The sequence below is a fragment of the Pseudomonas alcaligenes genome, assembly GCF_041729615.1.
In the GTDB taxonomy this organism is placed as follows: Bacteria; Pseudomonadota; Gammaproteobacteria; order Pseudomonadales; family Pseudomonadaceae; genus Aquipseudomonas; species Aquipseudomonas alcaligenes_B.
This window is the reverse complement of record NZ_CP154874.1, coordinates 3,021,101-3,202,500: the sequence shown is the minus strand read 5'-3', so window position 1 is coordinate 3,202,500 and position 181,400 is coordinate 3,021,101. Positions and strand designations below refer to the sequence as shown.

Below are 181,400 nucleotides of genomic sequence, written 5' to 3'. Positions count from 1 at the left end.
CATCCGGCGCCAGACTCTCCCAGGTGGTTCGCGGCTGCTCGGCGATCAGGCTGATGCGCACGATCGACTTGATACTCTTGAAGCCATACTTCCAGGGCACCACCAGACGCAGCGGCGCGCCGTTCTGGTTGGGCAGCACGCGCCCATAGAGACCGACCGCCATGATGGTCAACGGATGCATGGCCTCATCCAGGCGTAGCCCCTCGACATAGGGCCAGTCGATCAGCGAAAAGCCCGAGCGCACCCCAGCCATCTGTTCCGGTGCGACCTTGGTCTCGAAGCGGACGTACCTGGCATTGCCAGTCGGCTCGGCACGCTTGAGCAACTCGGCCAGGGGAAAACCGAGCCAGGGAATGACCATGGACCAGGCCTCGACGCAGCGCAGACGGTAGATACGCTCCTCCAGACGATGGGGCTGCACCAATTGCTCCAGCGACACCGGACCGGGCTTGGCCACCTCGCCGTCGATCATCACCGACCAGGGCTCGACTTCCAGCATGCCGGCATAGCGGGCCGGGTCGCCCTTGTTGGTGCCAAACTCGTAGAAGTTGTTGTAGCGGGTAACATCGGTGTAGGGCGTCAGCGCCTCCTCGCCTGCCGTCACGGCCTGCCAGCGCACATCCGGCAGCTTCTCGGTGAACCAGGCGGGCATAGGACCGCTTTCCACATCCACATAGCGCCCGGTTTGCGCATGCGTGGGCAAGACGCCCATGGCAAGAGCGCCACCGGCGGCAGCCATGAAACGGCGACGGGAAAGGTAGATGGCTTCGGGGGTGATTTCGCATTCGCGCGCGGCGGACGCGGGAGGGGACTTGATGAGCATGGAAGGCTCCACGGCCTGGACGACTGATGCGCCAATAGACCGCGGAGCCGCGAGGAAATTACATCACTCGGCCACTTTGCGGCGACGCAGTTGCAACAAATATTGCACGGGGCCGGAGGCCGCGTAGGCGAGGAAGATCAGCAACAGGATGCGCGGCGGGTCGCTGAACACCACGGCGAACACCAGCACCACGATGAGGATGGCGACGAAGGGCACGCGCCCCTTGAGGTCCAGGTCCTTGAAGCTGTGGTACTTGATGTTGCTGACCATCAGGCAGCCGGCGGCAGCCACCAGCAGGGCGACCACGAAGGCCATGTTCGAGCCCTTGATGCCGAAGTCACTGAAGGCCCACACGGTTCCCGCGACCACCGCAGCAGCCGCCGGGCTGGCCAGACCGATGAAGTAGCGCTTGTCGGCCTTGCCGACCATGGTATTGAAGCGCGCCAGACGCAACGCTGCACCCGCCACATAGATGAAGGCGACCATCCAGCCGACCTTGCCCAGGCTGCCCAGCGCCCACTCGAAGGCGACCAGCGCCGGGGCGACGCCAAAGGCGACCATGTCCGACAGCGAGTCGTACTCGGCGCCGAAGGCGCTCTGCGTATTGGTCAGGCGTGCGACGCGGCCATCGAGGCCATCGAGCACCATGGCAACGAAGATGGCGATGGCAGCGTGGTCGAACTGGCCGCTCATGCCATTGATGATGGCGTAGAAGCCGGAGAACAGCGCCGCCGTGGTGAACAGGTTGGGCAGCAGGTAGATGCCACGGTGGCGGACCTTGCGGCCCTCGGCGTCCTGGCCTTCCTCCACGTGCTCATCGATGGGCAACAGGCTCTCCGGCTCGGGGGCCTTGCCGGAATCCTCGGGACGTTCGTTCATGAACAACACCTTGCAGCGATTGGATGGGACTTCGACCGACGTCGCCGACACAGGTTCGTCGGCGCCACGGTTAGACGAGTGGGCTTTATACCAGAAGCCCGACCGGGCATAAAAAAACGCGGCCTAAGCCGCGTTCTTTGTGAACATCGACCGGCCTTAGTTCTTGGCCTTGTCGACGATCTTGTTGGCAGCGATCCACGGCATCATGGCGCGCAGCTTCTCACCGACCACTTCGATGCCATGGGCGGCATTGTTGCGGCGGTAGGCGGTCATGGACGGGTAGTTGGCCGCACCTTCGGTGATGAACATCTTGGCGTACTCGCCGTTCTGGATGCGCTTCAGGGCGTTGCGCATGGCGGCGCGGGACTCGGCGTTGATCACCTCCGGGCCGGTCACGTACTCGCCGTACTCGGCGTTGTTGGAGATCGAGTAGTTCATGTTGGCGATGCCGCCTTCGAACATCAGGTCGACGATCAGCTTCAGCTCGTGCAGGCACTCGAAGTAGGCCATTTCCGGAGCGTAGCCGGCTTCGACCAGGGTATCGAAACCGGCCTTGACCAGCTCCACGCAACCGCCGCAGAGAACGGCCTGCTCGCCGAACAGGTCGGTCTCGGTCTCGTCCTTGAAGGTGGTCTCGATGATGCCGGTACGACCGCCGCCGACGCCGCAGGCGTAGGACAGCGCGACGTTCTTGGCGTTGCCGGAAGCGTCCTGGTAGACAGCGATCAGGTCAGGGATGCCGCCGCCACGGACGAACTCGGAGCGCACGGTGTGGCCCGGGGCCTTCGGCGCGATCATGATCACGTCGAGATCAGCACGCGGCACGACCTGGTTGTAGTGGATGGAGAAGCCGTGGGAGAAGGCCAGGGTGGCGCCCTTCTTGATGTTCGGCTCGATCTCTTCCTTGTACAGGCGACCCTGGAACTCGTCCGGGGTCAGGATCATGACCAGGTCGGCATTGGCGACGGCGGTGGCCACGTCGGTGACCTTCAGGCCGTGGGCCTCGGCCTTGGCGACGGTAGCGGAGCCCTTGCGCAGACCGATGGTGACGTCGACGCCGGAGTCCTTCAGGTTGCACGCCTGGGCGTGGCCCTGGGAGCCGTAGCCGATCACGGCGACTTTCTTGCCCTGGATGATGGAGAGGTCGCAGTCTTTGTCGTAATAAACTTTCATGGTCTTGGCTCTTCTGAAACGTGTGGGGTGAGGTGCATAGCACCGCTACGGAGGCACCTTAAGCGATCCTCTCCATTGCGTAAAATGATATATTTGCAATACAACGTGCCGATATATGAAACGACCATGGACAGCCACGCCCTCAGGCTTTTTCTTTCTTTGGCAGACAACCTGCACTTCGGCAAAACCAGCCGCGAACAGCATGTCAGCCCCTCGGCCCTCAGCCGCAGCATCAAGCAACTCGAAGACGAACTCGGCGCCCCGCTGTTCATGCGCGACAACCGTTCGGTGCGCCTGACCCGTGAAGGCCAGCAGTTTCGTCAATACGCTCAGGAGGTCATGAACGGCTGGCAGGCCATCCGCCAGGCCTTCAAGCAGGACCAGCTGGTCCTGCACGGCGAACTCTCCCTATATTGCTCGGTCACCGCCAGCTACAGCTTCCTGTACGACATCCTCAGCAGCTTCCGGCAGAACTACCCGCGCATCGAGATGAAGCTGCACACCGGCGATCCGGCCAAGGCCGTCGAGCGCGTGCAGCAGGAGCTGGAGGACCTCGCCATCGGCGCGCGCCCGGACAGCCTGCCGGCCGACGTCGCGTTCCAGCCCATCGCCCGCTCCGAGCTGCGCTTCATCGGCCCACAATCGCCGCAACTGCTGAGCGAAGAGCAGCTCAGGCAGCCCAGCGCCGAAAGCTGGAAGGACGTGCCGCTGATCCTCTCGGAAGAAGGTCTGGCCCGCACGCGCACCGACCGCTGGCTGAAAAGCCACAACATCAAGCCGCGCATCTATGCCCAGGTCAGCGGCAACGAGGCCATCGTCAGCATGGTGAGCCTGGGGTTCGGCATCGGCGTGGTGCCGCAGATCGTGTTGGACAACAGCCCGCTGACCGCGCGCATCCGCCTCTACGATATCCAGCCGCCGCTGACCGCCTATGACATCGGCCTGTTCGCCCTGCACAGGCGCCTCAAGGACCCGCTGATCGCCGCCTTCTGGAATCGCCAGCCATAAAAAAGCCCCGCACCAGGCGGGGCTTTTTCTGCAGCACGGCGATCAGATGCTCAGCACCTTGTCACCCCGCGCGATGCCGGTCACACCACTGCGCACCGTCTCCAGGATCGACGCGGTGCCGATGGCCTGGATGAAGCTGTCCAGCTTGTCGCTGGTACCGGCCAGCTGGATGGTGTAGACGCTGCTGGTCACGTCGACGATCTGCCCGCGGAAGATGTCGGTGGTGCGCTTGACCTCGGCGCGCTGGGCGCCGGTGGCCTTGACCTTCACCAGCATCAGCTCGCGCTCGATATGGGCGCTCTCCGACAGGTTAACCAGCTTGACCACTTCGATCAGCTTGTTGAGGTTCTTGGTGATCTGCTCGATCACGTCGTCGTGACCGACGGTGGTCAGCGTCAGACGCGACAGGGTCGGGTCCTCGGTCGGCGCCACGGTCAGGCTTTCGATGTTGTAGTTGCGCTGAGAGAACAGGCCGACCACGCGCGACAGGGCGCCAGGCTCGTTTTCCAGCAACAGGGAGATGATATGGCGCATGGTCAGGTCCGCTCCGTCTTGCTCAGCCACATGTCACGCATGGCACCTTCGCGAATCTGCATCGGGTACACGTGCTCGCTGGTATCCACGGCGATGTCGAGGAACACCAGACGGTTCTTCATGGCGAAGGCCTCTTCCATCTTCGGCTTGAGATCCTTCAGGTCGGTGATGCGCATGCCCACGTGACCATAGGACTCGGCCAGCTTGACGAAGTCCGGCAGCGATTCCATGTAGGAGTGCGAGTAACGGCTGTTGTACTGCATGTCCTGCCACTGGCGGACCATGCCGAGGGCACCGTTGTTCAGGTTGATGATCTTCACCGGCAGGTCGTACTGCAGGCAGGTCGACAGCTCCTGGATGTTCATCTGGATGCTGCCCTCACCGGTGACGCAGGCCACGTCATCGTCCGGGAAGTTCAGCTTGACGCCCATCGCCGCCGGCAGACCGAAGCCCATGGTGCCGAGGCCACCGGAGTTGATCCAGCGGTTGGGCTTGTTGAAGCGGTAGTACTGCGCCGCGAACATCTGGTGCTGGCCGACGTCGGAGCTGACGAAGGCGTCGCCCTTAGTCACTTCCCACAGGGTTTCGATCACGGTCTGCGGCTTGATGATGCTGCCGTCGCCCTCGTTGTAGGGGAACAGACGACCCTCGCCGCGCCACTCGTCGATCTGCTTCCACCAGCTGGCGACGGTGTCCTTGTTCGGGGTCTCGCCCATTTCCTTGAGAATAGCGACCATCTCGGTCAGCACGCTGTCGACCGGACCGACGATCGGGATATCGGCCTTGACGGTCTTGGAGATCGAGGCCGGGTCGATGTCGATGTGGATGACCTTGGCATTCGGGCAGAACTTGGCCGCCGTCTCGCCGTTGATCACGCGGTCATCGAAGCGCGCGCCGACGGCCAGGATCACGTCGGAGTGGTGCATGGCCAGGTTGGCGGTGTAGCTGCCGTGCATGCCGAGCATGCCGACGAACTGGCGATCGCTGCCCGGGAAGGCGCCGAGGCCCATCAGGGTATTGGTCACCGGCAGGTTGAGCAGCTTGGCCAGCTCTGTGAGCTGCGCCGAGGCGTTGCCCATGATCACGCCGCCACCGGAATAAAGGATCGGACGCTTGGCGGCGAGAATCATCTCCACGGCCTTGCGGATCTGCCCGGAGTGACCACGAGTCGCCGGATTGTAGGAGCGCAGCTTGGCCTTCTTCGGGTAGCTGTACTCGTACTTCTCGGCCGGGTTGGTCATGTCCTTGGGAATATCCACGACCACCGGGCCTGGACGACCGGACTGGGCGATGTAGAACGCCTTTTTCATCACTTCAGGGATTTCCGAAGGATGCTTGATGATGAAGCTGTGCTTCACGATGGGGCGCGAGATACCGACCATGTCGGTTTCCTGGAAGGCATCGGTACCCACCATGCGGCTCGGCACCTGGCCGGACAGCACCACCATCGGAATGGAGTCCATGTAGGCGGTGGCAATGCCGGTAATGGCATTGGTCGCCCCCGGGCCGGACGTCACCAGCACCACACCGGCCTTGCCGGTGGCGCGAGCGTAGCCGTCGGCCATGTGAGTGGCAGCCTGCTCGTGACGAACCAGGATATGCGTCACTTCCGGTTCTTTGAACAGGGCATCGTAGATGTGCAGGAGGGCACCGCCCGGGTACCCATAGATGTACTTAACGCCTTCGTCGCGCAGCGAGCGGACGACCATTTCAGCGCCGGATAAAAGCTCCACGTTGTTCACCTCTAGAACGCCAGATCACCACCCGACAACGAGTGGTCCTTTGAGTAGGTCTTACCGGTCAGCGGACAGGCGCGACTGTGGTCGCGGATAGTGCAGGGGTCTGCCTGACGAGTAGCGGAACGGCCCAATCTTGCGGAGCCTTTCCTTCCCAGCGCGAGGTAACGCGTTGCGGGTGTAACGGGGGTCGGCACGGGTAGCGCCTTTTTCCACTGAGCTGAGGGACGCTTGCGGCGGACCCCACTACAGCAGGAAGTGCCCGATTGTTCGGATTACTGAACGCCAAGTCAAGCCATCCGCCCCAGTTTCTGGCTTGTGACGCGGAGCAGGATGAAGATTCAGCAGTTTTGGTTATAGTAACCGGCAGGTTTTGCCGCCGATAAAAGGAAATGACATGCGTCGCATGATTCTCGCGTGCAGTGTACTGCTCGCCCTGAGCACCGGAGCTACGGCCGGGCAGATTTACAAGTGGGTGGATGCCCAGGGCAATGTCCACTTCGGCTCACAGCCGCCAGAGGGCCAGCAGGCCGCCGAGGTCAACCCGAACATCACCCAGCCCAAGCTCAACAGCGAGAAGAAGCCGCAGGCCGCAGCACCGGCTGAGGATAGCGAGCAGGAAAGCATCGACGCCAAGGTCAAGGAAGATGTGGCCAAGCAGGAGGCGGAGCGCAAGAAATACTGCGAGAGCGTGCGCACCAACCTGTCCCAGCTGCAGAACAACCCGCGCGTGCGCATCGAGGAAAAAGGCGAAGTGCGCCGCCTGACCGAGGAAGAGCGCCAGGCCCGCATCGCCGAAACCGAGAAGGCGATCGCCGAGAACTGCAAATAAGATCCCGGCGCTCGGGGCGCTCTTAGTGAGCGCCCCCGATCAGCCGGTCGAACTCGCCCAGCGCCGCCAGCAGCGCCCTCGCCTCACCTTCCCGCCCGCGAAAACTCTCCTCCGCCATCGGCAGAATGCCGGAAGCCGCAGGCAACGGAGCGCTCGACTCCAGAATGCTGCGCATCCTCGGCAGGAACACCCACTGCAACCAGGCCTCGAAGGCCAGGGTATCGACGCAGAAGGGTTGCTGGCTGGCCAGCGCCTCAGCCGACGGGGCTTCGGCCTGCCACCAGCCCAGCATGCGCAACTCGCGCTCGATCAACAGCAACTGATCGGCCAGCTCCGGCACCCGCTTATCCATCAGAGACTGACCCGCGCCCGCTCACGAGCCTGCGCCGCACCGGCCGGGTCGCCCTGGCGCTCGCGGGCCTGGGCGATCAGGCCCCACAGTCCGGCCTGCAGGGCCGGCCGGCCACTGGCATAGGTCAGGCCACGACGGGCGAGCTGCTCCGCCTGCGCGGCGTCACCCTGGGCCAGGCGCACCTCGGCCAGTCGGTAGAGCACCTGCGGCTCGCGCGGGGCGATGCGCTGAGCGCGCTCCAGGCTGGAAGCGGCGCCATTCAGATCGCCACCCCCCTGCTGTTGCTGGGCGGTGGTGAGCAGCGCCAGCACCGGGCCGTCCAGCTGCTCGTCGGCGGCCAGAGCGCCACCGGAGGGAATGCCACTGGGCATGCTGGGGGCTACGGGCGGCTGATAGCCTCCGGTGGCCGGCAGGGGCGCGCTGCTCAGCGGCGCCGCCTCATAGGTAGCCGGAGTGGCACTGCTGCCATCCGGATAGGTCTGCAAGGGCGCGGAAGACACACCGCCCGGCACCATCACCACTACGCCGGAATCCTGCGGCAGGCTCTGCGCCTGCGCCGGAGTCGGCTGCACCGCCGAGGCAGCGTAGGCGCCCTGCTCATCCTCGATCAGGCGACCGCTGGCATCCACCACGGGAATCGAACCCCTGGGCACACTGGCACAGCCCGACAACACGGTCATCGCCACTGCAACGCACATCCACCACTTAGCCATTTACTTCCTCACTCGAGCGGATTCAATTGAGCCAACCGCGCACCCAGTCCATCACGTTGTCCGCCGGCGCGTCGAGCATGCCGCAGGGTTGCCCCGGCGCCGGCTCACTGCCACGGATGTAGGGCATCTGCACCGCATTCGGGCAGCCCGCTGCCGAACCCTGACCGCTGTAGGCATCCACCCAGGCCGGTGTGACATTGTCCGGCATCGGCATGTCCAGCGGCAGCGGATCGGCCTTCTTCATGAAACCTGTCCACAACTGCAGGGCACCGGTGGCGCCGGTCAGCGGCGTCTTGCCGTTGTCGTCACGCCCCATCCACACCACGGCCAGCAGATCCTGGCTGAAGCCGGCGAACCAGCTGTCGCGCGAGTCGTTGCTGGTACCGGTCTTACCAGCCAGGGTCAGGCTGGCCGGCAGCTGGCTGTAGACCGAGCGCCCGGTGCCTTCGCGCATCACCCGCTGCATGGCGTTCTGCACCAGGTAGATGGCCCCCGGATCGAAACGCTGCTGAATCTGGAAGGGGTAACGCTTGAGCGGCTCGCCATCGGCGGCCAGAACGCTGCGAATACCGCGCAGCGGCGTATTGAAGCCGCCGTTGGCCAGGGTCTGATACATGGTCGCCACTTCCAGCGGGCTCAGCGCGCCCGCGCCCAGCAGCATCGACGGATAGGCTGGCCACTCGCGCTCGACACCGAGGCGCTCAAGGGTTTTGAGCACATTGGGCACGCCCAGTTCCAGGCCGAGCTTGGCGGTCGACAGGTTGTAGGAGTTGGCCAGCCCCTGATACAGGTAGATGGTGCCGTGGGCCTTGCGGTCATAGTTCTGCGGGCGCCAGACCTGGCCGTCCTGGCCCTTGATGGAGAACGGCGTGTCCTCCAGCCAGCTGGTCAGGGTGTACTGGCTGGGCCGCTCCAGGGCGGTGAGGTAGACGGCCGGCTTGATCAGCGAGCCGATCGGCCGGTTGGCGTCCAGCGCCCGGTTGAAGCCGGCGAAGCGCGGCTGGCGACTGCCGAGCAGGGCCTGAACTTCACCGGTTTCCGGATTGGTCACGACCATGGCCGCCTCGACTTCGTCCAGCCCCTGCCGCCCGGACAGGCGCTTGAAGGTCTCGGACAGCGCCGACTCGGCCTTGAGCTGCAGGATCGGGTCGAAGCTGGTGAAGATGCGCAGGCCTTCTTCGGTCAGGTCCTCCTCGCGGTAATCCTCGCGCAGCTGGCGCTTGACCAGATCGAGGAAGGCCGGGAAGGAGCTGTCGGCCAGGCTGCCGCGCTTGGTCACGCCCAGCGGCTTGCGCTTGGCCGCCTCGGCCACCTCGACGCTCACCACCCCCTGCTGCGCCAGCAGGTCGAGCACCAGGTTGCGCCGCTCCAGCGCGCGCTCGGGGTTACGCCGCGGATTGTAGTAGGTCGGCCCCTTGACCATGCCGACCAGCAGCGCCACCTGCTCCAGCTTGAGCTCGCCCAGCGGCTGGCCGAAGAAGTACTGGCTGGCCAGGCCGAAGCCGTGCACGGCACGCTGGCCGTCCTGACCGAGGAACACCTCGTTGAGATAGGCCTCGAGGATTTCCTGCTTGGCGTAGTGCAGCTCCAGCAGCACCGCCATCATGGCCTCGGTAAGCTTGCGACTGAGGCTGCGCTCGCTGGTCAGGTAGAAATTCTTCACCAGCTGCTGGGTCAGGGTGCTGCCGCCCTGGCGCAGCTGGCCGGCGCTGGCGTTGATCCACACGGCGCGGGCGATGCCCTTGGGCGACACGCCGAAGTGGTTGAAGAACTCGCGGTCCTCGACCGCCACCAGGGTCTCGACCAGATAGGGCGGCACCTGATCCAGCTTGATCAGGATGCGGTCCTCGTGGTGCGCCGGGTACAGGCCGCCGATCAGCAACGGCTCCAGGCGCGCCACGGCGAGGTTGGCGCCGCTGCCCTGGGTCAGGCCGGCCACGTAGTCGCCGGAGAACTTCACCCGCACCCGCTGCGCCGGCTCGTTGCCTTCGTAGAACTGGAAGCCGCGGGTGTGCAGGTCGACCAGGTTGCCGTTCACCGCCGCCGCGCCCGGGCCGTTGGCCGCGCCTTCGCGGCGATAGCCGAGGGCATCCAGCTCGGTGAGGAAGTCCTGCTTGCTCAGCTTCTGGCCGACGAACAGCTCCAGCGGCCGCGCATAGACCTTGGCCGGCACCGTCCAGCGCTTGCCGGAGAATTTCTCCTGCACCACGGCATCCAGGTACACAGCGAACGCGGCCAGCAGCACCAGGCCGACCAGCGACAGCTTGAACAGCCAGCCCAGCCAGGAACGGCCAGTGGCGCGGCGCTTGGCGCCTTTGCGGGGGGTACGGGAACGAGTCATGGCGCGGCATTATACGCACTTTGCGTGCCCCCAACAGGCGCGCCCCGGCGGTTTGCAGAGTGCCTCACAGCGGCCATAATGCGGCCTCTCATCGATACCGAAGCGCAAGGAAAGACCGTGAGCCAAGCCCTGATTGCCGCCCTGCAGAACCCGGCCCTCTACCCCCACCCGGTGGAAGGATTCCAGGTGATCGAGACGCACATCTCCTGGGTGCTGCTCACCGGCCCCTTCGCCTACAAGATCAAGAAGCCGGTCAACTTCGGCTTCCTCGACTTCACCGCCCTGGAACAGCGCCGGCACTTCTGCGGCGAGGAGCTGCGCCTCAACCAGCGCCTGACCGAGGGCCTGTACCTCGAGGTGCTGCCGATCACCGGCAGCGAGGATGCGCCGCGGCTGGGTGGCGACGGCGCCGCCATCGAATACGTGCTGAAGATGCGCCAGTTCCCACAGAGCCAGCTGCTCAGTGCCGTGCAGGCACGCGGCGAGCTGACCCCGGCGCACATCGACGCCCTGGCCCGGCAGATCGCCGACTTCCACGCGCGCACCCCGGCCGTGCCGAGCGCGCACCCGCTGTGCTCGGCGCAGGCCATCGTCGCGCCGATGCGGCAGAACTTCGAGCAGATCCGCCCGTTCCTCAGCGACGCCGCCGACCTGCGCCAGCTCGAGGCCCTGGAGGCCTGGACCGAGGCCAACATCACCCGCCTGGAGCCGCTGCTGGCCCAGCGTGCGGCGGGTGGTTCGATCCGCGAGTGCCACGGCGACCTGCACCTGGGCAACGCCACCCTGCTGGACGGCCAGGTGGTGCTGTTCGACTGCATCGAGTTCAACGAGCCGTTCCGCCTGATCGACATCGCCTCGGATGCCGCCTTCCTCGCCATGGACCTGGAAGACCGTGGTCTCAAGGCGCTGTCGCGGCGCTTCGTCAGCGCCTGGCTGGAATACAGCGGCGACTATGCGGCACTGGAACTGCTCAACTTCTACAAGGCCTATCGCGCGCTGGTCCGCGCCAAGGTCGCGCTGTTCAGCCTGGCGCACCAGAGCGACGCCGTGCAGAAGGCCGCCACCCTGCGCCAGTACCGCAACTACGCCAACCTGGCGGAAAGCTACAGCGCCATCCCGACGCCCTTCCTGGCCATCACCAGCGGCGTCTCCGCCGTCGGCAAGAGCCAGGTGGCCCTGCGCCTGGTCGAGGCCCTGGGCGCCATCCGCCTGCGCTCGGACGTCGAGCGCAAGCGCCTGTTCGGCGAGCAGCCGGACGCGGCCAGGGGCAGCCTGAACGGCGGCATCTACAGTGCCGAGGCCAGCGCCGCCACCTACCAGCGCCTGCACCAGCTGGCGGAAAGCGCCCTGCACGCCGGCTTCCCGGTGGTGCTGGACGCCGCCTACCTCAAGCATGAGCAGCGTGCCGCCGCCTGGCAGGTCGCCGAGCACAACGGCGCGCCCTTCCTGATCCTCGACTGCCAGGCCCCGCAGGAAGTGATCGCCGCCTGGCTGCAGCAGCGCCAGGCCGAGGGCAGCGACCCGTCCGACGCCACCCTGGAAGTGATCCAGGCCCAGCAGGCCAGCCGCGACCCGCTGAGCGCCGACGAGCAGGCCCACAGCCGCCGCGTCGACACCCACCAGGCGGCCAGCCTGGACGGCCTGATCGAGAGCATCCGCCAGCGTCTGCCAGGCCTCTGAGCGCGGCCCGGCGGGGCTGCTCTATACTGCCGGCAGGCCCTGAACGGAGGCATGCCATGAGCCAACCCCGCCAGCTGGACAATCCGCTGTACCGCCTGCTGCGTGACGAGAAAGTCGCCGAGTTCAACCGGCACAAACCCAAGGACGGCCTGATCGACCTGCGCGGCGGCGACTTCCGCGGCCTCGACCTGCGCCTGCTGGACGCCAGCCACATCGACTTCGCCGACGCCTACTTCCGCGGTGCCGACCTGCGCGGCCTGGACCTGCGCGAGGCCAACCTCGAAGGCGCCAGCATCGCCCACGCGCAGATCTCCGGCGCCTACTTCCCCGCGGCGCTGGCCCCCGAGGAAATCCTCCTGTCCATGCAGTTCGGCACCCGCATGCGCTATCGCCCCAGCTGACCCGCGAGCATCCATGAGCGAAATCACCCGCCTGTTCGGCAACCGCGCCGATGCCTACGCCAGCTTTCGCCCGCAATACCCCGAGGCCCTGTTCGACTGGCTGGCCGCCAATAGCCCGGGGCGCGAACGGGCGCTGGACATCGCCTGCGGCAACGGCCAGGCCAGCCGCCCGCTGCTCGGGCGCTTCCAGCAGGTACTGGCCTGCGACGGCAGCCCGGAGCAGTTGCGCGCGGCCCCCGACCTCGCCGGAATCGGCTGTTTCGCCGCCGATGCCGGCGCCCAGCCGCTGAGCGCTGCCAGCCTCGACCTGATCGTGGTGGCCCAGGCCCTGCACTGGTTCGCCACTCCCGAGTTTTTCGCCGAGACGCGTCGCCTGCTGCGCCCCGGCGGGCTGTTCTGCGCCTGGTGCTACAGCCTGTTGCGCATCGACGACGCGCTGGACGCGCTGCTCGACGACTTCTACTGGAACACCCTGGGTGGCTACTGGCCCGCCGGCCGCGCCAGTGTCGATGCCGGCTACCGGGACATCCAGCCGCCCTTCGCGCGCATCGCGGTGCCGGCCTTCGCCATCGACCTGGAGTGGAACCTGGCACAGCTGGAAGGCTATCTGGGCACCTGGTCGGCGGTGCAGAAGCTGCAGCAGGCCAGCGGCCGCGACCCGCTGCTGGAACTGCAGCCCAGGCTGCGACAGGCCTGGGGCGACGGGCAGCAGAAGCGTTTTGTGCGCTGGCCGCTACACTTTCTCGCAGGCTTTCCGAATCCACCTCATCCGTGACTGCGCAGCACTGCCAGGAGGCGCAATGAACGATGAACTGCAACACCTGAAGAACCTGGGCAAGACTTCGGCGCAGTGGCTGCATGCAGTGGGCATCCACAGCGCCAACGACCTGCGCCGGCTGGGCGCCGTCGACGCCTACCGGGCCGTGCGTGCACGCGGCTTTCGCGCCTCCAAGGTGCTGCTCTACGCGATCGAGGGCGCCCTGCTGGACGTGCACTGGAACGAATTGCCGCCAAGCCTCAAGGCGAGGCTGAACGGCCAGCTGAACGAGAGCAACAAGAGCTAGCTCACAACCTCCGAGCGGCGGCATTTACCTGTATCGAGCCGCCCCCTATTGTTGCCGCTACCCGCGTGCCTTATCGTCAGCCCAGCCAGTTCAAGGAATTACCGTCATGTATCTACTCGGGGAGCAACCGGCCTACGCCGACCAGCTGATCCAACGCCTGCAGAGCATTCCCGCACAATTGCTCGACGGGCTGCAGCCCAGCGGTGCCCCCCTGCGTCTGGAACAGGTCGACGACCTGGCCAAGATACTGCCCGGCAACCAGCTGTACATCATCGAGAACGGCCTGCTGCACGCCCAGGTCGACGAGCGCCCGCTGTTCTATCTGCAGGAAGGCGACCTGGTCGGCCTGCGCCAGGGCATCGACCTGCCGAGCTGCCGCTACAGCAGCGAAGAGCAACTGACCCTGGTGCCCTATGCCCGCAGCGATGTGTTCAAGCACATCTATGGTAGCGAGCAGCGCCAGGAGCTGTTCATCCAGTACCTGATCGGCCACACCGCCCTGCTCTCCGATGCCCTGGCCCGCCTCAAGCAGCCGGAAATCCGCCCGGCCACCGGCTTCCAGCACTTCGCCGCCGGCGAGGAGCTGATCCACCAGGGTGACGACGCCGACCATGTGTTCGTGATCATCGAGGGTCACGCCGAAGCCTGGGTCGACGGCCAGAAGGTCGGCGACGTACAGAAGGACGAGATCTTCGGCGCCATGGCCGTGTTCACCCGCGAGAAGCGCAGCGCCACGGTGATCGCCAGCGAGCCGTGCACCGTGATGGTGATCCCCAAGGACCAGTTCCTCAGCCTGATGCAGAGCAACCCGCGCATCGCCCACAGCCTGATCGAAAGCATGGCCCGGCGCATCGACCTGATGAACAAGGAAGTGACCCAGCTGCGCGCCCAGCTGCAGCCGGCCTGACGGCGATAGCCTGTGACCAGACCCCGGCCCAGGCCGGGGTTTTGTTTTCCGGCGTTCTGCCAACCAGTCGAAAATAATTCTCATCCAGGTATTGACGCAAAAATGAGAATTGTTATTATTACCGCAACTGGTCGCGAGATCAGCCGATAAGCTCAAGGGGCCACAGCAGTCGGACTCTTCAGATTATCTCCTCATCAGGCTAATCACGGTTATTGACCCGGCACTTTGCCGGGTCTTTTTTTGCCCGCGATTTCTCAAGTTCGCCCTGGCATGCCAGCATGATCATGGGTGGGTTGCCGGAGCACGGGCGTGGACAAGTCCAGCACAGGACAGCTGCAGGCACTGCACGATCAGGGCTTCGCCCTGCTGCCCGGCGTCGTGGATGCCGGTCGGGTCGCCGCGCTGCGCGCGGCCATCGACGAGCTGCGGCCACAGCACTGGGACTACAGCGGCCTGGTCGACCACTACAAGTGCGTATTCAACCGCGATCCCCTGTGGCTGCCCTATCTCGACCTACCGGGGGTGATCGAGCTGGCAGAGGCGGCGCTCGGCGCCGACTGCCATGTGATAGGGCAGACGGCCTGGCGCTGCCACCCCGGCTTCATCGGTGCCGGCCTGCACCTCGACTACCTGTTGATGGAGCTGCCGCAAACCCTGCTGGAAGATCCCGCCTTCCGCCTGCCGATGCAGATCTGCACGGCGCAGCTGTACCTCAGCGACATCGACGAGGAGCTCTGCCCGACCCTGGTGATCCCCGGCAGCCACCGCGCCGGACGCCCGCCACGCGCAGGTGAGCGCTGCTGGCGCGGGCGCCCGGCACAACCCGTACTGTGCCGGGCCGGCGATGTGCTGTTCCTGCGCAGCGAGCTGTGGCACGCCGGCAGCCGCAACCGCACAGCGGACCGCAGTCGCTACCTGCTGCAGATCCACTATGGCCGGCGCATGGTGGCGCAGAAGTTTTCGCCCTACCTGACCTGGCGCTTCGATCCGGCGGTGCTGGCCGCCTGTACGCCGCGCCAGCGGCGGCTACTGGGCGAGCATGCCGAGGCCGAATACGACTGAGGCTCGCGGCGCGCCCCTTACCAGCCCACGCCCAGACCGATCAGATAGCGCCGTTCGTTGGTATCGCCGTACTGGCTGGCCACCTTGTCCCACTCGGTCTTCAGGCTCAGGGCCGCCCAGCTGTTGAGCTTGTAGCGCAGGCCGGCCTCGGCATCGATGATGTAGTCGACCTCATCGACGAAGGGCGCACCCAGCTCGCCCTGGGTGTAGAGCTCCAGGGTCTTGCCGCTCAGGTAGCGGCGGTAGTCCCACTCCATGGCCGCCGAGTTGAAGTGCTCGCTGCTGCCGTCGGCGAACACGAAGTCGTTGCGGTTTAGCAGCCCGGCCATGGAGAAGGCGCCGAGCTGGTCGTCCCAGAACTGGTAGCCGGGGCCGGTACCAAAGGTGCGCTGGGTCTCCAGCTCCTCGATGCGGTCGTGGCTGTACTTGAGCTGGCCCTGCCAGAAGAACTTCTCGCCGAGGAAGCGATCGAGGTCGTAGCTCAGCTCCACCCGGTCGGTCTTGCGCTGGTCGTCCTTGGTCTCATGGTCGTACTCGGCGGCGATGCCGTGCCGCCAGGCGCCATGCCGGGCCTTGGTGTCGAGGTCGATGTCATAGTCCTTGATGTCGTTCTCGGCACGCTTGTAGTCGGCGGAGAAATCCAGGCTGCCGCTCCAGGTCAGGTCCTGCACCAGTGGCTTGGGCGGCAGCATCTGGCTGATCGCGGCCAGATCGACCACTTTCGGCGCGGAGCCATTGACCAGCTCGACCTGCCCCGGCCCGGCCGGTTTCAGCGACTTGGCGCGCTCACCGACGAAGTCGCCGTGCTTGACCAGCAGCTCCCGGTCGCTCTCCAGGGTAGCGATCTTGTCTACATCCAGGGTGATGTTGCCGGCGTACTCGGTCTTCAGCAGCAGCTTGCCGCCGTCGAACAGCTGGATGGTGCCGCTGAGCTTGTCACCGTTCTTCAGCCAGACAGTATCGGCCAGCGCAGGAGCGGACAGGGTGGCGAGGACAAGGGCAAGCAGGGTACGAGAGGGCATCATGGGCACGGACAGGGCTTGGCTGGAAAAAGGCGCGCATTATCCGCATGCGCACCGTCTGAGCAAGCACAGACCGCGCAAAGCCACTTCAAGTTCAGCCTGGACCACTACCAGCCGACCCCGAAACCGATCAGGTAGTGGCGATCGGAGAAGGTGTTGCCCAGGCCGCGCAGCTGGTTCAGCTCGTACAACAGGGACAGCCGCGCCCAGTCGTTGAGGCGATAGCGCAGGCCCGCCTCGCCGTCGAACACGTAGTCGATCTCGCTGACCCGGGGCACCTGCACCTCCGCGGTGGTGTAAAACTCCAGACGGGTGCCCCAGAGCAGGCGCTTGTAGTCCCACTCCAGCGACCAGCTATCGAAACTGCGATCACCCAGAACGCTATACAGCTCGATGCGGTTGAACTGCGTGATCAGGTCGAGGCGGCCCAGCTCGTTGTCCCAGAAGCGATAGCCCGGCCCGCTGCCGTAGATGCGCTGGCGGTTGATCTGTTCGAACTGGTCCTCGCTCTGCTCGTAGCCGACGCGCCAGAACCAGTGCTGGGTGAGGAAGCGGTCGAGGTCATACTCCAGCTCCCAGTTGTCCTCGGTCTTCTCGCCGTTCTCCTTCTCGTGTTCCAGCTCGCCGCGCAGCACGTGGCGCCAGCGCCCATGCTCGACGCGGGTGTTGCCCTTGAGCTTCCACTCGTCGGTGCGATCCTGGTTGCGCTCCATGTCCAGCTTGGCATCCAGGTTGCCTTCCCAGATGCGATCCTCGAGCAGCGGGCGCGGCGGAACCAGGCGCTCGATGCTGGCCAGCGCCACCGTCTCGCTGCGGCCATCGACTATCCGTACCAGGCCCGGGCCGGCCGCCTGCAACTCGCGGGCGCTCTCACTGTCCAGACCATTACGACGCAGCATCAGGGGTTTGTCGGTGGCCAGGGTATCGATATCCTTCCAGTCGATCAGCACCCGCCCGGCATATTTGGTCTTCAGCGCCAGCTTGCCGCCATCGAGCAGCAGGATCTCGCCACTCAGGCGGTCGCCGTTATTCAGCCACACGGTGTCGGCCCGCGCCGGCAGGGCCAGGCTCAGCAGCAACAGGGACAGCAGGACGCGCAACGACATGGCCAGAACACCGCGCAAAGACGATGCAGCAGAACATGCACCAGCCCTGGAGCCCACGGCAAGCGCCGAAGGGCGGCGGGCAGCACTGTACCTGGTGCTGGCGGCCATCCCCGCGGGCAAGGTGATCAGCTATGGCGAGCTGGCCGCCCTGGCCGGCCTCGGGCGCGCCGCGCGCTGGGTGGGGCGCACCCTCAGCCAGCTGCCGGACGACACCCGCCTGCCCTGGCACCGCGTGCTCGGCGCCGGCGGCCGCCTCAGCCTGGCGGCCGGCACCCCCTCCGGCGACGAGCAGCGTGCACGCCTGCGCGCCGAAGGCCTGAGCATCCGCAACGAGCGGGTCGACATGCGCCGCCACGGCTGGCGCCCGATGGAGGCAAAGGGTTAGAGTGCGCCCTTTGCCCGAACTCCCGACCAGCCCCATGCCCCGTAGAACCTGGCGCGCCGCCCTCGCCACCTATGCCCACCCGGCCGCCCTGGCCCTGTTGCTGCTGGGCTTCGCCGCCGGCCTGCCGTACATGCTGGTGTTTTCCACCCTTTCGGTGTGGCTGCGCGAGGCCGGCGTGGCGCACCAGACCATCGGTTACGCCAGCCTGATCGGCCTGGCCTACGCGTTCAAATGGGTGTGGGCACCGATGCTCGACCAGTGGCGCCTGCCGCTGCTTGGCCGCCTCGGCCGGCGCCGCTCCTGGCTGGTGCTGTCGCAGGGACTGGTGGCCCTGGGCCTGATCGGCATGGCCCTGTGCGACCCGCAGCAGCATCTGTCCTGGCTGATCGGCGTGGCGGTGGTGGTGGCCTTCGCCTCGGCCACCCAGGACATCGCGGTGGACGCCTACCGCCTGGAGATCGTCGACGACACCCGCCAGGCCGCCCTGGCCGCCAGCTACATGGCCGGCTACCGGGTCGCCGCCCTGCTGGCCACCGCCGGCGCCCTGTACTTCGCCGGCTGGTTCGGCGACCCCGGCGCCGGCTACCAGCACGGGGCCTGGGCCAGCACCTACCTGCTGTTCGCCCTGCTGATGCTGCCGGGCCTGGTCACCACCCTGTGGATGCGCGAGCCGCCGGTGCCGCTGCAGACGCAGATGGCGGCGGCGCGCTACGGCCTGTACCGCCAGCTGGCCTCAGTGTTGGTGCTGATCGTGCTGCTGGTGTCGGTGCCGGCCATGTTCACCCAGTTCTTCCGCAGCGACATCGTCCTGCTGTTCAGCGGCGACATCGGCCTGGGCGAGCTGCTGCGCGAGGACCGCGCCACCCTGCGTTTCCTGCTCTACACCATCCTCACCGCCGTGTGCCTGTCGCGCATGGGCCGCCGCGGCCTGGCGCCGGTGCTGACGCCGGTCAACGACTTCATCCTGCGCTACCGCTGGCAGGCGCTGCTGCTGCTCGGGCTGATCGCCACCTATCGCATGTCCGACACGGTGATGGGGGTGATGGCCAATGTCTTCTACATCGACATGGGCTTCGCCAAGAGCCAGATCGCCAGCGTCAGCAAGCTGTTCGGCCTGGTCATGACCCTGCTCGGCGCCGCCCTCGGCGGCCTGCTGATCGTGCGCTTCGGCATCCTGCCGATCCTGCTGCTGGGCGGCGCCGCCTCGGCCGGCACCAACCTGCTGTTCGCCACCCTCTCCGGCCTCGGCGCGGTGGCCGAGCCGGCGCGCTACGCCGAACAGACGGTCAGCCAGCTACTGCAGGTGCTGGACCCGCACATGCTGATGCTGGTGCTCACCATCACCCTCGACAACCTCAGCTCCGGCCTGGCCACCGCCGCCTTCGTCGCCTACCTGTCGAGCCTGACCAACCTGAAGTTCTCCGCCACCCAGTACGCCCTGCTCAGCTCCATCATGCTGCTGCTGCCGCGCCTGGTCGGCGGCTATTCGGGAGTCATGGTGGAGAAGGCCGGCTATGCCCAGTTCTTCCTCGCCACCGCCCTGCTCGGCATCCCCACCCTGCTGCTGATCCTCCTGCAGTGGGGACGCGAACACCGCGAACGCAGCAACGGCGTGCCGCCGGAGGGCGCAGCGCAGAAATGAACGAGGCCGGCACCAGCCGGCCTCTGCGTTTCACTGCTGGATCAGGTGCACCACCCGCTGCGGAAAGGGGATGCCGATGCCCACGCGCTCCAGGCGCTCCTTGGCCTGCTCGATGAACTCGAAGCTGACCGGCCAGTAATCCGCCGTGGCCACCCAGACACGCAGGGACAGCGCCACCGCGTTGTCGCCCAGGCCGGTCACCACCACCTGCGGGGCCGCCGGCTCCTGGCGCACGCGCGGGTCGCGGGCGATCTCCAGCAACACCTCGCGAGCCTGGCGGATGTCACTGGCGTAATCGATGCCGAGGTTGATATCCACCCGCCGCACGGCCTCGCGCGAGTAGTTGACGATGTTGCCGTTGGACAGGCTGCCGTTGGGCACCACCACCACCTTGTTGTCGGCGGTCTTCAGCGTGGTGTGGAAGATCTGGATGCTGTCGACGCTGCCGGACACGCCCTGCGCCTCGATCCAGTCGCCGATGCGGAACGGCCGGAACAGCAGGATCAGCACGCCGCCGGCGAAGTTGCCCAGGCTGCCCTGCAGGGCCAGGCCGATAGCCAGGCCGGCGGCACCGATGGCGGCGACGAAGGAGGCCGTGGAGACACCGACCATGGACGCTACGCTGACCAGCAGCAGCACCTTGAGCAGGATATTGCTCAGGCTGCCGATGAAACTGGTCAGCGCCCGATCCACCTTGCGCCCGCCCATCAGGCGCTGCAGACGCAGGCTCAGGCGGTTGATCAGCCACCAGCCCAGGGCCAGGGTCAGCAGGGCCAGGGCCAGCTTGCCGCCATACTCCAGCAGCACGGGCCACCAGCTCTCGGACAATCGGGTCAGCTGCTCGAATTCGATCTGCATGGTTTCCCTCCTCTTTTCGGACTGCAGAAACGACACCGCCATGGCGAACCATGGCGGCGAAGGGTGTGAGCATGGGACGGCGCAGCAGCGCCCGGGTTCCCTCAGTCGCGGAAGTTGTTGTACTGCAGCGGCATGCCCAGGTCCTGGCCGCGCAGCAGGGCGATGGCCTCCTGCAGGTCGTCGCGCTTCTTGCCGGTGATGCGCACCTGCTCGCCCTGAATGGCGGCCTGCACCTTGAGCTTGGCATCCTTGATCAGGGCGACGATCTTCTTCGCCAGCTCCTTGTCGATGCCCTCGCGGAAGGTCACTTCCTGCTTCATCACCTTGCCGGAGGCGTAGGCGTCCTTGGTCTCCATGCACTGGCAGTCGATCTTGCGTTTGATCAGGCTGCTGCGCACTATGTCGAGCATCTGCTCGAGCATGAATTCGGCCTCGGCGGTCAGGGTGAGGGTCTTGTCCTTGCTTTCGATGCTGCACTTGCCGCGCAGATCGAAACGGCGGTCGAGTTCCTTGATGGCGTTGTCGACCGCGTTGGTCAGTTCGTGCTTGTCCAGTTCCGACACCACGTCGAACGAAGGCATGGCTTTGCTCCTGATGGACGGCGCGATCGCCCTCACGGACCGAGCGCGCCTGACTTGACGATAAAAATGGCGCGCCCATTATAACCAGACTGATACACGCCGTTCGGCCCTGCTGCGGCGCCCCCATCTCTTCCAGCGAGCACCCTCAATGCCCAACCCCCATCTCAGCATCCTGGTGGTGGACGATGCCAAGTTCTCCAGTGCCATGATCGGCCGCGCCCTGAGCCAGGCCGGTTACCAGGATGTGCGCTTCGCCAGCAGCGCCGCCGAAGCCCTGCGCCTGCTGGAAAAACGCCCCGCCAGCGTGCTGCTGGCCGACTGGCTGATGCCGGAGATGGACGGCCTGGAGCTGACCGGACGGGTGCGCCAGCTGGACGAGACGGCCGAGCACTACACCTACGTGATCCTGCTCACCGGCAAGGAGGGCGAGAACGTGCTGGTGGAGGCCTTCGACCGCGGCGTCGACGACTTCATCAGCAAGGCTGCGATGAACGAGCAACTGGTGCCGCGCGTGTACGCCGCCGACCGCCTGTGCAATACCCTGCAGCGCCTGCTCAACGAAAACCGCATGCTCACGCAGAACATCGCCAGCCTGGAGCAGCGCAACCTGGTCGACCCGCTGACCGGCCTGGGCAACCCGCGCTACCTGCAGCAGAAGCTGCAGGACAGCCTGCGCCAGGTGGAGTCGCGCGGCGGCGCCGTGTGCTACCTGCTGATCGGCCTGCAGGAGGGCGAGGCGCTGCGCCGCCAGTATGGCAACGGCTTCTGGAACGAGGTGCTGCACGGCGTGGCGCGGCGCCTGCAGCAGCTGGTGAGGCCGCTGGACGTGTTGACCCGGGTCGACGACACCCACTTCGGCATGATCGCCCTGCTCGATGACCTGCAGGAGTGCTCGCCGAGCAGCTTCAAGCGCCTGCACGAAGGCCTCAACCTCAAGGCCTTCAAGACCAGCGAAGGCTTCATCAGCCTCAAGGCCGGCATCGCCTTGGTCGGCCTGGACGCCAAGGCCCTGCCGATCGATCCCCAGCAACTGCTCGCCGAAGCCAGCCGCCTGCTGCCAGACTCCTACGCCAGCGGCCGGGTCGGCGCGGTGCGCCTGCCGTTGCAGAAGTGAACGGCTGGCACATCCTCGGCGCCGGCAGTCTGGGCAGCCTGTGGGCCACCCGCCTGGCTCGCGCCGGCCTGCCGGTACGCCTGATCCTGCGCGACCAGGCCGCACTGACCCGCTACCGCGCCGCCGGTGGCCTGACCCTGATCGAAGACGGCCAGGCCAGTCTGCACCCCATCACAGCGGAAACCCCGCACAGCGATATGCCCATCCGCCGCCTGCTGCTGGCCTGCAAGGCCTATGACGCCGAGGAAGCCGCCGCCAGCCTGGCACCGCGCCTGGCTCCCGGCGCCGAACTGATCCTCCTGCAGAACGGCCTGGGCAGCCAGGAAGCAGTGGCCGCGCGCCTACCACGGGTACGCTGCATCTTCGCCTCCAGCACCGAGGGCGCCTTTCGCGAGGACGCCTTCCGTGTGGTGTTCGCCGGCCGCGGCCACACCTGGCTGGGCGTACCGGGCCAGCCGCAGGCCCCAGCCTGGCTGGATGAGCTGCACGGCGCCGGCATTCCCCACCAGTGGACGGCACAGATTCTCGAAAAGCTCTGGCGCAAGCTGGCGCTGAACTGCGCGATCAATCCCCTGACCGTGCTGCACGACTGCCGCAACGGCGGCCTGCGCGACTGGCCCGGGGAAGTCTCCGGACTCTGCGCCGAGCTGGCCGAGCTGCTGCGCGCCGCCGGCCAGCATGCAGCCGCCGCGGGCCTGCACGACGAGGTGCTGCGGGTGATCGACGGCACCGCCGCCAACTACTCCTCCATGTATCAGGACGTGGCCCACGGCCGCCGCACCGAGATCGCCTACCTGCTCGGCCATGCCTGCCAGGAGGCCGAGCACCTGCACCTGCCCGTGCCGCAGCTGCAGGCGCTGCTGCTGCGCCTGCGCGCGCACCTGCACGCCCGCGGATTGCCCCTGTCCTGATCGGGCGCTACCCTGCCCCCTCCGCCCTGCATTGGAAGCCGCGCCCTTGACCCGCCTGCGCCAGCGCCTCGACAACCTGCCGGTCGGCCGCAAGCTGCTCGCCGCCCTGCTGGTGCTGCTGGCCACGGTGATGCTGGTGGCCAACCTGACCTTCATAAGCGCGGCCTACTGGATCTCCCAGGAAAGCGTCGCCCCGCAGGCCCTGCACACCCTCGGCCGGCTGATCGCCAGCCCCGAGCTGAGTGGCCCGGCGCTGTCCTCGCCGGAGTCCGCGCGCACCCTGCTGGCACGCCTCGACCAGTACGCGCCGTTGCGCGCCGCCGCCCTCTATGACGGCCAGGGCAACCGCCTGGCCGAACTGCAGCTGGGCCAGCCCCTGCAGCTGCCATCTCGTAGCGACGAGCTGGAGCACTGGCGCCAGGGCGAGTTCCGCGCCACCCAGGTGATCGACCTGCCGCAGCCGGACAAGGCCCCAGGACGCCTGCTGCTGGTGGCCTCCAGCGAGTTGCCCGGCGCCTTCTACACCGGCACCGTGACCGCCAGCGCGATCATCCTGGTGTTCAGCGTGCTGCTCTGGACCCTGATCGCCCGCCAGGTGCGCCGCCTGATCACCCGGCCGATCCGCAAGCTGGAGGAGCTGTCGCGCCAGGTCACCCGCGAGGAGAACTACTCGCTGCGCGCCGCCCGCGGCAACCAGGACGAGATCGGCAGCCTGGCCGACGCCTTCAACACCATGCTCAGCCGCATGGAGGCTCGCGAACAGCAGCTCAAGCGCGCCCGCGACGACGCCGAGAGCGCCTTCGCCCAGGCGCAGAGCCTGGCCGAGGAGACCCGCCACTCCAACCGCAAGCTGGAGCTGGAAGTGCAGGTGCGCAGCAAGATCGAGAAGAAGCTCACCGGCTTCCAGAACTACCTGAACAACATCATCGACTCCATGCCCTCGGCGCTGATCGCCCTCGACGACCAGCTCTACGTCACCCAGTGGAACCAGGAGGCCAGCGCCCTCTCCGGCACGCCGCTGGACGAGGCGCTGAACCAGCCGGTGTTCCTCGCCTTCCCCTCGCTCAAGCCCTTCCTGCCGCAGCTCAAGCGCACCGCCGAGCGGCACAAGGTGGAGAAGATCGAGCGGGTCACCTGGCAGCGCGACGAGGAACCGCACCACTACGACCTGACCTTCTACCCGCTGATGGGGGCCGGCGGCCGCGGCGTGGTGATCCGCATCGACGACATCACCCAGCGTCTGTCACTGGAGGAGATGATGGTGCAGTCGGAGAAGATGCTCTCGGTCGGCGGCCTGGCCGCCGGCATGGCACACGAGATCAACAACCCGCTGGGCGCCATCCTGCACAACGTGCAGAACATCCGCCGGCGCCTGTCGCCGGAGCTGGTGAAGAACCAGGAGCAGGCCGTGGAAGTCGGCATCGCCCTGGACGATGTCACCGCCTACCTGCAGGCCCGCGAGATCCCCCAGCTGCTCGACGGCATACAGCAGGCCGGCTCGCGCGCCGCCAAGATCGTCAGCCACATGCTCGCCTTCAGCCGCCGCAGCAACCGCCAGCTGCTGCCCTGCGACCTGCCGGCGCTGATCGACCAGGCCGTGGAGATCGCCGGCAACGACTTCGACCTGACCGAGAGCTTCGACTTCAAGGCGATCGCCATCGAGCGCGACTTCGACCCGCAGCTGGGGCCGGTGCCGGCCACCGCCAACGAGCTGGAGCAGGTGATCCTCAACCTGCTGAAGAACGCCGCCCAGGCCATCCACCAGCGCGACGACGAGGACGAGCCCGGGCGCATCGTCCTGCGCACCCGACTCAGCCCGCCCTGGGCGGAAATCCAGGTGGAGGACAACGGCATCGGCATGCCCGAGGCCGTGCGCAAGCGCATCTTCGAGCCCTTCTTCACCACCAAGGAAGTCGGCCAGGGCACCGGCCTGGGCCTGTCCGTGTCGTACTTCATCGTCACCAACAACCACAAGGGCCAGATGGAAGTGCATTCCACCCAGGGTCAGGGCACCTGCTTCACCCTGCGCCTGCCGCTGGCCCCCGCAAACGAAGGCATGAGTCACTGAGATGGGTTACCGACTGAGCAAGATCTACACGAAGACCGGCGACAAGGGCGAGACCGGCCTGGCCGACGGCCGCCGGGTGGGCAAGGACCACCCGCGGGTGGAGGCCATGGGCGAGCTGGACAACCTCAACAGCCAGCTCGGCCTGCTGCTGGCGGACCTCGCCGAGCAGCAGAGCCAATGGCCGGGACTGAGGGAAATCGGCGAGGTCCTGGCGCCCTGCCAGCACCGCCTGTTCGACCTCGGTGGCGAGCTGGCCATGCCCGACTACCAGGCCCTGCAGGAAAACGAGGTGCAACGCCTGGAAGAGGCCATCGACCGCTGGAACGAGGAGCTCGGCCCACTGGAGAACTTCATCCTCCCCGGCGGTTCGCGCCTGATCGCCCAGGCCCATGTCTGCCGCAGCCTGGCGCGCACCGCCGAGCGCCGCTGCCAGCACCTCAACGCGGTGGAGCCGCTGCGCCCGGTGGGCATGGCCTACGTCAATCGCCTGTCCGACCTGCTGTTCGTCGCTGCCCGGCTGATCGCCCGCCGCCAGGGCATCGGCGAGGTACTCTGGCAGGCGGCGCGCCAGGACGACTGAGGCCTAGAGCGGCCAGAACGCGCGGATGCCGGCCACGCCCTGGGCGCCGGCGCGCCAGGCGCGCTCGCGGTCCTGCGGGCCGACACCGCCGAGCAGGTAGGCCGGGAGGTTGCTGCTGCGCAGCAGCTCGGCCGCCTTGTCCCAGCCCAGCGGCGTGGCGTCCGGATGGGTCTGGGTCGCCTGCAGCGGCGACAGGGTGACGAAATCCACGCCCATGCGCGCGGCCAGGGCCAGCTCCTCGGCATCGTGGCAGGAGGCGGCCAGCCAGCGCTGGCCGGGGAAAGGCCGGCCATTGGCCGCGTACTGGCGCAGCTGCGCGGCGGTCAGGTGCCAGCCGGCGGCGGGGAAGTCGCCCAGCCACTCCAGCGGCCCCTTGAGCATCAGCTGAGCCTTGCCGGCGCACAGGCCCTGGATGTCCACCGCCAGGTCGCGGTACTGCGGGTCGAACATGTTCGGCGCACGCAGCTGGATCAGACGGATACCGGCGGCCAGGGCCGCGCGCACGCCTCGCAGCAGCTCGGCGGGCTCCAGGCCCTCCGGGGTGATCAGGTAGCTGTCGGGCAGACGCGCCGCCGCCACTATCGGCTGGTTGGCCGCGGGAAACTCGTAGTCGAGCAGCTCGCGGCAATCGACCCAGGCCAGCGGCTGGCCTTCGGCACCGTGCGGCTCGCCAGTGAAGGATGAAACCTCCCAGACATCCAGCAGCACCTGCTTGTCCGGGTAGTCGTGGTGCACCTGGATCAGCGGTCGGGCCGCCTCCACGCGGATCCCCAGTTCCTCCGCCAGCTCACGGGCCAGGGCGCTCTCGACCGCCTCGCCCGCCTCCACCTTGCCGCCGGGGAATTCCCAGAGGCCGCCCTGGTGCTTGTCCTGCGGGCGCTTGGCGATCAGCACCCGGCCGTTCGCGCCGCGGATCACCGCGGCGGCCACATGAATGCGTTTCACCCCGCAACCTCCTGCAGCGCCGCCTGGTACCAGCGCTGGAAGGCCGGCCAGCGGTAGATGGTCTCGACATAGGCGGCGGCCTCTGTCGGCAGGCTCACCCGGTAGCTGCGCAGGCGCGCCGCCACCGGTGCGTAGAAGGCGTCGGCGATACTGGCGTGGCCGAACAGGAAGGGGCCGTCCTGGCCGAAGCGCTGGCGGCAGTCGGCCCACAGGCGGCACACGCGATCGATGTCGGCCTGGACCTCGGCAGGCACCTCGGTCAGGGCCTGGTCGCGCGCCAGGTCCATGGACATGTGGCTGCGCAGGGCGACGAAGCCGCTGTGCATCTCGGCGCAGACGCTGCGCGCCACCGCGCGGGCATACTGGCCACGCGGCCACAGGTGCGCCTCGGGGCAGTACTCGGCGAGGTATTCGGCGATCGCCAGGGAATCCCAGATCGGGCCTTCCTCGGTGTACAGCACCGGCACCTTTCCGGTCGGCGAATGGGCCAGCAGGCGGGCGCGGCTGTCCGGCCGGTACAGGCGCTCGAGGATTTCCTCGTAGGGTTCGCCGGTCAGCTCCAGGACCAGGGCCGCACGCAGCGACCAGGAGGAGTAGTTCTTGTCACCGATCACCAGCTTGAGAGGCATGTCGTTCTCCTGTGGGGCTTGTGTACGGAGCGTACGCGCGCCGGGCGCATGCGGACAATTCCACCTGCGCATGGGCCCATGAATCTGCGGAATGCCGGCGAGATATAGGCCGGGGATACCCCGGCCCGGCCGCTCAGGTACGGTACTCGGCGTTGATCTTGACGTATTCGTGGGACAGGTCGGTGGTCCAGATGGTTTCGCTGCAGGAGCCACGGCCCAGCTCGATGCGGATGCCGATCTCCTCGCGGGCCATCACGGCCGCGCCCTGGGCCTCGGTGTAGCTGGCGTCACGGCCGCCCTGGCTGGCGATGCGCACCTCGCCCTGGCGTGTGTCGCCGAGGAACACGTCGATCTTGCTCACGTCCAGGTTGGGCACGCCGGCATAGCCGACGGCGGCGAGGATGCGCCCCCAGTTGGGATCGGAGGCGAACAGCGCGGTCTTGATTAGCGGCGAGTGGGCCACGGCGTAGGCCACGTCCAGGCACTCCTGGTGGTTGCCGCCGCCGTTGACCTGGACGGTGACGAACTTGGTGGCGCCCTCGCCGTCGCGGACGATGGCCTGCGCCACTTCCATGAACACCTCCAGCACCGCCTGCTTGAGCTTGGCGAACAGTTCGCCGGAGGCCTCGCTGATCTCCGGCAGGGCGGCCCGGCCGGTGGCGATCAGCATGCAGCAGTCGTTGGTCGAGGTATCGCCGTCGATGGTGATGCGGTTGAACGACTTGTTCGCCGCGTCGCGCACCAGGTCCTGCAGCACGGCGCGCGCCACCTTGGCGTCGGTGGCGATGTAGCCGAGCATGGTGGCCATGTTCGGGCGGATCATCCCGGCGCCCTTGCTGATGCCGGTGACGGTGACGGTCACGCCGTCGTGCTGGAACTGGCGGCTAGCGCCCTTGGGCAGGGTGTCGGTGGTCATGATGCCGGTGGCGGCCTCGGCCCAGTGGTCTTCGTCGAGATCGTCCAGGGCGGCCTGCAGAGCGCCCTCGATCTTGGCCACCGGCAGCGGCTCGCCGATCACCCCGGTGGAGAACGGCAGCACCGCGCTCTCGTCCACGCCGGTCAGCGCGGCCAGCGCAGCGCAGGTGCGACGGGCATTGGCCAGGCCATCCGGGCCGGTACCGGCGTTGGCGTTGCCGGTGTTGGTCAGCAGAAAGCGTACGTCGCCGGCCATGCGCTCGCGGGTGACCAGCACCGGCGCGGCACAGAAGGCGTTGGTGGTGGTCACTCCGGCCACCCGCGAGCCCTCGGCGCAGCGCATCACCACCACGTCCTTGCGCCCCGGGCGCTTGATGCCGGCGGAGGCGATACCGAGTTCGAAACCGGGAACGGGGTGCAGCTTGGGCAGGGGACCGAGACCGACGGCCATAGGAAACGCTCCTTCGTGGGCAGTGAAGCGGGAGGTGGAAAAACGCCGCGAGCGGCAGAGCCGGTCGCGGCGTTGTCTATATAGCAGGCGCGGCGCCGGTCAGCTCAGCTGGCCGTGGCAGTGCTTGTACTTCTTGCCGGAACCGCAGGGGCACGGCTCGTTGCGGCCGATCTTCGGCTCGCTGCGCACCGGGGCGGCCACCGCCAGGTCGCCTTCGGCCTCGGCGGCTTCGGCCATCGGCATGGCCGAGGCTTCGGCATGCTGGAACTGCATGCGCTCGGCCAGGGCCTCGGCCTCGCGACGCAGGCGCGCCTCTTCCTCGACCGGGTCCTCGCGGCGCACCTGGACATGCGACAGCACGCGGATGGTGTCGCGCTTGATCGAGTCGAGCAGCTCCTGGAACAGGGTGAAGGACTCGCGCTTGTATTCCTGCTTGGGGTTCTTCTGCGCATAGCCGCGCAGGTGGATGCCGTGGCGCAGGTGGTCCATGGTGGCCAGGTGGTCCTTCCACAGGTCATCCAGCACGCGCAGCAGCATCTGCTTCTCGAAGGTGCGCAGGGCCTCGGCGCCGGCCAGATCTTCCTTCTCGTGGTAGGCGGCGAGCAGCTCGGCGAGGATTCTCTCGCGCAGGGTCTCTTCGTACAGCTTGTCGTCTTCGTCCAGCCACTGCTGGATCGGCAGCTTGAGGCCGAAGTCGCTGTACAGCGCGGCTTCCAGGCCGGCGATGTCCCACTGCTCGGGCAGCGACTGCGGCGGGAGGTGCGCGTCGATGGCGGCGTTGAGCACTTCCTGGCGGAACTCGGCGATGGTTTCGCCGATGTTGTCCGCGGCCAGCAGGCTGTTGCGCATGTGGTAGATCACCTTGCGCTGCTCGTTGGCCACGTCGTCGTACTCGAGCAGCTGCTTGCGCATGTCGAAGTTGCGCCCCTCGACCTTGCGCTGGGCCTTCTCGATGGCGTTGGTCACCATGCGGTGCTCGATGGCCTCGCCGGACTGCATGCCGAGGGCCTTCATGAAGTTCTTCACCCGGTCGGAGGCGAAGATGCGCATCAGGTTGTCTTCCAGCGACAGGTAGAAGCGACTGGAGCCCGGGTCGCCCTGGCGACCGGCGCGGCCACGCAGCTGGTTGTCGATGCGGCGCGATTCGTGGCGCTCGGAGGCGATCACGTGCAGGCCGCCGGCCTCGATCACCTGCTGGTGGCGCTTCTGCCAGTCAGCCTTGATCTGCGCGATCTGTTCTTCGCTCGGCGCTTCCAGGGCGGCCACCTCGGCCTCCCAGTTGCCGCCCAGGAGGATGTCGGTACCACGACCGGCCATGTTGGTGGCCAGGGTCACGGCGCCCGGGCGGCCGGCCTGGGCGATGATCTCGGCTTCCTTCTCGTGGTACTTGGCGTTGAGCACCTTGTGCTCGATGCCGGCCTGCTCGAGCAGCTTGGAAACGTACTCGGAGGTTTCGATCGAGGCGGTGCCGACCAGCACCGGGCGGCCCTGGGCCTGGCATTCCTTGATGTCGGTGATGATCGCCTGGTACTTCTCGTCCTGAGTCAGGTAGACCAGGTCGTTGTAGTCCTTGCGCGCCACCGCGCGGTGGGTGGGGATCACCACCACGTCGAGGCCGTAGATCTGGCGGAACTCGAAGGCCTCGGTGTCGGCGGTACCGGTCATGCCGGAGAGCTTCTTGTACAGGCGGAAGTAGTTCTGGAAGGTGGTCGAGGCCAGGGTCTGGCTCTCGGCCTGGATGTTCACCCCCTCCTTGGCCTCGATGGCCTGGTGCAGGCCCTCGGACAGGCGACGACCGGGCATGGTGCGGCCGGTGTGCTCGTCGATCAGGATCACCTGGCCGTTCTGCACGATGTACTCGACGTTGCGATGGAACAGCTTGTGCGCACGCAGGCCGGCGTAGACATGGGTCAGCAGGCTGAGGTTGTGCGCGGAGTAGAGGCTCTCGCCCTCGCCGAGCAGGCCGGCGGCGGTGAGCATCTCCTCGACGTACTGGTGGCCGGCCTCGTTGAGTTCGACCTGGCGGCTCTTCTCGTCGACCTTGTAGTGGCCTTCCTGGGTGACCACGCCTTCCTCTTCCTCGATGTGCTGCTTGAGGCGCGGGATCAGCTTGTTGATCTCGATGTACAGCTTGGAGCTGTCCTCGGCCTGGCCGGAGATGATCAGCGGGGTACGCGCTTCGTCGATGAGGATGGAGTCCACCTCGTCGACCACGGCGAAGTTCAGCTCGCGCTGGAACTTGTCTTCCAGGCTGAAGGCCATGTTGTCGCGCAGGTAGTCGAAGCCGAATTCGTTGTTGGTGCCGTAGGTGATGTCGGCGGCGTAGGCGGCGCGCTTCTCCTCCGGCGGCTGGAAGGGGGTGACCACGCCGACCGACAGGCCGAGGAATTCATACAGCGGGCGCATCCAGTTGGCGTCGCGGCGAGCCAGGTAGTCGTTCACCGTGACCACGTGCACGCCCTTGCCGGCCAGGGCGTTGAGGTACACCGCCAGGGTGCCCACCAGGGTCTTGCCCTCGCCGGTACGCATCTCGGCGATCTTGCCTTCGTGCAGGGTCATGCCGCCGATCAGCTGCACGTCGAAGTGGCGCATGCCCATCACCCGCTTGCCGGCCTCGCGGGCCACGGCGAAGGCTTCCGGGAGGATCTGGTCGAGGGTCTCGCCCTTGGCCAGGCGCGCCTTGAACTCTTCGGTCTTGGCCTTGAGCTGCTCGTCGGACAGGCCTAGCAGCTGTTCTTCCAGGGCATTGATCGCGGCCACTGTCTTGAGCATGCGTTTGACTTCACGCTCGTTCTTGCTTCCAAAGAGTTTCTTCAACAGTGGCGCAAACATATCGGCAGATTCTTCCACTCTGGGGGATGGAGGGCGGCGCAGAAGGCGACCCGGCAGCCGGCTCGGCTGCGTGCAAAGGGGGCATTCTACTCGGAAACGTTGGCGAGAAAAGGGCGAACTCCCACGAGCCCGCCGGATATGCCAAGCAGGCCCGCCTCGCTATATGGGGGCGAGCGCCGACAGCTGCAAGGCCCTTTGCTAACATGCGTGCATCGCCTTCCGGTAGACCGCCATGAGCTTTCGCCCCATCCCCGCCAAGACGCCCAACGCCCTGCTGCGCGAGCACAAGCCGCTGCAGGCGCTGTTCAGCGCCGCCCAGCGCCTGGGCAGGCTGCAGGCGCTGGTGGAGGAGCAACTGGAGCCGGCGGCGCGCGAGCACTGCCAGGTGGCCAGCTGGCATGACGGCTGCCTGCTGCTGCTGACCAGCAACGGCCACTGGGCTACCCGCCTGCACTACCAGCAACGCCGCCTGCAGCGCCTGCTACAGGCCCTGCCGGAATTCGCCGGACTGCAGAAGATCCAGGTCAAGGTGCGCCCGCCGAACCAGCAGGTCGCCACCACCAAGCGCCAGGTCGAGTTGTCGCCGGCCGCCGCCGACAGCCTCAACAGCGCCGCCGAGGGCATCGACGACCCCAAGCTGCGCGCCGCCCTGGAGCGCCTGGCGCGCAATGCCAAGCGCGACTGAGCCGTCGACTCGCAGAGGCTGCAGCCGGAAAAAAACAGGCCACCCGAGGGTGGCCTGAATACAACAGAAGGGAGGGGTATTGCTTACACGGCCGCGACCGGGCGCATGTAGGAGATCGGCGCGGTGCTGGCGTCGTCGAAGATCACCACTTCCCAAGCATCCTTCTGCTCGATCAGGGTGCGCAGCAGACGATTGTTCAGCGCGTGGCCCGACTTGAAGCCACGGAACTCGCCGATCAGGCTGTTGCCCAGCAGGTAGAGGTCGCCAATGGCGTCGAGGATCTTGTGCTTGACGAATTCGTCCTCGTAACGCAGGCCGTCTTCGTTGAGCACGCGGAACTCGTCCACCACGATAGCGTTTTCCACGCTGCCGCCGAGTGCCAGGTTCTGCGAACGCAGGAACTCGATGTCGCGCATGAACCCGAAGGTACGCGCGCGGCTCACTTCCTTGACGAAGGAAGTGCTGGAGAAGTCGACGCTGGCGGTCTGGGTGCGACCACGGAACACCGGGTGATCGAAATCGATCTCGAAGCTCACCTTGAAACCGTCGAAGGGCAGGAAGGTGGCGCGCTTGTCGCCCTCCTCCACCGTCACTTCGCGCAGCACGCGGATGAACTTCTTCGGTGCTTCCTGTTCTTCCAGGCCAGCCGACTGAATCAGGAATACAAAGGGACCGGCACTGCCATCCATGATCGGGACTTCTGACGCCGACAGCTCGACGTAGGCGTTGTCGATGCCCAGGCCTGCCATGGCCGAAAGCAGGTGCTCGACGGTGTCCACCTTGACCTCACCATTGACCAGCGTGGTCGACATGGTGGTCTCACCGACATTCTCGGCGCGGGCGGGGATTTCCACGACCGGATCCAGATCGGTGCGACGGAACACGATACCGGTGTCCACCGGGGCCGGCTTGAGGGTCAGGTAAACCTTCTCCCCCGAGTGCAGGCCGACGCCGGTAGCTCGGATGATGTTCTTCAGGGTGCGTTGTCTGATCATATTGGCTGCTTGTGCGCGTGTTGCGAACTGTTTTCAACAATGGGCGGCGATGATAGCAGAACCGCCCTTTGCTGAACACCAATCACCGATATACTCCTGATAGACAGCATCAATCAGCCTGGCGACGCAGGAAAGCCGGGATGTCCAGATAATCCAGGTCGTCCTGCGTGTTCAGCTTGGCCGCGGCGGCACTGCCGGCGAGGCTCTGGCGCTGAACGGTCGGGCGCTCGTAGTCCTTGTAGTTGACGGCCGGTTGCTCGGCAGCGCGCGGCGCGGCACTGATCGAGGCAGCCGGAGTGGCCACGGCAGCCGCCGCGATGGTGTTGTCGACCACCTTGACCGGCTTCTCGATGCGCGCGCCCAGGCCGGTGGCGACCACGGTCACGTGCAGCTCGTCGCGCATGTCCGGATCGATCACCGCGCCGACCTTGACGGTGGCGTGCTCGGAAGCGAAGGCCTCGATGATCTCGCCCACCGCGGCGTACTCGCCGAGGGACAGATCCAGACCGGCGGTGATGTTGACCAGGATGCCGCGGGCGCCCTGCAGGTTGACGTCTTCCAGCAGCGGGTTGCGGATGGCCGCCTCGGTGGCCTCGCGGGCACGGTTCGGGCCGCTGGCGCAGCCGGTACCCATCATGGCCATGCCCATCTCGCCCATCACTGTTTTCACGTCGGCGAAGTCGACGTTCATCAGGCCCGGACGCTGCATGATGTCGGAGATGCCGCGCACGGCGCCGGACAGCACGTCGTCGGCCTTGGCGAAGGCAGACAGCAGGCTGGCGTCCTTGCCGAGGATGGTCAGCAGCTTCTCGTTGGGGATGGTGATCAGCGAGTCGACGCATTCGGACAGGGCCCGGATGCCCTCGTCGGCGACCTGCATGCGCTTGCGGCCTTCGAACGGGAACGGACGGGTCACCACCGCGACGGTGAGGATGCCCATCTCCTTGGCCACTTCAGCGATGATCGGCGCCGCACCGGTACCGGTGCCGCCACCCATGCCGGTGGTGATGAAGACCATGTCGGCGCCGTTCAGCACCTCGGCGATGCGCTCGCGGTCCTCCATGGCGGCCTGACGGCCGATTTCCGGGTTGGTACCGGCACCCAGGCCCTTGGTCACGCCCGGGCCGAGCTGCAGCACGGTACGCGCGCCGACGTTCTTCAACGCCTGCGCGTCGGTGTTGGCGCAGATGAACTCCACGCCTTCGATGTTGTTCTTGATCATGTGGTTGACGGCGTTACCGCCACCGCCACCCACGCCGATCACCTTGATCACTGCACTTTGCGGCACGTTATCTACGAGCTCGAACATTTCCCCTCTCCTTCCTTTTTAGTTATCGCCTACAGCTACCGCGGTTTCACATCAGAAATTGCCCTGGACCCAGCGTTTAAGCCGCTCCAGCACCGGTGTTTTGGGCTCATCGCCATACTGAATTCCAGGCGCGTGGTAGCCGTCGGACTGTTTCTGCAGCCCGTACATCAGCAGGCCCACGCCTGTGGAATAGATTGGATTACGCACGACGTCGGTCAGTCCCTTGACGCTGTGGGGTACGCCCAAACGCACCGGCATGTGAAAGATCTCTTCGGCCAGCTCGACGGCGCCTTCCATCTTGGCGGTGCCGCCGGTGAGGACGATCCCGGCCGGGATCATGTCCTCGTAGCCGCTGCGCCGCAGCTCGGCCTGGATGAGGGTGAAGAGCTCGTCGTAACGGGGCTCGACTACCTCGGCCAGAGCTTGACGGGACAGCTCCCGCGGTGGCCGGTCTCCCACGCTGGGGACCTTGATGGTTTCCCCTGCACCGGCCAGTTTGGCTAGGGCGCAAGCATACCGAATCTTGATTTCCTCGGCATACTGGGTCGGGGTGCGTAATGCCATTGCAATATCGTTGGTGACCTGGTCGCCGGCGATCGGGATCACCGCCGTGTGGCGGATCGCACCGTCGGCGAAGATGGCGATGTCGGTGGTACCGCCACCGATGTCGACCAGGCACACGCCCAGCTCCTTCTCGTCCTCGGTCAGCACCGAGTAGGCGGAAGCCAGCTGTTCGAGAATGATGTCGTCCACTTCCAGGCCGCAGCGGCGCACGCACTTCTCGACGTTCTGCGCGGCGTTGGTGGCGCAGGTGACCACATGCACCTTGGCCTCCAGACGCACGCCGGACATGCCCAGCGGCTCGCGTACGCCCTCCTGGTTATCGATCACGTAGTCCTGCGGCAGGGTATGCAGCACCCGCTGGTCGGCCGGGATGGCCACCGCCTGGGCGGCGTCGAGCACGCGCTCCAGGTCGGCCGGGCTCACCTCGCGGTCGCGGATGGCGACGATGCCGTGGCTGTTCAGGCTGCGGATGTGATTGCCGGCGATGCCGACGAAGGCCGAGTGAATGCGGCAGCCAGCCATCAGCTGCGCCTCTTCGATGGCGCGCTGGATCGACTGCACGGTGGACTCGATGTTGACCACCACGCCCTTCTTCAGGCCGCGCGACGGACTGGTGCCGATGCCGACTATGTCCAGCTCGCCATCGGCCGTCACCTCGCCCACCAGCGCCACCACCTTGGAGGTGCCGATATCCAGGCCGACGATCATCTTGCCGCTCTGCACGCTTGCCATGGTTCTACCTTCTCCTCAATTCTGCACGGCGGCGGCTTCTGCCGCCGTTGGCGCCACCGGCGCGCGCCAGGCCACGGCCAGGCCGTTGGCGTAGCGCAGGTCGATGCGCGCGATATTCGCGATCTGCTGCTTGAGCACCTTGTCGTGGATGCTGGCGAACCGGCGCATCTTGTCGACCAGGTGATCCCGACCCAGGAGGATCTCCACGCCCTGGGCGGTACTGATGAACCAGCTGCCATGCTCGCGCAGCTCCAGGCTGCTGATGGTGAAGCCCAGCGGCCGCAGCAGCTGGCTGAGCACCTGGTACTGCTGCATCACCTGCTGCTGGGCGCGCTGCGGCCCGGACAGCAGCGGCAGGTGTTCGTAGTTGGCCGCCTCGCGCGGGGCGAAGGCCTGGCCCTGGTTGTTGAGCAGCGCACCATCGCCCCAGCGGGCCACCGGCAGCTGCTCCTCGAGGGTGATCGACACCTGGTCCGGCCACACCCGGCGCACTTCGGCATGGGCGATCCAGGGCATCTGCTCCAGTTCGGCACGCATGCCGGCCAGGTCGACGGTGAAGAAGCTGGCCGAGACGAACGGCGCGATGCGCTCCTGCACCGCCTGCTGGCTGATGTAGCTCAGCTCGCCCTGCACGCTGACCCGGGCGATCGGCCGGTCGGCGTAGGGCAGCAGGCGCTGGGCGCCCTCGTAGGTACCCAGGCCCAGGGCCACTAGCAGCAGCGGCCAGCCCAGGCGCTTGCAGGCGCCCAGCAGGCCGCCGAAGTCCGGCTTGGGCAGGCGCGCGGCCAGCGGCTCCTTGGCCACCATCCGGCTGGCGCCACGCGCAGCGATGGGCTGACGCCGGCTGGCGCCCCCTATCGGCTGCGAGTGGTGACGGACGGTGGCGACCATGACTTACCCCCTCGCCTCGACGCTGTCGGCCAGGATCGCCAGCACCAGCTGCTGGAAATCCAGGCCGGCGGCACGCGCGGCCATCGGCACCAGGCTGTGATCGGTCATGCCCGGCACGGTGTTCACTTCCAGCAGCCAGAACTGGCCGCTGGCGTCCTGCATCACGTCGGCGCGCGCCCAGCCCTGAGTGCCCACGGCCTCGCAGGCGCGTGCGGTGAGTTCCTTCAGCTCCGCCTCTTTCTCGGCCGACAGGCCGCAGGGAATGCGGTACTGGGTGTCATTGGCCAGGTACTTGGCGTCGTAGTCGTAGAAAGTGTGCGGGGTGCCCAGGCCGATCGGCGGCAGCACCTGGCCGCGCAGCATGGCCACGGTGAATTCCGGGCCGGCGATCCACTGCTCCACCAGCACCTGCGAGTCGTACTGGCTGGCGTCCTGCCACGCCTTGATCAGCGCGTCGACATCGGCGACCTTGGCCATGCCGATGCTGGAGCCTTCGTGGGCCGGTTTGACGATCAGCGGGAAGCCCAGCTCACTGGCGGCCGCGCGGCAATCGGCCTCGGAGGCCAGCACCGCATGGTTCGGCGTCGGCAGGCCCAGGCTCAGCCACACGCGCTTGGTGCGCAACTTGTCCATGGCCAGGGCCGAAGCGAGGATGCCGCTGCCGGTATAGGGGATGCCGGCGCATTCCAGCAGGCCCTGCATGGAGCCGTCCTCGCCGCCGCGGCCGTGCAGCACGATAAAGGCGCGGTCGATCTTCTCGGCGCTCAGGCGCTGCAGGAAGTCGTCACCGACGTCGATGCCGAAGGCATCCACGCCAGCGCTCTGCAGCGCTTCCAGCACGGCGGCGCCGGATTTCAGCGACACCGCCCGCTCGGCGCTCTTGCCGCCGAACAGCACGGCGACGCGGCCGAAGGCCTTGGGATCGAGGGTGGAATGCAGGCTCATTTCGACTCACCTTGAACAGCGAACAGCGGGTGCTTGATCAGTTGCGGGGCCACGCCGCCGATATCGCCGGCGCCCTGGCACAGCAGGATGTCGCCCGCGCGCAGCAGCGGCTTGATGATCGGCGCCAGGTCGGCGCCGCGCTCGACATAGATCGGGTCGAGCTGGCCGCGCTGGCGGATGCTGTGGCACAGGTGACGGCTGTCGGCACCGGGAATCGGCTCCTCGCCGGCCGGGTAGACCTCCATCAGCAGCAGCACGTTGACCTCGCCCAGCACCTGGACGAAATCGTCGTACAGGTCACGGGTACGGCTGTAGCGGTGCGGCTGGTACAGGATCACCAGGCGACGCTCCGGCCAGCCGCCACGCACGGCCTTGATCACCGCGGCGACTTCGCGCGGGTGGTGGCCGTAGTCGTCGACCAGCATCACGCTGCCGCCGTCGACCGGCAGCTCGCCATACACCTGGAAGCGCCGGCCGACGCCCTGGAAGCCCGACAGGCCCTGGATGATGGCGGCATCCTCGATGCCCTCGTCGGTGGCGATGGCAATGGTCGCCAGCGCGTTCAATACGTTGTGATTGCCCGGCATGTTCACCGACACATCCAGCGGCTCGCGGCCGGGACGCAGGGCGGTGAAGAAGGTACGCATGCCTTCCTGACGCACGTTGATGGCGCGCACGTCGGCGTCCTCGGCGAAGCCGTAGGTCACGGTCGGGCGGGCCACCTGCGGCAGCAGCTCGCGCACCACCGGGTCGTCCACGCAGAGCACGGCCAGACCGTAGAACGGCAGGTTGTGGAGGAACTCGACGAAGGTCTTCTTCAGTACATTGAAATCGCCACCGTAGGTGCTCATGTGGTCGGCGTCGATATTGGTGACCACCGAGACCATCGGCTGCAGGTGCAGGAAGCTGGCGTCGCTCTCGTCCGCCTCGGCGATCAGGTAGCGGCTGCTGCCGAGCTGTGCATTGGTGCCGGCGGCGTTCAGGCGGCCGCCGATGACGAAGGTCGGGTCCAGGCCGCCGGCGGCGAATACCGAGGCCAGCAGGCTGGTGGTGGTGGTCTTGCCGTGGGTGCCGGCCACGGCCACGCCGTGGCGGTAGCGCATCAGCTCGGCGAGCATCTCGGCCCGCGGCACCACCGGAATGCGCCGTTCCAGGGCGGTGGCCACTTCCGGGTTGGCAGTGTTGATGGCGCTGGATACCACCAGCACATCGGCCTGCTCGGCGTTCTCCGCGCGGTGGCCGATGTACACGGTGGCGCCGAAGCTTTCCAGGCGCTCGGTCACGGCCGAGGCTTTGAGGTCGGAGCCGGACACTTCGTAGCCCAGGTTCAGCAGCACCTCGGCGATGCCGCACATGCCGGCGCCGCCGATGCCGACGAAGTGGATGCGGCGGATGCGGCGCATGCGGCGGATTTCCGAACGGGCAGCGGCGGGAGACTTAGCCACGGGCCACCTCCAGGCAGATATCGACCACCGTACGGGTGGCGTCCGGTTTGGCCAGGCTACGCGCGGTGCGGCCCATGGCCTCGAGTTTTTCAGGGTGCATCAGAACCTCGGTCAACTGCGCGGCAAGCGTGTCCGCGTCAGTGGCATGTTGCGGCAGAAGGATGGCGGCGCCCTCCTTCGCCAGATAATCGGCATTGCGGGTCTGGTGATCGTCGATCGCGTGCGGCAGCGGCACCAGGAACGACGGCAGGCCGGCGGCGGCCAGCTCGCTGACGGTCAGCGCGCCGGCGCGGCAGATCACCAGATCGGCCCAGGCGTAGGCGCGGGCCATGTCCTTGATGAAGGGCGCGACCTCGGCTTCGACCGCGGCTTCGCGATAACGCTCCGCGGTGACCTGGTCGTGCTGCTTGCCGGCCTGGTGGAACACCTGCGGGCGCAGCTCGGCCGGCAGTTTGGCCAGCGCGGCGGGCAACAGCTTGTTCAACGGCTCGGCGCCCAGGCTGCCGCCCAGCACCAGCAGGCGCGGCTTGCGGCCGGCCAGGGCGTCGCGCGGGGTCTCGAGGAACAGTTCCTCGCGCACCGGATTGCCGGTGGTGCGCAGCTTGTCGGCCTTGCCGAAGGTGTTCGGGAAGGCCTCGCAGACGCGCTGGGCGAAGGGCGCCAGGCTGCGGTTGGCGGTGCCGGCCACGGCGTTCTGCTCATGAATCACCAGCGGCGCGCCATTCAGCCGCGCGGCCAGGCCGCCCGGACCGGTGACATAGCCGCCCATGCCGAGCACGCAGACCGGCTGCAGCTCGCGCATCACCTTGCGCGCCTGCAGCAGGGCGCGCACCAGCTGGAACGGTGCCTTGAGCAGCGACAGCTTGCCCTTGCCGCGCAGGCCGCTGACCTGGATCAGGTGAAGCGGCAACCCGGCCGCCGGCACCAGCTCGTTCTCGATGCCGCGCGGGGTGCCCAGCCAGTGCACGGCGTAGCCGCGCGCCTTGAACTCGCGGGCGCAGGCCAGGGCCGGGAACACGTGGCCACCGGTGCCACCAGCCATGATCAGGACGTTACCGCGCATGCTTGACCTCCTCGGCGTCGAAGAAGTCCGACTCGCTGAATTCGATTTCCTCGGTGCCCAGCGCAGTGCGGCGCTCCCACTCGATGCGCAGGAGCATGGCCAGGCTGACGCAGCAGACGATCAGCGAGCTGCCACCGTAGCTGAGGAACGGCAGGGTCAGGCCCTTGGTCGGCAGCAGGCCGACGTTCACGCCGATGTTGATCAGCACCTGGCCGATCCACTGGATGGCGATGCCGTAGGCCACGTAGGCGGCGAACAACTGCTTGGCCTTCTCCGCCCACAGGCCGATGTACAGGGCGCGCACGGCGACGAAGACGAACAGCGCGACGGTGATCAGCGCGCCGATCATGCCCAGTTCCTCGGCCAGCACGGCGAAGACGAAGTCGGTGTGCGCCTCGGGCAGGTAGAACTGTTTCTGGATGCTGTTGCCCAGGCCGACGCCGAACCACTCACCGCGGCCGAAGGCGATCAGCGCCTGGCTCAGCTGGTAGCCGGCACCGTACTGGTCGGCCCAGGGGTCGACGAAGTTGGTCAGGCGCTCCAGGCGGTAGGCCTGGCTGGTCATCACCAGCGCGCCGAGCACCAGCACGCAGGCCGCCAGCGGAATGAAGCGCAGCAGGTTGATGCCGCCGAGGAACAGCATGGCGATGCAGGAGCCGACCAGCACCACGGTGGCGCCGAAGTCCGGCTCGGCCAGCAGCAGAACGGCCATCGGGCCGAGCACCAGCATCGGCTTGAGGAAGCCGGAGAGCTTCTCGCGCACCTCTTCCTGGCGGCGCACCAGGTAGCCGGCGAGGAACACCACGGTGAACAGCTTGGCCAGCTCGGACGGCTGCAGGTTGAACAGGCCGAAGCCGATCCAGCGCTTGGCGCCGTTGACCTCGCGGCCGATACCGGGAATCAGCACTAGCACCAGCAGGGCGAAGGCGATCAGCAGCAGGCTGGCGCCGTAGCGCTGCCAGAAGGCCATGGGAATCAGCAGGGTGACCAGCGCGGCGGAGATGCCCAGCCCCAGGTAAATCAGGTGGCGGATCATGTGGTACAGCGGGTTGCCCGACAGCGCCGCGGCGACTTCCGAGCTGGCCGAGGTGATCATCACCAGGCCCAGGCCGAGCAGGGCCAGGCAACCGGCCAGCAGCGGGAAGTCGATGTCGACGCCACGACGGGTGCGCAGCGGCGACGGGGCGGCGAACAGGCGGGCCAGCAGGCTCATTGCAGGGCCTCCGCTGCCTGGGCGAACAGGCGCCCGCGTTCTTCGAAGTTCTTGAACATGTCCAGGCTGGCGCAGGCCGGCGACAGCAGCACGGCATCGCCGCTCTGGGCCAGCTCGGCACAGCGCTGCACGGCCTCGTCCAGGGTCTTCACCCGCAGCAGCGGCGCGGCGTCACTCAGGGCGGCGGCGAGCAGCTCGGCATCGCGACCGAGCAGCACCACGGCGCGGCAGAAGCGGGCCACCGGGGCCTTGAGGGCGGAGAAGTCGGCGCCCTTGCCGTCGCCACCGGCGATCAGCACCAGCTTGCCGGCGATATCGGCACCCAGGCCCTCGATGGCGGCCAGGGCGGCACCAACGTTGGTGGCCTTGGAATCGTCGTAGTAGCCCACGCCGCGCAGCTCGCGCACCCACTGGCAGCGATGCGGCAGGCCGGCGAAGCGGCGCAGGGTGTCGAGCATAGCGGCGAACGGCAGGCCGACGGCATGCCCCAGGGCCAGGGCCGCCAGGGCGTTGGACTGGTTGTGCGCGCCGCGGATCTTCAGCTCGGCGGTGGGCATCAGGGTCTCGAATTGGAAGGCCAGCTGCTTCTCGCCGCCCTCCTCGACCAGACCGAATGCCTTGAAGTCCGGCTTGCCCAGACCGAAGGTCCAGCACGGCACCTGGTCGGCGATCAGCGGGCGCGACAGGGCGTCGTCGCGATTGACCACCACCTGGCGGGCTCCGCGGAAGATGCGGTGCTTGGCCAGGTGGTACTGGGCCATGCCGCCGTAGCGGTCCATATGGTCTTCGGACAGGTTCAGGCAGGTGGCCACTTCGGCATTGAGGCGCTCGGTGGTCTCCAGCTGGAAGCTGGACAGCTCCAGCACGTACAGCTCGACCTCGTCGCTGAGCAGGTCCAGCGCCGGGGTACCGATATTGCCGCCGACGGCGACCTTCCTGCCGGCCGCCGCCGCCATCTCGCCGACCAGGGTGGTAACGGTGCTCTTGGCGTTGGAACCGGTAATGGCGACGATCGGCGCCTTGGCATGGCGGGTAAACAGGTCGATATCGCCGGACATCTTCACCCCGCGGGCTGCAGCCTCGCGCAGCGCCGGGGTGGCCAGGGCCAGGCCGGGGCTCACGTAGAGCTCCGAGGCGCGGCAGAGGAAGTCGACATCCAGCTCTCCGCAGCGTACTTCCACTTCGGGATAGTCGCGCTGCAGGGTCGCCAGCTCCGGCGGGTTCGCACGGGTGTCGGCCACGGCGAAGCGCACGCCCTGCTGCGCGAGGAAGCGCACCAGGGACATGCCGCTCTTGCCGAGGCCGACAACGATGCGGAACTGGTCGGAAGCGATCAGCGACACTCTCTGTTACCTCAGCTTCAGGGTGGCCAGGCCGACCAGCACCAGGATCACGGTGATGATCCAGAAGCGCACGATCACGCGCGGCTCCGGCCAGCCTTTGAGTTCGAAGTGGTGGTGGATCGGCGCCATGCGGAACACGCGCTTGCCGGTCAGCTTGAAGCTGGCGACCTGAATCATCACCGACAGGGTTTCCATGACGAACACGCCGCCCATGATGAACAGCACGATTTCCTGGCGGACGATCACGGCGATGGTGCCCAGCGCGGCGCCCAGCGCCAGCGCACCGACGTCGCCCATGAAGACCTGGGCCGGGTAGGTGTTGAACCAGAGGAAGCCGAGGCCGGCGCCGACCAGCGCGGCGCAGAACACGATCAGCTCACCGGCGCCCGGCACGTAGGGAATCAGCAGGTACTCGGCGAATTTGATGTTGCCCGACAGGTAGCAGAAGATCGCCAGCGCGCCGGCCACCATCACGGTTGGCAGGATGGCCAGGCCGTCGAGGCCGTCGGTCAGGTTCACCGCGTTGCTGGTGCCGACGATGACGAAGTAGGTCAGCACCACGAAACCGACGCCCAGCGGAATCGCCACGTCCTTCAGCACCGGCACGATCAGGGTGGTTTCCACCGGGCTCTGCGCGGTCATGTAGAGGAAGACGGCGGCGGCCAGGCCGAACACCGACTGCCAGAAATACTTCCAGCGGCTCGGCAGGCCGCGCGAATTCTTCTCGATCACCTTGCGGTAGTCGTCGACCCAGCCGATGGCGCCGAACAGCAGGGTCACGGCCAGCACGGTCCACACGTAGCGGTTGCTCAGGTCGGCCCAGAGCAGGGTGCTGACGGCGATGGCGGTGAGAATCAGCGCGCCACCCATGGTCGGCGTGCCCTTCTTCGACAGGTGCGACTGCGGGCCGTCGTTGCGCACGGCCTGGCCGATCTGACGGATCTGCAGGGTACGGATCATCCACGGACCGAGCCACAGCGACAGGGCCAGGGCGGTAAGCACGCCGAGGATGCCGCGCAGGGTCAGATACTGGAAGACCCCGAAGCCGGTGTGGAACTTTTGCAGGTACTCCGCCAGCAGCAGCAGCATGATTAGTGAGCCTCCCCCGATGCCCGATCCAGCAACGCGTCGACGACCTTGTCCATCGCCGCGCTGCGCGAGCCTTTAATTAGAATGGTGGTGTCGCCCGATTCGGCGCGAAGCGCGTCGATCAGGCTGGCTTGGTCGGCGAAATGACGGCCATTGGCACCGAAAGCCGCGACGGCATGCGCCATCAGCGGACCCACGGCATAGAGCGCATCGACCTTGCCTGCGGCATGGGCGCCGACGTCGCGATGGCCCTGCTCGGCCCATTCGCCCAACTCGCCCATGTCTCCCAGCACCAGGACGGTGCGGCCGGAGAAGGCGGCGAGTATATCCACTGCCGCGCACATGGACAGCGGGTTGGCGTTGTAGCTGTCGTCGATCACCCGCACACCGTTCGTCGCCAGCGCCGCTACGGCGCGGCCCTTGACCGGCTGCAGGCTTTCCAGCCCAGCCTTGATCCCGACCAGCGGCACGCCGAGGGCATGCGCGGCGGCGGCGGCAGCCAGGGCATTGGCCACGCTGTGCTCGCCGAGCAGGTTGAGCTGGATACGTGCCTGCCCGGCCACACCGGCCAGGGCAAAGCCGACACAGCCACGGGCATCGCGCCAGAGTTCTGCGGCATGCACGTCGGCCGCCTGATCCTGCAGGGCGAAGCTCAGCACTCGGCGGCTGCCATTGCGCGCCTGCCAGGTGGCGAAGGCCTTGTCGTCGCGGTTGAGCACGGCAATGCCCTGCTCGCCCAGGCCCTCGAGGATCTCGCCCTTGGCCAGGACGATCTTCTCCGGCCCGCCGAACTCGCCGACATGGGCCAGTCCGGCATTGGTGATGATGGCCACGTCCGGGCGGGTCAGGCCGACCGTGTAGGCGATCTCGCCAACATGGTTGGCGCCCAGTTCGATCACCGCGCCGACATGCTCGGGCGCCAGCTCCAGCAGGGTCAGCGGCGCGCCGAGGTCGTTGTTCAGGTTGCCGCGGGTGGCCAGCACCGGACCGTTCAGGCCGGCGCGCAGGATGCTGGCGAGCATCTCCTTGACCGTGGTCTTGCCACTGGAGCCGGTGACGGCGGCCAGCGGCTTGTGGAAGGCCGCGCGATTGAGCGCGCCAAGCTGGCCCAGGGCAATGCGGGTGTCCTGCACCACCAGCTGCGGCAGCGCCGCGCCCGGCACCTCGCGCTGCACCAGCGCGGCGACGGCGCCTTTGGCGGCGACCTCGGCCAGGTAGTCGTGGCCGTCGAAATTCGGCCCGACCAGGGCAATGAACAGCTGGCCGGCCTCGATCTTGCGGCTGTCGGTGGAAACGGCGGCGAAGGCGACATCGGCGCCCACCACGCGGGCGCTCAGGGCCTGGACCACTTCGCTCAGCAGCAACGGTTTAAGCATGGGCGGCCTCCCAGGCGGCCAGCGCCTTGGTGGTCTCGTCGAGATCGGAGAAGGCATGGCGCACGCCCGCGATCTCCTGGTAATCCTCATGCCCCTTGCCGGCCAGCAGCACCACATCGCCAACCTGGGCGGCGGCGACCAGGCGGGCAATCGCCTCGCCACGACCGTGGACGAATTCGACGGCATCCGGCCTGGCGAAACCGGCACGGATATCGGCCAGGATCTGCGCCGGGTCTTCCGTGCGCGGGTTGTCGTCGGTGACCAGCACGGCATCGGCCAGGCGCTCGGCCACGGCGGCCATCAGCGGACGCTTGCCACGGTCGCGATCGCCACCACAGCCAAACAGGCACAGCAGGCGACCGGTGACATGCGGGCGCAGGGCCTCCAGCACCTTTTCCAGAGCATCCGGGGTGTGCGCGTAGTCCACCACCACCAGCGGCAACTGCTCGCCACCGAAGCGCTGCATGCGCCCGACTGGCCCCTGCAACTGCGGCAGCACGCGCAGAATCTCGTCCAGCGGGTAATCCAGGCCGAGCAGTGCGCCGACCACGGCCAGCAGGTTGCTCAGGTTGAAGCGACCGAGCAGCGGGCTGCGCAGGTGACCTTCGCCCTGCGGGGTGACCAGCCGCGCACGCACGCCGTGGTCGTCGAAGCTGGCCTCGCGGCAGAACAGGTAGGCAGAGGCATCGCTCAGGCTATAGCCGATCAGGCGCGACTCGCGCTCTTCGCTGGCCAGCTGGCGTCCGAAATCGTCGTCCAGGTTGATCACCCGGCACTTCAGGTCTGGCCAGGCGAACAGCTTGGCCTTGGCCGCGCCGTAGGCTTCCATGCTGCCGTGGTAGTCCAGGTGGTCGCGCGACAGGTTGGTGTACACCGCCACGTCGAAGTCCAGCGCGGCCACGCGGCCCTGGTCCAGGCCATGGGAGGACACTTCCATGGCAACGGCGCGGGCGCCGGCCTGCTTGAGATCGGCCAGGGTGGCCTGCACGGCGACAGGGTCCGGAGTGGTGTGGCGGCCGCTCTGCAGGGCGTCGTAGAAGCCGGTGCCGAGGGTGCCGACGATGCCGCAGCGCTCGCCGAGAAGGTCCAGGGCCTGGGCCAGCAGCTGGCTGACGCTGGTCTTGCCGTTGGTGCCGGTGACGCCGACCAGACGCACGCCGCGGCTCGGCTCGCCGTAGAAGCGCCCGGCAATGGCCGACAGCTGGCCGGCCAGGCCCTTGATCGCCACCAGCTCGGCGCTGTGCGCGGTCATGGCGGCGGCGCCCTCGGCCTCATAGGCCACGGCGGCAGCGCCGCGGGCGATGGCATCGGCGATATGGGTACGGCCGTCCTGGGCCAGGCCCGGCACGGCAAGGAACAGATCGCCCGGGCGCACCTTGCGGCTGTCCAGGGTCAACTCGCGGATCAGCGTGGCGCTCTGCGCCTGCGGCAACAATTGGTTGAGGGGCATGGGCATCAGATTCGCCCTCCTGGATTCGCGGCCGCAGCGGCGGTCTGCGGCTGTGCCGCGGCGGGATCGACCGGCGGCGGCAGATTGTCTGGGGTGATGTTCATCAGGCGCAGGGAACCGGCCATCACCTTGCTGAACACCGGTGCCGAGACCAGACCGCCGTAGTAGCCGCCTTTGCTAGGTTCGTCGATCACGACCATCATGGCGATACGCGGGTTGGTGCTCGGCGCGAAGCCGGCGAACATCGAGCGATAGGCGTTTTCGGTATAACCCTTGCTGCCAACGCTGGCCTTGCGCGCCGTGCCGCTCTTGCCGGACACGTGGTAACCCGGCACCTGGGCGCGAAACACGCCACGCGGCGCCTCGACCACCTGCTGCAGCATGACCTGCAGGCTCTTGGCCACTTCTGGCGGAACAACCTGGGCCCCCACCGGCTGGCGGTCGACACGGGTCATGGACAGCGGCAGCACCTGGCCGTTGTTGGCCAGGGTGGCGTAGGCATGGGCCAGCTGGATGGCGGTCACCGAAACGCCGTAGCCATAGGACAGGGTGGCCGTCTCGGCCTTGCGCCACTCGCGGTGGTTCGGCAGCTCGCCGACGCGCTCACCGGGGAAGCCCAGCCCGGTGTCCTGGCCGAAGCCGACCTTGGCCATCATGTCGTGAATGGTCTCGCCACCGATATCGAAGGCGATCTTGCTCATACCGACGTTGGACGAGTTGATCAGGATACCGGTCAGGTCGAGGATCGGGCCCTGGGTCTTGGACACGTCCTTGATGGTGTAGCGGCCGATCTGCAGCGAACCCGGCCAGACCTCGACCTTGTCCTCCGGCTTCCAGCGCCCGGTCTGCAGGGCCGCCGCCATGGAGATCGGCTTGACGGTGGAGCCCGGCTCGAACACGTCGATCATGGCGCGGTTGCGCATCGCAGCCGGCTGCAGGTTGCGGCGGTTGTTCGGGTTGTAGGAGGGCTGGTTGACCATGGCGAGGACCTCGCCGGTCTTCACATCGATCATCACCAGGCTACCGGCCTTGGCGCCCTGCTCGATCAGCGCGTTGCGCAGCTCGCGGTGAGCCAGATACTGCAGGCGCAGGTCGATGGACAGGGCCAGGGCCTTGCCGGCCTTGGCATTCTGCGCCACCTGCACGTCCTTGATCAGGCGGCCACGGCGATCCTTGAGCACCTGACGCTTGCCCGGGATACCGGCCAGCCATTCCTCGAAGGCCAGCTCTACGCCCTCGCGACCGCGGTCGTCGATGTCGGTGAAGCCGACCACATGAGCAGTGACTTCTCCGGCCGGGTAGAAGCGGCGAAACTCCTCCAGGCCGTATACGCCCGGCACCTTGAGGTCGAGGATGCGCTGGCCCTGCTCGGGCGTCAGGCCGCGTACCAGGTACATGAACTCGCGCTCGCGGGCCTGGCTCAGGCGCTGGGCGAAGGACTTCGGCTCCTGGCCCAGGGCGGCCGCCAGCTCGCCCCACTGCGCCTGGGCCTTGTACAGCTCCTTGCCGTTGGCCCACAGGGTGGTCACCGGGGTACTGACGGCCAGCGGCTCGCCATTGCGGTCGGTGATCAGGCCGCGGTGCGCCGGGATCGGGATGTGCCGCACGCTGCGCGCATCGCCATGGGCCTGGAGGAAATCGTGGTCGAAGACATGCAGGTCGACGATGCGCCAGGCGATGGCGCCGACCATCAGCGCCAGCAGGGCCAGCACCAGGCGGAAGCGCCAGGGGTAGAGTGCGCCTTCGAGACCGATCATGGCGCCACCATCTGCACTTCGGTCGGTTCGGGAATGCGCATCTTCAACTGACCGGCGGCCAGGGCCTCGATGCGGTTGTGCGCGGTCCAGGTGCTCTGCTCCAGCACCAGGCGCCCCCACTCGGCCTGCACCTTGTCGCGCACGCTGAGCTCGGCGTAGAGGGCATTGAGCAGCTGGCGATTCCAGTGCGCGCTGTAGGCCACGGCGATGGCCGATAGCAGCACGGCGCCGAACAACACGGCCAGCAGCAGGCTGCCGGGCGGCAGGGGCTTGGCGTACAGGCGGCTCATCGCAGCTTCTCCGCCACGCGCATCACCGCGCTGCGCGAGCGCGGGTTGGCCTTGACCTCGGCCTCACCGGCGTAAATCGGCTTGCCCAGCAACTTGAGGCGCGGCTCGAACGCCTTGGGAATGATCGGCAGGTCGCGCGGCAGCTTGTCCGCCTCGCCCTTGGCCTGGCGCTTCATGAACTGCTTGACGATGCGATCTTCCAGTGAATGGAAGCTGATCACCACCAGCCGGCCGCCGACCGCCAGGCCCTCCAGGGCAGCATCCAGGCCGCGCTCGAGATCGCCCAGCTCGTTGTTGACGTGGATACGCAGCCCCTGGAAGGCACGGGTCGCCGGATTCTTGCCTTTTTCCCAGGCAGGGTTGGCGTCGGTCAGCACCTGCGCCAGATCGGCAGTGCGCTCGAACGGCTTCACCGCGCGGCGCTGTACCACGGCACGGGCCATGCGCTTGGCGAAGCGCTCCTCGCCGTACTCCTTGAACACCCGGGCGATCTCGTCCTCGTCGGCAATGGCGATGAACTGGGCGGCGCTGATGCCGGCGTCCGGGTTCATGCGCATGTCCAGCGGGCCATCGTTGAGGAAGCTGAAGCCACGCTCGGCATCGTCCAGCTGCGGCGAAGACACGCCGAGGTCGAGCAGCAGGCCGTCGACCTTGCCAACCAGGCCGCGCGCGGCAAGCTCCTCGCCCAACTCGGCGAAGCTGCGCTGCACAACGACGAAGCGGCCGTCTTCGGCCGCCAGTGCATTTCCGCTTGCGATTGCCAGTGGGTCCTTGTCGAACCCGAGCAACCGCCCCTCTGGCCCGAGCCTCTCGAGGATCAGCCGACTGTGCCCGCCCCTCCCGAAGGTGCCGTCCAGGTAGCAGCCATCGGCGCGCACGGCGAGGGCCTCGACGGCCTCGTCGAGCAGCACGGTGATATGGCGGAAGCTGCTGGTCATGGTCACAGGATCAGGTCGCGCAGGTCGTCCGGCAGGGCGCCGGGTTGTTTGATGGCAGCCAGGTCGGCATCGGCCAATGCGTTCCAGGCGTCCTCGTTCCACAGTTGGAATTTATTCAGCTGGCCGACCAGCATCGCGTGCTTGTCCAGGCCAGCATGCGCGCGCAGACGCGGCGGCACCAGGAAGCGGCCGCTGCCGTCCAGCTCGATGTCCACGGCGTTGCCGATCAACAGGCGCTGCAGGCGGCGGGTCTCTTCACGCAGGGACGGCAGGTCACGCAGCTTGGCCTCGATCAGCTCCCACTCGGGCAGGGGATAGACGCACAGGCAGGGGTCGACGGCATCGATGGTGACGATGAGCTGGCCGCCACAACGCGAAACGAGCTCGTCGCGATACCGGCTCGGCATCGCGAGTCGCCCTTTGGCGTCGAGACTGATGGCGTTAGCTCCACGAAACAAGGCTGCGCTTCCCCACTGTAATTAGCTTTCCATGCCCTTATGACCCACTTTTTTCCACTTTGTGCCACTTCGGCACACTATAGGAATGCGCAGACCCTAGCGTCAAGGCGCGCCAACTCGGAAAAATCCTTATGGGACGGCGATTTAGCGAACTAAGGGGGCTTTTTTAGAAGCAGAACGAGGGGTTTCGAGAGGCGAATTTCAGCGAGCTCAGGAAGCTAAACTTCGAACTTAAAGTAGTTTCTTAAGAGTAAGATTTTTTCGGTATTGCGAGATGAAGCAGATAGAAGAGAAAGGAGGAGAGTCGATCTGTAAGCCGGGTTCTGTCGAGGACAGTCATTCCTCTACGACGCACATCGCTGTACGCCTCTAGCAACCTACCCGGTTCCAGCGCGGGCCACGCCAATGGAACCCTATTTGGTCTTGCTCCGAGTGGGGTTTGCCTAGCCACGGACTGTTACCAGCCGTGCGGTGCGCTCTTACCGCACCTTTTCACCCTTACCGGCGCTTGCGCGCTTAGGCGGTTATTTTCTGTGGCACTTTCCGTAGGCTCGCGCCTCCCAGGCGTTACCTGGCACTCCGCCCTATGGAGCCCGGACTTTCCTCCCCCTTCAATGAAGAAGGCAGCGACTGTCCGATCGACTCTCCGCCGCCAAGGGTAACCAGCCCGGCGAGCCAGGACAAGCTCAAGCGTCCTTTTGCCGATCGAGGGCGGCCTGGTACAGCAGGTTCTTGCGCACCCCGGTGATCTCCGCCGCCAGCGCCGCCGCGCGCTTGAGCGGCAACTCGGCGAGCAGCAGGTCGAGCACGCGCAGCGCCTCGCCACTCACCGCCTCGTCACCTTCCGGCGCCTGCCAGCCGGCGACCAGGATCACGCATTCGCCGCGCTGCTGGTTGCTGTCGGCCGCCACCCAGTCATGCAACTCCCCGAGTGGCAGGCCCTTGAGAGTCTCGAAGGTCTTGGTCAGCTCGCGGCCCAGCACCGCCAGCCGATCCGCACCGAAGATGTCGCGCATGTCGGCGAGGGACTCGAGCAGGCGGTGCGGCGCCTCGTAATAAATGAGGGTGCGCGCGTCTTCCCGCACCTGCTCCAGGCGCACCCGGCGCCCGGTGGTCTTGGCCGGCAGGAAGCCTTCGAAGGCGAAGCGATCCGACGGCAGGCCGGCCGCCGACAGCGCGGCGACCAGGGCACAGGCACCGGGCACCGGCACCACGCGGATGCCGGCGGCACGTGCGGCACGCACCAGGTGGAAGCCGGGATCGGAGATCAGCGGGGTACCGGCATCGGAGATCAGCGCCACGTCCTCGCCGGCCTGCAGGCGCGCGAGAAAGCGCCCGCCCTGGTCGCGCTCGTTGTGCTCGTGGCAGGCCGCCAACGGTGTGGCGATGCCGAAGTGCTGCAGCAGGCGCACGGAATGCCGGGTGTCCTCCGCGGCGATCAGCGCCACCTGGCCGAGGATACGCAGCGCCCGCGCACTGATGTCGTCCAGATTGCCGATCGGCGTGGCGACCACGTACAGGGTGCCGGCGGCAGGAACAGGGGAAGCACTCACAGGCGCACCTCGATTGCGGAAAGCGCGCATTGTAGCCCGTTTCACGACCGCGACATCGCGCCCACCACGGGGCTTGGGTACAATCGCGCCTTTCTCCAGATCAGTACCGGGAACGTATTCGATGATCGCCTGCCTGCGCCCGCTCTCCGTCCTCTGCCTCGCCGGCCTGCTCGCCGCCTGCGCCGGCTCGCCCTCGTCCAGTCTGGGCGAACTGCCGCGCACGCCGCAGGCCAGCATCGACCAGCTGCTGCAGCAGGCCGCCACCAGCCAGCCCGAGCAGGCCGCCCTGCTACGCCTGTCGGCCGCCGACCAGGCCTGGCGCCAGCAGGATATCGGTCGCGCCACGCGCATCCTCGACGAAGTGCCCCTGGAAGGCCTGAAACCGGCCCAGCAGGTGTTCGCCAGCACCCTCGCCGCCGAGCTGGCCATGGCCCGCAACAAGCCGAAAAGCGCGCTCAAGGCCCTGCAGCACCCGAGCCTGGAGCGCCTGGGCGAGCTGCCGGTGGAGCAGCAGATCCGCACCCAGCTGGTCCGTGCACGCGCCCTGGAAGCCGACGGCCAGGTCCTGGCCGCCGCCCGCGAGCGCGTGTTCATCGCCCCGCTGCTCTCCGGCGAAGCCGCCGGCAGCAACCACGAGGCCATCTGGACGCTGGTCTCCAGCCTGCCGCAGAGCCAGCTGATCGGCTCCGGCGACAGCGACCTGGACGGCTGGCTGAGCCTGGCCCGCGCCACCAAGAGCGCCGGCACCCCGGACCAGCAGCTGACCGCCATCGACGACTGGAAGAACCAGCACGCCGGCCACCCGGCCGCCGAGCAGCTGCCGCAGGCGCTGGTCAAGCTCAAGGAGCTGGCCGGCCAGCCGCTGCAGAAGATCGCCCTGCTGCTGCCGCAGGATGGCCAGCTGGCCTCGGTGGCCCGTGCCCTGCGCGATGGCTTCCTGGCCGCCCACTACCAGGCCCAGCAGGCCGGCCTGAACCCGCCGGAAGTGCTGCTGTACGACAGCTCGCGCCTGTCCTCGCTGGATGACTTCTACCTCCAGGCCCAGGCCGACGGTGCACAGCTGGTGGTCGGCCCGCTGGAGAAGCCGCTGGTCAAGCAGCTCAGCGAGCGCCCGCAACTGCCGCTGACCACCCTGGCCCTGAACTACAGCGACGCCGGCCGCGAGGCACCGGCCCAGCTGTTCCAGTTCGGCCTGGCCGCCGAGGACGAAGCCCGTGAAGTGGCCCGTCGTGCCTGGGCCGACGGCATGCGCAGCGCCGTCGCACTGGTGCCGCGCGGCGAGTGGGGCAACCGCGTGCTGGCCGCCTTCCAGCAGAGCTGGCAGGCCGCCGGCGGCAACCTGATCGCCGCCGAACACGTCGACCAGCCGGTGGAGCTGGCCCAGCAGATCGCCGACCTGCTCCAGCTGCGCCAGAGCGAAGCCCGCGCCAAGCGCCTGCAGAACACCCTGGGTACCCAGCTGGCCGCCCTGCCGGCGCGGCGCCAGGACATCGATTTCATCTTCCTCGCCGCCACCCCGCAGCAGGCGCAGCAGATCAAGCCGACCCTGGCCTTCCAGTACGCCGGCGACCTGCCCGTATATGCCACCTCGCACCTCTACACCGGCGGCCAGAACCCGGCGCAGTACCAGGACCTGGAAGGTATCCGCTTCTGCGAGACCCCCTGGCTGCTGGACGCCAACGACCCGCTGCGCCAGCAAGTCGGCCAGCAGTGGCCGCAGGCCACCGGCAGCCTCGGCCGCCTCTATGCCATGGGCGTCGACGCCTTCCGCCTGGCACCGCGCCTGAGCCAGCTCAAGGCCCTGCCGGAAAGCCGCGTCGAGGGCCTGTCCGGCAACCTCAGCCTGAACCAGGCTCAACGCATCGAGCGCCAACTGCCCTGGGCCGAATTCCGCAGCGGCCAGGTGCAGCGCCTGCCGGACAGCATCAATTAAGAGCAGCCAGGACAGTGGTCGCGAGGCCGAGGCGCGGGCCCGCGACCACCTGCAAAGGCATGGCCTGCGCCTGCTGGCGCAGAACTGGCGCTGCCGTGGTGGCGAGCTCGATCTGGTCATGCTCGACGGCGATACAGTAGTATTCGTCGAAGTTCGCTATCGCAAGCATGCCGCCTGGGGCGGCGCACTGGAGAGCGTCGACGGGCGCAAGCGCCAGCGCCTGATCCTCGCCGCCGAGCAGTTCCTGCAGTGCGAGAGCCGTTGGCGCCAACAGCCCTGCCGCTTCGACGTGGTAGCGCTGACCCCGGGCGAGGCATTGAACTGGCTGCGCAACGCCTTCGAAAGCTGAATCGACCCGATCGAGGATTTCTAGTCGACGCACCGCCCCCGCTCGGGTAAAAACCGCTGCAACTTCGCCTTTTCCCGGCTGTCTCAGCCAGCACACCAAAGGTTCCGCCTCCATGGATATGCAATCCCGTATTCGCCAGATGTTCCAGGCCAGCATCGACACCAAGCAGCAAGCCATGGAAGTGCTGGTGCCCTTCATCGAGCATGCCAGCCAGGTGATGGTCCATTCGCTACTGGGCGAGGGCAAGATCCTCGCCTGCGGCAACGGCGGCTCGGCCGGCGACTCGCAGCACTTCTCCTCGGAGCTGCTCAACCGCTTCGAGCGCGAGCGTCCCAGCCTGCCGGCCATCGCCCTGACCACCGACAGCTCGACCATCACCTCGATCGCCAACGACTACAGCTACAACGAGGTGTTCTCCAAGCAGATCCGCGCCCTCGGCCGCCCCGGCGACGTGCTGCTGGCGATCTCCACCAGCGGCAACTCGGCCAACGTGATCCAGGCCATCCAGGCCGCCCATGATCGCGAGATGGTGGTGGTCGCCCTCACCGGTCGCGACGGCGGCGGCATGGCCTCGCTGCTGCTGCCGGAGGATGTGGAAATCCGCGTGCCCTCCAAGGTCACCGCACGCATTCAGGAAGTGCACCTGCTGGCGATCCACTGCCTGTGCGACCTGATCGACCGTCAACTGTTCGGGAGTGAAGAATGACCCGCAATGCCCTGATCCTCGCCACCCTTGCCCTGAGCCTGGTCCTGGGCGGCTGCAGCAACCGCAGCATCGGCAACAAGATCGACGATCAGTTCCTCGAACCCAATGTGGCCAACAGCATCTCCCGCAGCCACGCCGACCTCACCGCGCCCACCTCGCACATCGTGGTGACCGCCTACAACGGCGTGATCCTGCTGGCCGGCCAGACCCCGCGCGCCGACCTCAAGGACAAGGCCGGCCAGGTGGCGCGCACCGTGCAGGGCGTGACCAAGGTGCACAACGAGCTGCAGGTCCTGCAGCCCAGCTCGCTGGCCGCACGCAGCAACGACGCGGCGCTGACCACCAAGATCAAGACCCAGATGCTGTTCGACAGCCAGGTGCCGAGTGCCCGGGTCAAGGTGGTGACCGAGAACGGCATCGTCTATCTGATGGGCCTGGTCACCCGCGCCGAGGGCGCCAACGCCACGCGCGTGGTGCAGAGCGTGTCCGGCGTGCAGAAAGTCGTGCAGCTATACCAGTACACTAACTGAAGCGCGGCAGACATGAAAAAGGCGATCCTCGGATCGCCTTTTTTGTTGCCTACTTGACCACCTTGAGGCTGGGTCGCCCACTGGGCCTGGGCGGCTCGCCGCCGGACGGGCCATCGTCATCCGGCTCCGGTGCCTCCTCGTCATCCACCGGCGGCTCCAGTTCGAAGACCATGCCCTGACCGTTCTCCCGTGCGTAGATCGCCAGCATGGCGCCGGCCGGAATGAACAGGGAATGGGCCACGCCACCGAAGCGCCCCTCGAAGCTGACCGCCTGGTTGTCCATGTGCAGGTTGCGCACGGCACTGGGCGACACATTGAGGACGATCTGGCCATCGTTGGCATAGCCGGCCGGCACCCGCACCCCGGGGAACTCGGCATTGACCAGCAGGTGTGGCGTGCAGTCGTTGTCGACTATCCACTCGTAGAGCGCACGCACCAGGTAGGGACGACTGGAATTCATCTCGGCTCTCCTCCTACTCAGCGCATATCGCGCTCGACGCTGGACAGACTGGCCTGGAAGGCCTCGCGGGCGAACATCCGCTCCATGTAGTCCAGCAGCGGCTTGGCCGGACGCGGCAGCTCGATACCCAGCCGCGGCAGGCGCCAGAGGATCGGCAGCAGACAGCAGTCCACCAGGCTCATCTCCTCGCTGAGGAAGTATGGCTTGTCGGCAAACAGCGGCGACACGCCGGTCAGGCTCTCGCGCAACTCCTTGCGCGCCAGGGTCCTGTCGGCCTCCTTGGTGCGCGAATCGAGAATCTGATCGACCAGCTTGCACCAGTCGCGCTGGATGCGGTGGATCAGCAGGCGGCTGTTGGCCCTGGCCACAGGATAGACCGGCAACAGTGGCGGATGGGGGTAACGCTCGTCGAGGTACTCCATCACCACGGTGGACTCGTACAACGCCAGGTCGCGGTCGACCAGGGTAGGCAGGCTGCCGTAGGGGTTCACCTCGGCCAGCTTGGGCGGGCAGCGCCCGGCCTGGACATCGATGATCTCGGCAGCAACACCCTTCTCGGCGAGCACCAGGCGCACGCGATGGGAATAGTGATCGGCAGGGTCGGAATAACAGGCCAGCTTATTGGTCGCGGCCATGGCGCCCTCCTCGCTTTCGGAATAGCAGAAACAGAAAGACGCACGCGCCCATGGGGGCGCGTGCGTCGACAGCGGTAACGCGGGGTATCAGTGCACGTCCTTCCAGTATTCGCGCTTCAGCAGGTAGGCGAACACGAAGAAGAAGGCCAGGTACAGCAGTACATAGGTACCGATGCGCTGGCTCTCCAGCTTGACCGGGTTGGCCGAGTAGGCGAGGAAGGTCACCAGGTTGTGAATCTTCTCGTCGAACTCGGCCTCGCTCAGCTTGCCGGTTTCCGGCACCACGGTCAGCTGATCGCAGGCCTCATGGGTGATGGGCGCACCGGTCAGCGGGTCGTACTGCTTCTTGCCATCCTCGACCACCTGAACCTGCTTGCAGCCGATGACCTGGCGACCCTGCAGGCCGACCAGCACGTTGGGCATGCCGACGTTCGGGAACACCTTGTTGTTGGCACCCAGCGGACGAGTCGGGTCCTCGTAGAAGGTGCGCAGGTAGGTGTACAGCCAGTCGGTGCCACGCACGCGCGCCACCAGGGTCAGGTCGGGCGGGGCGGCACCGAACCAGACCTTGGCGTCTTCGGGCTGCATGCCGATCTTCATGTGATCACCGATCTTGGCGCCGGTGAACACCAGGTTCTCCATCATCAGCTCTTCCGGGATGCCCAGGTCCTTGGCCACGCGCTCGTAGCGCTGGAACTTGGCACTGTGGCAGCCCATGCAGTAGTTGGCGAAGGTGCGCGCACCGTCCTGCATGGCGGCCTTGTCGGTCAGGTCGATATCCACCTTGTCCAGCGGATATTCAACCCCACCTGCGGCCAGCGAGAAAGCCGGCAGAGCAGCGAACACAAATGCAGCAAATAGCTTCTTCATCAGCCAGTCACCCTTTCCGGAACCGGTTTAGTCTTCTCCATCCGGGTGTAGAACGGCATCAGGATGAAGTAGGCGAAATACAGCGCGGTGCAGATCTGCGACAGCAGGGTACGACCCGGGGTCGGTGCCAGCACGCCCAGCACGCCGAGGATCACGAAGGACACGCAGAAGATCACCAGCCAGATCTTGCTCATCCAGCCCTTGTAGCGCATGGATTTGACCGGGCTACGGTCGAGCCACGGCAGCACGAACAGGATGGCGATGGCCGCGCCCATGGCGATCACACCCAGCAGCTTGTCCGGCACGGCGCGCAGGATGGCGTAGAAGGGGGTGAAGTACCAAACCGGGGCGATGTGAGCCGGGGTCTTGAACGGGTTGGCCTGCTCGAAATTCGGCTTCTCCAGGAAGTAGCCGCCCATCTCCGGGAAGAAGAACACCACGGCGCAGAACACGAACAGGAAGACCACCACACCGACGATGTCCTTCACGGTGTAGTACGGGTGGAAGGCGATGCCGTCGACCGGTACGCCGTTGGCGTCCTTGTTCTTCTTGATGTCCACACCATCGGGGTTGTTCGAACCTACTTCGTGCAGTGCCAGGATGTGCAGCACGACCAGGCCGAGCAGGACGATCGGCAGGGCGATCACGTGCAGGGCGAAGAAGCGGTTCAGGGTGATGCCGGAAATCAGGTAGTCACCACGGATCCACTGGGTCAGGTCATCGCCGATCACCGGGATGGCACCGAACAGCGAGATGATCACCTGGGCACCCCAGTAGGACATCTGACCCCACGGCAGCAGGTAGCCCATGAAGGCTTCGGCCATCAGGCACAGGTAGATCAGCATGCCGAAGATCCACACCAGCTCGCGCGGCTTCTGATAGGAGCCGTAGAGCAGGCCGCGGAACATGTGCAGGTAGACCACCACGAAGAACGCGGAGGCACCGGTGGAGTGCAGGTAGCGGATGATCCAGCCGTACTCCACGTCGCGCATGATGTACTCGACGGAGGCGAAGGCCTCCTCGGCGGACGGGGTGAAGCTCATGGTCAGCCAGATGCCGGTGAGGATCTGGTTAACCAGCACCAGCAGGGCCAGCGAACCGAAGAAATAGAAGAAGTTGAAGTTCTTCGGGGCGTAGTACTTGCTCAGATGGTCTTCCCACATCTTGGTCGCGGGGAAGCGCGCATCGATCCAGGCCATGAATTTTTCCATCATGCTTTCTCCTGGTCCACGCCGATGATCATGATCTCATCGGACTCGTAGGAATGCGGCGGAACCGGCAGGTTCAGCGGCGCGGGCTGGGCCTTGTAGACACGACCGGCCATGTCATAGCGCGAGCCGTGGCAGGGGCAGAAGTAACCACCGACCCAGTCCGGCCCCATATCCGCCGGCGCCACTTCCGGACGGAAGGACGGCGAGCAACCCAGGTGGGTGCACAGGCCGACCAGCACCAGGATTTCCGGCTTGATCGAGCGGTTCTTCTTGTCGACATAGTCCGGCTGCACGGAGGCGGCGGACTCGGGATCGGCAACGCTGCCCTCGATCTTGGCCAGGTTGGCCAGGATTTCCTCGGTGCGGCGCACGATGAACACCGGCTGACCGCGCCATTCGGCAACCATCTGCTGGCCGGGTTCGACCTTGGCGATATTCACTTTCACCGGTGCACCAGCCGCCTTGGCCTTGGCACTGGGGAACCATGACCCCACGAACGGAGTCGCAGCACCCACCGCTCCGGCAGCGCCGACCACCGAGGTGGCCGCCACCAGGAAGCGACGCCGGCCTGCATTCACGCCGTCATTGCTCATTCAGTCGTCTCCCATCAGCTTTGTGGCCTGTTGTCAGGCCTCTACTAAGTAATAAATCGGGCCGCACAAAATTTGCCGAATGGTAAAGAAAAGCCCCTTTTCTGACAAGGTAATTACCGGATACAAAATGGTCGCAGGCCTTGCAAATCGGGCTTTTCACCAATGCGACAGGTTGTCGCAGAGAAAAACCGGCACAATAAAAAACGCCCAGTTCCAACAGGAAACTGGGCGCCTTTGAACGTAGCAGCGAATTAACGCTTGGAGTACTGCGGACGCTTACGCGCTTTGCGCAGACCCACTTTCTTACGCTCGACTTCACGGGCGTCACGAGTGACGTAACCGGCTTTACGCAGCGGGCTGCGCAGGCTCTCGTCGTACTCGATCAGGGCGCGGGTGATGCCGTGACGGATGGCACCGGCCTGGCCGCTGACACCACCACCGAGCACGGTGACGTAGATGTCGAACTTCTCGGTGGTCTCGGTCAGCTCCAGCGGCTGACGCACGACCATGCGAGCGGTCTCGCGGCCGAAGAAGTTATCCAGGCTGCGATTGTTGATGGAGATCTTGCCAGTACCCGGGCGCAGGAATACGCGCGCGGTTGCGGTCTTGCGACGGCCAGTGCCGTAGTTTTGAGTCGCCGACATAATGAACTATTCCGTTAAATCTTCAGTTCTTGGGGCTGCTGAGCGGTGTGCGGGTGGTTGGCACCCTTGTACACCTTCAGCTTGCGATACATGTCGCGACCCAGCGGGTTCTTCGGCAGCATGCCCTTGACCGCGGTCTCGATCACGCGCTCGGGGGCCTTGGCGATCAGCTTCTCGAAGCTGATTTCCTTGATGCCGCCCGGGAAGCCGGAGTGCGAGTAGTACATCTTGTCGCTGGTCTTGGCGCCGGTGACACGCACCTGCTCGGCGTTGATCACGACGATGTAGTCGCCGGTGTCAACGTGCGGGGTGTATTCCGGCTTGTGCTTGCCGCGCAGACGGCTGGCGATTTCGGTGGCCAGACGACCCAGGGTCTGACCTGCAGCGTCGACGACGTACCAGTCGCGCTTAACAGTTTCCGGTTTTGCAGTAAAAGTCTTCATTCGCTATAGCCTCAGGGGCCGCCCTGAAAATAAGACGGCGGATCTTACTGAATAGTGCTTGCTTTGACAAGGTCAAAGACAGCCGGAAACAGACGCTGTCGGGGGCTCGGGTCAGCGCGTCCGCTACGGCGGGGGTTCGGTGGGCTAGGCATCCCCACCTTCCTTCTCGAACAGGCTAGGCATCCCCGCCGAGAAAGCCGCGGAATTATGCCGATTGCTGCAGAAATAGCAACCTGCTTTATGCTTGGCCTTTGCGCTTGAACCGAGGAGCAGCACATGGAATATCGCCAACTGGGCCGCAGCGATCTGCAGGTCAGCGCCCTGTGCCTGGGCAGCATGACCTGGGGCGAACAGAACAGCGAGGCCGAGGGCTTCGCCCAGATCGACCGCGCCAGGGCCTGCGGCATCAACTTCCTCGATACCGCCGAGATGTACCCGGTGCCGCCGCGCCGCGATACCTACGGCGCCACCGAACGCATCATCGGCAACTACTTCAAAGCCCGCGGTAACCGCGCCGACTGGGTCCTGGCGAGCAAGGTGGCCGGCCCCGGCAACGGCATCGACTACATCCGCGGCGGCCAGCTGAAGCACAACCGCCGACACATAGTCGCGGCGCTGGACGACAGCCTCAAGCGTCTGCAGACCGACTGGATCGACCTCTACCAGCTGCACTGGCCCGAGCGCAGCACCAATTTCTTCGGCCAACTCGGCTATCGCCACCAGGAACAGGACTTCACCCCGCTGCAGGAAACCCTGGAGGTGCTCGGCGAGCAGGTGCAGGCCGGCAAGATCCGCCACATCGGGCTGTCCAACGAGACGGCCTGGGGCGCGATGAAATACCTGCAACTGGCCGACAGCCTGGGCCTGCCGCGCGCAGTGTCGATCCAGAACCCCTACAACCTGCTCAACCGCAGCTTCGAGGTCGGCCTGGCCGAGGTAGCGATGCGCGAACAGTGCGGCCTGCTGGCCTACTCGCCACTGGCCTTCGGCATGCTCACCGGCAAGTACGAGAACGGCGCCCGCCCGGCCAACGCGCGCATCACCCTGTTCAGCCGCTTCGCCCGCTACACCAACCCGCAGGCCATCGCCGCCTGCAGCCGCTACGTGACGCTGGCCAAGGAGCATGGCCTGGACCCGGCGCAGATGGCCCTGGCCTTCGTCACCCGGCAGCCCTTCGTCACCAGCAACATCATCGGTGCCACCAGCCTGGAGCAACTGGAGAGCAACCTGGGCAGTCTCAGCCTGGAGCTGAGCGAGGAACTGCTGGCCGCCATCGAGGCGATCCACCGCGAACAGCCCAACCCGGCACCCTGAACGAAAAAGCCCGGCCAGAGCCGGGCTTTTCGCATCTGCCAGCCTTACAGGGCGCGGCTGATGATTTCCTTCATGATCTCGTTGGTGCCGGCGTAGATGCGCTGCACCCGCGAGTCGGCCCAGGCGCGGGCGATCGGATATTCCCACATGTATCCGTAGCCGCCGTGCAGCTGCACGCACTCGTCGATCACCTTGCACTGCAGGTCGGTGCCCCAGTACTTGAGCATGGCCGCGGTCGGCACATCGAGCTTCTTATTCAGGTGTAGCTCCAGGCAGCGATCGACGAACACGCGACCGACCTGGATCTCGGTGGCCATCTCGGCCAGCTTGAAGCGGGTGTTCTGGAAATCCGCCACCGGGCGGCCGAAGGCCTTGCGCTCGCGGGTGTAGTCCAGCGTCCACTTCAGCGCCGCCTCGGCCGAGGCGATGGCACCAACACCGACGGTCAGGCGCTCCTGCGGCAGTTCCTGCATCAGGTAAACGAAGCCCATGCCCTCCTTGCCCAGCAAGTTGGCCTTGGGAATGCGCACGTCCTGGAAGAACAGCTCGGAGGTGTCCTGCGCCTTCATGCCAACCTTTTCCAGGCGCTTGCCCTTGGAGAAACCGGGCGTCTTGGCATCCACCAGGAACAGGCTGATGCCCTTGGCGCCGGCCTTGGCATCGGTCTTGGCCACGACGATCACCAGGTCGGCCAGCCAGCCGTTGGTGATGAAGGTCTTGGAGCCGTTGATCACGTACTCGTCGCCGTCCAGCACGGCGGTGGTCTTCACTCCCTGCAGATCGGAGCCGGTGCCCGGCTCGGTCATGGCGATGGCGGTGACCAGCTCGCCGCTGACCAGCTTGGGCAGGTAGTGCAGCTTCTGCTCTTCCGTGCCGTAGTGGAGGATGTAGGGCGCGACGATGTCCGAGTGCAGGGAGAAGCCCACGCCGGACAGGCCCAGGCGCGACTGCTCCTCGATCACCACGGCGCTGTAGAGGAAGTCGGCGCCCATGCCGCCATACTCCTCGGGGATGTGCGAGCAGAGCATGCCGGCCTCGCCGGCCTTGTTCCACAGGGCGCGGTCGATGTGGCCGTCCTTCTCCCACTGGGCATGGAAGGGCACCGCCTCCTGCTCGAAGAACTTGCGGACGGACTCGCGGAACAGCTCGTGCTCGGAGCTGAACAGGGTTCTTGGAATCATTGTTACACCTGTGTCTGAGTGGTCATCGGATGCCTCCACTCTAGGCCAGGGACCGCCCCGGGGGCACTGGACACATGCGACAAAAAATAAGACGATCCAGCCACGCCATGACCATTTAACCACCTACAAGAACAACAACCATGCCGCCCACACGCATCGCCATACTCGCCACCGACGGCGTGTTCGCCGCCACCCTGATGCAGGCCCGCGACTTCTTCCACATGGCCGGGATGCGCCACGGCAAGCAGCAGGGCCTGGGCGCCGGCTCGGCCTTCCAGATCCGCGTGCTCAGCCCGGACGGCCTGGCGGTGACCAGTTTCAGCGAGGCGCTGATCCCGGTGGACGGCACCCTGGACGACGCCGAGGTGATCATACTGCCGGCCTTCTGGGGCGATTTCGACGTCCTCTGCCAGCGCTACCCGCAGGTGATTCCCTGGCTGCGCGAGCGCCATGCCGCCGGTAGCGCCATCTGCGGCGAGGCCACCGGCGTGTTCTGGATGGCCCAGGCCGGACTGCTCGACGGCAAGGAGGCGACCACCTACTGGCGATTCTTCCGCGAGTTCGCCGAGCGCTTCCCCAGGGTGCTGCTCAACCAGGAAAAACACCTGTCGGACGCCGACAACCTGTACTGCGCCGGCGGCGTCACCTCGGCCTGCGACCTCTACATCTACCTGATCGAACGCTACTGCGGCGCCGGCATCGCCCAGGGCGTGGCGCGCGACATCCTCTACGAGACCCAGCGCAGCTACAGCCCGGGGCGCATCGGCTTCGGCGGGCAGAAGCTGCACCAGGACGTGGCCATCCTGCAGGTGCAACAGTGGCTGGAAGAGCATTTCGCCGAGAAGTTCCGCATCGAGGACGTGGCGCGCCAACACGGCATGAGCATCCGCAACTTCATGCGGCGCTTCCAGGCGGCGACCGGCGACAAGCCGCTGCACTACCTGCAGCGCCTGCGCATCGAAACGGCCAAGGGCCTGCTCTCCTCCACCCGCAAGAGCATCAAGACCATCAGCTACGAGGTCGGCTACGACGACGCCAGCTTCTTCGCCCGCCTGTTCCGCCAGCACGCCGAGCTGTCGCCGAACCAGTACCGCAGGCAGTTCCAGCACAAGGAAGGCGCCTGAGTGCAGGCCACCTGAGCGCAAGCCGCCTGAAACGCAAAAGGGCTGCCCGTGGGCAGCCCTTTTCGTGTCCGAGCCTGCCAACTCAGGGTTTGTGCGGACGCGAGAGGAACTCGTGCGACTGCATCTCCAGCAGACGGCTGAGGGTGCGCTGGAACTCGAAGTTCAGCCGGCCGCCGCTGTACAGATCCTTCAGCTCCACCTCGGCGGAGATGATCAGCTTGACGTTGCGGTCGTAGAACTCGTCCACAAGGTTGATGAAGCGCCGCGCCATGTCGTCCTTGGCTACGCTCATCTGCTCGACGTTGGACAGGATCACCGCGTGGTAGATCTTGCCCAGCTCGATGTAGTCGTTCTGGCTGCGCGGGCCGTCGCACAGCTCGCGGAAATCGAACCAGGCGATGTCGTCGCCCTCCTTGCGCGCCACGATCGGGCGGTTCTCGATCATCAGCGTCTTGTTCTCTTCCACCTGGCAGTGCTCCGGCAGCAGGCTGCGGAAGCTCTTCTCCAGGCTGATCTCGGCCTCGGCGTCCAGCGGGAAGTGGAACAGCTCGGCCTGCTCCAGGGCGCGCAGGCGGTAGTCCACGCCGCTGTCGACGTTGACGATCTCGGTGTGCTGCTTGAGCAGGGCGATGGCCGGCAGGAAACGCGCGCGCTGCAGGCCGTCGCGGTACAGGCCGTCCGGCACGATGTTGGAGGTGGCCACCAGGCTCACGCCGTTCTTGAACAGCTCTTCCAACAGGGTGGCGAGGATCATGGCGTCGGTGATGTCGCTGACGAAGAACTCGTCGAAGCAGATCACCCGTGCCTCGTCGGCGAAGCGCTTGCCGATGATGGTCAGCGGGTTCTTCTCGCCCTTGAGGGTGCGCATTTCCTCGTGCACGCGCTTCATGAAGCGGTGGAAGTGGGTGCGCATCTTCTGCTCGAAGGGCAGCGCATCGAAGAAGGTGTCGACCAGGTAGGTCTTGCCGCGGCCGACGCCGCCCCAGAAATAGATGCCCTTGACCGGCCCCTGGCGCTTCTTGCCGAACAGCTTGCCGAGCAGCCCGGAGGACGCCTTGGAGTCGGCCACCAGCTCGTCGTACAGGCGCTGCAGGTGACGCACGGCGTTTTCCTGTGCGGCATCGTGGAAGAAGTCCGGCCGCTTCAGATCGGCCTGATAACGCTCAAGAGGAGTCATGCTGGGAACTTCGGTAACAAAAACGGGGCGGTCACTTTAGCGACGGCCCCGTGGCTTGGCAATCGTGCCGTGCGCCTCACTCCTGCGGGGCGAGCGCCTCGTGCAGGCGGGCGATGGCCTGTTGCAGCGCGCCGTCATCGGCAAAGGCCGGGCTGTCACCGATCTGCTCGTCGCCCAGCCACACCGAGAAGCTCAGCCCCTCGCTGCGCACATCCAGCTCGGCGCCGGACTGCAGGGCCTTGCTGGCCTGGCCGGCGGCCTTGCCATCGGCGAAGGATTTCGACAGCAGCAGCTGCTCGCCCGAAGCATCCAGCAGGCGGAAGCGGAAGCTGCCGTCGTCGTCGCGGAAGCTGACGAAGCGCGCGCTTTTGGCGGCCTTCTTCTTCTCGCCAGCGGCGACCTGCACCTGCTCGCGGAACGAGCGCAGGCCCACCGCCTCACGCAGCTCACCGAGGAAGGGGGTGGCGATCCTGCGCGCCTTGGCCGCGCCGGCCAGGAGGATGTCCTCCAGGTCGGCGGGCCTAGCGATCAGCGCGTTGTAGCGCTCGCGCGCCTCGCCCAGCTCGTTCTCCAGCAGCTGGTACAGGCGGTTCTTCGCCTCGCCCCAGGCCAGGCCGCCTTCCAGCTCGGCACGGAACTCGGCCTGCTGCGCCTGGCTGGCGAAGGCCTGGTACAGGGTGAACAGGTGCGAGCCGTCGACATCCTTGGGCTCGCCCGGCAGCTTGGAGTCGGTGACGATGCGGGCGATGGCGTCCTTCAGCTGCTTGGCCGTGCCGAACAGCGGGATGGTGTTGTCGTAGCTCTTGCTCATCTTGCGCCCGTCGAGGCCGGGCAGGGTCGCCACCTCCTCCTCGATCACCGCCTCGGGCAGGGTGAACAGCTCGCGGCCGGCACCAAACAGATGGTTGAAGCGCTGGCCGATGTCGCGCGCCATTTCCACGTGCTGGATCTGGTCGCGGCCGACCGGCACCTTGTGCGCGTTGAACATCAGAATGTCCGCCGCCATCAGCACCGGGTAGCTGAACAGGCCCATGGTGATGCCGGCGTCCGGGTCTTCGCCGGCCTCGACGTTCTTGTCCACCGACGCCTTGTAGGCATGGGCGCGGTTGAGCAGGCCCTTGCCGGCGACGCAGGTGAGCAGCCAGCACAGCTCGGGGATCTCGGGGATATCGGACTGGCGATAGAAGGTCGCCTTGTCGGTATCCAGGCCCAGCGCCAGCCAGGTGGCGGCGATCTCCAGGCGCGAGCGCTGGATGCGCGCCGGGTCGTCGCACTTGATCAGCGCGTGGTAGTCGGCGAGGAAATAGAAGGAATCGGCGTCGGCGGCGCGGCTGGCGACTATGGCCGGGCGGATGGCGCCGGCGTAGTTGCCCAGGTGCGGGGTGCCGGTGGTGGTGATACCGGTGAGGATACGGGTGGTCATCTGGGTATTCGCTTCAACTTATTGGATACGGGGCTGCACCAGGTCTTTCAGCTCGGGCAACTTGCCGTGAAAAAAGTGGCCGCATTCTGCCACTTTCAGCAGCTCATGGGCACGCGCCAGCCCCGCGGACCAGGCATAGACGTCCTCGGGGGCGATGACTTCATCCTGGTCGGGTTGGATCACCACCAGCTCGCCGCCCTGCGGCAGATGTTCGGGCGCCTGCAGGCGATGCACGGCCGGTGCCACCATGAACAGCCTGGCAATGGCCACACCCTGGTCTTCCAGGCGCCCGGCCAGGGCACCGGCGACGAAGCCACCGAAGGAGAAACCGAGCAGGGTCAGCGGCAGCCCGGGGTATTGCCCGCGCAGCCAGTGCGCCACGGCCTCGGCATCGTCGACTTCGCCGCTGCCCATGTCATGGCTGCCGGCACTGGCGCCGACACCGCGGTAGTTGAAGCGCAGGGTGTGGTAGCCCATGTCGCGCACGGCGCGCTGCAGGGTGGAGACCACCTTGTTGAGCATGGTGCCCCCCTGCACCGGGTTGGGATGGCAGATCAGGGCGACGCCACGGGCGTCCGGCACTTCACAGCAGAGGGCCTCGAGCGGGCCGCAGGGGCCGTCGATGGCAAGAGGGGTTTCGCGGATCAACAGCGGGAACTCCGTGACCCCGGGCGGGGTCGACACGTCTTGGTTAGGCACATCGCACAACAGGGCTTTGCCGCGGTATACAGCGCCGGCGAGAGCCGCTACCGTAAAACAAAGCCGCTTTCAGAGGAAGGACTCGTGGAACAATCGCTCACCCCCTGGCTGCTGCCCGCCATCGCCCTGCTCGCCGGCGTGGCCATCGGCTTCCTGGCCGCGCGCCTGCTGCCCAATGCCGCACCCAGCCGCACCCAGCGCCAGCTGGACGAGCTGCAGCAGCGCTTCGACAGCTACCAGAACGAGGTGGTGACCCACTTCAATACCACCGCCAGCCTGGTCAAGCGCCTGACCCAGAGCTACCAGGAAGTGCAGGAACACCTGTCCGAGGGCGCCAATCGCCTGGCCGCCGACGAACTGACCCGCCAGCGCCTGCTGGCCGCGCTGAACACCGAGGACGTGAAAGCCCCGCGCGAGCGCCTGACCCCGCCGAAGAGCACCGAGGCGCCCAAGGACTACGCGCCCAAGGAGCCGGACGCTCCCGGCACCCTGGACGAGAGCTTCGGCCTCAAGCGCTGATCGACAGCCGTACACAAGCCCCGCACTGGCGGGGCTTTTTTATGGGCGGCGATAGCTCATGCGCCGCCTGCGACCGCGCACAAAAAAGCCCCGCATGGCGGGGCTTGTCGGTCCGGCGGGTTTAGATCGCGCCGCGGCTACGCAGCAGATCCAGCACCTGCTTGACGCCCTCCTCCACCGACATGGCCTGGGTGTCGATGACCAGATCGGCATCCAGCGGCACGTCGTAGGCGAAGGACTCGCCCGGGATGTTGTCGCCACCGGCGGCATACAGGCCCTGGGGGTCGCGCTCGCGGCACACGGCCGGCGAGGCCTGCACATAGACGGTGAGCAGGCGCTCGGCGCCGACGATGGCCTTGGCCTGTTCGCGGCCCTCGGCATCCGGGGCGACGAAGGCGGCAAGGGTCAGCAGGCCGGCCTCATTGAACTGCTTGGCCACCTGGGCGGCACGCCGCCAGTTCTCGGCACGCCCGGCACGGTCCTGCGGCAGGCCCTTGTTCAGGTCGTGGCGCAGGTTCTGGCCATCCAGCACATAGACGGCACGGCCCATGTCGAACAGCTTGCGCTCCACGGCATAGGCCAGGGTGCTCTTGCCGGCGCCGGACAGGCCCGAGAACAGCACGGTGGCCGGCTGCTGGCCGAAGCGCGCGGCACGCTCCTCGGTGGACACGTGGGCCAACTTGCCGTGGTGACCGCCGCCCTGGGCGCCGACCGGATCGGCGATGATCATGCCGGCACCGACGGTGCCGTTGGTCAGGCGGTCGATGACGATGAAGGCGCCAGTGGTGCGGTTGTGCTCGTAGCCGTCGAGGGCGATGGGCGCATCCAGGGCCACCTTGACCCGGCCGATCTCGTTCAGCTGCAGGCTGCTGGCCGGCCCCCGCTCCAGGGTATTGACGTCGACGCGGTGGACGATGCTCGGGATCGAGCCCGGCACGTAGCTGGTGGCGCGCTTGATGTCGTATTTCTTGCCCGGCAGCATCGGCTCCTCGGCCATCCACACCAGCATGGCGTCGAAGCTGTCGGTGACCTGCGGACGGTTGTCGGCATGCACCAGCATGTCGCCGCGCGACACGTCGATCTCGTCTTCCAGGGTCAGGGTGATGGCCTGGCCCGGGCCGGCCTGTTCCAGCTCGCCCTCGAAGGTGACGATGGACTTGATCTTGCTGCCCTTGCCCGACGGCAGGGCGATCACTTCGTCGCCCTTGTGCACCACGCCGCTGGCCAGGGTGCCGGCGAAGCCGCGGAAGTTCAGGTTCGGGCGATTGACGTACTGCACCGGGAAGCGCATGTCGTTGAGGTTGCGGTCGCCGGCAATCTCCACGCTTTCGAGGATTTCCATCAGCGACTGGCCGTCGTACCAGGGCGAGCGCTCGGAACGGTTGACCACGTTGTCGCCCTTGAGCGCCGACATCGGCACGAAGTGCAGCGAGCTGGGCTTGAGGTTGATCTTGTCAGCGAAGGCCAGGTAGTCGGCCTTGATCTGCTCGAACACGCCCTGGTCGAAGCCCTTGAGGTCCATCTTGTTGATGGCCACGACGATGTGCTTAATCCCGAGCAAGGAAGCGATAAAGCTGTGGCGCTTGGTCTGGGTCTGCACGCCGTAGCGGGCGTCGATCAGGATGATGGCCAGGTCGCAGGTCGAGGCGCCGGTGGCCATGTTGCGGGTGTACTGCTCATGGCCGGGGGTGTCGGCGATGATGAACTTGCGCTTGGCGGTCGAGAAGTAGCGGTAGGCCACATCGATGGTGATGCCCTGCTCGCGCTCGGCCTGCAGGCCGTCCACCAGCAGCGCCAGGTCGACGTCGTCACCGGTGGTGCCGACCTTCTTGGAGTCCTTGGTGATGGCTTCCAGATGGTCTTCGTAGATCATCTTGGAGTCGTGCAGCAGGCGCCCGATCAGGGTGCTCTTGCCGTCGTCGACGTTGCCGCAGGTGAGGAAGCGCAGCAGTTCCTTGCGTTCGTGCTGGGCCAGGTAGGCGAGGATGTCCTGGCTGATCAGATCGGATTGATGGCTCATGATGCAGAATCCTTAGAAGTAGCCCTGACGTTTCTTTTCTTCCATCGAGCCGGCCTGGTCGTGGTCGATCACGCGGCCCTGGCGCTCGGAAGTACGGGTCAGGAGCATTTCCTGGATGATTTCCGGCAGCGTGGTGGCGGTGGACTCCACGGCGCCGGTCAGCGGGTAGCAGCCGAGGGTGCGGAAGCGCACCATCTTCTTGGTGATGCTGGCCTTCTGCTCGGGCGTCAGGTACTGCAGGATGCGCTCGTCGTCGATCATGATCAGCGCGCCGTTCATCTCGATCACTTCGCGCTCGGCGGCGAAGTACAGCGGCACGATCGGGATCTGCTCCAGGTAGATGTACTGCCAGATGTCCAGCTCGGTCCAGTTGGACAGCGGGAACACGCGGATCGACTCGCCCTTCTTGACCTTGCCGTTGTACACGTTCCACAGCTCGGGACGCTGGTTCTTCGGGTCCCAGCGGTGCTTGCTGTCGCGGAAGGAATACACGCGCTCCTTGGCGCGGGATTTCTCTTCGTCGCGGCGCGCGCCACCGAAGGCGGCGTCGAAGCCGTACTTGTCCAGCGCCTGCTTGAGGCCCTCGGTCTTCATCACGTCGGTGTGCTTGGCACTGCCGTAGGTGAAGGGGTTCATGTCCTGCGCCACGCCATCGGGGTTGATGTGGGTGAGCAGGTCCAGACCGTAGTCACTGACCATCTTCTCGCGGAAGCGATACATCTCCTGGAACTTCCAGCGGGTATCGACGTGCAGCACCGGGAACGGCAGCTTGCCGGGGAAGAAGGCCTTGCGCGCGAGGTGCAGCATCACGGCGGAATCTTTACCGATGGAGTACAGCATCACCGGGTTGTCGAACTCGGCGGCCACTTCACGGATGATGTGGATGCTTTCCGCCTCGAGCTGTTTCAGGTGCGTCAGTTTGTCGAGCATGGCTAATCACGATCAGGGATGGACGGCCGCGGGCCGTGGACGAGCGCGCACTCTAGCACAGCGCTCTCTTCTATTGAGACAGGCTGTTAGATCGAAACGATCTAGGCATATGTCCGCTAGTTCAGACCGGGTTGGGGCAGTCGATGAACAGATGCTCGATGGCGAAGCGCCGCGCCAGGTAATCGCCCAGGGCCTGTACGCCATAGCGCTCGGTGGCGTGATGGCCGGCGGCGATGAAGCCGACACCGTTCTCGCGGGCGCTGTGGAAGGTCTGTTCGGAGGCTTCGCCGGTGAGGAACAGATCGACCCCGGCGGCGATGGCCTGGTCGATATAACCCTGGCCACCGCCGGTGCACCAGCCGACCCGGCGCACCATGCCCTGGCCTTCCACCAGCAGCGGCTCGCGCCCCAGCACTTCCTGCACCCGGCGGGCGAAGTCGCGGGCGCTCATGGGCTCGGCCAGCGAGCCGAGCAGGCCGACCACCTTGGGATTGTCCGGATCGAGCGGCCCCTCGACCGTGATGTCCAGCTGGCGCGCCAGCTGCACGTTGTTGCCGACTTCCGGGTGCAGGTCCAGCGGCAGGTGATAGGCCAGCAGGCTGATGTCGTTTCCCAGCAGGGTCTGCAGGCGGCGGCGCTTCATGCCGGTGATGCAGGCGTCCTCGCCTTTCCAGAAGTAGCCGTGGTGCACCAGCACCACGTCGGCCTCGGCCTCCACCGCGGCATCCAGCAACGCCTGGCTGGCGGTGACGCCGCTGACGATGCGCCGCACCTGCGGGCGGCCCTCGACCTGCAGGCCGTTGGGGCAGTAGTCGGCGATGCGCTGGGCATTCAGGTAGCGGTCGGCCTCTTCGACCAGGGTACGCAGGGCGATGGCCATGGTTATTCCTCACAAGCTGTTGCAGGCACTGCTATCCGCAGCGGCGCCCCTCTATAATGCCGCCACCTTAAGGGGCGCGGTCCGCCCCGACAACCCTCAGGATTACCCCCGATGCTCAAGGCCCTGCGCTTCCTTGGCTGGCCCCTGCTGGCCGGCCTGCTGCTGGCACTGCTGCTGATCCAGCGCTACCCGCAATGGGTCGGCCTGCCCGCCAACGAGGTGCACCTGCAGCAGGCGCCGCAATACGGCATCGCCCAGGAGGGCCCGGTGTCCTATGCCGATGCGGTGAGCCGCGCGGCACCGGCGGTGGCCAACCTGTACACCACCAAGGTGGTCAGCAAGTCGACCCACCCGCTACTGGAAGACCCGGTGTTCCGCCGTTTCTTCGGCGACAGCCTGCCCCGGCAGCGGCGCATGGAGTCGAGCCTGGGCTCGGCGGTGATCATGAGCGCCGAAGGCTATCTGCTGACCAACAACCACGTGGTGGCCGGCGCCGACCAGATCGTGGTGGCGCTCAAGGACGGCCGCGAGACCCTGGCGCGGATCATCGGCAGCGACCCGGAAACCGACCTGGCGGTGCTCAAGATCGACCTGAAGAACCTGCCCGCCATCACCCTCGGACGCTCCGACCAGATCAAGATCGGCGACGTCACCCTGGCCATCGGCAACCCCTTCGGCGTCGGCCAGACCGTGACCATGGGCATCATCAGCGCCACCGGGCGCAACCAGCTGGGCCTGAACACCTACGAGGACTTCATCCAGACCGACGCGGCAATCAACCCGGGCAACTCCGGGGGTGCCCTGGTCGACGCCCACGGCAACCTGATCGGCATCAACACGGCGATCTTCTCCAAGTCCGGCGGTTCCCAGGGCATCGGCTTCGCCATCCCGGTCAAGCTGGCCCGCGAAGTGATGAAGGCGATCATCGAGCACGGTCAGGTGATTCGTGGCTGGCTGGGCATCGAGGTGCAGCCGCTGACCCCGGAGCTGGCCGAGTCCTTCGGCCTGCAGGGGCGCGCCGGCATCCTGGTGGCCGGCATCTACCGCGGCGGCCCGGCGCAGCTGGCCGGCCTGCAGCCCGGCGACCTGATCCTGCGTATTGCCGGCGAGGAGGCGGTGGACGGCCGCCGCTCGATGAACCAGGTGGCGCGCACCCAACCCGGCGAGAAGATCACCATCGAGGTGCTGCGTGGCGGCGAACCCCTGGAGCTGACCGCCGAGATCGGTGTCAGGCCACCGGCCGAAGTGCAGCAGTGAAATGAAAAAGGCGCCCGCGGGCGCCTTTTTCATGGGCTCAGACCAGCGGCCCGAGGGCGTCGAGCAACGCCTGGTTCTGCTCGGTGGTGCCGATGGTGATGCGCAGGAACTGGGCGATGCGCGCCTGCTTGAAGTGGCGCACGATCACGCCCTGCTCGCGCAGACCGGCGGCCAGGGTCGCCGCATCCTTCTGCGGGTGGCGGGCGAAGACGAAGTTGGCCGCCGAGGGCAGCACCTCGAAACCCAGGCGCTGCAGGCCGGCGACCACCGCCTCGCGGCTGTCGATCACCTTCTGGCAGGTTGCGCGGAAGTAGTCCTCGTCCTCGAAGGCCGCCGCCGCGCCGGCGATGGCCATGCGGTCCAGCGGGTAGGAGTTGAAGCTGTTCTTGATCCGCTCCAGCGCCTCGATCAGGTCCGGATGACCGACCGCGATGCCGACCCGCAGCCCGGCCAGCGAGCGCGACTTGGACAGGGTCTGGGTCACCAGCAGGTTCGGGTAGCGATCGACCAGCTTGATCGCCGTCTCGCCGCCGAAGTCGACGTAGGCCTCGTCCACCACCACCACGCTGTCCGGGCTGGCCTTGAGCATCTGTTCGATGGCCTCCAGCGCCAGCAGGCAGCCGGTCGGCGCGTTGGGATTGGGAAAGATGATGCCGCCATTGGGCCGCGCGTAGTCCTCGACGCGGATCTGGAACTGCTCGTCCAGCGCCAGCGCCTCGTAGGGGATGCCGTACAGGCCGCAGTAGACCGGGTAGAAGCTGTAGGTCACGTCCGGAAATAGCAGCGGCTTGCCATGCTGGAACAGACCGTGGAAGGCATGCGCCAGCACCTCGTCGGAGCCGTTGCCGACGAATACCTGGGCGCTGCTCACCCCGTAGTAGTCGGCTACCGCCTGCTTGAGGCGATCGCTGTTGGGGTCCGGGTACAGGCGCAGGCTGTCGCCCAGCTCGGCCTGCATGGCGGCGATCGCCTTGGGCGACGGGCCGTATGGGTTCTCGTTGGTGTTGAGCTTGACCAGCTTGGCCAGCTTGGGCTGCTCGCCCGGCACGTAGGGCACCAGGTCCTTGACGAAGGGGCTCCAGAACTTGCTCATCTGCCCTTCTCTCCTCGTAATCGGTTCGATTCTTGAGTGAGGCGCGCACGGCGCGCCTGCGAAATTCAGTTCTTGATGCGGTACTCGGCGCTGCGCGCGTGGGCGGTCAGCGACTCGCCACGGGCCAGCACCGAGGCGACCTTGCCCAGCTCGGAGGCGCCTTCGGCCGAGCAGTGGATGATCGACGAGCGCTTCTGGAAGTCATACACGCCCAGCGGCGAGGAGAAGCGCGCGGTGCCGGAGGTCGGCAGCACGTGGTTGGGGCCGGCGCAGTAGTCGCCCAGGGCCTCGGCCGTATAGCGCCCCATGAAGATGGCGCCGGCGTGGCGGATCTGCGGCAGGTACTGCTCGGGGTTGGCCACCGACAGCTCCAGGTGCTCCGGGGCGATACGGTTGGCCACTTCGATGGCCTGGGCCATGTCGGCGACCTGGATCAGCGCGCCGCGGCCTTCCATGGAGGTGCGGGCGATGGACTCGCGCTCCAGGGTCGGCAGCAGCCGGGCGATGCTCTCGGCCACGCGGTCGAGGAAGGCGGCGTCCGGGCTGACCAGGATGGCCTGGGCGTCCTCGTCGTGCTCGGCCTGGGAGAACAGGTCCATGGCGATCCAGTCCGGATCGGTCTGGCCGTCGCAGACCACCAGGATTTCCGACGGCCCGGCGATCATGTCGATGCCGACCTTGCCGAACACATGGCGCTTGGCGGTGGCCACGTAGATATTGCCGGGCCCGACGATTTTATCGACCGGCGGCACGCTCTCGGTGCCATAGGCCAGCGCGGCCACGGCCTGGGCGCCGCCGATGGTGAACACGCGGTCGACGCCAGCGATGCAGGCGGCGGCGAGGACGATCTCGTTGACCTCGCCACGCGGGGTCGGCACCACCATCACCACTTCCGGCACGCCGGCGACCTTGGCCGGGATGGCGTTCATCAGCACCGACGAGGGGTACGAGGCCTTACCGCCCGGCACGTAGAGGCCGGCGCGGTCCAGCGGGGTGACCTTCTGCCCCAGCACGGTGCCGTCGGCCTCGGTGTAGCTCCAGGAATCCTGCTTCTGCCGCTCGTGGTACAGGCGCACGCGCTCGGCGGCCTTTTCCAGGGCACTGCGCTGCTCGGCGCTGATGCGGGTCAGGGCCAGTTCCAGGCGCGCGCGCGGCAGGATCAGCTCGGCCATGGACTGCGCCTCGACGCCGTCGAAACGCTGGGTGAACTCCACCACGGCGGCGTCGCCGCGCTCGCGCACGGCCTGGATGATGTCCAGCACGCGCTGGTTGACCGCGTCGTCGGACACGCTTTCCCAGCTCAGCAGATGATCCAGGTGCCTGGCGAAGTCCTGGTCAGCGGCATCGAGTCGGCGGATGGCAACGGGAGCGGTCATAGCGGGCCTCATGTTTGGCTATTGCTCAGGCGCCCGTAGAGTACCAGCCGCTCCGCGCGGGCACCTGAGAATTCTGGCTATGACACGGATAGGCAGATGCGGCGTAACACCGCATCGAGGTGGTATCAGCTGCGGTGTCGCGCCTCGACGGCGCCCCGCAGGGTATCGATCAGCGCCTGGATGCGACCGTGCTGCATCTTCATCGAGGCCTTGTTGACGATCAGCCGCGAACTGATGTGGGCGATCAGCTCCTGGGGCTCCAGGCCATTGGCGCGCAGGGTGTTGCCGGTGTCGACCACGTCGATGATCTTGTCGGCCAGGCCGACCAGCGGCGCCAGCTCCATGGAGCCGTACAGCTTGATGATATCGACCTGACGGCCCTGCTCGGCGTAATAGCGCTTGGCTACGTTGACGAACTTGGTGGCCACGCGCAGGCGGCCCTTGGGCTCCGGCGCGCCGACCTTGCCGGCAGTCATCAGCTTGCAGTTGGCGATCTGCAGGTCCAGCGGCTCGTACAGGCCCTGGCCGCCGTACTCCATCAGCACGTCCTTGCCGGCAACGCCGAGGTCGGCGGCGCCATGCTCGACATAGGTCGGCACGTCGGTGGCGCGCACGATCAGCAGCTGCACGTCATCCTGGGTGGTGGGGATGATCAGCTTGCGGCTCTTCTCCGGATTCTCGGTCGGCTCGATGCCGGCTGCGGCGAGCAGCGGCAGGGTGTCGTCGAGGATGCGGCCCTTGGACAGCGCGATGGTCAGCATGCGATGCCCCTACTAGCCCGGCACGCGGCGGATCTTGGCGCCGAGCAGCTGGAGCTTCTCCTCGATGCACTCGTAGCCACGGTCGATGTGGTAGATGCGGTCGATCAGGGTCTCGCCTTCGGCCACCAGCGCGGCAATCACCAGGCTGGCGGAGGCACGCAGGTCGGTGGCCATCACCGGGGCGCCCTTGAGCGCCGGTACGCCGGTGACGATGGCGGTGTTGCCTTCGACCAGGATCTGCGCGCCCATACGGTTCATCTCGTAGACGTGCATGAAGCGGTTCTCGAACACCGTCTCGATGACGGTGCCGGTGCCCTCGGCGATGGCGTTGAGGGAGATGAACTGGGCCTGCATGTCGGTCGGGAAGGCCGGGTACGGCGCGGTGCGCACGTTGACGGCTTTCGGCCGCTTGCCCTTCATGTCCAGCTCGATCCAGTCCGGACCGGTGGTGATCTCGGCGCCGGCCTCCTGCAACTTGGCCAGCACGGCCTCGAGGATGGTCGGGTCGGTGTCCTTCAGCTTGACCCGGCCGCCGGTGGCAGCCGCGGCCACCAGGTAGGTGCCGGTCTCGATGCGGTCGGGCATCACGCTGTAGCGACCACCACCGAGGCGCTCGACGCCGTCGATGACGATGGTATCGGTGCCGGCGCCACTGACCTTGCCGCCCATGGCGTTGATGAAGTTGGCCAGGTCGACCACTTCCGGCTCGCGCGCGGCGTTTTCCAGTACGGTGCGGCCCTTGGCCAGGGCCGCGGCCATCATGATGTTCTCGGTACCGGTCACGCTGACGATATCGAAGAAGAAGTGCGCGCCGCGCAGGCCGCCTTCCGGTGCCTTGGCCTTGATGTAGCCACCTTCGACGTCGATCTTGGCGCCCATCGCCTCGAGACCGCGGATGTGCAGGTCGACCGGGCGCGAACCGATGGCGCAACCGCCGGGCAGCGCAACCTCGGCCTCGCCGAAACGCGCGACCATGGGGCCGAGCACCAGGATCGAGGCGCGCATGGTCTTGACCAACTCGTAGGGCGCGACCAGGGTCTTGATGGTGCTGGCATCCACTTCGACGGAGAGCTTCTCGTCGATGATCGGCTGCACGCCCATGCGGCCGAACAGTTCGATCATGGTGGTGATGTCGTGCAGGTGCGGCAGGTTGCACACGGTGACCGGGGTATCGGCCAGCAGGGTGGCGGCGAGAATCGGCAGGGCCGAGTTCTTCGCGCCGGAAATGCGGATTTCGCCATCGAGGCGCACGCCGCCGGTAATGATCAGTTTGTCCATTCGCAATCTCGCTGCCCGCAGGCTCAGGAACGCTCGGCCCAGGCGGCCTGGCTGAAGAATTTCATGGTCACGGCGTGGATGCTGCCATCGGCGATCCAGGCGTTGAGGTGGGCATAGATCTGTTGCTGGCGCTTGACCGGGCTGAGCGCGGCCAGCTCGTCGCTGATCAGGTTCAGCTGGAAGTTGCAGCCTTCGCCCTCCACCTCGACGCGGGTGTTGGGCAGCTTGGCCTCCAGGAGGTTCTTAACTTCTACGGCCTGCATGCTCAACCTCGATCGGCGCTAATAGGATTCAATGGCGGGCCAGGGCTCGCGGGCCGGCAATCATACAAAAAAGCCCCCCGCCTGCGAAGCCCGGCAGGACGGAGGGCTCGGCGCGGGCTCAGGCCCGGGCTTCGAGCAGCTCGTGCAGGCCGGAGACCTTGGCGATCTCGCGCATGTCCTGCGGCAGCCCGCGCAGGACCAGGCCCTTGCCGGCCGCCCGGGCGTCGCGCATGAAGGCCAGCAGCAGCGACAGGCCGACACTGCTGGACTTCTCCACCCCCGCGCAATCCAGCACCAGGCTGCTGCCGGCAGCGTCCTGGATCAGCTTGCGCCCGGCCTCGCGCAGCGGCGGGCCGCTACGATGGTCGAGCACGCCACTGAGCAGCAGCTCGCCGGCCGGGCCGACCCGAATGGCGCCATCCGTCATTGGCCGCTCGCCTGCTGACCTTCGGCGCTGTCCTTGGCCTTGGCCACCACTTCGGCCCAGCCATCGATGGTCTTGTCCAAGTCATTGCCGTTGCGCTGCATGCTGTCGGCGAACTGGTCGCGGAACAGCTTGCCGACGTTGATGCCGTTGATGATCACGTTGCGCAGCTTCCACTGCCCGTCCAGCTGCACCATGGTGTAGGACACCGGGTAGACGACGCCCTTGTTGTCGGTCACTTCCATGCCGACGCTGGCACGCTCGGCGCCCTCGGTCTTGGCCGGCAGCACGCGGATGCCCTGGTTGTCGTACTCCAGCAGGGCATTGCCGTAGAACTGCATCAGGCTGCGCTTGAAGTTTTCCTCGAAGCGCTTGAGCTGGGCATCGCTGGCACCGCGCGAATATTTCACGGTCATGATGCTGCGCGAGATGCCCTCGCTGTCCACCACCGGACCGAGGATGCGCTCCAGGGTGTCGTAGAAGGACTGCGGGTTCTGCTGGTAGGCAGCCTTGTTGGCCTTGAGGTCACCGAGCAACTGGTCGGTGGTGCTCTTCACCACCTCATGCGCACTGGGCGTGGCGACCGCCAGCAGCGGCAAACTCGCCAGCGCAATCAACAGGCCGCGACGCAGGGTATGGAACAGGCTCATTTGCTTTCCTTGTTTACCGAGTTCATCAGGAACTTGCCGATCAGGTCTTCCAGCACCAGGGCCGACTGGGTGTCGTGGATGGTGCTGCCGTCTGCCAGCAGCTCTTCCTCGCCACCGACGCTGATGCCGATGTACTTCTCGCCCAGCAGGCCGGCGGTGAGGATCGAGGCGGTGGAGTCCAGCGGCAGGTTGTCCACCCGCTTCTCGATCTCCATGGTCACGCGACCGGTGTAGCTGTCACGATCCAGATCGATGGCGGTGACCTTGCCGATCGTCACCCCGGCCATGGTCACCTTGGCCCTGACGGTAAGACCGGCAATATTGTCGAAGTTCGCATACAGCTTGTAAGTATCGCCCGAGCTGGCAGCCGAGAGGCCGCTGACCCGCAGGGCGAGCAGCAGCAGCGCCAGCAGTCCGGCCAGCAGGAACAGGCCGACGCCGATTTCCAGGGAGCGGCTTTGCATCAGAGATCTCCAAACATCAGGGCGGTCAGAATAAAGTCGAGGCCGAGCACGGCCAGGGAGGCATAAACCACGGTCTTGGTGGTGGCGCGACTGATGCCTTCCGAGGTCGGCTCGCAGTCATAGCCCTGGAACACGGCGATCCAGGTCACCACGAAGGCGAAGACGATGCTCTTGATCACGCCGTTGAGCACGTCCTCGCGAAATTCCACGCTGTTCTGCATGTTGGCCCAGAACGAGCCTTCGTACACCCCCAGCCAGTCGACGGCCACCATGGCCCCGCCCCAGATGCCGACCACGCTGAAGATGGCGGCGAGCAGCGGCATGGAGATGAAGCCGGCCCACAGGCGCGGGGCGATGATGTATTTGAGCGGGTCGACACCGATCATTTCCAGGCTGGACAGCTGCTCGGTGGACTTCATGTTGCCGATCTCGGCAGTCAGCGCCGAGCCGGCGCGCCCGGCGAACAGCAGGCCGGTGACCACTGGCCCCAGCTCGCGCAGCAGGGTCAGGGCGACCATCTGCCCCACCGCCTGCTCGGAACCGTAGCTGGTGAGGATGTTGTAGCCCTGCAGGGCCAGCACCATGCCGATGAACAGGCCGGCCACCACGATGATCGGCAGCGACAGCACGCCCACCGAATACAGCTGGCGAATCAGCAGCTGGCCGCCATTGCGCAGGCCGCTGCGGCCGAACAGCGAGCTGAGCAGGAACAGGGTCGAGCGACCCATGGCCTGCACCACGTCGATACCGGCGCGCCCCAGCAGGGCGATGCGTTCGAGAGTGGACTTCCTACGCATCAGCGCGCTCCCAGCAGATCGTCGAGGTAATCCGGCGCCGGATAGTGGAAGGGCACCGGGCCGTCCGGGATGCCCTGCATGAATTGCTGGATGCGCGGATTGTCCGAGTGCATCAGTTCGTCCGGAGTACCCTGGCCCAGTACCTGGCCATCGCCCACCACATAGAGGTAGTCGGCGATGCTGGCGGTCTCGGCCAGGTCGTGGGAGACCACGATGCTGGTGATGCCGAGCGCGTCGTTGAGGAGGCGGATCAGGCGCACCAGCACACCCATGGCGATGGGGTCCTGGCCGACGAACGGTTCGTCGTACATCAGGATCTGCGGATCCAGGGCGATCGCCCGGGCCAGTGCCACGCGGCGCTTCATGCCGCCGGACAGCTCGTCCGGCATCAATTCCACGGCCCCGCGCAGGCCCACGGCCTGCAACTTCATCAGCACGATGTCGCGGATCATCTCGTCGGGCAGACGGGTATGTACGCGCAGCGGAAAGGCCACGTTCTCGAACACGTCGAGATCGGTGAACAGCGCGCCGCTCTGGAACAGCACGCCGAACTGCTTGCGCATGTCGAACAGCTCGCTACGCGACAGGCTCGGCAGGTTCTGCCCGTTGACCCAGACTTCGCCGCCGGACGGCTTGAGCTGGGCGGCGATCAGGCGCAGCAGGGTGGTCTTGCCGCAGCCGGACGGCCCCATGATGCCGGTGACCTTGCCGCGCGGGATGCGAATGTCGACATTATCGAAGATGTTGCGCGCGCCACGCTTGAAGGTCAGCCCCTTCAATTCGACGGCATAGGCATTCTCGGCGCTCATCCAAACTCCTTGTGATGCGGCCCTTCTCCATGGACAGACGCAGGCTCCTGCGGCAGGGGCACTTCGCCCCGCGGTCAGGCCGAACAGGGCGCGGAATATAGCATTGGCGGGGCTTGCAGCCCAAGACACCGTAACCTTTTCACAACAATTGCTCACAACTGGCGTCATCCCCGCACCCACAGAGGTGAGCCCGAGCCGCTTTGTCGTTATACTTCCTCTCTTTTTATGTCGAGCATCGCATCTTTCGCCATGAGCCAGACCAGCGACCTGATCCAGTCCGCACAGCGCACCATTCGCCTCGAAGCCGAAGCCGTGGGGAGCCTGCTGAACCGCATCGACGCCGATTTCCTCCGCGCCTGCGAGATGATTCTGGCCTGCAAGGGCCGCGTGGTGGTGGTGGGCATGGGCAAGTCAGGACATATCGGCAACAAGATCGCCGCCACCCTGGCCAGCACCGGTACCCCGGCGTTCTTCGTCCACCCGGCCGAAGCCAGCCATGGCGACATGGGCATGATCACCAAGGACGACGTGGTGCTGGCCCTGTCCAACTCCGGCTCCACCGCCGAGATCGTCACCCTGCTGCCGCTGATCAAGCGCCTCGGCATCCAGTTGATCAGCATGACCGGCAACCCCGAATCGCCGCTGGCCAAGGCCGCCGAAGTCAACCTGGATGCCCGCGTCGCCCAGGAAGCCTGCCCGCTGAACCTGGCACCGACCTCGTCCACCACCGTATCCCTGGTGCTCGGCGACGCCCTGGCCATCGCCCTGCTGGAGGCGCGCGGCTTCACTGCCGAGGACTTTGCCTTCTCCCACCCGGGTGGCGCCCTCGGCCGACGCCTGCTGCTCAAGGTGGAGAACGTGATGCACGCCGGCGAGCGCCTGCCCCTGGTCAAGCGCGGCACCCCGCTACGCGAGGCGCTGCTGGAGATGACCCGCAAGGGCCTGGGCATGACCGTGATCGTCGAGGCCGACGGCAAGCTGGCCGGCATCTTCACCGACGGCGACCTGCGCCGCACCCTGGACAAGGGCATCGACGTGCGCGAGGCCAGCATCGACCAGGTGATGACCATCCACGGCAAGACCGCCCGCGCCGAGATGCTCGCGGCCGAGGCTCTTAAGATCATGGAGGATCACAAGATCAACGCCCTGACCGTCGTCGACGGCGACGACCGCCCGATCGGCGCCCTCAACATGCACGACCTGCTGCGCGCCGGAGTGATGTAAATGACCACCGACCTGCTGCAACGCGCCAAGGCCATCAAACTGGCCATCTTCGACGTCGACGGCGTACTCACCGACGGCCGCCTGTACTTCCTCACGGACGGCAGTGAATTCAAGACCTTCAACACCCTGGACGGCCACGGCATCAAGATGCTGATCAACTCCGGGGTGCGCACCGCCATCATCAGCGGGCGCAAGACTCCGGTGGTCGAGCGCCGCGCGCAGAACCTGGGCATCCAGCACCTGTACCAGGGCCGCGAGGACAAGCTTGTCGTTCTGAACGAACTGCTCGGCGAACTGGGCCTGGCCTACGACCAGGTCGCCTATCTGGGCGACGACCTGCCCGACCTGCCGGTGATTCGCCGTGTCGGCCTGGGCATGGCCGTGGCCAGCGCCGACGGCTTCGTCCGCCAGCACGCCCACGGCGTGACCCGCGCCCGCGGCGGCGAAGGCGCCGCGCGCGAGTTCTGCGAGCTGATCATGCAAGCCCAGGGCACGCTGGAAGCCGCCCAGGCCGCCTACCTCTAGGACCTTTCCATGAACGGCAAACTGCGCAACTACCTGATCGGCCTGCTGGCCGTCGCCCTGATCGGCGCACTCGGCTACTGGAACATCCGCCCGGAAAGCTTCATGGAACGCCGGGCAGCGGAGACCGACAGCGCCATCGACTTCTACGTGATAGGCGCCAGCACCCAGCAGTTCCAGGATGACGGCAAACTGCACTACGAGATGACCGCCGCCAAGCTCGAGCACATCAGGGCCAGCGACATCACCCTGGTGGACAAGCCCGACCTGCAGCTGTACCGCGGCACCGACTACCCCTGGCACGTGCGCAGCGACAAGGGCGAGGTCGCCCCCGAGGGCAAGCAGGTCGAACTGATCGACAACGTGCGCATCGCCCGCACCGACGCCAAGAACCGCCCCACCGTGATTACCAGCAGCCGGGTCACCGTATTCCCAGACGAGGAATATGCGCAGACCCAGCAAGCCGTTAGAATCGAGGCCGCCAATGGGGTGACCACGGCACAGGGAATGAAAGCGTACATGAACGACGGCAAGATCAACTTGCTGTCCAACGTAAGAGGCCAGCATGAGGTTCGTTAAAACCTTCCCCCTACTGCTCAGCCTGGGCGCCGCGCTCGGAAGCGCCAGCGCCTGGGCCCTGCCCAGTGACCGCGAGCAACCGATCCGGGTACAGGCGGACAGCGCAGAACTGGACGACAAACAAGGCGTGGCGGTGTACCGCGGCGGCGTGGTGATCACCCAGGGCACCCTGAAGATCACCGGCGACACCGTGACCATCACCCAGGATGCCAACGGCGAGATCGAAGTCTTCACCTCGGTGGGCAAACCCGCCTACTACGAGCAGAAGCCCGCCGAGGACAAGGAAATCGTCAAGGCCTACGGCCTGACCATCCAGTACTACGCGACCAACGAGCGCATCGTGCTGATCGACCAGGCCAAGGTGATCCAGCAGGGCAACGTCTTCGAAGGCGAGAAGATCGTCTATGACACCCAGCGCCAGATCGTCAACGCCGGCCGCGCCACGGGCAGCAACGTCTCGGTGCCGCGCCCGCGCATCGACATGATCCTGCAACCACGCAAGAAGAACGGCGAGCAGGGGCAACAGTAATGGCGACCCTCAAAGCCCAGCACCTGGCCAAAGCCTACAAGGGCCGCCAGGTGGTCCGCGACGTCAGCCTGTCCATCGACAGCGGCCAGATCGTCGGCCTGCTCGGCCCCAACGGCGCCGGCAAGACCACCTGCTTCTACATGATCGTCGGTCTGGTCCAGGCCGATCAGGGACGCGTGCTGATCGACAACCTCGACCTCAGCCATCAACCGATGCACGGCCGCGCCCGCTCCGGTATCGGCTACCTGCCACAGGAAGCCTCGATCTTCCGCAAGCTCTCCGTGGCCGACAACATCATGGCCATCCTCGAGACCCGCAAGGACCTCGATCGTGCCGCCCGCGAGAAGGCCCTGGAATCGCTGCTGCAGGAATTCCACATCAGCCATATCCGCGACAGCCTGGGCATGAGCCTGTCCGGCGGCGAACGACGCCGGGTGGAGATCGCCCGCGCCCTGGCCACCGAGCCCAAGTTCATCCTGCTCGACGAACCCTTCGCCGGCGTCGACCCGATCTCGGTCGGTGACATCAAGCAGATCATCCACCACCTCAAGGCCAAGGGCATCGGCGTACTGATCACCGATCACAACGTGCGCGAGACCCTGGACATCTGCGAGACCGCCTACATCGTCAACGACGGCCAGCTGATCGCCGAAGGCGACGCCGACACCATCCTGGCCAACCAGCTGGTCAAGGAAGTCTATCTGGGCCACGAGTTCCGCCTCTGAGCGCGACCGAGTGCGGGGCTTGCACAAAGGGCTAGAATCATTCAAGGTCAGGCATATAATTTGCTTCCTAGGGCGGCCCGCCGCCCTGCAGTGGATGGCGCCGCGCGCCGGCAAGTGAACAAGGTACCCAGCCCCACACCATGAAACCGTCGCTAGTCCTCAAGATGGGCCAGCAGCTGACGATGACTCCGCAGCTGCAACAGGCCATCCGACTCCTCCAGCTCTCCACCCTGGATCTGCAGCAGGAAATCCAGGAAGCCCTGGAATCCAACCCCATGCTGGAGCGCCAGGAAGACGGCGAGGATTTCGACAACTCCGACCCCATGGCCGACGGCGCCGAGCAGAACACCCAGGCGCAGCAGGACAGCTCCAGCTTCCAGGACAGCACCGTCGCGGTGAACAACACCGAGGGTGGCGAGGACGGCGAGTGGCACGACCGCATCCCCAGCGAGCTGCCGGTCGATACCGCCTGGGAAGACGTCTACCAGACCAGCGCCAGCAGCCTGCCCTCCAGCGATGACGACGAGTGGGACTTCACCACCCGCACCTCGGCCGGCGAGAGCCTGCAGAGCCACCTGCTGTGGCAGCTCAACCTGGTGCCGATGTCCGACACCGACAAGCTGATCGGCGTCACCATCATCGACTGCATCAACGACCAGGGTTACCTGGAGGAATCCATCGACGAAATCGTCGAGTCCTTCGACCCGCAGCTGGACATCGAGGCCGACGAAGTCGAGGCCGTGCTGCACCGCATCCAGCACTTCGAGCCCGCCGGCGTCGGCGCACGTGACCTGCGCGAATGCCTGCTCCTGCAACTGCGCCAGCTACCCGCCGACACGCCCTGGCTGGCCGAGGCGCAGCGCCTGGCCAGCGAGCATCTGGATGTGCTCGGCGGCCGCGACTACAGCCAGCTGATGCGCCGCATGAAGCTGAAAGAGGACGAACTGCGCCAGGTCATCGAGCTGATCCAGAGCCTCAACCCGCGCCCCGGCTCGCAGATCGAGGCCAGCGAGCCCGAGTACGTGGTGCCCGACGTCATCGTGCGCAAGCACAACGAGCGCTGGCTGGTGGAGCTGAACCAGGAGGCAGTGCCGCGCCTGCGCGTCAACCCGCAGTATGCCGGCTTCGTCAAACGCGCCGACTCCAGCGCCGACAACACCTTCATGCGCAACCAGCTGCAGGAGGCGCGCTGGTTCATCAAGAGCCTGCAGAGCCGCAACGAGACGCTGATGAAGGTGGCGACGCAGATCGTCGAGCACCAGCGCGGCTTCCTCGAATACGGCGACGAGGCCATGAAGCCGCTGGTCCTGCACGACATCGCCGAGGCGGTGGGCATGCACGAGTCGACCATCTCGCGGGTCACCACGCAGAAATTCATGCACACCCCGCGCGGCATCTACGAGCTGAAATACTTCTTCTCCAGCCACGTCAGCACCTCCGAGGGCGGCGAATGCTCGTCCACCGCGATCCGCGCCATCATCAAGAAACTGGTGGCCGCGGAAAACGCGAAAAAGCCGTTGAGCGACAGCAAGATCGCTGGTTTACTGGAAGCACAGGGCATTCAGGTAGCCCGCCGCACCGTCGCCAAGTACCGCGAGTCCCTCGGCATCGCGCCGTCCAGCGAACGCAAGCGACTGATGTAAGCGGCCCTGAGCGGAAGGCTTCTGCACCACCGTACCGAGCGCCGGATACCCTGCACGGGGGAACTACGGCCCGCAGTGCACCAGCCCTCCCAGCCAACGTGTTACGGCGGCAGGCCCGATAGCCTGTCTCTTACACCAGGCAACAAGGAGAAGCGGTATGCAAGTCAACATCAGTGGACATCAACTGGATGTGACCGACGCCCTGCGCGACTATGTCGGTGAGAAGCTCAGCCGACTGGAGCGCCATTTCGACAAGATCACCAATGTGCAGGTGACCATGGAGGTCGAGAAGCTCAAGCAGAAGATCGAAGCGACCCTGCACATCGCCGGCGGCGAGGTGGTCGCCAACGCCGAACACGAAGACATGTATGCCGCCATCGACCTGCTGGCCGACAAACTCGACCGCCAACTGATCAAACACAAGGAAAAGCAGCTGGGCCGCCTGCAAGGCGCCACGGCTCGCTGACATACCCTCCCTCATGATCCGACTCGAAACCATCCTGACTTCCGGCCGTTCCCTGGTGAACGTGCCGGGGGGCAGCAAGAAACGCGTACTCGAACAGATTGCCAACCTGGTGGCCCGTGATCTCCCCGATCTGGACGGCCAGGACATCTTCGAAAACCTGATCGCCCGCGAGAAGCTCGGCTCCACCGGCTTCGGCAACGGCATCGCCATTCCACACTGCCGCCTGCCGGGCTGCCAGGCGCCGATCAGTGCCGTGCTGCACCTGGATGCGGCGGTAGACTTCGACGCCATCGACGGCGCCCCGGTCGACCTGCTGTTCGTCCTGCTGGTGCCGGAAGCGGCCACCGACGAGCACCTGGAGCTGCTGCGCCAGATCGCCAGCATGCTCGACCGCACGGAAGTGCGCGAGCGCCTGCGCCGGGCGCAGAGCAGCGAGGAGCTGTATCAGGTCGTGGTCGACGTACAGAACGGCCGCTAGCACCGAGGACTGAGCCATGCGCCTGATCATCGTCAGCGGTCGTTCCGGCTCGGGCAAGAGCACTGCCCTCGACGTGCTGGAAGACAACGGCTTCTACTGCATCGACAACCTGCCGGCCAGCCTGCTGCCGGACCTGGCCGAGCGCGCCCTGCTGCAGACCGAGCTGCTGCACCCGCAGGTGGCCGTGTCGGTGGACGCGCGCAACCTGCCCAGCCAGCTGCAGCGCTTCCCCGAGCTGCTGAGCGAGGTACGGGCCCGGCATATCCAGTGCGACGTGCTGTTCCTCGACGCCGACGAGGAGACCCTGCTCAAGCGCTTCTCCGAGACCCGCCGGCGTCACCCGCTGACCAACGAGACCCGCGCCCTGGCCGAGGCCATCCGCGACGAGGCCACGCTGCTGGCGCCGATCGTCGACCTGGCCGACCTGAAGATCGACACCACCCATCTCAATCTCTACCAGCTGCGCGACACCCTCAAGCTGCGCCTGCTCAACCAGCCGGAACCGGGTACCGCCTTCCTAGTCGAGTCCTTCGGTTTCAAGCGCGGCATGCCGGTGGATGCCGACCTGGTGTTCGACGTGCGCTGCCTGCCCAACCCCTACTGGAAGCCGGACCTGCGCGAGATGTCCGGCCTGGATGCGCCGGTGGCCGAATATCTGGCCGCGCAGCCGGACGTGGAGGAGATGTACCAGGACATCCAGGCCTACCTGCACAAGTGGTTGCCGCGCTTCGCCGCCAGCAACCGCTCCTACGTGACCATCGCCATCGGCTGCACCGGCGGCCACCACCGCTCGGTATACCTGGCCAACCGCCTGGGCCAGGCCCTGAAACCCACGCTGAAGAACGTCCAGGTCCGCCACCGCGACCTCGGCTAAGGACCGCAATGCCCACCCGCGAGATCACCATCATCAACAAGCTCGGCCTGCATGCGCGCGCCGCCGCCAAGTTCGTCGGCGTGGCCAGCGGCTTCCCCTGCCAGGTGCGCATCGGTCGTTCGCCGGACAGCCTGGTGGACGGCAAGAGCATCATGGCGGTGATGATGCTGGCCGCCGGCAAGGGCACCAACCTGCACCTGGCCAGCGAGGGCGAGCGGCAGGAGGAGGCGCTGGAGGCGCTGATCGAACTGATCAACAACAGATTCGACGAGGGCGAGTAATCGCCGGCGCATGAAAAAGGGGCCCGCAGGCCCCTTTTTGTTTGCTAACCAGATTCAGCTACCGGCCACCGTCATGCGCTCGATCAGCACCGAGCCGGTGCGGACGTTGCCGCGCAGCTCCAGGTCGCTACCCACCGCGACGATCTGGCGGAACATGTCGCGCAGGTTGCCGGCGATGGTGACTTCCTGCACTGGGAACTGGATCTCGCCGTTCTCCACCCAGAAACCGGCGGCGCCGCGCGAGTAGTCGCCGGTGACCAGGTTCAGCCCCTGCCCCATCAGCTCGGTGACCAGCAGGCCACGGCCCATGCGGCGGATCAGCGCCTGCTGGTCCTCGGAACCATGGCTGACGAACAGGTTGTGCACGCCACCGGCGTTGGCCGTGCTGGGCAGGCCCAGCTTGCGCCCGGAGTAGGTGCCGAGGATGTAGGACACCAGCTCGCCACCGGCGACGAAGGACTTGGCATAGGTGGCCAGGCCGTCGCCATCGAAGGCCGCGCTGCCCATGGCACGCGGGATGTGCGGACGCTCGTCGAGGCTGAGCCACTCGGGAAACAGGCGCTGGCCCAGAGCGCCTTCGAGGAAGGAGGAGTGGCGGTACAGGTTGCCGCCGGAGATGGCGGCGAGGAAGTGGCCGAACAGCCCGGTGGCCAGCTCGGCGGCGAACAACACCGGCACCTCGCAGGTCGGCACCGGGCGCGCACCGAGGCGCGCCACGCTGCGCTCGGCGGCCTTGCGACCGATCGTCAGCGGGTCGGCCAGCAGCTCGCCCTGGCGGTTGACGTCGTACCAGTAGTCGCGCTGCATCTGCCCCCCGTCTTCGGCGATCATCACGCAGCTCAGGCTATGGCGGGTGCTGGCGTAGCCACCGAGGAAGCCGTGGCTGTTGCCGTAGACCCGGCAGCCCTGGTGGGTGCTGAGGGTGGTGCCGTCGGCGTTCTTGATCCGCGCATCGCTGGCGAAGGCTGCCGCCTCGCAGCCCAGGGCCAGTTCCACCGCGCGCTCCGGGGCGATCTGCCAGGGGTGGTAGAGGTCCAGCTCGGGCAGCTCGCGGGCCATCAGCGCGGCATCGGCGAGGCCGGCGCAGTCGTCCTCGGAGGCGTGCCTGGCGATGGCCAGGGCCGCCGCCACCGTCTCGCGGATCGCCGTCTCGCCGCTGGCCGAGGTGCTGGCCGAACCCTTGCGCTGGCCGACGTAGAGGGTGATGCCGAAGCCCTGATCGCGGTTGAACTCGACCGTCTCCACCTCACCCTGGCGCACCGTGGTGGACAACCCCTGCTCCATCGACACCGCCACCTCGCAGGCGCTGGCGCCCTGGCGGCGCGCTTCGCCGAGGATCTGCTCGACCTGCTCCTGCAGGGCCGGCAAGGCCTGCGGACCCACTGTTTGTGCTGAACTCATGCTGCACTCCAACGACGGGCGGCCGGTCCGCTGCGGACAGGCCCTCCCTGACTGGTTATCATGACGGCGTTTCCATCCGGACCGCCCCCATGGCTGATTCTTACGACGAAGACTTCTCCGGCGAGAAGAGCAAGACCCAGATCAAGCGCGAGCTGCATGCCCTGCAGGATCTCGGTGCGCGCCTGACCACCCTCAAGCCCGAGCTGATCGCCAAGCTGCCGCTGACCGACAATCTGCGCAAGGCGCTGGCCGAGGCGCCGAAGCACACGGCCAATGCCGCCAAGAAGCGCCATATCCAGTTCATCGGCAAGCTCATGCGCGACCAGGACATCGAGGCGATCACCGCGCTGATCGACCAGGTCGACAGCTCCACCCGCGAGTACAACGAGCGCTTCCACGCCCTCGAGCGCTGGCGCGACCGCCTGATCGCCGGTGACGACAGCACCCTGGAGAGCTTCGTCGCCGACTATCCCGAGACCGACCGCCAGCACCTGCGCAGCCTGATCCGCCATGCCCAGCATGAAGCGGCCCACAACAAGCCGCCTGCCGCCGCGCGCAAAGTCTTCAAATACATCCGCGACCTGGACGAGGTCCAGCGCGGTCTGCGTTAACTCCTTCGCTACCCGGCGCCTCAGGCGCCGGTACCGCCGACGGTGATCGCGTCGATCTTCAGGGTCGGCTGGCCGACGCCCACCGGCACCGACTGGCCGTCCTTGCCGCAGGTACCGACACCGCTATCCAGGGCCAGGTCGTTGCCGACCATCGACACCCGGCTCATCGCCTCCGGACCGTTGCCGATCAGGGTGGCGCCCTTGACCGGCGCGGTGATCCGGCCGTCCTCGATCAGGTAGGCCTCGCTGGTGGAGAACACGAACTTGCCGCTGGTGATGTCGACCTGGCCGCCGCCGAGGTTGGCGCAGTAGATGCCCTTCTTCACCGAGCGGATGATCTCTTCCGGGTCGCTCTCGCCGGCCAGCATGTAGGTGTTGGTCATGCGCGGCATCGGCAGGTGCGCGTAGGATTCGCGGCGGCCGTTGCCGGTCGGCGCCACGCCCATCAGGCGCGCGTTCAGCTTGTCCTGCATGTAGCCCTTGAGCACGCCGTTCTCGATCAGCGTGGTGCACTGGGTGCGGGTGCCCTCGTCATCCAGGCTCAGCGAGCCGCGGCGCCCGGCCAGGGTGCCGTCGTCGACTATGGTGCACAGGCTCGACGCCACCTGCTGGCCGATGCGCCCGCTGTAGGCCGAGCTGCCCTTGCGGTTGAAGTCGCCCTCCAGACCATGGCCGACCGCCTCGTGCAGCAGCACGCCGGACCAGCCGGCGCCCATCACCACCGGCAGGGTGCCGGCCGGCGCAGGGATCGCCTCCAGGTTGACCAGCGCCTGGCGCAGGGCCTCGCGGGCGTAGCCCAGGGCGCGCTCGTCGCCGCTGCCATCGCGCTCGAGGAAGTAACGGTAGTCGCAGCGTCCGCCACCACCATGGCCGCCACGCTCGCGACGGCCGTTGTGCTCGACGATGACACTGACGTTGAAGCGCACCAGCGGGCGGATGTCGGCGCCCAGGCTGCCATCGCTGGCGGCCACCAGCACCTGGTCCCAGACCCCGGCCAGGCTCACCGTGACCTGCTTGATGCGCGGGTCGAGGGCACGGGTGGCGACGTCGATGCGCTTGAGCAGCTCGACCTTCTCGGCGCGCTGCAGCACCTCCAGCGGGTTGTCCTGGCCATACAGGGCGACCACCTGCGGGCTGGCAAAGGCCTGCACGCGGCCCTGCTGGCCACTGCGGGCAATCGAACGGGCGGCACGTGCAGCCTGGCTCAGGGCCTCGGCATGGATGGCGTTGCTGTAGGCGAAGCCGGTCTTCTCGCCGGACTGGGCACGCACGCCGACGCCCTGGTCGAGGTTGAAGCTGCCCTCCTTGACGATGCCGTCCTCCAGCACCCAGGACTCGGAGACCTGGCTCTGGAAGTACAGGTCGGCAGCATCGATGCCGGGGCCGGCCAGTTCGCCGAGGATCGCCGGCAGCTGCTCGATGGAGAGGTTGCCGGGGGTCAGCAGGTGGCCGCTGACGCGGCCGAGAATGTCGCTCATAGGAACTCCGTGGGCGCCGGCCCGGGCTGGGCCGGCGCGATGAAACGTCTGTGCCGGGCCACCGGCATGCGCCGGCGGATCGCCTCCTGCTCGGCGGCGTCGCGGCTGGCCAGCAGCACCGCCTCGCCCTGGGGCTGCTCGGCGAGCACGCGACCCCAGGGGTCGATGATCGCCGAGTGGCCGAAAGTCTCGCGCCCGCCCGGATGGCTGCCACCCTGCCCCGCCGCCAGCACATAGCACTGGGTCTCGATGGCGCGGGCGCGGGTCAGCACCTGCCAGTGGGCGGCGCCGGTGACAGCGGTGAAGGCCGCCGGGGCGCTGATCAGCTCGGCACCGGCCTCGCGCAGGCGGCTGTACAGCTCGGGGAAGCGCAGGTCGTAGCATACCGTCATGCCCAGGCGGCCGACCGGGGTGTCGGCCACCACCACCTGCGCGCCGAAGGCGAAGTCGTCCGATTCGCGATAGCGGCCGCGGGCATCGGCGACGTCCACGTCGAACAGGTGCAGCTTGTCGTAGCGGGCGGCGCGCTCGCCGTGCTCGTCGATCAGCAGGGAACAGGCATGCACCTTGGCGCTGGGCTGGCCGTCCGGCGGCAGGGGAATGGTGCCGGCGACTATCCACAGCCGCAGGTCACGGGCGGTCTGCTGCAGCCAGGGCAGAATGGGGCCGCGGCCCTCGGCCTCGGCGCGGCCGAGCTCAGCCAGGTCGCGGCGGCCCATGGCGGCGAAGTTTTCCGGTAGCACGGCGAGGCGTGCACCGCGCTCGGCCGCCTGCTGCAGCAGGCGGCGGGCGGCGGCGAGGTTGGCCAGGACATCGTCCTGGCTGACCATCTGGATTACGGCGAGGGACATGGTGCTTTCCGTCCGGGGCTTGCCTGCATGCTACCGCAAGTCGCTCAACGCGGCTTCTCGAACGGCTTGTCGAAGCTGATTTCGGGGTTCTGCCAGGGCCCCTTGACCAGGTACTGCACGCTGGCGAAGCGCGCCACCCGGTCGCCGAGCAGCTTGTCCGCGACGAACAGCGCGCCACCGACTGCCGGCGCGCCGACGATCAGGGCCGCCAGCGGCAGGTTGTTGGTCACCGGCAGGGTCACCAGCAGCTTGGCGTCGATCTGGTCGCGGGCCATGTCCAGCGTACCGTTCAGCTCCAGGGTGCTGGACGGGCCGACCACCCTGAGCGGCTCGCGGGTCTGGAACACGCCGTCCTGGCCGACCAGCAGGGTCTTGGTGGTGTCGTAGCTGAAGCCCTTGCCGAGCAGGTCGGAGAAGTCCAGGCGCAGGCGCCTGCTGATCGAGTTGAAGTTGAGCAGGCCGAACACGCGCAGGGCCGAGGCCGAGCCCTGCACCTCGACGAACTGGCCCTTGCGCAGGCTGGCGTCGAGGCGACCGGAGAGGCGTTTGAGGCTGAGCCAGGCCGGCGAGCCCGGCCAGCTGCCATCGACGTCCAGGCGGAAGCGCTCGCTGGTCGCGGTGGGCGCGTAGCCCCAGGCCTTGAGCACATCGGCCAGGTTGTCGCCCTGGATGCGCCCCTTGTACCAGCTGCGTGTGCTGCCCGGAGCGCCCTCCCAACCGGCCTCGCCGCCGACCCGCAACCCCTTGAGCTCCAGGGCCAGTTCGCTGAAGCGCACCCCCTGCGGCGTCGGCCGCGCCTTCAGCGACCAGGCGCCGAGCGGCGCGTCGCCCTGCAGCACCTTGGCGATGCGCACATCCAGGGCCGGCAGCTGGCGCGGGTCGACCGCCGCCAGGGCATCGGGCTTGTCCTGCGCCGGCTCGCTCGCGGGCGCGGCCGGGGGCAGGCTCAGCCGCGCCAGGTCGAGCCGGATGGGGGCGCCCTGGGCATCGGGCAGCTCGATGCGCCCTTCCAGCAGGGTACTGGCGAGATCCAGCTGCCAGCCGGCCTGGGCGCGGGCCAGCTTGAGCGCGAGGTTGTCGACCTGGGTGCCGAAGCCACTGAAGCGCCCGATGCTCAGCTCGGCACCGCGCAGGAACTGGCGACTCTGGCCATCGCCGGCCAGGCCGCTGTAGGGCTTGATCGCGGCCTGCCAGGCCGACCAGTCCAGCTCGCCAAGGCGCCCGGACAGGCGCAGCCCCGGGCTCGACGGCAACAGGGCCGGATCGCCGCCCAGGCGCAGCTCGCCGCGACCCTGCAGCGCCTGCCCGACGGGGGCGGCGAAGGCCAGGCTGGCCAGGCCGGCGTAATCCAGCCAATAGCGTCGCTCGCTGCCCTGCAGGGTCATGCGCCAGGTGGCCTTGCGCGCCTCGTCAGCCGGCTTGGCGAACGGTGCCGGCAGCTCGACGGCCAGCCCCTGCAGATTGGAGTCGACACGCAGCTGGCTGTCGGCACCATCCAGGGTCAGGCCCAGGCTGTAGGGCAGCTCGCCCTTGAGCGGCAGCGGCTGGGTCAGGCCCAGCCAGGCGCTGAGCCGCTCCAGGGGCACCTTGCCGCTGGCCTCGATGCGGGTGCGCGCATTGCCGCGCGCGCCCTGGGCCAGCGCACGACCGCGCACGGCATGGCCGAGCACCTGGGCGCGGATGTCCGGGGCACTGAGGCCGGTGGCCGTGTTGAAGCGGAACGCGCCCTTGAGCTGAGTGAAATCCAGCTGCGGATTGCTCATCTGCAGCTCGGCGCCTTCGGTGGCGAAGTCCACCTGCACCTGCGGCTTCTGTCCCTTGTTCAGGGGAATGTCCAGCTTCAGCTTGCCCGACAGCGGGCCCTGCCCGCGCCAGCCGGCGAAGGTCTCGGCGGTGCCGATGGGCGCTTCCTGGAGGATCTTCAGGGCATCCGCCAGGCTGCTCTCCAGCTCGCCTTCCAGGGCCAGGCGCGGTTGGCCGTTGGCCGCCTTGGGGATGCTCACCAGCACTTCGCGTACCCGGCTGTCGAGGATGCGCCCCTCGGGTACGCGCACGTCGACGCCGTCGTCCTCGATCAGCACCTCGCCGCGCGCCTCGCGCAGGCTCGGCCAGCCGGGCTGGAAGGCCAGCTCGGCGTTGTCCACGCGGAAGTAAAGGCCGATGCTGCGTGCGGCATCCGCCGCGCCCTTGGCCAGCGAACCCTGGTACTGGAACCAGCCGTTGTCGATGTGGCCGCCGCGAATGGCACTCTGCAGCCACTCGGCCAGCGCCGGGCTGAGCCCCGGAGAGCGGGTCGGCAGGTACTTCCTGGCCTGCAGGGCGTCGCCGTCGCGCAGGCCGACGCGCAGGTCCATGTAGTCTTCCTCGGCCGGATCCTTCTTCAGTCGCACGAGAAAATCGCCGGCGATCCGCCCCTCGTCACCGACCACCTGCAGGTAGGGGCTCTGCAAGGTCAGGCCTTGGTCGTCGAGTTCCCACAGCAGGCGCGCGCCGGCCTGGCGATAGCGCCACATCTCGGGGAACAGGTTGGGGAAATGCAGACCGAAGTTCTCGCTGGCGGCCAGCAGCTCGCCGCCGCCCAGATCGCCACTGATGCTACCGCTGGCATTGTCCACCGCCGGCACGCCCTGCCAGGCGCCGATACCGACCCGTTCCAGGTTGGCCGAGAACTGCACCCGCTCGCGGCCATCGAGCTGGGGCCGATACTCCAGCTGCACGTTACGCAGGGTGCCGCGCGGCTGCAGCGCGTCGAGCACCTCGGCGGCCTTGTCCGGCAGCGGCGCCAGGGCCAGTACCACCGGGGCCAGCGGGGTGAGGTCGAGGTGGTCGGCACTGAGGGCCCAGCGCTGCGCCCGGCCCTCGGCGTCCAACTGCTGGTTCAGGGCCAGCTGCACCTCGCCCCAGCGCGTCTCGCCCAGGCTCAGGGCCAGGCCGTCGACCAACAGGTCGAAACCCTGGTCGCGCCGCTCGAAGTAGGCGCTCAGGCCCAGGTCGTTGACCTGTACCGCCTTGCGCTTGGCATAGGCGCCGCGAATCTCCGGGGCGTGCAGGCGCGCCGCGGCGCGCTGCACGGCGCCGTCCGCCCAGTCCAGCCAGAGCTCGCCGCCGACCTGGGCCTTGGCGAGTCGCCAGTCGCGGGTCAGCCCCTTGGGCAGCCAGCCGGCCCAGTCGCTGTGCGGCAGGCTGAGATAGGCCTCGGCGCGGCTGGCGGCAATGTCCTTGGCGTCCAGGCGCACGCGCAGGCGCAGGGCCAGCGGCTGGCCATCCGGCAGGCGCAGGCGGCCGTCGAGGCGCTGGCGCACGCTGCCGCTGCGCAGGGTCAGGTCGATGTAGGTGAGGCTGAGCGGTTCGCCGCCCTGCGGCTCGAAGGTCAGCTGGCTGCCGAGCAGGGAGACCTTGCTGACCATCTTCAGGCCATCGATCAGCTGCTGCGCCTGCAGCGGCCGGCCCGGCTCGCGTGCCGGCAGGCCCTCCACAGTCCAGCGCCCCTCGGCGTCCTCGCGCAGGCTTAGCTGCAAGCCCTCGAACTGCAGGTTGGCCAGGCGCGGCTGGCGCGCCAGCAGGCTGGCGAAGACATCCGGCACCACCCGCACCTGGTCCAGGCGCACGGCACTGGCGCCCTCGCCGAGCAGCACATCGTGGGCGGTCAGCACCGGCGCGAAACCACTCCAGCCCCCTTCCAGGCTGCCGATCGACAGCGGCAGGCCGAGTGCCGCGCGGGCCCTGGCCTGCACTTCGTCACGATACTCGGCGACCAGCGGCACCAGCTCGCGCCCCAGGCTGACATAGAAGGCGGCCAGCACCAGCGCCAGGGCGCACAGCCCCAGCCCCCCGCGCAGCAGCCCGGTCAGCAGGCTAGCGAGCCGGCTCATTCAGAGCAGCACCACGTCGTACTGTTCCTGGGAGTACATGCTCTCCACCTGGAACTTGATCGTACGGCCGATGAAGGCCTCCAGGTCGGCGACGTTGCCCGATTCCTCGTCGAGCAGGCGGTCGACCACCTTCTGGTTGGCCAGCACCAGGTAGCCCTCGGCCTGGTAGGCGCGGGCCTCGCGGAGGATCTCGCGGAAGATCTCGTAGCAGATGGTCTCGGCGGTGCGCAGCTTGCCGCGGCCCTGGCAGGCGCTGCAGGGCTCGCAGAGCACCTGCTCGAGGCTCTCGCGGGTGCGCTTGCGGGTCATCTGCACCAGGCCCAGTTCGGTGATGCCGATGATGTTGGTCTTGGCGTGGTCGCGCTCCAGCTGCTTCTCCAGGGTGCGCAGCACCTGCCGCTGGTGTTCTTCATCTTCCATGTCGATGAAGTCGATGATGATGATGCCGCCGATGTTGCGCAGGCGCAGCTGGCGGGCGATGGCGGTGGCCGCCTCGAGGTTGGTCTTGAAGATGGTCTCTTCGAGGGTGCGGTGGCCGACGAAGGCGCCGGTGTTGACGTCGATGGTGGTCATCGCCTCGGCCGGATCGACGATCAGGTAGCCGCCGGACTTGAGCGGCACCTTGCGCTCCATGGCGCGCTGGATCTCGTCCTCGACGCCATAGAGGTCGAAGATAGGCCGCTCGCCGGGGTAGTGCTCCAGGCGGTCGGCGATCTCCGGCATCAGCTCGTCGACGAACTGGGTGATCTTGCCGAAGGTCTCCCGCGAGTCGATACGGATCTTCTCGATCTTCGGGTTGACCAGATCGCGCAGGGTGCGCAGGGCCAGGGACAGGTCCTCGTAGATCACCGAGGGGGTCTTGGCCGTCTGCATCTGCCCGGCGATCTGCTCCCACAGGCGCCGCAGGTAGCGGATGTCGACCAGGATCTCGTCGCTGCCGGCGCCCTCGGCGGCCGTTCTGAGGATAAAGCCGCCGGTCTCCTCGATGCCCTCGGCGGCCACGCAGTCGGCCACCACCTGCTTGAGGCGCTCGCGCTCGGCCTCATCCTCGATCTTCAGGGAGATACCGACATGCGCGGTGCGCGGCATGTACACCAGGTAACGGGAAGGGATGGACAGGTGGGTGGTCAGGCGCGCGCCCTTGGTGCCGATCGGGTCCTTGGTCACCTGCACGATCAGGCTCTGGCCCTCGTGCACCAGGGCGCCGATGGACTCCACCGCACTGCCCTCGCGGGTGGAGATCTCCGCCGCGTGGATGAAGGCGGCGCGCTCCAGGCCGATGTCGACGAAGGCCGCCTGCATCCCCGGCAGCACCCGTACCACCTTGCCCTTGTAGATGTTGCCGACGATGCCGCGCTTCTGCGTGCGCTCGACGTGCACTTCCTGCAGCACGCCGTTTTCCACCACCGCCACACGCGATTCCATCGGCGTGATGTTGATCAGGATCTCTTCGCTCATGCGTCCTACTCTGCGCGCTGCGACTGCTGGCCAGGGGCCGCCGCTATCTAGTGTGGGCCGGCAGGTCAGACCTGCCAGCACGGAATCCCGAATTCGCCGAGCAGCTGCGCCGTCTCGCACAACGGCAGGCCGACCACGGCCGAGTAGCTGCCCTCGATCTGGCTAACGAACACCGCCGCCAGCCCCTGAATACCATAGCCGCCGGCCTTGTCGCACGGCTCGCCGGTGGCCCAGTAGGCCTCCGCCTCGCCCGCGCGCAGGGCACGGAAGCTGACCCGGCTGGCCACCACCCGCGACTCCAGGCGCCCGGCCGCGGCCAGCGCCACGGCGGTCAGCACCTGGTGCTCACGACCGGACAGCGCCGCCAGCATGGCCAGCGCCTCGGCACGATCCGCGGGCTTGCCGAGGATGCGCCCATCCAGCACCACGGCGGTGTCGGCCCCCAGCACCACCACATCGACCGGTGCGCCCAGGGCCTGCAGGCCGGCCTGCGCCTTTTCCCGCGCCAGGCGCTCTACATAGCGCGCGGCCGGCTCGCCGGGCAATGCCGTTTCATCTATGGAGGCGATCAGCGTGGCGAAAGGCACGCCGATCTGCGCCAGCAGCTCGCGCCGGCGAGGGGAACCCGAGGCCAGGTGCAGCGTGGCCATGCAGACATCTCCCTGTCAGGGGGGGGGTGGGAAAGGCGCCTCAATGCACCGCGAAGCGCTGTTGCAGTCCCCGCAGGATGGCGAACACCCAGGGCCAGAGCAAGGCACTGATCAGCGCCGGCAGGACGAAGGTCAGGGTCGGCGGACGGTTGCCGGTCAGGGCGTTGAGCCACAGCTGCACCAGCTGGGCCAGGCCGAACACCACCAGCAGCACCAGGCTCTGCTGCCACATGGGGAACATCTGCAGGCGACGCTGCAGCGACAGCACCAGGAAGGTGATCAGCGTGAGGATCAGGGCGTTCTGCCCGAGCAGGGTGCCATTGAGCACATCCAGCACCAGGCCCAGGCTCCAGGCGCCGACCATGCCGATACGGTGCGGCACGGCCAGCACCCAGTAGGACAGGAACAGCGCCAGCCACAGCGGCCGGCCGACTTCCATGAACGGCAACAGGGGCGCCACGCTGAGCAGCAGGGCCAGCAGCAGGGTGGCCCAGATCACCCAGCCGTTGCGTGCCTTGAGCTGGACCATCATTGATTCTCCCGTTCGACGGCAGGCGCCGGTGCGGTCGCGGGCTGTGCCGGTGCGGTAGCGGCCGGCGGCGTCTCGGGCTTGACCTGAGCCTCGGCCTCGCGATCGGCGGCCTCCTGGGCCTCGGCGGCCTCGGTGGCGCGCTCCTCGGCGGTGCGCCCGTCAGTGAACACCAGCAGCATGTAGCGGCTGCGGTTGAGCGCCGCGGTGGGCACGGCGCGGACGATGGCAAAGGGCTGGCCGGAGTCGTGCACCACCTCGCTGACCGTGGCCACCGGATAGCCGGCCGGGAAACGCTGGCCCATGCCGGAGCTGACCAGCAGATCGCCTTCCTTGATGTCCGCCGTGTCGGCCACGTGGCGCAGCTCCAGGCGCTCCGGGTTGCCGCTGCCGGCGGCGATGGCGCGCATGCCGTTGCGGTTCACCTGCACCGGGATGCTGTGGTTGGTGTCGGTGAGCAGCAGCACGCGGGCGGTGTAGGGCATCACCTCGACCACCTGGCCCATCAGGCCGCGGGCGTCGAGCACCGGCTGGCCGAGGAACACGCCGTCCTTATCGCCCTTGTCGATCAGGATGCGGTGGGTGAAGGGGTTGGGGTCGATGCCGATCAGCTCGGTGACCAACACCTTCTCGTCCACCAGGGCGGCGGAATTGAGCAGCTCGCGCAGGCGCACGTTCTGCTCGGTGAGGGTGGCCAGCTTCTGCAGGCGCCCCTGCATCAGCAGGGCCTCGGCCTTGAGCTTCTCGTTCTCCGCCATCAGCTCGCTGCGGCTGGTGAACTGCTGGGTCAGCGCCTGCCACAGGGTCACCGGCAGGCGCGCCACCTGGTAAGCCGGCCCGGTGATCACTCCGAGCTTGGCACGCAGCGGCTGCAGCACCTCGAAACGCGCATCCACCACCATCAGCACGGCCGACAGCACGACCAGTACCAGCAGTCGTACGCCCAGCGATGGTCCCTTGGCAAATAGCGGTTTGATGGCAACTACTCCAGGCCGACAGCTAGAAAACACAAAGCCGGAAGGACCAGCTTCCGGCTTCGGCTTACCTCTTCAGCATCACTCGGTGGACAGCAGGTCCATGGAGTGACGGTCCATCATTTCCAGGGCACGACCGCCACCACGGGCCACGCAGGTCAGCGGGTCCTCGGCGACGATCACCGGCAGGCCGGTCTCCTGGGCCAGCAGCTTGTCCAGGTCGCGCAGCAGCGCGCCACCGCCGGTCAGCACCAGGCCGCGCTCGGCGATGTCGGAGGCCAGTTCCGGCGGCGACTGTTCCAGGGCGCTCTTGACCGCCTGGACGATGGTGGCCAGGGACTCCTGCAGAGCCTCCAGCACCTCGTTGGAGTTCAGGGTGAAGCTGCGCGGCACGCCCTCGGCCAGGTTGCGGCCGCGCACGTCGACTTCGCGCACTTCACCGCCGGCGTAGGCGGTGCCGATTTCCTGCTTGATGCGCTCGGCGGTGGATTCGCCGATCAGCGAACCGTAGTTGCGGCGCACGTAGGTGATGATGGCTTCGTCGAAGCGGTCGCCGCCAACGCGCACGGACTCGGCGTAGACCACGCCGTTCAGCGAGATCAGGGCGATCTCGGTAGTGCCGCCGCCGATGTCGACGACCATCGAGCCGCGGGCCTCTTCGACCGGCAGGCCGGCACCGATGGCGGCGGCCATCGGCTCTTCGATCAGGAACACTTCGCGGGCACCGGCGCCCAGGGCGGATTCACGGATGGCGCGGCGCTCGACCTGGGTCGACTTGCACGGCACGCAGATCAGCACGCGCGGCGACGGCTGCAGGAAGCTGTTCTCGTGCACCTTGTTGATGAAGTACTGCAGCATCTTCTCGCAGACGCTGAAGTCGGCGATCACGCCGTCCTTCATCGGGCGGATGGCGGAGATGTTGCCCGGGGTACGGCCGAGCATGCGCTTGGCCTCGGTGCCGACGGCAACCACGGATTTCTGGTTGCCACTGCTACGAATGGCGACCACGGACGGCTCGTTGAGGACGATACCGCGCTCGCGGACATAGATCAGGGTATTGGCAGTGCCCAGGTCGATCGACAGATCGCTGGAAAACATGCCACGCAGTTTCTTGAACATGGGGAGAGAACCCTAGACAGAGCGTGGTGAAAACGCTGGGTAAAAAAGTGCGGCAAACTCTATCAACGAGCGGCCTTTTGGGCAAGGCGCCAGATATGCTAAATTGCCTGCTTTTCCGGGCCTTGCAGCCCACAATTCGCGGCCTTTGACCGCCACATGCGGCATCCGTTCCCCGCCTGTTTCCACCGCTCGCTCCCTGGAGAATCACGATGGCGCTCGAACGCTCCGACGTGGAAAAGATCGCCCACCTGGCCCGCCTGGGCCTGAACGAAGGCGATATTCCGCAAACCACTGCGACCCTCAACAACATCCTCGGCCTGATCGACGCCATGCAGGCGGTCGACACCAGCGGCATCGAGCCCATGGCCCACCCGCTGGATGCCACCCAGCGCCTGCGCGCCGACGTTGTCACCGAAACAAATCAGCGCGACGCCTACCAGGCCATCGCCCCGGCCGTGGAAAGCGGCCTGTACCTCGTGCCGAAAGTCATCGAATAAAAGGAAAGGGTTCCCCATGCATCAACTGACCCTGGCCGAGATCGCCCGCGGCCTGAAGGACAAGACCTTCTCCTCCGTGGAGCTGACCGGCGCCCTGCTGGCGCGCATCGCCCAGCTCGACCCGAAACTGAACAGCTTCATCACCGTGACCGAAGAGCTGGCCCGTGCCCAGGCGCAAGCCGCCGACGCCCGCCGCGCGGCAGGCGAAGACGGCGCCCTGCTCGGCGCGCCGATCGGCCACAAGGACCTGTTCTGCACCCAGGGCGTACTGACCAGCTGCGCCTCGAAGATCCTCACCGGCTTCAAGGCACCGTACAACGCCACCGTGGTCGAGAAACTGGCCGCCGCCGGCACCGTGACCCTCGGCAAGCTGAACATGGACGAATTCGCCATGGGCTCGGCCAACGAATCCAGCCACTACGGCCCGGTGAAGAACCCCTGGGACCTGACCCGCGTGCCGGGCGGCTCCTCCGGCGGCTCCGCTGCTGCCGTGGCCGCGCGCCTGCTGCCCGCCGCCACCGGCACCGATACCGGCGGCTCGATCCGCCAGCCCGCCGCCTTCACCAACCTCACCGGGATCAAGCCCACCTACGGCCGCGTCTCCCGCTGGGGCATGATCGCCTACGCCTCCAGCCTCGACCAGGGCGGCCCGCTGGCCCGCACTGCCGAGGACTGTGCCCTGCTGCTGGGCGCCATGGCCGGCTTCGACCCGAAGGACAGCACCTGCGTCGACGCCCCGGTGGATGACTACCTGGCCGCCCTGAGCCAGCCGCTGGTCGGCCTGCGCATCGGTCTGCCCAAGGAATACTTCGGTGCCGGCCTCGACGCGCGCATCGGCGAGAAGGTCATGGCCGTGGTCGAGGAGCTGAAGAAGCTCGGCGCCACCGTCAAAGAGATTTCCCTGCCGAATATGCAGCACGCCATTCCCGCCTACTACGTGATCGCGCCGGCCGAGGCCAGCTCCAACCTGTCGCGCTTCGACGGCGTGCGTTTCGGCTACCGCTGCGAGAACCCGCAGAACCTCGAAGACCTGTACAAGCGCTCGCGTGGCGAAGGCTTCGGTGCGGAAGTGAAGCGGCGCATCATGGTCGGCACCTATGCGCTGTCCGCCGGCTACTACGACGCCTACTACATCAAGGCCCAGCAGATCCGCCGACTGATCAAGAACGACTTCGTCAAAGCCTTCGAGGAAGTCGATGTGATCCTCGGCCCGACCACGCCGAACCTGGCCTGGCAGATCGGCGCGAAGAACAACGACCCGGTCGCCGAGTACCTGGAAGACATTTACACCATCACCGCCAACCTCGCCGGCCTGCCGGGGCTGTCCATGCCCGCCGGCTTCGTCGACGGCCTGCCGGTCGGCGTGCAGCTGCTCGCCCCCTACTTCCAGGAAGGTCGCCTGCTCAACGTGGCGCACCAGTACCAGCAGGTGACTGACTGGCACCGCCAAGCCCCGACCGGATTCTGAGGACAACCGCAATGCAATGGGAAACCGTGATCGGGCTGGAAATCCACGCCCAGCTCAGCACCCAATCGAAGATCTTCTCCGGCAGCGCCACCACCTTCGGCGCCGAGCCCAACACCCAGGCCAGCCTGATCGACCTGGGCATGCCCGGCACCCTGCCGGTGCTGAATGCCGAGGCCGTGCGCATGGCCTGCAAGTTCGGCCTGGCGATCGACGCCGAGATCGCCCCGCAGAACGTCTTCGCCCGCAAGAACTACTTCTACCCGGACCTGCCCAAGGGCTACCAGACCAGCCAGATGGACCACCCCATCGTTGGCAAGGGCCACCTGGACATCACCCTGGATGACGGCACCGTCAAGCGCATCGGCATCACCCGCGCGCACCTGGAAGAGGACGCCGGCAAGAGCCTGCACGAAGACTTCCACGGCATGAGCGGCATCGACCTCAACCGCGCCGGCACGCCGCTGCTGGAGATCGTTTCCGAGCCGGACATCCGCAGCGCCAAGGAAGCAGTGGCCTATGTGAAGGCCATCCACGCCCTGGTGCGTTACCTCGGCATCTGCGACGGCAACATGGCCGAAGGCTCGCTGCGCTGCGACTGCAACGTCTCGGTGCGCCCGAAAGGCCAGGAAGCCTTTGGCACCCGCGCCGAGATCAAGAACGTCAACTCCTTCCGCTTCATCGAGAAGGCGATCAACCACGAGATCCAGCGCCAGATCGAGCTGATCGAGGATGGCGGCAAGGTGGTGCAGGAAACCCGCCTGTACGATCCGAACAAGGACGAAACCCGCTCCATGCGTGGCAAGGAAGAAGCCAACGACTACCGTTACTTCCCCTGCCCCGACCTGCTGCCGGTGGTGATCGAGCAGAGCTTCCTCGACGAGGTGCGCGCCGCCCTGCCGGAGCTGCCGAACCAGAAGCGCGAGCGCTTCCAGAACGCCTACGGCCTGTCCGCCTATGACGCCAGCGTGCTCTCCGCCAGCCGCGAGATGGCCGACTACTTCGAAGCCGTGCAGAAGGCCTGCGGCGACGCCAAGCTGGCCGCCAACTGGGTGATGGGCGAGCTGTCCAGCCTGCTCAACAAGGACAACCTGGACATCGAGCAGTCGCCGGTCTCCGCCGAACAACTGGGCGGCATGATCCTGCGCATCAAGGACAACACCATCAGCGGCAAGATCGCCAAGATGGTGTTCGAGGCCCTGGCCGCCGGCGAAGGCGCCAGCGCCGACGAGGTGATCGAGAAGAAGGGCCTCAAGCAGGTCACCGACAGCGGCGCCATCGAAGCCATGCTGGATGAAGTGCTAGCGGCCAACGCCGAGCAGGTCGAGCAGTACCGCGCCGCCGACGAGGCCAAGCGCGGCAAGATGTTCGGCTTCTTCGTCGGCCAGGCGATGAAAGCGTCCAAGGGCAAGGCCAACCCCGGCCAGGTCAACGAGCTGCTGAAGAAGAAGCTCGAAAACTAAGAGCGCGACGCCGGGGTAACCCGGCGTTCCTTTCTCCGGGAGCCGCCATGCACAAGATCGCGACTTTCATCCTGCCCCTGGCCCTGCTGGCCGGCTGCGCCAGCCAGCCCGCCGTGCAGCCTGCGCAGGCACCCGCGCCGACACCCAAGAGCGTGCCGGTGGTCAAGGCACCGGCACCGGTCGCCAAGGTCAAGCCCGCCCCCAGCTACCAGGCCGTGGGCAAGGCCTCCTACTATGCCTCGCGCCACCATGGCCGGCGCACCGCCAGCGGCGAACGGCTGAACAACAACGCCTTCACCGCCGCCCACCGCGAGCTGCCGTTCGGCACCCGGGTCAAGGTCACCAACCTGAGCAACGAACGCTCGGTGGAGGTACGCATCACCGACCGCGGCCCGCACGGCCGTGGGCGCCTGATCGACCTGTCGCAGGCCGCCGCCAAACAGCTGGACATGCTGCGCGCCGGCGTGGTGCAGGTACTCGTGGAAAGCCTGGACGACTGAAGCAAGGCGCAACACTCAGGGGGCTGCACGCAACACCCGCGCTTGGCTATGCTCTGGCGATTTTGCGCAAGGAGCTCAGCATGACCCTGATGACTTTCGTCTACCTGATCGCCGGCCTGGTGCTGCTGGTGGCCGGCGCCGAGGTGCTGGTACGTGGTGCGGCCCGCCTGGCCGCCCAGTTCGGCATCCCGCCGCTGATCATCGGCCTCACCGTGGTGGCCTTCGGCACCAGCGCGCCGGAGACCGCCGTCAGCGTACAGGCCGCCCTGGACGGCAGCGGCGACTTGGCCATCGGCAACGTGGTCGGCAGCAATATCGCCAACGTCCTGCTGATCCTCGGCGTCACTGCCCTGGTCGCACCGCTGCTGGTGTCGCGCCAGCTGATCCGCCTCGACGTGCCGATCATGATCGGCGCCAGCCTGGTCACCTGGGCCCTGGCCTGGGACGGCAGCCTGAGCCGCCTGGACGGTGCCCTGCTGTTCGGCGGCATCCTCGCCTACACCGCCTTCCTGATCATCAGCAGCCGCCGCGAGAAGAAGGCGGAGGGTGTAGACGAATTCGAGGACGAGTATGGCCTGCACGAGACGCCCAAGCCCTATGCCTGGGCCATCAACGCGGCGCTGGTGATCGCCGGCCTGGCGCTGCTGGTCGGCGGTGCCAACTTCCTGGTCGAGGGTGCCGTGCAGCTGGCCCGCGCCCTGGGCATGTCGGAACTGGTGATCGGCCTGACCGTGGTCGCAGTGGGCACCTCGCTGCCGGAGCTGGCCACCTCGGTGATGGCGGCCTTCAAGGGCGAGCGTGACATCGCCGTGGGCAACATCGTCGGCAGCAACATCTTCAACCTGCTCTGCGTGCTGGGCCTGGCCTCGCTGGTATCGCCCAGCGCCATCCCGGTGGCCGCCAACGCCCTGGCCTTCGACTTCCCGGTGATGATCGCGGTGGCCATCGCCTGCCTGCCGATCTTCTTCAACGGCTATTCGATCAATCGCTGGGAAGGCGCCCTGTTCGTCGGCTACTACGCCCTGTACACCGCCTACCTGATCTTCAACAGCAGCGGCGCCCCCTGGCTCGGCGCCTTCCAGCAAGCCATGCTGACCTTCGTCCTGCCGCTCACCGCCGTGACCCTGGCGGTCATCGGCGCCCGCGCCTGGCATCGCCAGCGCTGAGCCACGGAGACCCGCAATGAACGACAACGCCAAAGCCGGCGAACAGGTGCGCCGCGAAGTGATGGGCGACGCCTTCGTCGACCGCGCCCTGCACAACGCCACCGACTTCACCCAGCCGCTGCAGGACTTCGTCAACCAGCACGCCTGGGGCGGCGTCTGGACCCGCGGCGTGCTGGAGCGCAAGACCCGCAGCCTGATCACCCTGGCCGCGCTGACCGCGCTGAAGTGCCCGCAGGAACTCAAGGGCCACGTGCGCGGCGCGCTGAACAGTGGCTGCAGCGTGGAGGAAATCCGCGAGGCCCTGCTGCATTGCGCCGTCTACGCCGGCGTGCCGGCGGCCATCGACGCGTTCCGCGCCGCCCAGGAAGTGGTAGATGCCTGGCAGGCCGAGCAGGCCTAGATCCAGCCCCCAGCGCAGCACGAACAGGCCGAGGTTGGTGGTGAACACCGCCGCCAGCGTGGTGATCACGATGATCGCCGCCGCCAGCTCGGCGTTGCCGCCGGCGGCCCTGGCCATGACGAAGCTGGCTGCCGCCGTGGGGCTGGCGAAGTAGAGGAAGAGAATCGCCAGCTCGGCATCGCGAAAGCCCAGGGCGAAGGCGCCGAGCGTGGCGAGGAGCGGGAGCCAGACCATCTTCAGCAGGCTGGCACCGATGGCCAGGCCGCTGCTGGCGCGCAGTGCGACCAGCGACAGGGTACCGCCGATGCAGAGCAGCGCCAGCGGCAGGGTCAGCTGCGCCAGGTACTCGCCGGAGGTGCTCAGCCAGGCCGGCAGGCGCACCTGCCAGTAGGCGAACGGAATGGCCGCCAGCACACCGAGGATCAGCGGATTGCGCAGGACGCCCACGAGGATGCTCCGGGCGCTGGCACGGGCGTTGGGGTTGTACACCTCCAGCACGATCACCGAGAGGGTGTTGTAGCTGAGGATCACCACGCCGCCGAGGATGCCGCCCAGCGACAGGCCGTAGTCGCCATACAGGCTGGTGGCCAGGGCCAGGCCGATGATGCCGTTGTTGCCGCGAAACGCCCCCTGCACGTAGACCCCGCGCTCGACCTGCGGCACGCGCAGGATGGCCCAGCCCCAGGCCAGCAGGAAGCCGAGCAGGGTGGCCAGCAGGAAGTAGCCGAGCAGTGCCGGCTGCAGCGCGGTCGACAGATCGGCATGCAGGATGGCGAGAAACAGCATGACCGGCATGCTGACGTTGAACACCAGGGCCGAGGCGGTGTGGATGAAGTGCGCGTCGATCAGCCCCAGGCGCCTGAGCACCACGCCGAGGAACAGCATGGCGAACACCGGGGCGGTGATGGCGAAAACGGCGAGCATGGCGGCCCCGACTGCTTGATCAGGCGGCAAATGATAACCGCGAGTGTCGGAAAAAATCCTTTCGCCAGGCTGTCAGCCGGGCGGCGCAGGAAGCGGCCGCCCGCGACGGACTCAGCGCCGTACCGGGCGTTTCTGCAGCTTGCGTTGCAGGGTGCGGCGGTGCATGCCCAGGGCGCGGGCGGTGGCGGAGATGTTGCCGTCGTGCTCGGCCAGCACGCGCTGGATGTGCTCCCACTGCAGGCGATCCACCGACATCGGGTTTTCCGGCACCAGGGTGTTGAGGTCGGCATGCTCGGAGAGCAGCGCGGTGAGCACGTCGTCGGCGTCGGCCGGCTTGCACAGGTAGTTGGTGGCGCCGCGCTTGATCGCCTCCACCGCGGTGGCGATGCTGGAATAGCCGGTGAGGATCACCACGCGCATCTCGGCATCCAGCTCCAGCAGCTTGGGCAGCAGCACCAGGCCGGAGTCGCCCTCCATCTTCAGGTCGACCACGGCATAGTCCGGCAGGTCTTCCTTGGCCAGGGCCAGGCCCTCCTCGGCCGAGTTGGCCACGCTGACGCGCAGGCCGCGACGGTCCATGGCACGCGCCATCACGCGGGTGAAGGTGGCATCGTCATCCACCAGCAACAGGTGCGGCTGGTCTTCCTGCTCGATCGCTTGCTCGTCACTCATGTTCGTCTCCCGGGGACAGTCGAGGCAGGCGCAGTTCCGTCAGCGTCCCGCCCTCTTCGTGGTTGTACAGTTTCACCGAGCCGCCGGCCCGCGTCACGCTGGCCTGGCTGAGGAACAGGCCGAGGCCGAAGCCCTTGCCCTTGGTGGTGAAGAACGGCCGGCCGATCTGCTCGGCGATGGCCAGCGGCACACCGGCGCCGTGGTCGCGGATGTTCAGCCTGATCCACTGCTCGTCCCAGTCCAGGCGGATGTCGAGCTTGTCCGGACAGGCGTCGGCGGCGTTGTTCAGCAGGTTGAGCAGGGCCTGGGTCAGGTCGGCCGGCGGCAGCAGGCGCGGCACGCTGCCTCCGCCCAGGCACTGGAAGCGGTAGGTGGCCTCGGGGCGCATCAGGTGCCAGCGGTTCAGCGTCGCCTCCAGCCACTGCACGGCGGTCTGCTCGAACACCGCCTGGCGGCGGTCGGCCTCGGCGGCGCGCACCAGCTGCTGCAGGGTGTCCTTGCACAGCTTGACCTGCTCCTGCAGCAACGCCAGGTCGTCCTGCAGCGCCGGCTTGTCGCGGTACTCCTGGCGCAGTTCCTTGAGCAGCACGCTCATGGTTGCCAGCGGCGTGCCCAGCTCGTGGGCGGCGCCGGCGGCCTGGGTCGCCACGGCCAGCAACTGCTGGTCGCGCATGCCCTCCTCGCGGCGCAGCGCCAGCAGCTCATCCTGGCGACGCAGGGCGCCGGCCATCTTGGCGGCGAAGAAGGTGATCAGCACCGCGGCCATGGCCACCGACAGCCACATGCCATAGATCAGCAGGGACTCGCGCTGGGCCAGGGGAATGTCCAGCGGGTGCGGCCAGAACAGCAGCACGCTGTAGCCCGCCAGACCCAGGCCGCAGAGGGCCATGGTGTGCAGCCAGGGCAGGGTCGCCGCGGCGATGGTCAGCGGCACCAGGTAATAGGAGACGAAGGGGTTGGCCGGGCCGCCCGAGTAGTACAGCAGCACGCTGTGGATCACCAGGTCGCAGGCCAGCTGCACCGTGTATTCCAGCTCGGTCACCGGCCAGGGCCCGCGCAGGCGCAGGGCGGTGAGCAGGCACAGGGCCAGGGAGATGCCCAGGGTGATGCACAGCGCCAGCCAGGGCAGCGGCACCAGCCCGGACAGGTAGGCGATGCCCACCGAGCCGCCCTGGGCGGCCAGCACCAGCAGGCGGATCAGGGTCAGGCGCCAGAGGTTCTGCCGGCTGGCGGAGAGTAACTGGACGGGGGCGTAGATAGAGGTCGTCGGCATCCGCCGAGTATAACCAGAGCGCCGGGGTGGCCGTCTGCCTGCGGCAACCGGACGCAGCGCGAAGCGGCCGGCAACTGGAAAAAGAAAATCTGCGAACTGCCGTCAACCCGAATAGTCTGACAGCTTCGTCAACTTCAAGGACAACCACCCGCAAGGAGTTCCCATGCACGCACTCAACCGTCTCGCCGCCACCCTCGCCCTCGGCCTGGCCAGTCTCGCCAGCCTGCCGGCCCTGGCCGACGAGCCGCGCTACAACCAGATTTCGCTGCGCGCCGAGGTCAGCCAGGAAGTGGCCCACGACCGCATGTACGTCACCCTCTACACCGAGGCGCAGAACGACGACCCGGCCGAACTGGCCGCCGGCGTGACCAAGACCCTCAACGCCGCCATCGACAAGGCGCGCAAGGTGCAGGGCGTGAAGGTCAGCCTGGGCAGCCGCCACAGCTACCCGGTGTACGAGGACGAAGGCAGCAAGATCGGCGCCTGGCGCGAGCGCGCCGAGCTGCGCCTGGAAAGCGCCGAGTTCACCCGCCTGGCGCAGCTGTCCGCCGACCTGCTGGGCGAGCTGAAGATGGCCGAGATGAATTTCGCCGTGGCCGAGGACAGCCGCAAGGCCAGCGAAGACCAGTTGATCAAGCAGGCGGTGGCGGCCTTCAAGGCCCGCGCCCAGCTGGCCACCGAGGCCCTAGGCGGCAAGACCTACCAGCTGGTCAGCCTCAACCTCAACAGTGGCGGCCTGCAGCCGGTGATGCCGATGCGCGCCATGGCCATGGACAGCGGCAGCTTCAGCAAGAGCGAGGCCGCGCCGCAGATCGAGGCCGGCACCAGCAAGGTGAGCATGAGCGCCGATGGCGTGATCGAGGTGCAGCTGCCCTGATGCGAAGCGCAGCGCTGTCATTGCCTGCTGGCGCTGCGCCAGCTTTTTCTGACCAGACTTTCAGATTTGCGACAACCAGTTACAGACTCGCCACAGCTTCTACACTGATCTGCGTTTCGCGCTTGATCACGGCATATGCCGTGCATAGCTTCACGCAAGGTGCCCACAAGGCACCCCTCACGATGACAACCACAACAAACATGAGGTCAACATGCGTAAAAACGCCGTCATCCAGGCTTTTCTCGCCGCTGGGCTGATCGCCAGCGCCCCCTTCGCCAGCGCCGCCAGCAACCTGGTGTTCTGCTCCGAAGGCAGCCCCGCCGGTTTCGACCCGGGCCAGTACACCACCGGCACCGACTTCGATGCCGTGGCCGAGACCATGTTCAACCGCCTGACCCAGTTCGAGCGTGGCGGCACCGCCGTGGAACCGGGCCTGGCCGAGAAGTGGGATGTCAGCGCCGATGGCCTGACCTACACCTTCCACCTGCGCAAGGGCGTGAAGTTCCACTCGACCGAATTCTTCAAGCCGAGCCGCGAGTTCAACGCCGACGACGTGCTGTTCACCTTCGGCCGCATGCTCGACAAGGAACACCCGTTCCGCAAGGCCTACCCGGCCGAATTCCCCTACTTCACCGACATGGGCATGGATGCCAACATCGCCAAGGTGGAGAAGCTCGACGACCATACCGTCAGGTTCACCCTCAACAGCGTCGATGCCGCCTTCATCCAGAACCTGGCGATGAGCTTCGCCTCGGTACACTCGGCCGAGTACGCCGAGCAGCTGCTCAAGGCCGGCAAGGCCGCCGACATCAACCAGAAGCCGGTCGGCACCGGCCCCTTCGTGTTCAAGCGCTACCAGAAGGACGCGCAGATCCGCTTCACCGGCAACCAGGAGTACTGGAAACCGGATGACGTGAAGATCGACAACCTGATCTTCGCCATCAACACCGACGCCTCGGTGCGCATGCAGAAACTCAAGAAGGGCGAGTGCCAGATCACCCTGCTGCCGCGCCCGGCCGACCTCGAGGGCCTGAAGCAGGACCCGAACCTGAACATGCCGTCGCAGCCGGGCTTCAACCTCGGCTACATCGCCTACAACGTCACCCACAAGCCGTTCGACCAGCTCGAGGTGCGCCAGGCGCTGGACATGGCGGTGAACAAGCAGGCGATCATCGACGCAGTGTACCAGGGCGCCGGCCAGCTGGCGGTGAACGGCATGCCGCCGACCCAGTGGTCCTACGACGAGAGCATCAAGGACGCCGGCTACAACCCGGAGAAGGCCAAGGAGCTGCTCAAGGCCGCCGGCATCAAGGAGGGCACCGAGATCACCCTGTGGGCCATGCCGGTGCAGCGCCCCTACAACCCCAACGCCAAGCTGATGGCCGAGATGCTGCAGGCCGACTGGGCCAAGGTCGGCATCCAGGCCAAGATCGTCAGCTACGAATGGGGCGAGTACATCAAGCGCGCCAAGGGCGGCGAGCACGACGCCATGCTGATCGGCTGGAGCGGCGACAACGGTGACCCGGACAACTGGCTGGGCACCCTGTACGGCTGCGACGCGGTCGACGGCAACAACTTCTCCAAGTGGTGCGACGCCTCCTACGACAAGCTGATCAAGCAGGCCAAGGCCAGCACCGACGTGGCCAAGCGCACCGAGCTGTACCGGCAGGCGCAGCACATCCTCAAGGCCCAGGTGCCGATCACCCCGATCGCCCACTCCACCGTGTACCAGCCGATGCGCAAGAACGTGCAGGATTTCAAGATCAGCCCGTTCGCGCTCAACTCCTTCTACGGCGTGAGCGTCGGCAAGTAAGCCGCACCGGACGGAGCCCCCTGGGCTCCGCCCGTCCTCACCCGCAGAAGGAAAGGTTCATGCGCAGTCTCCTCATGTTCCTGGCGCTCTGCGCCGGCCTGCCGGCGTTCGCCCAGCCGCAATCCCTGGTGGTCTGCTCCGAGGCCGCCCCGGAGGGCTTCGACATCGTCCAGTACACCGCCGCCAGCACCGCCGACGCCACGGCCGAGACGGTCTACGAGCGCCTGGTACAGTTCGCCCCCGGCAGCACCCGCATCATTCCCGCGCTGGCCGAGAGCTGGGAAATCAGCGCCGACGGCCTGAGCTACACCTTCACCCTGCGCAAGGGGGTGAAATTCCATCAGACGCCCTGGTTCAAGCCGAGCCGCGAGCTCAACGCCGACGACGTACTGTGGAGCTTCCAGCGCCAGCGCGACAAGGACCATGACTGGCACGCGCTGGCCCCGCGCGGCTACCCCTATTTCGAGGCCATGGGCTTCGCCGAGCTGATCGAGAAGATCGAGGCGCTCGACGAGCATCGCGTGCGCTTCACCCTGCAACACCCGCAGGCGCCCTTCCTCGCCGACCTGGCCATGGGCTTCACCTCCATCTACTCCGCCGAGTACGCCGAGCAGCTGCTCGATGCCGAAACGCCGGAGCAGCTCAACAGCCAGCCGATCGGCACCGGCCCCTTCGTCTTCGAGCGCTACGCCAAGGACGCCCAGGTGCGCTTCGCCGCCAACCCCGATTACTGGGGCGGCAAGCCGGCGCTGGAGCGCCTGCTGCTGGCCATCACCCCCGACCCCAACACGCGCGTGCAGCAGATCAAGGCCGGCGCCTGCCAGGTCGCCCTGTTCCCGCGGCCGAGCGACGTGCCGGCGCTGCGCGAAAACAAGGACCTGCAGGTGCTGGAGCTGGACTCGCTGCTCACCGCCTATGTCGCCCTCAACACCCGGCACCCGCCACTGGACGACGTGCGCGTGCGTCAGGCCATCAACCTGGCCTTCGACCGCCAGGCCTACCTGCGCGCCCAGTATGGCGAAGGCAACGCCAGCCTGGCGGCGGCGCCCTACCCGGCCACCCTGCTCGGCCATGACGAGCGCCTGCAGCCCTGGCCGCGCGACCTCGACAAGGCCCGTCGCCTGCTGGCCGAGGCCGGCCACGCCCAGGGCCTGAAGCTGTCGATCTGGACCCGCCCCGGTGGCGGCCCGACCAACCCCAACCCGGGCATCGGCGCGCAGATGCTGCAGGCCGACCTGGCCGCCATCGGCATCGCCGCCGACATCCGCGTGTTCGAGTGGGGCGAGCTGATCAAGCGCGCCAAGAACGGCGAGCACGACCTGGTGTTCATGGGCTGGGCCGGCGACAACGGCGACCCGGACAACTTCCTCACCCCCAACCTGTCATGCGCCGCCGCCGCAAGCGGCGAGAACCAGGCCGGCTGGTGTCACCCCGAGTTCGACCAGCTGATCCGCGAGGCCCGCCGCATCGCCGAGCCGCAGCGCCGCGCCGCGCTGTACCGCGAGGCGCTGGCGATCTTCCACGACCAGGCGCCGTGGATCGCCCTCGCCCACCCCAGGCAGTTCGCCGTGCTGCGCAAGGATGTCGAGGGCTTCGTGCTCAGCCCGTTGGGCTCGAACAACTTCGCCCGCGTGAGGCGGACACAACCCTAAGCCCCACCAGGGCTCCACCCGAAGCTGCGGAGTACCACCACGCAATGCTGTCCTTTATCGCCAGACGCCTGGGGCTGCTGATCCCCACCTTCTTCGGTGTCACCCTGCTGACCTTCGCGCTGATCCGCCTGATCCCCGGCGACCCCGTGGAAGTGATGATGGGCGAGCGCCGCGTCGACCCCGAGATGCACGCCGAGGCCATGCACCGCCTGGGCCTGGACAAGCCGCTGCCGGCCCAGTACCTGGACTACATCGGCAAGCTGGCCCAGGGCGACCTGGGCGAGTCGCTGCGCACCCGCGAGGGCGTGTGGGAGGAGTTCCTCACCCTGTTCCCGGCGACCCTGGAGCTGTCCCTGGCGGCCCTGCTGTTCGCCGGCACCCTCGGGGTGATCGCCGGGGTGATCGCCGCCCTCAAGCGCGGCTCGCTGTTCGACCACGGAGTGATGGGCATATCGCTGGCCGGCTACTCGATGCCGATCTTCTGGTGGGGCCTGCTGCTGATCATGTTCTTCTCGGTGTACCTGGGCTGGACACCGGTGTCCGGGCGCATCGACCTGCTCTACGACATCGAGCCGGTCACCGGCTTCATGCTGATCGACACCCTGCTCAGCGAAGAGGAAGGCGCCTTCCAGGACGCGCTGATGCACCTGATCCTGCCGGCCGTGGTGCTCGGCACCATCCCCCTGGCGGTGATCGCGCGCATGACCCGCTCGGCGATGCTCGAAGTGCTGCGCGAGGACTACATCCGCACCGCCCGCGCCAAGGGCCTGTCGCCGGCCCGCGTGGTGTTCGTGCATGGCCTGCGCAACGCGCTGATCCCGGTGCTCACCGTGTTCGGCCTGCAGGTCGGCAGCCTGCTGGCCGGCGCCGTGCTGACCGAGACCATCTTCTCCTGGCCGGGCATCGGCAAGTGGCTGATCGAGGCCATCGGCGCCCGCGACTACCCGGTGGTGCAGAACGGCATCCTGCTGATCGCCTGCCTGGTGATCCTGGTCAACTTCGTCGTGGACATCCTCTACGGCCTGGTTAACCCGCGCATTCGCCATCAACGCTAAGGAGGCCCGCGCATGACTCAATCCCACGCTGTGCCCGCCGCCGACCAGGCGCTGCTCTACCCCTCGCCGCTGAAGGAATTCTGGCAGGCCTTTGCCCACAACAAGGGTGCCGTCGGCGGCCTGCTGTTCATGCTGGTCATCCTGTTCTGCGCACTGTTCGCGCCCTGGGTGGCGCCGTTCGACCCCAGCGAGCAGTTCCGCAACGCCCTGCTCACCCCGCCGGCCTGGCTGGAAGGCGGCCAGGCGCGCTTCCTGCTCGGCACCGACGAGCTGGGCCGCGACCTGCTCTCGCGGCTGATCCATGGCGCGCGCCTGTCGCTGCTGATCGGCCTGGCCTCGGTGCTGCTGTCGCTGATCCCCGGCATCCTCCTGGGCCTGGTCGCCGGCTTCTTCCCGCGCCTGCTCGGCCCCTCGATCATGCGCCTGATGGACATCATGCTGGCCCTGCCCTCGCTGCTGCTGGCCGTGGCCATCGTCGCCATCCTCGGCCCGGGGCTGATCAACACGGTGATCGCCATCGCCATCGTCTCGCTGCCCAGCTACGTGCGCCTGACCCGCGCCGCGGTGATGGGCGAGCTGGGCCGCGACTACGTCACCGCCGCCAGGCTGGCCGGCGCCGGCCTGCCGCGGCTGATGTTCATCACCGTGCTGCCCAACTGCATGGCGCCGCTGATCGTGCAGGCCACCCTGAGCTTCTCCTCGGCCATCCTCGACGCCGCCGCCCTGGGCTTCCTCGGCCTCGGCGTGCAACCGCCGACGCCCGAGTGGGGCACCATGCTGGCCTCGGCGCGCGACTACATCGAGCGCGCCTGGTGGGTGGTGTCGCTGCCGGGGCTGACCATCCTGCTCAGCGTGCTGGCGATCAACCTGATGGGCGACGGGCTGCGCGATGCGCTCGACCCGAAACTGAAGAATGCGCAGTAAGGAGCCCGCCATGACCATGCATGTAGCCCGGATGCCATCCGGGAACACCTCCGAGCCGGCCCGCCCCGGATTGCATCCGGGCTACGAATCGGAGACAGCCCTATGAGTCTGCTCGACATCCGCAACCTCTCCGTGCGCTTCGGCGCAGCCGATGCCATACCCGTGGTCGACGGCCTCGACCTGTCGGTGGACAAGGGCGAGGTACTGGCCATCGTCGGCGAATCCGGCTCCGGCAAGTCGGTGACCATGATGGCCCTGATGGGCCTGATCGACGCCCCCGGCATCGTGCGTGCCGACAGCCTGCGCTTCGACGGCCACGACATGCTCACCCTCAAGGGCCGGCAGCGCCGCCGCGTGGTGGGCAAGGACCTGGCCATGGTGTTCCAGGACCCGATGACCGCGCTCAACCCCAGCTACACGGTCGGTTTCCAGATCGAGGAAGTGCTGCGCCAGCACCTCGGGCTCAAGGGCCGCGCCGCCCGTGTGCGCGCCCTGCAGCTGCTGGAGCGGGTGGAGATCCCCGGTGCCGCCAGCCGTCTCGACGCCTACCCGCACCAGCTGTCCGGCGGCATGAGCCAGCGCGTGGCGATCGCCATGGCCATCGCCGCCGAGCCCAAGCTGCTGATCGCCGACGAACCAACCACGGCACTGGACGTGACCATCCAGGCGCAGATCATGGACCTGCTGCTGGACCTGCAGCGCAGCGAGGGCATGGGCCTGGTGCTGATCACCCACGACCTGGCCGTGGTCGCCGAGACGGCCCAGCGCGTATGCGTGATGTATGCCGGGCAAGCGGTGGAGATCGGCAGTGTGCCGACCCTGTTCGATGCGCCGACCCATCCCTACACCGAGGCGCTGCTCAAGGCCATTCCTGAGCACAGCCTGGGTGCCGAGCGCCTGGCCACCCTGCCCGGCATCGTACCGGGACGCTACGACCGCCCCATCGGCTGCCTGCTGTCGCCGCGCTGCCCCTACGCCCAGCCGCACTGCCGCGAGCAGCGCCCGGCGCTGGAGCCGCACGTGCGCGGCGCGGTGCGCTGCTTCTACCCCCTCAACCTGACCACGGAGGTGGCCTGATGAGCGTCGTCCTCGAAGCCCGCGAGCTGACCCGGCACTACGAAATCTCCCGCGGCCTGTTCAAGCCCAATGCCCTGGTGCGCGCGCTGAATGGCGTGTCGTTCTCGCTGGAAGCCGGCAAGACCCTGGCGGTGGTCGGCGAGTCCGGCTGCGGCAAGTCGACCCTGGCCCGCGCCCTGACCCTGATCGAGGAGCCGTCCTCCGGCAGCCTGCAGATCGCCGGGCAGGAGGTGGCCGGCGCCGGCAAAGCCGAGCGCAAGCAACTGCGCCGCGACGTGCAGATGGTGTTCCAGAACCCCTACGCCTCGCTCAACCCGCGGCAGAAGATCGGCGACCAGCTGGCCGAGCCGCTGCTGATCAACACCAGTCTGTCGCGCGCCGAGCGCCGCGAGCGGGTGCAGAGCATGATGCAGCAGGTCGGCCTGCGCCCCGAGCATTACCAGCGCTACCCGCACATGTTCTCCGGCGGCCAGCGCCAGCGTATCGCCCTGGCCCGCGCCATGATGCTGCAGCCCAAGGTACTGGTGGCGGACGAGCCGACCTCGGCGCTGGACGTGTCGATCCAGGCCCAGGTGCTCAACCTCTTCATGGACCTGCAGGAGCAGTACCAGACCGGCTACGTGTTCATCTCGCACAACCTGGCGGTGGTGCAGCACGTGGCCGACGACGTGCTGGTGATGTACCTCGGCCGCCCGGCCGAGATGGGCCCGGCGGAACTGATCTACGCGCGGCCGCTGCACCCCTATACCCGCGCCCTGCTCTCGGCCACCCCGGCGATCCACCCGGACCCCGCCAAGCCGAAGATCAAGATCGCCGGCGAGCTGCCCAACCCGCTCGACCCGCCGCCCGGCTGCGCTTTCCACAAGCGCTGCCCGCACGCCAGCGAGCGCTGTCGCACGGAAGTGCCGGAGCTACGCCTGATCGACGCGCGCCAGGTGGCCTGCCACCACGCCGAGGAGATCGCGAACTGAGGCTGCTCAGGGCCGGATACGCACCGGTACCGCCTTGCCCTGCTCGATGCGGGTCAGGAACACGGCATCGGAGCCCTGGTGATCGTCAGGGCCGAAGGTGACACGGAAACCGCCCAGATCGATGTCCAGGGTGGACAGTTCCTTGACCAGGCGCGCCCGGGTCGGCTGTGGCCCGGCGCGGCGCAACGCCTCGACCAGCACGGCTGCATTGATATAGCCCTCGAGCGAGGTGTAGCCCATGGGGCTGCCGGCCATGGCTGCCCGGTAGTCACGCACCAGCGGCAGGGAAACATCCTCGGGCGAGGGCACCACCTGGGAGATCAGCACGTCCTCGGCCAGCGGGCCCGCTTCGGCGATGAGGTTGTCGGTACCGACAAAGGACACTGTGAAGAAGCGCGCCGCCATGTTCCTGGCCCGCGCCTCGCGAATGGCCGCAGCCAGCTGCTTGTAGGTACCGACGAAGAAGATCGCTTGGGGCTGTACCCCGCGCAGATGCTCCATGGCATCGCCGATCTCCAGCGAATTGCGCAGGAAACGCGCCTCGGCCTCGAGCTTCAGGCCGCGCAAGTGCAGAGCCCCCGCCAGCCCACTCTTGGCCGTTTCGCCGAAGGAGTCGTCCTGCATCAGCAAGGCAATGCGGCGCAGGCCCAGCACCTCGGTCATGTAGTTGGCCAGCACCTCGGTTTCGGCGAAATAGGAGGCGCGTACGTTGAATACCCAGGGGTGCACCGGGTGACGCAGCACTTCGGCGCCGGTAAAGGGGAACAGGTAGGGCACCCCCGCCTCCAGCACCGCCGGCATGGCCGCACGCGAGGTCGGCGTGCCGACGTAACCGAGCAGGGCGAACACGCTGCCGGAGCCGATCAGCTCCCGGGTCAGATCGGCCGTGCGCCTGGGCTCGTAGCCATCGTCGCGGACCAGCAGACTCAGGCGACGCCCATGCACGCCGCCTGCGGCATTGGTGCGAATCAGATAGGCCTGGACACCGTCGCGGACGCCCTGCCCCAGCCCGGCAGCCGGTCCGCTCTGCGCATTGACCATGCCCAGGCGCAGCTCACCGGCATCGACGCCCGGCTCGGCCAAAACCTGGCCATTGCCAAGCAGTGCACTACAGATGGCCAGCCAGGCCATCAGCCGTCGCAACATCATCGAACCCCCACATCACGGCCGTTCTTATTGTTCGGGCTGTTTCACACCCAGTTTCAAGTCCTCGACAAGAGCTTAGCGTTATCGGCCGGCAACGGAGGTTCCATAGCAAACGGCGTAGACAGGCGAGTAGAGACAAGGCAATTACATCTATTAATTCGATCATTTAAATCAACACTGAATACCCATGAAAATCACCTATGAAAGCCAAATTTTTATATAAATACTTTTAAAAACAATAAGATAACCAATTATCAAGCTTGTCGATATCCATCATTTTCACTCTCGACTTTTTAATCGAATTTACCTGGGTAACATGGGCCCCGTAGTCAACATTCAGCCCCAAATACGGAGCCACCCAAAATGAAAAAGCAGATCCTCACCGCCCTTCTCCTCTCCACCTTTGCCGCCAGCGGCATCACCTTCGCCGCCGATGGCTTCGACCGCACCGGCAGCGCCGTAGCTGCAGACGGTTCCGAGCGCGTCGGCGACAAGATCGCCGCCGATGGTTTCGACCGCACCGGCAGCTACATCGCCGAAGACGGCTTCAGCCGCACCGGTAGCGCCGTGGCCGAAGATGGTTCCGAACGCGTCGGTGACAAGATCGCCGCCGATGGCTTCGATCGTACCGGCAGCTACATCGCCGAAGACGGCTTCGACAGCACCGGTAGCGCCGTGGCCGAAGACGGTTCCGAACGCGTCGGTGACAAGATCGCCGCCGATGGCTTCGATCGTACCGGCAGCTACATCGCCGAAGACGGCTTCGACAGCACCGGTAGCGCCGTGGCCGAAGACGGTTCCGAACGCGTCGGTGACAAGATCGCCGCCGATGGTTTCGACCGCACTGGCAGCAGCATCGCCTGAGCAACCAGCATGGAGTCGGGAGCCAGCAAGCAATGACGTGTGCACAGCTCGCAAGCCAGAAGGCGCCCACCGTGGCGCCTTCGCCTTTTCTGGGGCTCAGCCTCTGAAGAAACGGTAGAACTGGCGCAGCTCGGCCTGCGCGTCGCTCACGCTGACCTGGGTGAAGCGCAGTGGCTGCTGCGCCGGGCATTGCGCCAGGCGCCACTGGTCCAGCGGGTGCAGCCAGCCGAGGATGGGGTAGCCGCCCATGGTCTGGCGGTCGGCCTGCAGGATGATCGGCTGGCCATCCGGCGGCACCTGGATCGCGCCGCGACTCACGCCCAGAGACCATTGCCGAGCGGGCGGCCGCAGTGGCTCGCCGAGCAGGCGCGCCCCCATGCGGTCGGACTGCGGGGCGAGCTGCCAGACCTGCTCGAAAAAGGTGGCCAGCGCGGGCTCGCTGAACGCCACCGCATCACCGCCGGTGATCACCCGCAGCAGGGGCGCGGCCCGGTAGTCCGGGCGATAGGGCCAGGGCACGCTGGCGGCACGGGCAAAGGTCCCGCCGGCGCAAACCAGCAGATCACCCTCGACCAGCGCGGCGCCCGCGCCATCGAGCCCGCCCAGCCCCTCGCGCACCTGCGTGCTGATACTGCCCAGCACCGGCTCGGCGGCGAAGCCTCCGGCCGCCGCCAGGTAGAGGTACTGGCCGCTAGCGGCGAAGCCGATCTTCAGGCACTGCCCCACCCTCAGGGCGAAGCGCGACCAGTTCGGCACAACCCGGCCATCGACTTCGCCCCGGGCCTCGGCACCGGCCAGCGCCAGCCACACCTCGGCCTCGGCGCACAGCTCCACGCCGCCCAGGGCGATCTCCAGCAGCGGCGTGCCCCAGGCATTGCCCAGCAGACGATTGGCCCAGGCCGCGGCATGGCCGTCCTGCACACCGCTGGGCGACACCCCCAGGTGCTGCCACCCGACGCGCCCCGCATCCTGCAGCAGGCTCAGCGGCCCCGGCCTGAGCACACGCAGCCCGCTCATGTGCCGAGCTCGCGGTGATAGCGCGCTTCGTCGATCGGAACGAAGCGCACGCGGTCGCCCAGGGCCAGCGGGCAGGGCGGCGTGCGCCGCACATCGAACAGTTTCCAGGGACAGAGACCGAGCAGGTGCCAGCCACCGGGCGAGGCCTGGGGATAAATAGCGGTCTGGCGCTCGGCGATGCCCAGGCTGCCGGCCGGCACACCTGTGCGGGGCGTCGCCAGGCGCGGCAAGGCCAGACGTTCGCTCAGCTCGCCCAGGTAGGCGAAGCCAGGAGCGAAACCGATGGCACCGACCCGGTACTCGCCGGCGCTGTGCAGTTCGATGACCTCGGCGATGGACAGCCGGCAGGCCTGCGCCACGCTGGCCAGGTCCGCGCCGGCGTACCACACCGGGATCTCGTGCAGGCGCGCGGCAGAGGCTGGCGCCGGCTCGACCAGCCAGGCCTCCAGCAGGGGAGCCAGGCGCTCGGCCAGTTGCAGGTGGTCGGTGCGCAGCAGGTCGTAGTGCAGCAGCAAGGTGGTCCAGCCCGGCACCAGGTCGGTCAGCAGTTCGCCGAACTCGACGCGGATGCGCGCGGCCAGGGCGGCAATGCGCAGCGACAGCTCGGCATCCGGCACCTCGGCCAGCACCAGCAGCAGCGCCTCGGCGCCGGCCGGTTCAAACCGGATCACAGGGCGTCCAGCTGGGCCCGCAGGCGGCGCAGCACGGCCAGCGACTCGGCGTTGTCGCCGTGCACGCAGAGGCTGTCGGCGCGCAGCCGCAGGGGCTTGCCGTCGATATCGGCGAAGGGTTCGCCGGCGGCGATGGCCAGCGCCTGGTCGAGGATGCGCTGCGGCTCGTGGTGGACGGCACCGGCCAGGCGCCGCGGCGCCAACTGGCCGTCGGCCAGGTAGGCGCGGTCGGCGAAGGCCTCGAACAGCAGCGGTACGCCCGCGGCCTCGGCCAGTCGACGTTCGCGGCCGTTGTCGGCCAGCGCCAGAACCATCAGCGGCAGGCCGGGTCGGTAGGCGGCGCAGGCGGCCAGCACCGCCTCGAACAGCGCGTCGTCGCGCACCAGATCGTTGTACAGGGCGCCATGCGGCTTGACGTAGGCCAGCTGGGTACCGGCGGCGCGGCAGAAGGCATCCAGCGCGCCGAGCTGGTAGAGCACCAGGGCCGTGACCTCTTCCGGGGAACAGGACAGATGGCGGCGGCCGAAGCCCTGCAGGTCGGGGTAGGACGGATGCGCGCCGATGCTCACCCCGTGCTGCACCGCCAGCGTCACGCTGCGCTGCATGATCAGTGGGTCGCCGGCGTGGAAGCCGCAAGCCAGGTTGGCCTGGTCGACCAGCGGCATGGCGTGTTCGTCGTCGCCCATGCGCCAGGCGCCGAAGCTTTCGCCCATGTCGCAGTTGAGGAGGATTCTGTTCATCTGTCGGTTATGGCCAATAAAGGCGACGAGTGCAACCACCGCTCCCACATAAACAAAACCCCGCCGGGGCGGGGTTCGTTCAGTGCGCTGCCACTTAGATGTAGAAAGCCTTCAACGGAGGGAAGCCGTTGAACTCCACGGCGCTGTAGCTGGTGGTGTAGGCACCGGTGGACAGCCAGTACAGACGATCCTCGGCGGCCAGGTTGAGCGGCAGGCCGTACTTGTAGTTCTCGTACATGATGTCGGCGCTGTCGCAGGTCGGACCGGCGATCACCACTTCCTCGGCCTCGCCCTTCTTCTCGGTCCAGATCGGGAACTTGATGGACTCATCCATGGTTTCGATCAGGCCGCTGAACTTGCCCACGTCGGTGTAGACCCAGCGCTCCACGGCGGTGCGCGACTTGCGCGCCACCAGCACCACTTCGCTGACCAGGATGCCGGCGTTGGCGATCAGCGAACGGCCCGGTTCGAGGATGATCTCCGGCAGATCGTCGCCGAAGTCTTCCTTGAGGAAACGGATGATCTCCTCGGCGTAGGTCTCCAGGCTGTTGGTGCGCTGGATGTAGTTGGCCGGGAAGCCGCCACCCATGTTGATCATCTGCAGGGTGATGCCGTCTTCTTCCTTGAGGCGCTCGAAGATGACCTTGACCTTGGCGATGGCGGCGTCCCACACGTCGATATCGCGCTGCTGGCTGCCAACGTGGAAGGACACGCCATAGGGCACCAGGCCAAGCTGCTTGGCCAGGATCAGCAGGTCCAGGGCCATGTCCGGGTTGCAACCAAACTTGCGCGACAACGGCCAGTCGGCGCTGGTCGAACCTTCGGTGAGGATGCGCACATAGATCTTGGCGCCCGGCGCGGCCTTGGCGATGTTGCGCAGGTCGGCCTCGGAGTCGGTGGCAAACAGGCGCACGCCCTTGTCATAGAAGTAGCGGATGTCGCGGGCCTTCTTGATGGTGTTGCCGTAGCTGATGCGCTCAGGGCCGACGCCGGCCTTCATCACCTTGTCCAGCTCGTAGATGGAGGCGATGTCGAAGTTGGAGCCCTTGTCGCGCAGCAGCTCGGTGATCTCGCTGGCCGGGTTGGCCTTCACCGCGTAGTAGATCTTGGCGAAGGGGAAGCAGCTGACCAGCTGATCGTAGGAGTCGGCGATGGTCTGCTTGTCGATGACGACGAAGGGGGTTTCCTGCTGGTCGGCAAACGCCTTCATGCGCTTGAAAGTTTCGGGTGCGAAATAGTCTTCGACCTTGATCGACATGCTCGGGACTCCAAATGGCAAAACACGTTATAGAAAAGAGGGAGTGGTTCTCGATGAGAACCGCGAACGCCTGATCAGTTTCCCCACTTTGGTTCGCCTACTTCCCAAGGCATGTCGCCGATGACTCCCCGCAGCGGGCAGCCTCTCGTCGTCAGTACTTGAGCCGGATGGATCGTTTCCAGCATGAGCGTTCGGGCGCGAACTTTAGGACCATGAGCCCCGCAGATCAACCGGAAAATGCCGCCGTTTTGCACCCGGTTGTCGCCTGCCTGATTGAATGTTTTCGATACTCAACAAAACGTCAGAAATGCTGCACAAACCCAGGCCTGGCGCGGCCGCGACGAAACGGGAACAGGCCCCGGCCATTACCGGTATAATCGCCGCCTTTTTTGACACTCCGACGACCGAGTCGACAGGTTTTCCGCCATGAGCATCCAGGCCGCAGAAGTCGCCAAACGCCGCACGTTCGCGATCATTTCCCACCCCGACGCCGGTAAGACCACCATCACCGAGAAGCTGCTGCTGATGGGCAAGGCGATCGAGGTCGCCGGTACGGTGAAGTCGCGCAAGTCCGACCGCCATGCCACCTCCGACTGGATGGAGATGGAAAAGCAGCGCGGCATCTCCATCACCACCTCGGTGATGCAGTTCCCCTACCGCGAGCACATGGTCAACCTGCTCGACACCCCCGGCCACGAAGACTTCTCGGAAGACACCTACCGCACCCTGACCGCGGTGGACTCGGCGCTGATGGTGCTCGACGGCGGCAAGGGCGTGGAGCCGCGCACCATCGCCCTGATGGAAGTGTGCCGCCTGCGCGACACGCCCATTGTGAGCTTCATCAACAAGCTCGACCGCGACATCCGCGACCCGATCGAACTGCTCGACGAGATCGAGGCGGTGCTGAAGATCAAGGCGGCGCCGATCACCTGGCCGATCGGCTGCTACCGCGACTTCAAGGGCGTGTACCACCTGCACGAGGACAAGATCATCGTCTACGTGCCGGGCCACGGCCACGAGCGCACCGAGCAGAAGGTGATCAACAAGCTGGACTCCGACGAGGCGCGCGCCCACCTGGGCGACATGTACGAGCGCTTCATCGAGGAACTGGAACTGGTCCAGGGCGCCTGCCACGAGTTCGACCAGGCCGCCTTCCTCAAGGGCGAGATGACCCCGGTGTTCTTCGGCACCGCGCTGGGCAACTTCGGCGTCGACCAGGTGCTCGACTGCATCGTCGACTGGGCCCCTCAGCCGCTGTCGCGCGCCGCCCACGAGCGCGTGGTGGAGCCGGTGGAAGAGAAGTTCAGCGGCTTCGTATTCAAGATCCAGGCGAACATGGACCCCAAGCACCGCGACCGCATCGCCTTCATGCGCATCTGCTCGGGCAAGTACGAGAAGGGCATGAAGATGCGCCATGTGCGCATCAAGAAGGACCTGAAGATCGCCGACGCCCTGACCTTCTTCTCCAGCGAGCGCGAGCAGCTGGAAGAGGCCTATGCCGGCGACATCATCGGCCTGCACAACCACGGCACCATCCAGATCGGCGACACCTTCACCGAAGGCGAGGTGCTGGGCTTCACCGGCATCCCCCACTTCGCCCCGGAACTGTTCCGCCGCGTGCGCCTGAAGGACCCACTGAAATCCAAGCAGCTGCGCCAGGGCCTGCAGGAACTGGCCGAGGAAGGCGCGACCCAGGTGTTCTTCCCCGAGCGCAACAACGACATCATCCTCGGCGCCGTCGGTGTGCTGCAGTTCGATGTGGTCGCCAGCCGCCTCAAGGAGGAATACAAGGTCGAGTGTGCCTACGAGGCGATCAACGTCTGGTCGGCGCGCTGGATCGAGTGCAGCGACGAGAAGAAGCTCAAGGAGTTCAAGGACAAGGCCTTCGAGAACCTGGCGGTGGATGGCGGCGGCCACCTCACCTACCTGGCACCGACCCGGGTCAACCTGAGCCTGATGGAAGAGCGCTGGCCGGACATCACCTTCCGCGCCACCCGCGAGCACCACTGACAGACAAACGCCCCGGCCAAGCCGGGGCGTTTCGTTTCAGGACCGCCGAGATCGGCTTCCTCCCCACTCCAGTCACTCCCCTGCAGGGCCAAACACGCCTGCTTAAACGCTGGCCCGCAGCAACGCCCGCACCTTGGCCGCCGAAAGCTTCTGCAGCCCGCACAGGTAGTCGTGATCGGCGCGGATGTCGTGGCGCTCCCACAGCAACGCCTGCAGGTGCAGCGTCAGGTTGGCCGCCATCTCGGCATCGGCCAGCGCGCGGTGGGCCTGGCCAGTGCTGGGCAGCCCGACCCAGCGGTTGAGGTTGCCCAGCTTGTGGCTCGGCGCCTCGGGCAGCAGGCGCCGCGACAGCAGCAGCGAACAGGCGAAGTCACGGCTGCGGCGACGCCCCAGCAGGCCCAGCTCGGCATCCCAGAACTTGCTGTCGAACGCCGCGTTATGCGCCAGCAGCGGCGCCTCGCCGATGAACTCGGCCGCCTCCGCCATCACCTGCGCCACTGGCGGCGCGCTGCGCACCATGGCGTTGCTGATGCCAGTGAGCTGCTCGATGAAGGGCGGCACCCAGGCACCGGCATTCATCAGGCTCTGGTAGCGGGCGACGATGCGCCCGTCCTCGATCATGGCCACGCCGATCTCGGTCGGTCGCGCGCCCTGGGCCGGCGACATGCCGGTGGTCTCGAAGTCGATCACGGCGATGCGATCTGCCATCGGTTGTCCTCAGTTCTTCAGCAACAGGTCGCCGGCGACTGGCACGAAGCGGTCGGCGGCGCGGATCAGGGAATGCGCGGTGAGGCCCTCGACGCCATACACGCTGCAGAGCACCCCATGACGGGCGCGCGCGCTGCAGCAGCAGGTCGAAGTCGCCGTCGCCGGAGGCCAGCACCACCTCGTCCACCCGCTCGGCGGCATCCATCACATCCAGGGCGATGCCGACATCCCAGTCGCCCTTGGCCGAGCCGTCGCTGCGCTGGATGTAGGGCTTGAGCAGCACCTCGAAACCGAGGTTGCGCAGGATCTGCTGGAACTGGCGCTGCCTGGCGTCACCACGGTCGATGGCGTAGGCACGCGCCTCGACTATCTCGCCCCGGGCCGCCACCTGGCGCCACAGCTCGGCATAGTGGAAGTGGCAGCCATGGGCCTGGCGCACGGTGTAGTAGAGGTTCTGCACATCGGCGAACAGGGCGATTCTTTTCACGGGGCGTGGCCAGGCGAAGGGAGCGGCATTATGCGAAAGACCGGCATGTTCGTCGCCCCCGGCCATCGGCTAAAGTGAATCCAGTAGTACTGCCGCGATGCCTGCCGATGAATCCGTTGACCGTTCTGCGCGATGCCCTGCACTTCTTCAGCCGCCACCTGGCCAGCATCGCCCCGCTGTGCCTGCCGCTGATCGCCGCCGAGTGTCTGGTGCGCGCCCTGGTCGCCAGCCTGGTCGACCCGGCCCACTCGCCAGCCTACGAGCTGCTGGTCGGGCTGTTCTTCTACCCGCTGTACAGCGCGGCGCTGATCCTGTTTCTCGATGCGCGCAGCCAGGGCCAGCGCCCGGCCACGCGCAACCTGCTGGCCGCCAGCCTGCCGCTGTGGCCGTCGTTCGCCGTGCTGGCCGGGCTGAGCACCCTGCTGATCATGCTCGGCGGCGCGCTGTTTCTGCCGCTGGCCCTGTACCTGATGGTCAAGCTGGCCTTCTCCGAATACCTGCTGGTGCTGCGCGGCCTGGCGCCGCTACAGGCGATGCGCGAGAGCTTCCTGCTCAGCATCGGCCACTTCTGGTCGCTGCTGGCCTGCGTGCTGCTGGTCATAGTGCCGCTGTGGCTGCTGGACGACTGGACCCTGCAACTGCTCGGCGAGCAGCCCGACCCGGTTGGCAGCCTGCTGCTGGACATCGTCAACGGCTTCCTCCAGCTGTTCTCCACCGTGGTGCTGTTCCGCTGCTTCATGCTGTGCAGCCAGCAGCCGACCGAGGACAGCCACAGCAGTTGACCCGATCGACAGGAAATCCTCCGTGCCTTTGCTAGGCTTGGGACTTCCGTAACCCCAGGGAAGATCTCCATGTCCGAACAGAATCCGAGCATCCTCTCGCACGTGTCCATTGGCACCAATCAGTTCGAACGGGCCGTGGCCTTCTACGACAAGGTCCTGGCCACCCTCGGCTGCAAGCGCATCCTCGAGCACCCCGGTGCCGTGGCCTGGGGCCGCGAATACCCGGAATTCTGGGTACAGACGCCGATCGACGGCCAGCCGGCGAATGTCGGCAATGGCACCCACTTCGGCTTCGTCGCCGCGGACAAGCAGGCGGTGCACGCCTTCTATGACGCCGCCCTGGCCGCCGGCGCCAGCCCGGACGGCCCGCCCGGGCCGCGCCCGCACTACGGCGAGCCCTACTACGGCTGCTTCGTCCGCGACCTCGACGGGCACAAGATCGAGGCGGCCTACTGGGACATGGAGCTGGTCTACGAGCTGTACGTCGAACCGCACAGCCACTGAGTTCAGCGCGGCACGCTGCCCGGCTTGAGCCCGGACAGGCGCGGCAGCAGCACCCGCTCGAACAGGCGCGGGAAGAAGCGCGCCAGCAGGCGTGCCCGCCAGTTGACGTTGGACAGCACCAGCAGGCGCCGGCGCCTGAGCGCGCCACGGTAGATGGCCTCGGCCACGTCCTGGGCCGAGGCCACCTTGCCGATGGCCAGCGGCGGCTGCTGACTCACCGAACCATCGCCGACCAGGGCGTTCTTGCGCAGGTCGGTGGCGGTGAAGCCGGGGCACACCAGCATGACGTTGACCCCCGAGCCCTTGAGCTCGGCGCGCAGCGTCTCGAACAGGCCGTGCAGGGCGTGCTTGCTGGCGTTGTAGGCGCTGCGGTAGAGCAGCGGGGCGAAGCCGGACAGCGAGCTGAGCACCACCACCTGGCCGCGCCGGGCGATCAGGCTGGGCAGCGCCGCCTTGGTGCAGTGCACGGCGCCGAAGTAGTTGACCGCCATGATGCGCTGGAACACCGCCATCTCGGTCTCGGCGAAAGTGCTGCGATGAGTGATGCCGGCGTTGTTGACCAGCACGTCGATGCCACCGAAACGCTCCAGTGCCTGCGCCACGGCGCGCTGCACCGCCTGCGCATCGGCCACGTCGCAGACCAGGCCGAGCGCCTCGCAGTTGTGATGATCGCTCAGGTGCTGCACCAGGCTGTCCAGCCCATCGCGCTGCAGGTCGAGGATGACCAGACGCGCCCCGGCCTGGGCGAAGCGCATGGCCAGGGCGCGGCCGATGCCGGCGCAGCCCCCGGTGATCAGCACCACCTTGCGCTCGAAAACCTTGCTGGCGAACACCTTGCGATACATAAGCCCCCCCACGGCCAACCATCCGACTGGATTGAGCATAGCCGTCAGGCTGGACAAAGCGCCCCTAGCTCGCCATGCTCGGGTGAAAACGCACAACAAGACGGCATCAGCCGCGCGGTACCCGATGCGCAAGACCCTTCTCACTGTCCTGCTGGCGTGGCTGTGCTGCGCCCCTGCCCAGGCGCAACAGGCGCCGGAGCCGGCCATCAGCGTCGGCTACTACGAATTCCCCCCTACTCCTGGACCGACGAGCACGGCCTGCCACGCGGCTCCATCCTCGTCCTCACCGAACGCCTGCTGCGCCATGCCGGCTATCGCGGCCAATACCGCTCGCTGCCCAACGCCCGCCTGTACGCCGGCCTGCGCGATGGCAGCGTGCAGCTGTGGCCAGGCGCCGGCGGCAAGACCGAGCTGGACGGTCACACCTTCGAGGCGCGCAACGCCATCGGCGAGATCAAGCTGGCCCTGTACGCCCGGCCGGGACAGCCGGCACCGCGGATTCCCGACGATCTGCATGGCCGCGGCATCATCCTGATCAGTGGCTACAGCTACTGGCCGGCGGTGAACCGGCTGCTCGCCGACCGCAGCCTGGAACTGCGCCTGCACCGCACCAGCAGCCACCTGTCGGCCCTGGAGATGCTGCTGCGCCAACGCGGCGACTACCTGCTCGACTACCAGGACCCGGTGCGCCAGGCCAGCCGCACCCTGGGCCTGACAGAGCTGCCCTACACCGAACTGCAGAACCTGCAGCTGCGCCTGATCGCCTCGCGCAGCGCCGCCGGCAGCGCCGAGCTGCTGGAGGCCCTGGACCGCGCCTACGAGGAACTGCGCGCGGCCGGCGAAGACCTCGCGCTGGATTAGGTGCCGCGCGGCTTGGCCCGCGCCGTCGGCTCGGCCACCAGCGGATCGTCCGGCCAGTAGTGCTTGGGGTAGCGACCCTTGAGGTCCTTCTTCACCTCGGCATAGGTGTTGGCCCAGAAGCTGGCCAGGTCCTGGGTCACCTGCACCGGACGGCGCGCCGGCGACAACAGATGCAGCAGCACGCCCTGGCGGCCGCCGGCGATGCGCGGGGTGGCGGCCAGGCCGAACAGCTCCTGCAGGCGCACCGCCAGCACCGGCGGCGACTCAGAGTAATCGATGGCGATGCGCGAGCCGGACGGCACCTGCAGGTGCCGCGGCGCCAGCTCGTCCAGACGCTGCGGCAGCGGCCAGGGCAGCAGGCCGGCGAGCATGCCCGGCATGTCCAGATTGGCGAAATGGCTGAGGCGGCTGACCTTGCTTAAGAATGGCAGCAACCAGTCCTCCAGGGTCGCCAGCAGCGCAGTGTCGGACAGGTCCGGCCACTCGCTCTCACCCTTCTGCTTTAGATCCAGGCTCCGCAGCAGCGCCACCCGTGCCTGCCACTGGCGCAGCTCCGGGGTCCAGGGCAATAGCTCCAGACCCTTGCGCCGCACCAGGCCGAGCAGCGCGCGGCCGCGCGTGGCCTCGTCCAGGCCGCTCAGCGCCTCGCGGCTGAGCACCAGCTCGCCGACCCGACGCTGGCGCTCGGCGCGCAGCACGCCCTCGCGCTCGTCCCATTCCAGCTCCTCGCGCACGCTCACCTGCTCGGCCAGCACCGCGTCGAACAGCGCCGGGTCGAGGTCGGCGGCCAGGTAGATGCGCTCCTCGCGCTGGCCCTGGCGGCTGCCGAGATCGGCGATCACCAGCCACTCGTGCTTCATCAGTGCATCCGCCTCGCCGAACTGCGCGGCGCGGCCGTTGGCCAGGCGGTAGTCGCCACCACCGGCCTTGCGCTGGCGGGCGACCCGATCCGGGTAGGCGAAAGCCAGCAGCGCGCCGAGCCAGCACGGATGCTCGGGATCGGCCACCGCCTCACTCGGCGCGCCACGCAGATAGGAACGAAACTGCCGGGCCAGCTGCCGCGCGCGCTGCACGCCGCCGCGCGCGCCGCCGACGGCGCGCGACTCGCCGGACAGCAGGCTCATGCGGCTGTGCAGGTCGGCGCCGCCGCCGCGCAGGATATCGCGCTCGGACAGCAGCGCGGCGAGGTCCGCCGCCAGCGCGCCGAGGCCGAGGGCCTGGCCGCGCAGCAGCAGGTGGGCGATGCGCGGATGCGCCGGCAGCTCGGCCATGGCCTGGCCGTGGGCCGTCAGCGCGCCGCGTGCATCCAGAGCGCCGAGGCGCGCCAGCAGGTCGCGGCCCTGGGCGAAGGCGGCGGCCGGCGGCGCATCGAGCCAGGCCAGTTCGCCCGGCTGCACGCCCCAGCGCGCCAACTGCATGGCCAGGCCGGCCAGGTCAGCCTGGAGGATTTCCGCGGCACCATAGGCGGCCAGCTGCTCGTGCTGGCTCTGCGACCACAGCCGATAACACACGCCCGGCTCCAGGCGCCCGGCGCGGCCGGCGCGCTGGGTGGCCGAGGCGCGGGAGATGCGCTGGGTATCCAGGCGGGTCATGCCGCTGGCCGGGTCGAAGCGCGGCACCCGCGCGAGACCCGCGTCCACCACCACGCGCACGCCGTCGATGGTCAGGCTGGTCTCGGCGATGTTGGTGGCCAGCACCACCTTGCGCTGGCCGGCCGGAGCCGGCTCGATGGCCGCGCGCTGGGCAGACAGCTCCAGCTCGCTATGCAGGGGGCAGAGCAGCACCTCGGGGCGCTGGCCCAGGCTCTCCTGCAGCTGCTCATGCACCCGGCGGATCTCCGCCTGGCCGGGGAGGAACACCAGCAGGCTGCCCGGCTCGTCGGCCAGGGCCTGCAGCACCGTCTGCACCACCCGCGCCTCGATGCGTTCGCCCGGCTGCCAGGGCGCGCCCCAGCGCGTCTCTACCGGGTGCATGCGGCCCTGGCTGGAGACCACCGGCGCGTCACCGAGCAGCACGGACAGGCGCTCACCCTCCAGGGTCGCGGACATCAGCAGCACCTTGAGCGGCTCGTCACGCAGCAGCTCGCGGCCGTTCAGCGTCAGCGCCAGGGCCAGGTCGGCATCCAGGCTGCGCTCGTGGAATTCGTCGAAGATCACCAGGCCGACGCCCTCCAGCGCCGGGTCGTCCTGCAGGCGGCGGGCGAGGATGCCTTCGGTGACCACATCGATGCGGGTCTTCGGGCCGACCTTGCTGTCCAGGCGGATGCGGTAGCCCACCGTCTCGCCGACCTGCTCGCCCAGCTCGCTGGCCAGGCGCTCGGCAGCGGCGCGCGCGGCCAGCCGGCGCGGCTCCAGCATGAGGATGCGCTGCCCGGCGAGCCAGGGCTCGTGCAGCAGGGCCAGCGGCACGCGGGTGGTCTTGCCGGCGCCGGGCGGCGCCTCCAGCACGGCCTCGTGGCGTTCGGCCAGGGCGGCGCGCAGGGCGGGCAGTACGTCGTCGATGGGCAGGCGGTTCATGGCTTCTCCGGTTGGCCGGCGATTATACGAACCGCGACGGCGCCCGCGCATCCAACTGCAATGGCGGCCTTGCTATAGTGCCGCCCTCATTTTTCGGAGGTGCTTATGCCCAGCAAGACCCGCATCATCGGCAGTGTCGTCGCCCTCTCCCTGGTCACCCAGCTGACCGCCTGCGGCACCCTGTTCTTCCCCGACCGCCGCGGCCAGATCGAAGGTCGCATCGACCCGCTGGTGGCCGGCCTCAACGCCGTCGGCATCCTGTTCTACGTGATCCCCGGGCTGATCGCCTTCGGCATCGACTTCGCCACCGGCGCCATCTACCTGCCGAGCGACCAGTACAGCGTCGCCCCGGAGAAACTGCGCGAAGCCCTGGGCAGCGACGGACGCATCGACCATGCGCGACTCAAGGCCATCCTGCAGCAGGAGATCGGCCTGGACCTGCCGCTGGACGATCCGCGCCTGATCCAGCACAGTGGCAGCATCGAGCAGCTGGCCGCCTACGGCCTGCGCGCGGAGGCCTGATGCAGCATCTCGCCACTCACCTGCAGCGCCTGCTGGCCTATCACGGCTGGGCCTATGCGCGCCTGCTCGGCGAGCTGACGAGCCTGGACGAGGAGCAGTACCGCGCGCCCTGCGGGCTGTTCTTCGGCAGCATCCACGCCACCCTCAACCATCTGGCGGTGGCCGACCGCATCTGGCTGGCGCGGGTGCGCGACGAGGCGCAGCCGTTCGCCCGCCTGGATGCCGAGGCGGTGGCCGAGCGCGCCGCGCTGGAGAACTACCTGGAGGCCGGCGTCGCCGCCTGGCGCGACCACCTGGAAGGACTGGTCGACGTCGAGCTGCTGGCCCCGGTCGCCTACCGCAACATGGCCGGCGAGGCGCAACAGCGCTCGCGCCTGGAGATCGTCACCCACCTGGTCAACCACGGCACCCACCATCGCGGCCAGATCAGCGCCGCGCTGACCGCGATGGGCCGCCCGGCGCCGGTGCTGGACTACATCTACGCCCTGCCCGAGCTGCCATGACGCCACTGCCGCAACATGCGCACCTGATGCGCCTGGCCACCCGGGCGGCGCTCGCCACCGCCCTGCTGCTGGCCCTGGCCAAGGCCGTGGCCTGGTGGCTGAGCGGCTCGGTGAGCCTGCTCGCCGGTCTCACCGACTCGCTGCTGGACGGCGCCGCCTCGCTGCTCAACCTGATCGCCGTGCACTACGCCCTGCGCCCGGCCGACGAGGACCATCGCTACGGCCACGGCAAGGCCGAGGCCCTGGCCGGCCTGGCGCAGGCGCTGTTCGTCGGCGCCAGCGCGGTGCTGGTGGCGCTGCAAGCCATCGAGCGCCTGCAACACCCACAGCCGCTCGGCGCCCAGGCGCTGGGCATCGCGGTGATGCTGCTGTCGCTGGCCATGACGGTCGCCCTGCTGCTGTTCCAGCGCCACGTGGTGCGCGTCACCGGCTCCACGGCGGTGCGCGCCGACTCCCTGCACTACCGCTCCGACCTGCTGCTCAACAGCGGCATCCTGCTCGCCCTGGTGCTGGCCGGCCTCGGCTGGCAGCGCCTGGACCCGCTGTTCGGCTTAGGGATTGCCGCCTACATCCTGTGGAGCGCCATCAGCATCGTGCGCGAGGCAGTGGCGGTGCTGATGGACCAGGCATTGGCCCCGGAGCTGAGCGAGCGCATGCACCTGCTGGCCTGCGGCGTGCCCGGCGTGCTCGGCACCCATGACCTGCGCACACGGATCTCCGGCACCCACTGGTTCGTCCAGCTGCATGTGGAACTACCGAGCGAGCTCAGCCTGCGCCAGGCCAATGAGCTGTGCGTGCAGGTCGAGCAGGCCATCCGCGCCGAGTTCCCGCGCGCCGAGGTGCTGGTGCACGCCGACCCGAGCGAAGTCGTCCCCGGCTGACGGCCAGGGAAGCAGCGGCGTCAGGCCGAGCAACAGGAGCAGGCAGATATCGGCGATCACCAGGGTTTGGCGCATGAGGGAGCATCCAGAAAATCCTGGCGCCAGCCTCCCCGATCGCCGCGCCAGGCAGAGTAAAACCTGGGTAAAGATGCATCGGGGGCAGCCTCAAGAATGAACTAGAGCAATTACTCTAATAGTCCTAGACTGCGCGGCATAACAACAACACGAGGTGCCGCCATGAATCTTTCCCCCTCCGCCATCGCCCTGCTCGGCCTGGTCGCCTGGCCGCTGCTGCTGGTGTTCCTGATCATCAACCAACGCGGCCTGCTGGTGCTGGGTGGACGGATGAAGGTCAACGCCTTCGCCCCGGACGGCAGCAACACGCCGAGCGCCTTCGGCCAGCGCCTGGTGCGCGCCCACGCCAACTGCCTGGAGAACCTGCCGCTGCAGGCCGCCGTGCTGCTCTACGCCATGCACGCCGGGCAGACCGCGCTGACCGACCCGCTGGCGCTGGTGCTACTGGGCGCGCGCCTGTTCCAGTCGGCGATGCACCTGATCGGCACCAGCCCGCTGCTGGTCTGGCTGCGTTTCGCCGGCCTGCTGGCGCAGATGCTGATCCTCGCCTGGTGGCTGCTGCGCCTGAGCGGTCTGGCCTGATTCGCGGGCAAGAAAAAGGGGAGGCACCAGGCCTCCCCTTTTTCGTGTCCGGCACAGGCGATCGTGTCGCCGCTTTCCTCGCCCGCCTGGTTGGGCGGTGCGGACCCGGGAGCCTGCACGACCCGGTAGGGTCGCCGGCGCCGCGGCGCCTGATTGGGCGGCGCGGTTGGACGTGTCGTCCGGGCCATGAAACTGAGGGAAAGCTTAACCAGCCAGACATACCTAATGATTGCGAATATTGCTGACAACAAGCCTTCTTGCGCAATTTTCAATCACTGATAAATTGATCTGCGCAATCAGAACACAAAGAAGCCGCACCATGAACAAACTGGACCGCTACGACCTGCGCATCCTCGCCGAACTGCAGCGCGATGCGCGCATCTCCAACCAGGAGCTGGCCGAGCGCATCGGCCTGTCGCCGTCGCCCTGCTCGCGGCGGGTCAAGCAACTGGAGGACGATGGCTATATCCTGCGCCAGGTCGCCCTGCTGGACCGCAAGAAACTCGGCCTGTCGCTCACCGCCTTCGTCCTGATCGGCATGGACCGCCACACCCCGGAACGCTTCGAGCACTTCCAGGCGGTGATCCGCCAGTGCCCGGAGGTGCTGGAATGCAGCCTGGTGACCGGGATGGACGCCGACTACCAGCTCAAGGTGGTGGTGCCGGACATGGACCACTACCAGAAATTCCTCCTCGGCCAGCTGACCCGCATCGAGGGCGTCACCAGCGTGCGCTCCAGCTTCGTGCTCAACCAGGTGCTGTCCAGTACCGAGCTGCCCCTGGAGCACCTGCGCGGCTGATCGCCGCAGGCCTGGGTCTACTGCGCGGGCAGCGCCGGCGCGTATAATCGCGACCCGCTTTTCTGCCCCGAGGTCGCCATGGAAACCGAACAGTTCGAAGCCCTGATGATGTACGTCCTGGTCGGCGGGCTGATGGTGTTCATGGCCTTCATCATCTGGGACCTGGCGAAGAAGTCCAAGGCCGGCCGCCTCGGCACCGCCATCCTGTTCCTCGGCCTGGGCCTGTGCCTGTTCGCCTTCCTGGCCAAGCCGATCATCACCTACATCATCGAGATGGCCCGCGGCATCCACGGCTGAGGGTGTCGCCACCCGCGCCAGCAGCGTCTGACTCACCCACGGCAGCGTCTGGCACGCTGCCTTCCGCCCTTTTCAGGAGTCAGCATGAGCCCCGCCGACCTGGTGATGCAGAGCTATGGACGCTGCTGCGCCAGCCCCACCTTCTTCGATGATTTCTACCGCACCTTCCTCGACAGCTCGTCGCAGATCCGCGCCAAATTCGCCGAAACCGACATGCCGGCGCAGAAGCTGCTCCTGCGCCAGGGCATCCTCAACCTGGTGATGTACGCGCGCGGCATGTCCGACAGCAAGCTGCGCGCCCTGGGCGAGAGCCACTCGCGAGGCCGCCTGGACATTCGCCCGGAACTCTACGACCTGTGGCTGGACGCCCTGCTGCTGACCGTTTCCGGCCACGACCGCCAGTTCAACGAAAGCACCCGCAGTGCCTGGCGCGAGGTGCTGAACAAAGGCATCAGCGTGATCAAGGCCGGCTACTGAGCGAACCTCAGCGCAGCCTGGGCTCCAGCTCACGCCACTCGCCCGGCTGCAGCCCGTCCAGGCTCCAGGGGCCGATGCGCACCCGCACCAGGCGCAGGGTCGGCAGGCCCACGGCGGCGGTCATGCGCCGCACCTGGCGGTTGCGTCCCTCGCGGATCACCAGCTCCAGCCAGGCGGTCGGCACGCTCTTGCGAAAGCGCACCGGCGGATTTCTCTCCCACAGCTGCGGCTCCTCCAAGCGGCGCGCCTCGGCCGGCAGGGTCGGGCCGTCGTTGAGCTGCACGCCCTGACGCAGCTGCGCCAGCTGCTCCTCGCTCGGCTCGCCCTCCACCTGTACCCAGTAGGTCTTGGCCAGCTTGTGCCTGGGATCGGCGATCTGCGCCTGCAGGCGGCCGTCGTTGGTCAGCAGCAGCAGGCCCTCGCTGTCGCGGTCCAGGCGCCCGGCCGGGTAGACGCCGGGCACGGCGACGAAGTCCTTGAGGGTGGCGCGGCCCTGTTCGTCCTGGAACTGGGTGAGCACGTCGAACGGCTTGTTCAGCATGATCAGCCGCGGCTCGGCCGGCGGCGCCTTGGCCACCCGGCGCGGGGCGGGACGACGGGGCTGGGAGGGACGAGGTGGGCGCGCCATGCGGGCTCCGCGACTGAGGGAAAGCGCGCAGTTTAACCGAGCATCATCAAGCGCGTTGATGATGTGCCGCAGCGCCGCACATCCGGCTAAGCTGCTGCCATCGCATCGACTGCAGAGGACGCCGCACATGAGTACCGAACTCGCCACCTTCACCGGCTGGGCCGCCACCGCACCGGGCGCGCCGCTCGAACGCCACAGCTATGACCCCGGCCCGCTGGGCGCCGAGGAGGTCGAGGTGGCCGTGGAGTACTGCGGCATCTGCCACTCCGACCAGTCGATGATCGACAACGAGTGGGGCAACGCCCGCTATCCCTTCATCCCCGGCCACGAGGTGGTCGGCACCATCGTCCGCGCCGGCGAGCAGGTGCGCGGCCTCAAGCTCGGCCAGCGCGTCGGCATCGGCTGGTACAAGGGCAGCTGCATGCACTGCGGCTCGTGCATGGAAGGCTCGCACAACCTCTGTCGCACGGTGAAACCGACCATAGTCGGCAGCCACGGCGGCTTCGCCGATCGCCTGCGCGCGCACTGGGCCTGGGCCGTGCCGCTGCCGGCGGGTCTCGACCCGGCGCTGGTCGGCCCGCTGTTCTGCGCCGGTTCCACGGTGTTCAGCCCGCTGCAGGAGTTCGACGTCAAGCCCACCGATAGGGTCGGCGTGGTCGGCATCGGCGGCCTCGGCCACCTGGCCCTGCGCTTCCTCAACGCCTGGGGCTGCGAGGTCACCGCCTTCACCTCTTCGCTGAGCAAGCAGGAGGAAGCCATGCGCCTGGGCGCGCACAAGGTGGTGGCGTCCACCGACGGCAAGGCACTCAAGGCCATCGCCGGCACCCTCGACTTCCTGCTGGTCACCGCCAGCGCCGACCTGGACTGGAACGCGATGCTCGCCACCCTGCGCGGCAAGGGCCGCCTGCATTTCGTCGGCATAGTGCCGAGCGCCATCCCCACCCACGTGTTCAGCCTGATTCCGCAGCAGAAGAGCCTGTCCGGCTCGCCGGTAGGCTCGCCGTCGAGCATGGCGACCATGCTCGAGTTCTGCGCCCGCCACCAGATCCTGCCGCAAGTGGAGCACTTCCCGATGAGCCAGGTGAACGCCGCACTGGACCACCTGCGCGCCGGCAAGGCGCGCTACCGGGTGGTGCTGGACGCCAGCCGATGAGCGATCTGCTGCACTGGCGCCGCGCCCCAACCTGGCACCTGGGCGCGGTCGACGGCACCGACCGGCCGCGCCTGCTGGAAGTGTGGGAGGCGGCGGTGCGCGCCACCCACCACTTCCTCGCCGAGGAGGACATCCAGTTCTACCGGCGCATGCTCGCCGAGCAGTACTTCGACCTGGTGCGCCTGACCTGCCTGCGTGACGAGCAGGGCCGGCTGCAGGGCTTCTGCGGCACCGCCGAGGACCGCCTGGAGATGCTCTTCGTCGATCCGGCGCAGCACGGCCGCGGCCTGGGCAAGGCCCTGCTGCGCCACGCCATCGCGCACGACGGCGTGCGCCTGGTCGACGTCAACGAACAGAACCCTGGCGCCGTGGCCTTCTACCTGGCCCAGGGCTTCGAGCGGATCGGCCGCTCGCCGCTGGACGGCGCCGACCGGCCCTTCCCACTGCTGCATCTGCGCCTGCGCGGCGCCTGACCCGGCTCACCTACATCGCGCTGGGGTAGCCCGGATGCAATCCGGGAGCGGAGCTGTCTGCTTCCCGGATTGCATCCGGGCTAGGGTTGCGCCTCCGTGGCCCTTAGCGGAACGGCGGCTCGTCGAAGCTGCGCAGCTTGCGCGAGTGCAGCGAGTCAAGCTGGCAGCGCAGGCGGTCGAGGGCGGCGATACCGATCGCCAGGTGCTGGCTGACCGCGCGCTGGTAGAAGCCGGTGGCCGAGCCGGGCAGCTTGATCTCGCTGTGCAGCGGCTTGTCCGACACGCACAGCAGGGTGCCGTAGGGCACGCGCAGGCGGTAGCCCTGGGCGGCGATGGTGCCGCTCTCCATGTCCACCGCCACGGCGCGGGCCAGGTTGATCAGCGGCCGCTCATGGGCCCAGTGCAGCTCCCAGTTGCGGTCGTCGTAAGTCAGCACAGTGCCGGTGCGCAGGCGCTTCTTCAGAGTCTCGCCACGCTCGCCGGTGACCTGTGCCGCCGCGTCCTGCAGGGCCTGCTGCACCTCGGCCAGGGCCGGGATGGGAATGTGCGGCGGCAGCACCCGGTCCAGTATGCCGTCCCTGCGCATGTAGGCGTGGGCCAGCACGTAGTCGCCGATGGTCTGCGATTGGCGCAGGCCGCCGCAGTGGCCGATCATCAGCCAGCAGTGCGGGCGCAGCACGGCCAGATGGTCGGTGATGTTCTTGGCGTTGGACGGGCCGACGCCGATGTTGACCAGGGTGATGCCGTGGCCGTCGGCGGCGATCAGGTGGTAGGCCGGCATCTGGTAGCGGTGCCAGACCACCGCGTCGGCCACCGCCTGGGCATCCTCCTCCGAGGTGCCGCGCTCGATGATCACGTTGCCCGGCAGCACCATGCGCACGAAGCGCGGGTTCTCGCGCAGCTGCTCCAGGCCGTGGCGGATGAACTGGTCGACATAGCGGTGGTAATTGGTCAGCAGGATCCACGGCTGCACGTGACGCCAGTCGCTGCCGGTGTAGTGCACCAGGCGGCGCAGGGAGAAGTCGGTGCGCGCCGCGTCGAACAGCGCCAGCGGCAGGTCGCCGCTGTCGCCCCAGTCGTACAGGCCGTCGGCCACCGAGTCGGTGGCGGCGGACAGGTCGGTGCTGGGGAACACCCGCGCCAGCTCGGCGGCGCTCACCCCGGAACCGGCCAGCTCGTCGCCCTGCTCGACCACATAGGGATAGGGAATGTTCTGCTGGCTGAAGCCGACCTCGACGGTGACGGTGAAGTCCTCCATCAGCGGGCGCAGCTGGTCCAGCAGGTAGCCGCGAAAGTCCTGCGGGTGGGTCACGGTGACCCGGTAGGTGCCCGGCACCTGCACCTTGGCGTAGGCGCGCACGCTGCTCGGCACCTCGCCCTGGCAGTGGTAGGTCAGGCGCAGCTCGGGGTAGCGGAACAGCGCGCGCTCGTCCTCGCCGGGCTGGCTGCGTTCCTTGAGGTAGAGCTTGAGCGCCAGGCTCAGCGCGCCGCTGGCCTGACGATGCAGCTCGGCGAGGCGCTCGACGGCCTCCTCGGCGGTACGGGCGACGACGAAATCGGTAGCACTCACGGGGCAGCTTCCTGGCTGTGGCGATGGCCCTATCTTGCGCCTCGGCGCCCGCCGCCGGCAAACCCGGCGCGGGCCATCTAGGCTTGTCCTAACGCCGCCAAGGAGAGCCGCCGTGTGCCGTCTGCCGATCCTCTGCCTGCTGCTTGCCGCCCCGGCCCTGGCCGCCGAGCTGGATGGTCGCTACCAGGGCACGCTGGACGAGCGGCCGACCGAGCTGATCCTGCGCAGCCAGGAGCAGCGGGTGGAGGGCGAATACCGCGAGGGCAGCCGCAGCTTCCGCCTCAGCGGCAGCTTCGATGGCCAGGCGCTGCAGGCGCAGATCAGCGATGCGGATTCAGGCCAGGTGCTGGCCAACATGAACGCCAACTACGCCAACGACATGCTCGCCGCCAGCCTGGCCGCGCGCGACCCCGCCAGCGGCGCGACGCTGGTGCGCGAAGGCCTGTTCCAGCGGGTCGCCCCGCCGCCACCGCCGGCCGACCCCGACCACGACCCGAGCCTGGTCGGCACCTGGGTCTACGAGCAGGACGGCGATGCGGCGCTGGGCGGGCCGGGCAGCGTGACCACCCTGCGCATCCGCGCCGACGGCAGCATCGACCAGTGGCGCCGCAGCGTCAGCGGCGGCAGCGAGTGGAGCTACGACCGCCCCGGCGAGCTGCAGTACAGCGGGCGCTGGCGCAGCGAGCAGGGCCTGCTGCTGGTGCAGCTGAAGGGCGCGCGCGAGTACCAGCCGGCGGCGCGCTACCGCTTCCGCGCGCCCTTCCTGGTGACCGAGAGCAACACCGGCGAGATGCTCTGGCAGCGGCGCTGAACGACCTCAGGCCGGCTGGTGCAGGCGCACGTTGAACAGCGGTCCCTGGCTGTAGCGGGCCAGGGTCTTGGCGGCGGCCAGCACACCCAGGTCGATCAGCGGCTCGAGCAGGATCACGCTCATGTAGGCCAGGCCGAAGCTGCCGACGGACAGCAGATTCTCGGCGGAGAAGCCGTTGCCGTAGAAGGCCCAGAAGGCCACCCAGGCGACGATGCCGCCCTGGTAGGCGGTGGACAGCGCCAGGGCCTGCCTGTAGCTGGTGTCCACATAGGCGGTGCGCGCCGGGATGATGCGCCGGGCCAGCAGGTGGATACCCCACAGCGGCAACAGCAGGGTGGTGACGTTCATGCCGTACTGCGGCAGGTCGAACGGGGCGAACAGCAGGCCCTGCAGCAGCAGGCCGGCGGCCAGGCCGATGGCCGCGGCGCCGGCGCCGAACAGCAGCAGCAGGGTCGAGCCGAGGATCAGGTGGACTTCCGAGACGCCCACCGGATGGTGCGGCAGGACCTCGAAGAAGCAGAACACCAGGGCCGTGGTGAGCAGGCTGCGCAGGGCCAGGGCAGCTGCCCCGCCATTGTCGCGCAGGCTGTCGCGGGCGAGCTTGGCCGTGAGCGCGAAGGCGCCTGCGGCGGTGGCATAACTGAGGAAGAGCTTGGCGCCGGCAACGACGTCGGGTTCGATGTGCATGAGGGTTCCTTGGTCGCGCCCACCGCGCGACGGTTCGGATGGAGGAATGGGCGCGAACGCCCGCAGGCGATGGCAGGTCTCCTGGCTCGCGGCTTGGCACTTCGCCCGCCTTCCCAGCCGTTCGGGCCAGTGGCGTGTGGGCGTCGTTCGCCGCTTACAGTTGCGGGGGCAGCCAGGGCATTGGCGACACGCGCCGCACCCTGTTCCCTTTTCATCCGCCCGAGGGGCGGAACCATCGGCGGCCACCTTAGCGCCATGCGCCGGCAAAAGACAGCCCGTCCGCCACGCATTGACCCCGGCCAGGCCCCGTCCTAGACTGCGCGCCCTACAGATCACGCCGTCCACCGCCGCCATGTCGTCGCTCGCCCACCTGCCCTGCTCCGCCCAGCCCGACCCGCGGCTGCTGGCGCGCACCTGGCCGCGTGACGCCCTGCAACGCCGCCGGCGCAGCGTACTGTTCGCCTTCACCTTCTCTCCCCCCGCCGCCTGAACGCGCCTCTGCCCCGCGCAGAGTCCCGACCCCGTCTCGCCCGCGCACTCGCGGGCAGCCGTCTTTCATGCTTGCAAGACCCGCCAGGTGCTGGCGGGTGGGAGTATTCGATGCGTTCTTCCTGGCTTCTCGCCGTTCTGATCTTCGCCGTGTCCGTGGTCGGCCTGAGCATGGGCACCAGTCTGCCGCTGGTGGCCCTGCGCCTGCACGCGAGCGGCTCCGGCAGCCTGCTGATCGGCCTTTTCTCGGCGCTGCCGGCGGCCGGCATGATCCTCGCCGCCCTGCTGGTCGGCCGCCTGAGCCGACGCTACAGCGGGCGCCGGCTGTACCTGGCCTGTTTCGCCCTGTGCCTGCTGGGCACTGCCGCGCTGCTGCCGACCGAACCGCCGCTGGCGCTGCTGGCCGGCGCGCGCCTGCTGCTGGGCATCGGCATGGGCGTGCTGGTGATCCTCGGCGAATCCTGGGTCAACGAGCTGTGCGACGAACGCCGGCGCGGCCAGGTCGTCGCGCTCTACGCCGCCTGCTTCACCGGCTGCCAGCTGGGCGGCCCGGCGATGATCGGCCTGTTCGGTGCGCAGAGCGCCTGGCCGGCGCTGCTGGTGGTGCTGGCCAACCTGCTGGCCTTGGCGCTGGTCTGGCACAGCCTGCCGGCCGCCTGGTCGGAGCCGACCGAGGCGGGGCCGCGGCGCTTCTCCCTGCTCGGCTTCGTCCGCGTGGCCCCGGCGCTGTGCCTGGGCGTGCTGTTCTTCGCCTTCTTCGATGCGGTGGTGCTGTCGCTGTTCCCGGTGTACGCCAGCGGCCATGGCTGGGCGGTGGGCGTGGCGGCGCTGATGGCCAGCGTGATCCTGGCCGGCGACATGCTGTTCCAGGTGCCGCTGGGCTGGCTGTCCGACCGCCTCGACCGGCGCGCCCTGCACCTGGGCTGCGGGGTGCTGACGCTAGCCCTGGGCCTGGCCCTGCCCTGGCTGATCGGCCAGCACTTTCGCGGCCCCGACCTGGTCACCGCCAATGCCTGCGTCGGCCTGCTCTGGGGTGTCGGCAGCCTGCTCGGCCCGCTGCTCAGCGGTGCGCTGATGGACGTCGGCCCGCAGGGCCTGCCGCTGGCCCTGTGCCTGGCCGCCAGCCTGTTCGTGGTGGCGGCCCTGGGCGCCCTGCCGCTGGCGCGGCGAGCGCTGCCCCGGCTCAGGTGAGGTGCGGGGTGCTGCGCGCCAGCAGCGCCTCGGCGTCGATGCCGCGCGGCAGGGTGCCGTAGACCCGGCCACCCTCGCCCAGGCGGCTGGCGATAAAGGCGTCGCTCACCGTGGCGTTGCCGGCCTCCAGCAGCAGCTTGGCCTGCAGGGCCACGGCCACGTCCTCGGTGAGCTGGCGGGCGCGGTACTGGATGTCGGCGGTGTCGCGGAAGTCGGCCTGCAGCTTGCCGATGTGCGCCTTCAGGCGCGCGTCGCCGTGGCCGTCGCCCAGCTCGGCGAACAGCGCGTCGAGTACCCCCGCTTCCTTGGACAGGGCACGAAGCACGTCCAGGCACTGCACGTTGCCCGAGCCTTCCCAGATCGAGTTGACCGGCGCCTCGCGGTACAGCCTCGGGAGGATGGTTTCCTCGACATAGCCGGCGCCGCCCATGCACTCCTGGGCCTCGTTGATCATCGCGGGCGCGCGTTTGCAGATCCAGTACTTGCCGATGGCGGTGACCAGGCGGGCGAACTTGTCTTCCTGATCAATGTGCGGGTTGTCCAGCGCCTTGCCCATGCGCATGGTCAGGGCCAGGGCGGCCTCGCTCTCCAAGGCCAGGTCGGCCAGCACGTTCTGCATCAGCGGCTGCTCGGCCAGCACGCGGCCGCCGACCTTGCGGTGCGCGCAGTGGTGCGCGGCCTGGGTCAGGGCCTGACGCATCAGGCTGCTGGAGCCGATCATGCAGTCGAAGCGGGTCAGCGCAACCATCTCGATGATGGTCGGCACGCCGCGGCCTTCCTCGCCGACCATCCAGGCCAGGGCACCACGGAACTCCACCTCGCTGGAGGCGTTGGCCCAGTTGCCCAGCTTGTTCTTCAGGCGCTGGATGTAGAACTGGTTACGCGTGCCGTCCGGGCGATGGCGCGGCAGCAGGAAGCAGCTCAGGCCCTTGTCGGTGTAGGCCAGGGTGAGGAAGGCGTCGCACATCGGCGCCGAGCAGAACCACTTGTGGCCGACCAGCTCGTAGGCCTGGCCCGGGCCGGGGATGCCGACCGCATGGGCCCTGGTGGTGTTGGCACGCACGTCGGTGCCGCCCTGCTTCTCGGTCATGGCCATGCCGATGGTGACCCCGGCCTTCTGCTCGATACCGACGTTGCGCGGGTCGTACTGGGTGGCGAGGATCTTCGGCAGCCAGATCTCGGCCAGGTTCGGCTGCAGCTTGAGCGCCGGCACGGCAGCGTAGGTCATGGTCAGCGGGCAGGCGTTGCCGGCCTCCGGCTGGTTGTGCAGGTAGTTCAGCGCGGCGCGGGCCACTTGGGCGCCTTCGCGCGGGTCACGCCAGGGCAGCGAGGGAATGCCGTGCTCGATGGCCGTGCGCATCAGCTCGTGGTAGGCCGGGTGGAACTCCACCAGGTCGACGCGGTTGCCGTAGCGGTCGTGGCTCTTGAACACCGGCTTGTTCTCGTTGGCCAGGAAGCCGGCCTGCATCAGCGGACCGCCGGCCAGGGCGCCGTAGGCATGCAGCTGGTCCTCGGCCCAGCCGCCGCCGAAGCGCCGGGTCCACTCCTGCAGCGGCAGGTCGAGGCGGTACAGGTTGGCGCCATCGAGGCTCGGCACCTGGTTGAACACTTCGTGGGTTTCCGCGTACTGCTGCAGGGACATGTCAGGACTCCGGGGCGCCGACGGCGCGCAGGCAGAAGGTGATCAGGGTTTGACTGACGCCGGCCAGGTCCGCCGCCGGCTGGCCGGCGTCGCGGGCCGCGCGGGCCGCCGGCGAGAGCGGGCCGACCAGGGCCTCGGCGATGGCGCCGACCAGGCAGGCGGCCACCAGGTTGACCTGCTCGACGCGGAATTCGCCGGCGCGCACGCCCTCTTCGAGCAGCTCGACGAACAGCTCGGCGTAGGCCTCGCGGAACAGCAGGCGCTGCTCGTCCACTTCCGGGTCGACCGGCTCGGCGATCAGGGCGAAGGCCAGGCGCCGACTGTGCCAGGCACGCGCGGCGAACTGCTCGAGGCCGGCGGCCAGGCGCCGGGCAGGGCGGCCGGGCGCACGCAGAATCGCGGCCAGGGCGTCGACCTCGATGCGGCAGGCGTTGCTGAAGACTTCCGCGGCCAGCTCACCCTTGCCGCTGAAATGGCGGTACAGGCTGCCGGTGGCGATGCCGACATCCTCGGCCAGGGCCTGCATGGTCAGGCTGGCGAAGCCGCCCTCGGCGACCCGCGCATGGGCGCAGGCAAGGATGCGTTCGCGCAGTTCCTGGGCGCGGTCGAGGCGTTCGGGGGTGGTGCGATAGGCCATGAGCTGGATCCCTGTTCATGAGTCCATCTCAGTGAATCACGATTCACTTCTTCAGTGAAGCAGACGATCCGGCCAAATCGCGGCCGAATCATTGCCTTTCGACAGACCGGCGCCTCAGTGGCTGGCCGGCTGGCACAGCACCCAGTCGTGCAGCAGGGTCTGCAGCTCGAGGAACTTCACCGGCTTGGCCAGGTAGTCGCTCATGCCGGCGGCCAGGCAGCGCTCGCGGTCGCCGCTGTGGCTGTGGGCGGTGATGGCCAGCACCGGCAGATCGGCGCAGCCGGGCAGGTGGCGCAGCGCGCGGCAGGTGGCGAAGCCGTCCATTACCGGCATCTGGCAGTCCAGCAGCACCGCGTCGATCGGCTCGCCGCGCAGCATCTCCAGGGCCTCGGCGCCGTTGTCGGCGGTACGCACCCGGTAGCCGAGCTTGAGCAGCATGCCGCGGGTGACCAGCTGATTGATCGCGTTGTCCTCGACGATCAGCACGGTGCACTGTTCCGGCCGGCGCTGCGGCACCCCGCCGATGCGCCGCGGGCTGAGCGGCGTGGCCTGGCGCTGGGCCGGCAGGCTGAGCTGCAGGGTGACGGCGAAGGCGCTGCCCTGCCCTGGCTGCGACTGGTGCTGCAGGCTGCCGCCGAGCAGCTCGACCAGCTGCCGGCAGATCGCCAGGCCGATGCCCAGGCCGCCGTACTGGCGGGTCATGGAGCCGTCCAGCTGGCGGAAGCGCTGGTACAGCTTGCCGCCCTCGGGGGTGACGAAGCCGATGCCGCTGTCCAGCACCTCGATGCGCAGCGGCATGCTGCCGGCCAGCGGCCCGGCGGCGGCCACGCGCAGCACCACGCGGCCCTGGTGGGTGAACTTGATGGCGTTGTCGAGCAGGTAGCCCAGCGCCTGGGCCAGCTTGGTAGCGTCGCCCTCGAGGGTGTCGGGCAGGCTGTCCTCCAGCTCGACGACGAACTCCAGGCCCTTGTCGGTGGCGCGCGGGCAGTACTGCGCGCGCAGGCCGTCGACCAGGCCGCGCAGGCTGAACGGCTCGCGCCGCGGGTAGAGCTTGCCGGCCTGCAGCTCGGTGAGGGCGAGGATGTCGTTGACCATGCGCATCATGTCGCGCGCCGAGGCGGCGGCGGTCTTCTGGTACTGCTCCAGCTCGACGTCCATCTTCACCGTCTGCATCAGCTCCAGAGAGCCGATCACCCCGTTCATCGGCGTGCGCAGCTCGTGGGTGACGGTGGCGAGGAACTCGTCCTTGAGCCGGTTGCTGTCGGCCAGCTCGCGGTTCAGCGCCTCCAGCTCGCGGCCGGCCTGCTGCAGGATGCGCGTGCGCTCTTCCTTCATCGCGTTGATGCGGTCGGCCAGGGCCAGCGACAGCAGGCCGACCTCCAGCGCCGAACCGAACTGGCTGGCGTACATGGTGAAGAAGCTGTAGGGCAGGTAGCCCAGCACCATCAGGGTGTTGATCACCCCGCCGACCAGGAAGGCGGTCCAGGCGAAGATGAAGTAGCGCGCCACGCGCATGCCGCGCAGCCAGGCCAGCACGCCGGCGCTGAAGATCACCACGGTGAAGGCCAGCGCCAGGGAAGTGGCCAGGCGCAGGGCGGTGGCGTAGCTGCTGGTCAGGGCCAGCAGCATCACCAGCGCGCCGAGCGCCATCAGCACGAGCAGGGCGCGGTCGACCCAGGGGCTGTGCTCGCCGGTGTGCAGGAAGCTGCGCGCGAACTGGCAGCCGAACAGCGCCGCCGAGCCGATCAGGAAGGGCGTCGAGGCATTAGCCCACCAGGGGTCGTCGGGCCAGAAGTACTGGATGCCGGCGCCATTGACCGACACCTGGTACAGGCCGAAGGAGGCGATGTAGAGGATGTAGTAGAGGTAGCTGGTGTCGCGGACGCTGAGGTAGATGAACAGGTTGTAGATCAGCATCACCAGCAGCACGCCGTAGATGATGCCGAGCACGTAGATGCGCGTCGGCTGCGCCTCGATGAAGGCCTCCGGCGCCCACAGCCCCAGGGGCATCTGCATCGAACCCTGGCTCTGCGCGCGCAGGTAGATGCGCTGGCTCTGCCCCGGCGGCAGCTCCAGGTTGAACAGGTAGTTGTTCTGCTTGATCTGCCGGCTGGAGAAGGGCAAGGCGTCGCCGGTACGGCCGGCCAGGCGGTAGCCGCCGGCGCCATCCGGCAAGTACAGCTCCAGGTGGTCGAGTGGCGGATAGGCCAGCTCCAGCAGCCAGTGCTTGTGCTCGTCGAGCTGCCGGGGCTTGTACAGCAAGTCGACCCGCAGCCAGAACACCGAGCGCGAGTAGCCGGCGTTGAGCACCGGCTTGCCGTTGGTACGGAAGCTGCCGTCCAGCGCCGCCGAGCTGACCTGGTCGATGGTCGCATCACCGCGCACGTCCTCGAACACCTGCATATGCGGGCCGAGCGGCAGATAGCCGGCATGCTCGTCGAATTCGACGGCGCGGGCCAGCCAGGAAAGACTGAACAGAACAACAAAGACTAGGAAACGCATGCAGGCCCGCCCGAATTCGTGCGCAGCCGTCCGGGAGCCCTCATCTCCCACGGGGACGGCGCACAGAATCCTTCTGTATTTGGTATGCCGGCACTCTATCACAGGGGCTTGCGGAAAAATCCGGCCGCCCGGACAAGTTGTCGCGCCCCGGCAATTGGGTGGTCCGGCCGCCAGGTGGTAAGCTCGCCGGCCATGAACAGACACAATTCCCGCCCCGTCGTCCTCTGCCTGTCCGGTCATGATCCCTCCGGGGGTGCCGGCCTGCAGGCGGACATCGAAGCCCTGCTCGCCCAGGGCTGCCACGCCGCCCCGGCGGTCACCGCGCTGACCGTGCAGGACACGGTCAACGTCAGCGACTTCCGCGTACTCGACCGCGACTGGGTGCTGGCTCAGGCCCGCGCCATCATCGCCGACCTGCCGGTGGCCGCCGTCAAGCTGGGCATGCTCGGCTCGGTGCAGATGGTCGATACCGTGGTCGAGATCATGCAGGCGCTGCCCGGCGTACCGCTGGTCTGCGACCCGGTGCTGCGCGCCGGCGGCGGCGGCTCGCTGGGCAAGGACGACGTCGGCTACGCCATGCGCGAGCGCCTGCTGCCGATCGCTGCCGTGGCCACGCCCAACCTGCCGGAAGCGCGCATCCTCGCCGAGCTGCCCGAGGGCACGGCGGACGAATGCGCCGCGAAGCTTTCCGCCTACTGCCAGCACCTGCTGATCACCGGCGGCCACGGCGATGAGGCCGAAGTACACAACCGCCTCTATGTGCGCGGCGGCGACTGCCACACCTTCACCTGCGCCCGCCTGCCGGGCAGCTACCACGGCTCCGGCTGCACCCTGGCCAGCACCCTGGCCGGCCGCCTGGCCCTGGGCGAGGAAGTGGTCAGCGCCGTACGCAGTGCCCTCGACTACACCTGGCGCACCCTGCGCGACGCCGAGCAACCCGGCCACGGCCAGTTCGTGCCGCGCCGACTGCCGCTGGACTTCTGCTCGTGAGTAGCCCGTTGCGCGGCCTGTACGCCATCACCGACAGCCAGTTGCTGGCCGATGGCCGCCTGCTGCCCTATGTGGAAGCGGCCCTGAAAGGCGGCGCGCGCCTGCTGCAGTACCGCGACAAGTCCGCCGACCAGGCCCGTCGCCTGCGCGAAGCCTCGGCCCTGGCCGAACTCTGTGCGCGCCACGGCGCCGAGCTGATCATCAACGACGACGCCGAACTGGCCGCGCGCCTGGGCGTCGGCCTGCACCTGGGCCAGGGCGACGGCTCCCTGTCCGCAGCCCGCGCCCTGCTCGGGCGCAAGGCGATCATCGGCGCCACCTGCCACGCCAGCCTGGCGCTGGCCGAACAGGCCGCCGGGGAAGGCGCCAGCTACATCGCCTTCGGCCGCTTCTTCACTTCGCAGACCAAGCCCGGCGCGCCGAGCGCCACGCCCGAACTGCTGGAGCAGGCCCGCGCACGCTTCGCCCTGCCGATCACCGCCATCGGCGGCGTCGGCCTGGACAACGGCGCCGAGCTGATCAGCCGTGGCGCCGACCTGCTGGCAGTAGTCCATGCCCTGTTCTCCGCGCCCTCCGCCACCGAGGTGGAGGCCCGCGCGCGTGCCTTCGGCGCGCTGTTCACTGCTTCCTGATTCGAGCCCCTTTAGAAAGAGAGCCGCCATGTCCCGTTCCGAAGTCCTGTTCGCCAACGCCCAGAAACACATCCCCGGCGGCGTCAACTCGCCGGTGCGTGCCTTCCGCAGTGTCGGTGGCACCCCGCTGTTCTTCAAGCACGCCGAAGGCGCCTATGTGATCGACGAGGACGACAAGCGCTACGTCGACTACGTCGGCTCCTGGGGCCCGATGATCCTCGGCCACGCCCACCCGCAGGTGCTGGACGCGGTGCGCAAGCAGCTGGAGCACGGCCTGTCCTACGGTGCGCCGACCGCCCTGGAAGTGGAGATGGCCGACCTGGTGTGCTCCATCGTGCCGTCCATGGAGCTGGTGCGCATGGTCAGCTCCGGCACCGAGGCCACCATGAGCGCCATCCGCCTGGCCCGTGGCTACACCGGCCGCGACGCCATCATCAAGTTCGAAGGCTGCTACCACGGGCATTCCGACAGCCTGCTGGTCAAGGCCGGTTCCGGCCTGCTGACCCAGGGCGTGCCGAGCTCGGCCGGTGTGCCGGCGGACTTCGCCAAGCACACCCTGACCCTGCCCTACAACGACATCGCCGCCGTCGAGAAGACCCTCGCCGAAGTCGGTTCGACCGTGGCCTGCATCATCGTCGAGCCGGTCGCCGGCAACATGAACTGCGTGCCGCCGGCACCGGGTTTCCTCGAAGGCCTGCGCGAGCAGTGCGACAAGCACGGCGTGGTGCTGATCTTCGACGAGGTGATGACCGGCTTCCGCGTCGCCCTCGGCGGCGCCCAGGCGCATTACGGCGTCACCCCGGACCTGTCGACCTTCGGCAAGATCGTCGGCGGCGGCATGCCGGTCGGCTGCTTCGGTGGCAAGCGCGCGATCATGGAATGCATCGCCCCGCTCGGCCCGGTCTACCAGGCCGGCACCCTGTCCGGTAACCCGCTGGCCATGGCCGCCGGTCTGACCACCCTCAAGCTGATCAGCCGCCCGGGCTTCCACGCCGAGCTGTCCGACTTCACCAGCCGCATGCTGGCTGGCCTGCAGGAGCGCGCCGATGCCGCCGGCATCCCCTTCGTCACCACCCAGGCCGGCGCCATGTTCGGCCTGTACTTCAGCGGCGCCGACGACATCGTCACCTTCAATGATGTGATGGCCAGCGACGCGGCACGCTTCAACCAGTTCTTCCACCTGATGCTGGAAGGCGGCGTGTACCTGGCGCCGAGCGCCTTCGAGGCCGGCTTCACCTCCATCGCCCACGGCGACAAGGAACTGGAGATCACCTTCGCCGCCGCCGAGCGCGCCTTCGCCAGGCTCAAGTGAGGGCCTGGAAGGGCGCTGCGAGAAATCCGGCAAAGACTTTGTAAGGACGCACCGGCTTATCACATAATGTGATGGCCGGCGCATTCAGCCGGCTGGGCATGAGGCCCGACCGTTCGCGAGGCGTTCCGATTTCCATGAGCCGCACCGGCCGCAACCTGCTCCTCGGTTGCCTGTTGCTTGTTCCCCCCCTGCTGGCCCACGCAGGCGACAACTCGTTGCTGGTGCCGGCCACGGGCAGCTGTTCGCTGGACAGCGCCGCCGAGGACCTTCCCCAGGCCGTGGCGGCCTGCCAGGAGCAGGCCCGCCAGGGCGATGCCCAGGCCCAGTACGAACTCGGCGAATTCTTCTACGACGGCCAGCGCGCCCCGCGCGACCTGCCCCAGGCCCTGCACTGGTTCGAGCAGGCCTCGCTGCAGGGCAACGCCCAGGCCCAGCTGCGCCTGGGCACCATGTTCTTCCGCGGCGAAGGGGTGCCGGCCAACAACGTGCAGGCCTACATAGTGCTGAAGATGGCGGCAGTGAATGGCTCGGACGAGGCCATGGACAGCGCCGACCAGGTCGCCGAGCGCATGCAGCGCGAAGAGCTGCAGGCCGCCAGCCAGGTGCTGGGGCAGATCTTCCGCAGCTACCTGCTGGAACTGCAGAACATCGACAGCGCCCCGGCCGCGCCCGGCTCGGGCTTCACCCCGGCGCCGGGCAGCACCCTCGGCAGCCCGCAGGTGCCGGCCTTCGCGCCGAACTGAGCCTCACTTCTCCGGCATCGGCATGGGGAACGGCATCACGTTGCCGCCGCCCCTGGCCTCGCTGATCTTCGGCGTGCCCAGGCGCTCCACCTCGTCGATGCGGATGATCGCGTGCATCGGCACGAAGCTGCGCACCACGCCCTCGAACTGCGCCTTGAGCTTCTCCTCGCTGGGGTCGACCACCACCTGGGTGCGCTCGCCGAAGACGAACTCTTCCACCTCCAGGAAGCCCCACAGATCGCTCTGATAGATCTGCTTGGCGTACATCTCGTACACCTGGCCCTGGTTGAGGAAGATCACCTTGTAGATGGGTTCGCGCTTGCTCATGGGGGAAGAATAGAGGACGGCTGCAAATCGGGGCGCGCATCTTAGCACAGCCACCGGGCCGGCAAGCCTAGGAAGCTGGGTGGTCGCCGCCTATAATGCGCGGTTCATCCGAACCACCCCGACGAAGACAGATGGCCAAGAAGCTTTATATCGAGACCCACGGTTGCCAGATGAACGAGTACGACAGCTCGCGCATGGTCGACCTGCTGGGCGAACACCAGGCCCTGGAAGTCACGGAGAACCCGGCGGAAGCCGACGTGATCCTCCTCAACACCTGCTCGATCCGCGAAAAAGCCCAGGAGAAGGTGTTCTCCCAACTGGGCCGCTGGCGCGAGCTGAAGCAGGACAACCCCGACCTGGTGATCGGCGTCGGCGGCTGCGTGGCCAGCCAGGAAGGCGCCGCCATCCGCGACCGCGCGCCCTATGTCGACGTGGTGTTCGGCCCGCAGACCCTGCACCGCCTGCCGGAGATGATCGACGCCGCGCGCACCACCAGAAAGGCCCAGGTCGACATCAGCTTCCCCGAGATCGAGAAGTTCGACCGCCTGCCCGAGCCGCGCGTCGACGGCCCCAGCGCCTTCGTCTCGGTGATGGAAGGCTGCAGCAAGTACTGCACCTTCTGCGTGGTGCCCTACACCCGCGGCGAGGAGGTCAGCCGCCCGCTGGCCGACGTGCTGCTGGAGATCACCCAGCTCGCCGAGAAAGGCGTCAAGGAAGTCACCCTGCTCGGCCAGAACGTCAACGGCTTCCGCGGCGAGACCCCGGACGGGCGCATCGCCGACTTCGCCGAACTGCTCTATGCGGTGGCCGCCATCGACGGCATCGAGCGCATCCGCTACACCACCAGCCATCCGCTGGAGTTCTCCGACGCCATCATCCAGGCCCACGCCGAAATCCCGCAACTGGTGAAGTTCCTCCACCTGCCGGTGCAGTCCGGCTCGGACCGCATCCTGGCGGCGATGAAGCGCAACCACACGGCACTGGAATACAAATCGCGCATCCGCAAGCTGCGCGCGGCGGTGCCGGACATCTGCATCAGCTCGGACTTCATCGTCGGCTTCCCCGGCGAGACCGACAAGGACTTCGAGCAGACCATGAAGCTGATCGAGGACGTCGGCTTCGACTTCTCCTTCTCCTTCATCTACAGCTCGCGCCCCGGCACCCCGGCGGCGGACCTGGTCGACGACACCCCGGAAGAGGTGAAGAAGCAGCGCCTGCAGATCCTCCAGACGCGCATCCACCAGCAGGGCTTCGAGATCAGCCGACGGATGGTCGGCAGCACCCAGCGCATCCTGGTCAGTGACTACTCGAAGAAGGACCCGGGCATGCTCCAGGGCCGCACCGAGAACAACCGCATCGTCAACTTCCGCGCCAGCAACCCGCGCCTGATCGGCCAGTTCGCCCTGGTGCACATCGACGACGCCCTGCCCCACTCGCTGCGCGGCACCCTTATCGACTAACGGCTAGCCCGCAGACAGGCGCCCGAACTTTCGCCCTCGGGCGCCTGGAGTTATCCTTCGACCATCATTCCCGCCGCACAGCGGCAACCGGACCACATTGAACGCGCCCATAGAACCCCATCGCTTCATCCTCGAACCCTTCGAAGCACGCCGCTTCGCCAACCTCTGCGGGCAATTCGACGAGCACCTGCGCCTGATCGAACAACGCCTGGCCATCGAAATCCGCAACCGCGGCAACCAGTTCGAACTGGTCGGCGAGCCCCGCCACACCCAGTCCGCCGAGAACCTGCTGCGCCGCCTGTACCGCGAGACCAAGAGCGCCGAGCTGTCGCCCGACCTGGTCCACCTGTACTTGCAGGAATCCGGCCTGGAAGCGCTGGACAGCGGCAAGGCCGACGCCGGCATCGCCCTGCGCACCAAGAAGGGCGTGATCAAGCCGCGCGGCGCCAACCAGCAGCGCTACGTCAAGGCCATCCTCGACAACGACATCAACTTCGGCATCGGCCCGGCCGGCACCGGCAAGACCTACCTGGCGGTGGCCTGCGCGGTGGACGCGCTGGAGCGCGAACAGGTGCGGCGCATCCTGCTGGTACGCCCGGCGGTCGAGGCCGGCGAGAAGCTCGGCTTCCTCCCCGGCGACCTGGCGCAGAAGATCGACCCCTACCTGCGCCCGCTGTATGACGCGCTGTACGAGATGCTCGGCTTCGAGACGGTAGCCAAGCTGATCGAGAAGCAGGTGATCGAGATCGCCCCGCTGGCCTACATGCGCGGCCGCACCCTTAACAACAGCTTCATCATTCTCGACGAGAGTCAGAACACCACCCTCGAGCAGATGAAGATGTTCCTCACCCGTATCGGCTTCGGCTCCACCGCCGTGATCACCGGCGACATCACCCAGGTCGACCTGCCGCGCGGCACCAAGTCCGGCCTGGCCCACGTGATGGAAGTGCTGAAGGACGTGCCGGGCATCAGCTTCACCCACTTCAAGCCCAAGGACGTGGTGCGCCACCCCCTGGTGCAGCGCATCGTCGAGGCCTACGAGCGCTTCGAGGAGCGCCAACCCGGCAAGGACAGCCCGCGCGATGCTTGAACTGGACCTGCAGAATGCCTCCAGCGCCACCACCCTGCCCGCTGAGGCGCAGCTGCGGCGCTGGTGCGAGCTGGCCCTGCGCCAGCGCACGGCCGACTCCGAGCTGACCATCCGCCTGGTCGACGAGGACGAGGGCCGCGAACTGAACCGCACCTGGCGGCACAAGGACTACGCCACCAACGTGCTGTCCTTCCCCGCCGAAATCCCCGAAGGCATCCTCGACATCCCGCTGCTCGGCGACCTGGTGATCTGCGTGCCGGTGGTCGAGCGCGAGGCCCGCGAACAGGGCAAGGCCCCGGAGGCCCACTGGGCCCACCTGGTCATCCATGGCTGCCTGCACCTGCTCGGCTACGACCACCTCGAGGACGAGGAAGCCGAGGAGATGGAAGCGCTGGAACGAGAATTGCTGGCCGAACTGGGGCATCCCGACCCCTACGCCGAAGAATAAGAAGGCACCGAGAAACACCATGAGCGAAGACCGATCGAGCAACGAGCAGAAGTCCTGGTTCAACAAGCTGACCCAGGCTTTTGCTCATGAGCCGAGAAACCGCCAGGAACTGCTGGAAGTCCTGCGCGAAGCCCACCAGAACAAGCTGCTCGACAGCGAGGCACTGGCCATAGTCGAGGGCGCCATCCAGGTCGCCGACCTGCAGGTGCGCGACATCATGGTGCCGCGCTCGCAGATGGTCAGCATCAAGGCCAGCCAGTCGCCGCAGGAGTTCCTCCCGGCGATCATCGACTCCGCCCATTCGCGCTACCCGGTGATCGGCGAGAGCCTGGATGAAGTCATCGGTATCCTCCTGGCCAAGGACCTGCTGCCGCTGATCCTGGGCGGCGACAAGCCGTTCGACATCAAGCAACTGCTGCGCCCGGCCACCTTCGTGCCGGAGTCCAAGCGCCTCAACGTGCTGCTGCGCGAGTTCCGCGCCAACCACAACCACATGGCCGTGGTCATCGACGAATACGGCGGCGTGGCCGGCCTGGTGACCATCGAGGACGTGCTGGAACAGATCGTCGGCGACATCGAGGACGAGCACGACGTCGAGGAAGACAGCTACATCAAGCCGCTGCCCTCCGGCGACTTCCTGATCAAGGCGCTGACCCCGATCGACAACTTCAACCAGGCCTTCGACACCGAGTTCCCCGACGACGAGTTCGACACCGTCGGCGGCCTGGTGATGAACGCCTTCGGCCACCTGCCCAAGCGCAACGAAGTGACCGAGATCGGCGAGTACCGCTTCCGCGTGCTCAACGCCGACAGCCGCCGCGTGCACCTGCTGCGCCTGACCCCGCTGGAACGTTGAACCATGGGGCGCCGAGCGCCCCCGGTCACTCGCCGATACAGGGTGCGTGCCGCGCACCCTACCCCGCCTCCCGCCCTTCCAGTACCCTTGCCCGCCTGATTCCCGATCAAGGACGCACGATGCGCTGGATCACCCAACCCGGCTGGCCGGGCAACCTGCTGGCCATCGCCGGCGGCGCCTGCACCACCCTGGCCCTGGCCCCCTTCGATATCTGGCCGCTGGCCCTGCTGGCCATCACCCTGTTCTACCTCGGCCTGCGTGGGCTGAACCCGCGCCAGGCCCTGCTGCGCGGCTGGCTCTACGGCATCGGCCTGTTCCTCGCCGGCACCAGCTGGGTCTATGTCAGCATCCATGACTATGGTGCCGCCTCGCCGGCCCTGGCCGCCTTCCTCACCTTCGGCTTCTGCGCCGGGGTCGCGCTGTTCTTCGCCCTCGGCGCCTGGCTGTGGGCGCGCTGGCTGCGCCGCAACGACGCGCCGATCGGCGACGCCCTGGCCTTCGCCGCCCTGTGGCTGGCCCAGGAGGCCTTCCGCGGCTGGTTCCTCACCGGCTTCCCCTGGCTCTACGCCGGCTACAGCCAGCTGCACGGCCCGCTGGCCGGGCTGGCACCAGTCGGCGGCATGTGGCTGATCTCGCTGGTGCTGGCCCTGTCCGCCGCCCTGCTGGTCAACCTGCCGCGCCTGCTGGGCGACAAGCCGCGCCTGGCCGCCGCCCTGCTCCTGCTGCTGGCCCCCTGGGTCGCCGGCCTGGCACTGAATGGCCATGCCTGGACCGAGCGCAAAGGTGAGCCACTCAAGGTCGCCGCCCTGCAGGGCAATATCGAGCAGAACCTCAAGTGGGACCCGGAGCAGCTGGACGCCCAGCTGGCGCTGTACCGCGACATGACCCTGAGCAGCCGGCCAGCCGACCTGATCGTCTGGCCGGAAACCGCCGTGCCGGTGCTCAAGGAATACGCCGAGGGCTATCTGCGCGTGATGGGCCGGGTCGCCGCCGAGCGCGATGCCGCACTGATCACCGGCGTGCCGCTGCGCCAGGCCAACGAGCACGGCGAGAAGCGCTACTACAACGCGATCACCGTCACCGGCTGGGGCGAGGGCACCTACCTCAAGCAGAAGCTGGTGCCCTTCGGCGAGTATGTGCCGCTGCAGGAAGTGCTGCGCGGACTGATCGCCTTCTTCGACCTACCGATGTCCGACTTCGCCCGCGGCCCCGCCGACCAGGCTCCGCTGCAGGCCAAGGGCCTGAAGATCGCGCCGTTCATCTGCTATGAGGTGGTCTACCCGGAATTCGCCGCCGGCCTGGCCGCCCGCAGCGACCTGCTGCTGACGGTGAGCAACGACACCTGGTTCGGCACCTCGATCGGCCCGCTGCAGCACCTGCAGATGGCGCAGATGCGCGCCCTCGAGGCCGGGCGCTGGATGATCCGCGCCACCAACAACGGCGTCACCGCGCTGATCGACCCGCAGGGCCGCATCAGCGTGCAGATCCCGCAGTTCCAGCAGGCCGTCCTGTATGGCGAGGTGCAGCCGATGCAAGGCCTGACGCCCTACCTGCTGTGGCGCGCCTGGCCGCTGGTCGTGCTGTGCAGCCTGCTGCTGGGCTGGGCCTTCGTCGCCCGCCGCCGCGCGGCACGCGACCTCAGCCCGCAGGCGGCCTGAATAACGGCCGCGCGGCGCGCCGGCTCAGCGATACAGCAGCGGATAGAGGAGCAGCCCGAGCGCCTCGTTGAGCAGCCGGGTGCTCTGCCACAGCGCCTTGCCCTCCGGCAGCCAGCCGCCCAGCGGGCGCTCGTTGGGCACGCCGAGAAAACCCAGCGGCGCCGCCACCACCTGCAGCCCGGCGCGCTCGAAGCACCAGCGCGCCCGCGGCATGTGCGCCGCCTGGGTGACCAGCACCACGCGGCTCACGCCCTCTGCCTTGAGCAGCTCGGCAGTAAACAGCGCGTTCTCCCAGGTGGTACGGCTACGCTCCTCGCGCCAGCGGGTTGCCACGCCGAAGTCGCGCTGCAGCGCCTCGGCCATCAGCGCCGCTTCGCTGGGCGGCTGGCCGTAGTGCAGGCCACCGCTGATCAGCACCGGCAGCTGGGCGGCGCGCTGCAGGCGCGCCGCATAGCGCAGGCGTTCGACGGCGGTGACGCTGGGCTGGTCGCTGCCCCAGGCCGGATCGGCCTCCTCGCGCCCGGAGCCGAGCACCACGATCGCCTCGGCGCGCTGCGCCAGTGCCGGCCACTGCGACTCGGCCAGCGCCGGCTCGCGCTCGAGCAGACGCGCCGACCACTCCACCACGGCCGGCAGGCTGAGCAGCCACAAACCGCCCAGGCCGAGCAGCAGGCAGACGGACGCCAGACGCGGCCGTCCCAGCCAGGCCCACAGCAGCCAGGCCAGCAGGATCAGCAGGAGCAGGCCGCCGGGCGGCAGGAGCAGCTGTTTGAGGATGAAGCGCAGTTCCATGGGCACCTCCAGTGCCCGGAGGTTATGAGCTACGCCCTGGGGAGTCGAGCCCGATCTGCAAGCGCTAGCGCGGCTGACCGGCGCGGAACAGCTTGGAGCCGCAGGAGACGCACGGCAACACCCCTTCGCCACGCTGAATCTGCGCCGCCGCACCGCACAGGGCACAGCACAGCGGCTGGCGTTTCTTGAGCGTCGACTTGCCGCGCACCGGCGCCTTGCCGGCCGCCCTGGGCGGCAACTTGCCCGCCGCCCGCGTTACGACCGCCGGCGCCTGCTCGATCACCGCCAGCTCCTCGGCGGCGGCATGCCAGCCACGCAGCCAGTTGAGATCGCGGTCCAGGTAGGCGCGGATCAGCTGCATCTCCGCCGGGGTCAGGCCGCTCAGTTCCAGCTCGAGCGGTGCGGCCTGGTGCAGGCGGGAAGCGCTGTCCGCTTCCTCCAGGGCCAGGGCCAGGCGCTGCAACAGCCGCTCGTAGAGCCCACCTGCCTCTTCCCTTCGCCGCAACTCTGCCATCCACCACCTCGACCGGGCGCCGACCTGCGCGCCCCTACAGGCAAGCTTAGCGCCGGGCCGGAGCGCGGCCGGGCGCCGCGACAAACGGCGGGCGCGGCACAATCAAGGTTTCCCTGAATCCAAGGGGGTCATGTATGCTACGGCGTTTCTCGCAAGCCCCATTTTTCAGCGCCGAAGCCCATGCACGAACAGTATTCGCCCCGTGAAATCGAAGCCGCCGCCCAAGCCCATTGGGACGCGCAGAAGTCCTTTGTCGTGACCGAACAGCCGGGCAAGGACACCTTCTACTGCCTGTCGATGTTCCCCTACCCGAGCGGCAAGCTGCACATGGGCCACGTGCGCAACTACACCATCGGCGACGTGATCGCCCGCTACCAGCGCATGCAGGGCAAGAACGCGCTGCAGCCGATGGGCTGGGACGCCTTCGGCATGCCGGCCGAGAACGCGGCGATGAAGAACAAGGTCGCGCCGGCCAAGTGGACCTACGAGAACATCGCCTACATGAAGTCCCAGCTGAAATCGCTGGGCCTGGCCATCGACTGGACCCGCGAAGTCACCACCTGCAAGCCGGACTACTACCGCTGGGAGCAGTGGCTGTTCACCCGCCTGTTCGAGAAGGGCGTGATCTACCGCAAGAACGGTACCGTGAACTGGGACCCGGTCGACCAGACCGTGCTGGCCAACGAGCAGGTCATTGACGGCCGTGGCTGGCGTTCGGGCGCGCTGATCGAGAAGCGCGAAATCCCGATGTACTACTTCAAGATCACCGCTTACGCCGAAGAGCTGCTGAGCAGCCTGGACGAGCTGGAAGGCTGGCCCGAGCAGGTCAAGACCATGCAGCGCAACTGGATCGGCAAGAGCTTCGGTGCCGACATCGTGTTCGACTACGACGTCGCCAGCATCGGCGTGGATGGCCAGCTCAAGGTCTACTCGACCCGCCCCGACACCCTGATGGGCGCCACCTACGTGGCCGTGGCCGCCGAGCACCCGCTGGCCCAGCGCGCCGCCGAATCCAACCCGGCGATTGCCGCCTTCATCGCCGAGTGCAAGTCCGGCTCCGTGGCCGAGGCCGACATGGCCACCATGGAGAAGAAGGGCCTGGCCACCGGCCAGTTCGTCATCCATCCGCTGACCGGCGACAAGCTGCCGGTGTTCGTCGCCAACTACGTGCTGTGGGGCTACGGCGAAGGCGCTGTGATGGCCGTGCCGGCGCACGACGAGCGCGACTTCGAGTTCGCCAACAAGTACGACCTGCCGATCAAGCAGGTGTATGTCGCGGCGGACAAGGACTACGACACCAGCACCTGGCAGGACTGGTATGGCGACAAGGCCGGCCTGACCACCATCAACTCCGGCAAGTACGACGGCCTGGACTTCAGCGCCGCCTTCGACGCCATAGTCGGCGACCTGGAAGCCAGCGCCCATGGCGCGCGCAAGACCCAGTTCCGCCTGCGCGACTGGGGCATCAGCCGCCAGCGCTACTGGGGTTGCCCGATCCCGATCATCCACTGCCCGAGCTGCGGCGATGTTCCGGTGCCGGAAGACCAGCTGCCGGTGGTGCTGCCCGAAGACGTGGTGCCGGACGGCGCCGGTTCGCCGCTGGCCAAGATGCCCGAGTTCTACGAGTGCAGCTGCCCGAAATGCGGCAGCCCGGCCAAGCGCGAAACCGACACCATGGACACCTTCGTCGAGTCGTCCTGGTACTACGCCCGCTACGCCTCGCCGAACTACACCGGCGGCATGGTCGACCCGCAGGCCGCCAACCACTGGCTGCCGGTGGACCAGTACATCGGCGGCATCGAGCACGCCATCCTGCACCTGCTGTACGCGCGCTTCTTCCACAAGCTGATGCGCGACGAAGGCCTGGTCACCTCCAACGAGCCGTTCAAGAACCTGCTGACCCAGGGCATGGTGGTCGCCGAAACCTACTACCGCACCCTGGAAAACGGCGGCAAGGACTGGTTCAACCCGGCCGACGTGGAAGTCGAGCGTGACGCCAAGGCCAAGGTCATCGGCGCCAAGCTGAAGAGCGACGGCCTGCCGGTGGAAATCGGCGGCACCGAGAAGATGTCCAAGTCGAAGAACAACGGCGTAGACCCGCAGGCCATGATCGACGCTTACGGCGCCGACACCTGCCGCCTGTTCATGATGTTCGCCTCGCCGCCCGACATGAGCTGCGAGTGGTCGGACGCCGGCATCGAGGGCGCCAATCGCTTCCTCCGTCGCGTCTGGCGCCTGGCCCACAGCCACGTCAGTGCCGGCCTGCCGGGCCAGCTGGACGTCGCCAGCCTGACCGACGAGCAGAAGGCCGTGCGCCGCGCCATCCACCTGGCCATCAAGCAGGCCAGCAACGACGTGGGCCAGCACCACAAGTTCAACACCGCCATCGCCCAGGTGATGACCCTGATGAACGTGCTGGAGAAGGCCGCCACCGCCACCGAACAGGACCGCGCCCTGCTCCAGGAAGGCCTGGAGACCGTGGCCCTGCTGCTGGCGCCGATCACCCCGCACATCTGCCACGAACTGTGGCAGCGCCTGGGCAAGGCCGGCGCGATCATCGACGCGCAGTGGCCGCAGGTAGACGAGTCGGCCCTGGTGCAGGACAGCCTGACCCTGGTCATCCAGGTCAATGGCAAGCTGCGCGGCCAGATCGAGGTGCCCGCCTCGGCCTCCCGCGAGGAAGTCGAGGCCGCCGCCCGCGCCAACGAGAACGTGCAGCGCTTCACCGAGGGCGTGACCATCCGCAAGGTCATCGTCGTGCCGGGCAAGCTGGTCAACATAGTCGCCAACTGATCAAGCCCGGCGCCGCGGCGCCGGGAGTCTCAAGGGGAAGAAAACAATGATGAAACGGAACATGCTGGTCATCGGCCTCGCCGTCCTGCTCAGCGCCTGCGGCTTCCAGCTGCGCGGTACCGGCAGCGCCGAGTTCGCCATCAAGGAAATCGACCTGCAGGCGCGCAACGCCTATGGCGACACCGCCAAGCAACTGCAGCAGCTGCTGGAAAACAGCGGCGTCAAGGTGCACAGCGGCGCGCCCTACCGCCTGTTCCTGGCCAACGAGCAGGAAACCCAGCGCACCGCCAGCGTCACCAGCAGCGCACGCAGCGCCGAGTACGAGCTGACCACCCGCCTGGACTACGAGATCCGCGGCGAGAAGAACCTGCTGCTGCTCCGAGACAAGCTGGAAGTGCAGAGCGTGTATGTGCACGACGAGAACAACCTCATCGGCTCCAGCCAGGAGTCCGGCCAGTTGCGCCAGGAAATGCGCCGCGAACTGGTCCAGCAGATGTCCCTGCGCCTGCAGCTGCTGAGCCCGGCCCAGCTGGAGCAGCTGCAGCAGGAGGCCGAGGCGCGTGCCGCCGCGGAAGCGGAAGCCGCTGCCGCCGCGCGCCGCGCCGAGCAGGAATCGGCGCCGCTGCAGTCGCCGATCCAGCTGCCGATCAGCCAGTAAGACCCAGGGGCCGCTTCTGCGGCCCCAGCTGTCTATGAAGCTCAATCCCGCGCAACTCGGCAAACACCTGCAGGGCTCGCTCGCGCCTGTCTACGTGGTCAGTGGCGACGAGCCGCTGCTGTGCCAGGAAGCCGAGGACGCCATCCGCGCCGCCACCCGCCAGCAGGGTTTCAGCGAACGCCAGGTGTTCCATGCCGAAGCCAGCTTCGACTGGGGCCTGCTCTACGAGGCCGGCGCCAGCCTCTCGCTGTTCGCCGAGAAGCGCCTGATCGAGCTGCGCATCCCGGGTGGCAAGCCCGGCGACAAGGGCACCGCCGCCCTCCTCGAATACCTGGGGCGGCCGCCGGAAGACACCGTGCTGCTGATCAGCCTGCCCAAGCTGGACGGCGCCACGCAGAAGACCAAGTGGGCCAAGGCGCTGATCGAGGGGCCGCACAGCCAGTTCCTGCAGATCTGGCCGATCGAGGTCGCGCAGCTGCCCAACTGGATTCGCCAGCGCCTGTCACAGGCCGGCCTGGCGGCCACCCAGGAAGCGGTGGAACTGATCGCCGCGCGGGTCGAGGGCAACCTGCTGGCCGCCGCCCAGGAGATCGAGAAGCTCAAGCTGCTGGCCGAAGGCAACCAGGTCGATGTCGGCACGGTGCAGGCGGCGGTGGCCGACAGCGCCCGCTACGACGTGTTCGGCCTGATCGACGCCGTGCTGGGCGGCGAGGCGGCGCATGCCCTGCGCATGCTCGAAGGCCTGCGCGGCGAGGGTGTGGAGCCGCTGTTCATCGTCGTCATGCTGGCCCGCGAGCTGCGCCAGCTGGCCGGCCTGGCCCAGCAGTTCAGCCAGGGCGTGCCGCTGGAGAAGGCCTTCGCCAGCGCCCGCCCGCCGGTCTGGGACAAGCGCCGCCCGCTCTACAGCCGTGCCTTGCAGCGGCACACCGCGGCGCGCTGGAACCAGCTGCTGATCGACGCCCAGCGCATCGACGCGCAGGTCAAGGGCCAGGCCGCCGGCGACGCCTGGAGCAGCCTGGCGCGCCTGGCCCTGCTGATGGCCGGCCAGCGCCTGGCGCTGAGCGAATAGCGCCACTGGACATTTTTCGTACAGCGGCGCATAGTCCGCGCCGCCCGCAGCGTCGCGGGTGCGCGAGGATCATCGAGATGAGCAAGAAAGCCCGCAAGCGGCCGAACAAGGCCAAGTCCATCATCGCCCAACCGCTGTTCCGCAGCCGCCAGGAACAGCCGAAGAAGGGCAAAGGCAGCTACCGCCGCGAAGCCTCCCACTGGGAGGCTTCCTGCTTTCTGGCCCTGGCGAAATTCGCCGCCTGAGCCGCCGGCGGGGCGCCACCGGCATATCCGGCATGCTAAGGTCGCGGTCTGATTGGCAAGACCGAGACACCGCGCAATGCCCCACCGCTTTCCTACCGCCCGCCTGAGCGGCCTGCTCGTCGGCGCCACCCTGCTCCTCGGCGCCTGCGCCGAAACCCCGGACACCGCCCCCGAACTGGTTTCCAGCCAGCCGGCAGCCCAGCCGCAACGCATGGCGCCGAGCAACGACAGGGTACAGGTGGCCGTGGCCCCCGCACCGGCCATCGACTTCAACGGCTGGCAGCGCCAGTTCCGCCTCAAGGCCCTGCGCAGCGGCATCCAGGCCGAGTTGTTCGACCGCGCCTTCAGTGGCGTGACCCCCGACCCGAGCGTGGTACGCGCCGACGGCGCGCAGCCTGAATTCACCCGCCCGGTGTGGGAGTACCTGGACGGCGCCATCTCGCCGGTGCGCGTGCGCAAGGGCCAGACCCTGCTCGCCGAGCATGCCGCCAGCCTGGATGCCATCGAGCGGCGCTACGGCGTCGAGCGCGAGACCCTGGTCGCCATCTGGGGCATGGAGAGCAGCTTCGGCCAGTTCATGGGCGACAACTCGGTCATCCGCTCCCTGGCCACCCTGGCCTACGAGGGGCGCCGCCCGCGCTGGGCCGAGGAGCAGCTGCTGGCGGCCCTGCAGATCCTGCAGAGCGGCGACATCGGGATAAGCGGCCTGCGCGGTTCCTGGGCTGGGGCCATGGGCCAGACCCAGTTCATTCCCACCACCTACCTGAGCCACGCGGTGGACTTCGACGGCGATGGCCGGCGCGACATCTGGAACTCCAGCGCCGACGCCCTGGCCTCGGCCGCCCACTACCTGCAGGCCTCCGGCTGGCAGCAGGGCAAGCCCTGGGGCTTCCAGGTCGCCCTGCCGGACGACTTCGACCATGCCCTGGCCGACAGCGAGATCCGCAAGACCTATGCCCAGTGGCACGCGCTCGGCGTGAAGGGCACCCCGGCCGGCCTGGCGCCGGACGATACCGGCTACCTGCTGCTGCCGGCCGGTCACCGCGGCCCGGCCTTCCTTGTGTTCCGCAACTTCAACGCCATCCTGCGCTACAACAACTCCAGTTCCTACGCCCTGGCCGTGGGCCTGCTCGGCCAGCGCTTCGTCGGTGGCGGGCAGATCAGCGGCAGCTGGCCGAAGGACGAGCGCCCGCTGGGGCGCAGCGAGCGCATCGCCCTGCAGGAAGGCCTGGCCGCCAGGGGCTTCAACCCGGGCCCGGCGGACGGCATCATCGGCGCCAACACCCGCCGCGCGGTGCGTGCCTTCCAGCAGAGCCTGGGCCTGCCGGCCGACGGCTACCCGACCCCGGCGCTGCTGCAACAGCTGCGCTGAGCAAGGGCCGCAGCGCGCCGGCGGGGCGTTGCTGGAAAGCGGTCCGGGGTGTGCCCCGCACCCTCGCTCCCTCCCCGCCTGGCCCGGCTGCGCGCGCTCCACGGCCTCAGGGCATCGCCCAGAGATGCGCCGCCACCAGTGCCCGCCAGGGAGCGAAGGGCGCCAGCCAGTCGCGCACGAAGGCTTGCTCGAGCTTCTCCTCGACGCCCAGCAGCCGCTGCAGCTGGCGGCGTACAGCGGCATCGCCGTGCAGCGAGCCATCCAGGCGGGCGAAGCCGCGTAGCAGTGCATAGTCCACCGTCCAGGGGCCTATGCCCTTGAGCACCAGCAGGCGCCGGCCAATGGCCTCGGCCGGCTCGTCCTGCACCCACTGATCCAGCGGCAGCCGCCCCTCCACCACCTCGCGCGCCAGCAGCAACAGGGTCTGCGCCTTGGCCCGGGAAAAGCCGGCGCGGCCCAGGGCGTCGGCGTCCAGCCGTGCCACCGCCGCGGCATCCGGATAGCACAGCAGGCCGCTGGAATGGCGCCGCCCGGCCAGCTGGATCAGTCGACGGCGCAGCGCGATGGCCACTTGCAAACTGATCTGCTGGCCGCTGATGGCCCAGCTCAGGGCCTCGAACGGCGAAGCCGACTGCGGCACGCGCAAGCCCCGGTTGGCGGCGATCAGGCGCCCCAGCAGCGGGTGATCGCCCAGCGCCGACTCGAACGCCGTCACCGGCTGGTTCATGCCCAGCATGTGCTCGACCAGCGCCCGCAGCGATGGCAGGTCATCCCCTGCCTGGCCATCCAGCTGCAGCGCCGCGCGCACCTGCCCGCCGGCGAAAGCCAGGCTCAGGCAGGCCGGCTGTCCCTGCCAGAGGATGCCCTTGTCCAGCCCCGCGGCCGTGACGCGTTCGGCCAGGGCCTGGGCATCTCGAGCATGGAAAGCCAGCAGGTCGGCCGCCCGGTAATCGGCAGGCAAGCGCATTTCAAGTTCGAGGTAGGTCATGGATTCCTGGCTGCGGCAGAGGGCTATGGGATGAAGGCTACACTGCAGGGACTGTGCTTTTTCCGCCAGAGGTCGATCAGCCAGCGAGGCTGTTTCCTCGGAGCTGCACGCGTCACATGCCCAGGGGTGCTTTGCCGATGTTCAACAACAAGCTGAAGGATGAACTGGCCCAGCTGCGTAACGAACTGGCCAGCATGCGTCAGATCAAGGACTCGCTGTACAGCGAGATGCTGGTGCTGGAGATCGAGGCCGACGGCCGGGTGCGCTACGCCAACGACAACTTCCTCGACGAAATGCTCTATTCCGGCGACGCGCTGCTCGGCCGCCCACTGGACTCGCTGATTCCCGAATCCTTTCGCCGCGAGTCCAACTACCAGAGACTGCAGCAGGCGCTGCGCCAGCGCGAGCACCTCTGCGGCGCCTACCGCCTGCTGCGCGGCAACGGCGAGGAAGCCTGGCTGCGCGCCATCTGGCAACCCGTGCTGAACGCGCACGGCGAACTGGCCTACTTCACCCTCTGCGCGACCGACCTGACCCGTACCATCAGCACCTCCCGCGAGCACGAAGGCCTGATCGATGCCCTGCTGCGCTCCACCGCGGTGATCGAGTTCAACCTGGCCGGCGAGGTGCTGAGCGCCAACCAGCGTTTCCTCGACGGCATGGGCTATCGCCTGGAGCAGATCCGGGGCAAGCACCACCGCATGTTCTGCGAGCCGGAGGAGTACAACTCGCAGGCCTACCGCGACTTCTGGGCCCGACTGAACCGCGGCGAATTCGTCGCCGGGCGCTTCAAGCGAGTCGACAACCATGGCCGGGTGGTGTGGCTGGAGGCCTCCTACAACCCGATCCTCGATCCCCACGGCAAGCTGTACAAAGTGGTCAAGTTCGCCACCGTGGTCACCGACCAGATCAGCCAGGAGCAGGCCGTGGCCGAGGCGGCGAGCATCGCCTACGGCATCTCCCAGCAAACCGACGGCAGCGCCGACAAGGGCGCCGCCGTGGTGCGCCAGACGGTCGAGGTGATGCAGCGCATTGCCCGCCAGCTGCAGGAGGCCAGCGATGGCATCGCGGCCCTGGGCAGACAGTCGCAGCTGATCAGCACCATCATGCAGACCATCCGCGGCATCGCCGACCAGACCAACCTGCTCGCCCTCAACGCCGCTATCGAAGCGGCCCGCGCCGGCGACCAGGGCCGCGGCTTCGCCGTGGTAGCCGATGAGGTACGCCAGCTGGCCGGGCGCACCAGCCAGGCCACCGAGGAGATCGTCGAGGTGGTGCAGAAGAACCAGACCCTGGCGCAGAACGCGGTGGACAGCATGGCCAGCAGCCGCGAGCAGGCCGAACAGGGACTGGACCTGGCCAACCAGGCCGGCGCCGTCATCGTCGAGATTCAGGAGGGCGCCAAGCAGGTGGTGCAGGCGGTGGAGCAGTTCGCCAACCAGCTCAAGCCCTGAGCGCGCGCAACGGCGCAGAGCCCCGCCGACCGGCGCTGGCAGCCGCTCGCGGTGCCCTATGGTAGACTGGGCGCCGGCCACAAGCCCCGCCAACGAAGCCCCTACCGGAGCCGAGCTCAAGATGTCCGACACAGCCCCGCCCAAGCCCGTCGCCAGCGGAGAAAAATTCCGCACGCCGCAGGGCATCACCGCGATCAAGGATGGCCAGAAGCGCCGCGCCTCGGCCGAGCCCCAGGTCGTCGAGCCCAAACCGAGCTGGCTGCGGGTCAAGGCACCGAGTGGCAGCCGCTTCGATGCGGTCAAGCGCAATGTCGGCGAGCACCGCCTGAGCACCGTGTGCCAGGAATCCCACTGCCCGAACATGGGCGAATGCTGGTCCAACGGCACCGCCACCATCATGCTGATGGGTTCGGTGTGCACCCGTGCCTGCCGTTTCTGCGCGGTCGATACCGGCAACCCGAACGGCTGGCTGGACCAGGAGGAGCCGCAGAACACCGCCAAGTCGGTGGAGCTGATGGGCCTGCGCTACATCGTGCTGACCTCGGTGGACCGCGACGACCTGCCCGACGGCGGCGCCGCACACTACGCCGCCTGCGTGCAGGCGATCAAGGCCAACACCCCGCAGGTGGTGGTGGAGGCCCTGACCCCGGACTTCGACGGCGACCGCGAGGCCATCGCCCGCGTGGTGGACTCCGGCCTCGAGGTGTTCGCCCAGAACGTCGAGACGGTCAAGCGCCTGACCCATGTGGTACGCGATCCGCGCGCCGGCTATGAGAAAACGCTCAAGGTACTGGAGTTCGCCAAGCAGCACCGCCCCTCGGTCATCACCAAGACCAGCCTGATGCTCGGCCTGGGCGAGACCGACGAGGAAATCCTGCAGACCATGGATGACCTGCGTGCCATCGGCGTGGACATCCTCACCCTCGGCCAGTACCTGCAGCCCACGCGCAACCACCTCAAGGTGCAGCGCTGGGTCAGCCCCGAGGAGTTCAACCGCCTGCGCGACATCGGCCTGGAGAAGGGCTTCATGGAAGTCGCCGCCGGCCCGCTGGTGCGTTCCAGCTACCGTGCCGACCGGGTGTTCGAGAAGAACAACCTGGGCCTGGCCGCCCCCGCCCCGGTTCCCGGGCAGCAGCAGGACGACAGCCTGATTCCGGCGCTCAACCTGAACTGATCTCAGCCTGGAAACAGAAAAGGCCCTGTGGCATCCGCCCCAGGGCCTTTTGCTTGGTGTCTATCTCAACCTCAGCGGTAACCCAGACGCTCGCGCAGGGCGTGCTCCAGGCGCTGCGCCACCTCGTCCAGCGCGGGCGGGGTTTCCAGCAGGTCCCTGAGCTGGACCATCTTCAGACCGGCGTAACCACAGGGGTTGATGCGCAGGAACGGCGTCATGTCCATGTCGACGTTCAGCGCCAGGCCGTGAAACGAGCAGCCATTGCGCACCCGCAGGCCCAGCGAGGCGATCTTGTCGCCGGCGACGTAGACGCCCGGGGCGTCGGCCTTGGGCGCCGCCTCGATGCCATAGCTGGCCAGCACGTCGACCAGCGCGTTCTCCATCGCCGTGACCAGCTCGCGCACGCCCAGCTTCTGCCGGCGCAGATTGAGCATCAGGTAGGCCACCAGCTGGCCGGGGCCGTGGTAGGTGACCTGGCCACCGCGCTCGACCTGGATCACCGGGATATCGCCGGGCGCCAGCAGGTGCTCGGCCTTGCCGGCCTGCCCCTGGGTGAACACCCGCGGGTGCTGCAGCAGCCAGATCTCGTCGGGGGTCGACTCATCACGCTCGGCGGTGAAGCGGCGCATGGCTTCCAGGGTCGGCAGGTACTCCGCCAGACCCAGGTGACGCACGACCAGTTCGGCCATCAGAGCACCATGTGTACGCGACCGGTGGCTTTCAGGTCGACATGGATCGCCTGCAGCTGCTCCACGCCGGTGGCGGTGATCAGCACCTGCACGGAGAGGAAGCGGCCGTTGCGGCTGTCGCGCACCACCAGGCTGGTGGCGTCGAAGCCCGGCGCATGGCGCTGGATCACTTCCACCACCAGGTCGGCGAAGCCTTCGCCGGCCTCGCCGATCACCTTGATCGGGTAGCGTTCGCAGGGGAATTCGATTTTCGGGGCTTGTACTTCGGTATCGGTCATCGCACTACTCCGGGTTCATGACCCGCGAGAAAAACAGAACGCCCCGCGAGGGGGCGTCCATGATCATGATCGGGCCGGCTCCGCGGCGCGCCGGCCTGTCGGCAAGATGGGCGCGCGCCCTGCGCTTTTCAAGGCACGCCGGTCAGTCAGTTGAACAGGCCGAAGAAGAACAGGCGGATGCTATCCCACAGGCGGCGGAAGAAACCACCCTCCTCCACCGGCTCCAGGGCGATCAGGTCGGCGCTGTGGATCACCTGCTCGCCGAGCTTGACCTCGACCTTGCCGATCACGTCGCCCTGCTTGAGCGGCGCCACCAGCTGCGGCTCCAGCACCATGGCGGCCTGCAGCTGCTTGATCTGGCCCTTGGGCAGGGTCAGGCTGAGGTCCTCGGCCAGGCCGGCCTTGACCTGACGGCTGACGCCCTTCCACACCTGGGCCTGGGCCAGCTCCTGACCCTGCTTGTAGAAGGTCTGGGTCTCGAAGAAGCGGAAGCCGTAGGTCAGCAGCTTCTGGGTCTCGGCGGCGCGGGTCTTCTCGCTGTCGGTACCGAACACCGAGGTGATCATGCGCGCGCCGTCGCGCACGGCGGAGGCCACCAGGCAGTAGCCGGCTTCCTCGGTGTGGCCGGTCTTCAGGCCATCGACGGTGCTGTCGCGCCACAGCAGCAGGTTGCGGTTGCCCTGCTTGATGTTGTTCCAGTGGAACTCCTTCTGCGAGTAGATCGCGTAGTGCTCCTGGTCCTCGTTGATGATGGCGCGGGCCAGGATGGCCATGTCGTGGGCGCTGGAGTAGTGCTCCGGATGCGGCAGGCCGGTGGCGTTCATGAAGTGCGAGTTCTTCATGCCGAGCTTCTCGGCAGTCTCGTTCATCATGTCGGCGAAGGCGTCTTCGCTGCCGGCGATGTACTCGGCGATGGCGATGCTGGCATCGTTGCCGGACTGGATGATGATGCCGTGCAGCAGGTCATCCACCGTCACCTGGCTGTTCAGCGGTAGGAACATGGTGGAGCCGCCGGAGGCCGCGCCGCCGGTGCGCCAGGCGTGCTCGCTGACGGTGACCAGGTCCTGCTCGCCGATCTTGCCCTTGCGGATCTCCAGGGTGGCGATGTAGGCGGTCATCAGCTTGGTCAGGCTGGCCGGGGGCAGGCGCTGGTCGCCGTTGTTCTCCACCAGCACCTTGCCACTGGCGGCGTCCATCAGCACATAGGACTTGGCGGCCAGTTGCGGCGGCGAGGGAATCGCCGATTCGGCGGACGCGAGCACAGGCGCGGCCAGCAGCGTGACGAGCAGGGAAAGGCGTTGGGCAAAGCGGGCGATGTTCATCCGTCTCTCTGAAGTGGCTGTTCAACAATGGAACAGGCGGACCGGAGTCCGCCTGCATTCAGCGCCGCCCCGAGGGGTGACGCGCGAAGGCGCTAGTCCGGCTTGACCAGGGCGGGGTCGCCCAGGTTGGCCAGGCGCACGCTGTCCTGCAGCTGCTGGGCCTCAGCCTGGGTTTCGACCGGCCCCAGCCGGACCCGGTGCAAGATCTGCTGGTTGCGCACCACCGAGCTGATAAACACCTTGGCAGGCACCGTTTGGCTCAGCTTGGCCTTGAGAAGTTCCGCAGCGTCCGGATTGGCGAAGGCGGCCACTTGGAGATACAGGCCAGAGGCTGCGGGCGTAGCGTTTTTTTTTACGTCGATCTGCACCGGCAGCACGGCTGCGGCGTGCTGCGTGGGCGGCGGCGTGTACTGCTCGATCGGCTGGCTGGCGGCCACCGCCACCGGCTCGGCGACGGCCGGCGCGCCCTGGCCAGCCATCTTCGGCTGCGCCAGCACCATCGGCACCGGGCGGCCTTGGGCGGCCCACCACTCGTGCGGGTCGATGCCCTCAACCTTGACCCGCGCGGTGCCGCTCTCGGCATAGCCGAGCTTCTTCGCCGCGGCGAAGGACAGGTCGATGATGCGATCGGAATAGAACGGGCCGCGGTCGTTGACCCGCAGGATCACGCTCTTGCCGTTGTCCAGGTTGGTCACCCGCACATAGCTGGGCAGCGGCAGGGTCTTGTGCGCGGCGGTCATGCCGTACAGGTCGTAGGCCTCGCCGTTGGCGGTGGCCTGGCCGTGGAACTTGGTGCCGTACCAGGAGGCGATGCCGGTGGCAACGTAGCGCCGGCTGTCACGGATCGGGTAGTAGGTCTTGCCCATCACCGTGTAGGGATTGGCCTTGAAGTTGCCGTAGTGCGGCATCGGCACGGCATCGGGGATGCGCGACACGTCGACGTCCCACCAGGGCGCGCCGTCGCGGTGCGGGCGGTTGTACTGCGCCGGACCGGAGATCGGCTGGCTGCCCGGCTCCATCGGCTGCGGCGCACGGCTGCTGGAACAGCTGACCAGGACCAGACCGAAGGCGCCGACGGCCAGGGTGCGCAGCATGGGTTTCACGGACGGCCCCGCTTGGCGAGCAGTTCGCCGGACAGTTGATGGACGGCCATGGCGTACATGGCGCTGCGATTGTAGCGGGTGATCACGTAGAAGTTGGGCAGGCCCATCCAGTATTCCTGGCCTTCGGCGCCGTCGAAGCGGAAGGCGGTGACCGGGATGTCGTCGCGCAGCACATCGCCGCTAGTCCAGCCGAGGGCGCGCAGCTCGCCGACCTTCTTCACCGGGTCGAGGCCCACGGTCAGGCCGCTGTCGGCCTGCTCGCCCTTGACCTGGGCGCGGCTGACCACCGGTTCGCCGGTGGCCCAGCCATGGCGCTTGAAGTAGCTGGCGACGCTGCCGATGGCATCCACCGGGTTGGTCCAGATGTCGATATGGCCGTCGCCGTCGAAGTCCACGGCGTAGGCGCGGAAACTGCTCGGCATGAATTGCGGCAGGCCCATCGCACCGGCGTAGGAGCCCTTGAGGCTGAGCGGCTCGACCTGCTGCTCGCGGGCCAGGATGAGGAACTCGCGCAGCTGCTGGCAGAAAAATTCGGCGCGCGGCGGATAGTCGAAGCACAGGGTCGACAGCGCATCGAGCACGCGCCAGCTGCCGGTATTGCCGCCGTAGAAGGTCTCCACGCCGATGATCGAGACGATCACCTCGGCCGGCACGCCGTACTCCCGCTCGGCGCGGGCCAGGGCCTCGGCGTGCTGGTTCCAGAAGTCCACGCCCTTGCTGATGCGCGCCTCGGTGATGAAGATCGGCCGGTACTCCTTCCACGGCTTGACCTTCTCGGCCGGGCGGGAGATGGCGTCGAGGATCGCCTGCTTGCGTTCAACCTGGTCGAACAGCGCGGTCAGCTGCTCGGCGGCGAAGCCGTGGTCACGGGTCATTTCGCCGACGAACTCGGCCACCTTGGCCGAACCCTGGTATTCCCCGGCGGCCTGAGCCTGCCCGAGCGTGCCGAGCAGCGCCATCATGGCGACACCCCAGCTGCGTATTGCCTGTTTCAAATTCTGCACTCTTGTCATGCCTGGGCGATCCACTTGCGGTGCGTCTGGATCGCCATCAAAACCCCAAACCCAGACAACAGCGTCACCAGATGGGTTCCGCCGTAGCTAATGAAGGGCAGGGGCACCCCCACCACCGGCAACAGTCCGCTGACCATGCCGATGTTCACGAATACATAGACGAAGAAGGTCATGGTCAGGCTACCGGCCAGCAGCTTGCCGAACAGGGTCTGCGCATTGGCGGTGATCACCAGGCCACGTCCGATCAGCAGCAGGTAGACCAACAGCAGGATGCACACCCCAACCATGCCGAACTCTTCGCTCAGCACGGCAATGATAAAGTCCGTGTGGCTTTCCGGCAAAAAATCCAGGTGCGACTGGGTGCCGAGCAGCCAGCCCTTGCCGAATACGCCGCCGGAACCGATGGCCGCCTTGGACTGGATGATGTTCCAGCCGGTGCCCAGCGGGTCGCTCTCCGGGTTGAGGAAGGTCAGCACCCGCTGCTTCTGGTACTGGTGCAGCACGAAGAACCACATGGCGATGGCGATCGGCACCACGGCCGCCGCCGCGCCGAGGATCCAGCGCCACTGCAGGCCGGCCATGAATAGCACGAAGGCGCCGGAGGCGAGGATCAGCAGGCCGGTGCCCAGGTCGGGCTGTTTCAGGATGAGCACGAAGGGAATCAGGATCAGCACCAGGCTGACGACGATGTGCTTGAGCTTGGGCGGCAAGTTGTGCCGCGCCAGGTACCAGGCGATGGTCGCCGGCATGATGATCTTCATGAATTCCGAGGGCTGGAAGCGGATCACCCCGGGAATGTTGATCCAGCGGGTTGCCCCCATGGCCGTGTGGCCCATGACTTCCACCGCCATCAGCAGGCCGACGCCGGCCAGGTAGGCCAGCGGCACCCAGCGCGCCATGAAGCGCGGCTCGAACTGGGCGATGACGATGGCGGCGACCAGGCCGATGCCGAACGAGGTGCCCTGCTTGATCACCAGGTCCCAGTTCTTGCCGCTGGCCGAATACAGCACGAACAGGCTGCCGGCACACAGGGCCAGCAGGATCAGCAGCAGCCAGCCATCGATGTGCAGGCGCTGCAGCAGGCTGGCGCGGCGCTTGAACACGTCCTCGTCGGAAATGGTGCGGTCGAATTCCTGACGTTTCATCGCTGCGCGCGAACCTCTTCGGTGAGCGGGGCCGGCGGGCGGTATTCCGGCTTGAGCTGGCCATCGGGGCCGAGCAGCCAGGCGTCCATGACCTGCTTGACCACCGGCGCGGCGACACCGGAGCCGGACTCGCCGTTCTCCACCATCACCGCCACGGCGATCTTCGGCGCCTCGGCGGGGGCGAAGGCGACGAACAGGGCATGGTCGCGATGGCGCTCGTGGACCTTGTTGCGGTCGTACTTCTCGCCCTGCTTGATCGCCACCACCTGCGCCGTGCCGCTCTTGCCGGCGATGCGATAGACGGACGCGGCACCGACCTTGGCCGCGGTACCGCGCGGGCCGTGCATCACCGCCTCCATGCCCTGGCGCCCGTAGTCCCAGAACTTGTCGTCGCGCAGCACGATGTCCGGCGGGGTCTGCATGCCATCCATGGCGCCGTCGGCCATCAGCTGCTGCGGCGTCTGCCCCTCGGCCTCCTTGAGCAGGTGCGGGCGGATCCACTTGCCATGGGTGGCCATCAGCACGGTGGCCTGCGCCAGCTGCAGCGGCGTGGTCTGCATGTAGCCCTGGCCGATGCCGAGGATCAGGGTCTCGCCCGGGTACCAGGCCTGGCGATAGCGCGCGCGCTTCCACTCGCGCGAGGGCATCAGCCCGGCGGTTTCCTCGAACATGTCCAGCGACACCCGCTGGCCCAGGCCGAAGCGGGTCATGTAGTCGTGCAGGCGATCGACGCCCATCTTGCGCGCCAGGTCGTAGAAGTAGGTGTCGTTGGAACGCATGATGGCGAACTCCATGTTCACCGAGCCATCGCCCAGGCGGTTCCAGTTGCGGTACTTGTGGCTGTGGCCGGGCAGCTGGTAGTAGCCGGGGTCGAACACCCGGGTCTGCGGGGTGATCACCCCGGCATCCAGGCCGGCCACCGCGACCATCGGCTTGATCGTCGAGCCCGGCGGGTAGAGGCCGCGCAGCACGCGGTTGTACAACGGCCGGTCGATGGAGTCGCGCAGCTCGGCATAGGCCTTGAAGCCGATGCCGGTGACGAAGGGGTTGGGATCGAAACTGGGCATGCTGACCATGGCCAACACATCGCCGCTGGCCGGCTCGATCGCCACCACGGCACCGCGCCGGTCCCCCAGTGCCTGCTCAGCGGCCTCCTGCAGCCTGGCATCGAGGGTCAGGGTCAGGTCCATGCCCGGCGTCGGATCGGTACGCTTGAGCACCCGCAGCACCCGACCGCGGGCGTTGGTCTCGACTTCCTCGTAGCCCACCTGGCCGTGCAGCAGGTCCTCATAGAAGCGCTCGACGCCGGTCTTGCCGATGTGGTGGGTACCGGCGTAGTCGGTGGGGTCGAGCTCCTTGAGCTCCTTCTCGTTGATCCGCCCGACGTAGCCGACCGAGTGGGCGAAGCGCGCCTTCTGCGGGTAGTGGCGCACCAGCTGGGCCGCCACATCCACGCCGGGCAGGCGGAACTGGTTGACCGCGATGCGAGCGATCTGCTCCTCAGACAGCTCGAACAGCACCGGCACCGGCTCGAACGGCCGGCGCCCCTGGCGCATGCGCTTCTCGAACAGGGCGCGGTCGTCCGGAGCCAGCTCCAGCACCTCGACTATCACATCCAGCACCTGCTGCCAGTCGCCGGCGCGCTCGCGGGTCACGGTCAGGCTGAAGCTGGGACGGTTGTCGGCGATGATCACCCCGTTGCGGTCGAAGATCAGGCCGCGGGTCGGCGGGATCGGCTGCACGTGGATGCGGTTGTTCTCCGCCAGGGTGGTGTGGTGCTCGTACTGGATCACCTGCAGGTAGTACATGCGCGCGACCAGCACGCAGGTCAGCAACAGCACCGCGACGCCGCCGACGACGACGCGACGACGCACCAGGCGGGCGTCCTTCTCGTGGTCCTTGAGGCGAATGGGCTGTGGCATCGACTACTGCTTACTTGTGGTACGGGTGGCCGGACAGCACGGTCCAGGCGCGATAGATCTGTTCGCCGAGCAGGATGCGCACCAGCGGGTGCGGCAGGGTCAGCGGCGACAGCGACCAGCGCTGCTCGCTGCGCGCGCACACCTCCGGCGCCAGCCCCTCGGGGCCGCCGACCATCAGGTTGACGGTGCGCGCATCCAGGCGCCAGCGCTCCAGCTCGGCCGCCAGCTGCTCGGTACTCCATGGCTTGCCTGTGACCTCCAGGGTCACGATGCGTTCACCGGGCTGCACCTTGCTCAGCATGGCCTCGCCCTCCTGACGGATCAGGCGGGCGACGTCGGCATTCTTGCCGCGGGTGGTCAGCGGGATCTCCACCAGCTCCAGCGGCAACTCGGACGGCAGGCGCTTGACGTACTCCTGCCAGCCCTCCTCCACCCAGCGCGGCATGCGCGAGCCGACGGCGATCAGCTTGATACGCACGGCGCAGACTTACTCCGCCGCGTCCTGATGGTGCGCGCGGCTCTGCTCGGCACCCTGCCACAGGCGCTCCAGGTCGTAGAACTGGCGGGTGGCGACCTGCATCACGTGGACCACCACGTCGCCCAGGTCGAGCAGGGCCCATTCGCCGCCATCCAGGCCTTCGTTGCCGAGCGGGCGCACGCCCTGCTCCTTGACCTTCTCCAGCACGTTCTCGGCCAGCGACTTGACGTGGCGACTGGAGGTACCGCTGGCGATCACCATGAAATCGGTGACGCTGGTCTTGCCGCGCACATCGATGGTGGTGATGTCCTTGCCTTTGAGTTCTTCCAGGGCGTCTACCGCGACCCGGACCAGTTCTTCGTTTTGCATCGTTACCTCATGAAACGGTTGTCGCACGGTACAGGTCGTGCGCATGGATATAGGCCAGCACGGCGTCGGGCAGCAGAAAACGTACCGAACGGCCCTGCGCCAGCAACTGGCGTATCTGGGTGGCGGACACCGCGAGCGGCGCCTGCCAGATGAAACTGATCTGCCCGCTCGGCCCCGAGAGGCTCCGCGGATCGGTCACGCTGCGCGCGGCGAGCAGGTCGCGCAGCGCCTCGGACGGCTCGCTGTCGGCATCCGGCCGCTGCAGCACGAGGATATGGCAATGCCCCAGCAGCTCCTGCCAGCGATGCCAGGTCGGCAACCCGCAGAAGGCATCCCAGCCCAGCAGGAGGAACAACTGGTCGTCCGCCGCCAGCTCGTCACGCAGCGACGCCAGGGTGTCGAAGGTGAACGACGGCTTGTCGCGGCGCAGCTCGCGGTCATCGACCGTCAGCCGCGGCTCGCCGGCCACCGCCAGGCGGGCCATGGCCAGGCGCTGCTCGGCCGTGACCTGCGGCGCCTCGCGGTGCGGCGGACGGGCGCTGGGAATCAGCCGCAGCTCATCCAGGTCCAGCAGCTCGCTCACTTCCAGGGCGCCGCGCAGGTGGCCGATGTGCACCGGGTTGAAGGTGCCGCCGAGCAGACCGATGCGCCGCGCGCCGTCGCGTCGGGCCATCAGGTGCGGATGTGCCCGTCGCCGAACACCACGTACTTCTCGCTGGTCAGGCCTTCCAGGCCGACCGGGCCTCGGGCGTGCAGCTTGTCGGTGGAGATGCCGATCTCCGCGCCCAGGCCGTACTCGAAGCCGTCGGCGAAGCGGGTCGAGGCATTGACCATCACCGAGGCGGAATCCACCTCGGTGAGGAAGCGCCGGGCATCGCTGAAGTTCTCGGTGATGATCGCGTCGGTATGGTGCGAGCCGTAGGCGTTGATGTGCTCGATGGCCGCCTCCAGCGAGTCGACGATGCGAATGGCCAGGATCGGCGCGTTGTACTCGGCGTACCAGTCATCCTCGGTCGCTTCCAGCACGTCGCTGCCGAGCAGCGTGCGGGTGGCGCCATCGCCGCGCAGTTCCACGCCCTTGTCGCGGTAGATGGCGGCCAGCGGCGGCAGCACGCGCGCGGCGATGCTGGCATGCACCAGCAGCGTCTCCATGGTGTTGCACGGCGAGTAGCGCTGGGTCTTGGCGTTGTCGCAGACGCGGATGGCCTTGTCCAGATCGGCGGCGCTGTCCACGTAGACATGGCAGACGCCGTCCAGGTGCTTGATCACCGGCACCTTGGCGTCGCGGCTGATGCGCTCGATCAGGCCCTTGCCGCCGCGCGGCACGATGACGTCGACGAACTCCGGCATGGTGATCAGCGCGCCGACGGCGGCGCGGTCGGTAGTCTCCACCACCTGCACGGCGCTGGCCGGCAGGCCGGCCTCGGCCAGGCCGAGCTGGATGCAGCGGGCGATCGCCTGGTTGGAATGGATGGCCTCGGAGCCGCCGCGCAGGATGGTGGCGTTGCCGGACTTCAGGCACAGGCTGGCGGCATCGATGGTCACGTTGGGGCGCGACTCGTAGATGATGCCGATCACGCCCAGCGGCACGCGCATCTTGCCGACCTGGATACCGGACGGCAGGTAGCGCATGCCCTGGATCTCGCCGATCGGGTCCGGCAGGGTGGCGACCTGGCGCAGGCCCTCGATCATGCTGTCGATCACTTTCGGCGTCAGCGCCAGGCGGTCGACCATGGCTGGCTCCAGGCCATTAGCGCGGGCGGCGGCCAGGTCCAGCTCGTTGGCGGCGGTCAGCTCGGCGCGGGCGGCGTCGAGGGCATTGGCGGCGGCCTGCAGCGCATGGTTCTTCTGCGCGGTGCTGGCCCGGGCGAGCACCCGCGAGGCGGCGCGCGCGGCGCGGCCCAGGCGGGTCATATAGTCGAGCACGGACTCGGTCATGGTCGGCGAAGGTCTGACGGTTGGAAAAAGTGGCTGATTATAGCCGGCGTACCCCGCCACGCCCAGCATTGCCAGGCGGACGGCGCCATAACAGCAGGATTCAGCCTCATTTAAGCCGGGGATTGCTAAGATCGCCGCCGTCTCCCTACCCGGACAGCCCATGAGCGCGCGCCCCACCCCACCCTGGCCCGAAGCCCAGGCCCTGCCCGACGACTTCTTCGACCGCGACGCGCAGAGCCTCGCCCGGGCCCTGCTGGGCAAGGTCATCCGCCATCGCCAGCAGGGCCACTGGCTGGCCGCGCGGATCATCGAGACCGAGGCCTACTACCTGGCGGAAAAGGGCAGCCACGCCTCGCTCGGCTACACCGAGAAGCGCCGCGCCCTGTTCATGGACGGCGGCCACATCTACATGTACTACGCCCGCGGCGGCGACTCGCTGAACTTCAGCGCCCAGGGGCCGGGCAATGCCGTGCTGATCAAGTCGGCCCTGCCCTGGCTGGATGCGCACTGCGCGGCGGACGCCCTGCAGCGCATGCAGGCCAACAACCCCTCGGCCAGCGGCGCCCCACGCCCACCGGAGCGCCTGTGCGCCGGGCAGACCCTGCTGTGCCGAGCGCTGGGCCTGAAGGTGCCGGACTGGGACGGCCGGCGCTTCGACCCGCTGCGCCTGTTCGTCGAGGATGTCGGCGAGCGCCCAGCGCAGATCATCCAGACCACCCGCCTGGGCATACCGACCGGGCGTGACGAACACCTGCCCTACCGCTTCGTCGACGCCGCCCACGCCCGCCACTGCACCCGCAACCCGTTGCGCCGCGGCCAGGTCGAAGGTCGCGACTACTTTCTACTGACTGCCGAGGAATGCACATGAGCGCATGGTTCGCCAATCTGTCGAGCTGGCTGGAGGGCAATCCGGAATGGCTGGGACTGGCCATTTTCCTGGTCGCCTGCCTGGAATGCCTGGCCGTGGCCGGCATCCTGATACCCGGTACCGTGCTGCTGTTCGCCCTCAGCGTGATGGCCGGCAGTGGCGCCCTCAGCCTGGGAGAGACGCTGCTGCTGGCCTACGCCGGCGGCCTGCTTGGCGATGCGCTGTCCTATGCCATAGGCCGGCGCTTCCACCAGGGCATCCGGCGCCTGCCGGTGTTGCGCGAGCACCCCGAGTGGCTGGAAGGCGCGGAAAGCTACTTCCAGCGCTACGGCGTGGTAAGCCTGCTGGTCGGCCGCTACATCGGCCCGCTGCGGCCGATGCTGCCGCTGGTGGCCGGTATGCTCGACATGCCCGTGGTGCGTTTCGCCCTGGTCAGCCTGCTGGCCGCCGCCGGCTGGGCGCTGGCCTATATGCTGCCCGGCTGGGCCACCGGCGCGGCACTGCGCCTGCCGCTGCCGGAAGGCTTCTGGAGCGCCACCGGGGTAGTCGCCGCCGGTATCGGCCTGATGCTGCTGGTAGTGATCCACAGCAGCCTGCGCGAACAGCGCTGGGCCACCGCCGCGGCCGCGGGCCTCAGCGGCAGCCTGCTGCTCGCCCTGCTGCTCGGCGTGGAACAGCTGCAGGCACTGGACCAGGGCCTGCTGGCGCTGGTCCAGGAGCAGCGCAGCGCCAGCCTGGACAGCCTGGCCGTACTGGTCACGCGCATGGGTGACTTCAGCACCCAGGTGGCCGCCGGCGTCCTGCTGACCCTGCTCCTGCTGCTGGCCCGGCGCATCCAGGCCGCCTTGTTCGTGGGTGGCTGCATGCTGCTGACGGCGCTGGCCAACACGGGCCTCAAGCACCTCTTCGCCCGCGCCCGCCCGGATGTGCTGCTGCAGCCGCTGGACACCTTCAGCCTGCCCAGCGGCCACAGCTCCGCCGCCTTCGCCTGCTTCCTCGCCCTCGGCGTGCTGGCCGGCCGCGGCGCGCCGGCCCGCTCGCGCCTGACCTGGCTGCTGCTGGCCAGCCTGCCGGCGGTGGCCATCGCCCTGTCGCGGGTCTACCTGGGGGTGCACTGGCCGACCGACATCCTCGCCGGCGCCCTGCTCGCCGGCAGCGTCTGCGCCGCCTGCCTGGCCTGGCTGCAGCGGCGCCAGCCGATGCAGCCGCTGGGCGCGCGGACCTGGTGGCTGATCCTGCCGGCGACCCTGGCCCTGCTCGGCACGGCGAGCCTCTGGGCGCTGCCCGAGGCGATCCAGAAATACCAGTACTGAGCCGGCTCAGGCGGTCATCTCGCCCTGCAGCTGGTCGAGGAAGGACTGGATCAGCTGCAGGCGGCGCAGGGGATCGTCCTGCAGCAGCACCTGCAGCTTCTGCTCGACGGAGAACGGCAGCAGATAGGCCAGCTGGTTGGCCAGCGCCTGCTGGCCCGCGACCACCCCGCCCATGCCCAGCCCAGCCACCAGCGGGTGTTCGGCCAGGGCGCCGAGCAAGGCCGCGAGGTCGGCGTGCTCGGCCAGCAGCGGCGCATCCGCGGCCTCGCCCAGCCAGTCCACCTCGGCCAGGGTCAGCTGGTTGGGCTGCACCTCGACGCGGCCGACGCGAAAACGCCGCCCCCCTTCGACGCGAATGCCCAGCAGGCCGTTGGGGCGCTGCTGGAAGTCGCGGATCAGCGCCTCGCAGCCCAGCGCCGAGAAACGCCTGGCCGCCTCGCCGGCCTCCTGGCCCTCGAGGATGCCGACCACGCCGAAGCCCTCGCCACGGCGCATGCAGGTGCTGACCATGTCCAGGTAGCGTGCCTCGAATATCTGCAGGTCGAGCACGCAGCCAGGGAACAGCACGGTGTTGAGCGGAAACAGCGGATAGTCCATCGCGAGCCCCCTCATG

General features: G+C 67.4%; 180 protein-coding genes, 1 other RNA gene, 4 pseudogenes and 1 riboswitch (2 of these 186 running past the window's edge). Of the genes and pseudogenes, 83 read left to right on the top strand and 102 right to left on the bottom strand.

The genetic code is table 11. The features are described 5' to 3' along the window. The 3 genes from msrP to ilvC all read right to left on the bottom strand — a co-directional run. Positions 1-823 carry the 5' portion of a protein-methionine-sulfoxide reductase catalytic subunit MsrP gene (gene msrP, locus AAG092_RS15465; protein ID WP_373387343.1) on the bottom strand. It extends 179 nt beyond the left edge of the window, so the window shows 823 of its 1,002 coding nt (coding positions 1-823); its start codon is at positions 821-823; its stop codon lies off the left edge, out of view. A 63-nt stretch (positions 824-886) separates the two neighbouring features. After that, complete coding sequence (pssA, locus tag AAG092_RS15460; protein ID WP_110683882.1) at positions 887-1,702, bottom strand: CDP-diacylglycerol--serine O-phosphatidyltransferase; 816 nt, start codon at positions 1,700-1,702, stop codon at positions 887-889. 156 nt (positions 1,703-1,858) lie between these two features. Continuing rightward, complete coding sequence (ilvC, locus tag AAG092_RS15455; protein ID WP_237045477.1) at positions 1,859-2,875, bottom strand: ketol-acid reductoisomerase; 1,017 nt, start codon at positions 2,873-2,875, stop codon at positions 1,859-1,861. Positions 2,876-3,001: 126 nt separating this feature from the next. Here ilvC and ilvY point away from each other — a divergent pair, with 126 nt between their 5' ends. Then, positions 3,002-3,883 (top strand): HTH-type transcriptional activator IlvY, encoded by an 882-nt coding sequence (gene ilvY, locus AAG092_RS15450; protein ID WP_373387342.1) that lies wholly within the window; start codon positions 3,002-3,004, stop codon positions 3,881-3,883. A gap of 42 nt (positions 3,884-3,925) precedes the next feature. Here ilvY and ilvN read toward each other — a convergent pair whose 3' ends face one another. Both ilvN and AAG092_RS15440 read right to left on the bottom strand, forming a co-directional pair. Then, positions 3,926-4,417, bottom strand: coding sequence for an acetolactate synthase small subunit (gene ilvN, locus AAG092_RS15445; protein WP_076428090.1), 492 nt, complete (start codon positions 4,415-4,417; stop codon positions 3,926-3,928). Between the two features lie 2 nt (positions 4,418-4,419). Beyond that, positions 4,420-6,150, bottom strand: coding sequence for an acetolactate synthase 3 large subunit (locus AAG092_RS15440; RefSeq protein ID WP_110683897.1), 1,731 nt, complete (start codon positions 6,148-6,150; stop codon positions 4,420-4,422). A 400-nt stretch (positions 6,151-6,550) separates the two neighbouring features. Here AAG092_RS15440 and AAG092_RS15435 point away from each other — a divergent pair, with 400 nt between their 5' ends. After that, positions 6,551-6,985 (top strand): DUF4124 domain-containing protein, encoded by a 435-nt coding sequence (locus AAG092_RS15435; RefSeq protein WP_373387341.1) that lies wholly within the window; start codon positions 6,551-6,553, stop codon positions 6,983-6,985. 22 nt (positions 6,986-7,007) lie between these two features. On the opposite strand, the gene AAG092_RS15430 is transcribed toward AAG092_RS15435, so the two are convergent. Genes AAG092_RS15430 through mrcB form a run of 3 tightly spaced genes read right to left on the bottom strand, consistent with a single transcriptional unit; the run spans position 7,008 to position 10,391 of the window. Beyond that, the gene (locus tag AAG092_RS15430; protein ID WP_373387340.1) at positions 7,008-7,337 is read right to left on the bottom strand and encodes a YqcC family protein; all 330 of its coding nucleotides are present in this window, start codon (positions 7,335-7,337) and stop codon (positions 7,008-7,010) included. Beyond that, the gene (locus AAG092_RS15425; RefSeq protein ID WP_373387338.1) at positions 7,337-8,050 is read right to left on the bottom strand and encodes a tetratricopeptide repeat protein; all 714 of its coding nucleotides are present in this window, start codon (positions 8,048-8,050) and stop codon (positions 7,337-7,339) included. The genes AAG092_RS15430 and AAG092_RS15425 overlap by 1 nt, the downstream gene beginning before the upstream one ends. Before the next feature lie 22 nt (positions 8,051-8,072). After that, on the bottom strand, positions 8,073-10,391 hold the full coding sequence (gene mrcB / locus AAG092_RS15420) for a penicillin-binding protein 1B (protein WP_373387337.1): 2,319 nt from the start codon (positions 10,389-10,391) through the stop codon (positions 8,073-8,075). Between the two features lie 117 nt (positions 10,392-10,508). Here mrcB and AAG092_RS15415 point away from each other — a divergent pair, with 117 nt between their 5' ends. The 6 genes from AAG092_RS15415 to AAG092_RS15390 all read left to right on the top strand — a co-directional run bounded on the left by AAG092_RS15415 (position 10,509) and on the right by AAG092_RS15390 (position 15,505). After that, complete coding sequence (locus AAG092_RS15415; protein WP_373387336.1) at positions 10,509-12,071, top strand: AAA family ATPase; 1,563 nt, start codon at positions 10,509-10,511, stop codon at positions 12,069-12,071. A 56-nt stretch (positions 12,072-12,127) separates the two neighbouring features. Beyond that, the gene (locus AAG092_RS15410) at positions 12,128-12,472 is read left to right on the top strand and encodes a pentapeptide repeat-containing protein (protein WP_110683874.1); all 345 of its coding nucleotides are present in this window, start codon (positions 12,128-12,130) and stop codon (positions 12,470-12,472) included. 13 nt (positions 12,473-12,485) lie between these two features. Continuing rightward, positions 12,486-13,247 (top strand): class I SAM-dependent methyltransferase, encoded by a 762-nt coding sequence (locus AAG092_RS15405; RefSeq protein WP_373387335.1) that lies wholly within the window; start codon positions 12,486-12,488, stop codon positions 13,245-13,247. Positions 13,248-13,272: 25 nt separating this feature from the next. Then, positions 13,273-13,536 carry a TfoX/Sxy family protein gene (locus AAG092_RS15400; protein WP_110683873.1) on the top strand — a complete coding sequence of 88 codons (264 nt, stop codon included), beginning with the start codon at positions 13,273-13,275 and terminating at the stop codon, positions 13,534-13,536. Between the two features lie 106 nt (positions 13,537-13,642). Then, a complete protein-coding gene (locus AAG092_RS15395; RefSeq protein ID WP_110683872.1) occupies positions 13,643-14,443 on the top strand; it encodes a Crp/Fnr family transcriptional regulator in 801 nt (266 codons plus the stop codon). Between the two features lie 309 nt (positions 14,444-14,752). Next, entirely contained in the window at positions 14,753-15,505 is a 753-nt protein-coding gene (locus AAG092_RS15390) for a phytanoyl-CoA dioxygenase family protein (RefSeq protein WP_110683871.1), read from the top strand. Positions 15,506-15,522: 17 nt separating this feature from the next. Here AAG092_RS15390 and AAG092_RS15385 read toward each other — a convergent pair whose 3' ends face one another. Both AAG092_RS15385 and AAG092_RS15380 read right to left on the bottom strand, forming a co-directional pair. Beyond that, on the bottom strand, positions 15,523-16,527 hold the full coding sequence (locus AAG092_RS15385) for a DUF481 domain-containing protein (protein ID WP_373387334.1): 1,005 nt from the start codon (positions 16,525-16,527) through the stop codon (positions 15,523-15,525). A gap of 107 nt (positions 16,528-16,634) precedes the next feature. After that, positions 16,635-17,633 (bottom strand): DUF481 domain-containing protein, encoded by a 999-nt coding sequence (locus tag AAG092_RS15380; protein ID WP_110683870.1) that lies wholly within the window; start codon positions 17,631-17,633, stop codon positions 16,635-16,637. Here AAG092_RS15380 and AAG092_RS15375 point away from each other — a divergent pair. Together AAG092_RS15375 and AAG092_RS15370 are read left to right on the top strand one after the other, a co-directional pair. Continuing rightward, entirely contained in the window at positions 17,632-18,018 is a 387-nt protein-coding gene (locus tag AAG092_RS15375) for an MGMT family protein (RefSeq protein WP_110683869.1), read from the top strand. The genes AAG092_RS15380 and AAG092_RS15375 overlap by 2 nt on opposite strands. 34 nt (positions 18,019-18,052) lie before the next feature. Further along, entirely contained in the window at positions 18,053-19,660 is a 1,608-nt protein-coding gene (locus AAG092_RS15370) for an AmpG family muropeptide MFS transporter (RefSeq protein WP_110683868.1), read from the top strand. Positions 19,661-19,690: 30 nt separating this feature from the next. Here the strand turns inward: AAG092_RS15370 and AAG092_RS15365 are convergent, their stop codons facing one another. Further along, positions 19,691-20,518 carry a mechanosensitive ion channel family protein gene (locus AAG092_RS15365; RefSeq protein WP_110683867.1) on the bottom strand — a complete coding sequence of 276 codons (828 nt, stop codon included), beginning with the start codon at positions 20,516-20,518 and terminating at the stop codon, positions 19,691-19,693. A 101-nt stretch (positions 20,519-20,619) separates the two neighbouring features. After that, on the bottom strand, positions 20,620-21,099 hold the full coding sequence (locus AAG092_RS15360; protein WP_110683866.1) for a YajQ family cyclic di-GMP-binding protein: 480 nt from the start codon (positions 21,097-21,099) through the stop codon (positions 20,620-20,622). Between the two features lie 121 nt (positions 21,100-21,220). Between AAG092_RS15360 and AAG092_RS15355 the strand changes: the two are divergent. From AAG092_RS15355 to AAG092_RS15340, 4 genes and pseudogenes are all read left to right on the top strand, one after another. Beyond that, positions 21,221-22,213: pseudogene (locus AAG092_RS15355) on the top strand (response regulator); the annotation flags it as partial. Continuing rightward, the gene (locus AAG092_RS15350) at positions 22,210-23,124 is read left to right on the top strand and encodes a putative 2-dehydropantoate 2-reductase (RefSeq protein ID WP_373387333.1); all 915 of its coding nucleotides are present in this window, start codon (positions 22,210-22,212) and stop codon (positions 23,122-23,124) included. The pseudogene AAG092_RS15355 and the gene AAG092_RS15350, both read left to right, overlap by 4 nt. 46 nt (positions 23,125-23,170) lie before the next feature. Next, positions 23,171-25,192, top strand: coding sequence for an ATP-binding protein (locus AAG092_RS15345; RefSeq protein ID WP_373387332.1), 2,022 nt, complete (start codon positions 23,171-23,173; stop codon positions 25,190-25,192). Position 25,193: 1 nt separating this feature from the next. After that, the gene (locus AAG092_RS15340) at positions 25,194-25,772 is read left to right on the top strand and encodes a cob(I)yrinic acid a,c-diamide adenosyltransferase (RefSeq protein WP_373387331.1); all 579 of its coding nucleotides are present in this window, start codon (positions 25,194-25,196) and stop codon (positions 25,770-25,772) included. A gap of 3 nt (positions 25,773-25,775) precedes the next feature. On the opposite strand, the gene AAG092_RS15335 is transcribed toward AAG092_RS15340, so the two are convergent. From AAG092_RS15335 to secA, 4 genes are all read right to left on the bottom strand, one after another. Continuing rightward, the gene (locus AAG092_RS15335) at positions 25,776-26,717 is read right to left on the bottom strand and encodes a Nudix family hydrolase (RefSeq protein WP_373387330.1); all 942 of its coding nucleotides are present in this window, start codon (positions 26,715-26,717) and stop codon (positions 25,776-25,778) included. Next, complete coding sequence (locus AAG092_RS15330; protein WP_373387329.1) at positions 26,714-27,346, bottom strand: glutathione S-transferase family protein; 633 nt, start codon at positions 27,344-27,346, stop codon at positions 26,714-26,716. The genes AAG092_RS15335 and AAG092_RS15330 overlap by 4 nt, the downstream gene beginning before the upstream one ends. A gap of 133 nt (positions 27,347-27,479) precedes the next feature. Next, positions 27,480-28,712, bottom strand: coding sequence for a bifunctional glutamate N-acetyltransferase/amino-acid acetyltransferase ArgJ (gene argJ / locus AAG092_RS15325; protein WP_110683859.1), 1,233 nt, complete (start codon positions 28,710-28,712; stop codon positions 27,480-27,482). A 99-nt stretch (positions 28,713-28,811) separates the two neighbouring features. Next, positions 28,812-31,544 (bottom strand): preprotein translocase subunit SecA, encoded by a 2,733-nt coding sequence (gene secA / locus AAG092_RS15320; protein WP_110683858.1) that lies wholly within the window; start codon positions 31,542-31,544, stop codon positions 28,812-28,814. A 232-nt stretch (positions 31,545-31,776) separates the two neighbouring features. Between secA and AAG092_RS15315 the strand changes: the two genes are divergently transcribed. Then, positions 31,777-32,229, top strand: a complete 453-nt coding sequence (locus AAG092_RS15315) for a DUF721 domain-containing protein (RefSeq protein ID WP_373387328.1) — start codon at positions 31,777-31,779, stop codon at positions 32,227-32,229. An 83-nt stretch (positions 32,230-32,312) separates the two neighbouring features. Here AAG092_RS15315 and lpxC read toward each other — a convergent pair whose 3' ends face one another. From lpxC to rsmI, 18 genes are all read right to left on the bottom strand, one after another. Beyond that, positions 32,313-33,224 carry a UDP-3-O-acyl-N-acetylglucosamine deacetylase gene (gene lpxC / locus AAG092_RS15310; protein WP_110683856.1) on the bottom strand — a complete coding sequence of 304 codons (912 nt, stop codon included), beginning with the start codon at positions 33,222-33,224 and terminating at the stop codon, positions 32,313-32,315. Between the two features lie 109 nt (positions 33,225-33,333). Further along, complete coding sequence (ftsZ, locus tag AAG092_RS15305; protein WP_110683855.1) at positions 33,334-34,533, bottom strand: cell division protein FtsZ; 1,200 nt, start codon at positions 34,531-34,533, stop codon at positions 33,334-33,336. 51 nt (positions 34,534-34,584) lie between these two features. After that, positions 34,585-35,829, bottom strand: a complete 1,245-nt coding sequence (gene ftsA, locus AAG092_RS15300; RefSeq protein ID WP_373387327.1) for a cell division protein FtsA — start codon at positions 35,827-35,829, stop codon at positions 34,585-34,587. Positions 35,830-35,844: 15 nt separating this feature from the next. Then, positions 35,845-36,636 carry a cell division protein FtsQ/DivIB gene (locus AAG092_RS15295; protein ID WP_373389607.1) on the bottom strand — a complete coding sequence of 264 codons (792 nt, stop codon included), beginning with the start codon at positions 36,634-36,636 and terminating at the stop codon, positions 35,845-35,847. Between the two features lie 87 nt (positions 36,637-36,723). Then, entirely contained in the window at positions 36,724-37,665 is a 942-nt protein-coding gene (locus AAG092_RS15290; protein ID WP_373387326.1) for a D-alanine--D-alanine ligase, read from the bottom strand. Next, positions 37,662-39,068: a UDP-N-acetylmuramate--L-alanine ligase gene (gene murC / locus AAG092_RS15285; RefSeq protein WP_220034086.1), complete on the bottom strand. Its 1,407-nt coding sequence runs from the start codon at positions 39,066-39,068 to the stop codon at positions 37,662-37,664. Before murC ends, AAG092_RS15290 begins: the two co-directional genes overlap by 4 nt. Before the next feature lie 34 nt (positions 39,069-39,102). Beyond that, entirely contained in the window at positions 39,103-40,173 is a 1,071-nt protein-coding gene (gene murG / locus AAG092_RS15280; protein ID WP_373387325.1) for an undecaprenyldiphospho-muramoylpentapeptide beta-N-acetylglucosaminyltransferase, read from the bottom strand. After that, entirely contained in the window at positions 40,163-41,386 is a 1,224-nt protein-coding gene (gene ftsW, locus AAG092_RS15275; protein ID WP_373387324.1) for a putative lipid II flippase FtsW, read from the bottom strand. Before ftsW ends, murG begins: the two co-directional genes overlap by 11 nt. Beyond that, the gene (gene murD, locus AAG092_RS15270; protein ID WP_373387323.1) at positions 41,383-42,729 is read right to left on the bottom strand and encodes a UDP-N-acetylmuramoyl-L-alanine--D-glutamate ligase; all 1,347 of its coding nucleotides are present in this window, start codon (positions 42,727-42,729) and stop codon (positions 41,383-41,385) included. The genes ftsW and murD overlap by 4 nt, the downstream gene beginning before the upstream one ends. 6 nt (positions 42,730-42,735) lie before the next feature. Further along, positions 42,736-43,818, bottom strand: a complete 1,083-nt coding sequence (gene mraY / locus AAG092_RS15265) for a phospho-N-acetylmuramoyl-pentapeptide-transferase (protein WP_110683848.1) — start codon at positions 43,816-43,818, stop codon at positions 42,736-42,738. A 2-nt stretch (positions 43,819-43,820) separates the two neighbouring features. Continuing rightward, the gene (gene murF, locus AAG092_RS15260; protein ID WP_373387322.1) at positions 43,821-45,194 is read right to left on the bottom strand and encodes a UDP-N-acetylmuramoyl-tripeptide--D-alanyl-D-alanine ligase; all 1,374 of its coding nucleotides are present in this window, start codon (positions 45,192-45,194) and stop codon (positions 43,821-43,823) included. Next, complete coding sequence (gene murE, locus AAG092_RS15255) at positions 45,187-46,650, bottom strand: UDP-N-acetylmuramoyl-L-alanyl-D-glutamate--2,6-diaminopimelate ligase (RefSeq protein ID WP_373387321.1); 1,464 nt, start codon at positions 46,648-46,650, stop codon at positions 45,187-45,189. Before murE ends, murF begins: the two co-directional genes overlap by 8 nt. Continuing rightward, the gene (locus tag AAG092_RS15250) at positions 46,650-48,401 is read right to left on the bottom strand and encodes a peptidoglycan D,D-transpeptidase FtsI family protein (RefSeq protein WP_373387320.1); all 1,752 of its coding nucleotides are present in this window, start codon (positions 48,399-48,401) and stop codon (positions 46,650-46,652) included. Before AAG092_RS15250 ends, murE begins: the two co-directional genes overlap by 1 nt. Next, positions 48,398-48,691 (bottom strand): cell division protein FtsL, encoded by a 294-nt coding sequence (gene ftsL / locus AAG092_RS15245; RefSeq protein WP_110683844.1) that lies wholly within the window; start codon positions 48,689-48,691, stop codon positions 48,398-48,400. Before ftsL ends, AAG092_RS15250 begins: the two co-directional genes overlap by 4 nt. After that, positions 48,688-49,629, bottom strand: coding sequence for a 16S rRNA (cytosine(1402)-N(4))-methyltransferase RsmH (gene rsmH, locus AAG092_RS15240; RefSeq protein ID WP_373387319.1), 942 nt, complete (start codon positions 49,627-49,629; stop codon positions 48,688-48,690). Before rsmH ends, ftsL begins: the two co-directional genes overlap by 4 nt. A gap of 2 nt (positions 49,630-49,631) precedes the next feature. Then, a complete protein-coding gene (gene mraZ / locus AAG092_RS15235) occupies positions 49,632-50,087 on the bottom strand; it encodes a division/cell wall cluster transcriptional repressor MraZ (protein WP_110683842.1) in 456 nt (151 codons plus the stop codon). 296 nt (positions 50,088-50,383) lie between these two features. After that, an RNA gene (gene rnpB, locus AAG092_RS15230) (RNase P RNA component class A) lies at positions 50,384-50,733 on the bottom strand. Positions 50,734-50,773: 40 nt separating this feature from the next. Beyond that, positions 50,774-51,670, bottom strand: coding sequence for a 16S rRNA (cytidine(1402)-2'-O)-methyltransferase (gene rsmI, locus AAG092_RS15225; RefSeq protein ID WP_373387318.1), 897 nt, complete (start codon positions 51,668-51,670; stop codon positions 50,774-50,776). A 91-nt stretch (positions 51,671-51,761) separates the two neighbouring features. Between rsmI and AAG092_RS15220 the strand changes: the two genes are divergently transcribed. The 4 genes from AAG092_RS15220 (at position 51,762) to AAG092_RS15205 (ending at position 55,158) form a co-directional block, all read left to right on the top strand. After that, positions 51,762-53,573 (top strand): penicillin-binding protein activator, encoded by a 1,812-nt coding sequence (locus AAG092_RS15220; RefSeq protein WP_373387317.1) that lies wholly within the window; start codon positions 51,762-51,764, stop codon positions 53,571-53,573. Beyond that, positions 53,569-53,922, top strand: coding sequence for a YraN family protein (locus AAG092_RS15215; protein ID WP_373389606.1), 354 nt, complete (start codon positions 53,569-53,571; stop codon positions 53,920-53,922). The genes AAG092_RS15220 and AAG092_RS15215 overlap by 5 nt, the downstream gene beginning before the upstream one ends. Positions 53,923-54,034: 112 nt before the next feature. Next, the gene (locus tag AAG092_RS15210; RefSeq protein WP_110683838.1) at positions 54,035-54,628 is read left to right on the top strand and encodes a phosphoheptose isomerase; all 594 of its coding nucleotides are present in this window, start codon (positions 54,035-54,037) and stop codon (positions 54,626-54,628) included. Beyond that, complete coding sequence (locus AAG092_RS15205) at positions 54,625-55,158, top strand: BON domain-containing protein (RefSeq protein ID WP_373387316.1); 534 nt, start codon at positions 54,625-54,627, stop codon at positions 55,156-55,158. Before AAG092_RS15210 ends, AAG092_RS15205 begins: the two co-directional genes overlap by 4 nt. 49 nt (positions 55,159-55,207) lie before the next feature. Here the strand turns inward: AAG092_RS15205 and AAG092_RS15200 are convergent, their stop codons facing one another. From AAG092_RS15200 to rplM, 7 genes are all read right to left on the bottom strand, one after another. Then, positions 55,208-55,618 (bottom strand): ClpXP protease specificity-enhancing factor, encoded by a 411-nt coding sequence (locus tag AAG092_RS15200; RefSeq protein WP_373387315.1) that lies wholly within the window; start codon positions 55,616-55,618, stop codon positions 55,208-55,210. Between the two features lie 17 nt (positions 55,619-55,635). Then, complete coding sequence (locus AAG092_RS15195) at positions 55,636-56,253, bottom strand: glutathione S-transferase N-terminal domain-containing protein (protein ID WP_373387314.1); 618 nt, start codon at positions 56,251-56,253, stop codon at positions 55,636-55,638. An 87-nt stretch (positions 56,254-56,340) separates the two neighbouring features. Continuing rightward, complete coding sequence (locus tag AAG092_RS15190; protein ID WP_373387313.1) at positions 56,341-57,123, bottom strand: cytochrome c1; 783 nt, start codon at positions 57,121-57,123, stop codon at positions 56,341-56,343. Next, complete coding sequence (locus AAG092_RS15185) at positions 57,123-58,334, bottom strand: cytochrome bc complex cytochrome b subunit (RefSeq protein ID WP_061903413.1); 1,212 nt, start codon at positions 58,332-58,334, stop codon at positions 57,123-57,125. The genes AAG092_RS15190 and AAG092_RS15185 overlap by 1 nt, the downstream gene beginning before the upstream one ends. After that, positions 58,334-58,927, bottom strand: a complete 594-nt coding sequence (petA, locus tag AAG092_RS15180) for a ubiquinol-cytochrome c reductase iron-sulfur subunit (protein WP_373387312.1) — start codon at positions 58,925-58,927, stop codon at positions 58,334-58,336. The genes AAG092_RS15185 and petA overlap by 1 nt, the downstream gene beginning before the upstream one ends. A gap of 251 nt (positions 58,928-59,178) precedes the next feature. Continuing rightward, positions 59,179-59,571 (bottom strand): 30S ribosomal protein S9, encoded by a 393-nt coding sequence (gene rpsI, locus AAG092_RS15175; RefSeq protein WP_021701334.1) that lies wholly within the window; start codon positions 59,569-59,571, stop codon positions 59,179-59,181. A 14-nt stretch (positions 59,572-59,585) separates the two neighbouring features. Further along, entirely contained in the window at positions 59,586-60,014 is a 429-nt protein-coding gene (gene rplM / locus AAG092_RS15170; RefSeq protein WP_021701333.1) for a 50S ribosomal protein L13, read from the bottom strand. Between the two features lie 276 nt (positions 60,015-60,290). Here rplM and AAG092_RS15165 point away from each other — a divergent pair, with 276 nt between their 5' ends. Continuing rightward, the gene (locus AAG092_RS15165) at positions 60,291-61,328 is read left to right on the top strand and encodes an NADP(H)-dependent aldo-keto reductase (RefSeq protein WP_373387311.1); all 1,038 of its coding nucleotides are present in this window, start codon (positions 60,291-60,293) and stop codon (positions 61,326-61,328) included. A gap of 44 nt (positions 61,329-61,372) precedes the next feature. Here AAG092_RS15165 and AAG092_RS15160 read toward each other — a convergent pair whose 3' ends face one another. Further along, positions 61,373-62,509, bottom strand: a complete 1,137-nt coding sequence (locus AAG092_RS15160; protein ID WP_373387310.1) for an acyl-CoA dehydrogenase family protein — start codon at positions 62,507-62,509, stop codon at positions 61,373-61,375. A 221-nt stretch (positions 62,510-62,730) separates the two neighbouring features. Here AAG092_RS15160 and AAG092_RS15155 point away from each other — a divergent pair, with 221 nt between their 5' ends. After that, positions 62,731-63,633 (top strand): GlxA family transcriptional regulator, encoded by a 903-nt coding sequence (locus tag AAG092_RS15155; protein WP_373389605.1) that lies wholly within the window; start codon positions 62,731-62,733, stop codon positions 63,631-63,633. An 82-nt stretch (positions 63,634-63,715) separates the two neighbouring features. Here AAG092_RS15155 and zapE read toward each other — a convergent pair whose 3' ends face one another. The 3 genes from zapE to AAG092_RS15140 form a co-directional block, all read right to left on the bottom strand. Further along, positions 63,716-64,810, bottom strand: a complete 1,095-nt coding sequence (gene zapE / locus AAG092_RS15150) for a cell division protein ZapE (RefSeq protein WP_373387309.1) — start codon at positions 64,808-64,810, stop codon at positions 63,716-63,718. Positions 64,811-64,886: 76 nt separating this feature from the next. Then, a complete protein-coding gene (locus tag AAG092_RS15145; RefSeq protein ID WP_373387308.1) occupies positions 64,887-66,233 on the bottom strand; it encodes a tryptophan--tRNA ligase in 1,347 nt (448 codons plus the stop codon). An 18-nt stretch (positions 66,234-66,251) separates the two neighbouring features. Further along, entirely contained in the window at positions 66,252-66,884 is a 633-nt protein-coding gene (locus AAG092_RS15140; RefSeq protein ID WP_373389604.1) for an alpha/beta hydrolase, read from the bottom strand. A gap of 132 nt (positions 66,885-67,016) precedes the next feature. On the opposite strand from AAG092_RS15140, the gene AAG092_RS15135 reads away from it, so the two are divergent. Further along, entirely contained in the window at positions 67,017-67,451 is a 435-nt protein-coding gene (locus tag AAG092_RS15135) for a YhcB family protein (RefSeq protein ID WP_373387307.1), read from the top strand. Between the two features lie 121 nt (positions 67,452-67,572). Here the strand turns inward: AAG092_RS15135 and cysN are convergent, their stop codons facing one another. The 3 genes from cysN to AAG092_RS15120 all read right to left on the bottom strand — a co-directional run bounded on the left by cysN (position 67,573) and on the right by AAG092_RS15120 (position 71,281). After that, the gene (gene cysN / locus AAG092_RS15130) at positions 67,573-69,471 is read right to left on the bottom strand and encodes a sulfate adenylyltransferase subunit CysN (RefSeq protein WP_373387306.1); all 1,899 of its coding nucleotides are present in this window, start codon (positions 69,469-69,471) and stop codon (positions 67,573-67,575) included. Positions 69,472-69,483: 12 nt separating this feature from the next. Further along, the gene (gene cysD, locus AAG092_RS15125; RefSeq protein ID WP_373387305.1) at positions 69,484-70,401 is read right to left on the bottom strand and encodes a sulfate adenylyltransferase subunit CysD; all 918 of its coding nucleotides are present in this window, start codon (positions 70,399-70,401) and stop codon (positions 69,484-69,486) included. A gap of 121 nt (positions 70,402-70,522) precedes the next feature. After that, complete coding sequence (locus AAG092_RS15120; protein WP_373387304.1) at positions 70,523-71,281, bottom strand: Nif3-like dinuclear metal center hexameric protein; 759 nt, start codon at positions 71,279-71,281, stop codon at positions 70,523-70,525. Positions 71,282-71,392: 111 nt separating this feature from the next. Here AAG092_RS15120 and algW point away from each other — a divergent pair, with 111 nt between their 5' ends. Next, positions 71,393-72,538 carry a Do family serine endopeptidase AlgW gene (gene algW, locus AAG092_RS15115; RefSeq protein WP_373387303.1) on the top strand — a complete coding sequence of 382 codons (1,146 nt, stop codon included), beginning with the start codon at positions 71,393-71,395 and terminating at the stop codon, positions 72,536-72,538. A 37-nt stretch (positions 72,539-72,575) separates the two neighbouring features. On the opposite strand, the gene hisC is transcribed toward algW, so the two are convergent. The 10 genes from hisC to AAG092_RS15065 form a co-directional block, all read right to left on the bottom strand. Then, positions 72,576-73,631 (bottom strand): histidinol-phosphate transaminase, encoded by a 1,056-nt coding sequence (hisC, locus tag AAG092_RS15110; protein ID WP_373387302.1) that lies wholly within the window; start codon positions 73,629-73,631, stop codon positions 72,576-72,578. A 65-nt stretch (positions 73,632-73,696) separates the two neighbouring features. After that, positions 73,697-75,007 (bottom strand): histidinol dehydrogenase, encoded by a 1,311-nt coding sequence (gene hisD / locus AAG092_RS15105; RefSeq protein WP_373387301.1) that lies wholly within the window; start codon positions 75,005-75,007, stop codon positions 73,697-73,699. 125 nt (positions 75,008-75,132) lie between these two features. Next, the gene (gene hisG, locus AAG092_RS15100; RefSeq protein WP_110683823.1) at positions 75,133-75,768 is read right to left on the bottom strand and encodes an ATP phosphoribosyltransferase; all 636 of its coding nucleotides are present in this window, start codon (positions 75,766-75,768) and stop codon (positions 75,133-75,135) included. A 12-nt stretch (positions 75,769-75,780) separates the two neighbouring features. Continuing rightward, positions 75,781-77,046 (bottom strand): UDP-N-acetylglucosamine 1-carboxyvinyltransferase, encoded by a 1,266-nt coding sequence (murA, locus tag AAG092_RS15095; RefSeq protein WP_110683822.1) that lies wholly within the window; start codon positions 77,044-77,046, stop codon positions 75,781-75,783. A gap of 23 nt (positions 77,047-77,069) precedes the next feature. Beyond that, on the bottom strand, positions 77,070-77,309 hold the full coding sequence (locus AAG092_RS15090; protein WP_110683821.1) for a BolA family protein: 240 nt from the start codon (positions 77,307-77,309) through the stop codon (positions 77,070-77,072). A gap of 118 nt (positions 77,310-77,427) precedes the next feature. Further along, positions 77,428-77,736 (bottom strand): lipid asymmetry maintenance protein MlaB, encoded by a 309-nt coding sequence (locus AAG092_RS15085; protein ID WP_286946618.1) that lies wholly within the window; start codon positions 77,734-77,736, stop codon positions 77,428-77,430. Further along, the gene (locus tag AAG092_RS15080; RefSeq protein ID WP_373389603.1) at positions 77,733-78,377 is read right to left on the bottom strand and encodes a phospholipid-binding protein MlaC; all 645 of its coding nucleotides are present in this window, start codon (positions 78,375-78,377) and stop codon (positions 77,733-77,735) included. Before AAG092_RS15080 ends, AAG092_RS15085 begins: the two co-directional genes overlap by 4 nt. Before the next feature lie 2 nt (positions 78,378-78,379). Continuing rightward, positions 78,380-78,847, bottom strand: a complete 468-nt coding sequence (mlaD, locus tag AAG092_RS15075; RefSeq protein ID WP_110683819.1) for an outer membrane lipid asymmetry maintenance protein MlaD — start codon at positions 78,845-78,847, stop codon at positions 78,380-78,382. Continuing rightward, on the bottom strand, positions 78,847-79,644 hold the full coding sequence (gene mlaE / locus AAG092_RS15070) for a lipid asymmetry maintenance ABC transporter permease subunit MlaE (RefSeq protein WP_373387300.1): 798 nt from the start codon (positions 79,642-79,644) through the stop codon (positions 78,847-78,849). Before mlaE ends, mlaD begins: the two co-directional genes overlap by 1 nt. Next, positions 79,644-80,453, bottom strand: a complete 810-nt coding sequence (locus AAG092_RS15065) for an ATP-binding cassette domain-containing protein (RefSeq protein WP_110683817.1) — start codon at positions 80,451-80,453, stop codon at positions 79,644-79,646. The genes mlaE and AAG092_RS15065 overlap by 1 nt, the downstream gene beginning before the upstream one ends. A gap of 249 nt (positions 80,454-80,702) precedes the next feature. On the opposite strand from AAG092_RS15065, the gene AAG092_RS15060 reads away from it, so the two are divergent. From AAG092_RS15060 to AAG092_RS15015, 10 genes are all read left to right on the top strand, one after another. Beyond that, complete coding sequence (locus AAG092_RS15060; protein WP_373387299.1) at positions 80,703-81,677, top strand: KpsF/GutQ family sugar-phosphate isomerase; 975 nt, start codon at positions 80,703-80,705, stop codon at positions 81,675-81,677. Continuing rightward, positions 81,678-82,202: a 3-deoxy-manno-octulosonate-8-phosphatase KdsC gene (kdsC, locus tag AAG092_RS15055; protein ID WP_373387298.1), complete on the top strand. Its 525-nt coding sequence runs from the start codon at positions 81,678-81,680 to the stop codon at positions 82,200-82,202. It begins immediately after the preceding gene. A gap of 9 nt (positions 82,203-82,211) precedes the next feature. Next, positions 82,212-82,778 (top strand): LPS export ABC transporter periplasmic protein LptC, encoded by a 567-nt coding sequence (lptC, locus tag AAG092_RS15050; RefSeq protein WP_373387297.1) that lies wholly within the window; start codon positions 82,212-82,214, stop codon positions 82,776-82,778. Then, positions 82,765-83,307, top strand: coding sequence for a lipopolysaccharide transport periplasmic protein LptA (lptA, locus tag AAG092_RS15045; RefSeq protein ID WP_203788485.1), 543 nt, complete (start codon positions 82,765-82,767; stop codon positions 83,305-83,307). Before lptC ends, lptA begins: the two co-directional genes overlap by 14 nt. After that, complete coding sequence (lptB, locus tag AAG092_RS15040) at positions 83,307-84,032, top strand: LPS export ABC transporter ATP-binding protein (protein WP_110683813.1); 726 nt, start codon at positions 83,307-83,309, stop codon at positions 84,030-84,032. The genes lptA and lptB overlap by 1 nt, the downstream gene beginning before the upstream one ends. Before the next feature lie 140 nt (positions 84,033-84,172). Continuing rightward, the gene (locus AAG092_RS15035; protein ID WP_373387296.1) at positions 84,173-85,675 is read left to right on the top strand and encodes an RNA polymerase factor sigma-54; all 1,503 of its coding nucleotides are present in this window, start codon (positions 84,173-84,175) and stop codon (positions 85,673-85,675) included. 157 nt (positions 85,676-85,832) lie between these two features. Continuing rightward, positions 85,833-86,141, top strand: a complete 309-nt coding sequence (gene hpf / locus AAG092_RS15030) for a ribosome hibernation-promoting factor, HPF/YfiA family (protein WP_110683811.1) — start codon at positions 85,833-85,835, stop codon at positions 86,139-86,141. A 13-nt stretch (positions 86,142-86,154) separates the two neighbouring features. Beyond that, positions 86,155-86,619: a PTS IIA-like nitrogen regulatory protein PtsN gene (gene ptsN / locus AAG092_RS15025; protein ID WP_373387295.1), complete on the top strand. Its 465-nt coding sequence runs from the start codon at positions 86,155-86,157 to the stop codon at positions 86,617-86,619. Positions 86,620-86,635: 16 nt separating this feature from the next. Further along, entirely contained in the window at positions 86,636-87,493 is an 858-nt protein-coding gene (gene rapZ / locus AAG092_RS15020) for an RNase adapter RapZ (protein WP_373387294.1), read from the top strand. Positions 87,494-87,501: 8 nt separating this feature from the next. Then, on the top strand, positions 87,502-87,774 hold the full coding sequence (locus tag AAG092_RS15015; protein ID WP_373387293.1) for an HPr family phosphocarrier protein: 273 nt from the start codon (positions 87,502-87,504) through the stop codon (positions 87,772-87,774). Positions 87,775-87,828: 54 nt separating this feature from the next. On the opposite strand, the gene pmbA is transcribed toward AAG092_RS15015, so the two are convergent. Continuing rightward, entirely contained in the window at positions 87,829-89,175 is a 1,347-nt protein-coding gene (gene pmbA, locus AAG092_RS15010) for a metalloprotease PmbA (protein ID WP_373387292.1), read from the bottom strand. 89 nt (positions 89,176-89,264) lie between these two features. Between pmbA and yjgA the strand changes: the two genes are divergently transcribed. Continuing rightward, positions 89,265-89,786 (top strand): ribosome biogenesis factor YjgA, encoded by a 522-nt coding sequence (gene yjgA, locus AAG092_RS15005; RefSeq protein ID WP_110683806.1) that lies wholly within the window; start codon positions 89,265-89,267, stop codon positions 89,784-89,786. Between the two features lie 20 nt (positions 89,787-89,806). On the opposite strand, the gene tldD is transcribed toward yjgA, so the two are convergent. From tldD to mreB, 8 genes are all read right to left on the bottom strand, one after another. Further along, positions 89,807-91,264 carry a metalloprotease TldD gene (gene tldD / locus AAG092_RS15000; protein WP_110683805.1) on the bottom strand — a complete coding sequence of 486 codons (1,458 nt, stop codon included), beginning with the start codon at positions 91,262-91,264 and terminating at the stop codon, positions 89,807-89,809. Next, positions 91,261-92,115: a carbon-nitrogen hydrolase family protein gene (locus AAG092_RS14995; protein WP_373387291.1), complete on the bottom strand. Its 855-nt coding sequence runs from the start codon at positions 92,113-92,115 to the stop codon at positions 91,261-91,263. The genes tldD and AAG092_RS14995 overlap by 4 nt, the downstream gene beginning before the upstream one ends. 44 nt (positions 92,116-92,159) lie before the next feature. Next, positions 92,160-95,987, bottom strand: a complete 3,828-nt coding sequence (locus AAG092_RS14990; RefSeq protein ID WP_373387290.1) for a YhdP family protein — start codon at positions 95,985-95,987, stop codon at positions 92,160-92,162. Further along, positions 95,988-97,445 carry a ribonuclease G gene (rng, locus tag AAG092_RS14985; protein ID WP_110683802.1) on the bottom strand — a complete coding sequence of 486 codons (1,458 nt, stop codon included), beginning with the start codon at positions 97,443-97,445 and terminating at the stop codon, positions 95,988-95,990. It abuts the gene before it with no gap. 65 nt (positions 97,446-97,510) lie between these two features. Next, complete coding sequence (locus AAG092_RS14980; protein WP_373387289.1) at positions 97,511-98,095, bottom strand: nucleoside triphosphate pyrophosphatase; 585 nt, start codon at positions 98,093-98,095, stop codon at positions 97,511-97,513. Between the two features lie 40 nt (positions 98,096-98,135). Next, positions 98,136-98,624, bottom strand: a complete 489-nt coding sequence (mreD, locus tag AAG092_RS14975) for a rod shape-determining protein MreD (RefSeq protein WP_110683890.1) — start codon at positions 98,622-98,624, stop codon at positions 98,136-98,138. After that, the gene (gene mreC, locus AAG092_RS14970; RefSeq protein ID WP_373389602.1) at positions 98,624-99,556 is read right to left on the bottom strand and encodes a rod shape-determining protein MreC; all 933 of its coding nucleotides are present in this window, start codon (positions 99,554-99,556) and stop codon (positions 98,624-98,626) included. Before mreC ends, mreD begins: the two co-directional genes overlap by 1 nt. A gap of 123 nt (positions 99,557-99,679) precedes the next feature. Beyond that, on the bottom strand, positions 99,680-100,717 hold the full coding sequence (gene mreB / locus AAG092_RS14965) for a rod shape-determining protein MreB (RefSeq protein ID WP_043309161.1): 1,038 nt from the start codon (positions 100,715-100,717) through the stop codon (positions 99,680-99,682). Positions 100,718-100,926: 209 nt separating this feature from the next. On the opposite strand from mreB, the gene gatC reads away from it, so the two are divergent. The 6 genes from gatC to AAG092_RS14935 all read left to right on the top strand — a co-directional run bounded on the left by gatC (position 100,927) and on the right by AAG092_RS14935 (position 106,208). Next, positions 100,927-101,214 carry an Asp-tRNA(Asn)/Glu-tRNA(Gln) amidotransferase subunit GatC gene (gene gatC, locus AAG092_RS14960; protein ID WP_110683800.1) on the top strand — a complete coding sequence of 96 codons (288 nt, stop codon included), beginning with the start codon at positions 100,927-100,929 and terminating at the stop codon, positions 101,212-101,214. A 16-nt stretch (positions 101,215-101,230) separates the two neighbouring features. After that, entirely contained in the window at positions 101,231-102,682 is a 1,452-nt protein-coding gene (gene gatA, locus AAG092_RS14955; RefSeq protein WP_373387288.1) for an Asp-tRNA(Asn)/Glu-tRNA(Gln) amidotransferase subunit GatA, read from the top strand. Positions 102,683-102,693: 11 nt separating this feature from the next. Continuing rightward, a complete protein-coding gene (gene gatB, locus AAG092_RS14950) occupies positions 102,694-104,142 on the top strand; it encodes an Asp-tRNA(Asn)/Glu-tRNA(Gln) amidotransferase subunit GatB (RefSeq protein WP_373387287.1) in 1,449 nt (482 codons plus the stop codon). A gap of 47 nt (positions 104,143-104,189) precedes the next feature. Continuing rightward, positions 104,190-104,642: a septal ring lytic transglycosylase RlpA family protein gene (locus AAG092_RS14945; protein ID WP_373387286.1), complete on the top strand. Its 453-nt coding sequence runs from the start codon at positions 104,190-104,192 to the stop codon at positions 104,640-104,642. An 80-nt stretch (positions 104,643-104,722) separates the two neighbouring features. After that, the gene (locus tag AAG092_RS14940; RefSeq protein ID WP_110683796.1) at positions 104,723-105,808 is read left to right on the top strand and encodes a calcium/sodium antiporter; all 1,086 of its coding nucleotides are present in this window, start codon (positions 104,723-104,725) and stop codon (positions 105,806-105,808) included. Between the two features lie 16 nt (positions 105,809-105,824). Then, entirely contained in the window at positions 105,825-106,208 is a 384-nt protein-coding gene (locus AAG092_RS14935) for a carboxymuconolactone decarboxylase family protein (RefSeq protein WP_110683795.1), read from the top strand. On the opposite strand, the pseudogene AAG092_RS14930 reads toward AAG092_RS14935, so the two are convergent. From AAG092_RS14930 to AAG092_RS14920, 3 genes and pseudogenes are all read right to left on the bottom strand, one after another. Continuing rightward, positions 106,205-107,132 (bottom strand): annotated as a pseudogene (locus AAG092_RS14930) (AEC family transporter). The gene AAG092_RS14935 and the pseudogene AAG092_RS14930 overlap by 4 nt on opposite strands. Positions 107,133-107,243: 111 nt before the next feature. Then, on the bottom strand, positions 107,244-107,804 hold the full coding sequence (locus AAG092_RS14925; RefSeq protein WP_110683793.1) for a response regulator transcription factor: 561 nt from the start codon (positions 107,802-107,804) through the stop codon (positions 107,244-107,246). Next, complete coding sequence (locus tag AAG092_RS14920; RefSeq protein WP_110683888.1) at positions 107,797-109,062, bottom strand: ATP-binding protein; 1,266 nt, start codon at positions 109,060-109,062, stop codon at positions 107,797-107,799. The genes AAG092_RS14925 and AAG092_RS14920 overlap by 8 nt, the downstream gene beginning before the upstream one ends. 178 nt (positions 109,063-109,240) lie before the next feature. Here AAG092_RS14920 and AAG092_RS14915 point away from each other — a divergent pair, with 178 nt between their 5' ends. The 7 genes from AAG092_RS14915 to AAG092_RS14885 all read left to right on the top strand — a co-directional run bounded on the left by AAG092_RS14915 (position 109,241) and on the right by AAG092_RS14885 (position 117,446). Continuing rightward, positions 109,241-109,954 carry an SIMPL domain-containing protein gene (locus AAG092_RS14915; protein WP_373387285.1) on the top strand — a complete coding sequence of 238 codons (714 nt, stop codon included), beginning with the start codon at positions 109,241-109,243 and terminating at the stop codon, positions 109,952-109,954. A gap of 211 nt (positions 109,955-110,165) precedes the next feature. Further along, on the top strand, positions 110,166-111,767 hold the full coding sequence (locus AAG092_RS14910; RefSeq protein WP_373387284.1) for an ABC transporter substrate-binding protein: 1,602 nt from the start codon (positions 110,166-110,168) through the stop codon (positions 111,765-111,767). A 59-nt stretch (positions 111,768-111,826) separates the two neighbouring features. Then, the gene (locus AAG092_RS14905; RefSeq protein WP_373387283.1) at positions 111,827-113,419 is read left to right on the top strand and encodes an ABC transporter substrate-binding protein; all 1,593 of its coding nucleotides are present in this window, start codon (positions 111,827-111,829) and stop codon (positions 113,417-113,419) included. A gap of 44 nt (positions 113,420-113,463) precedes the next feature. Further along, positions 113,464-114,474 (top strand): ABC transporter permease subunit, encoded by a 1,011-nt coding sequence (locus tag AAG092_RS14900; RefSeq protein ID WP_373387282.1) that lies wholly within the window; start codon positions 113,464-113,466, stop codon positions 114,472-114,474. 12 nt (positions 114,475-114,486) lie between these two features. Then, positions 114,487-115,398 carry an ABC transporter permease subunit gene (locus AAG092_RS14895; RefSeq protein WP_373387281.1) on the top strand — a complete coding sequence of 304 codons (912 nt, stop codon included), beginning with the start codon at positions 114,487-114,489 and terminating at the stop codon, positions 115,396-115,398. A 102-nt stretch (positions 115,399-115,500) separates the two neighbouring features. Then, complete coding sequence (locus tag AAG092_RS14890) at positions 115,501-116,475, top strand: ABC transporter ATP-binding protein (protein ID WP_373387280.1); 975 nt, start codon at positions 115,501-115,503, stop codon at positions 116,473-116,475. Further along, positions 116,475-117,446, top strand: a complete 972-nt coding sequence (locus AAG092_RS14885) for a peptide ABC transporter ATP-binding protein (RefSeq protein WP_373387279.1) — start codon at positions 116,475-116,477, stop codon at positions 117,444-117,446. Before AAG092_RS14890 ends, AAG092_RS14885 begins: the two co-directional genes overlap by 1 nt. 6 nt (positions 117,447-117,452) lie before the next feature. Here AAG092_RS14885 and AAG092_RS14880 read toward each other — a convergent pair whose 3' ends face one another. After that, positions 117,453-118,592: an ABC transporter substrate-binding protein gene (locus AAG092_RS14880; RefSeq protein ID WP_373387278.1), complete on the bottom strand. Its 1,140-nt coding sequence runs from the start codon at positions 118,590-118,592 to the stop codon at positions 117,453-117,455. Between the two features lie 363 nt (positions 118,593-118,955). Here AAG092_RS14880 and AAG092_RS14875 point away from each other — a divergent pair, with 363 nt between their 5' ends. Continuing rightward, positions 118,956-119,456 carry a heme utilization protein gene (locus tag AAG092_RS14875; protein WP_373387277.1) on the top strand — a complete coding sequence of 167 codons (501 nt, stop codon included), beginning with the start codon at positions 118,956-118,958 and terminating at the stop codon, positions 119,454-119,456. A gap of 96 nt (positions 119,457-119,552) precedes the next feature. On the opposite strand, the gene AAG092_RS14870 is transcribed toward AAG092_RS14875, so the two are convergent. The 4 genes from AAG092_RS14870 to AAG092_RS14855 form a co-directional block, all read right to left on the bottom strand. Further along, positions 119,553-120,473 (bottom strand): biotin-dependent carboxyltransferase family protein, encoded by a 921-nt coding sequence (locus AAG092_RS14870; RefSeq protein ID WP_373387276.1) that lies wholly within the window; start codon positions 120,471-120,473, stop codon positions 119,553-119,555. Continuing rightward, positions 120,470-121,144, bottom strand: a complete 675-nt coding sequence (gene pxpB, locus AAG092_RS14865; protein WP_373387275.1) for a 5-oxoprolinase subunit PxpB — start codon at positions 121,142-121,144, stop codon at positions 120,470-120,472. The genes AAG092_RS14870 and pxpB overlap by 4 nt, the downstream gene beginning before the upstream one ends. Beyond that, positions 121,141-121,884, bottom strand: coding sequence for a 5-oxoprolinase subunit PxpA (locus tag AAG092_RS14860; RefSeq protein WP_373387274.1), 744 nt, complete (start codon positions 121,882-121,884; stop codon positions 121,141-121,143). Before AAG092_RS14860 ends, pxpB begins: the two co-directional genes overlap by 4 nt. Positions 121,885-121,978: 94 nt before the next feature. Next, complete coding sequence (locus AAG092_RS14855) at positions 121,979-123,142, bottom strand: type III PLP-dependent enzyme (RefSeq protein ID WP_110683781.1); 1,164 nt, start codon at positions 123,140-123,142, stop codon at positions 121,979-121,981. Between the two features lie 426 nt (positions 123,143-123,568). On the opposite strand from AAG092_RS14855, the gene AAG092_RS14850 reads away from it, so the two are divergent. Further along, positions 123,569-125,152, top strand: coding sequence for a peptide chain release factor 3 (locus AAG092_RS14850; RefSeq protein WP_373387273.1), 1,584 nt, complete (start codon positions 123,569-123,571; stop codon positions 125,150-125,152). A 102-nt stretch (positions 125,153-125,254) separates the two neighbouring features. Here the strand turns inward: AAG092_RS14850 and AAG092_RS14845 are convergent, their stop codons facing one another. After that, positions 125,255-125,860 carry a PolC-type DNA polymerase III gene (locus tag AAG092_RS14845; RefSeq protein ID WP_373387272.1) on the bottom strand — a complete coding sequence of 202 codons (606 nt, stop codon included), beginning with the start codon at positions 125,858-125,860 and terminating at the stop codon, positions 125,255-125,257. A gap of 9 nt (positions 125,861-125,869) precedes the next feature. After that, a pseudogene (locus tag AAG092_RS14840) lies at positions 125,870-126,347 on the bottom strand (NYN domain-containing protein). A gap of 107 nt (positions 126,348-126,454) precedes the next feature. On the opposite strand from AAG092_RS14840, the gene AAG092_RS14835 reads away from it, so the two are divergent. Further along, positions 126,455-127,129 carry a hypothetical protein gene (locus AAG092_RS14835; RefSeq protein WP_110683779.1) on the top strand — a complete coding sequence of 225 codons (675 nt, stop codon included), beginning with the start codon at positions 126,455-126,457 and terminating at the stop codon, positions 127,127-127,129. Positions 127,130-127,198: 69 nt separating this feature from the next. Continuing rightward, entirely contained in the window at positions 127,199-127,633 is a 435-nt protein-coding gene (locus AAG092_RS14830) for a VOC family protein (protein WP_373387271.1), read from the top strand. A gap of 2 nt (positions 127,634-127,635) precedes the next feature. Here the strand turns inward: AAG092_RS14830 and AAG092_RS14825 are convergent, their stop codons facing one another. Further along, positions 127,636-128,478, bottom strand: coding sequence for an SDR family oxidoreductase (locus AAG092_RS14825; RefSeq protein WP_373387270.1), 843 nt, complete (start codon positions 128,476-128,478; stop codon positions 127,636-127,638). A gap of 156 nt (positions 128,479-128,634) precedes the next feature. Between AAG092_RS14825 and AAG092_RS14820 the strand changes: the two genes are divergently transcribed. Then, positions 128,635-129,339, top strand: a complete 705-nt coding sequence (locus AAG092_RS14820) for a bifunctional lytic transglycosylase/amino acid ABC transporter substrate-binding protein (protein ID WP_373387269.1) — start codon at positions 128,635-128,637, stop codon at positions 129,337-129,339. Here AAG092_RS14820 and hrpB read toward each other — a convergent pair. Then, positions 129,336-131,855, bottom strand: a complete 2,520-nt coding sequence (gene hrpB / locus AAG092_RS14815; protein ID WP_373387268.1) for an ATP-dependent helicase HrpB — start codon at positions 131,853-131,855, stop codon at positions 129,336-129,338. The two genes, AAG092_RS14820 and hrpB, sit on opposite strands and share 4 nt — an antisense overlap. A 105-nt stretch (positions 131,856-131,960) precedes the next feature. On the opposite strand from hrpB, the gene AAG092_RS14810 reads away from it, so the two are divergent. From AAG092_RS14810 to AAG092_RS14780, 7 genes are all read left to right on the top strand, one after another. Continuing rightward, the gene (locus tag AAG092_RS14810; protein ID WP_110683774.1) at positions 131,961-132,377 is read left to right on the top strand and encodes a polyribonucleotide nucleotidyltransferase; all 417 of its coding nucleotides are present in this window, start codon (positions 131,961-131,963) and stop codon (positions 132,375-132,377) included. Then, positions 132,377-132,880 carry a DinB family protein gene (locus tag AAG092_RS14805; protein ID WP_373387267.1) on the top strand — a complete coding sequence of 168 codons (504 nt, stop codon included), beginning with the start codon at positions 132,377-132,379 and terminating at the stop codon, positions 132,878-132,880. Before AAG092_RS14810 ends, AAG092_RS14805 begins: the two co-directional genes overlap by 1 nt. Further along, a complete protein-coding gene (locus AAG092_RS14800) occupies positions 132,877-133,761 on the top strand; it encodes a cation diffusion facilitator family transporter (protein WP_373387266.1) in 885 nt (294 codons plus the stop codon). Before AAG092_RS14805 ends, AAG092_RS14800 begins: the two co-directional genes overlap by 4 nt. Positions 133,762-133,998: 237 nt before the next feature. Then, positions 133,999-134,418 carry an MAPEG family protein gene (locus AAG092_RS14795; RefSeq protein ID WP_373387265.1) on the top strand — a complete coding sequence of 140 codons (420 nt, stop codon included), beginning with the start codon at positions 133,999-134,001 and terminating at the stop codon, positions 134,416-134,418. 319 nt (positions 134,419-134,737) lie between these two features. After that, positions 134,738-135,217 carry an Lrp/AsnC family transcriptional regulator gene (locus AAG092_RS14790; protein WP_110683770.1) on the top strand — a complete coding sequence of 160 codons (480 nt, stop codon included), beginning with the start codon at positions 134,738-134,740 and terminating at the stop codon, positions 135,215-135,217. Positions 135,218-135,295: 78 nt separating this feature from the next. Further along, the gene (locus AAG092_RS14785; protein ID WP_076428312.1) at positions 135,296-135,514 is read left to right on the top strand and encodes a DUF2788 domain-containing protein; all 219 of its coding nucleotides are present in this window, start codon (positions 135,296-135,298) and stop codon (positions 135,512-135,514) included. An 84-nt stretch (positions 135,515-135,598) separates the two neighbouring features. Further along, positions 135,599-135,991 carry a globin gene (locus AAG092_RS14780; protein ID WP_373387264.1) on the top strand — a complete coding sequence of 131 codons (393 nt, stop codon included), beginning with the start codon at positions 135,599-135,601 and terminating at the stop codon, positions 135,989-135,991. Between the two features lie 7 nt (positions 135,992-135,998). Here the strand turns inward: AAG092_RS14780 and AAG092_RS14775 are convergent, their stop codons facing one another. Beyond that, the gene (locus AAG092_RS14775; RefSeq protein ID WP_373389601.1) at positions 135,999-136,568 is read right to left on the bottom strand and encodes a pseudouridine synthase; all 570 of its coding nucleotides are present in this window, start codon (positions 136,566-136,568) and stop codon (positions 135,999-136,001) included. A 178-nt stretch (positions 136,569-136,746) separates the two neighbouring features. On the opposite strand from AAG092_RS14775, the gene AAG092_RS14770 reads away from it, so the two are divergent. Next, positions 136,747-137,772 carry an NAD(P)-dependent alcohol dehydrogenase gene (locus AAG092_RS14770; protein ID WP_373387263.1) on the top strand — a complete coding sequence of 342 codons (1,026 nt, stop codon included), beginning with the start codon at positions 136,747-136,749 and terminating at the stop codon, positions 137,770-137,772. Next, positions 137,769-138,245, top strand: a complete 477-nt coding sequence (locus AAG092_RS14765; RefSeq protein ID WP_373387262.1) for a GNAT family N-acetyltransferase — start codon at positions 137,769-137,771, stop codon at positions 138,243-138,245. The genes AAG092_RS14770 and AAG092_RS14765 overlap by 4 nt, the downstream gene beginning before the upstream one ends. Before the next feature lie 103 nt (positions 138,246-138,348). Here the strand turns inward: AAG092_RS14765 and amn are convergent, their stop codons facing one another. Continuing rightward, positions 138,349-139,815, bottom strand: a complete 1,467-nt coding sequence (gene amn / locus AAG092_RS14760; protein ID WP_373387261.1) for an AMP nucleosidase — start codon at positions 139,813-139,815, stop codon at positions 138,349-138,351. Positions 139,816-139,927: 112 nt separating this feature from the next. Between amn and AAG092_RS14755 the strand changes: the two genes are divergently transcribed. Next, complete coding sequence (locus AAG092_RS14755) at positions 139,928-140,626, top strand: hypothetical protein (RefSeq protein WP_373387260.1); 699 nt, start codon at positions 139,928-139,930, stop codon at positions 140,624-140,626. 6 nt (positions 140,627-140,632) lie between these two features. Here AAG092_RS14755 and AAG092_RS14750 read toward each other — a convergent pair whose 3' ends face one another. Beyond that, entirely contained in the window at positions 140,633-141,313 is a 681-nt protein-coding gene (locus tag AAG092_RS14750; protein ID WP_373387259.1) for an energy-coupling factor ABC transporter permease, read from the bottom strand. 53 nt (positions 141,314-141,366) lie between these two features. Further along, a riboswitch (cobalamin riboswitch) is annotated at positions 141,367-141,565 on the bottom strand. Between the two features lie 100 nt (positions 141,566-141,665). Between AAG092_RS14750 and AAG092_RS14745 the strand changes: the two genes are divergently transcribed. Together AAG092_RS14745 and AAG092_RS14740 are read left to right on the top strand one after the other, a co-directional pair. Further along, positions 141,666-141,803 (top strand): hypothetical protein, encoded by a 138-nt coding sequence (locus tag AAG092_RS14745; protein ID WP_181418818.1) that lies wholly within the window; start codon positions 141,666-141,668, stop codon positions 141,801-141,803. A gap of 110 nt (positions 141,804-141,913) precedes the next feature. After that, positions 141,914-142,993: an MFS transporter gene (locus AAG092_RS14740; protein WP_373387258.1), complete on the top strand. Its 1,080-nt coding sequence runs from the start codon at positions 141,914-141,916 to the stop codon at positions 142,991-142,993. On the opposite strand, the gene AAG092_RS14735 is transcribed toward AAG092_RS14740, so the two are convergent. From AAG092_RS14735 to AAG092_RS14725, 3 genes are all read right to left on the bottom strand, one after another. Beyond that, entirely contained in the window at positions 142,986-144,635 is a 1,650-nt protein-coding gene (locus AAG092_RS14735; protein ID WP_373387257.1) for an acyl-CoA dehydrogenase family protein, read from the bottom strand. The two genes, AAG092_RS14740 and AAG092_RS14735, sit on opposite strands and share 8 nt — an antisense overlap. 1 nt (position 144,636) lies before the next feature. Next, positions 144,637-145,272, bottom strand: a complete 636-nt coding sequence (locus AAG092_RS14730; RefSeq protein ID WP_110683905.1) for a TetR/AcrR family transcriptional regulator — start codon at positions 145,270-145,272, stop codon at positions 144,637-144,639. A gap of 114 nt (positions 145,273-145,386) precedes the next feature. Then, complete coding sequence (locus AAG092_RS14725) at positions 145,387-147,774, bottom strand: 7TM diverse intracellular signaling domain-containing protein (RefSeq protein ID WP_373387256.1); 2,388 nt, start codon at positions 147,772-147,774, stop codon at positions 145,387-145,389. 192 nt (positions 147,775-147,966) lie between these two features. Here AAG092_RS14725 and AAG092_RS14720 point away from each other — a divergent pair, with 192 nt between their 5' ends. The 4 genes from AAG092_RS14720 (at position 147,967) to AAG092_RS14705 (ending at position 151,451) form a co-directional block, all read left to right on the top strand. Further along, positions 147,967-148,764: a hydroxymethylpyrimidine/phosphomethylpyrimidine kinase gene (locus AAG092_RS14720; RefSeq protein WP_021701870.1), complete on the top strand. Its 798-nt coding sequence runs from the start codon at positions 147,967-147,969 to the stop codon at positions 148,762-148,764. Continuing rightward, positions 148,761-149,396: a thiamine phosphate synthase gene (gene thiE / locus AAG092_RS14715; protein ID WP_373387255.1), complete on the top strand. Its 636-nt coding sequence runs from the start codon at positions 148,761-148,763 to the stop codon at positions 149,394-149,396. The genes AAG092_RS14720 and thiE overlap by 4 nt, the downstream gene beginning before the upstream one ends. A 28-nt stretch (positions 149,397-149,424) precedes the next feature. Continuing rightward, positions 149,425-150,708: a glutamate-1-semialdehyde 2,1-aminomutase gene (gene hemL / locus AAG092_RS14710; protein WP_373387254.1), complete on the top strand. Its 1,284-nt coding sequence runs from the start codon at positions 149,425-149,427 to the stop codon at positions 150,706-150,708. Positions 150,709-150,842: 134 nt separating this feature from the next. After that, the gene (locus AAG092_RS14705) at positions 150,843-151,451 is read left to right on the top strand and encodes a tetratricopeptide repeat protein (protein WP_373387253.1); all 609 of its coding nucleotides are present in this window, start codon (positions 150,843-150,845) and stop codon (positions 151,449-151,451) included. 3 nt (positions 151,452-151,454) lie between these two features. On the opposite strand, the gene AAG092_RS14700 is transcribed toward AAG092_RS14705, so the two are convergent. Then, positions 151,455-151,778 (bottom strand): DUF1820 family protein, encoded by a 324-nt coding sequence (locus AAG092_RS14700; protein ID WP_110683911.1) that lies wholly within the window; start codon positions 151,776-151,778, stop codon positions 151,455-151,457. 131 nt (positions 151,779-151,909) lie between these two features. On the opposite strand from AAG092_RS14700, the gene miaB reads away from it, so the two are divergent. From miaB to lnt, 5 genes are all read left to right on the top strand, one after another. Further along, entirely contained in the window at positions 151,910-153,238 is a 1,329-nt protein-coding gene (miaB, locus tag AAG092_RS14695; RefSeq protein WP_110683912.1) for a tRNA (N6-isopentenyl adenosine(37)-C2)-methylthiotransferase MiaB, read from the top strand. Between the two features lie 97 nt (positions 153,239-153,335). Next, positions 153,336-154,328, top strand: a complete 993-nt coding sequence (locus AAG092_RS14690; protein ID WP_373387252.1) for a PhoH family protein — start codon at positions 153,336-153,338, stop codon at positions 154,326-154,328. After that, positions 154,321-154,776, top strand: coding sequence for an rRNA maturation RNase YbeY (gene ybeY, locus AAG092_RS14685; RefSeq protein WP_373387251.1), 456 nt, complete (start codon positions 154,321-154,323; stop codon positions 154,774-154,776). The genes AAG092_RS14690 and ybeY overlap by 8 nt, the downstream gene beginning before the upstream one ends. Positions 154,777-154,795: 19 nt before the next feature. Next, entirely contained in the window at positions 154,796-155,632 is an 837-nt protein-coding gene (locus AAG092_RS14680) for an HlyC/CorC family transporter (protein ID WP_110683915.1), read from the top strand. Between the two features lie 119 nt (positions 155,633-155,751). Next, complete coding sequence (gene lnt, locus AAG092_RS14675; RefSeq protein WP_373387250.1) at positions 155,752-157,290, top strand: apolipoprotein N-acyltransferase; 1,539 nt, start codon at positions 155,752-155,754, stop codon at positions 157,288-157,290. Positions 157,291-157,314: 24 nt separating this feature from the next. Here the strand turns inward: lnt and AAG092_RS14670 are convergent, their stop codons facing one another. After that, on the bottom strand, positions 157,315-158,082 hold the full coding sequence (locus AAG092_RS14670) for a YdcF family protein (protein WP_373387249.1): 768 nt from the start codon (positions 158,080-158,082) through the stop codon (positions 157,315-157,317). Between the two features lie 64 nt (positions 158,083-158,146). Next, positions 158,147-158,596: a hypothetical protein gene (locus AAG092_RS14665; protein WP_110683918.1), complete on the bottom strand. Its 450-nt coding sequence runs from the start codon at positions 158,594-158,596 to the stop codon at positions 158,147-158,149. A 180-nt stretch (positions 158,597-158,776) separates the two neighbouring features. Here AAG092_RS14665 and leuS point away from each other — a divergent pair, with 180 nt between their 5' ends. The 5 genes from leuS (at position 158,777) to AAG092_RS14640 (ending at position 164,733) form a co-directional block, all read left to right on the top strand. Further along, positions 158,777-161,389 (top strand): leucine--tRNA ligase, encoded by a 2,613-nt coding sequence (gene leuS, locus AAG092_RS14660; RefSeq protein WP_373387248.1) that lies wholly within the window; start codon positions 158,777-158,779, stop codon positions 161,387-161,389. A gap of 46 nt (positions 161,390-161,435) precedes the next feature. Continuing rightward, a complete protein-coding gene (gene lptE / locus AAG092_RS14655) occupies positions 161,436-162,047 on the top strand; it encodes an LPS assembly lipoprotein LptE (protein WP_110683920.1) in 612 nt (203 codons plus the stop codon). 34 nt (positions 162,048-162,081) lie between these two features. Further along, positions 162,082-163,116, top strand: coding sequence for a DNA polymerase III subunit delta (holA, locus tag AAG092_RS14650; RefSeq protein ID WP_110683921.1), 1,035 nt, complete (start codon positions 162,082-162,084; stop codon positions 163,114-163,116). 77 nt (positions 163,117-163,193) lie between these two features. After that, positions 163,194-163,361, top strand: coding sequence for an alternative ribosome rescue factor ArfA (arfA, locus tag AAG092_RS14645; RefSeq protein WP_110683922.1), 168 nt, complete (start codon positions 163,194-163,196; stop codon positions 163,359-163,361). Positions 163,362-163,437: 76 nt separating this feature from the next. After that, positions 163,438-164,733: a lytic murein transglycosylase gene (locus tag AAG092_RS14640; RefSeq protein ID WP_373387247.1), complete on the top strand. Its 1,296-nt coding sequence runs from the start codon at positions 163,438-163,440 to the stop codon at positions 164,731-164,733. 106 nt (positions 164,734-164,839) lie between these two features. Here AAG092_RS14640 and AAG092_RS14635 read toward each other — a convergent pair whose 3' ends face one another. Then, positions 164,840-165,721 carry a DNA-3-methyladenine glycosylase gene (locus AAG092_RS14635; RefSeq protein WP_373387246.1) on the bottom strand — a complete coding sequence of 294 codons (882 nt, stop codon included), beginning with the start codon at positions 165,719-165,721 and terminating at the stop codon, positions 164,840-164,842. Positions 165,722-165,837: 116 nt separating this feature from the next. Between AAG092_RS14635 and AAG092_RS14630 the strand changes: the two are divergent. The 3 genes and pseudogenes from AAG092_RS14630 to lipA all read left to right on the top strand — a co-directional run. Then, a pseudogene (locus tag AAG092_RS14630) lies at positions 165,838-166,635 on the top strand (PAS domain-containing protein); the annotation flags it as partial. Further along, positions 166,615-167,175 carry a methyl-accepting chemotaxis protein gene (locus AAG092_RS14625; RefSeq protein ID WP_373389600.1) on the top strand — a complete coding sequence of 187 codons (561 nt, stop codon included), beginning with the start codon at positions 166,615-166,617 and terminating at the stop codon, positions 167,173-167,175. The pseudogene AAG092_RS14630 and the gene AAG092_RS14625, both read left to right, overlap by 21 nt. 121 nt (positions 167,176-167,296) lie before the next feature. Further along, complete coding sequence (lipA, locus tag AAG092_RS14620) at positions 167,297-168,349, top strand: lipoyl synthase (RefSeq protein WP_373387245.1); 1,053 nt, start codon at positions 167,297-167,299, stop codon at positions 168,347-168,349. 71 nt (positions 168,350-168,420) lie between these two features. Here the strand turns inward: lipA and lipB are convergent, their stop codons facing one another. The 11 genes from lipB to AAG092_RS14565 form a co-directional block, all read right to left on the bottom strand. Next, positions 168,421-169,038: a lipoyl(octanoyl) transferase LipB gene (lipB, locus tag AAG092_RS14615; protein WP_373387244.1), complete on the bottom strand. Its 618-nt coding sequence runs from the start codon at positions 169,036-169,038 to the stop codon at positions 168,421-168,423. Next, positions 169,038-169,316 carry a DUF493 domain-containing protein gene (locus AAG092_RS14610; RefSeq protein ID WP_373387243.1) on the bottom strand — a complete coding sequence of 93 codons (279 nt, stop codon included), beginning with the start codon at positions 169,314-169,316 and terminating at the stop codon, positions 169,038-169,040. The genes lipB and AAG092_RS14610 overlap by 1 nt, the downstream gene beginning before the upstream one ends. A gap of 146 nt (positions 169,317-169,462) precedes the next feature. Continuing rightward, complete coding sequence (locus AAG092_RS14605; protein ID WP_373387242.1) at positions 169,463-170,638, bottom strand: D-alanyl-D-alanine carboxypeptidase family protein; 1,176 nt, start codon at positions 170,636-170,638, stop codon at positions 169,463-169,465. Positions 170,639-170,730: 92 nt separating this feature from the next. Next, a complete protein-coding gene (locus tag AAG092_RS14600) occupies positions 170,731-171,732 on the bottom strand; it encodes a septal ring lytic transglycosylase RlpA family protein (RefSeq protein ID WP_373389599.1) in 1,002 nt (333 codons plus the stop codon). Between the two features lie 5 nt (positions 171,733-171,737). Further along, positions 171,738-172,754 carry a lytic murein transglycosylase B gene (mltB, locus tag AAG092_RS14595; protein WP_373387241.1) on the bottom strand — a complete coding sequence of 339 codons (1,017 nt, stop codon included), beginning with the start codon at positions 172,752-172,754 and terminating at the stop codon, positions 171,738-171,740. Continuing rightward, positions 172,751-173,899, bottom strand: coding sequence for a rod shape-determining protein RodA (gene rodA, locus AAG092_RS14590; RefSeq protein ID WP_373387240.1), 1,149 nt, complete (start codon positions 173,897-173,899; stop codon positions 172,751-172,753). Before rodA ends, mltB begins: the two co-directional genes overlap by 4 nt. Further along, a complete protein-coding gene (mrdA, locus tag AAG092_RS14585; protein WP_373387239.1) occupies positions 173,896-175,821 on the bottom strand; it encodes a penicillin-binding protein 2 in 1,926 nt (641 codons plus the stop codon). The genes rodA and mrdA overlap by 4 nt, the downstream gene beginning before the upstream one ends. A 10-nt stretch (positions 175,822-175,831) precedes the next feature. Further along, positions 175,832-176,299, bottom strand: a complete 468-nt coding sequence (rlmH, locus tag AAG092_RS14580; RefSeq protein ID WP_373387238.1) for a 23S rRNA (pseudouridine(1915)-N(3))-methyltransferase RlmH — start codon at positions 176,297-176,299, stop codon at positions 175,832-175,834. A 9-nt stretch (positions 176,300-176,308) separates the two neighbouring features. Then, positions 176,309-176,668, bottom strand: a complete 360-nt coding sequence (gene rsfS / locus AAG092_RS14575) for a ribosome silencing factor (RefSeq protein WP_110683935.1) — start codon at positions 176,666-176,668, stop codon at positions 176,309-176,311. A 7-nt stretch (positions 176,669-176,675) separates the two neighbouring features. After that, the gene (gene nadD, locus AAG092_RS14570; protein WP_373387237.1) at positions 176,676-177,341 is read right to left on the bottom strand and encodes a nicotinate-nucleotide adenylyltransferase; all 666 of its coding nucleotides are present in this window, start codon (positions 177,339-177,341) and stop codon (positions 176,676-176,678) included. Continuing rightward, positions 177,341-178,606: a glutamate-5-semialdehyde dehydrogenase gene (locus AAG092_RS14565; RefSeq protein WP_373387236.1), complete on the bottom strand. Its 1,266-nt coding sequence runs from the start codon at positions 178,604-178,606 to the stop codon at positions 177,341-177,343. Before AAG092_RS14565 ends, nadD begins: the two co-directional genes overlap by 1 nt. Before the next feature lie 160 nt (positions 178,607-178,766). Here AAG092_RS14565 and AAG092_RS14560 point away from each other — a divergent pair, with 160 nt between their 5' ends. Together AAG092_RS14560 and AAG092_RS14555 are read left to right on the top strand one after the other, a co-directional pair. Beyond that, a complete protein-coding gene (locus AAG092_RS14560) occupies positions 178,767-179,474 on the top strand; it encodes a DNA-3-methyladenine glycosylase (RefSeq protein ID WP_373387235.1) in 708 nt (235 codons plus the stop codon). Next, on the top strand, positions 179,471-180,787 hold the full coding sequence (locus AAG092_RS14555; protein WP_373387234.1) for a bifunctional DedA family/phosphatase PAP2 family protein: 1,317 nt from the start codon (positions 179,471-179,473) through the stop codon (positions 180,785-180,787). The genes AAG092_RS14560 and AAG092_RS14555 overlap by 4 nt, the downstream gene beginning before the upstream one ends. A gap of 6 nt (positions 180,788-180,793) precedes the next feature. Here AAG092_RS14555 and AAG092_RS14550 read toward each other — a convergent pair whose 3' ends face one another. Both AAG092_RS14550 and AAG092_RS14545 read right to left on the bottom strand, forming a co-directional pair. Next, the gene (locus AAG092_RS14550; RefSeq protein ID WP_373387233.1) at positions 180,794-181,384 is read right to left on the bottom strand and encodes an LON peptidase substrate-binding domain-containing protein; all 591 of its coding nucleotides are present in this window, start codon (positions 181,382-181,384) and stop codon (positions 180,794-180,796) included. Between the two features lie 11 nt (positions 181,385-181,395). Next, positions 181,396-181,400, bottom strand: the end of a protein-coding gene (locus tag AAG092_RS14545; protein WP_373387232.1) for an LrgB family protein. The gene runs 712 nt beyond the window's last position; only the last 5 of its 717 coding nucleotides appear in the window; its start codon lies off the right edge, out of view; it ends in the stop codon at positions 181,396-181,398.

Coding starts and splice junctions, on each gene's coding strand:
- pssA (WP_110683882.1), bottom strand. CDS start 1,702: ATGAACGAACGTCCCGAGGATTCCGGCAAGGCCCCCGAGCCGGAGAGC.
- ilvC (WP_237045477.1), bottom strand. CDS start 2,875: ATGAAAGTTTATTACGACAAAGACTGCGACCTCTCCATCATCCAGGGC.
- ilvY (WP_373387342.1), top strand. CDS start 3,002: ATGGACAGCCACGCCCTCAGGCTTTTTCTTTCTTTGGCAGACAACCTG.
- ilvN (WP_076428090.1), bottom strand. CDS start 4,417: ATGCGCCATATCATCTCCCTGTTGCTGGAAAACGAGCCTGGCGCCCTG.
- AAG092_RS15435 (WP_373387341.1), top strand. CDS start 6,551: ATGCGTCGCATGATTCTCGCGTGCAGTGTACTGCTCGCCCTGAGCACC.
- AAG092_RS15430 (WP_373387340.1), bottom strand. CDS start 7,337: ATGGATAAGCGGGTGCCGGAGCTGGCCGATCAGTTGCTGTTGATCGAG.
- AAG092_RS15425 (WP_373387338.1), bottom strand. CDS start 8,050: ATGGCTAAGTGGTGGATGTGCGTTGCAGTGGCGATGACCGTGTTGTCG.
- mrcB (WP_373387337.1), bottom strand. CDS start 10,391: ATGACTCGTTCCCGTACCCCCCGCAAAGGCGCCAAGCGCCGCGCCACT.
- AAG092_RS15410 (WP_110683874.1), top strand. CDS start 12,128: ATGAGCCAACCCCGCCAGCTGGACAATCCGCTGTACCGCCTGCTGCGT.
- AAG092_RS15405 (WP_373387335.1), top strand. CDS start 12,486: ATGAGCGAAATCACCCGCCTGTTCGGCAACCGCGCCGATGCCTACGCC.
- AAG092_RS15400 (WP_110683873.1), top strand. CDS start 13,273: ATGAACGATGAACTGCAACACCTGAAGAACCTGGGCAAGACTTCGGCG.
- AAG092_RS15395 (WP_110683872.1), top strand. CDS start 13,643: ATGTATCTACTCGGGGAGCAACCGGCCTACGCCGACCAGCTGATCCAA.
- AAG092_RS15385 (WP_373387334.1), bottom strand. CDS start 16,527: ATGCCCTCTCGTACCCTGCTTGCCCTTGTCCTCGCCACCCTGTCCGCT.
- AAG092_RS15375 (WP_110683869.1), top strand. CDS start 17,632: ATGGCCAGAACACCGCGCAAAGACGATGCAGCAGAACATGCACCAGCC.
- AAG092_RS15380 (WP_110683870.1), bottom strand. CDS start 17,633: ATGTCGTTGCGCGTCCTGCTGTCCCTGTTGCTGCTGAGCCTGGCCCTG.
- AAG092_RS15370 (WP_110683868.1), top strand. CDS start 18,053: ATGCCCCGTAGAACCTGGCGCGCCGCCCTCGCCACCTATGCCCACCCG.
- AAG092_RS15365 (WP_110683867.1), bottom strand. CDS start 20,518: ATGCAGATCGAATTCGAGCAGCTGACCCGATTGTCCGAGAGCTGGTGG.
- AAG092_RS15360 (WP_110683866.1), bottom strand. CDS start 21,099: ATGCCTTCGTTCGACGTGGTGTCGGAACTGGACAAGCACGAACTGACC.
- AAG092_RS15340 (WP_373387331.1), top strand. CDS start 25,194: ATGGGTTACCGACTGAGCAAGATCTACACGAAGACCGGCGACAAGGGC.
- AAG092_RS15330 (WP_373387329.1), bottom strand. CDS start 27,346: ATGCCTCTCAAGCTGGTGATCGGTGACAAGAACTACTCCTCCTGGTCG.
- argJ (WP_110683859.1), bottom strand. CDS start 28,712: ATGGCCGTCGGTCTCGGTCCCCTGCCCAAGCTGCACCCCGTTCCCGGT.
- secA (WP_110683858.1), bottom strand. CDS start 31,544: ATGTTTGCGCCACTGTTGAAGAAACTCTTTGGAAGCAAGAACGAGCGT.
- AAG092_RS15315 (WP_373387328.1), top strand. CDS start 31,777: ATGAGCTTTCGCCCCATCCCCGCCAAGACGCCCAACGCCCTGCTGCGC.
- lpxC (WP_110683856.1), bottom strand. CDS start 33,224: ATGATCAGACAACGCACCCTGAAGAACATCATCCGAGCTACCGGCGTC.
- ftsZ (WP_110683855.1), bottom strand. CDS start 34,533: ATGTTCGAGCTCGTAGATAACGTGCCGCAAAGTGCAGTGATCAAGGTG.
- ftsA (WP_373387327.1), bottom strand. CDS start 35,829: ATGGCAAGCGTGCAGAGCGGCAAGATGATCGTCGGCCTGGATATCGGC.
- AAG092_RS15295 (WP_373389607.1), bottom strand. CDS start 36,636: ATGGTGGCCAAGGAGCCGCTGGCCGCGCGCCTGCCCAAGCCGGACTTC.
- AAG092_RS15290 (WP_373387326.1), bottom strand. CDS start 37,665: ATGAGCCTGCATTCCACCCTCGATCCCAAGGCCTTCGGCCGCGTCGCC.
- murC (WP_220034086.1), bottom strand. CDS start 39,068: ATGCGCCGCATCCGCCGCATCCACTTCGTCGGCATCGGCGGCGCCGGC.
- murG (WP_373387325.1), bottom strand. CDS start 40,173: ATGCGCGGTAACGTCCTGATCATGGCTGGTGGCACCGGTGGCCACGTG.
- ftsW (WP_373387324.1), bottom strand. CDS start 41,386: ATGAGCCTGCTGGCCCGCCTGTTCGCCGCCCCGTCGCCGCTGCGCACC.
- mraY (WP_110683848.1), bottom strand. CDS start 43,818: ATGCTGCTGCTGCTGGCGGAGTACCTGCAAAAGTTCCACACCGGCTTC.
- murF (WP_373387322.1), bottom strand. CDS start 45,194: ATGCTTAAACCGTTGCTGCTGAGCGAAGTGGTCCAGGCCCTGAGCGCC.
- murE (WP_373387321.1), bottom strand. CDS start 46,650: ATGCCCATGCCCCTCAACCAATTGTTGCCGCAGGCGCAGAGCGCCACG.
- AAG092_RS15250 (WP_373387320.1), bottom strand. CDS start 48,401: ATGATCGGTCTCGAAGGCGCACTCTACCCCTGGCGCTTCCGCCTGGTG.
- ftsL (WP_110683844.1), bottom strand. CDS start 48,691: ATGAGCCGCCTGTACGCCAAGCCCCTGCCGCCCGGCAGCCTGCTGCTG.
- rsmH (WP_373387319.1), bottom strand. CDS start 49,629: ATGACCAGCAGCTTCCGCCATATCACCGTGCTGCTCGACGAGGCCGTC.
- rsmI (WP_373387318.1), bottom strand. CDS start 51,670: ATGCGCGCTTTCCGCAATCGAGGTGCGCCTGTGAGTGCTTCCCCTGTT.
- AAG092_RS15220 (WP_373387317.1), top strand. CDS start 51,762: ATGATCGCCTGCCTGCGCCCGCTCTCCGTCCTCTGCCTCGCCGGCCTG.
- AAG092_RS15210 (WP_110683838.1), top strand. CDS start 54,035: ATGGATATGCAATCCCGTATTCGCCAGATGTTCCAGGCCAGCATCGAC.
- AAG092_RS15205 (WP_373387316.1), top strand. CDS start 54,625: ATGACCCGCAATGCCCTGATCCTCGCCACCCTTGCCCTGAGCCTGGTC.
- AAG092_RS15200 (WP_373387315.1), bottom strand. CDS start 55,618: ATGAATTCCAGTCGTCCCTACCTGGTGCGTGCGCTCTACGAGTGGATA.
- AAG092_RS15195 (WP_373387314.1), bottom strand. CDS start 56,253: ATGGCCGCGACCAATAAGCTGGCCTGTTATTCCGACCCTGCCGATCAC.
- AAG092_RS15190 (WP_373387313.1), bottom strand. CDS start 57,123: ATGAAGAAGCTATTTGCTGCATTTGTGTTCGCTGCTCTGCCGGCTTTC.
- AAG092_RS15185 (WP_061903413.1), bottom strand. CDS start 58,334: ATGGAAAAATTCATGGCCTGGATCGATGCGCGCTTCCCCGCGACCAAG.
- petA (WP_373387312.1), bottom strand. CDS start 58,927: ATGAGCAATGACGGCGTGAATGCAGGCCGGCGTCGCTTCCTGGTGGCG.
- rpsI (WP_021701334.1), bottom strand. CDS start 59,571: ATGTCGGCGACTCAAAACTACGGCACTGGCCGTCGCAAGACCGCAACC.
- rplM (WP_021701333.1), bottom strand. CDS start 60,014: ATGAAGACTTTTACTGCAAAACCGGAAACTGTTAAGCGCGACTGGTAC.
- AAG092_RS15165 (WP_373387311.1), top strand. CDS start 60,291: ATGGAATATCGCCAACTGGGCCGCAGCGATCTGCAGGTCAGCGCCCTG.
- AAG092_RS15160 (WP_373387310.1), bottom strand. CDS start 62,509: ATGATTCCAAGAACCCTGTTCAGCTCCGAGCACGAGCTGTTCCGCGAG.
- AAG092_RS15155 (WP_373389605.1), top strand. CDS start 62,731: ATGGCCGGGATGCGCCACGGCAAGCAGCAGGGCCTGGGCGCCGGCTCG.
- zapE (WP_373387309.1), bottom strand. CDS start 64,810: ATGACTCCTCTTGAGCGTTATCAGGCCGATCTGAAGCGGCCGGACTTC.
- AAG092_RS15145 (WP_373387308.1), bottom strand. CDS start 66,233: ATGACCACCCGTATCCTCACCGGTATCACCACCACCGGCACCCCGCAC.
- cysN (WP_373387306.1), bottom strand. CDS start 69,471: ATGAGCCATCAATCCGATCTGATCAGCCAGGACATCCTCGCCTACCTG.
- cysD (WP_373387305.1), bottom strand. CDS start 70,401: ATGCTCGACAAACTGACGCACCTGAAACAGCTCGAGGCGGAAAGCATC.
- AAG092_RS15120 (WP_373387304.1), bottom strand. CDS start 71,281: ATGGCCATCGCCCTGCGTACCCTGGTCGAAGAGGCCGACCGCTACCTG.
- algW (WP_373387303.1), top strand. CDS start 71,393: ATGCTCAAGGCCCTGCGCTTCCTTGGCTGGCCCCTGCTGGCCGGCCTG.
- hisC (WP_373387302.1), bottom strand. CDS start 73,631: ATGAGCAAGTTCTGGAGCCCCTTCGTCAAGGACCTGGTGCCCTACGTG.
- hisD (WP_373387301.1), bottom strand. CDS start 75,007: ATGACCGCTCCCGTTGCCATCCGCCGACTCGATGCCGCTGACCAGGAC.
- hisG (WP_110683823.1), bottom strand. CDS start 75,768: ATGCTGACCATCGCGCTGTCCAAGGGCCGCATCCTCGACGACACCCTG.
- murA (WP_110683822.1), bottom strand. CDS start 77,046: ATGGACAAACTGATCATTACCGGCGGCGTGCGCCTCGATGGCGAAATC.
- AAG092_RS15090 (WP_110683821.1), bottom strand. CDS start 77,309: ATGCAGGCCGTAGAAGTTAAGAACCTCCTGGAGGCCAAGCTGCCCAAC.
- AAG092_RS15085 (WP_286946618.1), bottom strand. CDS start 77,736: ATGACGGATGGCGCCATTCGGGTCGGCCCGGCCGGCGAGCTGCTGCTC.
- mlaD (WP_110683819.1), bottom strand. CDS start 78,847: ATGCAAAGCCGCTCCCTGGAAATCGGCGTCGGCCTGTTCCTGCTGGCC.
- mlaE (WP_373387300.1), bottom strand. CDS start 79,644: ATGCGTAGGAAGTCCACTCTCGAACGCATCGCCCTGCTGGGGCGCGCC.
- AAG092_RS15065 (WP_110683817.1), bottom strand. CDS start 80,453: ATGAGCGCCGAGAATGCCTATGCCGTCGAATTGAAGGGGCTGACCTTC.
- AAG092_RS15060 (WP_373387299.1), top strand. CDS start 80,703: ATGAGCCAGACCAGCGACCTGATCCAGTCCGCACAGCGCACCATTCGC.
- kdsC (WP_373387298.1), top strand. CDS start 81,678: ATGACCACCGACCTGCTGCAACGCGCCAAGGCCATCAAACTGGCCATC.
- lptC (WP_373387297.1), top strand. CDS start 82,212: ATGAACGGCAAACTGCGCAACTACCTGATCGGCCTGCTGGCCGTCGCC.
- lptA (WP_203788485.1), top strand. CDS start 82,765: ATGAGGTTCGTTAAAACCTTCCCCCTACTGCTCAGCCTGGGCGCCGCG.
- lptB (WP_110683813.1), top strand. CDS start 83,307: ATGGCGACCCTCAAAGCCCAGCACCTGGCCAAAGCCTACAAGGGCCGC.
- AAG092_RS15035 (WP_373387296.1), top strand. CDS start 84,173: ATGAAACCGTCGCTAGTCCTCAAGATGGGCCAGCAGCTGACGATGACT.
- hpf (WP_110683811.1), top strand. CDS start 85,833: ATGCAAGTCAACATCAGTGGACATCAACTGGATGTGACCGACGCCCTG.
- ptsN (WP_373387295.1), top strand. CDS start 86,155: ATGATCCGACTCGAAACCATCCTGACTTCCGGCCGTTCCCTGGTGAAC.
- rapZ (WP_373387294.1), top strand. CDS start 86,636: ATGCGCCTGATCATCGTCAGCGGTCGTTCCGGCTCGGGCAAGAGCACT.
- AAG092_RS15015 (WP_373387293.1), top strand. CDS start 87,502: ATGCCCACCCGCGAGATCACCATCATCAACAAGCTCGGCCTGCATGCG.
- pmbA (WP_373387292.1), bottom strand. CDS start 89,175: ATGAGTTCAGCACAAACAGTGGGTCCGCAGGCCTTGCCGGCCCTGCAG.
- yjgA (WP_110683806.1), top strand. CDS start 89,265: ATGGCTGATTCTTACGACGAAGACTTCTCCGGCGAGAAGAGCAAGACC.
- tldD (WP_110683805.1), bottom strand. CDS start 91,264: ATGAGCGACATTCTCGGCCGCGTCAGCGGCCACCTGCTGACCCCCGGC.
- AAG092_RS14995 (WP_373387291.1), bottom strand. CDS start 92,115: ATGTCCCTCGCCGTAATCCAGATGGTCAGCCAGGACGATGTCCTGGCC.
- AAG092_RS14990 (WP_373387290.1), bottom strand. CDS start 95,987: ATGAGCCGGCTCGCTAGCCTGCTGACCGGGCTGCTGCGCGGGGGGCTG.
- rng (WP_110683802.1), bottom strand. CDS start 97,445: ATGAGCGAAGAGATCCTGATCAACATCACGCCGATGGAATCGCGTGTG.
- AAG092_RS14980 (WP_373387289.1), bottom strand. CDS start 98,095: ATGGCCACGCTGCACCTGGCCTCGGGTTCCCCTCGCCGGCGCGAGCTG.
- mreD (WP_110683890.1), bottom strand. CDS start 98,624: ATGGTCCAGCTCAAGGCACGCAACGGCTGGGTGATCTGGGCCACCCTG.
- mreB (WP_043309161.1), bottom strand. CDS start 100,717: ATGTTCAAGAAACTGCGTGGCATGTTTTCCAGCGATCTGTCGATCGAC.
- gatC (WP_110683800.1), top strand. CDS start 100,927: ATGGCGCTCGAACGCTCCGACGTGGAAAAGATCGCCCACCTGGCCCGC.
- gatA (WP_373387288.1), top strand. CDS start 101,231: ATGCATCAACTGACCCTGGCCGAGATCGCCCGCGGCCTGAAGGACAAG.
- gatB (WP_373387287.1), top strand. CDS start 102,694: ATGCAATGGGAAACCGTGATCGGGCTGGAAATCCACGCCCAGCTCAGC.
- AAG092_RS14945 (WP_373387286.1), top strand. CDS start 104,190: ATGCACAAGATCGCGACTTTCATCCTGCCCCTGGCCCTGCTGGCCGGC.
- AAG092_RS14940 (WP_110683796.1), top strand. CDS start 104,723: ATGACCCTGATGACTTTCGTCTACCTGATCGCCGGCCTGGTGCTGCTG.
- AAG092_RS14935 (WP_110683795.1), top strand. CDS start 105,825: ATGAACGACAACGCCAAAGCCGGCGAACAGGTGCGCCGCGAAGTGATG.
- AAG092_RS14925 (WP_110683793.1), bottom strand. CDS start 107,804: ATGAGTGACGAGCAAGCGATCGAGCAGGAAGACCAGCCGCACCTGTTG.
- AAG092_RS14915 (WP_373387285.1), top strand. CDS start 109,241: ATGCACGCACTCAACCGTCTCGCCGCCACCCTCGCCCTCGGCCTGGCC.
- AAG092_RS14910 (WP_373387284.1), top strand. CDS start 110,166: ATGCGTAAAAACGCCGTCATCCAGGCTTTTCTCGCCGCTGGGCTGATC.
- AAG092_RS14905 (WP_373387283.1), top strand. CDS start 111,827: ATGCGCAGTCTCCTCATGTTCCTGGCGCTCTGCGCCGGCCTGCCGGCG.
- AAG092_RS14900 (WP_373387282.1), top strand. CDS start 113,464: ATGCTGTCCTTTATCGCCAGACGCCTGGGGCTGCTGATCCCCACCTTC.
- AAG092_RS14895 (WP_373387281.1), top strand. CDS start 114,487: ATGACTCAATCCCACGCTGTGCCCGCCGCCGACCAGGCGCTGCTCTAC.
- AAG092_RS14890 (WP_373387280.1), top strand. CDS start 115,501: ATGAGTCTGCTCGACATCCGCAACCTCTCCGTGCGCTTCGGCGCAGCC.
- AAG092_RS14885 (WP_373387279.1), top strand. CDS start 116,475: ATGAGCGTCGTCCTCGAAGCCCGCGAGCTGACCCGGCACTACGAAATC.
- AAG092_RS14880 (WP_373387278.1), bottom strand. CDS start 118,592: ATGTTGCGACGGCTGATGGCCTGGCTGGCCATCTGTAGTGCACTGCTT.
- AAG092_RS14875 (WP_373387277.1), top strand. CDS start 118,956: ATGAAAAAGCAGATCCTCACCGCCCTTCTCCTCTCCACCTTTGCCGCC.
- AAG092_RS14870 (WP_373387276.1), bottom strand. CDS start 120,473: ATGAGCGGGCTGCGTGTGCTCAGGCCGGGGCCGCTGAGCCTGCTGCAG.
- AAG092_RS14860 (WP_373387274.1), bottom strand. CDS start 121,884: ATGAACAGAATCCTCCTCAACTGCGACATGGGCGAAAGCTTCGGCGCC.
- AAG092_RS14855 (WP_110683781.1), bottom strand. CDS start 123,142: ATGTCGATCAAGGTCGAAGACTATTTCGCACCCGAAACTTTCAAGCGC.
- AAG092_RS14850 (WP_373387273.1), top strand. CDS start 123,569: ATGAGCATCCAGGCCGCAGAAGTCGCCAAACGCCGCACGTTCGCGATC.
- AAG092_RS14845 (WP_373387272.1), bottom strand. CDS start 125,860: ATGGCAGATCGCATCGCCGTGATCGACTTCGAGACCACCGGCATGTCG.
- AAG092_RS14835 (WP_110683779.1), top strand. CDS start 126,455: ATGAATCCGTTGACCGTTCTGCGCGATGCCCTGCACTTCTTCAGCCGC.
- AAG092_RS14830 (WP_373387271.1), top strand. CDS start 127,199: ATGTCCGAACAGAATCCGAGCATCCTCTCGCACGTGTCCATTGGCACC.
- AAG092_RS14825 (WP_373387270.1), bottom strand. CDS start 128,478: ATGTATCGCAAGGTGTTCGCCAGCAAGGTTTTCGAGCGCAAGGTGGTG.
- hrpB (WP_373387268.1), bottom strand. CDS start 131,855: ATGAACCGCCTGCCCATCGACGACGTACTGCCCGCCCTGCGCGCCGCC.
- AAG092_RS14810 (WP_110683774.1), top strand. CDS start 131,961: ATGCCCAGCAAGACCCGCATCATCGGCAGTGTCGTCGCCCTCTCCCTG.
- AAG092_RS14805 (WP_373387267.1), top strand. CDS start 132,377: ATGCAGCATCTCGCCACTCACCTGCAGCGCCTGCTGGCCTATCACGGC.
- AAG092_RS14800 (WP_373387266.1), top strand. CDS start 132,877: ATGACGCCACTGCCGCAACATGCGCACCTGATGCGCCTGGCCACCCGG.
- AAG092_RS14795 (WP_373387265.1), top strand. CDS start 133,999: ATGAATCTTTCCCCCTCCGCCATCGCCCTGCTCGGCCTGGTCGCCTGG.
- AAG092_RS14790 (WP_110683770.1), top strand. CDS start 134,738: ATGAACAAACTGGACCGCTACGACCTGCGCATCCTCGCCGAACTGCAG.
- AAG092_RS14785 (WP_076428312.1), top strand. CDS start 135,296: ATGGAAACCGAACAGTTCGAAGCCCTGATGATGTACGTCCTGGTCGGC.
- AAG092_RS14780 (WP_373387264.1), top strand. CDS start 135,599: ATGAGCCCCGCCGACCTGGTGATGCAGAGCTATGGACGCTGCTGCGCC.
- AAG092_RS14770 (WP_373387263.1), top strand. CDS start 136,747: ATGAGTACCGAACTCGCCACCTTCACCGGCTGGGCCGCCACCGCACCG.
- AAG092_RS14765 (WP_373387262.1), top strand. CDS start 137,769: ATGAGCGATCTGCTGCACTGGCGCCGCGCCCCAACCTGGCACCTGGGC.
- AAG092_RS14750 (WP_373387259.1), bottom strand. CDS start 141,313: ATGCACATCGAACCCGACGTCGTTGCCGGCGCCAAGCTCTTCCTCAGT.
- AAG092_RS14745 (WP_181418818.1), top strand. CDS start 141,666: ATGTCGTCGCTCGCCCACCTGCCCTGCTCCGCCCAGCCCGACCCGCGG.
- AAG092_RS14740 (WP_373387258.1), top strand. CDS start 141,914: ATGCGTTCTTCCTGGCTTCTCGCCGTTCTGATCTTCGCCGTGTCCGTG.
- AAG092_RS14735 (WP_373387257.1), bottom strand. CDS start 144,635: ATGTCCCTGCAGCAGTACGCGGAAACCCACGAAGTGTTCAACCAGGTG.
- AAG092_RS14730 (WP_110683905.1), bottom strand. CDS start 145,272: ATGGCCTATCGCACCACCCCCGAACGCCTCGACCGCGCCCAGGAACTG.
- AAG092_RS14725 (WP_373387256.1), bottom strand. CDS start 147,774: ATGCGTTTCCTAGTCTTTGTTGTTCTGTTCAGTCTTTCCTGGCTGGCC.
- AAG092_RS14720 (WP_021701870.1), top strand. CDS start 147,967: ATGAACAGACACAATTCCCGCCCCGTCGTCCTCTGCCTGTCCGGTCAT.
- hemL (WP_373387254.1), top strand. CDS start 149,425: ATGTCCCGTTCCGAAGTCCTGTTCGCCAACGCCCAGAAACACATCCCC.
- AAG092_RS14705 (WP_373387253.1), top strand. CDS start 150,843: ATGAGCCGCACCGGCCGCAACCTGCTCCTCGGTTGCCTGTTGCTTGTT.
- AAG092_RS14700 (WP_110683911.1), bottom strand. CDS start 151,778: ATGAGCAAGCGCGAACCCATCTACAAGGTGATCTTCCTCAACCAGGGC.
- miaB (WP_110683912.1), top strand. CDS start 151,910: ATGGCCAAGAAGCTTTATATCGAGACCCACGGTTGCCAGATGAACGAG.
- ybeY (WP_373387251.1), top strand. CDS start 154,321: ATGCTTGAACTGGACCTGCAGAATGCCTCCAGCGCCACCACCCTGCCC.
- AAG092_RS14680 (WP_110683915.1), top strand. CDS start 154,796: ATGAGCGAAGACCGATCGAGCAACGAGCAGAAGTCCTGGTTCAACAAG.
- lnt (WP_373387250.1), top strand. CDS start 155,752: ATGCGCTGGATCACCCAACCCGGCTGGCCGGGCAACCTGCTGGCCATC.
- AAG092_RS14670 (WP_373387249.1), bottom strand. CDS start 158,082: ATGGAACTGCGCTTCATCCTCAAACAGCTGCTCCTGCCGCCCGGCGGC.
- AAG092_RS14665 (WP_110683918.1), bottom strand. CDS start 158,596: ATGGCAGAGTTGCGGCGAAGGGAAGAGGCAGGTGGGCTCTACGAGCGG.
- leuS (WP_373387248.1), top strand. CDS start 158,777: ATGCACGAACAGTATTCGCCCCGTGAAATCGAAGCCGCCGCCCAAGCC.
- lptE (WP_110683920.1), top strand. CDS start 161,436: ATGATGAAACGGAACATGCTGGTCATCGGCCTCGCCGTCCTGCTCAGC.
- holA (WP_110683921.1), top strand. CDS start 162,082: ATGAAGCTCAATCCCGCGCAACTCGGCAAACACCTGCAGGGCTCGCTC.
- arfA (WP_110683922.1), top strand. CDS start 163,194: ATGAGCAAGAAAGCCCGCAAGCGGCCGAACAAGGCCAAGTCCATCATC.
- AAG092_RS14640 (WP_373387247.1), top strand. CDS start 163,438: ATGCCCCACCGCTTTCCTACCGCCCGCCTGAGCGGCCTGCTCGTCGGC.
- AAG092_RS14635 (WP_373387246.1), bottom strand. CDS start 165,721: ATGACCTACCTCGAACTTGAAATGCGCTTGCCTGCCGATTACCGGGCG.
- lipA (WP_373387245.1), top strand. CDS start 167,297: ATGTCCGACACAGCCCCGCCCAAGCCCGTCGCCAGCGGAGAAAAATTC.
- lipB (WP_373387244.1), bottom strand. CDS start 169,038: ATGGCCGAACTGGTCGTGCGTCACCTGGGTCTGGCGGAGTACCTGCCG.
- AAG092_RS14610 (WP_373387243.1), bottom strand. CDS start 169,316: ATGACCGATACCGAAGTACAAGCCCCGAAAATCGAATTCCCCTGCGAA.
- AAG092_RS14605 (WP_373387242.1), bottom strand. CDS start 170,638: ATGAACATCGCCCGCTTTGCCCAACGCCTTTCCCTGCTCGTCACGCTG.
- AAG092_RS14600 (WP_373389599.1), bottom strand. CDS start 171,732: ATGCTGCGCACCCTGGCCGTCGGCGCCTTCGGTCTGGTCCTGGTCAGC.
- mltB (WP_373387241.1), bottom strand. CDS start 172,754: ATGACAAGAGTGCAGAATTTGAAACAGGCAATACGCAGCTGGGGTGTC.
- rodA (WP_373387240.1), bottom strand. CDS start 173,899: ATGAAACGTCAGGAATTCGACCGCACCATTTCCGACGAGGACGTGTTC.
- mrdA (WP_373387239.1), bottom strand. CDS start 175,821: ATGCCACAGCCCATTCGCCTCAAGGACCACGAGAAGGACGCCCGCCTG.
- rsfS (WP_110683935.1), bottom strand. CDS start 176,668: ATGCAAAACGAAGAACTGGTCCGGGTCGCGGTAGACGCCCTGGAAGAA.
- nadD (WP_373387237.1), bottom strand. CDS start 177,341: ATGGCCCGACGCGACGGCGCGCGGCGCATCGGTCTGCTCGGCGGCACC.
- AAG092_RS14565 (WP_373387236.1), bottom strand. CDS start 178,606: ATGACCGAGTCCGTGCTCGACTATATGACCCGCCTGGGCCGCGCCGCG.
- AAG092_RS14560 (WP_373387235.1), top strand. CDS start 178,767: ATGAGCGCGCGCCCCACCCCACCCTGGCCCGAAGCCCAGGCCCTGCCC.
- AAG092_RS14555 (WP_373387234.1), top strand. CDS start 179,471: ATGAGCGCATGGTTCGCCAATCTGTCGAGCTGGCTGGAGGGCAATCCG.
- AAG092_RS14550 (WP_373387233.1), bottom strand. CDS start 181,384: ATGGACTATCCGCTGTTTCCGCTCAACACCGTGCTGTTCCCTGGCTGC.